At 61.8% G+C, this 230,686-nt stretch carries 191 protein-coding genes, 2 tRNA genes and 1 riboswitch (2 of these 194 only partly in view); of the genes, 98 read left to right on the top strand and 95 right to left on the bottom strand.

Annotated elements, in window-relative coordinates; translation table 11 throughout:
* Positions 1 to 13, bottom strand: the start of a protein-coding gene (locus FTO74_RS17415) for a regulatory protein RecX (protein ID WP_162539284.1). 542 nt of this gene lie to the left of the window's left edge; the window shows 13 of its 555 coding nt (coding positions 1-13); it begins with the start codon at positions 11 to 13; the stop codon falls past the left edge of the window.
* Between FTO74_RS17415 and FTO74_RS19410 the strand changes: the two genes are divergently transcribed.
* Positions 12 to 332: a hypothetical protein gene (locus tag FTO74_RS19410; RefSeq protein ID WP_174242238.1), complete on the top strand. Its 321-nt coding sequence runs from the start codon at positions 12 to 14 to the stop codon at positions 330 to 332. The genes FTO74_RS17415 and FTO74_RS19410 overlap by 2 nt on opposite strands.
* A 53-nt stretch (positions 333 to 385) precedes the next feature.
* On the opposite strand, the gene FTO74_RS17405 is transcribed toward FTO74_RS19410, so the two are convergent.
* Positions 386 to 1,897 carry a HAMP domain-containing sensor histidine kinase gene (locus tag FTO74_RS17405; RefSeq protein WP_162539282.1) on the bottom strand — a complete coding sequence of 504 codons (1,512 nt, stop codon included), beginning with the start codon at positions 1,895 to 1,897 and terminating at the stop codon, positions 386 to 388.
* Positions 1,898 to 1,971: 74 nt separating this feature from the next.
* Here FTO74_RS17405 and FTO74_RS17400 point away from each other — a divergent pair, with 74 nt between their 5' ends.
* Positions 1,972 to 2,940: an outer membrane lipoprotein-sorting protein gene (locus FTO74_RS17400; RefSeq protein ID WP_255462354.1), complete on the top strand. Its 969-nt coding sequence runs from the start codon at positions 1,972 to 1,974 to the stop codon at positions 2,938 to 2,940.
* Between the two features lie 139 nt (positions 2,941 to 3,079).
* Here the strand turns inward: FTO74_RS17400 and FTO74_RS17395 are convergent, their stop codons facing one another.
* Complete coding sequence (locus tag FTO74_RS17395; RefSeq protein ID WP_162539281.1) at positions 3,080 to 3,343, bottom strand: hypothetical protein; 264 nt, start codon at positions 3,341 to 3,343, stop codon at positions 3,080 to 3,082.
* 187 nt (positions 3,344 to 3,530) lie between these two features.
* On the opposite strand from FTO74_RS17395, the gene FTO74_RS17390 reads away from it, so the two are divergent.
* The 3 genes from FTO74_RS17390 (at position 3,531) to FTO74_RS17380 (ending at position 4,823) form a co-directional block, all read left to right on the top strand.
* Positions 3,531 to 4,178, top strand: a complete 648-nt coding sequence (locus FTO74_RS17390; RefSeq protein ID WP_162539280.1) for a hypothetical protein — start codon at positions 3,531 to 3,533, stop codon at positions 4,176 to 4,178.
* A 67-nt stretch (positions 4,179 to 4,245) separates the two neighbouring features.
* Positions 4,246 to 4,527 (top strand): type II toxin-antitoxin system RelE/ParE family toxin, encoded by a 282-nt coding sequence (locus FTO74_RS17385; protein WP_162539279.1) that lies wholly within the window; start codon positions 4,246 to 4,248, stop codon positions 4,525 to 4,527.
* A gap of 11 nt (positions 4,528 to 4,538) precedes the next feature.
* Positions 4,539 to 4,823 (top strand): HigA family addiction module antitoxin, encoded by a 285-nt coding sequence (locus FTO74_RS17380; protein ID WP_162539278.1) that lies wholly within the window; start codon positions 4,539 to 4,541, stop codon positions 4,821 to 4,823.
* 15 nt (positions 4,824 to 4,838) lie between these two features.
* Here FTO74_RS17380 and FTO74_RS17375 read toward each other — a convergent pair whose 3' ends face one another.
* Together FTO74_RS17375 and FTO74_RS17370 are read right to left on the bottom strand one after the other, a co-directional pair.
* Positions 4,839 to 5,516: an HNH endonuclease gene (locus FTO74_RS17375; RefSeq protein ID WP_162539277.1), complete on the bottom strand. Its 678-nt coding sequence runs from the start codon at positions 5,514 to 5,516 to the stop codon at positions 4,839 to 4,841.
* A 3-nt stretch (positions 5,517 to 5,519) separates the two neighbouring features.
* Positions 5,520 to 6,572 carry a ComF family protein gene (locus tag FTO74_RS17370; protein ID WP_162539276.1) on the bottom strand — a complete coding sequence of 351 codons (1,053 nt, stop codon included), beginning with the start codon at positions 6,570 to 6,572 and terminating at the stop codon, positions 5,520 to 5,522.
* 436 nt (positions 6,573 to 7,008) lie between these two features.
* Between FTO74_RS17370 and FTO74_RS17365 the strand changes: the two genes are divergently transcribed.
* From FTO74_RS17365 to FTO74_RS17355, 3 genes are read left to right on the top strand one after another with little or no spacing between them, the layout of a single operon-like run.
* Positions 7,009 to 9,231, top strand: coding sequence for an oligopeptide transporter, OPT family (locus FTO74_RS17365; protein ID WP_162539275.1), 2,223 nt, complete (start codon positions 7,009 to 7,011; stop codon positions 9,229 to 9,231).
* 9 nt (positions 9,232 to 9,240) lie between these two features.
* A complete protein-coding gene (locus tag FTO74_RS17360) occupies positions 9,241 to 9,693 on the top strand; it encodes a hypothetical protein (protein WP_162539274.1) in 453 nt (150 codons plus the stop codon).
* A 2-nt stretch (positions 9,694 to 9,695) separates the two neighbouring features.
* Positions 9,696 to 10,061, top strand: coding sequence for a gamma-glutamylcyclotransferase family protein (locus tag FTO74_RS17355; protein ID WP_162539273.1), 366 nt, complete (start codon positions 9,696 to 9,698; stop codon positions 10,059 to 10,061).
* Here FTO74_RS17355 and FTO74_RS17350 read toward each other — a convergent pair.
* Entirely contained in the window at positions 10,058 to 11,068 is a 1,011-nt protein-coding gene (locus FTO74_RS17350) for an EamA family transporter (protein WP_162539272.1), read from the bottom strand. The genes FTO74_RS17355 and FTO74_RS17350 overlap by 4 nt on opposite strands.
* An 81-nt stretch (positions 11,069 to 11,149) precedes the next feature.
* Between FTO74_RS17350 and FTO74_RS17345 the strand changes: the two genes are divergently transcribed.
* The gene (locus FTO74_RS17345; RefSeq protein WP_255462353.1) at positions 11,150 to 12,160 is read left to right on the top strand and encodes a hypothetical protein; all 1,011 of its coding nucleotides are present in this window, start codon (positions 11,150 to 11,152) and stop codon (positions 12,158 to 12,160) included.
* On the opposite strand, the gene FTO74_RS17340 is transcribed toward FTO74_RS17345, so the two are convergent.
* The 4 genes from FTO74_RS17340 to FTO74_RS17325 form a co-directional block, all read right to left on the bottom strand.
* Entirely contained in the window at positions 12,048 to 13,295 is a 1,248-nt protein-coding gene (locus FTO74_RS17340; protein ID WP_255462352.1) for a sensor domain-containing diguanylate cyclase, read from the bottom strand. The genes FTO74_RS17345 and FTO74_RS17340 overlap by 113 nt on opposite strands.
* A gap of 91 nt (positions 13,296 to 13,386) precedes the next feature.
* On the bottom strand, positions 13,387 to 14,475 hold the full coding sequence (moaA, locus tag FTO74_RS17335) for a GTP 3',8-cyclase MoaA (RefSeq protein ID WP_162539271.1): 1,089 nt from the start codon (positions 14,473 to 14,475) through the stop codon (positions 13,387 to 13,389).
* A gap of 156 nt (positions 14,476 to 14,631) precedes the next feature.
* Entirely contained in the window at positions 14,632 to 16,425 is a 1,794-nt protein-coding gene (locus FTO74_RS17330) for a 1,4-alpha-glucan branching protein domain-containing protein (protein ID WP_162539270.1), read from the bottom strand.
* A 303-nt stretch (positions 16,426 to 16,728) separates the two neighbouring features.
* Positions 16,729 to 17,823 (bottom strand): BON domain-containing protein, encoded by a 1,095-nt coding sequence (locus tag FTO74_RS17325; RefSeq protein WP_162539269.1) that lies wholly within the window; start codon positions 17,821 to 17,823, stop codon positions 16,729 to 16,731.
* A 347-nt stretch (positions 17,824 to 18,170) separates the two neighbouring features.
* On the opposite strand from FTO74_RS17325, the gene FTO74_RS17320 reads away from it, so the two are divergent.
* Both FTO74_RS17320 and FTO74_RS17315 read left to right on the top strand, forming a co-directional pair.
* Entirely contained in the window at positions 18,171 to 18,557 is a 387-nt protein-coding gene (locus FTO74_RS17320) for a YtxH domain-containing protein (protein WP_162539268.1), read from the top strand.
* Between the two features lie 143 nt (positions 18,558 to 18,700).
* Positions 18,701 to 19,417 carry a hypothetical protein gene (locus FTO74_RS17315; RefSeq protein ID WP_162539267.1) on the top strand — a complete coding sequence of 239 codons (717 nt, stop codon included), beginning with the start codon at positions 18,701 to 18,703 and terminating at the stop codon, positions 19,415 to 19,417.
* 212 nt (positions 19,418 to 19,629) lie between these two features.
* Here the strand turns inward: FTO74_RS17315 and mnmA are convergent, their stop codons facing one another.
* From mnmA to FTO74_RS17290, 5 genes are all read right to left on the bottom strand, one after another.
* Positions 19,630 to 20,757 (bottom strand): tRNA 2-thiouridine(34) synthase MnmA, encoded by a 1,128-nt coding sequence (mnmA, locus tag FTO74_RS17310; RefSeq protein WP_162539266.1) that lies wholly within the window; start codon positions 20,755 to 20,757, stop codon positions 19,630 to 19,632.
* A 34-nt stretch (positions 20,758 to 20,791) separates the two neighbouring features.
* Entirely contained in the window at positions 20,792 to 22,657 is a 1,866-nt protein-coding gene (locus tag FTO74_RS17305) for a DUF1570 domain-containing protein (protein ID WP_162539265.1), read from the bottom strand.
* 40 nt (positions 22,658 to 22,697) lie between these two features.
* On the bottom strand, positions 22,698 to 23,789 hold the full coding sequence (locus tag FTO74_RS17300) for an alpha/beta fold hydrolase (RefSeq protein ID WP_162539264.1): 1,092 nt from the start codon (positions 23,787 to 23,789) through the stop codon (positions 22,698 to 22,700).
* A gap of 111 nt (positions 23,790 to 23,900) precedes the next feature.
* Complete coding sequence (locus FTO74_RS17295) at positions 23,901 to 25,823, bottom strand: M61 family peptidase (RefSeq protein ID WP_162539263.1); 1,923 nt, start codon at positions 25,821 to 25,823, stop codon at positions 23,901 to 23,903.
* Between the two features lie 136 nt (positions 25,824 to 25,959).
* Positions 25,960 to 26,508 carry a glutathione peroxidase gene (locus FTO74_RS17290; protein ID WP_162539262.1) on the bottom strand — a complete coding sequence of 183 codons (549 nt, stop codon included), beginning with the start codon at positions 26,506 to 26,508 and terminating at the stop codon, positions 25,960 to 25,962.
* 108 nt (positions 26,509 to 26,616) lie between these two features.
* Between FTO74_RS17290 and FTO74_RS17285 the strand changes: the two genes are divergently transcribed.
* Positions 26,617 to 28,485 carry an APC family permease gene (locus FTO74_RS17285; RefSeq protein WP_162539261.1) on the top strand — a complete coding sequence of 623 codons (1,869 nt, stop codon included), beginning with the start codon at positions 26,617 to 26,619 and terminating at the stop codon, positions 28,483 to 28,485.
* Between the two features lie 111 nt (positions 28,486 to 28,596).
* On the opposite strand, the gene FTO74_RS17280 is transcribed toward FTO74_RS17285, so the two are convergent.
* Positions 28,597 to 29,628: an LLM class flavin-dependent oxidoreductase gene (locus FTO74_RS17280; protein ID WP_162539260.1), complete on the bottom strand. Its 1,032-nt coding sequence runs from the start codon at positions 29,626 to 29,628 to the stop codon at positions 28,597 to 28,599.
* 37 nt (positions 29,629 to 29,665) lie between these two features.
* Entirely contained in the window at positions 29,666 to 30,856 is a 1,191-nt protein-coding gene (locus FTO74_RS17275) for a cysteine desulfurase family protein (RefSeq protein WP_162539259.1), read from the bottom strand.
* Between the two features lie 86 nt (positions 30,857 to 30,942).
* On the opposite strand from FTO74_RS17275, the gene FTO74_RS17270 reads away from it, so the two are divergent.
* Positions 30,943 to 31,167, top strand: coding sequence for a hypothetical protein (locus FTO74_RS17270; protein WP_162539258.1), 225 nt, complete (start codon positions 30,943 to 30,945; stop codon positions 31,165 to 31,167).
* 129 nt (positions 31,168 to 31,296) lie between these two features.
* On the opposite strand, the gene FTO74_RS17265 is transcribed toward FTO74_RS17270, so the two are convergent.
* On the bottom strand, positions 31,297 to 32,430 hold the full coding sequence (locus tag FTO74_RS17265) for a citrate synthase (RefSeq protein ID WP_162539257.1): 1,134 nt from the start codon (positions 32,428 to 32,430) through the stop codon (positions 31,297 to 31,299).
* Between the two features lie 365 nt (positions 32,431 to 32,795).
* Between FTO74_RS17265 and FTO74_RS17260 the strand changes: the two genes are divergently transcribed.
* A complete protein-coding gene (locus tag FTO74_RS17260; protein ID WP_255462351.1) occupies positions 32,796 to 34,127 on the top strand; it encodes an enolase C-terminal domain-like protein in 1,332 nt (443 codons plus the stop codon).
* A gap of 158 nt (positions 34,128 to 34,285) precedes the next feature.
* Here FTO74_RS17260 and FTO74_RS17255 read toward each other — a convergent pair whose 3' ends face one another.
* The 3 genes from FTO74_RS17255 to FTO74_RS17245 all read right to left on the bottom strand — a co-directional run bounded on the left by FTO74_RS17255 (position 34,286) and on the right by FTO74_RS17245 (position 37,174).
* Positions 34,286 to 35,716: an NAD(P)/FAD-dependent oxidoreductase gene (locus FTO74_RS17255; protein ID WP_162539256.1), complete on the bottom strand. Its 1,431-nt coding sequence runs from the start codon at positions 35,714 to 35,716 to the stop codon at positions 34,286 to 34,288.
* A 61-nt stretch (positions 35,717 to 35,777) separates the two neighbouring features.
* On the bottom strand, positions 35,778 to 36,131 hold the full coding sequence (locus tag FTO74_RS17250) for a hypothetical protein (RefSeq protein WP_162539255.1): 354 nt from the start codon (positions 36,129 to 36,131) through the stop codon (positions 35,778 to 35,780).
* A gap of 71 nt (positions 36,132 to 36,202) precedes the next feature.
* Positions 36,203 to 37,174: a LysR substrate-binding domain-containing protein gene (locus FTO74_RS17245; RefSeq protein WP_162539254.1), complete on the bottom strand. Its 972-nt coding sequence runs from the start codon at positions 37,172 to 37,174 to the stop codon at positions 36,203 to 36,205.
* 170 nt (positions 37,175 to 37,344) lie between these two features.
* On the opposite strand from FTO74_RS17245, the gene prpB reads away from it, so the two are divergent.
* The 6 genes from prpB (at position 37,345) to FTO74_RS17215 (ending at position 45,904) form a co-directional block, all read left to right on the top strand.
* On the top strand, positions 37,345 to 38,259 hold the full coding sequence (gene prpB / locus FTO74_RS17240; protein WP_162539253.1) for a methylisocitrate lyase: 915 nt from the start codon (positions 37,345 to 37,347) through the stop codon (positions 38,257 to 38,259).
* Positions 38,256 to 39,407, top strand: coding sequence for a 2-methylcitrate synthase (gene prpC, locus FTO74_RS17235; protein WP_162539252.1), 1,152 nt, complete (start codon positions 38,256 to 38,258; stop codon positions 39,405 to 39,407). The genes prpB and prpC overlap by 4 nt, the downstream gene beginning before the upstream one ends.
* A 41-nt stretch (positions 39,408 to 39,448) precedes the next feature.
* Positions 39,449 to 40,918 (top strand): bifunctional 2-methylcitrate dehydratase/aconitate hydratase, encoded by a 1,470-nt coding sequence (locus FTO74_RS17230; RefSeq protein WP_162539251.1) that lies wholly within the window; start codon positions 39,449 to 39,451, stop codon positions 40,916 to 40,918.
* Positions 40,919 to 41,066: 148 nt separating this feature from the next.
* The gene (locus FTO74_RS17225; protein WP_162539250.1) at positions 41,067 to 44,342 is read left to right on the top strand and encodes a carboxypeptidase regulatory-like domain-containing protein; all 3,276 of its coding nucleotides are present in this window, start codon (positions 41,067 to 41,069) and stop codon (positions 44,340 to 44,342) included.
* 116 nt (positions 44,343 to 44,458) lie between these two features.
* Complete coding sequence (locus tag FTO74_RS17220; protein ID WP_162539249.1) at positions 44,459 to 45,556, top strand: HTTM domain-containing protein; 1,098 nt, start codon at positions 44,459 to 44,461, stop codon at positions 45,554 to 45,556.
* A gap of 57 nt (positions 45,557 to 45,613) precedes the next feature.
* Complete coding sequence (locus tag FTO74_RS17215; protein ID WP_162539248.1) at positions 45,614 to 45,904, top strand: antibiotic biosynthesis monooxygenase; 291 nt, start codon at positions 45,614 to 45,616, stop codon at positions 45,902 to 45,904.
* A gap of 27 nt (positions 45,905 to 45,931) precedes the next feature.
* On the opposite strand, the gene FTO74_RS17210 is transcribed toward FTO74_RS17215, so the two are convergent.
* Positions 45,932 to 46,960 carry an FAD-dependent oxidoreductase gene (locus FTO74_RS17210; RefSeq protein WP_162539247.1) on the bottom strand — a complete coding sequence of 343 codons (1,029 nt, stop codon included), beginning with the start codon at positions 46,958 to 46,960 and terminating at the stop codon, positions 45,932 to 45,934.
* A 147-nt stretch (positions 46,961 to 47,107) separates the two neighbouring features.
* On the opposite strand from FTO74_RS17210, the gene FTO74_RS17205 reads away from it, so the two are divergent.
* Positions 47,108 to 47,959 (top strand): hypothetical protein, encoded by an 852-nt coding sequence (locus FTO74_RS17205; RefSeq protein ID WP_162539246.1) that lies wholly within the window; start codon positions 47,108 to 47,110, stop codon positions 47,957 to 47,959.
* Positions 47,960 to 48,260: 301 nt separating this feature from the next.
* On the opposite strand, the gene FTO74_RS17200 is transcribed toward FTO74_RS17205, so the two are convergent.
* Positions 48,261 to 49,022: a type II CAAX endopeptidase family protein gene (locus tag FTO74_RS17200; RefSeq protein WP_162539245.1), complete on the bottom strand. Its 762-nt coding sequence runs from the start codon at positions 49,020 to 49,022 to the stop codon at positions 48,261 to 48,263.
* Between the two features lie 56 nt (positions 49,023 to 49,078).
* On the opposite strand from FTO74_RS17200, the gene FTO74_RS17195 reads away from it, so the two are divergent.
* On the top strand, positions 49,079 to 50,257 hold the full coding sequence (locus FTO74_RS17195; protein ID WP_162539244.1) for an acetyl-CoA C-acetyltransferase: 1,179 nt from the start codon (positions 49,079 to 49,081) through the stop codon (positions 50,255 to 50,257).
* 189 nt (positions 50,258 to 50,446) lie between these two features.
* Here FTO74_RS17195 and FTO74_RS17190 read toward each other — a convergent pair whose 3' ends face one another.
* On the bottom strand, positions 50,447 to 51,934 hold the full coding sequence (locus tag FTO74_RS17190; protein ID WP_162539243.1) for an L-serine ammonia-lyase: 1,488 nt from the start codon (positions 51,932 to 51,934) through the stop codon (positions 50,447 to 50,449).
* Positions 51,935 to 51,980: 46 nt separating this feature from the next.
* On the bottom strand, positions 51,981 to 52,934 hold the full coding sequence (locus FTO74_RS17185) for a HEAT repeat domain-containing protein (protein WP_162539242.1): 954 nt from the start codon (positions 52,932 to 52,934) through the stop codon (positions 51,981 to 51,983).
* A gap of 103 nt (positions 52,935 to 53,037) precedes the next feature.
* Here FTO74_RS17185 and FTO74_RS17180 point away from each other — a divergent pair, with 103 nt between their 5' ends.
* The 3 genes from FTO74_RS17180 to rho all read left to right on the top strand — a co-directional run bounded on the left by FTO74_RS17180 (position 53,038) and on the right by rho (position 56,809).
* A complete protein-coding gene (locus FTO74_RS17180; protein ID WP_162539241.1) occupies positions 53,038 to 54,636 on the top strand; it encodes a YifB family Mg chelatase-like AAA ATPase in 1,599 nt (532 codons plus the stop codon).
* Between the two features lie 499 nt (positions 54,637 to 55,135).
* Positions 55,136 to 55,357: a DNA-directed RNA polymerase subunit omega gene (locus FTO74_RS17175; protein ID WP_162539240.1), complete on the top strand. Its 222-nt coding sequence runs from the start codon at positions 55,136 to 55,138 to the stop codon at positions 55,355 to 55,357.
* Positions 55,358 to 55,558: 201 nt separating this feature from the next.
* Complete coding sequence (gene rho, locus FTO74_RS17170) at positions 55,559 to 56,809, top strand: transcription termination factor Rho (RefSeq protein ID WP_162539239.1); 1,251 nt, start codon at positions 55,559 to 55,561, stop codon at positions 56,807 to 56,809.
* Between the two features lie 384 nt (positions 56,810 to 57,193).
* Here rho and FTO74_RS17165 read toward each other — a convergent pair whose 3' ends face one another.
* From FTO74_RS17165 to aroB, 9 genes are all read right to left on the bottom strand, one after another.
* Positions 57,194 to 57,709, bottom strand: coding sequence for a lysozyme inhibitor LprI family protein (locus tag FTO74_RS17165; RefSeq protein WP_162539238.1), 516 nt, complete (start codon positions 57,707 to 57,709; stop codon positions 57,194 to 57,196).
* Positions 57,710 to 57,998: 289 nt separating this feature from the next.
* Positions 57,999 to 60,779: a valine--tRNA ligase gene (locus tag FTO74_RS17160; protein ID WP_162539237.1), complete on the bottom strand. Its 2,781-nt coding sequence runs from the start codon at positions 60,777 to 60,779 to the stop codon at positions 57,999 to 58,001.
* Positions 60,780 to 60,886: 107 nt separating this feature from the next.
* Entirely contained in the window at positions 60,887 to 62,680 is a 1,794-nt protein-coding gene (gene bamD, locus FTO74_RS17155) for an outer membrane protein assembly factor BamD (RefSeq protein WP_162539236.1), read from the bottom strand.
* A gap of 222 nt (positions 62,681 to 62,902) precedes the next feature.
* The gene (gene rpe / locus FTO74_RS17150; protein ID WP_162539235.1) at positions 62,903 to 63,595 is read right to left on the bottom strand and encodes a ribulose-phosphate 3-epimerase; all 693 of its coding nucleotides are present in this window, start codon (positions 63,593 to 63,595) and stop codon (positions 62,903 to 62,905) included.
* A gap of 333 nt (positions 63,596 to 63,928) precedes the next feature.
* Positions 63,929 to 65,326, bottom strand: a complete 1,398-nt coding sequence (locus FTO74_RS17145; RefSeq protein ID WP_162539234.1) for an excinuclease ABC subunit C — start codon at positions 65,324 to 65,326, stop codon at positions 63,929 to 63,931.
* Positions 65,327 to 65,430: 104 nt separating this feature from the next.
* A complete protein-coding gene (locus FTO74_RS17140; RefSeq protein WP_162539233.1) occupies positions 65,431 to 65,568 on the bottom strand; it encodes a hypothetical protein in 138 nt (45 codons plus the stop codon).
* Positions 65,569 to 65,711: 143 nt separating this feature from the next.
* Complete coding sequence (locus FTO74_RS17135; RefSeq protein WP_162539232.1) at positions 65,712 to 67,172, bottom strand: cation diffusion facilitator family transporter; 1,461 nt, start codon at positions 67,170 to 67,172, stop codon at positions 65,712 to 65,714.
* A 1-nt stretch (position 67,173) separates the two neighbouring features.
* Positions 67,174 to 67,980 (bottom strand): ubiquinone/menaquinone biosynthesis methyltransferase, encoded by an 807-nt coding sequence (locus tag FTO74_RS17130; protein ID WP_162539231.1) that lies wholly within the window; start codon positions 67,978 to 67,980, stop codon positions 67,174 to 67,176.
* The gene (gene aroB / locus FTO74_RS17125; RefSeq protein ID WP_255462350.1) at positions 67,977 to 69,254 is read right to left on the bottom strand and encodes a 3-dehydroquinate synthase; all 1,278 of its coding nucleotides are present in this window, start codon (positions 69,252 to 69,254) and stop codon (positions 67,977 to 67,979) included. The genes FTO74_RS17130 and aroB overlap by 4 nt, the downstream gene beginning before the upstream one ends.
* A 56-nt stretch (positions 69,255 to 69,310) precedes the next feature.
* Between aroB and nadB the strand changes: the two genes are divergently transcribed.
* Positions 69,311 to 70,873 carry an L-aspartate oxidase gene (nadB, locus tag FTO74_RS17120; protein ID WP_162539230.1) on the top strand — a complete coding sequence of 521 codons (1,563 nt, stop codon included), beginning with the start codon at positions 69,311 to 69,313 and terminating at the stop codon, positions 70,871 to 70,873.
* 132 nt (positions 70,874 to 71,005) lie between these two features.
* The gene (locus FTO74_RS17115) at positions 71,006 to 71,920 is read left to right on the top strand and encodes an alpha/beta hydrolase (RefSeq protein ID WP_162539229.1); all 915 of its coding nucleotides are present in this window, start codon (positions 71,006 to 71,008) and stop codon (positions 71,918 to 71,920) included.
* Positions 71,921 to 72,177: 257 nt separating this feature from the next.
* Here the strand turns inward: FTO74_RS17115 and FTO74_RS17110 are convergent, their stop codons facing one another.
* The 3 genes from FTO74_RS17110 to FTO74_RS17100 form a co-directional block, all read right to left on the bottom strand.
* A complete protein-coding gene (locus FTO74_RS17110) occupies positions 72,178 to 74,085 on the bottom strand; it encodes a (Fe-S)-binding protein (protein WP_162539228.1) in 1,908 nt (635 codons plus the stop codon).
* Between the two features lie 205 nt (positions 74,086 to 74,290).
* Positions 74,291 to 74,575: a hypothetical protein gene (locus tag FTO74_RS17105; protein WP_162539227.1), complete on the bottom strand. Its 285-nt coding sequence runs from the start codon at positions 74,573 to 74,575 to the stop codon at positions 74,291 to 74,293.
* 71 nt (positions 74,576 to 74,646) lie between these two features.
* Positions 74,647 to 74,919, bottom strand: coding sequence for a hypothetical protein (locus FTO74_RS17100; protein ID WP_162539226.1), 273 nt, complete (start codon positions 74,917 to 74,919; stop codon positions 74,647 to 74,649).
* Positions 74,920 to 75,027: 108 nt separating this feature from the next.
* Between FTO74_RS17100 and FTO74_RS17095 the strand changes: the two genes are divergently transcribed.
* From FTO74_RS17095 to FTO74_RS17065, 7 genes are all read left to right on the top strand, one after another.
* Positions 75,028 to 75,207: a hypothetical protein gene (locus tag FTO74_RS17095; RefSeq protein WP_162539225.1), complete on the top strand. Its 180-nt coding sequence runs from the start codon at positions 75,028 to 75,030 to the stop codon at positions 75,205 to 75,207.
* A gap of 38 nt (positions 75,208 to 75,245) precedes the next feature.
* Complete coding sequence (locus FTO74_RS17090) at positions 75,246 to 75,944, top strand: site-2 protease family protein (protein WP_162539224.1); 699 nt, start codon at positions 75,246 to 75,248, stop codon at positions 75,942 to 75,944.
* Between the two features lie 360 nt (positions 75,945 to 76,304).
* Positions 76,305 to 77,510, top strand: a complete 1,206-nt coding sequence (gene trpS, locus FTO74_RS17085; protein WP_255462349.1) for a tryptophan--tRNA ligase — start codon at positions 76,305 to 76,307, stop codon at positions 77,508 to 77,510.
* Complete coding sequence (locus FTO74_RS17080) at positions 77,507 to 78,445, top strand: segregation/condensation protein A (protein ID WP_162539223.1); 939 nt, start codon at positions 77,507 to 77,509, stop codon at positions 78,443 to 78,445. The genes trpS and FTO74_RS17080 overlap by 4 nt, the downstream gene beginning before the upstream one ends.
* A gap of 290 nt (positions 78,446 to 78,735) precedes the next feature.
* The gene (locus FTO74_RS17075; RefSeq protein ID WP_162539222.1) at positions 78,736 to 80,355 is read left to right on the top strand and encodes an inorganic phosphate transporter; all 1,620 of its coding nucleotides are present in this window, start codon (positions 78,736 to 78,738) and stop codon (positions 80,353 to 80,355) included.
* A gap of 127 nt (positions 80,356 to 80,482) precedes the next feature.
* Positions 80,483 to 81,577, top strand: a complete 1,095-nt coding sequence (scpB, locus tag FTO74_RS17070; RefSeq protein ID WP_162539221.1) for an SMC-Scp complex subunit ScpB — start codon at positions 80,483 to 80,485, stop codon at positions 81,575 to 81,577.
* An 84-nt stretch (positions 81,578 to 81,661) separates the two neighbouring features.
* On the top strand, positions 81,662 to 82,255 hold the full coding sequence (locus FTO74_RS17065) for a hypothetical protein (protein ID WP_162539220.1): 594 nt from the start codon (positions 81,662 to 81,664) through the stop codon (positions 82,253 to 82,255).
* A gap of 3 nt (positions 82,256 to 82,258) precedes the next feature.
* Here the strand turns inward: FTO74_RS17065 and FTO74_RS17060 are convergent, their stop codons facing one another.
* Positions 82,259 to 82,759: a hypothetical protein gene (locus tag FTO74_RS17060; protein ID WP_162539219.1), complete on the bottom strand. Its 501-nt coding sequence runs from the start codon at positions 82,757 to 82,759 to the stop codon at positions 82,259 to 82,261.
* Positions 82,760 to 82,884: 125 nt separating this feature from the next.
* Between FTO74_RS17060 and FTO74_RS17055 the strand changes: the two genes are divergently transcribed.
* The 6 genes from FTO74_RS17055 (at position 82,885) to FTO74_RS17030 (ending at position 90,371) form a co-directional block, all read left to right on the top strand.
* Entirely contained in the window at positions 82,885 to 83,805 is a 921-nt protein-coding gene (locus FTO74_RS17055) for a pseudouridine synthase (protein ID WP_162539218.1), read from the top strand.
* Positions 83,806 to 84,129: 324 nt separating this feature from the next.
* On the top strand, positions 84,130 to 84,606 hold the full coding sequence (gene msrA, locus FTO74_RS17050) for a peptide-methionine (S)-S-oxide reductase MsrA (protein ID WP_174242237.1): 477 nt from the start codon (positions 84,130 to 84,132) through the stop codon (positions 84,604 to 84,606).
* A gap of 439 nt (positions 84,607 to 85,045) precedes the next feature.
* Positions 85,046 to 86,614 (top strand): DEAD/DEAH box helicase, encoded by a 1,569-nt coding sequence (locus FTO74_RS17045; RefSeq protein ID WP_255462348.1) that lies wholly within the window; start codon positions 85,046 to 85,048, stop codon positions 86,612 to 86,614.
* 180 nt (positions 86,615 to 86,794) lie between these two features.
* Entirely contained in the window at positions 86,795 to 87,310 is a 516-nt protein-coding gene (locus tag FTO74_RS17040; protein ID WP_162539217.1) for a VIT1/CCC1 transporter family protein, read from the top strand.
* Between the two features lie 103 nt (positions 87,311 to 87,413).
* The gene (locus FTO74_RS17035; protein ID WP_162539216.1) at positions 87,414 to 88,646 is read left to right on the top strand and encodes an acyltransferase; all 1,233 of its coding nucleotides are present in this window, start codon (positions 87,414 to 87,416) and stop codon (positions 88,644 to 88,646) included.
* A gap of 87 nt (positions 88,647 to 88,733) precedes the next feature.
* Positions 88,734 to 90,371: an ATP-binding cassette domain-containing protein gene (locus FTO74_RS17030; protein WP_162539215.1), complete on the top strand. Its 1,638-nt coding sequence runs from the start codon at positions 88,734 to 88,736 to the stop codon at positions 90,369 to 90,371.
* A 106-nt stretch (positions 90,372 to 90,477) separates the two neighbouring features.
* On the opposite strand, the gene FTO74_RS17025 is transcribed toward FTO74_RS17030, so the two are convergent.
* Complete coding sequence (locus FTO74_RS17025; RefSeq protein WP_162539214.1) at positions 90,478 to 91,410, bottom strand: hypothetical protein; 933 nt, start codon at positions 91,408 to 91,410, stop codon at positions 90,478 to 90,480.
* Between the two features lie 229 nt (positions 91,411 to 91,639).
* Positions 91,640 to 91,735: riboswitch (glycine riboswitch) on the top strand.
* 141 nt (positions 91,736 to 91,876) lie between these two features.
* Here FTO74_RS17025 and gcvP point away from each other — a divergent pair.
* Positions 91,877 to 94,774 carry an aminomethyl-transferring glycine dehydrogenase gene (gene gcvP / locus FTO74_RS17020; protein ID WP_162539213.1) on the top strand — a complete coding sequence of 966 codons (2,898 nt, stop codon included), beginning with the start codon at positions 91,877 to 91,879 and terminating at the stop codon, positions 94,772 to 94,774.
* Positions 94,775 to 94,785: 11 nt separating this feature from the next.
* Here the strand turns inward: gcvP and FTO74_RS17015 are convergent, their stop codons facing one another.
* A complete protein-coding gene (locus FTO74_RS17015) occupies positions 94,786 to 95,874 on the bottom strand; it encodes a TlpA disulfide reductase family protein (RefSeq protein WP_162539212.1) in 1,089 nt (362 codons plus the stop codon).
* A gap of 122 nt (positions 95,875 to 95,996) precedes the next feature.
* Here FTO74_RS17015 and FTO74_RS17010 point away from each other — a divergent pair, with 122 nt between their 5' ends.
* The 4 genes from FTO74_RS17010 to FTO74_RS16995 all read left to right on the top strand — a co-directional run bounded on the left by FTO74_RS17010 (position 95,997) and on the right by FTO74_RS16995 (position 99,486).
* Entirely contained in the window at positions 95,997 to 96,353 is a 357-nt protein-coding gene (locus tag FTO74_RS17010; RefSeq protein WP_162539211.1) for an MmcQ/YjbR family DNA-binding protein, read from the top strand.
* Between the two features lie 76 nt (positions 96,354 to 96,429).
* Positions 96,430 to 97,008 carry a TetR/AcrR family transcriptional regulator gene (locus FTO74_RS17005; protein WP_162539210.1) on the top strand — a complete coding sequence of 193 codons (579 nt, stop codon included), beginning with the start codon at positions 96,430 to 96,432 and terminating at the stop codon, positions 97,006 to 97,008.
* Between the two features lie 116 nt (positions 97,009 to 97,124).
* Positions 97,125 to 97,928 carry an SDR family oxidoreductase gene (locus FTO74_RS17000; RefSeq protein ID WP_162539209.1) on the top strand — a complete coding sequence of 268 codons (804 nt, stop codon included), beginning with the start codon at positions 97,125 to 97,127 and terminating at the stop codon, positions 97,926 to 97,928.
* A gap of 262 nt (positions 97,929 to 98,190) precedes the next feature.
* Positions 98,191 to 99,486: an enolase C-terminal domain-like protein gene (locus FTO74_RS16995; protein ID WP_162539208.1), complete on the top strand. Its 1,296-nt coding sequence runs from the start codon at positions 98,191 to 98,193 to the stop codon at positions 99,484 to 99,486.
* A 16-nt stretch (positions 99,487 to 99,502) separates the two neighbouring features.
* On the opposite strand, the gene FTO74_RS16990 is transcribed toward FTO74_RS16995, so the two are convergent.
* Complete coding sequence (locus FTO74_RS16990; RefSeq protein ID WP_162539207.1) at positions 99,503 to 100,270, bottom strand: IclR family transcriptional regulator; 768 nt, start codon at positions 100,268 to 100,270, stop codon at positions 99,503 to 99,505.
* A gap of 421 nt (positions 100,271 to 100,691) precedes the next feature.
* On the opposite strand from FTO74_RS16990, the gene FTO74_RS16985 reads away from it, so the two are divergent.
* Entirely contained in the window at positions 100,692 to 101,195 is a 504-nt protein-coding gene (locus FTO74_RS16985) for a DUF892 family protein (protein ID WP_162539206.1), read from the top strand.
* Positions 101,196 to 101,257: 62 nt separating this feature from the next.
* On the opposite strand, the gene FTO74_RS16980 is transcribed toward FTO74_RS16985, so the two are convergent.
* The 4 genes from FTO74_RS16980 to FTO74_RS16965 form a co-directional block, all read right to left on the bottom strand.
* A complete protein-coding gene (locus tag FTO74_RS16980) occupies positions 101,258 to 102,193 on the bottom strand; it encodes a DUF4105 domain-containing protein (RefSeq protein ID WP_162539205.1) in 936 nt (311 codons plus the stop codon).
* A 172-nt stretch (positions 102,194 to 102,365) separates the two neighbouring features.
* Entirely contained in the window at positions 102,366 to 104,609 is a 2,244-nt protein-coding gene (locus FTO74_RS16975) for an acylase (RefSeq protein ID WP_162539204.1), read from the bottom strand.
* Between the two features lie 206 nt (positions 104,610 to 104,815).
* Positions 104,816 to 107,302: an EAL domain-containing protein gene (locus FTO74_RS16970; RefSeq protein WP_220399046.1), complete on the bottom strand. Its 2,487-nt coding sequence runs from the start codon at positions 107,300 to 107,302 to the stop codon at positions 104,816 to 104,818.
* Between the two features lie 503 nt (positions 107,303 to 107,805).
* Positions 107,806 to 109,041: an MFS transporter gene (locus tag FTO74_RS16965; RefSeq protein ID WP_162539202.1), complete on the bottom strand. Its 1,236-nt coding sequence runs from the start codon at positions 109,039 to 109,041 to the stop codon at positions 107,806 to 107,808.
* An 87-nt stretch (positions 109,042 to 109,128) separates the two neighbouring features.
* On the opposite strand from FTO74_RS16965, the gene FTO74_RS16960 reads away from it, so the two are divergent.
* Together FTO74_RS16960 and FTO74_RS16955 are read left to right on the top strand one after the other, a co-directional pair.
* The gene (locus tag FTO74_RS16960; RefSeq protein ID WP_162539201.1) at positions 109,129 to 110,391 is read left to right on the top strand and encodes a threonine synthase; all 1,263 of its coding nucleotides are present in this window, start codon (positions 109,129 to 109,131) and stop codon (positions 110,389 to 110,391) included.
* Positions 110,392 to 110,547: 156 nt separating this feature from the next.
* Positions 110,548 to 111,894 (top strand): MATE family efflux transporter, encoded by a 1,347-nt coding sequence (locus FTO74_RS16955; protein WP_255462347.1) that lies wholly within the window; start codon positions 110,548 to 110,550, stop codon positions 111,892 to 111,894.
* A gap of 130 nt (positions 111,895 to 112,024) precedes the next feature.
* Here FTO74_RS16955 and FTO74_RS16950 read toward each other — a convergent pair whose 3' ends face one another.
* A complete protein-coding gene (locus FTO74_RS16950) occupies positions 112,025 to 113,377 on the bottom strand; it encodes a M20/M25/M40 family metallo-hydrolase (RefSeq protein ID WP_162539199.1) in 1,353 nt (450 codons plus the stop codon).
* A 186-nt stretch (positions 113,378 to 113,563) separates the two neighbouring features.
* Between FTO74_RS16950 and FTO74_RS16945 the strand changes: the two genes are divergently transcribed.
* Complete coding sequence (locus FTO74_RS16945; protein ID WP_162539198.1) at positions 113,564 to 114,484, top strand: EamA family transporter; 921 nt, start codon at positions 113,564 to 113,566, stop codon at positions 114,482 to 114,484.
* A gap of 88 nt (positions 114,485 to 114,572) precedes the next feature.
* On the opposite strand, the gene panE is transcribed toward FTO74_RS16945, so the two are convergent.
* Positions 114,573 to 115,493 (bottom strand): 2-dehydropantoate 2-reductase, encoded by a 921-nt coding sequence (gene panE, locus FTO74_RS16940; RefSeq protein ID WP_162539197.1) that lies wholly within the window; start codon positions 115,491 to 115,493, stop codon positions 114,573 to 114,575.
* A 216-nt stretch (positions 115,494 to 115,709) separates the two neighbouring features.
* Between panE and FTO74_RS16935 the strand changes: the two genes are divergently transcribed.
* From FTO74_RS16935 to FTO74_RS16925, 3 genes are all read left to right on the top strand, one after another.
* On the top strand, positions 115,710 to 117,152 hold the full coding sequence (locus FTO74_RS16935; RefSeq protein WP_162539196.1) for a peptidase dimerization domain-containing protein: 1,443 nt from the start codon (positions 115,710 to 115,712) through the stop codon (positions 117,150 to 117,152).
* Positions 117,153 to 117,232: 80 nt separating this feature from the next.
* Positions 117,233 to 119,965 carry a M14 family zinc carboxypeptidase gene (locus FTO74_RS16930; protein WP_220399045.1) on the top strand — a complete coding sequence of 911 codons (2,733 nt, stop codon included), beginning with the start codon at positions 117,233 to 117,235 and terminating at the stop codon, positions 119,963 to 119,965.
* Positions 119,966 to 120,062: 97 nt separating this feature from the next.
* Positions 120,063 to 121,541 carry a M20/M25/M40 family metallo-hydrolase gene (locus FTO74_RS16925; protein WP_255462346.1) on the top strand — a complete coding sequence of 493 codons (1,479 nt, stop codon included), beginning with the start codon at positions 120,063 to 120,065 and terminating at the stop codon, positions 121,539 to 121,541.
* A gap of 322 nt (positions 121,542 to 121,863) precedes the next feature.
* Here FTO74_RS16925 and FTO74_RS16920 read toward each other — a convergent pair whose 3' ends face one another.
* Positions 121,864 to 123,942: a M13 family metallopeptidase gene (locus FTO74_RS16920; protein ID WP_162539195.1), complete on the bottom strand. Its 2,079-nt coding sequence runs from the start codon at positions 123,940 to 123,942 to the stop codon at positions 121,864 to 121,866.
* A 203-nt stretch (positions 123,943 to 124,145) separates the two neighbouring features.
* On the opposite strand from FTO74_RS16920, the gene FTO74_RS16915 reads away from it, so the two are divergent.
* Positions 124,146 to 125,630, top strand: coding sequence for a hypothetical protein (locus tag FTO74_RS16915; protein ID WP_162539194.1), 1,485 nt, complete (start codon positions 124,146 to 124,148; stop codon positions 125,628 to 125,630).
* Between the two features lie 152 nt (positions 125,631 to 125,782).
* On the top strand, positions 125,783 to 126,877 hold the full coding sequence (locus tag FTO74_RS16910; protein WP_162539193.1) for a hypothetical protein: 1,095 nt from the start codon (positions 125,783 to 125,785) through the stop codon (positions 126,875 to 126,877).
* Positions 126,878 to 126,954: 77 nt separating this feature from the next.
* Here the strand turns inward: FTO74_RS16910 and rpsT are convergent, their stop codons facing one another.
* Positions 126,955 to 127,236: a 30S ribosomal protein S20 gene (rpsT, locus tag FTO74_RS16905; protein WP_162539192.1), complete on the bottom strand. Its 282-nt coding sequence runs from the start codon at positions 127,234 to 127,236 to the stop codon at positions 126,955 to 126,957.
* 209 nt (positions 127,237 to 127,445) lie between these two features.
* Here rpsT and FTO74_RS16900 point away from each other — a divergent pair, with 209 nt between their 5' ends.
* The 5 genes from FTO74_RS16900 to era all read left to right on the top strand — a co-directional run bounded on the left by FTO74_RS16900 (position 127,446) and on the right by era (position 132,822).
* A complete protein-coding gene (locus FTO74_RS16900) occupies positions 127,446 to 128,318 on the top strand; it encodes a nitrilase-related carbon-nitrogen hydrolase (RefSeq protein ID WP_162539191.1) in 873 nt (290 codons plus the stop codon).
* A gap of 381 nt (positions 128,319 to 128,699) precedes the next feature.
* On the top strand, positions 128,700 to 129,746 hold the full coding sequence (locus FTO74_RS16895) for a PhoH family protein (protein WP_162539190.1): 1,047 nt from the start codon (positions 128,700 to 128,702) through the stop codon (positions 129,744 to 129,746).
* A 75-nt stretch (positions 129,747 to 129,821) separates the two neighbouring features.
* Positions 129,822 to 130,274, top strand: a complete 453-nt coding sequence (gene ybeY, locus FTO74_RS16890; RefSeq protein ID WP_162539189.1) for an rRNA maturation RNase YbeY — start codon at positions 129,822 to 129,824, stop codon at positions 130,272 to 130,274.
* Positions 130,271 to 131,653: a hemolysin family protein gene (locus tag FTO74_RS16885; protein ID WP_162539188.1), complete on the top strand. Its 1,383-nt coding sequence runs from the start codon at positions 130,271 to 130,273 to the stop codon at positions 131,651 to 131,653. The genes ybeY and FTO74_RS16885 overlap by 4 nt, the downstream gene beginning before the upstream one ends.
* A gap of 101 nt (positions 131,654 to 131,754) precedes the next feature.
* Positions 131,755 to 132,822: a GTPase Era gene (gene era / locus FTO74_RS16880; protein ID WP_162539187.1), complete on the top strand. Its 1,068-nt coding sequence runs from the start codon at positions 131,755 to 131,757 to the stop codon at positions 132,820 to 132,822.
* A gap of 67 nt (positions 132,823 to 132,889) precedes the next feature.
* Here the strand turns inward: era and FTO74_RS16875 are convergent, their stop codons facing one another.
* On the bottom strand, positions 132,890 to 135,652 hold the full coding sequence (locus FTO74_RS16875; protein ID WP_162539186.1) for a TonB-dependent receptor: 2,763 nt from the start codon (positions 135,650 to 135,652) through the stop codon (positions 132,890 to 132,892).
* A 176-nt stretch (positions 135,653 to 135,828) separates the two neighbouring features.
* On the opposite strand from FTO74_RS16875, the gene FTO74_RS16870 reads away from it, so the two are divergent.
* Positions 135,829 to 136,371 carry a cupin domain-containing protein gene (locus FTO74_RS16870; protein ID WP_162539185.1) on the top strand — a complete coding sequence of 181 codons (543 nt, stop codon included), beginning with the start codon at positions 135,829 to 135,831 and terminating at the stop codon, positions 136,369 to 136,371.
* A gap of 35 nt (positions 136,372 to 136,406) precedes the next feature.
* Here the strand turns inward: FTO74_RS16870 and FTO74_RS16865 are convergent, their stop codons facing one another.
* The 3 genes from FTO74_RS16865 to FTO74_RS16855 all read right to left on the bottom strand — a co-directional run bounded on the left by FTO74_RS16865 (position 136,407) and on the right by FTO74_RS16855 (position 138,706).
* A complete protein-coding gene (locus tag FTO74_RS16865) occupies positions 136,407 to 137,324 on the bottom strand; it encodes a polysaccharide deacetylase family protein (protein ID WP_255462345.1) in 918 nt (305 codons plus the stop codon).
* Positions 137,321 to 138,028, bottom strand: coding sequence for a cupin domain-containing protein (locus tag FTO74_RS16860; RefSeq protein ID WP_162539184.1), 708 nt, complete (start codon positions 138,026 to 138,028; stop codon positions 137,321 to 137,323). The genes FTO74_RS16865 and FTO74_RS16860 overlap by 4 nt, the downstream gene beginning before the upstream one ends.
* A gap of 132 nt (positions 138,029 to 138,160) precedes the next feature.
* The gene (locus FTO74_RS16855) at positions 138,161 to 138,706 is read right to left on the bottom strand and encodes a carboxymuconolactone decarboxylase family protein (RefSeq protein WP_162539183.1); all 546 of its coding nucleotides are present in this window, start codon (positions 138,704 to 138,706) and stop codon (positions 138,161 to 138,163) included.
* Positions 138,707 to 138,889: 183 nt separating this feature from the next.
* Here FTO74_RS16855 and FTO74_RS16850 point away from each other — a divergent pair, with 183 nt between their 5' ends.
* Positions 138,890 to 139,450 (top strand): TetR/AcrR family transcriptional regulator, encoded by a 561-nt coding sequence (locus FTO74_RS16850; RefSeq protein ID WP_162539182.1) that lies wholly within the window; start codon positions 138,890 to 138,892, stop codon positions 139,448 to 139,450.
* Between the two features lie 3 nt (positions 139,451 to 139,453).
* On the opposite strand, the gene FTO74_RS16845 is transcribed toward FTO74_RS16850, so the two are convergent.
* The 4 genes from FTO74_RS16845 to ald form a co-directional block, all read right to left on the bottom strand.
* On the bottom strand, positions 139,454 to 140,785 hold the full coding sequence (locus FTO74_RS16845) for an amidohydrolase (protein WP_162539181.1): 1,332 nt from the start codon (positions 140,783 to 140,785) through the stop codon (positions 139,454 to 139,456).
* Between the two features lie 192 nt (positions 140,786 to 140,977).
* Positions 140,978 to 142,345: a sigma-54 dependent transcriptional regulator gene (locus FTO74_RS16840; protein ID WP_162539180.1), complete on the bottom strand. Its 1,368-nt coding sequence runs from the start codon at positions 142,343 to 142,345 to the stop codon at positions 140,978 to 140,980.
* Between the two features lie 18 nt (positions 142,346 to 142,363).
* On the bottom strand, positions 142,364 to 144,799 hold the full coding sequence (locus tag FTO74_RS16835) for an ATP-binding protein (protein WP_162539179.1): 2,436 nt from the start codon (positions 144,797 to 144,799) through the stop codon (positions 142,364 to 142,366).
* A gap of 185 nt (positions 144,800 to 144,984) precedes the next feature.
* Positions 144,985 to 146,097 (bottom strand): alanine dehydrogenase, encoded by a 1,113-nt coding sequence (gene ald, locus FTO74_RS16830; RefSeq protein WP_162539178.1) that lies wholly within the window; start codon positions 146,095 to 146,097, stop codon positions 144,985 to 144,987.
* 239 nt (positions 146,098 to 146,336) lie between these two features.
* Here ald and FTO74_RS16825 point away from each other — a divergent pair, with 239 nt between their 5' ends.
* A complete protein-coding gene (locus FTO74_RS16825; protein ID WP_174242274.1) occupies positions 146,337 to 147,356 on the top strand; it encodes a rod shape-determining protein in 1,020 nt (339 codons plus the stop codon).
* A gap of 74 nt (positions 147,357 to 147,430) precedes the next feature.
* Here FTO74_RS16825 and FTO74_RS16820 read toward each other — a convergent pair whose 3' ends face one another.
* Positions 147,431 to 151,630 carry a choice-of-anchor D domain-containing protein gene (locus FTO74_RS16820; RefSeq protein ID WP_162539176.1) on the bottom strand — a complete coding sequence of 1,400 codons (4,200 nt, stop codon included), beginning with the start codon at positions 151,628 to 151,630 and terminating at the stop codon, positions 147,431 to 147,433.
* 269 nt (positions 151,631 to 151,899) lie between these two features.
* On the opposite strand from FTO74_RS16820, the gene FTO74_RS16815 reads away from it, so the two are divergent.
* The 4 genes from FTO74_RS16815 to mrdA all read left to right on the top strand — a co-directional run bounded on the left by FTO74_RS16815 (position 151,900) and on the right by mrdA (position 156,905).
* Positions 151,900 to 153,024 (top strand): esterase, encoded by a 1,125-nt coding sequence (locus FTO74_RS16815; protein ID WP_162539175.1) that lies wholly within the window; start codon positions 151,900 to 151,902, stop codon positions 153,022 to 153,024.
* A 177-nt stretch (positions 153,025 to 153,201) separates the two neighbouring features.
* Positions 153,202 to 154,416, top strand: a complete 1,215-nt coding sequence (gene mreC, locus FTO74_RS16810) for a rod shape-determining protein MreC (protein ID WP_162539174.1) — start codon at positions 153,202 to 153,204, stop codon at positions 154,414 to 154,416.
* 16 nt (positions 154,417 to 154,432) lie between these two features.
* Positions 154,433 to 154,957 carry a rod shape-determining protein MreD gene (mreD, locus tag FTO74_RS16805; RefSeq protein ID WP_162539173.1) on the top strand — a complete coding sequence of 175 codons (525 nt, stop codon included), beginning with the start codon at positions 154,433 to 154,435 and terminating at the stop codon, positions 154,955 to 154,957.
* A 58-nt stretch (positions 154,958 to 155,015) separates the two neighbouring features.
* On the top strand, positions 155,016 to 156,905 hold the full coding sequence (mrdA, locus tag FTO74_RS16800) for a penicillin-binding protein 2 (protein ID WP_162539172.1): 1,890 nt from the start codon (positions 155,016 to 155,018) through the stop codon (positions 156,903 to 156,905).
* A 240-nt stretch (positions 156,906 to 157,145) separates the two neighbouring features.
* Here the strand turns inward: mrdA and FTO74_RS16795 are convergent, their stop codons facing one another.
* Positions 157,146 to 159,290, bottom strand: coding sequence for a S9 family peptidase (locus FTO74_RS16795; protein ID WP_162539171.1), 2,145 nt, complete (start codon positions 159,288 to 159,290; stop codon positions 157,146 to 157,148).
* A 228-nt stretch (positions 159,291 to 159,518) separates the two neighbouring features.
* On the opposite strand from FTO74_RS16795, the gene rodA reads away from it, so the two are divergent.
* The 3 genes from rodA (at position 159,519) to FTO74_RS16780 (ending at position 166,460) form a co-directional block, all read left to right on the top strand.
* Positions 159,519 to 160,619: a rod shape-determining protein RodA gene (rodA, locus tag FTO74_RS16790; protein ID WP_162539170.1), complete on the top strand. Its 1,101-nt coding sequence runs from the start codon at positions 159,519 to 159,521 to the stop codon at positions 160,617 to 160,619.
* Between the two features lie 633 nt (positions 160,620 to 161,252).
* A complete protein-coding gene (locus tag FTO74_RS16785) occupies positions 161,253 to 165,158 on the top strand; it encodes an Rne/Rng family ribonuclease (protein WP_162539169.1) in 3,906 nt (1,301 codons plus the stop codon).
* Positions 165,159 to 165,401: 243 nt separating this feature from the next.
* Positions 165,402 to 166,460, top strand: a complete 1,059-nt coding sequence (locus FTO74_RS16780) for a hypothetical protein (RefSeq protein ID WP_162539168.1) — start codon at positions 165,402 to 165,404, stop codon at positions 166,458 to 166,460.
* A gap of 336 nt (positions 166,461 to 166,796) precedes the next feature.
* Here FTO74_RS16780 and FTO74_RS16775 read toward each other — a convergent pair whose 3' ends face one another.
* Positions 166,797 to 168,437: a cellulose synthase family protein gene (locus FTO74_RS16775; RefSeq protein WP_162539958.1), complete on the bottom strand. Its 1,641-nt coding sequence runs from the start codon at positions 168,435 to 168,437 to the stop codon at positions 166,797 to 166,799.
* A gap of 214 nt (positions 168,438 to 168,651) precedes the next feature.
* Between FTO74_RS16775 and FTO74_RS16770 the strand changes: the two genes are divergently transcribed.
* Positions 168,652 to 170,961 (top strand): GH92 family glycosyl hydrolase, encoded by a 2,310-nt coding sequence (locus FTO74_RS16770; protein WP_162539167.1) that lies wholly within the window; start codon positions 168,652 to 168,654, stop codon positions 170,959 to 170,961.
* 139 nt (positions 170,962 to 171,100) lie between these two features.
* A complete protein-coding gene (locus FTO74_RS16765) occupies positions 171,101 to 172,246 on the top strand; it encodes an iron-containing alcohol dehydrogenase (protein WP_162539166.1) in 1,146 nt (381 codons plus the stop codon).
* A gap of 73 nt (positions 172,247 to 172,319) precedes the next feature.
* On the opposite strand, the gene rplS is transcribed toward FTO74_RS16765, so the two are convergent.
* From rplS to FTO74_RS16735, 6 genes are all read right to left on the bottom strand, one after another.
* A complete protein-coding gene (rplS, locus tag FTO74_RS16760; RefSeq protein ID WP_162539165.1) occupies positions 172,320 to 172,682 on the bottom strand; it encodes a 50S ribosomal protein L19 in 363 nt (120 codons plus the stop codon).
* A gap of 72 nt (positions 172,683 to 172,754) precedes the next feature.
* Positions 172,755 to 173,576 (bottom strand): tRNA (guanosine(37)-N1)-methyltransferase TrmD, encoded by an 822-nt coding sequence (trmD, locus tag FTO74_RS16755; protein WP_162539164.1) that lies wholly within the window; start codon positions 173,574 to 173,576, stop codon positions 172,755 to 172,757.
* Between the two features lie 144 nt (positions 173,577 to 173,720).
* Positions 173,721 to 174,308, bottom strand: a complete 588-nt coding sequence (gene rimM, locus FTO74_RS16750; protein ID WP_162539163.1) for a ribosome maturation factor RimM — start codon at positions 174,306 to 174,308, stop codon at positions 173,721 to 173,723.
* A gap of 29 nt (positions 174,309 to 174,337) precedes the next feature.
* Complete coding sequence (locus FTO74_RS16745; RefSeq protein WP_255462344.1) at positions 174,338 to 174,670, bottom strand: KH domain-containing protein; 333 nt, start codon at positions 174,668 to 174,670, stop codon at positions 174,338 to 174,340.
* A gap of 300 nt (positions 174,671 to 174,970) precedes the next feature.
* Entirely contained in the window at positions 174,971 to 175,228 is a 258-nt protein-coding gene (rpsP, locus tag FTO74_RS16740; protein ID WP_162539162.1) for a 30S ribosomal protein S16, read from the bottom strand.
* 208 nt (positions 175,229 to 175,436) lie between these two features.
* A complete protein-coding gene (locus FTO74_RS16735) occupies positions 175,437 to 176,357 on the bottom strand; it encodes an alpha/beta hydrolase-fold protein (protein WP_255462343.1) in 921 nt (306 codons plus the stop codon).
* A gap of 98 nt (positions 176,358 to 176,455) precedes the next feature.
* Here FTO74_RS16735 and FTO74_RS16730 point away from each other — a divergent pair, with 98 nt between their 5' ends.
* From FTO74_RS16730 to FTO74_RS16720, 3 genes are all read left to right on the top strand, one after another.
* Positions 176,456 to 177,166 carry an alpha/beta fold hydrolase gene (locus FTO74_RS16730; RefSeq protein WP_162539161.1) on the top strand — a complete coding sequence of 237 codons (711 nt, stop codon included), beginning with the start codon at positions 176,456 to 176,458 and terminating at the stop codon, positions 177,164 to 177,166.
* 46 nt (positions 177,167 to 177,212) lie between these two features.
* Complete coding sequence (locus tag FTO74_RS16725) at positions 177,213 to 178,223, top strand: hypothetical protein (protein WP_162539160.1); 1,011 nt, start codon at positions 177,213 to 177,215, stop codon at positions 178,221 to 178,223.
* Between the two features lie 119 nt (positions 178,224 to 178,342).
* Complete coding sequence (locus FTO74_RS16720) at positions 178,343 to 179,449, top strand: carboxylate-amine ligase (protein ID WP_162539159.1); 1,107 nt, start codon at positions 178,343 to 178,345, stop codon at positions 179,447 to 179,449.
* A gap of 184 nt (positions 179,450 to 179,633) precedes the next feature.
* On the opposite strand, the gene murA is transcribed toward FTO74_RS16720, so the two are convergent.
* From murA to murQ, 4 genes are all read right to left on the bottom strand, one after another.
* Positions 179,634 to 180,914, bottom strand: coding sequence for a UDP-N-acetylglucosamine 1-carboxyvinyltransferase (murA, locus tag FTO74_RS16715; protein WP_162539158.1), 1,281 nt, complete (start codon positions 180,912 to 180,914; stop codon positions 179,634 to 179,636).
* A gap of 110 nt (positions 180,915 to 181,024) precedes the next feature.
* On the bottom strand, positions 181,025 to 181,207 hold the full coding sequence (locus tag FTO74_RS16710) for a hypothetical protein (protein WP_162539157.1): 183 nt from the start codon (positions 181,205 to 181,207) through the stop codon (positions 181,025 to 181,027).
* A complete protein-coding gene (ccsA, locus tag FTO74_RS16705) occupies positions 181,200 to 181,931 on the bottom strand; it encodes a cytochrome c biogenesis protein CcsA (RefSeq protein WP_162539156.1) in 732 nt (243 codons plus the stop codon). The genes FTO74_RS16710 and ccsA overlap by 8 nt, the downstream gene beginning before the upstream one ends.
* A 50-nt stretch (positions 181,932 to 181,981) precedes the next feature.
* Entirely contained in the window at positions 181,982 to 182,995 is a 1,014-nt protein-coding gene (gene murQ / locus FTO74_RS16700; RefSeq protein WP_162539155.1) for an N-acetylmuramic acid 6-phosphate etherase, read from the bottom strand.
* Between the two features lie 231 nt (positions 182,996 to 183,226).
* On the opposite strand from murQ, the gene lepB reads away from it, so the two are divergent.
* Together lepB and FTO74_RS16690 are read left to right on the top strand one after the other, a co-directional pair.
* Positions 183,227 to 183,766, top strand: coding sequence for a signal peptidase I (gene lepB, locus FTO74_RS16695; protein WP_162539154.1), 540 nt, complete (start codon positions 183,227 to 183,229; stop codon positions 183,764 to 183,766).
* Between the two features lie 125 nt (positions 183,767 to 183,891).
* Positions 183,892 to 184,074 (top strand): hypothetical protein, encoded by a 183-nt coding sequence (locus tag FTO74_RS16690; protein WP_162539153.1) that lies wholly within the window; start codon positions 183,892 to 183,894, stop codon positions 184,072 to 184,074.
* A gap of 66 nt (positions 184,075 to 184,140) precedes the next feature.
* On the opposite strand, the gene tpiA is transcribed toward FTO74_RS16690, so the two are convergent.
* The 3 genes from tpiA to FTO74_RS16675 all read right to left on the bottom strand — a co-directional run bounded on the left by tpiA (position 184,141) and on the right by FTO74_RS16675 (position 186,697).
* Complete coding sequence (gene tpiA / locus FTO74_RS16685) at positions 184,141 to 184,896, bottom strand: triose-phosphate isomerase (protein ID WP_162539152.1); 756 nt, start codon at positions 184,894 to 184,896, stop codon at positions 184,141 to 184,143.
* An 87-nt stretch (positions 184,897 to 184,983) separates the two neighbouring features.
* Positions 184,984 to 186,198, bottom strand: coding sequence for a phosphoglycerate kinase (locus tag FTO74_RS16680; protein WP_162539151.1), 1,215 nt, complete (start codon positions 186,196 to 186,198; stop codon positions 184,984 to 184,986).
* 121 nt (positions 186,199 to 186,319) lie between these two features.
* Positions 186,320 to 186,697, bottom strand: a complete 378-nt coding sequence (locus FTO74_RS16675) for a RidA family protein (RefSeq protein WP_162539150.1) — start codon at positions 186,695 to 186,697, stop codon at positions 186,320 to 186,322.
* A 94-nt stretch (positions 186,698 to 186,791) separates the two neighbouring features.
* Here FTO74_RS16675 and FTO74_RS16670 point away from each other — a divergent pair, with 94 nt between their 5' ends.
* Positions 186,792 to 187,454: a DUF6629 family protein gene (locus FTO74_RS16670; RefSeq protein WP_162539149.1), complete on the top strand. Its 663-nt coding sequence runs from the start codon at positions 186,792 to 186,794 to the stop codon at positions 187,452 to 187,454.
* On the opposite strand, the gene gap is transcribed toward FTO74_RS16670, so the two are convergent.
* Positions 187,451 to 188,476 (bottom strand): type I glyceraldehyde-3-phosphate dehydrogenase, encoded by a 1,026-nt coding sequence (gene gap / locus FTO74_RS16665; RefSeq protein ID WP_162539148.1) that lies wholly within the window; start codon positions 188,474 to 188,476, stop codon positions 187,451 to 187,453. The genes FTO74_RS16670 and gap overlap by 4 nt on opposite strands.
* Positions 188,477 to 188,901: 425 nt before the next feature.
* Between gap and FTO74_RS16660 the strand changes: the two genes are divergently transcribed.
* From FTO74_RS16660 to FTO74_RS16635, 6 genes are all read left to right on the top strand, one after another.
* Positions 188,902 to 189,612 (top strand): ATP-binding protein, encoded by a 711-nt coding sequence (locus FTO74_RS16660; RefSeq protein WP_255462342.1) that lies wholly within the window; start codon positions 188,902 to 188,904, stop codon positions 189,610 to 189,612.
* A 173-nt stretch (positions 189,613 to 189,785) separates the two neighbouring features.
* A complete protein-coding gene (locus FTO74_RS16655; RefSeq protein ID WP_162539147.1) occupies positions 189,786 to 191,021 on the top strand; it encodes a PLP-dependent aminotransferase family protein in 1,236 nt (411 codons plus the stop codon).
* 135 nt (positions 191,022 to 191,156) lie between these two features.
* Entirely contained in the window at positions 191,157 to 191,909 is a 753-nt protein-coding gene (locus tag FTO74_RS16650; RefSeq protein WP_162539146.1) for an ATP-binding cassette domain-containing protein, read from the top strand.
* Positions 191,906 to 192,547: an ABC transporter permease gene (locus FTO74_RS16645; protein WP_162539145.1), complete on the top strand. Its 642-nt coding sequence runs from the start codon at positions 191,906 to 191,908 to the stop codon at positions 192,545 to 192,547. Before FTO74_RS16650 ends, FTO74_RS16645 begins: the two co-directional genes overlap by 4 nt.
* On the top strand, positions 192,547 to 193,443 hold the full coding sequence (locus tag FTO74_RS16640) for a glycine betaine ABC transporter substrate-binding protein (RefSeq protein WP_162539144.1): 897 nt from the start codon (positions 192,547 to 192,549) through the stop codon (positions 193,441 to 193,443). Before FTO74_RS16645 ends, FTO74_RS16640 begins: the two co-directional genes overlap by 1 nt.
* A 35-nt stretch (positions 193,444 to 193,478) precedes the next feature.
* Complete coding sequence (locus FTO74_RS16635) at positions 193,479 to 193,994, top strand: DinB family protein (protein ID WP_162539143.1); 516 nt, start codon at positions 193,479 to 193,481, stop codon at positions 193,992 to 193,994.
* A 227-nt stretch (positions 193,995 to 194,221) separates the two neighbouring features.
* Here the strand turns inward: FTO74_RS16635 and ribA are convergent, their stop codons facing one another.
* Complete coding sequence (ribA, locus tag FTO74_RS16630; RefSeq protein ID WP_162539142.1) at positions 194,222 to 194,860, bottom strand: GTP cyclohydrolase II; 639 nt, start codon at positions 194,858 to 194,860, stop codon at positions 194,222 to 194,224.
* A 490-nt stretch (positions 194,861 to 195,350) separates the two neighbouring features.
* On the opposite strand from ribA, the gene FTO74_RS16625 reads away from it, so the two are divergent.
* The 3 genes from FTO74_RS16625 to FTO74_RS16615 all read left to right on the top strand — a co-directional run bounded on the left by FTO74_RS16625 (position 195,351) and on the right by FTO74_RS16615 (position 200,236).
* Positions 195,351 to 196,385: a radical SAM protein gene (locus FTO74_RS16625; protein ID WP_162539141.1), complete on the top strand. Its 1,035-nt coding sequence runs from the start codon at positions 195,351 to 195,353 to the stop codon at positions 196,383 to 196,385.
* A 228-nt stretch (positions 196,386 to 196,613) separates the two neighbouring features.
* A complete protein-coding gene (locus FTO74_RS16620; RefSeq protein WP_162539140.1) occupies positions 196,614 to 197,945 on the top strand; it encodes a histidine kinase in 1,332 nt (443 codons plus the stop codon).
* Positions 197,946 to 198,001: 56 nt separating this feature from the next.
* The gene (locus tag FTO74_RS16615) at positions 198,002 to 200,236 is read left to right on the top strand and encodes a beta-galactosidase trimerization domain-containing protein (RefSeq protein WP_162539139.1); all 2,235 of its coding nucleotides are present in this window, start codon (positions 198,002 to 198,004) and stop codon (positions 200,234 to 200,236) included.
* 16 nt (positions 200,237 to 200,252) lie between these two features.
* On the opposite strand, the gene FTO74_RS16610 is transcribed toward FTO74_RS16615, so the two are convergent.
* The 5 genes from FTO74_RS16610 to FTO74_RS16590 all read right to left on the bottom strand — a co-directional run bounded on the left by FTO74_RS16610 (position 200,253) and on the right by FTO74_RS16590 (position 205,492).
* Complete coding sequence (locus FTO74_RS16610; protein WP_162539138.1) at positions 200,253 to 201,398, bottom strand: MFS transporter; 1,146 nt, start codon at positions 201,396 to 201,398, stop codon at positions 200,253 to 200,255.
* A 34-nt stretch (positions 201,399 to 201,432) separates the two neighbouring features.
* Positions 201,433 to 202,710, bottom strand: coding sequence for an MFS transporter (locus FTO74_RS16605; RefSeq protein WP_162539137.1), 1,278 nt, complete (start codon positions 202,708 to 202,710; stop codon positions 201,433 to 201,435).
* A gap of 507 nt (positions 202,711 to 203,217) precedes the next feature.
* On the bottom strand, positions 203,218 to 204,414 hold the full coding sequence (bshA, locus tag FTO74_RS16600) for an N-acetyl-alpha-D-glucosaminyl L-malate synthase BshA (RefSeq protein ID WP_162539136.1): 1,197 nt from the start codon (positions 204,412 to 204,414) through the stop codon (positions 203,218 to 203,220).
* A gap of 340 nt (positions 204,415 to 204,754) precedes the next feature.
* The gene (locus FTO74_RS19850; RefSeq protein WP_255462341.1) at positions 204,755 to 205,303 is read right to left on the bottom strand and encodes a ChbG/HpnK family deacetylase; all 549 of its coding nucleotides are present in this window, start codon (positions 205,301 to 205,303) and stop codon (positions 204,755 to 204,757) included.
* A gap of 112 nt (positions 205,304 to 205,415) precedes the next feature.
* Positions 205,416 to 205,492, bottom strand: a tRNA-Val gene (locus FTO74_RS16590).
* 175 nt (positions 205,493 to 205,667) lie between these two features.
* Here FTO74_RS16590 and FTO74_RS16585 point away from each other — a divergent pair.
* Positions 205,668 to 205,744: transfer RNA gene (locus tag FTO74_RS16585), tRNA-Asp, on the top strand.
* 70 nt (positions 205,745 to 205,814) lie between these two features.
* On the opposite strand, the gene FTO74_RS16580 is transcribed toward FTO74_RS16585, so the two are convergent.
* Together FTO74_RS16580 and FTO74_RS16575 are read right to left on the bottom strand one after the other, a co-directional pair.
* Positions 205,815 to 206,867, bottom strand: a complete 1,053-nt coding sequence (locus FTO74_RS16580) for a site-specific integrase (protein WP_162539135.1) — start codon at positions 206,865 to 206,867, stop codon at positions 205,815 to 205,817.
* 233 nt (positions 206,868 to 207,100) lie between these two features.
* On the bottom strand, positions 207,101 to 207,346 hold the full coding sequence (locus tag FTO74_RS16575) for a helix-turn-helix domain-containing protein (RefSeq protein WP_162539134.1): 246 nt from the start codon (positions 207,344 to 207,346) through the stop codon (positions 207,101 to 207,103).
* A 313-nt stretch (positions 207,347 to 207,659) separates the two neighbouring features.
* On the opposite strand from FTO74_RS16575, the gene FTO74_RS16570 reads away from it, so the two are divergent.
* From FTO74_RS16570 to FTO74_RS16555, 3 genes are all read left to right on the top strand, one after another.
* Complete coding sequence (locus FTO74_RS16570; protein WP_162539133.1) at positions 207,660 to 208,613, top strand: LysR family transcriptional regulator; 954 nt, start codon at positions 207,660 to 207,662, stop codon at positions 208,611 to 208,613.
* Positions 208,614 to 208,730: 117 nt separating this feature from the next.
* Entirely contained in the window at positions 208,731 to 209,258 is a 528-nt protein-coding gene (locus tag FTO74_RS19985) for a hypothetical protein (protein WP_345933537.1), read from the top strand.
* Between the two features lie 86 nt (positions 209,259 to 209,344).
* Complete coding sequence (locus FTO74_RS16555) at positions 209,345 to 211,456, top strand: hypothetical protein (RefSeq protein ID WP_162539132.1); 2,112 nt, start codon at positions 209,345 to 209,347, stop codon at positions 211,454 to 211,456.
* Here the strand turns inward: FTO74_RS16555 and FTO74_RS16550 are convergent.
* The 5 genes from FTO74_RS16550 to FTO74_RS16530 all read right to left on the bottom strand — a co-directional run bounded on the left by FTO74_RS16550 (position 211,434) and on the right by FTO74_RS16530 (position 216,531).
* Positions 211,434 to 212,396 (bottom strand): restriction endonuclease, encoded by a 963-nt coding sequence (locus FTO74_RS16550; RefSeq protein ID WP_162539131.1) that lies wholly within the window; start codon positions 212,394 to 212,396, stop codon positions 211,434 to 211,436. The genes FTO74_RS16555 and FTO74_RS16550 overlap by 23 nt on opposite strands.
* A 113-nt stretch (positions 212,397 to 212,509) precedes the next feature.
* Positions 212,510 to 212,809 carry an OB-fold nucleic acid binding domain-containing protein gene (locus FTO74_RS16545; protein ID WP_162539130.1) on the bottom strand — a complete coding sequence of 100 codons (300 nt, stop codon included), beginning with the start codon at positions 212,807 to 212,809 and terminating at the stop codon, positions 212,510 to 212,512.
* Positions 212,810 to 213,074: 265 nt separating this feature from the next.
* Positions 213,075 to 214,925, bottom strand: coding sequence for a DUF4365 domain-containing protein (locus FTO74_RS16540; protein WP_255462340.1), 1,851 nt, complete (start codon positions 214,923 to 214,925; stop codon positions 213,075 to 213,077).
* Positions 214,926 to 215,053: 128 nt separating this feature from the next.
* Entirely contained in the window at positions 215,054 to 215,578 is a 525-nt protein-coding gene (locus tag FTO74_RS16535) for a hypothetical protein (protein ID WP_162539128.1), read from the bottom strand.
* A gap of 53 nt (positions 215,579 to 215,631) precedes the next feature.
* On the bottom strand, positions 215,632 to 216,531 hold the full coding sequence (locus FTO74_RS16530; RefSeq protein ID WP_162539127.1) for a hypothetical protein: 900 nt from the start codon (positions 216,529 to 216,531) through the stop codon (positions 215,632 to 215,634).
* A 190-nt stretch (positions 216,532 to 216,721) separates the two neighbouring features.
* Between FTO74_RS16530 and FTO74_RS16525 the strand changes: the two genes are divergently transcribed.
* Positions 216,722 to 217,153, top strand: coding sequence for a hypothetical protein (locus FTO74_RS16525; protein WP_162539126.1), 432 nt, complete (start codon positions 216,722 to 216,724; stop codon positions 217,151 to 217,153).
* Positions 217,154 to 217,196: 43 nt separating this feature from the next.
* On the opposite strand, the gene FTO74_RS16520 is transcribed toward FTO74_RS16525, so the two are convergent.
* Positions 217,197 to 217,541, bottom strand: coding sequence for a hypothetical protein (locus FTO74_RS16520; protein ID WP_162539125.1), 345 nt, complete (start codon positions 217,539 to 217,541; stop codon positions 217,197 to 217,199).
* Positions 217,542 to 218,019: 478 nt separating this feature from the next.
* On the opposite strand from FTO74_RS16520, the gene FTO74_RS16515 reads away from it, so the two are divergent.
* The 3 genes from FTO74_RS16515 to FTO74_RS16505 all read left to right on the top strand — a co-directional run bounded on the left by FTO74_RS16515 (position 218,020) and on the right by FTO74_RS16505 (position 219,887).
* Complete coding sequence (locus tag FTO74_RS16515) at positions 218,020 to 218,997, top strand: zincin-like metallopeptidase domain-containing protein (protein ID WP_162539124.1); 978 nt, start codon at positions 218,020 to 218,022, stop codon at positions 218,995 to 218,997.
* A complete protein-coding gene (locus tag FTO74_RS16510; protein WP_162539058.1) occupies positions 218,997 to 219,413 on the top strand; it encodes a hypothetical protein in 417 nt (138 codons plus the stop codon). The genes FTO74_RS16515 and FTO74_RS16510 overlap by 1 nt, the downstream gene beginning before the upstream one ends.
* A gap of 87 nt (positions 219,414 to 219,500) precedes the next feature.
* Positions 219,501 to 219,887, top strand: a complete 387-nt coding sequence (locus FTO74_RS16505) for a ParB/RepB/Spo0J family partition protein (RefSeq protein ID WP_162539123.1) — start codon at positions 219,501 to 219,503, stop codon at positions 219,885 to 219,887.
* Here FTO74_RS16505 and FTO74_RS16500 read toward each other — a convergent pair.
* From FTO74_RS16500 to FTO74_RS16490, 3 genes are read right to left on the bottom strand one after another with little or no spacing between them, the layout of a single operon-like run.
* The gene (locus FTO74_RS16500; protein ID WP_162537771.1) at positions 219,801 to 220,253 is read right to left on the bottom strand and encodes a DUF6262 family protein; all 453 of its coding nucleotides are present in this window, start codon (positions 220,251 to 220,253) and stop codon (positions 219,801 to 219,803) included. The two genes, FTO74_RS16505 and FTO74_RS16500, sit on opposite strands and share 87 nt — an antisense overlap.
* On the bottom strand, positions 220,246 to 222,081 hold the full coding sequence (locus FTO74_RS16495) for a tyrosine-type recombinase/integrase (RefSeq protein ID WP_162539059.1): 1,836 nt from the start codon (positions 222,079 to 222,081) through the stop codon (positions 220,246 to 220,248). The genes FTO74_RS16500 and FTO74_RS16495 overlap by 8 nt, the downstream gene beginning before the upstream one ends.
* A complete protein-coding gene (locus FTO74_RS16490) occupies positions 222,078 to 223,115 on the bottom strand; it encodes a tyrosine-type recombinase/integrase (protein WP_162537768.1) in 1,038 nt (345 codons plus the stop codon). The genes FTO74_RS16495 and FTO74_RS16490 overlap by 4 nt, the downstream gene beginning before the upstream one ends.
* Before the next feature lie 259 nt (positions 223,116 to 223,374).
* Between FTO74_RS16490 and FTO74_RS16485 the strand changes: the two genes are divergently transcribed.
* The 4 genes from FTO74_RS16485 to FTO74_RS16470 all read left to right on the top strand — a co-directional run bounded on the left by FTO74_RS16485 (position 223,375) and on the right by FTO74_RS16470 (position 227,493).
* Positions 223,375 to 224,655 (top strand): chromosome partitioning protein ParB, encoded by a 1,281-nt coding sequence (locus FTO74_RS16485; RefSeq protein WP_162539122.1) that lies wholly within the window; start codon positions 223,375 to 223,377, stop codon positions 224,653 to 224,655.
* A gap of 105 nt (positions 224,656 to 224,760) precedes the next feature.
* Entirely contained in the window at positions 224,761 to 225,762 is a 1,002-nt protein-coding gene (locus FTO74_RS16480) for a carboxypeptidase-like regulatory domain-containing protein (protein ID WP_162539121.1), read from the top strand.
* An 82-nt stretch (positions 225,763 to 225,844) separates the two neighbouring features.
* Entirely contained in the window at positions 225,845 to 226,618 is a 774-nt protein-coding gene (locus FTO74_RS16475) for a hypothetical protein (RefSeq protein WP_162539120.1), read from the top strand.
* A gap of 143 nt (positions 226,619 to 226,761) precedes the next feature.
* A complete protein-coding gene (locus FTO74_RS16470; protein ID WP_162539119.1) occupies positions 226,762 to 227,493 on the top strand; it encodes an SDR family NAD(P)-dependent oxidoreductase in 732 nt (243 codons plus the stop codon).
* A gap of 144 nt (positions 227,494 to 227,637) precedes the next feature.
* On the opposite strand, the gene FTO74_RS16465 is transcribed toward FTO74_RS16470, so the two are convergent.
* The 4 genes from FTO74_RS16465 to FTO74_RS16450 all read right to left on the bottom strand — a co-directional run.
* A complete protein-coding gene (locus FTO74_RS16465) occupies positions 227,638 to 228,423 on the bottom strand; it encodes a hypothetical protein (RefSeq protein WP_162539118.1) in 786 nt (261 codons plus the stop codon).
* A gap of 106 nt (positions 228,424 to 228,529) precedes the next feature.
* The gene (locus tag FTO74_RS16460; protein WP_162539117.1) at positions 228,530 to 228,982 is read right to left on the bottom strand and encodes a hypothetical protein; all 453 of its coding nucleotides are present in this window, start codon (positions 228,980 to 228,982) and stop codon (positions 228,530 to 228,532) included.
* 44 nt (positions 228,983 to 229,026) lie between these two features.
* Positions 229,027 to 229,734 (bottom strand): hypothetical protein, encoded by a 708-nt coding sequence (locus FTO74_RS16455; protein WP_162539116.1) that lies wholly within the window; start codon positions 229,732 to 229,734, stop codon positions 229,027 to 229,029.
* A gap of 24 nt (positions 229,735 to 229,758) precedes the next feature.
* A protein-coding gene (locus FTO74_RS16450) for a carboxypeptidase-like regulatory domain-containing protein (RefSeq protein WP_162539115.1) crosses the window boundary here: on the bottom strand, positions 229,759 to 230,686 show its 3' portion. Its footprint extends 74 nt past the window's final position; only the last 928 of its 1,002 coding nucleotides appear in the window; its start codon lies off the right edge, out of view — the gene reads right to left on this strand; its stop codon occupies positions 229,759 to 229,761.

Genomic DNA, 230,686 nt, shown 5'->3' with positions numbered 1-230,686 from the left:
GCTGGAAGGCCATGTCGGGAGTTTATTGGTTTTTTACGCGAAGCGTCGAGAATCGCACGAAGTGCCGCCCGCCCGGCGTTAGGGCGCTTTTGTTGTTGCTTTTGAGGTTGAGTAAAGAAAGCATACCTCGGGGGCTAAAGCCCGCATTGGTGGTGATCTTTAGTGTCCGGGCTAAAGCCCGGACCTACCCCAGAAGCAACGGCAAGAGCAACGGCAAGAGCAACGGCAAGAGCAACGGCAAGAGCAAAGGCAAGAACAACAGCAAAGGCAACAGCAAAGGCAACAGCAACAGCAAAGGCAGAAGCAGATTCCTCCGCTTCGCTCCTGAATGACAACCAAAAGAACAGGCAACGGCAAGAACAGGCAACGGCAACCGCCGTTGTCTCTAAACCAGATCGCGGATGAGTGGGCTGGACTCCGCGCCGCTATCGAATACCGGGCGGATGGGCAGGTCGACGATCACCGCCGCGCCGTGTGGGTAGAGGTTGAAGGCGCTGATCTCGCCGCCGTGCTCGCGCACGATGCTGTAGCAGGCCGAGAGGCCCAGGCCGGAGCCCTCGCCGACCTTCCGGGTGGTGTAGAAGGGGTCGAAGATGCGGCTCGGCTCGTGGAAGCCGGGACCGGTGTCCGAGACGATGATGTGCGCGCCGCTCTCGTCGTGGCTTAGCGTGAGCCGGATGGTGTGTGTTCCGCCCTCCTTCGGAGGCGGCGCGGAAGATATCGCCTGGTCGGCATTGTTCAGCAGATGTTCCAAACCCTCGGTGATGCGGTCGCGGTTGCCGCGTATCTCCGGGGTCTCGTCGCTGATGGATAGGGCGAGCCGGACACCGCGCTGCTCGAGCTTGGCGGAGCAACGGGCGGCCAGCTCGCGCAGCAGGGCAGGCAGTGCCACGGGCTCATCGACGATCTTGCCGGGGTTCGAGAAGTCGATGAGGCTCTGGATGGTCTCGCGCATCCTGCGGGCCTCGAGCAGGATGGTCTGGGCGTCCTGCCGCGCGCGCGGGTCGTCGGTGCTCTCGGCGATCAGCTCGCCGAAGCCGAGCACGGCGGTCAGCGGGTTGTTGAGTGCGTGGGCGACACCGGAGGCCAATTGGCCCAGGGAGGCAAGCTTCTCCGTGTTGAGCAGCCGCTCAGAGAGGGCCATGTGCTCAAGCGCGGCGGCCAGCCGGACGGCCAGCATCTCCAGCGGGGCGATGGCGCGGTCGATGCCCATAGGCTGGTCGCGGGGAGACATCTCGCCCGTGACCAGGAGCACGCCGCAGATGTGTCCGGCGCGAGTGCGCATGGGGGCGGCGATGGCACGGCGGAAGCGGCGGCGCTCGCGGCGGCCCTCGCGGACCCACTGGCTCAGTTCGGGGTCGAACTCATCCCAGGAGCCGAGCTGAACCGAGAAGCTGCGCCGGCCGATGCGGATGGAGCCGTCGGAGAGGCCGGTGCCGGTGGTGAGGCTGCGGACGGGGTCACCGGAGCGCTCTTCCTGCATCACCTCGTCGCTCCAACGGCGGACGGCGGCGGCGGTCAGGTCGTCGATGCCGGAGCTGGCGGCGATGTAGAGCTTGCCGTCGGCGTCGCGCAGCAGCATGGCGATGCTGGAGAAGACGCTCTTTTCGGAGATGGTGCGGCAGACGCGCCGGGCGAGCTGGCGGGTGATCTCGAGGTTGTTCGCGTGGGTGGCGCGGCCCAGCGTAAAGGCGGGGTCCAGGCTGGAGTAGGCCTCCAGCTCCTCGCGCATACGGCGCTCACGGTAACGTTCGATCGACTGCTGCCGCAGACGGAGGTTGAGCCGAACGGCGACGACGCAGAGCGCCAGGATGGCGAGCAGGCAGAGCCCATGGAGCGTGGCGAAGGTAGCCGCCGCTGCCGAAAACATACTCGTCCTGATGAGCCAGACTGCCATGTTTTTCCTCACCTGAGCTTGCGCTGGCCTGCGTTGGAGACAACTTTCCCAGCTTGCGCGTCTAATCGAACAGGATGAGATTCCCCCTGCCCGCAAAGATTGGGTTTATGCTTCGCCCCGGTACGGCTCGGCTGCGGCCTGAGCCAGCTGTCTGTGCCTTCGCTGCCGCTCTTTTTCTGCTATCGGCTTTGCCTGCGCGGGGTAAAGGGCCTGTCGCAAATACAGACGCGGGTACTGGTCTGCCTGTGGCGGGAGTGGCAGCGGCGATGGGGCAGAGCGGCTTCGGTGCGCTCGACCCGGCTCCTCCGACTGACGTTACGCCGGAGCAGATCATCCAGAAGTTCGCGGCGCGTGAGGCCGAGTTCTCCAAGGCGCGCGACAGCTACACCTTCCGCCAGACCGTGAAGGTCGATACGATCAACGACGATAACAACAAGGTCGACGGCGAGTACCAGCAGGTGACCGACATCTCCTTCGACGATGCCGGACGGCGCAACGAGCACGTCATCTTCGCGCCGCAGAACACGTTGGAGCGCGTGATGATGAGTCCTGCCGACTTTCAGGATATCGAGCACCGGCTGCCTTTCATCCTGACGACGGCGGACCTGCCGCAGTACAACGTGACGTATCTGGGGCGGCAGAAGGTCGATGAGCTGGACACGTATGTCTTCGAGGCGGGGCCAAAGACTCTTGAAAAGGGCAAGCGGTACTTTCAGGGGAAGGTGTGGGTCGATCAGCAGGACTTCCAGATTGTGCTGATCAACGGCAAGAACGTGCCGGACGACAAGCGTAAAGGCCACGAGGACCTGTCGCCGCCGTTTACGACCTACTACGAGCAGGTGGATGGGAAGTACTGGTTCCCGACCTACACCAAGGCCGAGGGGAACCTGCACTTTTCCGCCCAGCAAGGGGCGCTCTCGCAGGATGTACACCTGAGGACGGTGGTGCGGTACACCGATTACAAGCAGTACCGGGCCAAGTCGCGGATTATCTACAACGGCGAAGAGTTGCCGGGGGCCGATAAGACCGCTCCGCCGAAGTAGGTGTTCAGGCGTTTACACGCTCTTTTAAGGCTTCGCGTGGTTCTCCCGTCGGTCGGAATAAACAATGTTCGCTGCCGACCAACGGGAGGCCCTCAGAAGATCATCCTGCCCGTACCACCCCGAGAACCGCACGAGGTGCTCAGTGGGCGCACTGGGATTCGGGGTTTTCGTGCTGCTCGGCCATCCAGCGATCCATCATGGTGCCCGCGCAGCGCGCCCCGCAGAGATGCTTCACGTCGGGCGAGTGCGCCAGGGAGAGCTGCCAGCCCGTGAACTTGAGCAGCGGCTGGGTGTCGCTGGTGTAGTCGAGCGGCTGGCAGTCGAGCCACGCCAGCCACCAGCGGTCAATGTCCGTCTTCTTGGTCCCGCACACATCACACTGATAGTTTTCGCTCAACGACATGACTCGGCTCCGTAGTGAGAAGAATGAGGTTGGGGGCAAACCTTCGCGTGCCCCCATGGGGAAAACTTATCACGGCAGCCGATCCAGTTGTCGATCTGGAGCCAGGGTGCCCGAACCTTATACACTTGAGTCCATGAGGCTTCGTGCTTTGCCTACCCTGTTGGCCGGTTGTGCGCTTGCCGTTTGGATGAGTCTGAGTACGGCCGCGCTGGCACAGGAGAGTGCGCTGCCCTCGGCTCCGGCTCCGACGTTGGCCCCGCCGCCGCTGGTCCCCGCACCGTCGAGCCAGATCCCCGGCTTTGCCGCGTACGAGAGCTGTAGCTTTCCCGATGCGCTTCGCATCGTCGAGCGCGTTCCTTTGAACGAGGGCACCAACGAGCGTAGCGCCGAGACCTCGCATGGGCCGATGACGGTGGAGCTAGAGGCTGCGGAGCGCATCTCGATGGGCTACCCGGACCAGGACTTCTTTGCCAATCTGCGGGTGGAGAAGCTGGCGGCGAAGAACTTTCGCGCCCAGAAGGCGACGTTGATCGAGGAGTTCAACCACACGCTGGCGCAGAGCCCGGAGGGAGGCCGTAACTACTCCCTGCCGGTGCGCAAACGCGGCTTCGAGATCTACGGGCTCGACCGCAACCGGCTGGGTGGAGGGGTGCTCGGAATCTACCTCTTCTTCGACGACCTGAACCGCATTGCGACGACGATCTACTTCCTGAACCAGGACGCTGCCACGCGCCCGTTCCAGACGATGGCGCAGTACGCGAAGCTGCGCGACCAGTTCCTCGATGCCTATACGGGCTGCATCCGCAAGAACCAGGGCGTGCCGGTACAGCCTTAGGTTTGAGGCTCATCGCGCCGCATTGCTAACGGTTGACGTTAGTAATGCGGCGCGATACTATTCTTCCATGATCCTGGGCTTCCGCGATGCGGATACAGAGCTGCTTTGGAAGACGGGGAAGAGCCGTCGCGTTCCAGCCAGCATCCGCCGCACGGCCTGGAAGAAGCTGGCGATCTTGAATGCGGCTATTGAGCTGGACAACCTGAAGATCCCGCCGGGTAATCGTCTTGAGGCCCTGACGAAAGATCGCAGGGGGCAGCATAGTATCCGCGTCAACGATCAATATCGGGTCTGTTTTCGCTGGTTCGACGGCAACGCTCACGATGTGGAGATCGTGGATTACCACTAAGGAGAACTTGGATGGCCAAAGTTTTTGCGATTCATCCCGGCGAGATTCTGCTTACGGAGTTCATGGAGCCGCTGGGGCTAAGTTCTTACCGGCTCGCCAAGGAGTTGGGCGTTCCGCTACCCCGTGTGAATGACATCGTACATGGCAAGCGCTCCATCTCGGCCGATACGGCGCTCCGCTTCGGTATCTTCTTCGGCTTGCCTGCGCAGTTCTGGCTCAACCTGCAGAACGATTACGACCTGCGACTTGCCAACACGGATGACTTGTCCAAGATCAGGCCGCATCAGGCTGCCTGATGCGGTGAGTCGGGTCTACGCAGCCGCGTCGCCCGACTCGAAGTAGAGATAGCGCCGCCAGCTCGGGTCGGCGCTGCCGATCATGCGCATGATGTGGCGCGAGGTGTGCAGCGAGAACGGGCGCGGCTCCTTTTGCAGCTTCATGTCGGTCAGCTCGTGGAGCATCTGGTTGCCCTTGCGGCGGTTGCAGTCGTGGCAGCAGGCGACGAGGTTCTCCCACGTGGAGAGGCCGCCGCGGCTGCGGGGGATGACGTGGTCCAGCGTCAACTCGCCCGCGGTGAGGACGACCGAGCAGTACTGGCAGCAGTTGCGGTCGCGCAGCAGGATATTCTTGCGCGAGAGGGCGCGGGTCTGGTGCGGGATGCGGCGGTACTCCAGCAGCCGGATGACGCTGGGCATGGCGACGTTGACGCGGGCGGCGTGCAGGATGGCTCCCTGCTGCTCCTCGGTACGGGCCACGCCTTTGAGGACCAGCACCAGCGCACGGCGCGCTCCGCAGATATTGATGGGTTCGTAGCTGGCGTTGAGGACCAGCACGGGAGTATGCATGGCGGTCTGGCGGAAGACGCCCGCGCGGATATCAAGCTCGGTGGTGCGCTTGGAGGCCGGGCTGTTGTGGCCCGCGTGGCGGCTGCTGGTGGTTCTCTGCTTACGCGATTTGCTGGTGTGCTGTTGCTTGACCGTATGCTGCATCCGTTACATCCTCCGCTCGTGGGGTGGTGCGATTGACGGTTGTAGTTCGGCTGTCGAAACAAAGGTTGTGGTTGGCCGGATGGAGGTGTCCCAGGCGGCGGTGTCTGCGGTGTAGTCGCCGGAGTGCTGCTCTGCGCGGGCGGCCTGGGCGCGGGCTACGGTGGCGACCCACACCTTTGCGGCTCCTGCGCGGATGAGGACGCGGGAGCACTCGCGGGCGGTGGCGCCGGTGGTGAAGATGTCGTCGATGAGCAGGATTTCGCGGCCGGTGACGGCGGTTTTATCGGCGATGCGGAAGGCTCCGCGCAGGTTGCGGCGGCGGCCGACGGGGGTGAGGCTGTACTGTTCTTCGGTGTGGCGGACGCGGGTGAGAAGGTGGTGCGCTGGGGTGAGCTGCCAGTTGGGGGCGGAGCGTTTTAGCTGCCTGATTGCCGCGTCGGCGAGCAGGACGGACTGGTTGTAGCCGCGCTGGCGCTGGCGTGAGGCGAAGAGCGGTACGGCGATGACGGTGAGTTCTGTTGCTGCTTGCGGGCGCAGGGTGGAGATGGTGTTTGCGAGCACGGGGGCGAGGCGCTGCGCGATGCCGCGGACGCCCTCGTATTTCAGCAGGTGGATGAGGGTGCGGGCTTCGTCGCGGTACACCGTGTGGGCTACGGCGCGGGTGAAGTCGGGCGGCACGGCGCGGCAGGGAGTGCAGAGGAGACCTTCGGGCAACATGCCGGAGAAGCGGAGGTCTTCAAGATCGAGGGAGGAGCCGAGGGCTTCGCCGCAGCGTTGGCAGTGCTGGCCTGCCTGGGGGGCGAGGCTGTCGAAGCAGGAGTCGCAGACCGGGATGACGCCGGCCTTCAGGAGTGGGCCGCCGCAGGCGCGGCAATCCGCTGGGAGTACGGTGGTGAAGAGGTCGTGAAAGACGGTGCGGGCGATCTGCTGGGGACTTCGCAGGACGCGCGCTACGGCACGCCAGTGCGTCACTCCGCTGGCCCCGCCGGTGGAAAACCCACCAGGCGGCCCGCCGGGAGGAGCTCCGGCTGCGATTCCGAGCGCTTTGTCATTCAAGCAGTCGCTGAAGACTCACCTACACGCAGGCGCTCCAGGTCCTTCGGACCGCGCCATACGCGAAGTATAAGCCTATGTGGAGGAAAATCGCTACCGTTTTGAGCTGGCAGGCAACACGCGAAGCGTCGAAAACCGCACGAAGTGCCGCCCGCCCGGCGCTAGGGCGCTTTTTCTGTTGTTTGTCCTGCCGGACGGGCCGCCTGCGCGGAGGGCGGGCGTTTGCACGCCTCTTTACTGCTTCGCGTGGCCCTCCCGTTGGTCGGAAAGAAAAATTCTTGCTGCCGACCAACGGGAGGCCCCATGCGGATAACTCACCCATACCGCCCCGAGAACGGTACGAAGTACCCTCCCGCTGGTTGGAATGAAAGAATATGCTTGCTGCCGAGCGGTAAAAATACGTTTTCGTTTCATTTGCGGTCGATAGGAGCACCTCTACATGGCATCGTCCCCCGGTTTTCAGCCCTTTGTCCCCGCCTCGGACAATCGGCCCGAGTTCACCCTGCGCGCCCTTTTACTGGGAGCCGTCTTCGCCGTCCTCTTCGGCGCGGTGACGGTCTATGTCGGTCTGCGCGCAGGGCTTACGGTGGCGGCGTCCATTCCCATCTCGGTGCTTTCGATCTCGATCCTGCGGGCGTTCGGCAAGGCGTCCATCCTCGAAAACAATATCGTCCAGACCATCGGCAACGCGGGCCAGTCCATTGCGGCAGGAGTCATCTTCGCCCTGCCCGCGTTGATCTTTCTGGGCTTCGACCTGGAGTCGTCGCGGATCTTCGCGCTGGCGCTCTTCGGCGGCTGGCTGGGGGTGCTGTTTATGATCCCGCTTCGTCGCCAACTCATTGTCGACGAGCACGAGACGCTGATCTACCCCGAAGGCACCGCCTGCGCCGACGTCCTGATGGCGGGCGAGCGTGGCGGCTCGTTCGCGTCGAGGGTGTTTCTGGGGCTGGGGCTGGGCGCGGTGTATACGCTCTTTCAGAACGAGAATCTCTTCGGCCTGTGGCCCTCGCAGCCGGACTGGCAGCCGGACTTCGGCGCGCAGCACGTCTTGAAGGGCGCGGCGGTGCGGGCCGATTGCACGCCGGAGTACCTCGGCGTCGGCTACATCATCGGTTTGCGCGTGGCGGCGGTGATGCTGGCGGGCGGCTGCGTCTCGTGGCTGGTGGTGATGCCCGCGATCTATTTCTTCGGCTCTCACCTGACGTCTCCGCTTTATCCGGGGACGACGCTGATCGCGAACATGGGGCCTTCGGACCTTTGGAAGACGTACGTGCGGCCCATGGGTGCGGGTGCGGTGGCGGCGGCGGGGCTGATTACGCTGCTGCGCACGGCCCCGACGATCATCGGCGCGCTGAGCCAGGGGATCAAGAAGATAGGGGACAAGGCGAAGGTTGCGGCCGCGCCGACGCGCACGGCGTACGATCTGCCGATGTCGGTGGTGCTGGGCGGATCGGTGCTGCTGGTAGTGCTGATGTTTTGCTTCCTGGAGTTCCATCCGGTGCCGGGCGCGCAGGTAAGTGTGCTGGCGAATCTGGCGGCGGCGCTGCTGGTGGTGGTCTTCGGATTTCTATTTGTAACTGTTTCTGCACGTATTGTCGGCCTCGTCGGATCGAGCGCGAGCCCGGTCTCGGGCATGACGATTGCCACGCTGATGGCGACGACGGCGATCTTCCTGGTGCGAGGCTGGACGGCTCCGGCGTTTGGCGCGCTGGCCATTACGATTGGCGGCATCGTGTGCATTGCCGCGTCGAACGCGGGGGATACCTCGCAGGACCTGAAGACGGGTTACCTGATCGGTGCGACGCCGTGGAAGCAGCAGGTGGCGGTGATGGCGGGTGTGATCGTCTCGGTGTTCTCGATTGGCGCTACGCTGAACGCAATGAACAGCGCGCTGGCGTCGTTTCAGCGGCTGCCCATGCCGATTCCGTTTACCGAGAAGCTGCTGGCCGATGGAGTGCAGGAGAAGGGTAAGTTTCCTCAACAGCACTTTACCGTGATGAGTAGCTCAGGCGCGGGTAAGGAGATTATTGGTAACGGAGAAAGTTACATATTGCTGAACTCCATCGGCTCCACCACGTTGGCCGACGGCAAGTACCTGCTGAATCCCGCGACCAACCGGATCGAGATTCAGTGGACGCAGGGGATCGGCAGCGAGAAGGCTGCCGCGCCGCAGGGAAGGCTGATGGCGACCGTCATCAACGGCATCCTGACGCGCAAGCTGCCGTGGGCGCTGGTGCTGCTGGGCGTGGCGCTGGTGATCGCGGTGGAGCTGCTGGGCGTGCGCTCGCTTACTTTTGCGGTGGGGGCGTATCTCTCGATTGCGACCACGCTGGCGATCTTCGTGGGCGGGGTGATGCGCTGGATGGTGGACCGGGCGATGCTGCACCATGCGGCTAAAGAGGCGAGGCAGGTGGATACGGAGAGCGAGGTCAGCCCCGGCAGTTTGTATGCGTCGGGGCTGATCGCGGCGGGCGGCATCGTGGGGCTGCTGGGGGTTTGCATCCGGCTGGTGGAGGGCGTCTCCGAGCAGCGCGGCGGACACTGGCAGTTCTGGCGGTTTTCGGAGCAGAACCCGCTGTATCACGATGGTGTCAGCATTGTGATGTTCGGGCTGCTGGCGTTCAGCTTGTACTACTTTGCGCGGAAGCCGCTGGATAGTTAGGAGGGCGGAATGCAGATGACGTGGACGATCTTCAAGGATTCGCTGACCCTGATCGTCGCGGCGACAGCGGCGGCCTTCGGCCTGAGGACGTATGCGGCCAACGCCACCACGCGCCGCGCCGAGTTTCTCGTGGATCTGCACCGGAGCTTCTTCGTCGAGGACAAGTACAGGAAGATCCGGGAGATTCTCGACTCCGAGACGGACGAGGCAAAGCGGGAGCAGGCGCGGCTGATTCTCGATGAGCCGGAAGAGTTTATCGAGTTCCTGAATTACTTTGAGCTGGTGGCTTACCTGTGCCAGTGCAAGAATCTCCTCTTCGACGACGTGGAAGCTCTGCTGGGCTACTATTTTCGGCTGCTGATCCATCTGGAGGCGGTTCGTAAGTACATCCGCAACCGGCCGCGCAACGGGTTTGAGCACCTCGATGCGCTCCTTGGTAAGATAGAGGCGACGGGGGAGTGACCATGCCAGCCGAACTCTTTGTTTACGGAACTCTGCATCCCGAGCGAGCGCCTGAAGAGATCGCCGCCGCGGTCGGCAAGCTGCGGCCCGTGGGGCAGGGGACGATCCGGGGCAAGCTTTACGATCTGGGCGAGTTTCCCGCCGTCGTCGTCAACGGCGGCAGAGGGCAGAAGGTGTCGGGTTCGGTCTTTGCACTGCCCGACGACCCGGAGACGTTGGCCAGCCTCGATGATTACGAGGAGTTCAGCCCCTCCGATCCTACCAACAGCCTCTTCGTCCGCTCCAAGCGGATGGTGACCCTGGCTGATGGCCGTCGCCGTCTCTGCTGGGTCTATGTCTACAACAAGGAACTTCCGAAGGCCGGTTAAGCTGGCGGCTCGGCGGCGACGCACTCTTCGATGGCAGCGGGCGCGCCGGACTGGAGCTTGCTGCTGGTGACGAGGTAGACCGCGATCAGGATGGCGGTCATTCCGGCGTACTCGATGGCCACCATGCGCTCACGCAGGAAGATGGCTCCGAGGATCACTGCGACGATGGGGTTGATGTACGCGTAGGTCGAGACCTTTGCGACCGGCACGTTGTCGAGCAGGTAGACGTACGAGCTGTAGCCGACGAGCGAACCGAAGACCACCAGATACGCAACCGATAGGGCCGCCTGCATACTGAAGTGCGCCGCGCCGAAGCCGCCGCTGCGGCCCCCGAAGGCCAGCGTGAGCAGGACGTTGAAGAGGCCGCCGAAGGTCATCTCCCAGCCCGCTGCGACGAAGGGGCTGACCGGCAGGCGAGATCGGCGAGCGAGCACCGAGGCGCAGGACCAGACAAAGGCCGAGGCGATGGCGACGGTCGCGCCGATGAGCTGGCCGGAGTGGCCGTGGCGGCTCTCCCTCAAGCCTGGAATGACCAGGATGAGCAGTCCTGTGAAGCCGACGGCGATGCCCAGCCAGCCGCGTGTGCGCAGGCGCTCGCCGTTGGGCAGCACGGTTTCAAGTATCGCGACGAAGAGGGGGATGCTGGCGATGAGCAGGGAGGCGAAGCCGCTTGAGAGGAACTGTTCCGACCAGACCAGCCCGGTGTTGCCCAGGCCCAGCATCAGCACGCCGATGAGCGCGAGAATGCCGAGGTTGCGCCAGCTCTGGCGCAGGCGCAGGCCGCCGAGGGCGCAGAGTGCCAGCATCAGCGGCCCGGCGATGAGGTAGCGCGCGCTCGAGAGCACCAACGCGGGCAGTACGGCCACGCCGAAGCGGATGGCGACGAAGGTCGATCCCCAGAAGAAGTACACGCAGCCGAAGGCGATCAGGATGCGGGAGGCGTTCTGGCTCGGATTTGGGCGCTCGGGGGCGCTCGCCGAAGGCGATGATGAGGCTGTGGGGGGCACGGTGGTTCTATCCTATCGTGAGGCTGGTGAATCGGGTTCGGTCCAGTATCGTCTTATGTACATGGTTTTGTGAGGGTTGGCGTGCGGGTTGGCAGGGATTTTTTCCGGATTGGGGTTCTGGCGGCTGTGGTTGCGGTGTCGTCCTTGCTGTTAGGGGCACAGACGCCCGCGCAGCATCGCACGCGGCTCTACCTGAAGGACGGCAGCTACCAGATCGTGCTGAGTTATACCGTCGCAGGTTCGGTGGTGCGGTTTGTAAGCGCCGAGCGGGACGGCCAGACCGAGGAGATTCCGGTCGGGCTGATTGACTTTGAGGCGACCAAACGCTGGGAGCAGCAGCACTTTCCTGCCGCTAATGGAGCAGCCGCGCAAGGCCCACGAATCGACCCCGAACTGGCGCAGGAGGAGGCCGAGCGCGCCTCGCGAACGCCCGAGGTCGCGCATGATCTGCGCCTGCCCGAGCGGGAGGATCTGCTGGCGCTCGACACCTGGAGGGGCACGCCGGAGTTGGTGCCGCTGACGCAGTCCGATGGCGAGCTGAACCGGCAGACCGGGCATAACATCCTGCGCGGCATCTTGAACCCGATGGCGAGCAAGCACCAGATCGTCGTCATCAAAGGCGAGCGGTCGCAGGTGCAACTGCATGTGGACCGGCCGACGCTCTATCTGCGCGTGGGTGATCCCGCGTACGGCGGCCACGCCCTGACAGTCGATACGCACGGCTCGAATACGCAGCCGGGCAAGGGCGACGCGCCGCCCGAGGATAGCCGCTACGTGATTGTGCGGACGGATGTGCGGCAGGGTGCGCGGGTGGTGGCGAGCTTCGACACCGGCTTGTTAGGCGGAAACGGGCGGCAGGAAGATGTCGTCGAGACCAATACCGAGCTGCTGCCCGGTGGGCACTGGAGGAAGATCGTGCCTCGTGAGTCGCTGCTGATCGGGGAGTATGCTCTGATGGAGGTGCTCTCGGACCGCGAGATCAACCTCGGCGTGTGGGATTTCGGTGTCCACCCGACTGCCCCGGAAAATCGAGACGCCTTGCGCCCGGAGCCGAAGCGGGCCCCGCAACTCGAGCATCGGAGCCCAGACTAGACTCGCTGCTGGGATTCTGGCGGCTGGGTTCGGGCGTTCTCGAGTCCCGGCTGCTGCCCGCACCCTGATGGTGCGGCTTCGAGGGGTCCATCACTAGCCCCTGGCCCGCGATGGCGACGTTGTTGCGGGTGCTGTTCTTGACCGCGTACATCATGGCGTCGGCCGACTTCAGGATCGCCGGGACGGTGTTGCCGTCTTCGGGGAAGGTTGCCAGACCGAAGCTGCCGGAGACGTGCAGCGTCATGCCCATCGCCTCCAGGAAGATCGAGGCGCGCAGGCTGCGACAAAGCTCCATTGTCAGCTCGGCGCTGGCCTGCTTGTCGAGGCCCGGCATCACCACCACGAACTCGTCGCCGCCGTAGCGAAAGGCCATATTATCCGGGCCAATGACACGTCGGATCAGTCCGCCGACCTCGGCCAGCAGGCGCGTGCCGACTAGGTGGCCGTGCTCGTCGTTGACCGTCTTGAAGTAGTCGAGGTCGATGAAGAGCAGGCTGAAAGGCGTACCTTTGACCAGCACCTGCTCGTCGAGAACGGTGTAGAGGCGGCGCGCATTGAAGAGGCCGGTGGCGTCGTCGGTGATGGTCAGCTCATGGATGAGCGTGACCGAACGTGCGTTCTGAATCGCGATGGCCGCGTAGTCGCAGAGGATGCGCAGGAACGAGATGGAGTACTCGGAGAGCAGGTCCAGCTTGCTGTTGAGCAGTTGAATGACGCCGAGCGTGTTCTCGCCCGAGCGGATAGGCACGCAGGCGATGGACTGGATGTTGAGGTCGGGATGGGCGCGCGAGAAGGCCGACCAGTGCGGGTCCAGCGCGACGTCCGGCACCACCAGGGGGTTGCCCGTCTGGGCCACCCAGCCCGCGACGCCCTGGCCCATGGGTACACGCAGTCCGCGCAGCCCGTTGGCGTCCTCGCCGATGGCGATGGCGTAGTAGAGATCGTCGGCCTTGGGGTCGACCATGAGCAGCGACCAGCGCTCGGGACCGAAGAAGTTGGCCATCTTGTCCATGATGGCGAGCAGAATCTCTTCGAGTTCGAGCGAGGTGGTCAGGGTCCGTGCCACGTCGTGAAAGACGCGCAGGTGATCCATCTGCCTGCTCTCGATGACCTCGAACTGACGCCGCTCTCTCATGTTTGGGCCTGAAACATCTACTTTACGCGTTTCTTTGTTTTGTGGTCATGTCTTGTTTCATGGATGTTGCAGATGCGCAGCCGGATGGGGGTCAGCCACCGATATGGACCATGCTGCGCGATGGTTTTTCAAAGCCCGGCTCGCCGATGTGATGGCGGGCCTCTTTGTGTTGGACGATGCTACGGATGTACTCGGCTAACTCGGCGTCGGAGGCTCCGCGCGCCATGCGGCCTACCAGGTCGTGGTCGGACTGGGAGAAGAGGCAGGTGCGGATCTTGCCGTCGGAGGTAAGGCGGATGCGGCTGCAGTGACCGCAGAAGGGCCGAGAGACCGGGGCGATGATGCCGATCTCGCCCAGGCCGTCGTCGAAGGTGAAGCGACGGGCGGTCTCGCTGGCATGGTGTGGCGGCAGCTCGACCAGGGGCCGCCAGGCGCTCAGGCGGGAGACGATCTCGGCCATAGGGACGACGGTCTCGGGCTTCCAGCTACGGTCTTCCTCGAGCGGCATCCACTCGATGAAGCGGACGATGACGCCTTCGCGCCGTGAGAACTCGGCGAACTGCTCGATCTGGCCGTCGTTGAAGCCGCGAAGGAGGACGCAGTTGACCTTGACCGGGCCGAGGCCCGCGGCGGATGCGGCGCGGATGCCCGCGAGCACCTTGTCGAAGCTGCGCGGAACGCGGGTGATGGCGGTGAAGGTCTCGGGATCGACCGCGTCCATGCTGACGGTGATGCGGCTGAGGCCAGCGGCCTTGAGCGGCGCGGTGAGATCGGCGAGCAGGTGGCCGTTGGTGGTCAGGGCCAGGTCTAAGGGCTTACCTGCCAGTGTCGGAGTGCCGTCGGGGAGGTAGGATGTGCGCAGGGCGGAGAGGTCTTGCACCATCTCGATGAGGCCAGCCCGCAGCAGAGGCTCGCCGCCGGTCAGGCGAACCTTCTCGATCCCCAGCGAGACGAAGATCCGAATCATGCGCTCGTAGTCCGAGATGGCCAGCTCGCTGTACTGGGCTCCCTCGTTGCCGGTGCGGCAGTAGACGCAGCGGTAGTTGCAGCGGTCGGTGACGGAGACTCGCAGATCGGTGATCGCGCGGCCGAAGCTGTCGCGCAGCCGTTTTTCGGGAGACTGGGAGCGGCTCTGGTCCGGGCTTCGATCTGGACTTCGATCTAGGGCTGCGAGTGTCATGAATGTTTAGTCTAGTTCGGCTCCCGATCGGACGTCTTTGTATTGGATGCCGGGACGACGTACGAGGTTCCCGGGGAGGAGGGATGCCTCCCATGTGGGTACTGCATGTTTGACGAAGGAGAAGGCCTACTCGGTACAGCTCTGTTGATGGGTCTTTTACTGCTTCGCGTGCTCGCTCCGTTGGTCAGTCAGCTCGGGGCGGACCTCCTTGGCTCCGGTGGCCCACAGGCTGGGGTCGATGTCGGGGAAGATGCCGTCGCGCAGGTTGATGGCCGCCAGCCGCGTCCGCTGGTGCTCGTTCAGCTCGCCGGTTGCTTCATACGCCTGCCACATCTGCTTCATCTCGACGAACTGATCGTTGTGCGTCAGGAAACGCAGCTCGGCGTAGTCGCGTGCCGCGCCTGTGGTGATGAGGAACTGCCAATCGGAGGACTCGAGCAGCAGCAGCTCGCGGCAGAGCTGCTGCACGATCTGGGTGCCTAGAGCCGTCTCGCGCCACTTGCCCGCCGTGCAGACCTCGCGGGTGTACAGCTCAGCCGGGTAGATGTGGGTGTAGGTCCAACTGGTCTCGGAGTTCATCCAGACCTGGTTGTTGCCCTCGGCTCCCCACGATCCCTCGTGCATCGCGATGAACCCGGCGCGGGGGTAGCGGGCCAGATAGTCGGAGCAGCTAATCAGCTCGATGCCGGTAGGGTAGTCGTGCAGCGTGCGGGCCACGGCCTCCAGCCAGAGCGGTCCTTCGAACCACCAGTGGCCGAAAAGCTCGGCGTCGAAGGGCGCGCAGAGGATGGGCGGGATGGCGTCGGCCAGTCCCGGCGCCAGCGCCTGGTGGACGAGGTGGACGAAGTGCGAGGCGTGGCTCTGGACCTTGGCGGCGGCCTCCTGCGGGTAGTACGGTTGCTTGTCGCCCATGTCTACCTTGGAGCCGGTGACGCGCCAGTAGCGGTGCCCGCCGGGCCAGCGCTTCTTGTGGAAGTCCACGTAGTCGCCGTCGCCGGGGTAGCCGGTGTCGCCCGACCAGACCTGCACGCCTGTGCGCGGGTCGCGCGGGAAGACGGTAGAGGCGAAGGAGCGGCCTTCGGAGCCGCCGTAGGGTCCGTCGACGTAGTAGGGCTGGTAGAGGTGGCGGTAGTCGCGGTGCGTCATCGCCTCGATCAGCTCGTCGGTGGGCACGGAGCCGTTGCGCAGCTCGTACGGCGAGGGCGTGCGGGCGGACTCCTCGACCAGATGAGTGTCCACGAAGAAGTAGTCGAGGGAGGACTCGGAGAGCGCCTGTTCGACGCCGATGCGGTCGAAGCCTGGAGGCGTGGGCGAGCCGTCAGCGTTGGCGACGGGGTAGTTCCAGAAGCCGGAGGGCCGGTAGCCGCACTCGGGCACCCAGATGCCTTTGGGGTGCTCGCCGATGTGGCGGATGTGCGTGGCGATGGCGGTGCGGATCTGCGCGCGGACGCTCTCGTCGGTGCCCAGCAGCGGCAGGTAGCCGTGGGTGGCGGCGCAGGTGATGATCTCGATGAGGCCGGCCTGGTGGAAGTGTTTGAAGCCCGCGATGATGTTGCCGTTAAGCGCCTGGAAGTCGGCCAGGGCGTCGGAGAAGAACTTGTGCCAGAAGCGGGCGGTCTCGGCGTAGTGGGTCTCGCCGGACTGGGCGAAGAAGGCCTCGTCTTCGCGGGCGGCGACGATCTTGCGCATCACGTAGTTGGGGAACTCGGCGATGAAAACGGGGTGCGAGAGCTGCTCCATCAGGATGGGCGAGAGGTTCAGGTTGCAGCGGAGGCCGATGCCGTCTTTTTCCAAGCGGCCGAGGACGCGGAGCAAGGGCAGGTAGGTCTCGGCGGCGGCTTCGTGGAGCCACTCCATGCCGTGGGGCCAGGTGCCGTGGTTGACGACGTACGGCAGGTGCGCGTGCAGCGTGAAGGTCAGGAAACCGGACGCTTTGGGTGTGCCCTTCATCAAGCGAGTACCTCAGAACAGTGTCTGTTAGATGGAGCTTGAGAGACCTGAGTTGCAGGATAACGCGCGGTACTTCGTACCGTTCTCGGGGCAGTATGGGTAAGTTACCAGCATGGGGCCTCCCGTTGGTCGGCAGCGAGAATATTTATTTCCGACCAACGGGAGGACCATGCGAAGCAGTAAGAAGGCGTGTAAACGCCCGCTCCGCGCGCAGCGGGCCCGTCCGGCAGGACGTCTTTCTTCTTTTACAGAAGCAATGTGAACCCCATGTCTCGAGCTTGAGACATGGGGTTCAATCCGAGGCTACTCAGGAAGGTTGCGGCGGTGGTCGCCGTCATCGTGGCCGCCGCCAAGCTGCACCCGAACCGTGAGCGGCGTGGTGGTGCGGAAGCGGACGATCGACTCCGAGGGGATCTGCACCTGCTCGCCGCGCGTGATGGCGTTCGAGCCTGCGCCCACGCCGCCGCCCGCCGCCGCGCCGATGGCGGCTCCCTTGCCGCCGCCGAAGATGCCGCCGAGGATCGCTCCGCCCACGGCTCCGATTCCGGCTTTGGTGGCGGTGTTCTTGCCGCGGCCCTTGCCCTCGACGGTGTAGGGCTCGGTCGAGACGGACATGCGCCGGACGCTCGCGAGCGACACGGTGAGCAGCGAGCTGCCCTTGAAGTGCGCGGCCTCCTGCACGGCGTCGACGCGGCCGGAGACGGGTGCGCCCTGCGGGATCGCGACAATGCCGTCGACGACGATGTCGGAGGCGACGACGCCCGAGAAGGCGTCGCCCTGCTGGGTGGTCGCGCTATCCAGTGTTTGCGTGATGCGGATGGGGATGGTGGTTCCGGCGGTGAGCGTCACGTTCTTGAAGGTGGGTTGGGGCGGCGGAGGCGGCGGTGGAGCTGCCACCACTGGAGCAACTGGCGGTGGAGGCGGGATGGCCGCGCTGCGCTCGATGGGGGCGGGCCTCGGCTTTGGCTCCGGAGCTGGGCGAACCGGTGTCTTCACCGCGGCGGAGGGCTTGACGGGGACCGGCTTCGGGGCTGGCACCGGCACCGGCGCGGGGGGAGGAGTCGCGGCGGCTGCGGCGGGCTGTATCGTCAGGTTGTTCACCACGGTCTTGATTCCGGCCACGGCGGAGGCATCGCGTATTGCCAACTGGCGCTGCGCGTCATTGTTGACGCTGCCGCTCAGGATGGCGATGCCGGATTGCACGCTGGACTGGATGGGAAGTCCGGCGAGCGAGGTGTCGGCGGCCAGTTGGCTCTGCACGCTGGCTGCGAGGGCGTTATCGTCGGCGGGGGCGGGTTTGGCTTTGCAGCCTGCGAGGCCAAGCAGAAGTGTTGCGCCCAGCACGCCCGTCAGGAGTGCGGTCGCGGGTGAGGCCAGAAGTCTCTCAAGTTTGAACATCGGCGTTCCTCTCGTTCTTGCTGGTTTGTGGCAGTCTTGAATTGATAATGATAAGACGCCCGCCGACTGCGTCCGGGTGGATTTAAAGAGCTTTATTCTGAATGTTCCTATATCGGATACGGGGTTGGGTTAGGCTGGTCTGGCGAGGCGGCCTCCGCCTGCGCAGGCAACAGGGCAGGATGGTTCGGGCATCTGTGCAGGATAGGCAAGAAGCTCGCCGGACGGGATCGCCCGGGTGGGGCTGTTACGGCGGCAGATCGAGAGTGGAGCATCCGGACCGAATGGGATGCGTCCAATACAGGCAGGTTGAGCGCCTTCAGATATGATGTGTTCCACAGGAGAGTGGCATGAGTGATAACAACGGTTCGAGCGGACTCGGTTGGTTTCTGGCAGGTCTGGGATTGGGCGCGCTGGTAGGCGTCCTGTATGCGCCGAAGTCGGGCAAGGAGACGCGCGAGGACATTGTGGCCAGCGCGCTGGATGCCAAGGAGCGGGCGGCGGTGCTCGCACAGCAGGGCGTCGAGAAGGCTAATGCCTATGCCGAGCAGGGCAGGCAGGCTGCTGCGGAGTACGTCGACCGCGGCAAGGAGTACTACGAGAAGGGCCGCACCCAGTGGAGCCAGTACGTCGAAAAGGGCAAGGGGCTGGTGCAGGGGCAGCAGGAGGCCGTGCAGGCTGCGATCGACGCCGGTAAGGAAGCTTACGTGGCCAAGACGTCGGAGACGCCTGCGTAGCTTGCAGGGGTAGAAGTGCTCGGCAGGGTTCCAAGATAGGACACGAAGGGGGCGGCCGCTGGGTTCGCCCTTTTTGTGTGTTTCTTTTGTGTGTCTTCGCGGCTTAGTGCGAGTAGGCTGGTCCATGACAGGAGATGGCAGCGATGAATCTTTCAGGTGTGCTTTATCCCGCGCTCCATGCGCCCCGCGTGTCCGGTGCGCTAGCCCTTTGGCAGGCAGATTCGATCAACTCCGGCAACTCCAGGCTGCTGATGCTGTTCGTCGGGATCGCGGCGCTGGCGCTCTCGGCGCAGGCGCTTGCCTTCATCCTGATGGCGGTGGGCGCGGCCCGGACGCGGACGCGGATCACGGCCATCTTCGAAGAGGTGCGGACGAAGGCGCTGCCGGTGCTCGAGAAATCGCAGGGGATGCTGGAGGAGCTGGCTCCGAAGTTCAAGGAGATTACCGAGAACGCGCACCACATCTCGACCGTGATGCGGGACAAGGTGGACGAGTTCGAGCCGACGCTGGCCAGCGCGAATGTCACGTTGCGCGATGCTAACGAGACCCTGCGCGATGCGAATGTGAAGACACGGGCGCAGGTGGCTCGCGTGGACGGCATGGTAACCAGCGTACTGAACGCCACGGCGGAGATTGCGGGGACGATTCACCACGGGATTCGCGGGCCTGTGCGGGAGGTTGCGGGGCTGGTGAGCGGCTTGAGGGCTGGGCTGGATACGTTGATCGGCCGGATGCAGCATCTGCGCTCGGGCGTGGCTTCGTCGCGGGCTGTTCGGGTGGAGACCACGGCTCCTGTCACCGATATGCGTGACGTGGAGTTTGCGCCGGTGGTTGCGGATCACCACGAGCCGAAGGTGTAAAAAGGCTTTTCACGCGAAGCGTCCAGTACCGCACGAAGTGCCGCCTGCCCGGCGTCAGGGCGCACTTGTCGTTGTCTCTCAACAAAGACAAAAGCAGAAGCAGATTCCTCCGCTTCGCTCCTGAATGACAACCAAAAGAACAAGCAACAACGCCCTGACGCCGGGCGGGCGGCACTTCGTGCGGTTCTCGACGCTTCGCGTGAAAGAGCTTGCTAGATGATCCAGCCGCCGCCGACGACTTCATCTTCCTGGTAGAAGATCGCGGCCTGTCCCGGCGTAATCGCGCGCTGCGGCTCGTCAAAGATGGCCTGTGCGGTGGGCTGGCCGTCGGCTCCAAGCGGGCCGGGCATCAGGGTCGCGGGCTGCGGCACATGGCGATGCCGAATCTTGGCCAGCACGCGGATCGGCTCCGTCAGCTCGGGGATCGAGATCCAGTTCAGCCGGTCGGCGCGCAGCTCCCGCGACATCAGCTCCTCGTCCGTCCCCACCGTCACCTGGTGCGAGTCGGGGTGGATATTCAGCACGTAGAGCGGGTTCGCGCTGGTCAGGCCGAGGCCCTTGCGCTGGCCGACCGTGAAGCTGTGGATGCCGCCGTGGCGGCCGATCACCTCGCCGCTGGTGCTGACCAGCTCGCCCGAGCTGTCGGGCATCTCCTCGCCCTGCTCGTCGAGGTAGGCGCGCAGGAAGGTCTGGTAGTCGCCGCCGGGGATGAAGCAGATCTCCTGCGAGTCGGGCTTGGCCGCGACGTCCAGCCCGGCCTCCGAGGCCATCACGCGCACGGCGGGTTTCTGCATCTCGCCCAGTGGAAAGAGCGTGTGGGCGAGCTGGTGCTGGGTCAGGCCGAAGAGGAAGTAGGTCTGGTCCTTGGCGTGGTCGGCGGGGCGCGAGAGAATCCAGCGGCCGCGGGCCTCGTCGAAGTGGTTGCGCGCGTAGTGGCCGGTGGCGATGCGGTCCGCGCCGATCTGCTGCGCGGTCAGCAGGAGCTGGTCGAACTTGAGGTGGTTGTTGCAGAGCGTGCAGGGGATGGGCGTGCGCCCGGCCAGGTACTCGCTGACGAAGGGCTTGACGACATCTGCCTCGAAGCGGGCTTGCTGGTTGACGAGGTAGTACGGGATTCCGAGCTGCTCAGCCACGCGCCGCGCGTCGTAGACGTCGTCGATGGAGCAGCAGCGGCCCTGGACGGACTCAGGCATCCCCTCGTGCCCGGCGAGGCGGCGCTGGTTCCAGAGCTGAAGCGTCAGGCCGACGAGGGGGTGGCCCTGCGTGCGCAGCAACGCCGCGACGGCGGAGGAGTCGACTCCTCCGGACATGGCGACGGCGATGGTTTCGGGCGCGGACATAACTTTCTTAATGATACCCTGTTGCCCGTTCTCCCTATTTACTCAGCTCCACGGAGAGCATCTGGCCTGCGACTCTGGGGTCAGTGACCTCGCCGTACTCGATTTTGCCCTTGAGGCCCTCGATGCCGGTGCAGGGCAGCAGGTCCTTGGTGGGGTTGAAGTTCGCGGTGGTGAAGGTGAGCTTGAAGTAGTTGTTGGTGTAGAGCGAGATGGGCTTGCCGGGGCGGTCGAGCGTAAGCGTGAGTACAGTGGGGTAGATGCACCTGACCTGCCGGATGACGCCCGAGACGGTATGGTGCGGGCCGGTCGGGGCTCCGGTGGGGAAGGCGGGAGCTTGTGTGGACGGCTGCGTGGTCCGGTTGTCCACGACGGTGATCGAGGTGACCGTGCCAACGGTTTTGTCACCTGTGGAAGGCGCGGGAGCAGCATGTTTCGTCGTGGCTTGGTAGCTCTCGATCTCCGCGATCCGGCGCTCCAGCAAGCCGGTCTCCTCTATGCTCTTGGCCAGCTTACGGCTGGCGTCGAGAACCTGCAGGGCAGAGGTAAACTGCTGGTCTTCCATCAGGACGTTCGCGCTATCGAGACGATAGGAGAGGTTCTCCGGTTCGAGCTGGACGGCCATCAGGCTGAGGGTGTGAGCCTCGGTCAGCTTCTCGTGGCGGGATGCGTAGAACTGGGCCAGGGCATCGTAGGCCGGGGCAAACTTCGGGTTCAGCCGGATGGAGGCACGGAGGCTCTGCTCGATGGCGTCGTCGTGGTCTCGCTCGCCGTCTTGCAGACTCATGGCGGCGAAGTAGAAGTGTGCGAGGTAGCTCTGGGAGTCGAGCTGGACGGCCTCGCTGTACCACTTCTTTGCGGCGGGAATGTCGTGGTCGCGCAGCTTCAGCGCGCCCATTGTCTCGTGGGCGAGCGCGTTGTTCGGTTCGGCTTGCAGGACGGTCGCGAGCAGCGCCTCTGCATCCTTGGTGCGCTGCACATCCAGCAGAACCCCGGCGCGCACGGCATTGGCCTGTGACTCAGAGACGGGATGCACCACGAAGGTCGCCTCATTGAAGGGCACCGGAGCAAGCAACTGGAACTCCTGGAAGTTGGACTGCTGAACGTAGAAGTCGAGCGCCTGTTGCAGCTTCTTCAGGTCTCCGAAGGCGTGCTGGGCCGCAGTGACGGGGTCCTCGTGCTTCAGTAAGAACTGCGCGTAGTCCTGCAGACGGCTGGTCTTGTTTTGAAAGTCTGTGATCTCCAGGTAGTGCGTCAGAGCCCAGGACTCGGAGTAGAAGACGGAGCCTTTCTGCTCGTCGTGGTAGTACGGCGAGTTGTGATCCACCTGCAGCAGCGTGGTGAGCGGCAGCAGGCGGTTCTGCCGAAGATAAAGGATGTCGTTGGGGCTGGGCTCGCCGAGACGCACGTCTTTCTCCTGCAAACGGGCGTTCTGGTAGAACTCGGCCAGACCTTCATTGAGCCAGAGCGGAAGCCACGTTTCGGCTTTGCGGAGCATGTAGTGGGTGTACTCGTGATATACGGTGGCGAAGGGGTGTTCGCCCTCGGCGTCCAGCCGCAGCAGGATGTAGTTCTTGTCCTGTGAGCGCAGGAAGAGGCCGGCGAGGTCGAGTTGGTTCTTCGCCAGATAGGCCTCGGGCTCGAGCGTGCGGAAGCTCTTTTTGTCCTTCAGGGCGATGACCATGATGGGAGAGCCGATGTCGTCGCTGGCCGTGGGCATCAGGATGTGGAAGACGGCGCGCATCCGCTCGAACTGCGATGCGATGCGGCGGCCGTCCTTCTCGCTGGAGTTGGTGAGGACGGTGAAGTGAGGGCTCTTGACTTCGATCCAGTGAGGAGCGGAGTCCGCGGAGGCAGTAACGGCCGACAGCACAAGGAGGAGGCCGACAAAATGTTTCAGCATGATTCTTTTGAGAGTAAGCGAAGAGAAATCGTTGGGGAAGTTAAGGTTTGGGTTCCGAGCGCTGCATCAGCTCGATCAGGTAGTCCTTCCAGATGGCGGCCTGGGTGTGGGTGCCGTGGCCCCGTGTGGCGTCGGTGATAGGCAGCAGTATGAAGCGGGCCTGCGGCATACGCTTCACCATCTTGTCCGCCAGGCCCAGCTCGGGTGGGTTGATGAAGTCGTCGGCCGAGTTGATCCAGAGCAGCGGCACCGTGATGCGCTCGAGGTTCTTGCTGGGATCGTAGTTGCGGCTGGCGTTCATGTAGAAGAGCAGGTTGTTGGCGTCGGTCGAGGCCATGGTGCGCTTCAGGTAGTCGTCGACCCACTTTTCGGCCAGCGCACGGGTGCCTTCGTGCTCCTGCATCTGCAACGCGCTCGAGCCCATGATGAGCAGCATCTCGTTGGCAGTGCGGAGCCCTTGCACGGGCTGGGTCTTGTACTCGCCGCCCATCCACGCCGGGTCTTGCCGGATGGCCTCGATGGCCATGTAGCGCGTCATGCGGTTGCGGCCCGCCAGCTCCACCGCCTGGCAGGCGAAGGGCGCGAGCGCGTCGGAGAAGCCGGGGTAGGTCTCGCCCCAGACGAAGGTCTGCATACAGCCCATCGAGGTGCCGAGGATCAGGCGCAGGTGATCGACCTTTAGGTCATCGAGCATCATCCGCTGGCTGCGCACCATGTCGTCGTAGTCGTAGGCGGGGAAGTGCGCGTGCAGGCCGTCGGAGGGCTTGGAGCTTTGGCCGTGGCCGATGTCGTCGGGCAGGATGAGGAAGTATTTGGCGATGTCGAGCGGCTGGCCGGGGCCGAAGAGGATGTTCGAGAATACAGGGTTCAGCAGGGAGGTGGCGCTGCCGCCGGTGCCGTGCAGCAGCAGGACGGCGTTGTCGGTGTGGCCCGCGGCGTTGCGGTGCGGTGTGCCCAGCGTGAGGTAGTGGAGCTTGAGCTGAGGCAGCGTCTCGCCGGTGCCGAAGCGGAAGTTCGGCAGGAGGGTGACGTGGTCGGCGGTAGGCCATGCTGTTGGCTTGGTTTGGGCTGATGCGGCTGCGCCGAACAGAGATGTAGTCAACAATAGAAGATGGGCGGCACGCTTCAGCATGAGTTCAACCTCGGGTGGGATTGGTTCGAGAGTAAGTGCCGATACGGTTTGGTGCAATAGGAAAGGCGTGAAGCGATGGCTTCACGCCTTTCCTATTTGCAACGGTGAGAGTTACTTTTTGGGTGTGGTCAGGGGCTTGGTGATCTCGTCGAGATAGTCCGGCGTGCCGTCGACCCGAACCAGCGAGGGATAACGCTCGCCGTCGTGATAGTCGATATCGACTGAGAACACACTCGACTCCTGCTGGACGATCAGGTGGATCGGAGCTGCGTCCGTCTTGGCTTTTACGATGGCGGCGTGAAGCTGCTCACCCGAGAAGATGCGGCCATTGACCGCGATGATCTTCTCTCCCGGCGAGAGCTTGGCCTTGTCGGCGGGGCCGCTCCAGCGGATGTCGCCGAGCTGTCCGTCCGGCGTCACGCGCAGGCCGAGCGAGTACCAGACGTTGATGCCCGCGCCGCGCCGGCTGTTGGCCGCGGCCAGCGTCTTCTCGCCCTTGCTGGGGTGGTCGAGGTAGACCAGCTTGTAGCCGCCCTGCTCGATGCCCGCGAGGTCGGCCCTGGGGTTGATGTTGTTGATCCGATCCTTGAGGAAGGTGAGCCAGTCGTACTTCACTACCTGGTTCAGGTCGTCGGCGATCTCCGGCAGCTCATAGCCGACGATCAGCGGCCCGGTGTTGCCGCCCTTGCCGAGGAAAATCTTCTCGAAGTCGTTCAGCGACTTCTTATCGTCGGTCAGCTTGCGGATGAGGGTATCGGCGTCGAGCCAGAGCAGCTCGCCCTCCTGGTAGTAGTCCTGCCCGCGCCGCCAGTTGACCCAGTACTGGTAGCCGCCGCGGATGAGGCTGCCCGCGACGCCGGTGTCCTCTGTGGTGCGCCACTCGCGGCCCGGCTTGTTGTCGAGCTGCGCGGCGGAGAGGGCCAGCAGGTCGCGGTACTGCTCGGCGTTTTTAAGCCCGGCGCGCGCGGCCAGCACGTTGCCCAGGTACTGCGTCATGCCCTCGTAGACCCAGAGCAGATCGCCCTGCTGCGGCGTGGCGAAGTCGGGCTGGTAGAGCCGCGCGGGGCGGCGATACTTGCCGTTCCAGGAGTGCGTGAACTCGTGCGCGAGCAGGTCTGCATCGCCGAGCTGGTGGGCGTCATCGGAGAAAGATTTCTCGTTGACGCCGTTGTCGGACGACTGGCCGTGCTCCAGACCTTCGCCGCCTGCGAGGTCGGAGAGTGTCAGGATGAAGTGGTAGGCGTTGTAGTGGTGCGAGGCGTAGTCGGCGTCGGCCTCGCGGACGAGGTTGGCCACCTCGGCCAGCACCTCGGGCCGCATCTGCGCGTCCTCGGGCTCGTCGGCGGCGACGTCGAGGAAGTGCTTGGGCGAGATCTCGGGTGCCAGGGGGAACTCGTGGAAGTAGCGCCCGGTCAGGACGGGCGAGTCTTCGAGCTGCTCGACGTTGGTGACGGCGTACTTGGTGGTCACGGCGTCGGCGGGGGGCACGTGCGCGGCTTCATCGATGCCGGTGACGGGCGGCGTGGGGACGGTGCCGATCGGCGTCAGCGCGGTGCCGGTGCCCCAGCCCGCGGGCACGGTGACCGACGGCTGAATGGCGATGTTCTTGACCGGGATGTTGGCCGGGTAGAGCATGAGCTGCTCCCACTCGAGCACGGCCATCTTGCTGGTGACGCGGCCGGTCATGATGCAGTCGAGGTGGGCGTGCAGGGTGGTGACGCCCTTGGGGATGACGACGTGGAACTCGGAGAGCTTTACGTCGTCGCGGCGCCAGGCGAGGCGCTGGCCGTTGGCCGTGAAGACCACGCCGGTGATCTCCGGCAGCGGGCCGTTCGGCGCGTGGTTGCCGGGGATCCAGACCGGGGTGGTGAAGGTCGCGGGACCGGCCTGTACGGGGAGGTCGATCTCGGCGTGGTAGAGGTGGCGCGCGCCCTCGGTCAGGTCGGCTGTGATCTGGATGGGCGTTTGGTTCTGGGCCAGCGCCGTGACGCTGAAGAGCACGGACGCAAAGAGGGCGGGAAGAACTTTCGACATAATTGGGGTAACCCTCTAAAAGATTAAAAGCGTCCTAACGCCGGACGGGCGGCACTTCGTGCGGTTCTCGGGGCGATATGGACGGGACGATCTTCTTTGGTCCTCCCGCTGGTCGGAAGTGGGAGGACCAGGTGCTTTACAGCGGCGGCAGAACGGCCTCGATGGCCTGCACCAGGATCGGATCGGTGGGCAGCGTCTCGGGCGAGAACCGTCCGACGACCTCGCCCTTGCGGTTGACCAGAAACTTCTCGAAGTTCCAGGTCAGCTCGGGAGCCTCGTTCACCGCGATCCCGTGGCCGCGCAGCTTGTCCTTGAAGCCGGGGTCGGCGGTCTTGGCCTCGGGCTGGGCCGCGATCAGCTCTGCATAGAGCGGAGCCTTCTCCGGGCCGGTCACGACGGACTTCTCGAACATGGGGAAGCTGACGCCGAAGCTGCCGGTGCAGAACTGCTGAATCTCCTCGTTGGTCCCCGGCTCCTGCCCGGCAAAGTCATTAGCCGGGAAGCCGAGCACCTCGAAGCCGCAGTGCTTGTAGGTGCTGTACAGCTTTTCGAGGCCCTCGTACTGGGGCGTCAGGCCGCACTTGGAGGCGGTGTTCACAATCAGCAGGGCACGGCCCTTGTAGGGCTCGAGCGTGGTCGATTCGCCGGCGATCGTCTTCAACGGAACTTCGAAAAGGCTTGGCATAGGGATAATTTTAGACCCATCCGGAGCCGATCCGGGTTTGGGAAATGAATCAAGTTCACGAAAAAACAAGCGAATCCTGATGGACAAGGCTGTACTATCAGTACCGACATGGCAATTCAAGACGTTGTTTTTGGTAAGCCTCTTGCCTCCACGGAAGAGCGCGCGGAGCACATCGGGGTAGCGGCGGGAATTCCGATCTTTGGACTCGATGCACTCACTAGCGCGGCGTATGGGCCCGAGGCGGCCCTGGCCCTCCTTATTCCCCTTGGCGTTTATGGCGTTCAGTACATCGTTCCCATCATCAGCGCCATCCTCATCCTGCTGGTTATCGTCTTCTTCAGCTATCGCCAGACCATTGCGGCCTATCCCGGCGGCGGCGGCTCCTACACGGTGGCGACCGAGAATCTGGGCGTCGGGGCAGGCCTGCTGGCCGCCGCCGCGCTGATGATCGACTACATCCTGACCGCAGCCGTGGGCATCTCGGCCGGAGTCACCGCGTTGACTTCCGCCGTGCCCGGCTTGCAGCCGCATACGCTGCTGATCTGCCTCATCATCCTGACGATCCTCGCCGTCATCAATATGCGCGGCGTCAAGGACACGGGCACCGCATTCATCGCGCCCACTTTCCTCTTCATCTCGACGCTGCTGATCGTCATCGGCGTCGGTGTCTATAAGGCCGTCTCCACCGGCGGGCACCCGATCCCGGTGGGCGTGATGCCGCCCGCGCTGCCGCAGACGGTCAAGTACCTCGGTATCTGGATGCTGATGAAGGCGTTTTCTAGCGGGTGCGCCGCCATGACCGGGGTCGAGGCTGTCTCGAACGGCGTGATGGCCTTCGGCGAGCCCCGCGCCAAGCGGGCGCAGATCACGCTCTCGATCATCGTCTGCATCCTCATTGTGCTGCTCTTCGGCACCGCTTGGCTGGCCAAGTCTTACGGCATTATGGCGATGAACCCGGACGAGACTGGCTACCAGAGCCTGCTCAGCCTGCTGGTCGCCGCCGTCATGGGCCGCGGCTGGTTCTACTTCACCACGATGGGTTCGGTGCTGCTGGCGCTCTCGCTCAGCGCCAACACCGCCTTCGCCGACTTCCCCCGGCTCACCCGCGCCATTGCGATGCACGACTACCTGCCTCACGTCTTCATCCTGCGTGGCCGTCGTCTGCTCTTCTCGCATGGCATCTACGCTCTCACCGGCCTTACGGCCATCATCCTGATCCTCTTCAAGGGAGTCACCGACCGGCTGATCCCGCTCTACGCCATCGGAGCTTTTCTGGCCTTTACGCTCTCGCAAGCCGGTATGGTCATTCACTGGCAGAAGAGCGAGTCGCACAAGGGCCGCGCGTGGCATATGTTCGTCAACGGCATCGGAGCCTTCGCTACAGGCTGCACGTTGCTGGTGGTGCTGGCGTCGAAGTTCATGGCCGGAGCCTGGGTGACCGCGCTGCTGGTGCCCATCCTGATCCTCATCATGCTGGGCGTTAAGAGCCACTACAAGCGCATTAACAACGAGATGAGGGATATGGCCCCGGTCAGCCTCGATAACCTCGAGCAGCCGATCGTCGTCATCCCTATGGCCAGTTGGAGCCGCATCACCGAGAAGGCGCTCCGGTTTGGGATTCTGCTCTCGAAGGATCTGAAGATCGTCCACGTGCACTCGGAGGAGGAGGAGCACGGCATCGAGGAGGAGTGGGACTCCAAGATTCTGGCGCCGATCCGCGCGAAGGGGATGGCCGAGCCGGAACTGGTGACGATCCCGTCGAACTTCCGGTTCATCATTACGCCGCTGATGGACTACATCCTGAAGATCGAGAGCGAGAACCCCGGACGCAAGGTGGCGGTGCTGTTGCCGGAGCTGGTCGTCCGGCACTGGTGGGAGAATGCGCTGCATAATCAGCGGGTTCAGGTGCTCAAGCTGCTGCTGCTGGTACGCGGCAACCAGCGGATTGTTGTGGTGAATATTCCCTGGTATCTGTAGGGGCGGAAGAAAACCTCCCGCTGCCGACCAGCGGGAGGCCCTCAGAAGATTACTCACCCATACCGCCCCGACAACCGCACGAAGTGCCGGCCGCCCGGCGTTAGGGCATCTTTAGGATTTAAAAACGTCGGCCAGCAGGGTGTAAGACCGTAGCCGAGCCGCATGGTCGTGGATGATGCTGTTCACGACCAGCTCTCCGATCCCCAGCGAGTTGGCCATCTCGGTTAGCCCTGCACGGACGACATCCGGCGTGCCGATAAAGTACCGCGGAAACTCGCCGGGCTCCTCCGGCAGTGACCCATATCCTGCCAGCTCACGAAGCGCGTCGTCGACCGAGGCCACTGGGCTGCGGTCTCCCTGCCGGATGCGGAGCTGCAACAGGCGAACGCTGGAGGCGAGGCGCTCGGCCTCAGCCTGCGTCTCGGCGCAGATGACCCCGACCGCCACCATAGCCTCGGGCTGCGTCCGCGTATGTTCCTCCAGCTCCCTGTTGATGCGGAACTCCTGCTGGTAGCGTGTGATCGCCATCCGCGTGGGCTCGGGCGAGAAGAAGTGCGCGAAGGCGTAGGGCAGGCCGAACTCGGCCGCCGCCGACCCCGACCAGAGGCTTGAGCCGAGCAGCCAGACGTCCGGCGAGCCGGGCATCTGGGGCGAAAGCCTGATGCGCGAGAACGGGTGCTCGGGCGGGAAGCCGTGGTGCAGAAACGCCAGCAGCTCGCTCAGTTGGGCGGGGAAGTCGTCCACCGCCGGTCCCGTGCGGGTGCGGCGCAGGGCGTTCGATTCGAGCGGACCGCCTCCGGGGGCACGGCCGATGCCGAGGTCTACGCGGCCGGGGTACAGGGTGTGCAGGGTTTCGAAGCTCTCGGCGACCTTCATGGGCGCGTAGTGCGGCAGCATGATGCCGCCCGAGCCGATGCGGATGGTCGAGGTCTCACCGCCGATGCGCGCCAGCACGATCTCCGGCGCGGAGCAGGCCAGAGTCTCCATGGCGTGGTGCTCCGACATCCAGAACCGGCGGAAGCCGAGCGATTCCACATGCTGCGCCAGCGAGATGGAGTTGGCCAAGGCCTGCGCCGGGGTAGACCCGGAGGGCACCGGCGACTGATCGAGGACGGAGAGGCGAAGTGCGGGAGAGTCGCTCACAGGTATTGGATGTTCTCCGCGGCAAAGAGACGCATGGCTAGACGGTGGTCAGGATGCGGCTGGCAGCCCATGTTGGGGAGAGAGTGCGCAGGCGGGCGACGGCCTCGGGAACTAGGGACAGGGCGAAGTCCACGTCCTCGGCGGTCGAGAGGCGCGAGAGGGAGAAGCGTACGCTGGCCCGTGCCCTAGCCGGCGAGAGGCCCATTGCCGTCAGTACGTGGGATGGCTCGGTCGCGCCGGACTGGCAGGCGCTGCCGCCTGAGACCGACAGGCCCTTCAGGTCGAGTGCGATCACCAGCGCCTCGGCCTCGACGTGGTCGAAGTAGAGGTTGGACGTGTTGGCGGTGCGGTCGGTACCCTGGCCGTTTACGCCCGATTCGGGAACTGCGCGGAGGATGCCTTGCTCCAAACGATCGCGCAATGCAGTCAATTCGGCTGGGCCGTCGTCGAGCAGCCAGCCGCGTGCCAGCTCGGCTGCGCGTCCTAGAGCCACGATGCCGGGGAGATTCTCCGTGCCTGCACGTCGCTGTCGCTCGTGGGTGCCGCCGTGGAAGAGCGGCGACAGGCGTACGCTGCGGCGCACGAAGAGCACGCCCGTTCCCTGCGGCGCGTACATCTTGTGGCCAGCGATGGAGAGCAGATCGACGTCGTGCAGTGCGCCGGACGGGGCCAGGTCGATGGGGAGCTTGCCCGCGCCTTGCACGGCGTCGGTGTGGAAGAGCGTGGATTTGGCGTGGGCTTTGGTGATGCGGGCTAGCTCGGCTATGGGCTGGATGGTTCCGGTCTCGTTGTTGGCCAGCATAATGCTGACCAGCTTCGTCTCCGGGCGCAGGGCGGCTTCGAGTGTGGACGGCTCGATGATGCCGGAGGCGGTGCAGGGCAGGTAAGTGACGGCCACTCCGCGCTTTTCGAGGGCCTCGGCAGCGTGGAGAACGGCGTGGTGCTCGATGGTCGAGGTGACCAGGTGGTCGCCCGCGGAGAGCGTGCCGAAGAGGGCGAGGTTGTCGCTCTCGGTGCCGCCGGAGGTGAAGACGATCTCGGAGCTGCGGCAGCCGAGCAGGCGGGCTACGGACTCGCGGGCGTGGTCCACGGCCGCTCGAGCGGCCTGGCCCTGCTGGTGGATGGAGCTGGCGTTGCCGAACTGCTCGAGGAAGTACGGGCGCATCGCCTCGAAGACCTCGGGGAGCATGGGGGTCGTGGCGTTCGCGTCCATGTAGGTGCGGCGCATGGTGCTTAAAGTCTACGCCGACGGGCGGGGGGTGTGTGTGGGAAGGGAAGGAAAGCATACCTCGGGGGCTAAAGCCCGCTTCTGTGGTGGGTTTTGATGTCCGGGCTAAAGCCCGGACCTACCCCAGAAGCAACGGCAACAGCACGGGCAAGGGCAAGGACAACGGCGAAAGCAAGAACAAAGCAGAAGCAGATTCCTCCGCTTCGCTCCTGAATGACAACCAAGAAAACAGGCAACGACAAAGGCAAAAGCAATGGCCGGGTGGCTCATTCATCGACGGGTTCATCGTTGATGGGAGTGGACTGCCTTAAGTGCAACAGCGCCCTCACGCCGGGCGGGCGGCACTTCGTGCGGTTTTGGACGCTTCGCGTGTTTTTTCTTTGGATTTAAATGGAATAGGCGGAGCTTATGGCTCCGCCTACTTCATTTTTAGTTAGGATCTACCGCTCCGCGATGGGGGTGTAGGGTGCCGGATAAGCCGGACCCGTGTAGTCCGCGCGCGGACGGATCAGGCGGTTGTCATCGTGCTGTTCGATCACATGCGCAGCCCAGCCCGAGATACGGGAGATCGCGAAGATCGGCGTGAACAGGTCGATGTCGATGCCCAGCGTGGTGTAGGTGCTGGCCGAGTAAAAGTCCACGTTCGCGTTCAGCTTCTTCTCGCCCTTCACGAAGATCTCGATCTTGCGCGACATGTCGAACCACTTGGTATCGCCCGCGGCCTTGCCCAGCTCCTCGGACATGCGGCGCAAGTGCGTCGCGCGCGGGTCTTCGGTGTGGTAGACGCGGTGGCCGAAGCCCGAGATCTTCTGCTTCTTCGCGAACATGTCCTTCACGTACTCGACCGGGTCGGCTCCAGCCTTGTCGATGGCGAAGAGCAGCTTCATCGTCGCCTCGTTGGCTCCGCCGTGCAGCGGTCCCTTCAGCGCGCCGATGGCTCCGGTGATGGCCGAGTGCATGTCGGCCATGGTGGCCGCGATGACGCGCGCGGCGAAGGTGCTGGCGTTCAGCTCGTGGTCCGCGTGCAGGATCAGCGCGATGTCGAAGGCGCGGGTCGCCGTATCGGAGGGCTTTTCGCCGGTCAGCATCCAGACGAAATTGGCTGCGTGCGAGAGGCTCTTGTCCGCCTCGACGACCGTCTTGCCCTTGCGGATGCGGTCGAAGATGGCCACGATCATGGGGATCTGCGCGGTCAGGCGGAAGCTCTTGCGCAGGTTGGCCGCGTGGCTGGAGTCCTTCTCATCGGCGTCGTAGATGGAGAGTAGCGAGACCGCCGTGCGCAGCACCTCCATGGGGCTGGCGGAGGCCGGGACGGCGCGCAGCAGGTCGATCACCTTGGGGTCGAGGACGCGGGCTTCAGCCAGCTCGGTGGAGAACGCCTTCAGCTCCTCGGCGGTGGGCAGCTTGCCGTTCCACAGGAGGTACGTCGTCTCTTCAAAGGTCGAGTTCTTGGCGAGTTCATGGATGTCGATGCCGCGGTAAGACAGGACGCCTGCGTCGCCGTCGATCCAGCAGATGGCCGACGTCGTGGCCACGATTCCTTCGAGGCCCTTCGGCGCGATTGCATTGGTCATGGTAAAAGGTTCTCCGTAGGTTCGGGCGCGATACGAGATTAGTCTTGGTTATAGCGCAGTCGCTTAACGCTTGTCACAATTCAGTTCGGTTATCGGACGACTTGTGCGAAAACCCTTATAGCTGCATTAGTTAAAAATATTGTGCTCCTTCCGGTGTAAGCCCTCAACTGGCGGATTCCGGCTATGTTTCGCGATGCGGAATCGTCTTCTCTTCTTATCGATTCTGACGGTTTCCGGGAGGTTTCATCGCAACCCGAACAATTTCATTTCTCATGGTCGCTCCAAGAATGTAGAGTGGACGCGTCTCGACGACCGTGGATTTTGACGACGGAACATGCCCCAACCTTCAAATTAGCGAGGAAAGAATGACCATGCCGCTTCAGAACCTTGTCCGGAAGAGCCCTCAGCCGAGCCGTCGTAACTTTCTGCTGGGCGCTGCCGCCGCAACCGCTCTCGCCAGCAGCCGCACCGCAGCCTTCGGCGCATTTGCTCCCGTTGTGGGAGCTACCACCCTGAAGATTGAGGCGATTGAGCTTTTTGAGCTGCATGGCCGGTATACCGAGGCCGCAGGAGTCAACGGCCAGTGGCAGGTGAACCCGGAGGACGTCTACGAGGAGCTGCGCAGGTCGCCGTATGTCGATAAGCCCAATGGCACCAAGGAGGTGCACACCAACGCCGTCTATATGAGGATCAAGACCTCGGGCGGGATCGAGGGGCTGTATGGGCCGTTCGAGAAGAGCGCCGCGATCATCGTGCAGGAGGACCTGGTGCCGTTCCTGATCGGCAAGGACGCGCTGGCCGGAGAGGTGCTGTGGGACCAGATGTACCGGTCGGATCGGCAGTCGCGCGACGGGCTTTTTATGATGGCGATCAGCATCGTGGACAACACGCTTTGGGATATTCGGGGCAAGTACTATGGCGTGCCGGTGTATCGGCTGCTGGGCGGGCCGTCGCGCAAGTCGGTGGAGATGTATGCGAGCTGTTTGGGGTCGTCGCTGGAGCTGGACAAGGTGCGGACGCGCTGCCTTGAGGTGCGGGATATGGGGTTCAAGCGCCAGAAGTGGTTTATCGGCTATGGGCCGGGGTCGGGCGCGGAGGGGATGCGGAAGAACGTCGACCTGGTGAAGGTGCTGCGGGAGACGCTGGGCGAGGACTACGACCTGATGTTCGATATGTTCAGCGGCTGGGACCAGAACTATGCGCTGGAGTGGGCGCACAAGGTGGAGCAGTACCATCCGCGCTGGATGGAAGAGGTGACGCACCCGGAGAAGATCGAGAGCTTTGCCGCGATTCATCGGGGTACGACGATTCCGATCGCCTCGGGCGAGCACTTCTACGGGCGCTGGGAGGTGGAGCGCTATTTACAGGCGGGGGCGCTCTCGGTGGTGCAGGCCGATCCGGAGTGGTGCGGGGGTATCACCGAACTGCTGAAGATTGGGACGGTCTGCTCTCTGCATGATGTGCCGCTGATTCCGCATGGGCATAGCCTGCCCGCGGCGATCCATACGATTGCCAGCCAGTCGCCGATGACCTTTCCGCTGGGGGAGTATCTGATACTAAAGATGAAGCACTACTATCACTTCGAGAAGACTCCGCTGGTGCCGGTGAATGGGCATATCGAGCTGCCGACGGGGCCGGGGTTCAATGTGACGCTCGATCCGGCGAAGATCGAGTCGCAGACGCCTTTGAAGGGATAGGTACTTCGTACCGTTCTCGGGGCGGTATGGGGGAATGATCTTCTGAGGGCCTCCCGCTGGTCGGCAGCAGGAATATTTGTTTCCGACCAGCGGGAGGACCATGCGAAGCCGAGAACCGCACGAAGTGCCGCCCGCCCGGCGTTAGGGCGCTTTTGTTTTTACGCGATCCCGAAGGTATGTTTCAGCGCCGACCGCGCGGCGTGATAGCCGCACATGCCGTGCACCCCGCCGCCGGGTGGCGTGGAAGATGAGCAGAGATAGACGCCTTCGCCCGGTGTCCGGTAGGGATCGAGCGAGAGCGTGGGGCGGATGAGGAGTTGCATCAGGTTGTTGGCTCCGCCGCCGATATCGCCGCCGATCAGGTTGGCATTCGATAGCTCCATCTGGGCGGTATTCTTCGTCGAGCGGGCCAGGATGGTATCGCGGAAGCCGGGGGCGAAGCGCTCGACCTGATCTTCGATGGCGCTGGTCATATCGGCCGTGGAGCCGTTGGGGACGTGGCAGTACGCCCAGCCGGTGTGTTTGCCTTCGGGAGCGCGGGTGGGGTCGAAGAGGCTCTGCTGCGCGAAGAGGACGAAGGGGCGCGTGGGAGTACGGCCGTTCCAGCTATCGCGCTCGCCAGCCATGATCTCCTCGGCCGTGCCGCCGAGATGCAGCGTGGCTGTGCGTGAGCACGCTGCGTAGGTCCACGGAACCGGCTCCGAGAGCGCCCAGTCGATCTTGAAGACGCCGGGGCCGTAGGAGAAGCGGTTGAGGCTCTGTATGTAGCCAGCCGGGAGCCGCTTGACCGCGATGCGGGCTACCTGGCGCGGGGTCAGGTCGAAGAGGAGTGCGCGTGCGGCGGGAAGCTCGTCGGTGGTGTGGACGGGGGCGTCGGTCTCAATGGTGCCTCCCAAAGAGCGCAGGTACGAGGCGAGTGCATTGGTGATCTGCTGCGAGCCGCCCTGGGGGATGGGCCATCCGGCGGCGTGACCCGACATCGCCATCACCAGCCCGATGGCGGAGCTGGCCATCGATTCGAGCGGCACGATGGAGTGGCAGGCCAGTCCGGCAAAGAGTGCCTTGGCGCGGTCGCCCACGAAAGCGAGGCTGTTCAGCGTCGCGCCGGGCAGCAGCGCGCGCAGCCCATACTGGGCCATCGCAAAGGGATGCTGGGGGATGTGGATGGGCGGCGAGAGGATCTCCGGCACCAGCCGATTCCACTCGCGCACGAGCGGCTCGATCAGCCTCCGGTATGCGTCGGCGTCGGGGCCGAGCGACGCGCCTGTGGCCTCGATGCTGCGTTCGAGGATGGCGGGCGGCGCACCGTCGAGGGGATGGACGAGAGGTAGTGGCGGCTGAATCCAGTGAAGGCCGTGGTCGGCGAGCGGTAGGGTTTGAAAGAACGGTGAGGCCGCCGCCATTGGATGTACTGCGGAGCCGATATCGTGGTGGAATCCGGGCAGCGTCAGCTCAAGCGTGCGTGCGCCGCCGCCGAGGGTCGAGTTGGCTTCGCGTACCAACACGGAGAGGCCAGCCTGGGCCAGAACGATCGCGGCTGCAAGACCGTTCGGCCCGGACCCGACGACGATCGCGTCGTAGCTCGTCATAGTGACTCCCGCTCTCTCACGAAACCATCATAGGTGATGGGAGTCTGCCAATAGATATGAGTTAGGAGCGCGGCTGCGATTCGGGCCAGTGCCACTGCCGTAGCTCCTTGCCGTTGACGTGGTAGTCCATGTCGATGGTGGTCTTGTCGCCGAGCTTCTCGTGCTTGGCCTCAGCCTGCTCCAGCATGTCGATGACGTGCTGGGGCGAGCGATTGTCGCCGCCCTTAGCGGGCCTGCGATAACGCGCGCGGAACTCCTCGGCGGTAAGCTCATGCCCGTTGACGACGGCCCTGGCGGTGTACTCGGTTTGCGTATCGTAGGGGGCCCAGCAGAAGTAACGCGTGGGGACGGTGCGGGCGTAGCCAATGGCACAGACCTGGAAGATGAGAAGCAGTGCAGGGATCAGGATTCGCATGGGTATCCTCTCCTGGTGAAGCTGATGGACAGCTTGCACTCTTAGCACGCGAATGTATCACAGGGATATCGCTATCGTCTTCCGGTCTGCTTGGTAGCCGTGCGCTTGTTGTCCGTTGCGGTGTCGGAGCGGGCGAGCTTGCGAGCTGCCTCCTGAGCCACCTGGACAAGATGAGGCACGGCTGGATGACGATTGTTCGCCGACCACGCGGCGCTGTAGCGATAACTCGGCACAGGAGCCGCCAGAGGAATAAAAGTAACTCCAACCATCTGCAAACGGCAGAACTGAGCAGGTAGAATCGTAACTCCCAGGCCGGCGGCAACGTAGTTCAGCACCGTGATGGGCTGCCCGGCCTCCTGCCGGATATGAGGCTGGAAGCCGGCCTCATGGCAGAGCACCACGAGCCACGGATTGAAGACCGGCGCGCTGGAGCGTGCGCCAAAGAAGAACGATTCGTTGGCAAGCCGGGCAAGGGGCAGCGGCCTGGAGCTGCGCCGCGCTGCTTTGGCCAACGGGTGGTCCTGCGGCACGGCCGCGTAGAGCTTCTCTTCCACAACGGTAGCCATGCGGAGATCGCTCATCTCATCGGAGCTAAGGCCCAGGCCGATCAGTCCAAGATCAAGACGATGCTCTTGCAGTGCCTTGATCTGCTGCGTGCTGTCCATCTCGTTGATCTCCAGCTCTATCTTAGGAAACTGGCGACTGTACTCCCGCAGTATGCCGGGAAGCAGCCCCAGCCCGAGCGATGCAACAAAGCCGATAGAGATGCGTCCTGCCTCGCCGCGAGCGATGGATTGCGCTGTGCGGGTGTCGTCATCGACGGCCCTGAGCGTGCGCCGACAGCTCTCAAGAAAGCTGCGGCCTGCGGGAGTCAGGGTGACTCGATGCGTATCCCGCTCCAGCAGCCGGACCTCCATCTCCTCTTCGAGAAGACGTATCTGCGAACTGAGCGAGGGTTGTGCCACGTGCAGCTTCTCCGCCGCTCCACGAAAGCTGAGCTCATCGGCGACCGCAAGGAAGTAGCGAAGGTGTCTGAGTTCCATAGGCTTGGTGTTTTGTGAGCTTGGGTGATAGGCCAAAACGATCACCGCAATAGTATCAAACTACTTGCAAACAGCGGGTTCGAGAGCCGAGAATCGGCAGGCTTTGGTATACCTGTCAGGCCGATTCACGAACACAGCGGGTGGCTGTAGAGACGCAAGGAAATAAAGTGATGATAAGTTCAGCGGGAAGTCGTCTGTGGCAGGCCATAGAGCAGGAGCATCCCCTGCAAATCGTCGGCGCCATCAATGCCAACCATGCCCTGCTGGCGAAGCGTGCGGGCTTCAAGGCGATCTACCTTTCGGGCGGAGGAGTCTCGGCGGGTTCGCTGGGCGTGCCCGATCTTGGCATCGCAGGACTTGAGGATGTGCTGATCGACGTACGTCGCATCACCGATGTCTGCGATCTGCCTTTGCTGGTCGATGCAGATACGGGCTTCGGCGTATCGACGCTGAACATAGCGAGAACGACCAGAAGCCTGATTAAAGCTGGCACCGCAGCCATGCAGATCGAAGACCAGGTTACTGCCAAGCGATGCGGACATAGACCCAACAAGGCAGTCGTCGCGATCGACGAGATGGTGAATCGGCTGAAGGCCGTTATGGACGCGCGTACCGATCCCAGATTTGCTGTAGTGGCAAGAACCGATGCGCTTGCCGTGGAAGGGATCGAGAGTGCGCTTGAGAGGGCTGCGGCCTATGTGGAAGCAGGTGCGGATGTAATCTTCGCGGAGGCCGTGATCGAGCTGACGATGTACAGCAGATTTGCCAGCGTGGCGAAGGCTCCAATCCTTGCGAATATGACTGAGTTCGGGATGACTCCACTGGCTACGACTCGGGAGCTTGCAGATGTTGGTGTCGATGTGGTGCTCTATCCGCTCTCTGCATTTCGAGCCATGAATAAGGCTGCCGAGAACATTTATAACTCCATCCGGCATGACGGTACACAGGCAAAGGTACTCCATACGATGCAGACCAGGGCGGAGTTATACGACTCTATCAATTATTACTCTTATGAAGATGAGTTAGACCGTAAAGGCAAATACAAGCAGGCTTCAGGTATAGAAATTGAAGGACGGAAGATATGAATGAAGCTGCGGCAGCTACATTCAAACCTAAGAAGTCGGTTGCACTCTCCGGCGTGGCTGCGGGTTCTACCTCACTCTGCACGGTAGGTGCGCACGGCAACGATCTGCGCTATCGAGGCTATGACATCTTTGACCTGGCAGAGAACTGCCAGTTTGAGGAAGTAGCGTACCTTCTAATCCACGGTATGTTGCCGACTCAGGTTGAGTTAGTCGATTACAAATCGAAGCTGAGGTCGCTGCGTGGTCTTCCATCCAATATAAAGGCTGCACTGGAGTTGTTATCCCAGTCGGCGCACCCCATGGATGTGATTCGCACTGGCGTATCTATCTTGGGCGGCAACTTACCTGAGAAGGACGATCATAACCCTGCATCGGCTCGGGACATCGCAGATAAACTGCTGGCATCGCTGGGTTCCATGCTTCTTTACTGGTATCACTTTGCATGGAATGGAAGACGCATCGATGTGGAGACGGATGACGACTCCATCGGTGGGCACTTTCTCCATCTGTTGCACCAGCAGGAACCGCCGAAGGCCTGGGTCGATGCGATGCATTGCTCGCTCATTCTCTATGCAGAGCATGAGTTCAATGCCTCTACTTTTACCGCTCGAGTGATTGCCGGGACAGGCTCGGATATCTACTCCGCAATCGTAGGCGCGATTGGGGCGCTACGCGGGCCGAAACATGGCGGCGCCAATGAGGTTGCTCTCGAGGTTCAGAGTCGCTATGAAACACCCGATAAGGCGGAGAAAGATATTTGCCGCCGCCTCGAGTTGAAAGAGACAATCATCGGCTTTGGTCATCCGGTCTATACCGTGTCGGACCCGCGCAACCAGATCATCAAGCGTGTCGCTCATCGGCTATCGAGCGGTCGCTCCTCCGAGAAGCTATTCGAGATAGCCGAGAGAATCGAGTCAACCATGTGGGAGGCCAAGAAAATGTTTCCCAACCTGGACTGGTTCAGTGCGATTGCCTATAGCGCGATGAGCGTGCCGACCAGCATGTTTACGCCGCTCTTCGCGATCTCGCGTATTACCGGCTGGAGCGCGCATGTATTGGAGCAGAGGTCAGATAACAAGATTATTCGTCCCTCCGCGCTGTATACCGGTCCAGAGGCTGTGATGTTTGTCCCGTTATCTGAGCGGTAGAGTCCGGTCCATCTATAGGTCGCCCTGGAGAAGCCACGCGTATGTCTCATCTGGATCTCACTCCTAACTCGCTCAATCCTACCGACGTTGTGATTACAGATATTGTCGATTACGTCCTGGCCTATGAAGTTACAAGCGAACTCGCCTATGCCACTGCGCGTAATTGTCTTATCGACACGCTCGGTTGCGGGCTCGAAGCATTGCAGTATCCGGCGTGTACCAAGTTGTTAGGCCCTATCACCCCCGGGACGATTGTTCCCGATGGCGCACGAGTTCCAGGCACGAGTTACCAACTGGATCCGGTGCAGGCAGCGTTCAATATTGGGACAATGATTCGCTGGCTGGACTTCAACGATACGTGGCTGGCGGCGGAGTGGGGACATCCCTCCGATAATCTCGGGGGAATTCTTGCCGTTGCAGATTGGATGTCACGCCGCGCAATCCGCGAAGGGAAAAAGCCTTTGACCATGAAAGATGTTTTGACCTCCATGATCAAGGCCCATGAGATACAGGGCTGTATTGCTCTGGCTAACTCGTTCAATGCGGTTGGACTCGATCATGTCGTTCTAGTCAAGGTAGCTACGACTGCTGTTGTCGGGCAGATGCTGGGCTTGACTCGCCAGGAGCTGATCAACGCAGTCTCGCTGGCATGGGTCGATGGCCAAAGTCTTCGCGCTTATCGCCACTACCCTAATGCTGGTTCTCGCAAGAGTTGGGCTGCAGGCGATGCTACAAGCCGCGGAGTTCGACTGGCTCTTATCGCAAAGACTGGCGAGATGGGATATCCCTCGGTGTTAACTGCAAAGACCTGGGGTTTCTACGACGTCTCTTTTCGAGGAAAGGAGTTTCAGTTTCAAAGGTTCTATGGAACATATGTAATGGAAAATATTCTTTTCAAAGTGGCCTATCCGGCGGAGTTTCACGCGCAGACTGCAGTTGAAGCCGCCATGGCCCTGCATCAGCAGCTGAGTGATATGGGTAAGTCCTACGATGATATTAAGCGGATTACTATCCTGACTCATGCAGCCTGTATTCGAATCATTGATAAGTCTGGGCCGCTAAATAATCCGGCTGACCGAGATCACTGTATTCAATACATGGTGGCCGTGCCTCTTATCTTTGGACGTTTGACGGCCGCCGACTATGAAGATGCGGTTGCCGCCGACACACGCATCGACGCATTACGCGCGAAGATTTTCTGTATAGAAGATACACAATTTACGAAGGATTACTTCGATCCGGAGAAGCGATCGATTGCAAATGCACTTACTGTTGAGCTCCGCGACGGAGTTGAGCTGCATAACATGGTTGAGTTTCCTCTAGGACATAAGCGACGTAGAAGCGAAGGTTTTCCTCTTCTTGAGTTGAAGTTTAGGAGAAATCTAGTGCGGCAGTTCTCCGATGCACGTCAACGCGCCATTCTCGACCTTTCACTGAGCCAGAAAGTATTTGAGGAGACACCTGTTCATGAATATGTCGATCTCTATGTAGATAGCGATTGCCAGGTGTGACTTTACTGGTCTAGTATGTCGCCGAATCATTTTGTCCTGCGAAAAATAGATATAAATCACGACGTGGTATTGGGCACTTCCGCGACGCGATTGAATTAAATTCGCTTTTACAGAGTTCATCATGCCAATCCCTTGGAGGGAAAGCATCATGCCAAATCTAAACCGAATTTGTTTCCTCTTCGTAGTAGTTTTACTAGCTGCGATAAGTGCTTTTGCACAGTTTGAGGCGGGCTCTGTGATTGGTACGGTCAAGGATCCGACGGGCGCTATCATCGCAAATGCGAAGGTAGAGATTAAAAGTCTTGCCACGAATTCAACTCGCGAGACGGTTTCAAACTCCTCAGGCGAGTGGAGCTTTCCCGCTTTGCAGCCGGGTCGATACCAGGTCACCGTCAAGCAGTCCGGGCTACGCGATGAGGTGCGTGAGTTCGAGCTTGTTGTGGGGCAAAGGTTTCAACTTGATATCGATATGGCGGTTGGTACGGCTGCGCAGAGCATTACAGTCAATGCGTCTGGTGAAATGCTCGAAACAAGCGCGTCCGATATGAGCAATGTGCGGACGACGCAGCAGGTCGTCGACCTTCCACTCAATAGCCGCAATTTCACGCAGTTAGTGCAGCTTTCGCCTGGAGTAAATAACAAAGGAAACGGTACGAACTCCACGAATGGCGGCTACACTGCGGGACGAGGGACGAGCGGCTCGGTGGTCAATGGGAACCCCTCCGATATCGGTATCTATCTCTTCGATGGAATTCAGAGTGTGGATGCGGATGCGAATGTGCTTTTGTTCTATCCGCCGGTCGATGCAATTCAAGAGTTCAAGGTACAGACCAGTGCCGCGCCTGCAGCCTATGGGGGCGGACCTTCGATCATCAACGTAACTTATCGCTCAGGCGGCAACAGTCTGCATGGGACTGTGTATGAGTTTGTGCGTAACTCCGACCTTGATGCGAAGAACTACTTCGATCAACACTCTCTTCCAATTCCTCCGTTTCACCTTAATCAGTTTGGAGGGAACCTCTCAGGCCCTATTGTTATTCCTCATCTTTTCAACGGCAGAGATAAACTCTTTTTCTTTATGGATTACGAAGGCAAACGCCAGGCTCAGAGCGCTACTTCGATCAGCACTGTTCCAACTGCCGATGCGCGTAATGGGGATCTTACGGCTTACGGGGGGTTCTATATTCCTGGAACCGCTTCGAATACTGCGACGAAGATTCCTGCGAACCACATTAATCAAGTTACAGCAATAGATCCTACCTCCGCTAAGCTGGTAGCTCTTTTTCCATTGCCGAACTACGGTGCGCCGGGGGCACTTACCAACAACTACATTTTCAACGGAAAGCTGGATAACACCATCGATCAGGGTGATGTGCGTATTGACTTCCGCACGCCAACTACCTCTATCTTCGGGCGTTATACGCAGGAGAATGCAAATACTAATAATCCCGGGTATCTTCCTTCACCTGCGATTGGAGGTGGGCCTGGATACCCGGGCATAACGTTGGCTCCCGGTAAGCAGGTGGTATTGGGATATGGACGTTCTTTCGGTTCCTCAATGTACTATGAGGCCCGCCTCGGTTACTCTCGTCTGGTAGAGAGCATCGTGACAGAAGGTGACTTACTGGGTTCTGCTGGAGAGAACTATGGCATCCCTAATGCAAATGCGGGCGGCGTCCCCGGTTTCACGAATATTGTTATATCCGGCAATGCCACGCTGGGTGATGGCAACGGCAGCATCTCCAAGGTCAACAATCTGTGGGAGGTCGATCAGGCAGTTACCCTGACAAAGGGGAAGCATGAGATCAAAGCGGGGGTAAGTTATATGAGCACTCGTTTTGCATTTCTCTCGCCCGCTCACCCCAATGGCACGATCAATTTCAACGGCACTTATACTGGGGTGGGACTGGCTGACTTCCTCTATGGAAAATACGCCACATCTCAGCTGGATGTGTCGCAGTACTTCAGCCTGATTCGTTTCCGGCCAAGTATCTACGTGCAGGATAGCTATCGCATGACGCCTAAGCTCACGCTGAACTTCGGCCTGCGAGACGATCTGGTCACGCCGTGGACGGAGAGGCATAACAGGCTCGCAGGCTTTGATCCTGCCAATGGCGGAAGCCTGGTTCCGGTTGGTTCGGGTTCATTTCCCGGAGATGCAGTTGTTGATGGCCGTTACACGAACTTCGCGCCGCGATTTGGTTTTGCGTACAACGTTGATTCGAAGACTGTGATTCGTGGTGGCTTCGGTATCTTCTATGCGTATGAGACCTATAACTCCAACCCCATGTCGAAGAATGCACCCTTCAACGGATCGCTAAATGTAACGAATGATCAGTCGAGTACGGCTGGTTTTGCTGCGGCTGTGCCTATCTCTGCGGGTTTCTCCCCGGACCGTCCGGCTTTATTTCCCGCGGCCGGATCGGCTTTTCAAGCCTACCAGCGTAGGAACCCCAATCCCTCCGCAAATGAGTACAACCTGAATCTGCAGAGACAGATTACCTCGCATGATGTGATTTCTATCGCGTATGTAGGTCAGACGGGCGTTCATATTCTTATCAATCCGAATATTAATCAGGCTACGCCGGGAGCGGGTGCTGTTGCCTCGCGGCGGCCATATCCGAATTTTTCGGATGGAACGCTCAACTGCTATTGCGCAAATTCAGCCTATAACTCTTTCCAGTTGACTTATCAGAATCACATCTCGAGCAACCTGGATTTCCAGGGGACTTATACGCTGGCGCATAGTGTCGATACTTCAAGCGGCAACGCGAATCTGGTTGGTCCTCAGGATCCCTTTCATCTTTCGTCCTACCAGGGAAGGGCGAACTATCGTGGCAATTCGGACTTCGATATCCGCCACATGGTTGTACTGAGCTGGTCTTATCGACTGCCCTTTGGAAATAGGATGAAGTTTGCTTCAAACGCACATGGAATAGAACAGGCGGTAATCGGTGGGTGGCAGATCAATAGCATCGACAACTTCAGTACGGGATCGCCTTTCACCCCTGTCATGTCGTCAAGCCTTCTCAATGCTGGTAGCTCAGTGCAATGGCCCAATCGTATCGGCTCCGGCAAGGCGGCAAACGCGTCGATCAATGGTTGGTTCAATACGGCTGATTTCGTAAGTCCTGGCAACTACATTTTTGGTAACTCGGGCCGGAATATTATTTACGGTCCTGGGACAAAGCAGTTCGACGTCTCAATTTTCAAAGATCTCAATTTCAACGATTCTGGGTCGAGGCATCTTCAGTTCAGGGCTGAGACCTTCAACGTGTTCAATACTCCGCAGTTCAATAATCCTAGCGGGGCAGGCGTGCAGATTGGCAATAAAGCTGCGGGTACGATCACCAGCGCGGGACAGCCATTTCTCTTCCAGCGCACCTCGCGCGAGATCCAACTCGCGGCGAAGTTGTACTTCTAGCGGGATGGCGATGAGGAGGTGCGAGTATGGAGTTGCTATCGAAAGCACAGTGGCCAAGTAGCTTTGATACGGCTACGAAGCCATCGTGGAATCCGCTCCGATGCACTGGCACCGGGATGCCGACCAACCTCGCGGTGATGGTGAAGGTGCTGGCGATCGCGGTCCTGGTAACCAATCATGTGCGGCTTCTACCCGACCCTTGGCTCTCCTTTATTCCGCCGATTGACTCGTTGCCTCCAGTGTTCTTTCAGAAGACTATCCAGGTAGTCTTCGTTATCTCGGCGCTGGCTATTCTATTCAATCGGAGGATTCAGTGGGCTTCGCTTGTTATTGGGTCGACGATGCTGCTATCCGTGGTGTCTTCGAAGGCATACTACGGAAACAATAAGACGTTCTGCGGACTGATGTTCTTTCTCGCGGGTTTGTATAAGCCGGGAGGACCACCGTTTATTCGATGGCAACTTGCACTGACTTACTTTGGCGCGGGACTCAACAAGTTACTCGATCAAGATTGGCAGACGGGTGTGTTCTTTGAGTTCTGGTCGGTGCATAAGCTGCACGAGCAGGCGTATCTGGCGCTAGATGCTCTCCTGCCCAGGATGTGGCTTGCCCGCTTCATGTGCTGGTTTACGATTGTCACCGAGCTTGGCGTCGTGCCCTTTCTGCTGATTTCACGCATTTATTTCTGGGGCGTGCTTCTCAATGTCTTGTTTCAATGCGGCCTATGCCTTTTCGTCGGCAATACCTTCACACTGTTTTTCTATGGCATGAATGCCGCTTCGTTTGCCTTTGTAACCTGGCCCTCGAGCCCGATGAAGGCGACGTATGATCCGGCGCATCGCATGACAGCGGCATTGCAAAAGCTTTTGGAGTGGATTGATCTTGACCATCGGGTGATCTGGACACCGCTCCCCATCACCGGAGCGGTACCGCTTGAGCTTGCCGCGGAGGGGAGGTCCTATAGCGGCTTCCGCGCTTTACGCATGATTGTGCTGTTCAACCCGGTGACTTACCTGGTCTTCACTGCGGCGATGGCTGCATCGGGCAACGGAGAGAGTCTCGGTCTTGCGATCTATCGCCGGGTACTTGTGGGCACGGCGCTCGTGTTGCTAATGCCGCCGCTGGCGTGGATCGCCGATCGGATCAGTGGTGGTGGCCTCACCTCGGCGGGCGCTCAACATCGAGACCAATGGCGCGTCAGTCCCCTCGGCTAAGGTTGGGACTAGCCTCCGGCGCACGGGAACGGATACTCTAGCAGCATCGGAGGATACATGGTTCTTGAGATAGCGCAGTTGGAGATCAAGCCCGGTACTGAGGCAGCGTTTGAAGCGGGTGTACGTCAGGCCGAGCCACTCTTTCTCAGCTCGCAGGGGTGCACAGGTTTTCATCTGAAGAAGTCGGTTGAGTCTCCTTTGAAGTACCGCCTCTTCGTCGAGTGGGCGACGCTGGAGGATCATACTGTCACCTTTCGGGAGTCCGAGAGCTTCACGAAGTGGCGAGAGCTGGTGCAGGATTACTTCGCAGTCAAGCCCGACGTGGAGCACTGGGAGAGCATCCTCTAACCCTGCATTAGAGGTAGCGGCTGAGCCTTACGCCGGTTGGAAGCGCTCCGGGCGAAATACCTTGAGATCGACCGCCGGCGTTCGTCTCTCCAACATATCTGCGACAACTTGAGCGGTTGCAGGCGCAAGTAATATGCCGTTTCGATAGTGTCCGTTCGCGAGCATGTAGCGCGTCTGCTTCGCTGTAGTGCCAAGGATGGGAAGGCCATCCGCGGTGGATGGCCGCAGACCAGCCCATGACTCTACGAAGTGCGCGTCCTTGAGTTGTGGCAGCAGGGCCGAGGCGCGCGCGTGAAGCGCCAGGATATCGTGCGGCTTCACCGTTTTGTCGTAGCCCGCGTTCTCGACCGTTGCCCCGATGACCACGCGGCCCGCATTGGGACCGGTGAGCCTCGGGATAATGTAAGTGTCGTGCGTGCGTACGACGGCCTCGAGCGGCAGCTCCGCAGGCAGAGCTACAGCCAGCATCTGCCCCTTCACTGGAGTGACAGGCGCAGGTGACCATGCCCCCATGCAATCCACTAGGTAGTCGCCCGCGACTGTCTGTCCCGACGCTGTCTCCATGCGAACGCCATCGGGCGTGGAGGCAAGCCGAGTCATCGCGTTCTCTTCGAGTAACTCAATAGAGCTGGCGCGTACGGCTGCCAGCAATACCTCGGCCAGTTGCCTCGGATCAATCGAGTGTTCATCGAGCAGTTGAAAGCGGTGCTCTCCCGTCACCAGCCAGGGTACGATCCTGCGGGCATCGTCCAACGCCTCTGTCGGTGATTCGAGCGCCTGCAAGGTGTACGAGGTCTGGAACGGAATCCGCTCTCCGGACAAGCTCTCGAGCCGATCAAGAAACTCCGGGTAAAGGGAGATGCTGTGCCGCGAAAGCTCCAGCAGCGCAGCCGGGTTGCCCGGATCTTCCGCGGCCAACATGCCTCCCGCCGCGGTACTTGCCTGTGCGAGCGCCTTGCCTGCTTCGAGGACTGTTACCCGTGCCCCCCGACGTTCCAGTTCCAGTGCCAGCGAGAGCCCGATGATGCCTGCGCCGGCGATGACGATATCGGCCATCTCTTCATTTTAGTCCCGCGCGGGCTGCAACATTGCTCTGCCGACGGCGCGCGTTTGATTTAGCTTGGACGCAGAACATTTGTGCGGGCGTCGTGTTCAAGCAAGAGCACTGCAACGATAAGAACGAAGAACGTGAAGGAGAGTGGCATGAGCGAGCAGGGTTATATTGAACCAGTGGAGCGGTCGGGATCGGTGCCTGTACTGGTCATTGCAGTGCTGGCCTTGTTGACCGCTGCCGGAGCTTTGATCTGGTGCTACGGTCTCAGCAATCATCTGGACGCGGCCGAGAAGCAGATCGCGCAGGCTAACCAGCAGAACGCCGCGCTTGCGGAAAAGGAAGAGGCGCTCACCGCGCGTCTGCGCGCCACCACGGAGACGATGGGCGCGAGCGTCGGCATGACGCAGAAGCAGATCGAGATGAAGACCCAGAGCATTCTCGCCGCGCAGCGCGCCGCCAACGCTGAGACCGAGCGCCTCGCCGAAGAGCAGGCCGCGCAGAACAAGCAGATCAGCGCCGTCGCCAGCGATGTCTCGACCGTCAAGACCGATGTGGGCGGGGCCAAGTCGGATATCGCGGCCACGCGCAGCGATCTTGAGAGCACCAAGACCCAGTTGCAGCGCACGATGGGCGATGCCGGTGTGATGAGCGGGCTGATTGCGCGTAATCACGATGAGCTGGAGATGTTGAAGCATCGCGGCGACCGCACGTATCTTGAGTTCCATCTGCAGAAGGGCGAGAAGCCGGTGCTGCTCTCGTCGATCAAGATCCAGGCCAAGAAGGTGGACGATAAGCACTCTCGCTACACCATGATGGTCAGTGCGGATGATCGCAACATCGAGAAGAAGGACAAGAGTATCGATGAGCCGGTGCAGTTCTACGTGGGCAAGGACGAGGTGCTGTACGAGATCGTCGTCAACGCCATCACGAAGAATCAGATCTCCGGTTATCTCTCCATCCCTAAGGGGACGCCGCCACCGCCGGATGCTCCGTCAAAATAGTCGCTGCGCTTGAAACCCCTTTCATTCAAGAGGTTTCGCGCGTAGCGTAAACGCAGCACGGGGGACGCTATGAGCGTCCCCCGTGCTGCGTTTGCCTGTTTGTGTTGCCGTGTTGCTTTGCCTTGGGGTTGCTATTCTCCCTGTCACTGCTGTCACGCATTCGTTCCAGCTAACGAAGGTATAGATTCATGAAAAAAGGGTGTCAAGAAAAAAACGAAGGCAATGCAAAATTCCTGTTCATAACTCGTCCACTTTGGTTCGCGCGCCGGGCTCTCCCGTTACTTTCGAGAGGATCGTACGTTCAAGGATGAGGTAGTCGATGCGAGAGCCATGGTTGTGCGAGCGCGAGAATGGCAACCAGAAAATCCTGGAGTGCATGAGCGATCATCACGGCTCGCAGGTCGCCCTTGCGCTGTCGTGCGATGAAGCCAAAGAGTAGCGCCAGCGCCATCAGCGGCAGCATCGCGCCCACTCCTTCATATAGATGCACTGCGCCGAAGATCGCTGACGAGAGGATGACGGCGAGCACGGGACGCCTCGTCCATGCGGTGAACTGCTGCAATAGATAGCCGCGAAAGATCAGCTCTTCGCAGAAGCCCGCAGTCATGCTCAGCAGAAGCCATAGGACGAACTCAAGAGGTGTATGCGGCAACATCGCCAACACCACAGCCTCGTTACGTTTATGACGCAGCGGCGTTAGTTGTGTGAGCCCGCCTACGAGAGCGAGCGTCAGCATCCCGCACAGATAGACGGCAACTCCGATGCCGGCTTCGTGTGCCCACGTACTCGCACGGTTCCGCAGTGCGGCTGCGAAGAATGCGCCGCGATGATAGACGCCCGCGACGACCGAGCCCAGCAGCAGCCACGAGAGCATCACGGTCGAGCCGTAGCGATACCAGTGCGTTCCACCGTTGGCAATACCGGCTGCACGCTGTTGTCCCAGAAGAGCCGATGCGATCAACACCACGAAGAGTGCGACGGTGTGAGGCCAGGGAGCCACCGGCTGCGGTACGGCATCGGTTACGAGGGGCGGAGGCGCGGGTTGTATCGTGTCGTTGTGCATGAACCGTATACTGGGGGCGTCAAGAACGCTGTTCCGAGTGTAGCGAAGGAGTGGTCATGCAGGATGTAGTTATCGTCTCGGCGGTGCGCACCGCTGTTGGAAAGTTTCAGGGAACACTCAGCGATCTATCTACAACGCAGCTCGGCGCACTGGTGGTGCGCGAGGCAGTTCACCGTGCCGGGCTCGATCCCGCAACAGTCGATGAGTGCATCATGGGCTGCGTGCTTCCCGCCGGGCTTGGGCAGAACCCCGCGCGTCAGGCTGCGCTCGGCGGTGGCCTGGCCGATACAGTTGCGGCGCTCACCATCAACATGGTCTGCGGCTCCGGTCTCAAGGCCGTTGCGCTCGCGGCGCAGTCCATCATGCTGGGCCACGCGGAGATCATCGTCGCCGGAGGCATGGAGTCCATGTCGAACGCGCCCTACCTGCTGCCGGGCGCGCGCAAGGGCTTCCGCATGGGCGACCAGAAGGCCGTGGACTCCATGGTGAAGGACGGCCTGTGGTGCGCGTGCGACGACCAGCACATGGGCCTCACCGGAGAGCTGGTTGCAGAGAAGCACAGCATCACCCGTGCCGAGCAGGACGCCTATGCGCTCGAGTCGCATCGTCGAGCCGCCACCGCGTGGGCTGCGGGCCACTTCGACGCAGAGGTGATGCCCATCGAGATTCCTTCGCGCAAGGGTGCGCCAGTCGTCTTCCGCAGAGACGAGAGCATCCGCGAAGACGCATCGCTCGAAGCACTCGCATCACTCAAACCCGCGTTCAAGAAGGATGGCACCGTCACCGCGGGCAACGCCCCCGGCGTCAACGATGCCGCAGCCGCACTGGTAGTCATGTCGGCCTCAAAGGCCGCATCACTTGGTCTAAAGCCGATGGTCACGATCCGCGCCCAGGCTATGAGCGGAGTCGCGCCGAGGTGGGTCATGCTCGCTCCCGTGCTGGGCATCGAGAAGGTGCTCGAGCGCGCAGCGTGGTCGAAGGAAGAGGTCGATCTCTACGAGCTGAACGAGGCTTTTAGTGTGCAGGCACTCGGCGTCACGCGCGAGCTTGGCCTGCCGCTCGACAAGGTCAACGTCAATGGCGGCGCAGTCGCTATTGGCCACCCCATCGGAGCCAGCGGAGCGCGCGTGTTGGTCACGCTGATCCACGAACTCATCCGTCGCGATGCCCACAAGGGCGTGGCTGCGTTATGTCTTGGCGGTGGCAACTCAGTGGCGTTGGCCGTGGAGCGATGAGTTAAAGCCTTGTCCTGCCGGACGGGCCTCCTGCGCGGAGGGCGGTCACTTCGTGACTTTCATACTTGTCTCAATGACTCAAAGTGTAAGGGTCCTCCCGTTGGTCGGAAACAAAATGCTCGCTTCCGACCAGCGGGAGGACCTCAGAAGATCATCCTACCCATACCGCCCCGAGAACGGCACGAAGTGCTAGCACTCGATGATGTTTAGAGCCAGCCCGGCCAGGCTCGTCTCTTTGTAGCGCGACTGCATGTCCATCCCCGTGCGGTACATCGTCTCGATCACCTGGTCGAGCGACAGCTTGTGGCCCTCGGTCTCGTGCATCGCCATGCGGCACGCGTTCACAGCCTTCACCGCGCCCATGGCGTTGCGTTCGATGCACGGGATCTGCACCAGCCCGCCGATAGGATCGCAGGTCATGCCGAGGTTGTGCTCCATCGCAATCTCGGCTGCGTGCTCTACCTGCTCATTGGTGCCGTTCAGAGCAGCGACAAGCCCACCCGCAGCCATCGAGCAGGCCACGCCGACCTCGCCCTGGCATCCCACCTCTGCGCCCGAGATGCTCGCGTTCTCTTTGTAAAGGATGCCGATGGCCGCAGCCGTGAGGAAGAATCGCAGCAGCCCTTCGTCCTTCTCCGCCGCGCTCTTGTCCGTCTCGATGAAGCGCATGTAGTAGTGAGCAATCGCCGGGATCACACCCGCCGCACCGTTGGTCGGAGCCGTAACGACGCGCCCGCCCGCGGCGTTCTCTTCGTTCACCGCAATCGCAAACAGGCTCACCCAGTCGAGCGGCGCCAGCGGGTCACGCGGCTGTGGTCCAGCATCGAGCGCAGCGATCCTTTGCGAGAGACGCGGCGCACGCCTGCGCACGTTCAGGCCGCCAGGTAGGATGCCCTCCGTCTCGATACCGCGCTTTGTGCAGTTCTGCATCGCCAGCCATAGCGCCTGTATACCCTCGCGAATCCTCTCCTCTTCACTCGCCGCAACAGAGGGGCCAAGCCGAGGCCGCGTAATCGTCTCCTTGCCCTCGCACTGCTCCGCGCGCAGCAGAGCGCACTCGTTGGCCATCAACAGTTCGGCAATCGTAAGTCCATTCTTCCGAGCGGCATCGAGCAGCATCTCGGCGCTGGAGAAGGGGAAGGGAACTACGCGCGGAGAGACGGCGCGCTCCGCGGGGGCAAGCTCGGCCGCCGACAGGATGAAGCCTCCGCCGATGGAGTAGAAGACCTCCTGCGCCAGCAGCGCGCCGCCCGCATCACACGCGGTATACCTCATGCCATTGGGGTGCGACTGCGAGGCCTCGGCGCCCGGCGGGTACATCTCATCGCGATGCAGCAGCAGATGCTCGCTCATGCGAAAGGCAATCTCATGTGTCCCGCCCAGCAGCAAGCTGCCGCTCTCGCGCACAGTCGTAAGATATCCCTCGATCTTTGCCGGATCGACCGTGTCGGGAGCCTCGCCCAGCAGCCCCAGCAGTACCGCGCGGTCCGTCCCGTGGCCGATGCCAGTCAGCGCCAGCGATCCATACAGCTCCGCACACACGCTCGCAGTCCGCGCCAGCAGCCCCTGCTCCTCTAGCCCACGCACAAAGCGCAGCGCAGCCCGCATCGGCCCTACCGTGTGCGAGCTGGAAGGTCCGATGCCAATCTTGAACAGCTCAAACAGACTCGTATTCATACACTCCCGCGCCTCTCCTGCCAATTGCGCAGGGTCGTCTTTGCGTCTACTTCTTCGTCGTCTTTGTGGCTCTGGCCTTCCTGGTTGGAGCAGCCTGCGGCTCCTGCGTCGTCAGATAGGCTGCCGCCGCCGTCAGACGCACCGGCAGCTTAGGGTCGATAAACAGATCCGCCAAAGCCTTGCTGGCCTCGGCGTCGTGATACTCGCGCAGTGCCTTGGCGGCCGCCGTCCGCACGGCCACGTCTTTGTCCCCCAGGCACTCGATGAATTGCCTGCGGACCAGGTCTGTGTGTTCCTGCGACAAGCTATCAATCGCCTGCGCCCGCGCCGAGTTGCCGCCGTTCTTGCGGATGTACTCATACGCCGTGATGCCGAATCCGAATGGCCCCAGCAGCATGGTCGCCCCCTGCAGCGCGCCGATCTTGGCCAGCGTCGACGGGTTGTGCAGGTCCTTGCTCACGGTGTGCATGGTGCCGTTCATCAGCGTCGCGTTGGCGCTACGCTCGCCCACCGCCACTGCCATCAGCACGTCCTCGCCGGACTGGTCCTTCATCTTCCAAAGGGTCATGGCCGCCGCGTAGGCCACCTGCGGCTCCTTATCGTCCAGCAGGTTGCGCAGCGGCGTGTTCATGTTTCTGGACTGCGTCTCCCCCGCCGCCAGAACCGCCGCCGTCCGCATATCCAGATTGTTGTCGGCCATCGAGTCCACGATCAGCTTCTGCGCCCGCGCGTTCTCTCCCATCAGCCCCAGGGCCGCCAGCGCCTGCACCCGATGGTCCAGATGCTTCACGTCGTCCAGCTCCGTAGTCAGCATCGTCCAGGCCTCTTCGGAGTTCTCCTTAGGGGTTGCATTAGGGCTTACAGCCCGCACCGGCTCGTCATCCGTGTCTGGCGCTGTAGCTTGAGCTGTAGACGCGGACTGCCCCAGCACCACGGTTGAGAGCGCAAGCAGGAGGCACCACGGTGCGCCGCGCCGCAGTAGAAAGGAAAGGGTCGTCATGGTTGCATCTCCGGCCGGCCTCTTGCAGAACTCAGTGTTGATGGTTTGAGTGTAATGCTATACTCCGACACATTCCTGCCTCAACGCTTCACCAGGCCGATACATGCTCTTCAAAGCTTTAAGCGCAGCCGTCTACGGCATCGACGCGCACATCATCGATGTTGAGGTGGACTTCTCCGGCGTCAAGCTCGCCGAGGACGTCTTCCACACCGTAGGCCTGCCCGACGCTGCCGTGCGCGAGAGCCGCGACCGCGTGCGCTCGGCCATCAAGAACTCCGGCTTCGAGCTTCCTCCCACCCGCATCACCATCAACCTAGCCCCGGCAGACCTCAAGAAAGAGGGCTCCGGCTTCGACCTGCCCATCGCCATCGGCATCCTGGGGGCCTACGGCGCACTGCACATCAAAGATCTCTCCGACTTCCTGCTCATCGGCGAGCTGGGCCTCGACGGCAGTCTCCGCGCCGTGCAGGGGATGCTTCCCATCGCCGTGGCGGCCCGCGCCCGCGGTATCCGCAACCTGGTCATCCCGGCCAGCAACGCCCGCGAGGCGGCTGTGGTGGAGGGCGTCAACGTCTACCCGGTCCGAAGCCTGCTCGAAGTCCGCGAGCTGCTCAACGCCGCCGCCACCGACACCCTGACCGTGTCGCCGCTCCGCATCGCCCCCACGGATCTGCTCCAGGAGCTACAGGTCTTCCCCCACGACTTCAAGGACGTCCGCGGCCAGCAGGTCGCCAAGCGCGCACTGGAGGTGGCAGCGGCGGGCGGCCACAACATCCTGATGATTGGTCCTCCCGGTTCCGGCAAGACCATGCTGGCCAAGCGCCTGCCGTCTATTCTTGCTCCCTTCCAGTTCGAGGAGGCGCTAGAGACCACCAAAATCCATTCCGTGGCGGGCGTCCTGAACGCCGACGAAGGGCTGGTCACGCACCGCCCCTTCCGCGCCCCGCACCACACCATCTCGGACGCCGGTCTGATCGGCGGCGGAGCCACTCCGCGCCCGGGCGAGGTCTCTCTGGCGCACAACGGGCTGCTCTTTCTGGACGAGCTACCCGAGTTCCCCCGCAACGTCCTCGAGGTGCTGCGCCAGCCGCTCGAGGACGGCCACGTCACCATCTCGCGCGCCTCCATGAGCCTTAGCTTCCCGGCGCGCTTCATGCTGGCCGCCGCTATGAATCCCTGCCCCTGCGGCTACTTCAACGACAAGAGCCGCGAGTGCATGTGTACGCCGCCGATGATCCAGCGCTACGTCTCCAAGGTCTCCGGCCCGCTGCTCGACCGTATCGACATCCATATCGAGGTTCCGGCGGTGCAATACAAGGAGTTACGCAGCGGAGCCTCCGCCGAGGGCTCCGAGCAGATTCGCGCCCGCGTCCTGGCCGCCCGAGATCGCCAGCACGAGCGTTTTGCCGCCGGACCAACTCCCGAGCGGACCCGGGGCACGGCGCGTTCGGCCAGCCAGGGCGTCTTCGCCAACGCTCAGATGAGCACCCAGCAGATTCGTACCTTCTGCGAGCTTTCCACCGACGCCGAGCGTCTGTTGGAGCGTGCGATGCAGCAGCAGGGCCTCAGCGCCCGCGCCCACGACCGGATTCTGAAGGTCTCCCGCACCATCGCCGACCTGGAGGGTGCACCGGATATCGCAGTCAAGCACATCGCGGAGGCCATCCAGTACCGGACGCTCGACCGCAGTTACTGGTCTTGAATAGGTTTTCCTCAGCCTTGTTTCCCCTGGCTGAGCCATTGAAAATGAACTACTTGTGGTGCTTTAGGAGTAGCCGAGAATCCCTTTTTCTGTACATCCCAAATCGGTAACTTCCAAAAATAAGTATTGACTCCCCTTTCCAGACCAATTACTTTGCTTGAGGGCCAGACAAAACCGGCGCCCGGTTCAGCGGCATATGCTCTTCTTTAGGATTTATCTGGAAGAGGTTGTGCCGTCAGGTGTGGATGACCGGTTTCGCCGATAGTAATGCTGGATGCAGTGCCGCTCTTCGCACTGACTTCAGTACCGAATGGATAGAAACATTGGAGTCGCACGCGGTTCCTTTGCGTCTAATGATTAGCAGGCAGTGAGAGATTTCACATCCGGTCAAAAAGAAGTATGCCGGCAACATCGTTTCTCCGCTGACATTTTTACCTCAAGCATACTCACGGTGCGACTGTAGATCGTCCGCGTATGCGCTATAGGAAAGGAACACAGAATGCGCTCAGATTTGATCTTTGGAGCACTGACTCACGTAACGAACCGCTACCAGCTCTGTCAACTCGCCTCGAAGGCGACTCGCAAGCTGCACAAGCCGAACACGCGGCTGCAGGATACGACCAATGAGGTTCTCGACCGCTTCAAGGACACCGTTCCGATGGACGATGCCACCGAGCCGGTCGTGCAGAAGATTCACGTCGAAGAGCGCCGCGCAGCTTAACGCGCGGCCGCTTCACCTTTCGTTGTTCTTCCTGTACAAAATTTTTCTGATATACTAAATCCGCAGCATCCCCCCACGCATCGAAATAGCCGCTTTCCGGCCTCCGCACGACCCCTCTCATCAAAAAGAAGATTCGTTACGCAGATCCCGCCTAAGCTTCATCCCTACCCCCTTAAAATCTCCGCAATAGAAACAGGACCCATGACCATCTCTGAGCTAAAAGAGCACAACATCGCCGAACTCGGCAAACTTGCCCGCGGACTCGATATCGCCGGTACCAGCGCCCTCCGCAAACAAGACCTTATCTTCAAGATTCTGCAGGCCCAGAGCGAAAAAGAGGGCCACATCTTCGCCGAAGGCGTCCTCGAGATCCTGCCTGACGGCTATGGCTTCCTCCGCTCTCCGGATTACAACTACCTGCCCGGCCCCGACGATATCTACGTCTCGCCCTCGCAGATCCGCAAGTTCGACCTGAAGACCGGCGACACCATCTCCGGCAACGTCCGCCCCCCGCACGAGGGCGAGAAGTACTTCGCGCTGGTCAAGATCGAGGCGATCAACTTCGAGTCGCCCGAGGAGACGCGCAACAAGATCCTCTTCGACAACCTGACGCCGCTCTACGCGCAGGAGCGGGTGAAGATGGAGACCGTCCGTGAGCACATCTCCGGGCGCGTCATGGACCTGCTCACCCCCGTCGGCAAGGGCCAGCGCGGCCTCATCGTGGCCCCGCCGCGCACCGGCAAGACGATGCTCCTGCAGTCGATCGCGAACTCGATCACGGCCAATCACCCGGAGGTCGTCCTCATCGTTCTGCTCATCGACGAGCGTCCTGAGGAAGTTACCGACATGCAGCGGTCGGTTCGCGGCGAGGTCATCTCCTCGACCTTCGACGAACCCGCTGCCCGCCACGTACAGGTTGCCGAGATGGTTATCGAGAAGGCCAAGCGCCTCGTCGAGCACAAGCGCGACGTCGTCATCCTGCTCGACTCGATCACCCGCCTGGCCCGAGCCTACAACACCATCGTCCCCCCGTCGGGCAAGGTGCTCTCGGGCGGCGTCGACTCCAACGCCCTGCAGCGCCCCAAGCGTTTCTTCGGCGCGGCCCGCAACATCGAAGAGGGTGGCTCGCTCACCATCATCGCCACCGCGCTGGTCGATACCGGCTCGCGCATGGACGAGGTCATCTTCGAGGAGTTCAAGGGCACCGGCAACATGGAGGTCATCCTCGACCGCAAGCTGGTCGACAAGCGCGTCTTCCCGGCCATCGACATTCAGCGCTCGGGCACCCGTAAGGAAGAGCTGCTGATCCCGAAGGAAGACCTGCAACGGACCTGGATTCTGCGCAAGGTTCTGAACCCGCTCTCGCCGGTCGAGGCCATGGAACTGCTTACCGACAAGCTGGCCAAGACCCGCAACAACCAGGAGTTCCTGCACAACATGAGTTCCATCTAGCATCCCGCCATGAAGATGGAGAAGCGCCCCGGAGATCATCCGGGGCGTTTTTTTGCTTGAATCACCTGTGTCTCAGCCTCACCTCGGGCTTGTTCCGGAAGCAGACTCCGGCGACGATTCCCGCGACCGGGAGCAGAATAAACAAGACAGCCCAAACCGTAAGGAGCATCCGCACCCTCCTGTGGATCACCGGGAGCCACGACTTGCGATCCCGGCGTCGAATATTACTCCCGAGAAGAAAGTCTTGGCTAGTGGCAACAAGAATCGGTAGTGGCCCAGTTTGAATCCAAAGGATATCTGCTACCGCGAACGCATGGTAAAGGACATTATCATGCGTAAGATCAGCACGAATAAAACGGAGCGGGCTGGGCTTTTGCTACGTTGCTATTGAGAGATATTTAGGCCGTATATTTCATCCAATTCACGCATGTGATTGCGAAGCAACGACAAATATACTTGGCCGGCGAAACCAGGTGCACCAGTACCGCCTGGCCATGACGCGTGCGTTGCTTTTATAGCGCTGTCTTTGTACATCTGCCATGTCGCCTCAAATGCCTGAAGCGTCGTTAATTGATTCTGGTCATGGCACAGCATCTGTAGATTGTGGTAGAAGATTGCATAATCTCTGTCCGCCTGTACATTTGCTTGGCCTATGCAGATATTGTAGGGCTGCTGCCCTTGATCGCTTTCAGCCTGACAGTCCTTGCTTATCAGGGCTATTTGGCGCGCGTAGGCAGATTTGAGCGGTCCTTTATATGTTTCACGCAACTTGACAGCTTGATCGAGGGGCAGGCTAATAACAGTCTGTAGCTGCGCCGCTGAAATGCTCTTGGGGGGCGTCTGAGCGTGAGAACAAGTAATTGATGCGAATAGAGAGAAGATCAAAGCTCCGCATTTCATGGAGAAAGTATATACCGGGTGCCGAAGCGGTTATTCCCAAACGCTGCATGGTAATGGGCAGCTATCCTGCGCCCTTTGGACCCCTTAACCCTAAGGGGCGGAGTTCCGTTTTGGCTTGGGGATTTAAATTGTCCCACTACCCAAAAATCTTTGAATCGACCAACGGGAGGGCCACGCGAAGCCTTAAAAAGGCGTGCAAACGCCCGCTCCGCGCGGAGCGGGTCCGTCCGGCAGGACAAATGCAAAAAGCCCCCACACCATGGCGGTGTGGGGGCTTTTTGTCGAGACTTTAGCCTTCGAGAGCGTCCAGCTCCTTCAGCCCAGCCACGGTCTTGTCGTAGAGCAGCCGAGTCTCGGCCGCTTGTTTCTTCAGCCCATCGACGATGTGCGCCGGAGCGCGGCCGATAAATGCCTCATTGCCAAGCTGCTTCTCCGCCGCCTGAAGTCCCTTTTCGTACTTGGCCAGGTCCTTGGTAAGCCGTTCCCGCTCGGCGACCACATCGACCACGCGGTCGTAGACCACCTGCACGTCAAAGGCCGCGGTGCTGCGAATACCGTTGCCAGCCAGCGGCTCCCGCGCGATATCGACCGAGGCGACCCGCGCCATCTTCGCCAGCACGTCGGAGTTAGCCGCGGCCATCTCGACGACAGTGGCCGCACCGTAGATCCGCACCGGCGTGGCCTCCTTCTCGGGCACGCCGATTTCCTTGCGCAGTCCGCGCACGGTGACGATGACCTCCTGCAGCCGCTCCAGCGCGGAGACGCTCTCGGCGTCCGCCGCCGCGTCGCTCGCCAGTGGAAAGCGATTGAGCGCAATAGACTTAGCCGGGGCTGCACCCTGATAGAGCGCGTGCCAGATCTCTTCGGTCAGGAAGGGCATGAAGGGCGAGAGCAGCCGCAGTGCCGACTCGAAGACCGCGAGCAGCGTGGTGAGCGCGGCTCCGGTGGCCTGCTTGTCGGCGGTGTCGGAGAAGTCGAGCCGCAGCTTGACGATCTCCAGGTACCAGTCGCAGAAGTCTCCCCAGAAGAACTGGTAGATAGCGCTGGCGGCCTCGTCGAAGCGGTACTCCGCCAGCGCCTTTTCGACGGCTCCGGCGGCTCCGCTTAGCTTCGAGCAGATCCAGCGAGTTTCGAGCGGCTGTCCTTCGACGTTCTTCAGTGCAGCGGGCAGCGTGGCGAGGTCAACGGTAATCCCGATCTCCCCTGCACGATCCACGTTCATGAAGACGAATCGCGCCGAGTTCCAGATCTTGTTGGCGAAGGCGCGATAGCCGTCGGTGCGCTCCTCGGAGAAGGCGATATCGGTTCCGGGCGAGGCCATGCTGGCCAGCGTAAAGCGCACCGCATCGGTGCCGAAACGCTCGATGATGCTGATCGGATCGATGACATTGCCCTTGGTCTTGGACATCTTCTGCCGGTCGGCGTCGCGGACGAGCGCATGGATATAGACGTCCTTGAACGGCACCGCCTCCGCCAGCGTGCGCGGCGAACCGTCGGGCATGGGCACGTCGAGCATGAAGTGCGTGCCCAGCATGATCATGCGGGCGACCCAGAAGAAGAGGATGTCGAAGCCGGTGACCAGCAGGTCGGTGGGGTAGAAGGCCGCCATGTCCGGGGTGGCCTTGCCGTCGCCGGGCCAGCCGAAGACGGTGAAGGGCAGCAGGCCCGAGGAGAACCAGGTGTCGAGTACGTCGGTCTCCTGCGTAAGCTGCGTGCCGCCGCACTTCGAGCAGGTCGTGGGCGCGGTGCGGGCCACGGTGATCTCGCTACACGAGCCGCAGAACCACGCCGGAATACGATGTCCCCACCAGAGCTGGCGCGAGAGGCACCAGTCATGGATGTTGCCCATCCACTCGAAGTATGTCTTCTCGTACATCTCCGGCGTAAAGCGGATGTGCCCGTCCTTGACGGCGGCGATGGCCTTGTCCGCAAGCGGCTGGATCTTGAGGAACCACTGGTCGGAGAGGCGCGGCTCGATGACCGAACCGCTGCGCTGGCTGAGGCCGACGCTCATGGCATGGTCTTTTACCTCGACCAGAAGCCCTAAAGCATCCAGATCGGCAACGATCCGCTCGCGGGCGGCGTAGCGGTCCAGTCCGTCATAGGGCGAGCCGGGCAGCGAGACCTTCGCAGACTTGTCGAGGATGGTCAGGTTGGGCAGGTTGTGGCGCTGGCCGATGGCGAAGTCGTTGGGGTCGTGCGCGGGCGTTACCTTCACCGCGCCGGTGCCGAACTCGGGCTGCGCCCAGTCGTCGGCGAGGATAGGAATCTCACGATCAGCCCCGCCGTTGACGCCGCTCAGCGGAAGCCGCAGCGTCTTGCCCTGCAACGCCAGATAACGCTCATCGGTGGGGTTCACGGCGACGGCCACGTCGCCCAGCAGGGTCTCGGGGCGCGTGGTCGCAATGACGATCGAGCCGCTGCCGTCGGCCAGCGGGTAGCGGAGGTGGTAGAGCTTGCCCGCCCGCTCCTCGTGCACGACCTCGAGGTCCGAAACGGCGGTCTGGATGACCGGGTCCCAGTTGACGATGTAGGCTCCGCGATAGATAAGCCCCTGCTCCCACAGGCGCACAAACGCCTCGATGACGGCGGCGGAGAGGTCGTCATCCATGGTGAAGTACTCGCGGGACCAGTCCACGCTGGCTCCCAGGCGGCGCATCTGGTCGGTGATGGCCCCGCCGTACTGCTTCTTCCAGCTCCACACGCGCTCCAGAAAGGCGTCGCGTCCCAGCTCCTGCCGGGTGGTGCCCTCGGTAGCGAGCTGCTTTTCGACCATCATCTGCGTGGCGATTCCGGCGTGGTCCGTACCCGGCACCCACAGCGACCGCTCACCGCTCATGCGGTGCCAGCGGGCCATAATGTCCATCTCGGTCTGGTTGAGCATGTGCCCCATGTGCAGGCGGCCGGTGACGTTGGGAGGCGGCAGCAGCATGGTGAACGCCCTGGCGGGATCGCCCGCCGCAGGGGCCGCTACATCGAACAGCCGCTCTTCTACCCAGTGCTTCGCCCACTTCTCTTCAATCGCCGAGGGGTCGTACGCCTTCGCCAGTTCCTTCTTTTCGTCGCTCATCCGTTCCTTCGCTTACCTGTTTGTGTGCTGTTTAAGCCTAGCATCGCGCCGCAATAAGAAAGGGACGCAGCCGAAGCCGCGTCCCCTTTTGGAGAAGCACCCGCGCTTTATAGCGGGTTCAGCTTCTTGAGGCCCTTCTTCTTCTTGTGCTTGCTCGAAGACTCGTCGCCCTTGTCGAACTCGGGCTTGGTCTTCTTGCCGTCGGCCCTGGGGGCCTGAGCGGCAGCCTGCGGAGCCGAGATCTCGTTGACCGTCGTAGGTGCTTCGGCGGCCTTCTCGATGGCTGGCAGAGGGGCTGGTTTCGCCGTTAGAGTGACGCCGGGAACCGCCGTGGGCACCGTATTGCCGGTGGCTCCATTGACGCCGGGCGAGAGAACCTCCATGCCCACGCCGTTGCCGCCGCCTGAGCTTGCGCCGCCGGCCGGAGCCGCTGTGAACGAGGTGCCCGTGGTCGCGCCGCCGGTGGCGCCCTCAGCCGGTACATCCTGGAACTGCAACGGAGCCGCCGTGGTTGCCGGAGCCGCCGCGGTGGTCTCGCCGTCAGCCGTGACCGGAGCCTTGGCTCCAACCTCGGGAACGGCATCAGGATGCAGCGCCTTGTTGAAGGCCGCGACCGTGTTGCGGGTCACGTCCGGAGCCAGGGTCGGCTTGGGATCGGTCAAGGTCGGATCGCCGATGTGGGCCACCGTGACGGTGTCCGGCTTGTGCAGAATGATGAGGCCGACGCGGTCGGTGAGCCGGTAGTTATTGCGGCTGTTCTCCATCGCCTGGCTGGCCTGCGCCTGCTCCAGCGTGGGCGTTGGGATCGGAAGGTTCATCGCGGCCAGACGGTCGCGGGCGTCCTCGACGTGGGCGGCGGCGGAGTGCTCCAGCACTACCTTGCGGTAGGCCGCGGCGGCCTCACCGTCAAAGGTAGCCTCGAGCTTGGCCTTGGCGGTCTCGTCCATCTTCAGGCCGCGCACAAAGTGCGCCTGCGCGGAGTAGGCATCGCCCAGGCCGATGAGGGCGTCGTCCATGTGGCTGTAGAGCGGGTAGGTATCCACCACGGTCTGGTAGCGGGCGATGGTGGCGGCCCAGTTCTCGCGCGTGGCGTAGTAACCGGCGATCTCGGCCTCACGGGTGGCCAGCACCTCCTGCACATCGCGCAGGCGCTGCTTGGCCTGGGGGACGAGCGTGCTGTCGGGGTAGTCCGTCAACATACGGCGATACTCTTCCTCGGCGTGGGTGGCCTTGGCGTAGTCGCGGTCGGGACGGTCCATCTGACGGAAGTAGATGTCGCCGATGCGCATCTGAGCTTCAGCAGCTTCAGGCGCGTTGGGGAAGAAGACGCGGAAGTCGGCGTACTCGCTCTCGGCCTGGGTCAGGGCCGCAGTGCCGCCCTCCTTGTACCAGCTATCGGCGATGGCGAGCTTGGCGCGCATCTGGTACTGCGAGTCGGGGTACGTGTTCAACATCGTCTGCAGGTCCAGGCGAGCGACGTCGAAGTGGCCGTGCGCGATGGCGTACTGGGCCTTGTCGAAGAGCGCCTTATCGGGCAGCTTGGCGTCGACACCGGCCAGGGTCTCGATCTTCTTGTCCTTCTTGTAGCGGTTACGCGTGTCCTTGGACTGGATGACCTTTTCTTCCTTCTTCGATTCCTTTTCCGGCGCAGGCTGGGCTGCGGCCTTCTTGTCGGCGTCCGCCTTCTTCTTATCCTTGCCGAACGAGAAGATCGAAGACTTGATCGGCTTGGCGGGCGTCACGGGCACGTCGGCCACGGGGGCCGTCTGGGTCGCCGCTGGCGCAGTCTGGGCTGGGGCGGCGGCATCCTGCGCGCGCGCGGCGGGCACCAGGGCGATCAAACCGGCAACGGCCAGACCGGCCACCAGGCCAGCGCTTCGGGACGGGAAGAACGAGAACATCGAAAGCCGAGTTGAAACGGAAGAACGAACCATCATCACGCAGGAACCTCACCGGCCCGGCGCGAACGCAGGGCATACCGTATTTTATCCCCAGCACGCGCATCCGTCGCCCGTACCGGGTAGAACCAGGGACTTAATCTTTCCAAAAGCAACAGCAAAAGCGCCCTAACGCCGGGCGGGCGGCACTTCGTGCGGTTTTGGACGCTTCGCGTATCCCAACTCTTATTTTTCAGCCGCCGCGTGGGCCAGCTTCAGGAACTCCACTGCATTCTTTTCTGTCTGCGCGGGATCGCGCCGTCCGTCTACCGTGGGCGCGAAGATCGCCGAGCCGGCCACGAGCATATCCGCTCCTGCTTCGACGACGCTGGCCACCGTATCGTGAGCGACGCCGCCGTCCACCTCGATCCGGAAGTTCAGCCCCATCTCCTCCCGCAACTCTGCCAGGTACGCGATCTTCTCCAGCGCCAGCGGCAGGAACTTCTGGCCGCCGAAGCCGGGGTTCACGCTCATGACGAGGACGTGGTGGACCATCGGCAGTACTTCGATGAGCGTATCGACCGGCGTGGCCGGGTTGATGACGACGGCGGGCTTCACGTTGTGGTCGGCGATGAGCTGGAGCGTCCGGTGCAGGTGGCGGCAGACCTCCTGGTGGACGGAGATCATATCCGCCCCCGCAGCGGCGAACTCGGGGATGTAGGCGTCGGGGTTCTCGATCATCAGGTGGCAGTCGAGGGGGAGCTTCGTGATCGGGCGGAGGGCTTTGACGACGGGTGGCCCGAAGGTGATATTGGGGACGAAGTGGCCGTCCATGACGTCGACGTGGACGATGGTGCCGCCGCCGCGCTCGGCTGTGCTGACCTCGTCGGCCAGGTGAGCGAAGTCCGACGCCAGGATGGAGAATGCAAGCTCGATCAAGTGGAAGAGGCTCCTTGCCTCTGAGTCTAACAGCGGTACTTTACGGGCAAGTAAGCTGCTGAGGGCCTTGTGTCGGTTGGCATCGAGAATCTTTATTACCGACCAGCGGGAGGAACACACGAAGCAGTAAAAAGGCTTGTAAACGCCCGCTCCGCGCGCAGCGGGCCCGTCCGGCAGGACAGAGTTTGTATCAGGAATAGATCGGGCCTTCGGCCCTCGTGTGCATACCGGGATGTTTCCCTGGGGCGTTGCCCCAGGTGAGCAAAAGCAAAGGCAGATGAGGGCTGAAGGCCCGGTCTATCGGTTCCACCCCTAAAGCCAAAGGATCGGTGGCTACGGCTGCACATCGGCGGGGAGCACCGCCTTGCCGCGGCGGCCACGTTTCGCCACCACCGGGACGACTCGTTCCACATCCGGGCGGCCCTCGTGGAGGATCTTTACCTTGGCTGCGGCTGCGGCGTCGCGCTGAGTCTCGGCCATGGCCTTCGGCTCGCCGAGGGCCATGCGGGCGGCTCCGCGAAGGACGCGGCGGATGGGCCATTTGCTATCAGCGTTGGGGAAAAATATCTCGCCGATGCGCTGCTTCTCGGGCCGGTAGTACCAGCGGCGCAGCAGGGAGAGGTGGTCGCTCAGCATGGCGATGTCGGTCGCAGGCGTGGCCTCGGCTTCGAGCGTGGCGATGACGGTAGCGGCGCGAAGCTCGGGTGAATCGGCTGTGGTGCTCTCGCCTTCGAGCGGGACGGCTTGAAGCATGAGCGGCTGCGCGAAGAGGGAGCTGCCGACCTCGGTCTGCTCCCGGACTGCCCGCACGCCCAGCGTTGAGAGTGACGCGGGGCCGAGCAGGCAGCCGCCTTCGAGCAGAAAGAGAGCGGCTCGGTCGGTCTGGTTGGAATCTTCTTTTGCGGCGGGCTGGGTGATGACGGCGCGCAGCCGGGGCAGCGGTTCGACCAGCTCGTCGGCCAACGCGGCTGCGGCCTTGACGCGCTGAAAGTGCGCATGGAGCGAGGCGGCCTGCTCGAACTCCATCTCGGACGAAGCGCGCTCACGGTCGCGGGCGATGGTGTCGAGCAGGCTCTGGCCGTGGCTGTCGAAAAATCCTTGTACGGCCTCGGCCTCGGCCCGGTACTCGTCGGCGGTGCAGCTCTGGTTGCAGGGAGCCATGCACTTCTTCATCTCGCCGTAGGCGCAGCCGGGGTGCGTGGGGCTGACCTCCAGATCCTCGTAGCAGCGGCGCAGCTTGAAGAGGTCGAGCACGGCGTCGCAGTAGCGCTCGGCGGCGGCGCGCGAGGGAAATGGCCCGTACATCTGGGCCAGGTTGCGCTTCGACAGGCGGTTGGTGGAGTAGACGCGGGGGTGGGCGTGCTCCATCGTCAGGCGCAGGAAGAAGGGCGTGTGCAGGCGCATCCGGCGGCGGGCTTCGGGATATCCGAAGTGCGCGGCGAGCGACTGGTAGAGGACCAGAAGCGACTCGAACTCGGAGCCGGTGACGGTGTACTCGATGCGGGCGACTTTTTCGCGCAGGTTGAGGCGCTTCGATTGGGAATCGGGCGGCGCAAGTAGGCGGAGCATCCGGCGGCGGAGGTCGGCGGCACGGGTCAGGTAGGGCTGGTCGGTGTCGCGCGGGCCGTAGAGCGCGAAGACGCCGGGAAGCGTGGGGATCTGGCGGAGAGTCGTCTCGGCCTCTTCCGGCGAGAAGGCGAGGGTGTGGGCGAATTGGAAGACGGAGGCCACAGGAGGATTTTAGTCTTTGACGGAGGGGCAAAGGCTAAAAGCGCCCTCACGCCGGGCGGGCGCCACTTCGTGGGGTTCTCGACGCTTCGCGTAAAGAGGCAGGGCTAGCGGCTTGCGTTCTTCCAGTAACGCGCCTTCTTCTTCTCGGCGCGGTCAGCCTGCCAGATGCGGATACGATCCCAGTAAAGGAATGCGGCGAAGAGCGCAGCAGCAAGCGGAAATAGAAGGTAGGGCAGTCTCATGGGGAGTCACATGCGCAGAATCCCCGGTAAGGAGACCGCTGCAAGGTTCATCGTTCTATTGGAACGCATAGAGCGCCGAACGTGAAGCTTTTTTTCGCTCCAGTGCAGAGATCGGGGAAGAGAACTCCCGTATGGGTGGCTTCTCAGCGGCGGTTGTCGGTGGCCGGTTCGGGGTGGATCAGCAGCCGGGTCACCTCGGGACACTCGAGCTTGAAGCTGTTCTCGAGCGCCGTCAGCAGGGTGTGGACCTCCGCCATGGGGAGGTCGTCCGGCAGCGTGCAGTGGCAGTTCACCTGGATGCGGTCGTGCAGGTGGGTGACCACGACGTCGTGAATGTCGAGGATTGCGGGAAACTCGCGGGCTACCTTGCGCAGCCGCGACTCCAACTCGCGGTCGCTGTCGATGGTGGCGGGCTGCTCGATGGTGGCCGGCTCGCTCTCGATGTGGGTCAGGATGGTGGCGATGGAGGGAACCTCGCGGCGCATCTCGGACTCGAGCCGGGTGACGAGGTCGTGCGCGTGACGCAGCGACATGGTCTCGTCCACCTCGAGGTGCTGTTCGACGTGCAGCGCGCCGTCGTACTGCTGCACCGAGACGTCGTGGACGTTCAGGTTCGACCGGGCGGCGACAGCGCGGATGCGGTCGTGGACGCTCTCGGCCAGGGTGGCGGTGGGAACCGAGTGGACGACGACGTCGGCATCAGGGAGCACTCGCTGCACCGCCGCGGTGGCTGCTTTTGTAATCTGCTCCGACCGCTGGAAGGTGAGGTTGCGCGGCATCGCCAGGGTCACGTCGGCGAAGTAGCTCGGGCCGGAGCGGCGGGTGCGCAGGCGGTCGACAGAGAGCACGCCGTCGATGGCGGCGAGGTCGCGGATAAGCCCGCGCCGCACCTGGCTGCTCGAGGCCGAGCCTTGCGCGGGCGTGGCGTCGAGCAGCGTATCGACGGTCTGGCGGGCCAGGTTCCACGAGACCCGCAGGATGATGGCCGAGACGATGAGCGCGGCGATGGGGTCGGCCAGCTCGAGCGCCGGAATGTGGAAGCGCCTGCCGAGGTTAGTGGCGACGAGGCCCACGAGAACGGCGGTCGAGGACCAGATATCGGTGCCGAAGTGGACGGCGTCGGCGGCCAGTGCCTCGGAGCGGTGCTGCGCGGCGGCCTTGCGCAGCGCGCGCGCGCGGGAGAAATCGACCAGAATGGACAGCCCCAGCACCACGAAGGGCCACACCGAGAACGGCAGCACCAGGTGCGAGCGCGAGAGGATGCGGTGGAGTGCCTCGTAGACGATCCAGACGCAGGAGCCGACCATGAGGACGGTCTCGAAGAAGGCCGAGAGCGATTCGATCTTGCCGTGGCCGTAGTTGTGCTCGTCGTCGGCGGGGCGGTCGGCGGCCTGCACGGAGAAGAGGGTGATGGCGGCGGCGACCAGGTCGATGGCCGAGTGGGCGGCCTCGGAGAGCATCCCGAGCGAGCCGGTGAGCAGCCCAGTGACGAGCTTCAGCAGCGTGATGACGCTCGCCGTACCGACCGACAGCAGCGCCGCCGAACGCTTGGCGACGGCGGCAGTGTGGTGGCTGTCGACGTACTCCGTGCCCGTGCTGGCCATGTTACCGGTTACCCGCCTGGTGACTTGTTTGGGTGGGTTTAATAGCCCGATAAAGCCCGGCGACACCCAGGGTATAGCTGGTCCAACTCGCATCGACGAAGCCTGCCTTGCGGATCATCTGGAGCATTCTCGCGGGTCGGGGGAAGCGCTCGACGGAGGCAGGCAGGTAGCTGTAGGCGCTGCGGTCGCCGGAGATGAGGCCGCCGACCCAGGGCAGGATGCGCTTGAAGTAGAGGTTGTAGGCCATGCCGACCACTCCCTCGGGCTGGTTGCAGTCGAGAATGCCGATCTGCCCGCCGGGTCCGAGGACGCGAAACAGCTCGGCCAGACCCTCCTCATAATTGGCCAGATTGCGGAAGCCGAAGGCTGAGGTAATCAGGTCAATTGAGCCATTGGGGAGGGGGAGATGAAGCGCATCAGCTTCTATGGGGATGATATTGTGCCCATGGAACTTAGCTCGGCCCCGGACGAGCATGTTATGGGAGAAATCCACAGCCAGCACAGGAGCTGTGGGAAATGTGGATAACGTGGGTCGAAGACGGTTGAGCGCAAGGGTCATATCGCCCGTGCCGCAGCAGAGATCGAGCGCCACTGCCTCGGGCCGGGCCAGCACCTGACGGAAGCTGCGCGCCGCCCGCCACCACCACAGACGGTCGATTCCGGCCGAGAGCAGGTGGTTGAGCGTGTCGTACTTCGGGGCGATGGAGTCGAACATCTGCTGCACGTTGCTGGCTGCGGCAGCCTCGTCGAGTCCCGCCGCAGGCTTGGCCCCGGTCGATACTTCGTGCTCTCTAGCGGTCGCGATCATAGCGCCTTCATCCGGTCGAGCATGGCCTTGGCGGCCTCGTGCAGCTCGGTGTCGGTCACGTCGTAGGCGATCTCGGTGGAGCCGATGCCGGTGGGGAGCACGAAGGCGCGCTTACCGCTGCGGGTCTTCTTGTCCGATGCAGTCAGGGCCACCAGTGCCTTGGCCTTGGCCTTGAACTTCGGCAGCGGGCCGTAGGCTTCGATGACCGTGGCCATGCAGGTGAACTGGCTGTCGGTGATGGTCTTGCGGGCCAGCGCGAGATAGAGCGCGGCGATGGAGCCCCAGGCGACGGCCTCGCCGTGCAGAAGCTGCTTGTAGCCGGTGGCGGCCTCGATGGCGTGGCCCAGGGTGTGGCCGAAGTTGAGGATCATGCGCAGGCCGCTCTCTAGCTCGTCCTGCTCGACGACCTCGGCCTTGACCCGGACCGAGGCGGCGACGACCTCGGCCAGCGCGGTGGCGTCGCCCGAGAGCACGAGGTCGCGGTTCTGCTCCAGGTACTCGAAGAGCTTCGGGTCGCGGATGATTCCGGCCTTGATGGACTCCTGCAATCCGGCGCGGAGTTCCTCGGGCGCGAGCGTGGCGAGGGTGTCGATATCGGCCAGCACGGCGCGCGGATGGTGGAAGCTGCCGACGAGGTTCTTGCCCGCCTTCAGGTTGACGCCGGTTTTGCCGCCAACTGAACTATCGACCTGCGCCAGCAGGGTCGTCGGTAACTGGACGTACGGCACGCCGCGCATGTAGATGGCGGCCAGGAAGCCGGTGATGTCTCCGATGACGCCGCCGCCGAAGGCCAGCAGCAGGGCGTCGCGGTCGGCACCCGCCTCGGCGAGCTGCTCGGCCAGAGACTCTACCGCGGCCATGCGCTTGTGCTTCTCGCCCGCAGGCAGGAAGAGGACGGTGGGGGACTGGGCCTCGGGGAACGAGGCGCGGACCTTATCGGCCCACAGCTCCCAGATCTTGGGGCTGGTGACGAGGAACGTGCGGAAGGGCTTACCGCCGGTGAGCTTTTGCAGCCGGGGGTAGAGCGTCGCCAGCAGGCCACGGCCGATGGCGATCTCGTAGCTGGCCGAGGGCGTCTTGAGGGCGATGACCTGCGCGTCGCCGGGCTTTGCGGCCTGCGGGGTCTTCGCGGCGGCCTTCAGTGGCTTGGCGGCCTTTGCAGTCTTTTGCGACTGCGTGGGCTTGGCGGTCTTCGAGGTTGTCGCGGAGGACTTGCTCTTGCTGGCAGTCTTGTTTGTCTTTGTCGTCTTGCTCATGGTTTTGGTCGGCGGCACAGTAAGGTCTATCGTACGCCCGGCAAGGGGTGCGGGAAACGTTTAGCATTATCAATATGGAGCCGTTTGATTTCCTGGTAGTGGGTGGTGGAATCGCAGGGCTCAGCGCAGTGGTTCGCCTGTCCCAGTCGGGTAGTGTGCTGTGCTGCACCAAGGAAGGCCTCGCCGAGTCGAACACAGCCTACGCGCAGGGCGGAATCGCCGTCGCGATGGGCGGCGATGAGGACGTCGCGCTACACCTGGAAGACACGCTGATGGCGGGCGATGGGCTGGTCGATCGCGTCGCCGCCCGGATGCTGGTCGAGCAGGGGCCGCAACGGGTGGAAGAGCTGCTCACGTGGGGGACGGAGTTCGACCGCTACACCGCCGGAGAGCACGCGGGGGAGCTGATGCGGACGCGCGAGGGCGCGCACAGCCTCTCGCGGATTCTGCACGCGAACGGCGACGCGACCGGGCGGGAGATTGCGCTGTCGCTGCTGCGGCATGTGAAGTCGCTGGCCAACGTGACCCTGATGGAGTGGACGACCAGCGTGGAGCTGACGGTGGAGGAGGGCCGTGTGGTGGGGGCTACGCTGCTCGACGGCGAGGGCGGGCTGCTGAACGTGCGCGTGCGTGCGGTGCTGCTGGCGACCGGCGGCGCGGGGCAGGTATACAGCGACACCACGAACCCGGCGGTGGCTACCGGCGACGGCATCGCGCTGGCCTACCGGGCCGGTGCGGCGCTTGAGGATATGGAGTTCTACCAGTTCCACCCGACGGCGTTTGCCCAGGAGGGCGCTCCGCGCTTTCTGCTCAGCGAGGCGCTGCGGGGCGAGGGCGCTCTGCTGTTGAACGCGGCGGGGGAGCGGTTCATGCCGCGCTATCATCCGCTGCTGGAGCTGGCTCCGCGTGACGTGGTGGCGCGGGCGATCACGCGCGAGGCGCTGGCCGGGCCGGTTTATCTGGATATGCGGGCTTCGACGATCGACCTGCACCAGCGCTTTCCGGGGATCTCGAAGTTTCTTGCTGGATATGGGCTCGACCTGAAGCGGGACCTGATCCCGGTGGGTCCAGCGGCGCACTACCTGATGGGCGGCATCAAGACGGACGTGCAGGGACGGACGACGCTGCCAGGGCTCTACGCCGCTGGCGAGGCCGCCTGCACGGGCGTACACGGAGCCAATCGGCTGGCCTCGAACTCGCTGCTGGAGGGGCTGGTCTTTGGTGCGCTGGCGGCGGAGGCGATGGCTTCGGATAAGCTGCCGACGTTGCAGAGTGAGCTGGCGGCTCCGGCGCAGATCCTCGAGGCGGCGGTAGTGACGGACGAGGCTGCGGTAGAGGCGTGGATCGCCGAGCTGCGGGCGCTGATGTGGCGGGACGCCGGGCTGTTGCGCGACGGCGAAGGGCTGCGGAGGGCGAAGGTGCGACTGGCAGAGATGGCGCAGACGTGTCCGCATGGGATGACGCGGCGGGAGATCGAGGCCAGGAACCTGCTGACGGTGGCGACGGTGATGGTGGAGTGCGCACTGGCGCGGGAGGAGAGCCGTGGGGCACACTTTCGCAGCGACTTCCCCGAGCATAAGCCCGTGGCGGTGCACACGGTGATCGAGCGGGGACGGGTGACGGAGATTCAGTCGTAGCTCGCTCTGGACGAAAAGCCTAGCGCGGATAAAAGGGGTAAGGGCGGATTAAACAACGCACTTGTTTCTGTCCGTTTTTATCCCTTTTATCCGGGTTGGGCTTTTCTTTCCTTGCTGGACTAATATGTTCCGATGCGATCGCCTGTGCTCTCTCTTGTCCTCTCTATCTTTGTCTTGGCCGCGCCGGCGCTGGCCCAGCAGCCCACACTCCTGCTCTGGCCCAACGGCAACCCCGAGCCCACGAAGGTTGTCGGCCCGGAGATTGACCCGAGCACCGACGCTAACCGCATAGTCTCGGGCAAGGTCGCTATCCGGGTCACCAATGTCAGCAAGCCCAGCCTGACGGTCTTTGCGCCGCCTGCGGGTAAAGGCAATGGCGCGGCGGCGCTGGTCTTTCCCGGCGGCTCCTACATACGGCTCTCGTGGAACGTCGAGGGCACCGAGGTCTGCGACTGGCTCAACTCTATCGGGATGACCTGCATCCTGGTCAAGTATCGTGTGCCCGAGGACGGCCACTACCCGGCGAACGTGGAGGACCTTGAGGACGCCCAGCAGGCCATGCGTCTGACTCGCGCACACGCCGCCGAGTGGCATATCGACCCGAAGCGCATCGGGGCTATCGGCTTCTCGGCTGGGGCGCACCTGGCCGCTGCGCTCAGCACGCATCCGGACTTTCAGGGGAAGAACGTTCCGCCCTCGACCATCGACGCCCGGCCTAACTTCCAGATGATTATTTATCCCGGCTGGCTCAGCGCGAAGAACGGTAAAGTTGATCCTTCGCTGGCGATTCCGCCGGAGCTTCCGCCTACGTTTCTGGTGCAGGCGGAGAACGACTACACGGCTCATGTGGAGAATGTTTTGATCTACTTTCAGGCGCTGAAGGATGCGAAGATTCCAGCGGAGCTGCATGTGTTTACGCAGGGTGGGCATGGCTTTGGTCTGAGGCCGACGGATAAGCCGATCTCTCGCTGGCCTGCGCTGGCTGAGGATTGGCTGCATACGATTCATATACTGGGCCAGCCGGGGCCCGTGCCTCAGCCGGATTAAGAACAAGAGCAAGGCGAAACGGGGAAAAAGGGATAAAAGGGATAAGAGCGGAGCCTTGAGGTCTTTGCCTTTCACGCGAAGCGTCGAGAACCGCACGAAGTGCCGCCAGCCCGGCGTGAGGGCGCTCTTGCTTTTGAGGTTGAGAAAAGAAAGCATACCTCGGGGGCTAAAGCCCGCATTGGTGGCGGGTTTTAATGTCGGGGCTAAAGCCCCGACCTACCTCAGAAGCAAATGCCAATGCCGTCCTGTAGGAAAGATTAGTTCCTCGGAGGCAGTGCCCGTGCTGTAAGCTGCGCGATATCGAGCAGCTTCGGCGGGGCATCCGAGACTGCCGAGAGCGCGTCGCGGAACATTGTGTTGCAGAACGGGCAGGCGGTGCCGACGGTCTGCGCACCGGTCTCCGTCAGTTCGCGGGCGCGGACGTGCGAGACGCGCTCTCCGGACTCTTCGCCCAGGAAGGCCAGCCCGCCACCCGCTCCGCAGCAGAAGCTGCGCTCGTAGGAGCGTGGAGCTTCGACCAACGTTCCCGCCGCTGCGACGGCTGCCCGGGGCTCCTCGTAGACATCCCGATAGCGACCCAGGTAGCAGGGGTCGTGGTAGACGATGGATTCGCCGCTTGTCTGCTTGGGTAAACGGGATTGGTGCCGCGCCATGAACTCGGAGTGGTGCTCGATCTGGGGAGCGATGCCGACCTCGCGCCAGTCGCTGGCGATGGTGCGGACGCAGTGCGGGCAGATGGCCACGATCTTCTGTACCTTCGCGGACTCGAAGGCCTTCAGGCCGGACTCGGCGAGATTCTGGAAGACGAGGTCGTTCCCCAGGCGGCGGGCTGGGTCGCCGGTACACTTTTCTTTCTTCAGGACGCCGAAGCTGGTGCCGAGATACGTCATTACGCGGGCGAAGTCGGCGATGATCTCGCGGCCCTTGGGGTCGTAGCCGCCCATGCAGCCCAGCCACAGGCAGTACTCCTGCGTGCCGTCGAAGATAGGGAAGGCCTCTTTCTTGATGAACTTGTCGCGCTCCAGCGAACTGAGGCCGAGGGCGTTGCCGTTCTTTTCGAGGGCCAGGAAGAGCTTGGTTCCGTAGTTGTCCTCCCATGCGCCGGTGTTGGTGGCCCCGCGCCGTAGGCCGATGAGGATGGGCAGGTGCTGGATGCCGACCGGGCACTGGAACTCGCAGGAGCCGCAGGTGGTGCACTCGAAGGCGGCTTCCATGGAGAGGGGCTTTGATTCGGCAAGGAGCGGCACTTCGGAGGAGGGGGAGAACTCGTTCAGGTAGGAGCGCAGGCCGAGGATGATCTCCTTTGGGTTCAGCACCTTGCCGGTGGTGGAAGCAGGGCAGTGTTCAGTACAGCGGCCGCACTCGACGCAGCTATAGGCTTGCAGCGAGATGAGCTGGGTGACGTCTTTGCCGGTGACCAGGCCGAAGTCTTCGTCGCCGCTGAGGGGCGGGATCTTCGAGAAGCCGTCGCGCTTGAGGAAGACCGTCAGCGGGCTGAGGACGAGGTGCAGGTGCTTGGTGTGTGGGATCAGCGGCAGGAAGACCAGCAGCGCGAGGGTGTGGGCCCACCACAGGGCTTTGAGGGCGGGGCTGGACTCGGCGACCGCGAAGGCCCCGAGGTAGGTGACCATCAGGAGGAAGATGAGCAGCGAGATGAAGCCCGACTCGTAGCTGACCTTGCTGCCTAGCCAGATGGGTCGGACGAAGAAGCGCCGGATGAAGAGGCCGGTGATGGAGACTGCGACCAGTACGGCCCACGCCGCGGCGAAGAGGAAGTAGAACCGGCCGAGCGCGCTGGCGGGCGGCAGGAAGCCGAGCCGGAGGCCGGTGGCGAAGTGGTTGAGCGAGACCAGCGCGAAGGCCAGGAAGCCCCAGAAGACGAAGGCATGGGCGATGCCGGGGGCGGGGCGTTGCTGGATGACTTTGGCCTGACAGAGGACCTCCCAGACGAAGGTCCAGACGCGGCGGCCTAATGGGCGTAGGGAGAAGTCGGCGTCCTTTTTGGAGTGGAGGATGGTGCGGAAGATGGGGCCGAAGCGCCAGAAGAAGAGGCCGCCGGAGAGGACGATCAGCAGAACCAGCACGGCCATCTCGGTGGGCGAGAAGTGCTGCGGCTCGGCGAAGGTTGTGAGGGGAAGCAGAGAGAGCGCGAAGATCCCGGTCATGCAAAACCCGCCGCAAACGCTGCCTTGGAGGGCGCAGCGTTCGTACTCCGGAATCTACACTATGGCGTCAAAGACTGTCCTGCGGAGTATGGGGGCTAACGCAAAGATCCTCCCGTTGGTCGGAAACGAGAATCTCGCTTCCGACCAACGGGAGGACCTCAGAAGATCATCCTGCCCATGCAGCCCCGAGGACCGCACGAAGTGCCTAGTAGCTGATGAATTCGTTGCTGCCGCGCTTCAGGCGGACGCCGTTGATGGCGAAGACGACCGCGAGAATCACGGTGGTCAGGTTCCAGTAGAAGACCGGGTGAGCCCAGCCGGGCGAGTAGGTGAGATCCTGACCGGACCAGAGCGAGAGCAGGGTGGAGACGATGATGCTCTGGAACGAGAGGACCAGGAAGAGCTGGCCGCGGCGGCGGCGACGGTCGAGCTGCTCGACTTCGTCGGGGGTCAGGCTGCGTTCCGCTACGGGGATCAGTGTGTTGGCCATCGGTCTCGTCTCTCTCCTGCTGCTGTTCGGGAATCTATGGAGCTATTAAAACACAGTGCCGGGGCTTGGTGTTACAGGAAGGCCACGGACTGGATTCCGGCGACGTCGAAGCGCTTGCGGCAGCGGACATTTTTGCAGCCGACGAGGTCGTCGCGGCGGACCATGTAGCTCTGGGCCTTGGCGAAACGGGCGCGGTCGCGCTCGTCGGCACCCCGGCCAAGCTGGGATTTTTTGCGGCGGACGAGCCATCCCAGCTCGTACTCGCCCTGCTGGCCGCAGTGCGGGCAGGTCATGATGTGAGTGCGGGTCTCCGGGCGCTCGTCAAAAAAATCGCGTTCTTCCATGAGTCACCTCTTTTGCCGTTCTGGCCGGTTCGGCGCGGTTTGATGCTGCCGCCGAAAGATGAGTATTGCATACTGGGGGGCAGGATTGCAGCTAACGGGGGCGGTGGAATGACGGCGAAGAAGCGGGTTTTTTCGGTGGTGAAGGCGGTGAAGGAGAACGCGCGGGAGCGCGTGGGCAGCCCTCCGCCGGAGCGGGTGCTGCCCGATCCGAAGCAGAAAGCGGCGGCCAAACCGAAGCATAAGGAGACGCTGGCCGACCTGCTCGAAAAGCGGGCGGGCGATGAGTAGATGGGCGAGTAAGCGAGGCAAGAGGGTAAGCTGGACGTATGAGTCTTGAAGTCGCGCTCGCGGTGTTTGAGTTCGTGGTCCTTCTGCTGGCAATCTCGCTGCACGATTCGGTACAGGCGTGGATGGCCGCGCGGCTGGGCGATCCGACGGCGAAGATGATGGGGCGCATCTCGCTGAATCCGCTGCGCCACTACGACCTGCTGGGCACGGTTATTTTTCCCATCGTGTTTCTCTTTCAGAGCCCGCTGGTGCTGGCGTGGGGCAAGCCGGTTCCGATGACGCCGCGCAACTTCCGTCGCGGCTCGAAGGACGAGATGCTGGTCTTTCTGTCGGGGCCGCTGGCGCACCTGGGGGCGGCTGGGGTGTTCCTGGTGCTGCTGCTGGTGCTGAAGCATGTGGTGCCGATGGTGGCGATGTCGCTGCCCGCGGCGGCGGCTCTCTCGCTGCGCAGCCCGGAGGTTTCGACGGAGTTCCTGCCGCCGATCTTTCCGATTGTGCTGTTCTTTTACTACGGGATTCTGGTGAACCTGCTGCTCTTTGCGTTCAACCTGGTGCCGCTGCCGTCGCTCGATGGCGGACGGGTGCTGCGGCACTTTCTGCCGTATAACGCGATGCAGCAGTATGACCGTTGGGGTTTTTACCTGACGATTCTCTTCTTTTTCTTTGGGTTTCGGGTGATTCTGCTCATCATGACGCCGCTGTTGAATATCTTCAATGGGCTGCTTTCGGTGCTTTAGTGCCGGGGAGAAGAAAGCATACCTCGGGGGCTAAAGCCCGCTTCCGTGGCTGGTTTGGATGTCCGGGCTAAAGCCTGGACCTACCCCAGAAGCAACGGCTACAGCAAAGACAGAAGCAGATTCCTCCGCTTCGCTCCTGAATGACAACCAAAAGAACAGGCAAAAGCGCCCTAACGCCGGGCGGGCGGCACTTCGTGCGGTACTGGACGCTTCGCGTAAAAGCAAAGATCTCAAGGCTCCGCTCTTATCCTTTTTTTCCTTTTTATCCCCGTTTGCTCTGTCCTTTTTCCAGGGGAGCAACGACTCTGCCAATGCAGCTCGGCTATTGCGATCATTTACCATTGCCGTTTGAAGCAGTAAATGATTCTGACTGGCGAAGTGACCATCAAGATGAACGAAGTAACGGCAAATCGGCCGCGGGTTCTGAGCGGAATGCGGCCCACGGGCAAGCTGCACCTGGGCAACTATATGGGTGCGCTCTACAACTGGACCCGGCTCCAGCACGAGTACGAGTGCTACTTTTTTATCGCCGACCTGCACGCCCTGACCACGAGCTACGAGGACCTGAGCCGTCTCAAGGAGAATATCCGCGAGGTCGCGCTGGACTTTCTGGCTGGTGGCCTCGACCCCGAGCTCTGCACGATCTTCGTGCAGAGCGACGTCCCGGCGCACTCCGAGTTGCACACCCTGCTGAGCATGTTTACCCCGCTGGGCTGGCTGGAGCGGGTGCCTACTTATAAGGATCAGCAGGAGCAGCTTCGCGAGAAGGATCTGGCGACCTATGGGTTTCTGGGCTATCCGCTACTGCAATCGGCGGACATTCTGCTCTACCAGCCGGACTTTGTGCCCGTGGGGCGCGACCAAGCCGCTCACGTCGAGCTGACGCGAGAGGTGGCGCGGCGGTTCAACCAGCTCTATCCCGGCAGCTTTTATATGGCCGAAGGAGCAGCTCCGTGGGAGCTGGAGGCGGTCAAAACCAAGGCCCGTAAGCTGGCCGGACAGCCGAATAAGAGCGAGTTCACGCCGCATGAGCTGATCGCGGCGGCTCCGCAGACCAAGCTGAAGTCGGCCTACGGAACTCGAACAATTTTGCCCGAGCCAGACGTGCTGCTGACGCCTTCGCCGCAGCTTCCGGGCGTCGATGGCCGCAAGATGTCGAAGAGCTACGGGAATACGATCCTGCTCTCGGACACCGAGGCGGATATCCGGTCGAAGCTGAAGACGATGGTGACCGATCCGGCGCGTGTCTACCGGACCGATGCGGGGAATCCCGATGTGTGCCCGGTCTTTGCGCTGCACAAGCTCTTTTCGACCGAGGAGACGCAGGCCGAGGTACGGGTCGGCTGCACGACGGCGGGGATCGGGTGCATCGAGTGCAAGGGTTGGGTCGCCGATGCGATGGTGAAGGAGCTGGCTCCCATCCAGGAGCGGCGGCGCAAATTTGAGGCAGACCCGGATCTGGTGGAGGATATCCTCTACCAGGGCGGGACGCGGGCTCGTGCGCGCTCGGAGCAGACGATGCGTGAGGTGGGCGAGGTGATGGGGTTGAGGGCGCGACGCGTATGAGTGATGAGAAGGTTCAGCCTGAAGCGACGGTAGAAGCGGCTGCCGCGCCGGAACAGCCAGCCCCGGAGCCGTTCAACCTGGAGCCGAAGCCTGTTCCGCCGCCTCCGCCCGAGCCGAAGAAGGCTCCCGTGTCCAAAGAGAAGACCAAGGATGACGGGTCGGTGTCGCCGTTTTCGATCACCGTGGGCCAGGTCTACGACGGACCGATGGACCTGCTGCTGGACCTGATCCGCAAGCAGAATATCGACATCTACGACATTCCTATCGGGCGGATTACGGCGCAGTTCCTGGAGTACACGCACCATTTGCGCGACTCGGACGTGGACGCGGCGGGCGAGTTCGTCTACACGGCCTCGCTGCTGATTCACATCAAGAGCAAGATGCTGCTGCCGAAGGACCCCACGGGCGTCGCCGAGGGCGAGTCGGACGATCCGCGGCTGGAGCTGGTGGAGCGGCTGTTGGAGCATGAACGCTTCAAATCCGCCGCGCAGATGCTGATGCAGAAGCAGCAGGTGGAAGAGGCGACGTGGTCGAACCCGGGGATGCGCGAGTTTCGCGAGGACGAGGCGGCGGAGCCGGAGATCGCGGCCGACACGGTGGACCTGGTGCGGGTCTTTCAGGATATTTTGTCGCGGATGCGGGCGCGGCCGGTGATGGACGTCAACGAGGAGTCGGTGACGGTGGCGCAGATGATCGACTACGTGAAGCGGCGGCTGTTGATGGAGGATCGGCCGATGTCGCTGCGGCGGATGCTGCACAGCACGCATACGGAGCGGGCGCTGATCTGCATGTTTCTGGCGCTGCTGGAGCTGGTGCGGTTGCAGGCAGTGCTGCTGTATCAGCCGGAGCGGCTGGGGGACATCCTGGTCAAGAAGACGGTCGGGTTCGATGAGATCTTCGAGGACCAGTCGGCAGCGCGGGACGACTGGAATTAGCACTTCAGGCGGTTGACACGCGTAGCGTCGAGAACCGCACGAAGTGCCGCCTGTCCGGCGTGAGGGCGCTGCTGCCGTTGTCCCTGAGCTTTTAAAGCCTCATCTTCGAGTGCCCAGTTCACAACGACCCGGCTGGGATAGCCGTAAGTCCTTGTTTATCTGGCGCGTGATGATAGTTGTCGCCGTTTCCGCCGTCTGTGACGGTTGACACAGCCTTAATCGTATCTTCATCTTCCGAGGCCTCTGGGGCGGGTATCTTGGTCGCACTGACTTCCAAGACCAGGTGAATCATGTCAACTTCCGTTACCGGCACCGCCACCCTTCCTCCCACCTCGATCCTCGACGAAAAGATGAAGAAGTCCAACCCCGGCAAGATGGGGATGGTGATCTTCGGTCTGATGCTGGTGGGCGGGCTGGCGTATATCGGCATGAAGCTCTCGGCCGATCTTGCGATCGTGCATAGTGCTTCGGTGTTTCCCTTCCTGCTGCTGGGACTTGCGCTGCTGATCGCGCTGGGATTCGAGTTCGTAAACGGCTTTCACGACACGGCCAACGCGGTGGCGACGGTGATCTATACCCACTCGCTGGAGCCGCATGTGGCGGTGGTGTGGTCGGGCCTGTGGAACTTCATCGGCGTGCTGACCAGCTCGGGTGCGGTGGCGTTCTCGATCATCACACTGCTGCCGGTGGAGCTGATCCTGAAGGTGTCCAAGGGGTCCGGCTTCTCGATGGTCTTCGCGCTGCTGGTGGCGGCCATCCTGTGGAACCTGGCGACGTGGTGGCGTGGTCTCCCGGCGTCCAGCTCGCACACCATGATCGGCTCGATCCTGGGCGTGGGTATCGCGAACCAGATGATGATGGGCAACTCGGGCACGGCGGGCGTGGATTGGGAGCAGGTCACCAAGGTCTTCAAGGCGCTGCTGATCTCGCCGGTGGTGGGTTTTGCGTGCGCGGCGCTGGTCTTCCTGCTCTTCAAGGCGGTCGCCAAGGACCCGCGTCTTTATAAGGCTCCCGAGGGTACGGCTCCTCCGCCGTTCTACATCCGCGCGCTGCTGGTGCTGACCTGCACGGGCGTCAGCTTCGCGCACGGCTCGAACGACGGACAGAAGGGCATGGGCCTCATCATGCTGATCCTGGTGGGCACGGTGCCGACGGCGTACGCGCTGAACCACACGGTGGGCGCAAAAGAGGTCACTACCTTCGCGGCGGTCTCGACGCAGGTGGCCGGAGTGTTGCAGAGCTATGAGCAGCCGGGTGCGGTGCTGGCGGGCGAGCCGGGGCCGGAGATCGAGAAGTTTGTGAGCACGAAGCAGTTCGAGCCGGGCGTTACGGTGGCGATGCAGCAGATGGCGACCGACATCCGCAACGAGGCGACGTCGTACGGTTCGCTGGGCAATGTTCCGGCGGAGATGCAGGCTAACGTCCGCAACCAGATGTACCTGATGAGCGAGTCGCTGCGGCTGCTGCCGAAGTCCGGGCCGAAGATGTCGGATGCGGACCTGAAGGTGGTGGCGAACTACCGGAGTTTCCTGGATAAGTCGACCAAGTTCATTCCGAGCTGGGTGAAGGTGGCCGTGGCGCTGGCGCTGGGCCTGGGCACGATGGTCGGCTGGAAGCGGATCGTGGTGACGGTCGGCGAGAAGATCGGCAAGACGCACCTGACCTATGCGCAGGGCGCTTCGGCTGAGCTGGTGGCGATGTTCACCATTCTGGCGGCGGACAACTACGGGCTGCCGGTGAGCACGACGCATGTGCTCTCGTCGGGCGTGGCCGGTACGATGGCGGCGAACAAGAGCGGGCTGCAGATGTCGACGATCCGCGACATCGCGGCGGCGTGGGTGTTCACGCTTCCGGCGGCGGCGGTGCTCTCGGGCGTCCTCTTCTGGCTCTTCAACATGGTCGGGAAATAAGCGCTCTCCTCAGAGAACTCGAACGACAGCAGTAACAACGACGGCCCCGATTTGGGGCCGTTGTCGTTTTTGTTTGGGCGGGGGAAGGGTCTGGAGGGTCTGGGTTGGTATGCTTAGGGGGTCAATTATGAGCCTTAAAGCGAAGATCGAAGCCGTTATTTATGCCTCCGAAGAGCCGGTAACGCTGGCGCAGCTCGCCGGACTGCTGGGCCTGGAGGCGCAGACCGAACTGGATCGCCTGGATGAACGTCAGCAGATGCTGGCGCTCGAGGTGGAAGAAGAGGCCGTTGAGGCTGAGCTGCTGGAGGTTGTCGAGGAGCAGCTTGAGGCTGAGGTAGCTCCCGCGACTGAGCCGGAGGCGGCGGTCGAAGCTGAGGTGGCTTCCGAAGCTTCGCCGGAGGCTGTTGACGCTCCGGAGGCTGAGCCTGAGACGGTCGCTGAGCCTGAGACGGCTAAGGAGCTGACTAGGGATCAGGAGAAGAATCGGGAGCGGCGGCTACGGGAGTACTTCCGGCAGATCATCGACGAGTTGATCGCCGACTATGCCACGTCGGAGCGCGGGCTGGAGATCCGGGAGGTGGCCGGTGGGCTGCGGATGGCAACCAAGCCCGAGTATCACGATGCCGTGCGCGGGTTTGTGAAGAGCCTGAAACCGGCTCTGAAGCTCTCGCTGCAGGCGCTGGAGACGCTGGCGGTGGTGGCGTACAAGCAGCCGGTGACCGCGCCGGAGGTCTCGGAGATCCGCGGGGTGGACTCGGCCGGAGTGCTGGGGTCGCTGATGGGGCGCAAGCTGATTACGACGGCTGGGCGGAAGCAGGTGATCGGGCGGCCGATTCTCTACAAGACGACCAAGGACTTTCTGCTGCGGTTCGGGCTGAAGGACATTCAGGAGCTGCCGAGCATCGAGGAGTTTGAGAAGATGGCGGGCGAACTGGCCGATATCGAGCCGGTGCAGAAGGAGATTCCGATGGCGGAGCCGGAGACGAAGGAAGAGCGCGACGAGGAGCTGCGCACGGCGGCGGAGCTGGAAGAGGAGCGGTATGCGACCGCGCCGCAGGCCGATGGGGATAGCCAGCCGGTCGATGTGGCGGACGCGGAGATTGTGGATGGTCGGGTCTCGGGGTTGCCGCCTCGTTATGGGGCGGAGGACTCATCCGCGCAAGAGGCGGATGTGCAGCGTGAGGCTGAAACTGGCGTTGGAGTTGGGGAAGAGGACTTGTAGACGCTCGTCTGCGGAGCGGGACGGTCGATGATCTTGTTGTAGCCGTGCAGGGACTATGCAGGGACAAGGAGCGACGTTGACGAGATGATCCTTCCTCAGCCGCAGTCAAACTCGGATCTGTACATGCATGTCCGGGTCGTAATCTCGATGATCGTCGGGCTGTGCATCACCACGCTGCTGAGCGGGTTTGCGCGGTTCGTGCAGCATCCGCGGCGGGAGCACGCGTCGCTGCTGCACCTGGGCTGGGCGGCTTCGCTGCTGCTGTGGATCATTCACTTCTGGTGGTGGGAGTTCCGGCTCTCGGCGGTGCGGGTGTGGAACTTCGGGACGTACTTCTTCATCATCTTTTACGCGATCCTGTTCTATTCGCTCTGCACGTTTCTGTTCCCGACGGACCTGAAGGACTACAACGGGTACGAGGATTATTTTCTTTCGCGGCGGCGCTGGTTCTTCGGTTTTCTGGCGATGACGCTGGTGGCGGATGTGATCGACACCAGCCTGAAGGGCGCGGTTTACTTTCACTCGTTTGGGGTGGAGTACCCGATCCGGATTGTCGGATACCTGGTGCTGTGCGGAGTGGCCTCGTATACGCGGAGCCGCAGGGCGCAGTTGGCTTTTCTGGCGGTCTCGTTTGTGTACCAGGTGTCGTACATCGCTCGGCTTTACGGCACGCAGTGATGCTTATGGGCGAGCGGTGCGGGTGAACTCCTCGGTCCAGGACTGAGGCGGTGCTCCGGCCATGTTGGGAAAGTCTACGGCGAAGTCGATTTTGAGAGATTTGCGGTCGGGGGTGAGCTGCCAGCGCTCGCGGATGCGGACCTGCACGGATGGCGAACTGGGCTGGGGTTTGTTCTCCACAACGGACTGGATGAGCAGGAACTTGTCCTGTGTTTTGGCCTGTCCCTTGCCGGGGAGTCCGGCGGGGCTGGTGTAGGTGCCCTCGGGACCGTTCAGGATGAAGCGGCTGGTGGAGACCTTGCCGCGGTCGGTGCGGGTGATCTCGATCTTGCTGCCAGTCTGGACGACGTGGAGCGTGGGGGCTGCGGGGCCGCCGGGTTTGGCTGGGGAGCCGGTGTAGTCTCCGGCGAAGCTGGGGGCCTGGGCGATGAGGCGGGCCGCCGCGAGAGCCAGCAGGCATACGGTCAGGAGGTGCAGGAGGGGGCGTCGGTTGGGCCGGGTCACGCGGGTCTCCAATTCTGGTGTGGATGGCTCGAACGTATCAGAGTTGCGGGCCGGAACCAAAGGAAAGCGGATTTGCCGGCGATATGGCGGCAAAGTAGTGGCTGGACAGGAGATAATGGAAGTCTATGGCCGAGCAGAACAAACCCGTCCCCAAGCAAGATGCCGAACCGAAGGGTGAGCGGCTACAGAAGATTTTGGCGCAGGCTGGTATCGCCAGCCGACGCAAGGCCGAGGAGATTATCCTCGAGGGCCGGGTGCAGGTGAACGGCACCACCGTGACCGAGCTGGGCACGAAGGCCGATGCTTCGCGCGACCACATCCGCGTGGACGGCAAGCTGTTGCACGGGCCGGAGCAGCAGCGGTACTACATGCTGAACAAGCCGCGCGGCTATGTGACGACGCTGGACGATCCGCAGAAGCGGCCGACGGTGATGCAGTTGATGCAGCAGAAATCGGGGCCGCATGGGGATCAGGTAAGGCTGTATCCGGTGGGGCGGCTGGATTATCTGAGCGAGGGTCTGCTGCTGATGACCAACGACGGTGCGCTGGCCAATGCGCTGTCGAAGGCCGCGACCGGCGTGGAGAAGACCTATCTGGTGAAGGTGAGCGGGAATCCTGAGCCTGCGGGCCTGGATCAGATTCGGCGGGGCATCATGATCGACCGCGGGCGGCTGGATGAGGTGCGCGCGGGGCGGCGGGATCGGATTCTGACGGCTCCGGCCAAGCTGGAGCTGGTGCGCGGCGGAGATAACCCGTGGTTCGAGCTGACCCTGACCGAGGGGCGGAACCGGCAGCTGCGCAAGATGTTCGAAGAGATTGGGCACCATGTGGAGAAGATCCGGCGCATCGGGTACGGGGCGCTGCGTCTGGATGTGCCGCCGGGGGAGTATCGCGAGCTGACGCCGGGTGAGGTGATGGCACTGGATCGCGCGTCCAAGGGCAAAAAGGTGGTGCCGAAGAAGAACCTGCCGGAGTTCGCGAAGCTGAAGTCGCCGGTGAAGCCGAAGGGTACTTCGTACCGTTCTCGGGGCAGTATGGGTAAGTAAGTAGCATGGGGCCTTCCGTTGGTCGGCAGCGAGCATTTTTATTCCCGACCAGCGGGAGGGCCACGCGAAGCTTTAAAAAGGCGTGTGAACGCCTGCCCCGCGCGTAGCGGGCCCGTCCGGCAGGACATCTTTCTTCTTTAGAAACAACAGCAAAAGCGCCCTAGCGCCGGCGGGCGGCACTTCGTGCGGTTATCGACGCTGCGCGTGTTTGCTGCCGTTTGACTATCGTTCTTTTACGGGAACAGAATACTCCTGCTTTTCATCTTGGCCGGGGGACCTTTTGGGTTTCCACGCATCCAAATGAGAGGCAAAAGGAGTTCATCGGTGGCAATTGAAAAAGCAACGTTTGGTGCAGGGTGCTTCTGGGGGGTAGAAGCACGGTTTGGAGAGCTGTTGGGGGTGCTGGATACCGCCGTAGGCTATGAGGGTGGAGAGCTGGAGCACCCGACTTACAAGGAAGTCTGTACAGACCGCACAGGACACGCAGAGGTGGTCGAGGTGACCTTCGACCCGGCCCGGATCAGCTTCGACCGGCTGCTGGATACATTCTTCGCGCTGCACGATCCGACGCAGTTGAACCGGCAGGGGCCGGACTGGGGGACGCAGTACCGCAGTGCGATCTACACGCACTCGGACGAGCAGTTCCGGCAGGCTCGGGAGAAGATCGCTGAGCTGGCGGCCTCGGGAGCGTTCCGGCGGCCTATCGTGACTCAGGTGGCCCCGTCGAAGCGGTTCTGGAAGGCGGAGGAGTATCACCAGAAGTACCTGGAAAAGCGCGGTATGGTGAGCTGCCATATCTGAAGCAGGGAAAAGGAAGTGGAGCGGGATTCTCGCTCCACTTCACCCGGTCTTGCGGTTATCGCTCAAGGGCTTGAAGGTCGCGTGTACAACGTGCTAAGATGGAAGCACGCGTAAGCGTAGGGCACTACGGGGAAAGATTCCGCGAGATGCTTTCGAGAGATGTGATTCGAAAGCGATGTCGGGGTCTGGCCAGAGACCGCAGTGAGATCCCTCTCCACCGCATTGTCTTTCCGTGGACCTTAGCAATGGTCCGGAAAAAGACTGGAAAGATGCCGCGCTGGTTGCTCTGGCTGGAAGGCTGATCAAAGGATCGGCCTCGCCTCGCAGCAGCGCTTCCGTCAAACGACAGCAATGCTGACTCAACCGAATGCATGGTGCTCGTGCGAGCACCCCCGAACGTACACGTTCGTTCGCTCACCCGTATCTCTAAGGAAAAATCTTGACTTCTGCAATGCTTGAACCCCAGACTCAGAACCTGTCCCAGAACCAGACCGAAAACACCTCCCCAACCTCCCCCGCTACCCTTCCTGTTCAGGAGACCATCACCGGCACCAACGCCGAGCTGGACCCGGCGACCGGCCTTCCCATGGTGCGGGACGTACACTTTGCCGACTTCAACATCTCCGACTCGCTGAAGCAGCGTCTGGCGGCGGGCGGTTTCAACACGCCGACCCCGGTGCAGGCGAAGGCGATTCCTCCGGCGCTTGAGGGCCGCGACATTCTCGCGACCGCTTCGACCGGAACCGGCAAGACCCTCAGCTTCCTCATCCCGATGATCGAGCGGATGGATGCGAACTCGGTGCCGTCGTCCAAGGGCAAGCGTGGACCGATCCGCTCGCTGATCCTGCTGCCGACGCGTGAGCTGGCGATGCAGGTGCTCGAGGCGTACGGCAAGATCGTTCCCCATGCGAAGAACGACTCGGTTCTGGTCTGCGGCGGTCTCTCGGAGAACACGCAGCTCGATCACCTGAGCCGCGGGCCGCGGCTGGTCGTCGCGACGCCTGGACGTCTTGAGGACTTTCTGCGCCGCCGCTCGGTGAACCTCAGCTCGGTGGAGATGCTGGTGCTCGACGAAGTGGACCGGATGCTCGACATGGGCTTCCTGCCCGCGATCAAGCGGATCGTAGGCGCGCTGCCCAAGACGCGGCAGACGATGTGCTACTCGGCGACGCTGGATGCGAATATCTCGGAGATCGTGCGCGACTACGTGCAGAAGCCGGTGCGCATCGAGATCGGTACGACCTCGAAGCCTTCGGACCGCGTGGAGCTGCGCGTTTACAGCGTGATGCAGGACCAGAAGCTCGGCCTGCTGAACCAGATGCTGAATGAAGAAGAGGGCACGTTCCTGGTCTTCTCGCGGACCAAGCATGGCGCGGATCGCATCTCGAAGAAGCTGGAGAAGCTGGGGCATCAGGCGGATGTGATCCACGGCGATCGCTCGCAGTCGCAGCGGACGGCGGCTCTGAAGGGCTTCGCGTCGGGGCGTCACCGCGTCCTGGTTGCGACGGACGTGGCGGCTCGTGGAATCGACGTCTCGAACATCGCGCATGTCGTGAACTACGACCTGCCCAATGCTTCTGAGGACTTTGTGCACCGCATCGGCCGTACGGGCCGCGCGGGCAAGAAGGGCGTCGCCACCACCTTTGTGATGCCGCAGGAGCGGTCGGATGCGCGCAAGCTGGAGCGCGAGCTGAAGATCAAGTTCGAGTGGCGCGAGGCGGACAAAAACCTGGAGAAGGAAGAGCGCAATCGGCCTCTGGATACGGCTGCTCTGGGCGACGTGATGCAACTCGAGTCGCGTGCGTGGCGGACGGGCGATGTGTCGGCGCAGGGGCAGGTGGCTTCGGCCGCCAGCCCGTATCGCGGCGGGGCCGGCAACGGCTTCCGTGGGCGTAGCGGTGGTGGCGGCTTTGGCGGCGGACGCGGACAGGGTGGCGGACGTGGGCCGGGTTCGAACAGCCGTCCTGGTGGTGGTCGTTCGGGTGGTCCTGCTCGGCGCGGTCGCTAAGCACTTCGTGTAATTTGAGGTCCTCCCATTGGTTGGAAGCTTGTTTCCGACCAGCGGGAGGACCTTTGCTTTTTGAGTCAGCAAGACAAGTGTGAAAGTCACGAAGTGACCGCCCTCCGCGCAGGAGGCCTGTCCGGCAGGACAGGTTTTATTGGAAGGTACGGCGGTAGACTGGAACGCATGTCTGACCTGATACCCGATCTGCCTGATCTGGCCGCCATTGCCAGCGATGAGAAGAGCTTCGTGCTGCAGGTGGTGCAACCGGGGCTGTCCGGCCTGATGGATGGCTCGGTGTCGACGCTGGCTCCTATCTTTGCGACTGCGTTTGCGACGCACAGCTCGCATACGGTCTTCCTGATCGGCGCGGCCTCGGCGGTAGGCGCGGGGATCAGCATGGCGTTCTCCGAGGGGCTGTCGGACGACGGCTCGCTGACGGGGCGCGGCAAGCCTCTGGTGCGCGGCGTGATCACCGGCTTCATGACCTTTCTCGGCGGCTTCCTGCACACGCTGCCGTTCCTGCTGCCGAACGTTCATGCGGCGCTGAGGCTGGCCTATCTGGTGGTGGGGATCGAGCTGATCGTGATCTCGTGGATTCGCTACCGGTACATGAAGACGAGCTTCGCGCTCTCGTGTTTGCAGGTGATCGTGGGCGGCGGGCTGGTCTTTGCGGCGGGTGTGTTGATCGGGCAGGGCTGACGTTGTGTGGCTGAGAGAAGGCCATTTAGAATGTGAATAGTGTCTCGTTTCGAAGCAACATGGTTTATTTTCTGTAGATGACATCCTCCCCAGGGAAAGCCCTTTGAGCCTGTCCAGCAGCCGTCCCCTTACAACGCGCTTCGTCGACACATGGGCTTCAGTACACTTCGATCTGCTGCGCGGAGTGGCTGCATTGCTTGTCCTGATCGAGCACCTGCGGAATTTGTACTTCATCGACTTCCCTGACGTAACCGTTTATCGCCGTTGGATGTTTCTGCCGTACGCGCTGAGCGGCGCGGGGCATCCGGCTGTCATCCTCTTCTTTGTGCTGAGCGGATACTTTATCGGGGGCACGGTTCTGCGCGCGATGGAGAGGTCGCAGTGGTCGTGGAAGGACTATCTGCTGAAGCGTTTTGTTCGCCTCTGGATCGTGCTGATTCCGGCGCTGCTGCTGTGTCTTGCCTGGGACACGCTGGGGATGCACCTGGGGCACGCGCCCTTGCTCTACGCTGGGCAGGACCACAATCACATGATCGGCCATGTCGCCGAAGCGCTTGCGCCGCACGTTTTCTTCAGCAATCTCTTCTTTCTCCAGGGCATCCTGACTACGATGTATGGGACCGACGGCGCGTTGTGGAGTCTCGCGTATGAGTTCTGGTATTACCTGCTGTTCCCCCTGGCGCTGGTTACCGTTTGGCCGCGGACGGTTCTATGGAGACGACTGCTGTGCGGAGTGCTGCTGGTTGCAGTGGCCTGGCTGGTGCGGGAACCAATCCTGTTTTCCTTTCCCATCTGGCTGGCTGGAGTGGCTCTGTTCAAAGTGGATGGGCCATCTCTTTCTCCGGTCAATGGCAGGAGGATTCGGATAATTGCGACCCTGGTGTATTTCCCGATCTTCTTTCTGCTCGGTCACTACCCAGCTAACCATTTAGTGGACGATTATCTGTTGACGATTGCGACGTTGTTGTACCTGTGGCTCTTGAAGTCGGACAAAGATCGCTATAGTCCTGGGGCGTGGGGTGTGCGAGGCTCTCGCGAGATGGCTCGCTTCTCGTTCACACTCTATGCTTCGCATACGCCTTTTCTGGTGTTGCTGGCTTCGCTGGTGATTGGGGATACACGTTGGCATCCGAGTGGCCTGACGTTTTTTTACGGGGCGATTCTGATGATTGTAGTGCTCCTCTATGCCTATCTACTGGCTCTGATGACCGAGTTCCGCACGGACGCGGTGCGTATGCGGCTGGAGCGGTGGCTGGGGATGCGGGTTGTTGCTCCAGCTCTGCCATCCAACCCTCTGGCGGATGCTCCGCCCGGTGGTGGATCGAACCAGGCCTGATCCGGCGGGATTTTTCACGGAAGACTCAAGCTTTTAGATGCCGGCTCGATGAGTACGACGAAATGCCTGTAAAATAAGAGAAAACCTATGATTTCCGTCTCGAATGTCACAATGCGTTATGGCCAGAAGCTCCTCTTCGAGGATGTCTCGGTCACCTTTACGGACGGCCGCCGCTACGGCCTGACCGGGCCTAACGGCGCGGGTAAATCGACCTTTATGAAGGTGCTGACGGGCCAGCTCGACGCCCAGAAGGGCACCGTGGTGCGCCCGCGCAAGTTCGGCGTGCTCTCGCAGGATCAGTACGCCTTCGATGCGTACCGGGTGATCGACACGGTCATCATGGGGAACAAGGCCCTGTGGGCGGCGCTGGAAGAGCGCGAGATCATCTACAACAAGCCCGAGATGACGGACGAGGATGGCAGCCGTCTGGGCGAGCTTGAGGGTATCGTCGGAGACGAGGACGGCTACGAGGCCGAGGCCAATGCGGCCATCCTGCTGCAAGGGCTCGACATTCCCGACGAGCTGCACGAGCGCAAGATGAGCGAGCTGCAGGGCGGCCAGAAGGTCCGCGTGCTGCTGTGTCAGGCACTCTTCGGCCAGCCCGAGGCGTTGTTCCTCGACGAGCCTACGAACTATCTCGACCTCGACTCGATCCACTGGCTTGAGGACTTTTTGAACCGCTATAACGGCACGGTCATCACCATCTCGCACGACCGGCACTTCCTGAACAACGTGTGCACGCACATCGCCGATATCGACTACGAGACGATCATCGTCTACAACGGCGGCTACGACGACATGGTGTTGCAGAAGACCAGCATCCGCACCCGCATCGAGAGCCAGAACGAGCAGCGCGAGAAGAAGATTGCGCAGTTGAACGACTTTATCGCGCGCTTCTCCGCCGGTACGCGTTCGAGCCAGGTGAACTCGCGTAAGAAGGAAGTCGAGCGGCTGGCCACCAGCGAGCTGGCTCGCTCGAACATCGCGCGTCCGTTCATCCGCTTCGACCTGGTGCGGCCTTCAGGCAAGACGGTGCTTGAGTTCGAGAACGTGAACAAGAGCTACGTCCAGAAGGACGGCAAGACCGAGCACGTCATCAACAACTTCTCGGCGATGGTGGGCCGCGGCGAGAAGGTCGTCCTGATCGGGCGCAACGGACAGGGCAAGACCACGCTGCTGAAGGCGCTGCTGGCCAACGGGCCGGGGATCGAGGAGAAGGATGTCTCGATCGACTCGGGCGAGGTGAAGTGGGGGCACGAGGCGCAGATCGGCTACTTCGCGCAGGACCACAAGGGTTCGATCCAACTGGGCATGACGGCCTCGGACTGGCTGCACCAGTACGATCCGCAGGCGACCAAGGAGGAGATCCGCGGCATCCTGGGGCAGATGCTCTTCCGCGGCGAAGAGGGCAACAAGAAGACCGATGCGCTGTCGGGAGGAGAGGCTGCGCGGCTGCTCTTCTGCAAGATCATGCTGCAGAAGCCGAACATCCTGGTGCTCGACGAGCCGACGAACCACCTGGATCTCGAGAGCATCAACGCGCTGAACCAGGCGATCCAGAAGTATGAGGGCACGGTCTTTCTGGTGACGCACGACCAGGACCTGATCGAAGAGGCGGGAACGCGGATCTGGCACTTTGAGGGCGGGCCGACGAACTTCCACATCACCGACCACAAGGGGCCGTACGAGGAGTATCAGCAGCAGTTGGCGATGAGTTCGAAGTAGTCGCTGCGGCTGGGCCGATTGGGTGAAGGAGCGTTCCTAAGGAACGCTCCTTCACTGTTTAAAGCCGACTTGAGATTACCGATCTAGTCTCGATGAGTAAAAGTAATTAGGTAAATTGGCCATCCAAGTTATCTAAAAATACCGAATTCTCTTCCCATATTGCGCTGATTTCAAGTGACTTGAGCCATTCCAAAATAGCAGCATCCGGTTTTTCAGGTAGGAGAATTGCCTTATGACAATTACCAAGATCATGCTTTGCTTGGAATGCATAATCGAGCAGTTGACCTACTGCCATTCGGATGTATTCCCTTTTAGCGGAGCATTTCGCTTCAATAAGATTCTTGCGAGTTTGTTCGTAAGAATCGCACTGAATTCCGTCGCTCTTGAAGATTTGTAGTTCACGATCTTGGCGTTCTAGCCACTGTCGATAGCGAATGACCAGATCAGCTTCCTTTTTTATGGCCTGTTTAACCGAACGAAGAGTTCTGACCTGATATTCAAGTTGTGCGTCGTTTGGAAGTGATCGCAGTTGAACTCTTGACGTTATTTCTTGCAAATACTCTTTCGGAGCTGCGGCATTGCTAATTGCAAGTTTTCTTTCCATCCAGTCGCACAGTTCTTTATGTACATGATTATTTTCGGGATGGAGCTGACGTAGCGAGGCAGTGTGGTTGAGGGCATCATTGATAAAAGGGGGATGCTTTGGCGGGTGGCTCATTGGAACAAAAGGATCGAGTTGGCGCAGTGACCCAAAGGACTGAGGAGGTTCGAAGCCTCTGAGATGTGTTTTGAATTCCTCCACAACAATCCCAAAACCGACTATTTGTGGTTCTTTGCGGTAGCGTCGGGCAATGAGAATCAAGTCGCCAGGACGGATTTCGTGTGCAAACTTAGGGCCGAGCTTGTGATCTTGGTCGTCGGGGTGCCACCCCATGAATGCCGCTTGCCATCTGACACTCGCTTGTATCCATTCACTCACTGTCCGATTTTTATTGTCAACGTTTGGGGATACAACCCAGTATTTGCGTGAAGTCGTCATGTATTTTCTTTCGGGCTAGAGCGGAGGAATACAAGCTGTATCTGGAGTTGATTGATGCTAACAGGCAATCAACTAATTTGAACGCGATTTGCTAATAGGTAATTAAAAGCGAGCTTGCAGTAATTGATCTCAAGCTGACTTGCGCACTTCCCGCAGCCGGTTTGCCTCGGCTCGGGATTCCGACTAGATTCTAAGTAGGCTCTGTCTCGTTTACTTGCCGAAACAGGCCCTGTCACGCGCGGGAGAGATCGGACTTGCAACCTAGTCCGGCGCCGAAGGAGCAACCGCCCCGGAAACTCTCAGGCAGAAGGACCGCGTGGGCAAACAGACTTCTGGAGAGAGGCACCGCTGGAGCGAACAGCCCGGCGCGGGTGTCCGCCGACGGGATAATGATCTCAGGCAAAGAGACAGAAGGGGCACATGCGCGATCCGGCTTGAAGGCCGGCGCGACGGGGAGTGTGCGTTCATGGCAAGCGAAGCGATTGCGGCAACTCAGGTTTCGGGCAAGACCCTTACCAACCAACTGAACGGCGTGGAGTCGTTCGCCAAGCGCCACATCGGACCCACGGCGGCGGGTATCGAGGCCATGCTGGGCGTGGTCGGCGTCGATTCGCTCGACGGCCTGATCGCCGAGGCTGTGCCCGCGTCGATCCTCGATCCGGGGCAGTTGACCTTTGGCCCCGCGCTGACCGAGCCGGAGACGCTGGCGTATCTCAAGACCGTGGCCGCGAAGAATCGCGTGATGACCTCGCTGATCGGGCAGGGCTACTATGGCACGCTGCTTCCGGCGGTCATTCAGCGCAATATTTTCGAGAACCCGGCGTGGTACACGGCGTATACGCCGTATCAGCCGGAGATCAGCCAGGGGCGGCTCGAGGCTTTGATTAATTTTCAGACGATGGTCTGCGACCTGACCGGGCTGGATATCGCCAATGCGTCGCTGCTTGATGAGGCCACTGCCGCCGCCGAGGCGATGGCGATGGCGAAGCGCGGGGCCAAGTCGTCCAAAACCAGCTTCTTTGTGGATCGCGGCTGCCATCCGCAGACGATTGCGCTGCTGGGCACGCGGGCCAAGCCCTTCGGTTGGACGCTGGTGATCGGCGATCCCGCGACCGACCTGGTGGCGTCTGACGTCTTCGGAGCGATCTTCCAGTACCCCGGCACTCACGGGCATATCGTGGACTTCCGTGAGGCGATTGCCGCGCTGCACGCCGCAGGCGCGGTGGCCGTGATGGCGGCCGATCCGCTGGCGCTGACGCTGCTGACGTCTCCGGGAGAGCTGGGCGCGGATATGGCCATCGGCTCGACGCAGCGCTTCGGTGTGCCGATGGGCTATGGCGGCCCGCACGCCGCGTATCTGGCGACGAAGGATGAGTTGAAGCGCAACATGCCGGGGCGGCTGGTGGGTGTCTCGGTCGACCGGCGTGGCAACCCCGCGTACCGGCTGGCGTTGCAGACGCGCGAGCAGCACATCCGCCGCGAGAAGGCCACCTCGAACATCTGTACCGCGCAGGTGCTGCTGGCCGTGATGGCGAGCATGTACGCGGTCTACCACGGGCCGGAGGGGCTGGTCGAGATCGCCACGCGCGTCCACACCCTGACCACGAAGCTGGCCGCTGGGCTGGTCTCGCTGGGCTTCGCGGTGGAGCCTGCGGCTTACTTCGACACCATCACCGTGCTGACCGGGCACAGGACCGACGATATCCATGCGGCTGCGGTGGCGGCGGGCTTCAACCTGCGGCGTCACGCGGCGGGCGGGCGCGTGGGCATCAGCCTCGATGAGACCATCACCCCGGCTCAGGTGGAGGCGCTGTGGGCCTGCTTTGGCCCCGCGCTCAAGTTCGACGCGGTGAGCGCCTCGGCGACGCTGCCGGCGAGCCTGCGGCGCACCAGCAAGTTCCTTACTCACCCGGTCTTCAACCAGTACCACTCCGAGACCGAGATGCTGCGCTACATGCGGCGGCTGGCCGACCGCGATCTGGCGCTCGACCGCGCGATGATTCCGCTGGGCTCCTGCACCATGAAGCTGAACGCCACCACCGAGATGATCCCGGTGACCTGGCCGGAGTTCAGCAGCCTGCATCCGTTTGTTCCGGCGGATCAGGCGGCTGGATACGCCGAGTTGCTCAAGGCGCTTGAGGAGCGGCTGTGCCAGATCACCGGCTACGATGCGTTCTCGTTCCAGCCTAACTCGGGCGCGCAGGGCGAGTACGCCGGGCTGCTGGCGATCAATGCCTATCACGAGAGTCGTGGCGAAGGGCACCGCAAGATCTGCCTCATCCCCACCTCGGCGCACGGCACCAACCCCGCGTCGGCACAGATGGCTTCGATGGAGGTCGTCAGCGTCAAGTGCGATGAGCAGGGCAATGTGGACGTCGACGACCTGCGCGAGAAGGCGACCAAGTACGCCGATATCCTCTCGTGCATCATGATTACGTACCCTTCGACGCACGGCGTCTTCGAGGAGCGCGTGCGCGAGGTCTGCGAGATCGTGCACGACTTCGGTGGTCAGGTCTATCTGGACGGCGCGAACCTGAACGCGCAGGTGGGCGTGGTCTATCCGGGCAAGTTCGGTGGCGACGTGAGCCATCTGAACCTGCACAAGACCTTCTGCATTCCGCACGGCGGCGGCGGTCCGGGCGTCGGCCCGATCGGCGTGCGCAGCCACCTGGCTCCATTCCTGCCGGGGCACCCGGAGCTGGCCGATAGCACGGCGATGGGACCGGTCTCGGCTGCTCCTTACGGCTCGGCTTCAATCCTGGTCATCTCGTGGGCGTACATCCTGCTGATGGGCGGAGAGGGTCTGACGTTGGCCACCGAGGCGGCAATCCTGAACGCCAACTACATCGCCAAGCGGCTGGAGGAGCACTATCCCGTGCTCTACAAGAACGAGCATGGGCGAGTGGCGCACGAGTGCATTCTTGATACGCGGCCGATCAAGGCGACCTCCGGCGTATCGGTGGACGATCTGGCCAAGCGTCTGATCGACTACGGCTTCCACGCGCCGACGATGAGCTTCCCGGTGGCGGGCACGCTGATGATCGAGCCGACCGAGTCCGAGTCGAAGGCTGAGATCGACCGCTTCTGCGATGCGATGATCGCGATTCGCAACGAGGTGCGCGACATCGAAGCGGGCAAGTGGAAGGTGGAGGATAGCCCACTGGCCTTCGCGCCGCACACGGTTCACGACCTTGTGGACGACGTGTGGGATCGTCCGTACACGCGCGCGGAGGGCTGTTTCCCCGGCAACTCGCGGCGCACGGACAAGTACTGGTCTCCGGTCAGCCGGATCGACAACGCGTACGGCGACCGGCACCTCTTCTGCTCGTGCCCGCCGATGGAAGAGACCGTCGCCGCCGAGTAACTGCGGAGAAGCTACTGCTGCGAGGCGGTCGTGCCGGATGCAACCGGTGCGGCCGCCTCGCGCTGTTTGGCCTCGTTCTGCACGGCCTGCGCGATGAGCTTCTTCAGCTTGCCCTCAATGTAGCCGTCGCCTATCTTCTCGTCTTGTAGGACTCCGTCGCTGTCGATGGTAAAGGTGTGGGGGATCGACTGGACGCCGAAGCTGGTGGCGATGGAGCCGTTGAAGCCGTTGTCGCGATATTGCAGCCACGTCATGTTGTTCTTGCCGACGAACTCCTTCCACTTCTGTTCGTCTTTGTCGAGGCTGATGCTGAGGATGACCAGGGGCTGGCCCTCGAACTTTTTGGCGATCTGCTGCATGTGGGGCAGCGCCTCGCGGCAGGGGCCGCACCAGGTGGCCCAGAAGTCGATGAGGACGACCTTGTTCTTCAGCTCGTCGAGCGAGACGCGCTTGCCGTCCAGCGTGGTGACGCGGAAGGCCGGGGCCATGCGGGCTCGCGCCAGTTCGGGGCGCTCGGCGAAGCGGGTAATGCGGGTGTAGTCGACCGAGCCGGGTTTCATCTCCGTGGTCAGTTGACCGAAGACCTTGCGGGCGTCGTCATCGTGCTGCTCGAAGGCCAGGCAGGTGCCCTTCAGGTAGAGCGCGGTGGCGTCGTTCGGCTTGGTGGCGAGCACCAGGTCGGTCTCGGCCGCGCCCTGCTGAAAGCACTCCGGTTTCTTCTTGTTCTGGCCCATGGCGAGGAGCATCTGGGCGCGTGACAGGTGAGCCTTGGTCTGCTGCTCCGGCGTGGTGGAGAGGGCGATCAGCTCCTGCGATGCGGCGTCAGCGGCCTTGAAGTCACCGATCTCCACGGCCACCTTCACAACGGCAAGGGCGCAGGCCGCGCATTTGTTGCCGTCGAGTTTGTCGGCCTTCCTGTAGTTATCGAGGGCGAAGACGACGTTGCGATGTTTCTCGAACTCCGTGGCCTCCTGATAGGCTTGGATCGCGCGTGGATCGGTGGGGCCTGCGAAGACGGGCGTTTGCGCTCCAGACGTATGGGTGAGCGCGAGCAATAGGGCAAGAGCAGAGGACAGCTTCAAGGCAGAGTGAATCGACACAGTGTTACCTCCCGAAAGGCCACAGCGGGGAATGGATGGTTCGTGGTGAAGCAAGTGCAGAGATCGAGAACAATCTATCATGGGCACGTAAACCGACTTCTGTTTGTGCAGAAGGAGCGCCGATGACCGTGGATGATTTTCGCCGCATTGCGCTGAGTCTTGCAGGTGCTGAGGAGAGCGCGCACATGGGCTCGCCGGACTTCCGCGTGGGTGGTCGCATCTTTGCCACGCTTGCCTCTGCCGGTCAGGGGTATGGCAATTTGCTGCTCTCACCCGAGCAGCAGGCGGCGTTTGTCGACGAGCAGCCGGAGGTCTTTGTGCCTGTCGCGGGTGGCTGGGGGAGCATGGGAGCGACGCACATCCGGCTGTCGGCGGCGAGCGAAGAGGTGCTCACGGGAGCCTTGCGTACGGCTTGGAAGCTGCGGCTCGAGAAGAACGGCAAGGCGTCGGGCAAGAAAAGCCGCGGGGCGAATCCCTGAAGGGTAAGGAAGCATCTGTGAAATGAGATGCAGTTGGAACTGACCAGTCTATTGCCCTGTGGAGCGAAGGATCACCATGCAGACGACACGCGAACATCTGATTGAGGTCGGGCTCGATCGCATCTATGCGATGGGCTACACCGTAACCGGGGTGAAGGAGATTCTCGACCAGGCCGGTGTTCCCAAGGGTTCGTTCTATCACTACTTTCCCAGTAAAGAGGCCTTCGCCAAAGAGGTGCTCGAGCGCTATGCCGCACAGGAGAACCGCAGGCTGGGAGGCTTTCTCGAAGATGAGGAGACGCCGCCTCTGAAGCGGCTGCGGCGTTACTTCGAAGAGATGGTCTCTCTCGCTGGATACAACGGCCCGTACAACGGCTGCATGCTGGGAAACCTGAGCCTGGAGGTGGCCGCGCAGAGCGACACGATTCAATCGCTGCTGAGCCGCATCTTTACGAACTGGCAGGGAGGGATCGCCGTGTTGCTGCGCTCGGCTATCGAGCGAGGCGATCTGCCGCGAAGCACCAAGGCCGACCAGCTTGCTGCCTTTCTGCTCAATAGCTGGGAGGGCGCCCTGGTGCGCTCGAAGGCCGAGAAGAGCGATGCGCCGCTCGATACGTTCATGCACTTTGCCTTTCAGGTGTTACTGAAAAAGTAGCGCTCACGCGGTTTTTAGAAGAGGTGTAAGTTTTCTGAATCTACTAACCGACCGGTCTACTCTAAGTAAGCGTGTCAGAAACCTTGACTCACATCTTCGATTCACCGAGGTCTCACATGAACGCTCAGCTCTCCAAAGGCACCGCCCTCATCACCGGAGCCTCAACCGGCATCGGCGCAGTCTACGCCGATCGCCTTGCCCAACGCGGTTACAACCTGATCCTCGTCGCCCGCGACCAGAAGCGGCTTACGGATCTTGCAGCCAGCCTGACCGCGAAGACGGGCCGCACGGTCGATGTCCTCCCCGCCGACCTGACGAACCGGCAGGATCTGCTGAAGGTAGAAGAGCGCTTGCGCTCGGATAAGGCCATCACGGCGCTGGTCAACAACGCGGGCCTCAACGTCGGGGCTAAGCTCGTCGATTCCAAGGCCGATGATCTCGACAACATGATCCAGCTCAACGTGACGGCGCTGACGCGCCTGACCTCGGCTGTGCTGCCCGGCTTTCTTGAGCGTGCCAGTGGGCTCATCATCAACATTGCTTCCGTCGTCGCGCTGGCTCCTGAGATGCTGAACGGCGCGTATAGCGGCACTAAGGCGTACGTTGTGAACCTGACGCAGGCGCTGCACAACGAGGTGAGCAGCAAGGGCATCCAGGTGCAGGCCGTGCTTCCGGGTGCGACGAGCACTGAGCTTTGGGACCGTTCGGGGATTCCGCTGAGCCACCTGCCCGCCGAGATCGTGATGACGGCGGAGGAGATGGTCGATGCTTCGCTGGCCGGACTCGATCAGCACGAGCTGATTACGATTCCCGCGCTGCCCAACATTGCGGACTGGGACGCGTACGACAGCGCCCGTCGCGCGCTTAGCCCTAACCTCTCGCGCCGCGAATCGGCTGCACGTTATGGGGTGCGCGCGTAAAAGCATAAAAGCGCCCTAACGCCGGGCGGGCGGCACTTCGTGCGGTCCTGGACGCTGCGCGTATCCGTGGTCCTCCCGTTGGTCGGAAATGAGATTTTCGTTTCCGACCAGCGGGAGGACCCTTGCTGTTGATTCACCAATACCTCCCCGAGAACGGTACGAAGTACCTTTTCATTGACAAACGTATATGTTCACAGATAATTGATTGGATCGCGCCCGGAGAACCGCCTTCCGCGGCAGCTCAATGAGGATGTGACAGTACGTGCGAGATGTAACGATCCAAAATGTCCGGGTCATCGACCTTCGTTTCCCCACCTCCCGCGAGAGCATCGGGTCTGATGCCGTGAACAAGGATCCGGACTACTCGGCCGCATACTGCATCCTCGAGACGGACGCGGGCGTCGAGGGCCACGGACTCACGTTCACTCTGGGCCGCGGGACCGACCTCTGCGTCTCCGCGCTGAACTATCTCGCAACCTTCATCAAGGGGCGCTCGTTGCACTCGCTGACCGAGAACATGTGCGCCTTCTCGCGCACGCTCACCGACGAGAGCCAGTTCCGCTGGCTGGGCCCGGAGAAGGGCGTCATCCAGCTCGCCACCGCCGCGCTCATCAACGCCGTGTGGGACCTCTACGCCAAGGTGGAGGGCAAGCCGCTGTGGCGATTGCTGGCCGAGATGGAGCCGGAGCAGATCGTCTCCGCCATCGACTTCCGCTACATCGACGATGCGCTCTCGCGTGACGAGGCGCTCGAGCACCTGCGTGTGAGCCGCATCGGCATGGAGGCACGGATCGAGCAGCTTACGCGCGATGGCTATCAGGCTTATACGACCTCAGCCGGATGGTTCGGCTTTAGCGACGAGAAGATACAGCGTCTCTGCCGCGAGGGGCTTGCGGAGGGCTGGACGCACTTCAAGCTGAAGGTCGGCGGCGATCCCGTGGACGACCTGCGCCGAGGCCGTATCGTTCGCGAGGAGATCGGCTGGCAGAACAAGCTGATGCTCGATGCCAACCAGAAGTGGAGTGTGGCCGAGGCGATTGAGCGCACGCTGCGTTTCAAGGAACTGGACGTGTGGTGGATGGAGGAGCCGACGAGCCCGGACGACATCCTCGGGCACGCCCGCATTCGCCGCGAGGTAGCGCCGATCCGCATCGCCACCGGCGAGCACGCGCACAATCGTGTCATGTTCAAGCAGATGCTGCAGGCCGGTTCGATCGACGTGTGCCAGATCGATAGCTGCCGTGTCGGCGGCGTCAATGAGAACCTCGCCATCATCCTGATGGCCGCGAAGTTCGGCGTTCCGGTCTGTCCGCACGCGGGCGGCGTAGGGCTATGCGAGTACGTGCAGCATCTCTCCGCGTTCGACTACCTGCGCGGTTCGATGCAACTGGAGAATCGCGTGATCGAGTACGTCGATCACCTGCACGAACACTTCGTTCATCCGGTTCGGATCGTGCGCGGACGCTACCAGATGCCCGAGGCTCCGGGGTACAGCATCGAGGTTCGTCCCGAGTCGCTGGAGCGTTACAGCTTCCCCGGCGGCAGGGCCTGGCAGTAGCGAGCGACGGGGACGATCAAGCGATCTTGAAGCCCATCTCGGACGAGAGTCGCTCGCTGGCTGTCTTGAGTATGGCCCGTACGGTCTTCACATCGATGGACTCGCCGATGCGCGCCAGGTAGGGTACGGTGAGCGCGGCGATAGCCGTGTGCCGCTCATCCAACACGGGAAAGCTGACGTTGATGACGCCCTGGATCTCGTAGCTCTCGCGCTCCTCAAAGCCACGTTTGCGGATGCTGCGCAGATGCGTCTCAAGGTCGCGCGGCACCTTGCTGTGTGTGTTTCCCTGCCACTGCTCCAGCACGCGGGTTCTGGCGTGGTCCGAGAGAAACGAGAGGATGACGTGGCCGCTGGCGGCGCGCATCAGGTCCACGACGGAGCCGGGACGCACGGAGAAACCGGGGCTGATGGGCGAATCAACCTGCGCGAGAATGACCACGTTGGCATCGTTCAGCACACCGAGATGGCAGGACTGCCGCAGTTTATGGGCGACGTCCTGCATGATCGGCTCGGCCTCGGCGATGAGGCGCTTGGTGGGCGGGTGCTCCTGCGCCAGGTGGAAGAGGCGCAGGGTCAGGCGAAAGCGGTCGTCGCCCTCGGCACGTGCAATGTAGCCGCGCTCTTCGAGGCAGAGCAGCATCCGGAAGATCTCGGAGACGGAGCGCTCCAGCCGCCGCGCCACCTCGCTCTTGGTCAGCCCCATCGGCTCCCGCGCGAACAGCTCGAGGATGTCGAGTCCTTTTTCGAGCGCCGGAGTTGGGTATGCCTTGCGTGGAACGGCCATCGTAGATCCTCACAGAGGTAAATTGAGCCAGCCGGGCACTTGGCCGGAGCGGCCATCTTGTCGCGCCATATCTGTCGCACGGGGCATCTTCGGAATTGTAACTTCTTGTGGTTTGGATTGATTGTGCTTCGGTTCTTTCCATGAGGTTTTGCACAAGCGCAGGCAAACCTCGCGAGGCCAGGGCTGCATCACAAGCACGCAGAAAGACGGAGTGCGGCCCGGGATGGAGGAGCCGAGCACGACAGGGCTGCGAACGCCAATCCCGGAGACGATGAGCTGCTGCCGCATCAGGTGGAAGCAAGCTGGACCAGATCTGGATCAAGACCTGCACAAGCGTCCCGCAGAACCACGTCAGACAGTGGCTGCGACGCTGGCGAACGTCATCGGAAACGAACGTCAACCCAAGGGAAGAAGGTTCACTATGAAGGTATTCTCGGCAAATATCGAAGACCTGCGCACGCTTTACATCAGCAATCTGAAGAAGGCTCTGGACATGGAGCAGAAGATCACCAAGGCGCTGCCCGACCTGATCGAACAGTCCACGGACCCTGACCTGGCAACGGCTCTCAGCAGCCATCTGGAGGAGACCAGGGGCCACGTCCGCATGGTGGAGAAGCTGGTGTGGAAGCACACCGGCGACAGCCGCACCGAGACCTGCAAGGTCATCAACGGCCTGACGACGGAGGCGTCGGACACCATCAGGGATGTCGTCGAGCCGACGATCCGCGATATCGCGCTTATCGGCGCGGCCCAGCAGGTGGAGCATCACGAGATCGCCGTCTATGGCACGCTGCGGCGCTGGGCGGAGCTGCTCGATCTCGCCGAGGACGCGGCCATCCTGGAGATGATCGAGTCTGAGGAGGGAGCCGCGGACCAGACGCTCACGGACATCTCACTCACCGTCAACTCCTTTGCCGCCGCCTGATCTACAGCAAGGGAAAGGTTGAGACGGCAGGAGCCAGTGCGGTCCTGCCGTCTTGCTTTGCCTTATTGCATAGAGCGTTTGTCCCCGTTGGTTTTGTTGGCCTCGGTCTCGCCCGTTGCGACCGTCGTGGAAGGTACCTTGGCCAGATTCTCGGCCGTGATCGTCTCGGCCTCTTTGCCCACCGTCCAGCGGCCGTGGTCGAGATACAGCACCGCCGAGACGGCCACGATCTCCGGTTGCAGCACCAGCAGCGCTGCGAGATATCGCTTCGACTTCAACGCCGTCTCGGACGCTCCGCGCACGGGCTTGCTGCGCTTTAGCGAGCCGGGAACCTGCGGCACCTCGATCACGCGCAGATGCGCCTCCGGGTGCGCCTTACCGAAGTTGGCGACGCTGCGCGCCACCTGTTTCGGTGTCATCCATCCGAAGTCGGCAATACGGTCTCGGCGCACCGAGCCGGGGAAGTACAGGTTCACCATGTTGGCGGCAAAGTCCGCGCAGTTGTTGTTGTTCATGCGATAGCTGTGGTGGTTGCTGTCAGCGTTCATGGTGCGCACGAAGGCCTCGTCCTGCTCCTCGGTGGTCGCGATCTGGTATCCCCAGAAGCGGCGGTTGTAGGCGTTGCCCGCCGTCTCCCACCACTCGTCGGTGGCCTTCAGCTTCTCGTTGCCGTCGGGCACAATTTCTAATATGTAACGCCGACGGTAGCGTTCTCTCATGGCCCATGCAATCTCGGGCGTGGCATAGGCGGGAATCTCTTTGGGGTCGTCGGTCGCGTAGAAGAACTGCATCACCGGCGTGGCGATCCAGTCGATCTGACCGATGCGATGGTAGCGGGCGATGACCACACCCTGCGGCTCGCCGATCTCGCACATCCGCAGCCGTAGCGGCCCATCCGCACACACGCGATCGAGGTATATCGCGGCGTGGCCCACCGGCATCATAGCTCCGAAGCTACCGAACGGCTCGCCGAGCAGAACCGTGATCTCGGCGTGCACACACCTGCTGCTCAGCACCATCAGTGCTGCCAATCCGTACGCGCATATGCGCAACCCAAAGCTACTTGGACGTCGCCTCTGCATCTTGGATTTTTAGACGCAAATGCGATTCGAGGGGTCGCATGGAGAGAAAAAATATTGAACGGTATTCGAGCAGAGATAATGTCTCTTTTTAGCTACCCGGGTGATACTCGCGCTGCGTATGCTCAGCCACCTGCGAGCGGTAGAAGTACACCTCGCGCAGATCGCCCGTGTTGTAGCGTTTGGCCTGGTCGTTGAAGTGCGGGGAGGACGGATCGCCGCTCTCGCCGCCCGCTGTTACAGCGCGTGCGCGCACCTTGTCGCCGAACTCGACTACAGCAACGAAGCTGTTGCCCAGCGTTCCATACCAACGCTTCGTGCCCGGGTAGGCGTGCGCGCCGAACGACGCCAGCGAGCCCCACACCGCAGATGTAAAGCCGACAGGAATGCTGGGGCCTGCGTCGTTGAAGGGCTGCACCAGCGCGCCGTTCAGCCGCTGGTATCGGTTGATCTCGCCCCACGGCGTCTGCCACTTGCCGAAGCCCTCGGTCAGCTTGTTGGAGGCTGTGCTGAGTGCCTGTAACATCTGTGTTGGCGCGGCTTTCTGCGCGATGTAATCCTCCGGCAGCAGTCCTGCGGCAGTGGCTGCATCGTTCACCTGGCGGCGAATCTCCTCGCCCCAGAACACAGCCAGAGAGGTCGCGATGGAGTCCACGCCCCAGCGCAGGTCCCACTTGCGCAGCAGCGCAATCTGCACGGCCAGAGCGGGTTTGCGCGCATCGCTCGCGGGCAGCTCATCCCATGCTTTTATCAGTGTTGGCAGCGTCTCCGAGAACCACGGCAGATAGCTGTCATACGCAGCCGCACGCAGCGAATCGAGCGTGAAGTCCTTCTTGCCTTCGAGCACACGGATGGCGTGCAGGCCGCGCGCCGACTCGTGCCCCATCTCGACGTATGCGGGAAAGTCCTTCTGCTTCAGGCTGCTCTCGCCCGCGCCGGACCACGGCCAGTTGTTCGAGTTATACAGCCAGCCGCTCGCGGGGTTCAGCAACTGAGGCAACTCGTTCACCGTAAGCAGACCCTTCCAGTCGGTCGCCGGATCGCTGCCATCAACGGGCTTCGTCCAGTCGAATCGGGTCTCGCGCCGCGGAATGAAGTTGCCGTGGAAGTAGGCGATGTTGCCGTCGGCATCGGCGAAGATGGTGTTGTTCGAGGAGTTTGCCTTCAACTCCAGAGTCTGACGAAACTCCTTGTAGCTCCTCGCCTTGGTGCGTATGTACGACTGCGTCAGCGCCTCCACGTGCTTCTGCATCAGGCGTATGCTCACCCAGCGTCCTCCCTCGGCGCGCACGATTGGCCCGTGAATGCTGCGGTATATGGTGAACCGCTTCTCGGCCATGCCGTGTTCGGTGCGGTAGGGAACCGTGATCTGCTTCGCTTCGAGCGGCTTCAACTCGTTGCCATACTTCATCCAGTATCGGCCATCCTTGCGCACAATGGTCTCGAGGTACTCATCGACCGCGTCCACGCCGCTCGAGGTGTGCATCCACCCCACGCGGTCGTTGAAGCCCTGGTAGATAAAGAACTGTCCCCACGTCACCGCGCCGTACGCGTTCAAACCCTCGTCGCTGGCCATCTGCAGCTCCGAGCGGAAGAAGAACGAGGTATGCGGATTGATGAGCAGCAGCGCGTGATGATCGCGTGTGTTTGCAGGTGCAATAGCCATACCGTTCGAGCCACGAGGCTCCGCAAACTCTCCGTCGTCTGTAGAGGCGATCAGCGGCGCGGTAGCAACGGGCAGCGCGGCGTGCTCTTCGAGCGTGGCTGCCTGGTCTTTGCCGTAGAGCGCTTCGAGCTTCGTCAGGTTCACGCGCTCGATATCTCCGCCGATGCTGCCCTCGGTGAACGATAGCGCCATCCACGGCTCGTAGTGTTGAATCACGCGCGGCTTGGCCTGCGGATGAGTCGCGAGGTAGAAGTTCAGGCCGTCGGCAAACGCGTCCATCAACGACTTCAGCCAGGCCGGGCTGGCGGCATACTCGCGCTTCAACTCTACCGGGTCGATGAAGAGTTTCATCCGCAGATCCTGGTAGATCTTGCTCTCGCCCTCAGCCTCGGCGAGTCGTCCCATCGCGTTCAGGTAGTTGGTCTCGACGCGCGGAAGATCGTCTTCAGCCTGCGCGTAGACCATGCCAAAGACCGCGTCGGCGTCGGTCTTGCCGTAGACGTGCGCGATGCCCCAGTCGTCGCGCACGATGGAGACGCGCTGCGCTTGCGCCTTCCAGCGTGTCAACTCGTCCTGCGTCGGAGCCGATGCGGCGAATGATGGGGAAGAGGCTGCGGCCAGCAGCGTGGCCACGAAGAGAAGACTTGCAGCCCGGCGGGGCAGAGACATGATGGAAGATACCTCGTTCAATGCTGATGGGTTCTATCCTATCGTGGCTTGTCCTGCCGGACGGGCTCGCTGCGCAGGCGTTTGCACGCCTTTTTAGGGCTTCGCATGATCCTCCCGCTGGCCGGGAATAAAATCTTCGCCGACGACCAGAGGGAGTCCCTCAGAAGATCACTTCCCCATGCAGCCCCGAGAACCGCGCGAAGTGCCTACAGAGAGATCTGCTGCTGCCACAAAGACGCATACTCCTTCAATGCCTGACGATCCAGCGGCCGCGAGTACAGATATCCCTGCGCAAAATCACATCCCAGGTTGCGCAGCATAACCGCCTGATCCGCGCTCTCCACGCCCTCGGCCACCACACGCATATTCAAACTGTGCGCCAGGGCAATGATCGCAGTCGTCACCGCCAGACTGTTCTCGTCCTCCACACATCGCGAGACGAACGAGCGGTCGATCTTCAGGCGATCCACCTTGAACCGCGTGATGTACGACATGTTCGAGAAGCCCGTGCCGAAGTCGTCGATGGCCGTGGTCACACCCAGCGCCTGTATCCGCTCGATGATGCCGAGCGACTCCTCCGAGTCCCGCATCAGCAGGTGCTCGGTGATCTCCACCTCGAGGCTGCGCGGGTTCAGCCCGCTCTCTGCCAACGCCGATTCAATCGTCGCCTGAAAGTTCTGCTGGTGCACCTGCCGTGGTGAGACGTTGACCGCGACCATCAGCGGCTGTCCCAGCTCGCGCTCCAGCTCCGCTATCTCCCGGCACGCCGTGCGCACGGCCCACGCGCCGATCTCGACGATGAGCCCCGTCTCCTCCGCAATGGGGATGAAGTCGACCGGCATCACCAGCCCCAGATCGGGGTTATTCCAGCGGATCAGAGCCTCCAGCCCCGTCAGCGCAAAGGTGTCGAGCGAGATCTGCGGCTGGTACATCAGGGTGAACTCGCCGCGCTCCATCGCCGTGCGCAGCGCCGACTCCATCGCCAGCCGCTGCATCAGCTCCTGGCCCAGATCCGGCGTGAACTCGACGATGTCATTGCGCCCCAGTGTCTTGCTGCGATACATCGCGATATCCGCGTGACGAATCAGCTCATCCGGCGTGGTGCTGTCCGGGAACATGCTGATGCCGATGCTCGCCGTCACCGTCAGGTCGTGGCCGAAGACGCGGATCGGCACGGTGAGAGCCTTGATGATCTTGCGCGCCACATGCTGGGCGTACTCGCGGGTCTGCAGTTCGGAGATCAGCACGATAAACTCGTCGCCGCCGAAGCGCGCGATGGTATCGACCCGGCGCAGCAGCCGCTTCAGACGCTCGGCCACCTCGCACAGCACGATGTCGCCGGCCTGGTGGCCCAGCGAGTCGTTCACCCGCTTGAAGTGATCGAGGTCGATCATCAGCACCGCGAAGATCGTCTGGAAGCGGCGGCCGCGCTCGATCGCAACCTCCAGCCGATCGCGCAGCAGCGAGCGGCCCGGCAGCCCGGTCAGCGTATCGTGGTGCGCCAGGTGGTAGATGTAGTCGTCGGCGTCCTTGCGCTCGGTCAGGTCGTACGACATCCCCATCATCCCGGTCACGACGCCGCTCTCGTCCTCCATGGTGCTCATGGTCAACTGCACCGGCAGGCGCGACCCGTTCTTGCGCAGGTAGGTCCACTCCTTCTCGTCGCGGCCGCCGATGCTGGCCCGGGCGCGCAGCACGTCCACCGTGGGCTCCACCGTACGCTTCAGCTCGAGGCTCAGCTCCTCGGCCCGGCGAGCCACTTCTTCAGGGTCGTGCAGCAGCATCACGCTGCGCCCGCACAGCTCCTCGGAGCGGTACAGCAGCATCCGCTCCGCTGCGGGATTCACTGACGTGATCCGGCCATCGAGATCGGTGACGATAATGCTGAACGGCGAGCTGAGCACGATGGCCTTATTGAACGCCAGCGCCCGCTTCAGCTCCTGGTTCACGAGCCGCGAGCTGGTCAGGTCCGTGCAGGTGATGACGATGCCGTCTCCCAGCTTCGTCAGTTGCAGGCGACAGTATGCCGGGCCGTTGCCGGAGAAGAGTACGGGGGACTCGGACTCGAGCACCATCGGCATATCGGTCTCGACGACGGTCGCCCACTGCTCGATCCGGCCGGTCGTCAGCATCGCCGGATAAAGCTCGCCCACCCGCTGTCCCAGCACCTCGGCTCGTGTGGAGTTCAGCATCTGCTCGCCGTTGCGATTCACGAAGGTGAAGGTAAAGTCGATGATCTTGCTGGCGTCGTTGCGAACGCTGCGGAAGATGAAGATGGCGTCCACGCTGGTCTCGGTCGTCACGGCCAGACGTGCTTCGCTCTGCTCGCCCAACTCGGCGCGCAGGGCCAGCGTCTTCAGGTCGCGCAGGTAGATGGGCAGGCTGAAGAGGGTGCCCACGGCGCTGATCTCGCCGACCACCTTCAGCGCGACGACCAGCCACGGTGCAAACGAGATGACGCGTCCGTGGGTCTCGGCGATGTGTACCAGCGACTCAGCGACCAGCGCCACTAGAAACATGACGACCCCCCACCGGGGCCGCAGGGTATGACGGCTGTGCAGCAGAACCACGGCCAGCGTCAGCCAGAGCAGAAGATAGGTGATCCCCACGAGCGCGCCGTCGAGGGACACGGCCATCGACCCGACGGGGACGGGATGACCGGATTGTTGCCCGGTGAGTGATCCGGACAGCAATCCCGGCAGACTCAGGTAAGCAAACGCAAAGCCTCCCAGCGCGCACGCTGCACCCGTTAAGATCGTTCTGTTGCGAGTGGCAGACCCGCGTGGGGCAGAAAGCATAGAACCTCGTACTATCCGGCAGAAGACGGACGCGGATCACGCGACGATGATCACGCGGGCCGTGGAGGAATGCAAGGCTGGAACTGATAGACCCTTCGATCCATCCGCGCGGCCCAGGCTGAGATCGTTACTAACTTTGAGTGAAGTAACCGATTGATTCCATTACAAACGTAACATGCAAAGCATTTGCTGGGAGACTCTTCCTGGGCTCTCCAGATTCAATGCGAATCATTACCCATCCTCTCTGCAATTGGCAAGAAGAGAATAGGTGGCTGACTGAAAGGCGGTAGGCGGCCGGTCTATTGGCGGCCCGGAGTTTGGTTACTGGCTGCTTTCTATAGGTTACCTTTACGGAAAAAGTAGTTACTAAAGATTAAAAATCAGCTTTTGGCGATAGTTTACGCCTCTATCCGATGCTTTTCCTTAAGTGCCGATGCTGTTAGCGCTGCCAGAATAAACCCCGCAGACGTCAGCAGCAATGCCGGGCCAATGCCACGGCTCTCCGAGAGCCGTCCGATCGTATAGGGAGCCGCCGCGCTGACGATCCTCCCCAGGTTGTAGGAGAACCCCAGCGCTCGCCCGCGCAGCGCAGTCGGAAACGCCTCGCTGGCGATGACGCCGAAGCCTGAGAAGTACCCCGAGCCCCAGAACCCGATCACCGGCCCCAGCAGCAGCAGCGCCGTCGCGCCGGGGGCCAGCACGTACACCGGCACCATGCAGGCCGCCAGCACTAAGTAGAGGATGTAGATCCGTTTGCGCCCGAAACGGTCGGCCAGCACGCCGAAGCTCACGTACCCCAGCCAAGTGCCGCACTGCATCAGGATCGTCCACGCGGAGGTGTGAAAGATATCCAGCCCGCGCCCGCCGCGCGCCACGGGCAGGGAGAGAAACGCCGGAACCCAGGAGAACAGACCCCACCATGCGAAGAGGCTGGCCGCGTTCATCGTGGTGATAATCAAGGTGTTGCGGCCCAGCTCGCCGCGAAACAGGAGACTTACCGGCACCCGCTCCGCAGGATGTTTCACCCATGCCTCGGACTCCTTCACCTGCGTCCGAATCCAGACCGTCACCAGCGCCGGAAGCATCCCGGCCAGAAAAACTGCGCGCCAGCCGAAGTGCGGCATCACCACGGCCACCACCAGCGCTGCCAGCGCGTAGCCCACGGCCCACGAGCTTTGCACGATGGCCAGCGCCTTGCCCCGATGCCGGTCCGGCCAGCTTTCGGCCACCAGCGCCGCGCCCGCCGCCCACTCGCCGCCCATGCCCAGCCCCAGCACCATGCGGCACACCAGTAGCTGCGGAGCCGTGTGGACCAGCGCGCACAACCCCGTGGCCACGCAGTAGATCAGGATGCTGGCCGAGAGCGCCCGCGTGCGCCCCAGCCGGTCGGCGACAAAGCCGAACCCGATGCCGCCCACCGCCGCCGCAATCAGCGTCAGCGAGATGACGCCGCCCGCCATGGCCGCCGAAAGATGCAGCTCCCGCGCCACCTGCGGCAGGATCATCGAGTACAGCATCACATCCATGCTGTCGAGCATCCAGCCCAGCGACGCGGCCACGAGCGCGTTTCGCCGCGCAGGCTCCCGCGCCATCTGCCAGAATCCCTGTTCTTGCATCGAGACGACACTCTGCATGATCGGTTCCTTGATCCTATCCCGACTTTGCGATTTCATTGCCCACAGGTTTATCAGTGTCCCTCAAATCCACTACCATCGAGTCTTATGCCGAAGATCGCCTATCTCGAATCCGTCCGCAGCCATAATCGTCTCTCCGCCGAAACCCCTCAAACCCTTGACCCGGCCACGCTCGAAAGCCTCTACGTCCGCTACGACATGGACGAGCTGAAGAAGACCGCACACCGCGACAACCCCGCCAAGTACGCCGCCGCCTCGCCCGCCAGCCTGGGCATGTGGCGCTACAAGGACGTCCTGCCCGACGTCACCCCGGTCTCGCTCGGCGAGGGCTGGACCCCGATGATCCAGTCGAAGCGTTACCCCGGCCTCTTCATCAAGGAAGAGGGTGCGAACCCCACCGGAACCTTCAAGGCTCGCGGCCTGGGCATGGCGGTCACCATGGCGAAGCACTACGGCCTCAAGCACCTGGCCGTGCCCTCGGCCGGTAACGCCGCCGGTGCGCTGGCTGCCTACGCCGCCGCCGCTGGTATCTCTGCGCACATCTACATGCCGCAGGACGTGCCCCTGGCCAATTACCTCGAAGGCGTCGTCTACGGAGCCGACGTGCACATGATCGACGGCCTCATCTCCGATTGCGCCCGCCTCGTCGGCGAAGAGATCAAGTCGCAGAAGACCGCCGGGTTGCCCACTGAAGACGTCTGGTTCGACATCTCCACGCTCAAGGAGCCCTTCCGCATCGAGGGCAAGAAGACCATGGGCTACGAGCTGGTCGAGCAGCTCGGCTGGAAGTATCCCGACGCCATCTTCTACCCGACCGGCGGCGGCGTGGGCCTGATCGGCATGTGGAAGGCATTCGACGAGATGGAGGAGCTGGGCTGGATCGAGAAGGGCTCGAAGCGCCCCAAGATGTATGCTCTGCAGGCTTCGGGTTGCGCCCCTGTCAGCCGCGCCTTCGACGAGGGCAAGCCCGCCAGCGAGTTCTTCCAGAACGCCGCCACCTTCGCCGCCGGGCTGCGCGTGCCCAAGCCGTACGGCGACTACATCATCCTCGATATCGTTCACCGCTCGGGCGGCAAGGCTATCGCGCACACGGATGAGGAGATCCTCGCCAGCATCCTGGACTACGCCAAGAATGAGGGCATCTTCCTCTGCCCCGAGGGCGCGGCTGCCACGGCAGCTTACGACGCGCTCATCAAGTCGGGCGAGCTGTCGCCGAACGATACGGTGGTTCTCTTCAACACGGGAGCGGGCCTCAAGTACACCGATATGACTGCCGATGCGATGCACCTTCGTCGCCCCGGCACCTTGCCCACGGCCATGCCGGTGGGCGGCATCATCACACCGCAGTAAGCACTTCCATGTGGAAGTGAAGCGCGTGGGGCCTCCTGCTACTCGGAAAGAAGCGATTTTTGCTGCCGACCAGCGGGAGGCCCTCGGGTGTTAACTTACCCATGCAGCCCCGAGAACGGCACGAAGTGCATGTCTATCCGCAAAGAAATCCCGTTGATGCTCCGCATCGCCCTGCCTCTGGTTCTGGCTGAGGTCGGCTGGATGTCGATGAGCATCGTCGACACCGTCATGGTGGGCCACTTGCCCAACGCGGCCACGGCCATCTCCGCCGCCGCGCTCTCGCAGGTGTTCTTCAACATGCTGGTCTTCGGTATCGGTGGCATCCTCCTGGGGCTCGACACCACGGTCGCTCAGGCCCACGGCGCGGGCCGCTTCGACGAGGCCAACCGCTGGCTCTACCAGGGCATCCTCCTCGCCGTCGCCATCTCCGGCCTGCTCATGATGATCTTTGCCGTAGCGCCCTTCGGCATGAGCCGCCTGCACACCGACCCGGAGGTCCTCAAGGGAGCACTCGGCACACTCGGAGCGCTCAGCCTCGGCACGCTGCCGCTGATGCTCTACTTCACCTTGCGCCGCTACTTGCAAGCCTTCAACCACGTCCGCATCATCGCCGCCGCGCTGGTCTCGGCCAACCTTGTCAACATCCTCTTCGACTGGCTCCTCATCTACGGCCATCGTTGGAGCCTCACGCTCGCGGCCCACACCTTCGTGCTTGCGATCCCCATGCTAGGAGTCGTCGGCTCGGGTATTTCGACCTCGCTCTCGCGCGCGTATCAAGCCGTCTTCCTCATCGCGGCGCTGCTCTACGTCAACCGCAAGCACGACTACGGTCTGCTGCGGGTATCGCTCGCCCCGCACTGGCCCAGCATCCGCCGCCTGCTCGCGCTCGGCCTACCCTCCGGTGCAACGATTCTCATCGAGATCGCGATCTTCACCGTCGTCACCAACCTCATCGCGACGCTCGGTTCGGTGCCGCTGGCGGGCCATGAGATCGCCCTCAACTGCATCGCCTTCACCTTCATGATTCCGCTTGGCCTCTCCGCCGCCGCCAGCATCCGCGTGGGGCAGGCGATTGGCCGACGTTCACTCCCAGAGGCCCGCGCCGCCGGCTGGACCGCCATCGGCCTCGGCGCGATCTTCATGCTCTTCAGCTCGCTGCTCTTTATCGTCGCGCCGCACCGTCTGGCCTCGGCCTTCACGCACGATCCCTCCGTCATCGCCGCCGCTGTTCCGCTGCTGCTCATCGCGTCGATCTTCCAGTTCTGCGACGGGCTTCAGGTCACAGCGATCGGAGCCTTGCGCGGCGCGGGGAATACTCACTCCGGGCTTATCACGCACCTGTGCAGCTACTGGCTGGTGGGCCTGCCGCTGGGGATCTATCTCTGCTTCCACCAGCACATGGGCGCACGCGGTTTGTGGTTGGGGCTTTGCGCCGCGCTCGTCATCGCGGGGATCGTCCTGATCCTGCTCTGGCGGCGTCAACTGCGGCTTATCAGCGTGTAAAGACTACAAGCCCGCTACGCGCGGGGCAGGCGTTCACACGCCTTTTTACTGCTTCGCATTGTCCTCCCGTTGGTCGGGAGTAGAGATTCTCGACCAACGGGAGGACCACGCTGCTAACTCATCCAAGTACTTACTTCTCTTGTCCGAGCCGATACATCAGGATCGCCATTCTCTTCGCCTGCAACGGCAGCGAGTCCAGATAAACCGTCTCCCCCTCCGCGTGAGCACCCGCGCCATCCGCGCCCGTACCTACCAGTCCCGGCAGGTACGGAGCCACAAACGCAATATCCCCCGCGCCGCCCTGAATCGGGTCCAGAATCTCCTCCTTCGGCACGCCCAGCGTCTGGTTTACACCCTGTAGCTTGGCCAGCAGAGCCTCCGACCCCGGCGTCACCGCCATCGCCGGATACAGATCTTCAAATTCAATCCGAGCACTCGTTCCCGCCAGATGATCGCGGACGATCTTCTCCATCCTGCCCTTCACTCGTACCGTTTGCTCATCGTTCAGCGTGCGGATGTCACCGTCCGCCAGCGCCGTCGGCGGAATGATATTGACCTTGCCCGTCGCGGTGCCGCCCGTCTCGGTGGAGTTGCGCTCCGCAGTCGCGCCGCCCAGCACCAGGCCCACGTTATAGGTCAGTCCCGGTTCGCGCAGCTCGCTGCGGAACTGGTCCAGAATCCGCGCCATCTCGTAAATCGCGCCAAAGCCCATACCCTCATTGAAGATGCCTGAGGAGTGGCCGGTCTTGCCCGTCACCTCCAGCTTCCACGAAATTGCGCTGCGCCGCCCGATCCGTACCGAATCCTTGCCGTCCACGCCGCCGATGCGCGTCGCGTTCTCGAACTCGAAGGCGTAGTCGTTGCGCTTGCCCGCATCGATCATGTCGCGGCGGCTCACGCTGGTCGGGGTGCCGTGGCGCTCCTCATCGCCGCTCAGCACAATGGTCATCTCGCTCTGGTCGAGCACGCCCGCGGCCTTCATGGCCTTCAGCGCGCTCAGCATCACGATCAGCCCTCCCTTCATATCGCTCACGCCCGGCCCCGTGGCCACGCGGCCATTCGTGCCCGGCACAATCGAGTACTTCTGGAAGGTCGAGTTCGGCTCGAAGACCGTGTCCATGTGGCCGATCAGCAGCAGCTTCCTGCCGCACTTGCCGGTTCCGGCGGGGCAGGCGTGCGTGGCCAGCAGGTGCCCGGCGCGAGCTACCTCCTGGTCCATCGGAACCCAACGCGTCTTGAAACCGAGCGCCTGCAGCTCCGGTTCGAGCACGTCCTTCACCTTCACCACGCCGGGCAAGTTCATGGTGCCGCTGTTGATATCCACGATCTTCTCGAGCAGCGCCGCAGCGGCGGGGGCTTCGGCGTCGATGGCCTTGGTCATGGCCGTCTCGGTGGGCGTGGGAGCGGTGGTGGTGGATTGGGCGCGCGCGTACGAGCCGAGCGCGGCAAGAACCAGCAGCGAAGCGGAGGCAGATTTCAACATGATGGCCGGAGAATACCATGTACTTCATACGGTTCTCGAGGCGGCATGGGGAAATGAGCCGCATGGGGCCTCCCGTTGGTCGGGTACTTCGTACCGTTCTCGGGTAGCATGGGCAGGATCATCAGCATGGGGCCTTCCGTTGGTCGGCAGCGAGCGTCGTTTCGTGCCGAAGTACCATAGAGCTATATGTCTTCCCCTGCAAAAAGTCGCGGCCTGGGCTTCCTCGCCTGCTTCGCGGCCAGCAGCCTCTGGGGCAGCGGCTTCTTCTTCGGCAAGATCGCGCTGGCCGAGATGGGCGTCGGCTCCATGGTCTTCTACCGCTTCTTCTTCGCGACCATCGCGCTCATTCCGCTGTTGCTCACGCACCGGCCCGGCCTCAATCGCCGCGAGTGGGGCTTGCTCTTCGGAGCCTCCTTTCTCGGCGTGCCCTTGCAGTTTCTCCTCCAGTTCTACGGGCTTTCGCTCACCACCGTCAGCCACGCCGCGCTGATGGTCGGGACCATGCCCGTTCTGCTCGCCGTCGGCGCAGCCGTCTTCGCGCACGAGCGCATGGATACCATCGGCTGGCTCGCTTTGGCTGCTTCGACCACGGGCGCGGCTCTCATCGCCGTCGGCGGCCACTCGCATCAGAAGGGCGGTGCCTCCCTGAGCGGCGACCTGCTGGTCGTGCTCTCGATGGCCATCGCGTTGTTCTGGATCCTCGGCAACCGACGCCTGATGCAGCGCCACTCCGCCGCTGTGGTCACGGCCTACGGCACTGCCGTCGGGATGCTGATGCTCTGCGTTATCGTGCCGCTGTTCTTCGGGGTGCCTCCGGTGGAGCACATCTCCGCTAAGGCGTGGGGAGCGTTGATCGCCAGCGGCGTTCTTTGCACGGCCACCACCACGCTGCTATGGAACTGGGGTATGACGCAGGTTCCGGCGTCGCAGGCCGGTGTCCTGCTCAACATGGAGCCGCTGGTTGGCTCGGTCCTCGGCGTGGTGATCCTGAAGGAGCATCTCGGCCCCAGCGCGTGGGTCGGCGGAGCGATGATTCTTACCGCTGCTTTTACCTTGACGCTGCACTCGAAGACGCAGGTGCGGAGTGAGATTCAGATAACTGCTTAAAAGCGCCCTAACGCCGGGCGGGCGGCACTTCGTGCGGTTTTGGACGCTTCGCGTATCGGAGGGCCTCCCGTTGGTCCGCAGCAGGAAGTTATGACAGGTGGCTCTGGTAGATGCTGAGGTTGGTAAAGGCCGCTTGCAGCAACGGCGCTTTGACCTCGTGCTCGCGCCCACGCCGCAACAGGTCGCCAAGAATCTGATCCACCTCAACCCGGCTGCCGCTGCTCAGGTCGCGGTACATCGAAGCCGTCAGCGGCGAGCCCGGCGTCGTCAGCAGGCTGCTGGCCTGCGCGATCATGGCCGCGCGCGGCGCATACCCGCAGGCCGCGGCGATGGCGCTGCACTCCGTCAGGATCTGCAAGGTGATCTCGGCCCCATGCGGGACCGCCACGATCTCGCCGATGCTGCCCCGCATCAGGCTGTTCGAGGCCCCCAGGCTGGCGAGCTGCACCCACTTCTCCCACATATCCTGCATGATCTGGCCGGAGAGCTTCGCCTCAAAGCCAGCGCCCTGCATCGCGCGGTCGAGCGCCTGCACGCGCTCCGTCAGCTCGCCATCGCGCTCACCGTAGGTGATCTTCTGCGTTGGGTTGAACTGTACGATCTCGCCCTCTTTGCCGAGCGCGCTCGAGACCAGACAGACGCCGCCGATAACGGGCTGCTCGCCGAAGCGCGCGGCCAGCAGGTCGAGGTGGTGCATCCCGTTGAGGAACGGCAGGATCATCGTCTCGGGGCCGACGGCGGGGGCGAAGTCCTCGATGGCCGCCGCCAGCCCGTAGGCTTTGACGCTGAGCACGATGAGGTCGTAGGGGCCGGTGATCTCAGCGGCGGTGACGATCTTCGGCTGCACGGTGGCGTCGCCGTGGAAGGGGCTGACGATGTGCAGGCCGTCGCGGCGCAGGCGTTCGGCGGTCGCGCCGCGGACCAGGAAGGTGACGTCACGGCCAGCCTGCGTCAGGCGGCCTCCAAAGTAGCCGCCGGTGGCTCCGGCTCCGATTACCAGAATTCGCATCGTGATCGCCCTCTCGTCTGTCTTTCTCTTCTAGTTTAGATGACCGAAATGTGAACGCCGGGTTTACACTATCGCCATCCTGTAATGACATTCTCGGAGGCGCGGCTCTTTACTCCGCCCTTCCTGCACTTGGCTGTTCCCAGCGTTTCTCCGCAGAGGCCGGATTCACTCGTGTCTCTGCGCTCTACTTCAAAGTTTTGCCGCGATCAGGAGACTATGAAAAGCATTCGATTTGCCCGCGCCGCCTGTCTTGCCACTTTTGTTCTCGCCTGTTCGTCCGCTCTCGCGCAGGAGACGCCCACCGAGGTCCTCGCCGCCAAGAAGGTGCTGGCGGACCGGGCCGAGCTTGAGAAGTCCCTGAACCTGCCTACGCTGGTGAAGCAGGTGACGGCTCCCAATCCGGCTCGCGACAAGGTCGTCGCGCGGGCCAAGGAGCTGATGGACACCGAGCTGATCGCAATGGGCGACGACATCACGCGGCATCCTGAGATCGGCTTCAAAGAGACCCGCACGGTAAAGATCGAGACCGAGTGGCTGGCCAGGCACGGCTTCAAGATCACGATGCCGGTGGCGGGGCTGGACACTGCGTTTACCGCGCGCTTCGACGGCCCGGTGAAGGGTCCGGTGATGGGCGTGGTTCTGGAGTACGACGCGCTGCGCGGCACGGACGGGCCGTTCCACGGCGACCAGCACAGCACGCAAGGCCCCATCGGCATGGCGGTTGCAGTGGCGATGGCCGAGTACCTGACGGCTTCGAAGACGCCGGGCAGCATCGTGGCCTACGGCACTCCGGCGGAGGAGATGATGCCGGTGGTGAAGACCATCATGTACAAGGCCGGTGTGTTTGACGGGGCGGACGTGGTGGTACGCAGCCACGCGGTGGGCGCGACCACGCGCTCGGCTCCGGGCTTTGGAACCTGCTGCCTGAACATTGACGGCGTCCACTACATCTACAGCGGCGCACCCGCGCACCAGATGACCTCGTGGGCGGGCCGCAACGCGCTCGAGGCTGTGATTCACCTCTTCGAGAACGTGGACAGCATGAGAAGCACGATCCGCCCGGAGGCGCGGATTCAGGGCGTTATCACCGAAGGCGGTACGGCTCCGAATGTGGTGCCGGATCGGGCGGTGGCGAACTTCTACATCCGCTACCCGGACGCGGTGTACCTGGCGCAGGTGCGCGAGATGATGGACAACGCCGCCAAGGCCGCGGCGCTCTCGACGGGGACGAAGCTGAAGATCGTGGATGACGGCAGCGACCGTGACGGCATCTCGATCGCAACGCTGGATGAAGTGGCGTTCACGTACGAGAAGAAGTATGGCGGCACCAACGTGCAGGAAGAGCCTGCCAAGCCTGCGGGATGGGAGGAGACGGGCAGCGTCTCGACGCAGATTCCGGGCGTGGGCTTCGCGGTGCAGACCTCGACCTATCCGAACCACACCTACGAGATGCTGAAGGACACGACGGAGGAGATCGGCCATCATGGCTTCATCGTGGACGCCCAGGCGATGACCGCGCTGCTCTTCGACTTCGCGACCCAGCCCGCCTATCGGGAGATCGTGAAGAAGGAGTTCAAGGCGATTCAAGATGAGTTCGCGGCGTATACAGATGCTCTGAAGAAGGCGTATCCACTGCCGAACGTACCCGATCCCAAGTAAGCTTCGCATGGCCGCTCAGGATCTGGGCGGTCATCTCTATTCGCTATACCACGTTCATTTTGTTCAGGAGAGACTCCCGCATGGGTAAGAAGTGTTTGTTGCCAGCGTTGCTGATGTTGCCGTTCCTAGCTCTCGCCGCCCGTGCGCAGACGACGCAGCCGATGGACCCCGACTACGCGGCTAAGGTGAAGGAGTGGACGACGCGTCCCGAGTTCATGAGCCCGCTGGTGGACCACCTGCCGAAGTCGACGACGGTGCCTTCGCCGAAGGACGTGCTGGGCGAGTACATCGGCGCGCCCAAGCACCTCACCTACTATGCGGACATCCTGAAGTACTACCGCGCGCTCGAAGCCAAGTCGCCGCGAGTGAAGGTCATCAGCATCGGCAAGACCGAGGAGGGCCGCGAGTCGGCCATCGTCTTCGTGGGGTCTGAGGACTCAATCAAGAACCTCGACAAGTACAAGGCCAACTTAGCCAAGCTGGCCGATCCACGCGGGCTTACCGACGCGCAGGCACACGCGATCATCGCCGACACCAAGCCTATCTACACCTTCATGGGCGGGCTGCACAGCGCCGAGCTGGGGCCGCCCGAGATGATGATGGAGCTGGCCTATCGGCTGGTCACCGAGGACACGCCCATCATCAAGAAGATCCGCGATGAGGTTGTCGTGGCCATCTATCCCACGGCCGATCCCGACGGCCGCGACCGCAACATCGACTGGTACTACAAGTACATGATCGACCGGACCGATACCAACGGCTCCTTCGAGGGCGGCGTGCCCTACTGGGGCAAGTACTTCAAGCACGACGACAACCGCGACATCAACTTCGCGGGCGAGGCCAACCAGAACCTGCTCAAGTGGTATCTGGAGTGGCATCCGCCCATCATCCATGAACTGCACGAGTCTATCTGGTTCATGTACACCTACAGCGGCAACGCGCCGCAGAACACCTTCTTCGACCCCATCCTGTGGGCCGAGCTGCCCTGGTTCGCGAACTTCGAGATGGCCCAGATGACCAAGTACGGGATGCCGGGCGTGTGGACGCACGGCTTCATGGATGGCTGGTCGCCGGGGTACGTGGGCATCATGGCCTCGAACCACAACGGCATGATGAAGATGTACGAGATCATGGGCAACGCGGGCGCAACCACGATGCACCGTTATCTGACGGCTCCGAACCCGGCCGTGAAGGGAGGTCGCGACGCGGGCGGCGATACCAGCAAGCGCGAGTGGTTCCGGCCCACGCCGACCTATCGTGACCTGATGTGGTCGATGCGCAATAACACCAACTACTCGGAGACGGGAGTGCTCTCGGCGTTGCAGATGACGTCGGCGTTCCCCCAGGTGGTCCTCGAGAACTTCTATACGAAGAGCCGCAATTCGATTGAGGCAGGCCAGAAGGACGGCCCGTACGCGTACGTGATGCCGGGCGACCAGACCGATATGACCAAGGTCGCGTGGGTCGTGAATATCCTGCGCTTGCAGGGCATCGAGGTCGGCAGGGCGAAGAGCGAGATCAAGCTGAAGGATGCGACGTATCCTGCGGGTTCGATTGTGGTGAAGCTGAACCAGCCCTATGGGCGGCTGGCGCGCACCCTGCTGAGCAAGCAGGTCGATCCCGACCCGACCCTGACCACGTATGACGACAGCGCGTGGACGATGGGGCTGATGTCGCATACGACCGTGAAGGAGATCGCCGATAAGGCCGTGCTCGATGCGGGGGTGGAGCCGGTGAGTGGCACGATGGCTCCTGTGGGCAAGATCGACAAGGGCGCGGGCGCGGCGGCGTATGCGGTGGTCGATCACGGCTCGCCCAACATGGTGACGCTGCGCTTCGAGCTGAAGGACGTGAAGATGCGCGTGGCCGAAGCGGGCTTCGACTCGGCGGGCGTGAAGGTGCCTGCGGGATCGTTCATCGTGCCTGCGGAGGCTTACGACAAACTGAAGGCAGCGGCTGGTCCATTGGGGCTTGATGCTGTGGCGTTGACCGCAGAGCCGAAGGTCGCGATGCACGAGGCGGGGATGCCGCGCGTCGCGATGTTCAGCACCTGGGGCGGCACGCAGAACGTGGGCTGGGTTCGGTACACCTTCGACCAGTACAAGGTGCCCTACGATCTCATCTTCAAGGAGCAGGTGGATAAAGGCGGCCTGCGCGACAAGTACGACCTCATCGTGATTCCGGATCAGGTGCGTACGGCGAAGGCGCTGGTGGACGATATCCCCAAGGGCAAGACGCCGTTCGCGTATGTGAAGTCGGATAAGTTCAAGTTCCTCGGCGCGTACGGCGAGTCCGAGGATATTACGGGAGGCATGGGCGCGGCGGGTGTGGTGGAGTTGCAGAAGTTCGTGGACAAGGGCGGTGTGCTGGTGACGCTTGGCAACTCCAGCTCGTTTCCCACCGAGTACGGCATCGTGCCGCGCATCGACGCCGGAACGACAACTCCGAAGTTTTACGCGCCGGGGCCGATCGTGGAGGCGGAGATCCTGAAGCCGAACGACCCGATCTTCTACGGCTACACGGCCAAGACGATCCCCGTGCGCTGGGCTAACGGGCCGCTGTTGCGTCTGGAGCCGGAGATGGATAAGTCCGATGTGCTGATGCGCTTTCCCGGTGGTGATAAGGCGGTGTTGAGCGGGCTAATGAACGGTGCGGATGAGATTAAGGGACGGGCCGCGGTGGTGAAGACGGCGGTGGGCGAGGGTGAGGTCGTGATGTTTACGACGAACCCGGTCTGGCGCTGGCAGAACATCGGCGAATTCCGGATGATGTTCAACACGATCCTGAATTATAAAAATCTGGCCACACCATAATTTGTAAGTGAAATAGTTACGTAAACGAGAGGGGAGCTTGCCTGGGCAATCTCCCCTCTTCTGGATTTTGGCGGCTGCATAAACGCAAGGAGTAAATATGAAACTAAATATGTTACTTTTTGGTCTGCTGGCAGCAACTCCAGCCGCGATGCTGGCGCAGACGACTCCCCTTGAAGCCGGCAAAGCCTATACCGCCGCGCATAAGCAGGAGCTGACGAAGCAGTTCGAGGAGTTTCTCTCGATGCCGAATGTGGCGGCCGATCCGGCGGGCTTGAAGAAGAACGCGGAGTTCCTTAAGGCGCAGCTCGAGAAGCGCGGGTTCGAGGCGCGGTTGCTGACGGCTCCGGGGCTTCCGGAGGGTACGCCTTATTCCGTCTGGGGCGAGATGAAGACGCCGGGAGCCAAGCGGACGATCGTGCTCTACGCGCACTACGACGGCCAGCCCGTGACGCCCTCCGAGTGGGAGAACGGCAAGCCCTTTACGCCGGTGGAGAAGATGGTCGATGGGCAGTTGCGGGTGTATGCGCGCAGCGCCGGTGACGACAAGGATTCCATCTTTGCGCAGCTTACGGCTTACGATGCGTTGAAGGCGGCGGGCATTCCGTTGAAGGCCAACATCCGCTTCGTGTGGGAGGGTGAGGAGGAGAACGGCTCGACGCACTTCGCGAAGATACTGGCGTCGAACCACGATCTTGTGACGGGCGACGTGTGGTTGTTCTGCGATGGTCCCACGGACCAGACGGGCAAGCCCATCATCGCGTTCGGCACGCGTGGCGATGCGCACTTGCAGGTGACGATCTTCGGGCCGCACCGCGCGTTGCACAGCGGTCACTACGGCAACTGGGCTCCGAACCCCGCGCTGGCTCTGGTGCAGCTTCTGGCCGGTATGAAGGACGGTAACGGCAAGGTACTGATCCCGCACTTTTACGACGGCATGGTGCCGATGGGGCCGCTCGATCTAAAGGCGATGGCGGAGGCTCCGGTGAACGACAATGCACTGCGCAAGGAGTTATGGCTGGGCCGCACGGATGGCGGCGGCAAGCACCTGATCGAGATGATTACGTACCCTTCGTTGAACATCAACGGTATCTCCTCGGGCCAGACAGGGCCTGCCGCCGCGAATGTGATTCCGATCTCGGCCACGGCGAACCTGGATATGCGGCTGCCGCTGGGGATCGACTGGAAGGTGGAGCAGGACCGGGTGATCGACTATGTGAAGTCGCAGGGTTACTACGTGACCGCGACGAAGCCCACGCAGGATGAGCTGCTGAGCCATCCGCATGTGGCGTGGATCGAGCGTAACCAGGGCGAGAACGCAGCACGGACGCCACTGGATACGCCGATTGCGGTGGATGTGGTGCGGGCGGTGAACAGCACGCACGGGCCTGCGGTGCTGGTGCCGACCTCCGGCGCTACTGGACCGGAAGACGCGATGGAGAAGGCTACCGGCAGCAAGGTGATCCACGTGTCGATGGCGAACCATGACGACAATCAGCACGCGGCGAATGAGAATCTGGTGATGCAGAATCTCTGGGATGGCGTGGATATGATGGCCGCGTTGATCGCTATGCCTTGAGAGAAAATCTGGGTTGGGTTGAAGAAAGCTCAACCTCGGGGGAAAGCCCGCATCCACCGCTGGTTCTGATGTCGGGGCTAAAGCCCCAGAAGCAACGGCAACGACGAGAGCAACAGCAGGAACAACAGCAGAAGCAGATTCCTCCGCTTCGCTCCTGAATGACAACCAACAAAACAAGCAACAAGAAAACAAGCAACAACCGGCTGGCCCATTCATTGTCGATGAATGGGCCAGCCGGTTGTTGGCAATGCTAGATTCCGGCCAGCGGGAGGACCTAGAGTGCTAATTCACCCGTGTCGCCCCGAGAACGGCACGAAGTGCCCTACCAGACGCGGCAGCTTTGGACGGGTACCATGGGGGTGCCCTTCTTGCAGCTGAAGGCGGCGGAGAAGCCCGGCTGGTTGACGATGGCTCCGTTGGCACGGAATCGCGGCGGCGAGTGCGGATCGGTGAGCACCTGCGCGCGCACCGCGTCGGGCCGCTCGTTGGCGCAGTAGTTCTGTGCGTAGCCGATGTAGAAGCGCTGCGCCGGAGTGTAGCCGTCGATCTTCGCGGTCAGATCGACATTCTGCTTGGCAGCACGGTCGAGATAGGCCATGTACGCGAGCACCAGCCCACCGTTGTCGGCGGTGTTCTCGCCCAGCGTCAGACGGCCGTTGACGTGTACGTCATCGACCGCGGTGAAGCTGCTGTACTCATCGGCCAGGCAGCCGGTCTTGGCCTCGAACTGCTTCGTATCTTCGGGCGTCCACCAGTCGGCGAGATTGCCGTGCCCATCGAACTTTTTGCCCTCGTCATCGAAGCCGTGCGTCAGCTCGTGGCCGATGATCGCGCCGATGTGCCCATAGTTGACCGCGTCATCGACCTTGGGATCGTAGAACGAGGGCTGCAAGATTCCGGCAGGGAAGTTGATGTCGTTCATGCTGGAGTTGTAGTAGGCGTTGACCGTGGGCGGGGTCATATCCCACTCGTTGGGGTCGACCGGTTTGCCGATACGGGCGAGCTCACGGTCGCTCTCGAAGGCTGCGGCGCGGAGCTGATTGCCGACGGGATCATCGGGCTTTACGGCAAGCGTGGTGTAGTCGCGGAACTTGTCCGGGTAGCCGATCTTGTTGGCGACGAGGTGGAGCTTCTCCTTGGCTTTGACTTTGGTCTCGGGGCTCATCCAGTCGAGCTGGTCGAGGTCGTGATCCATCGCTGCCTCAATGTCATGGACCATCTGGAGCGTCTTGGCCTTGCTGTCTCCGGCGAAGTACTGCTGCACGTAGACCTTGCCCAGCGCCTCGCCGACAGCCGCATCGACGCGGCCGCTGCAACGCTTCCATCGCGGCGCATGGGACTGCGTGCCGGTAAGCTTGGTGGCGTAGAACGAGAAGTTCTCGTCGTCGAAACGCTTAGGCAGGTTGGTCGCAACGGCGGAGAGCAGGTGGTAGCGCATGTAGGCGCGCAGCGTGGCGATATCGGTGGAGCGGGCGAGCGCGACGGTGCGCACGATGAAGTCGGGACTGGCATCGTTCAGCTCGGCGACGCGGGGCGAGTGCGCAGCATCCTCGAACTGTTCGTACATGCCGAAGGGGAGCAGCTTATCCATCGTGGCCACGGGAACGATGTGGTAGATCTTATCCGGGTCGCGGCGCTCGGTGACGCCCATGCTGGCCTTGGCCATCTCGGTCTCGAGGGTCATGATAGCGGCGGCGTCTTTGGCCGCCTGTTGGGGCGTACTGCCCCCGAGCGTCAGCATCTTGGCCACGTGTTCGACGTAGTCCTTGCGGAACTGCTCGTCCTTGGCTCCGGTGCGCAGGTAATAGTCCTTCTCGGGCATTCCCAGGCCGCCCTGGTCGATGCTGGCGATCTGCTTGGAGGCGTCCTTGAAGTCCTGCTGCTCGCCATAGCTGAAGAAGACCGTGATGCCCATGCGCTGCAGGTGGCCGATGGTGGTGGGCAGACGGCGCAGGCTGGTGGAGTCGATCTCCTTGAGCAGATCCTGGATGGGTGCGAGGCCGCGCTGCTCGATGGCATCGGTGTCCATGCAGGCTTTGTAGAAGTCGCCGATCTTCTGCTCCTCCGGCGAGCGGGTGTCTCCTCCGGCGGCGGCCTTGGTCAGGATGCCGCTCAGCTCCTGGGTATTGACGTTGTAGAGCTGGTAGAAGGCGTTGGCCCCGGCCTGGTCGGCGGGGATGGGGTGGTTGGCGGCGTAGTTGCCGCAGGCAAACTTGTAGAAGTCGTTGCAGGGATCGGCGGTGGCGTCGAGCGAGGAGCTGTCAAAGCTGGGGGTGGGGAGGTAGGTCTGCGGGACAGAGGTGGGGATGGCGGACGCGGGCTGCTGGGCAAACGCCGATGTTGACGTGGTGATGGCCAATCCGGTGAGGATGGCGGCGATGCGTGTTGTGACTTGATTCATGGACCCTCTTGACTGCTGAAATCTTCTTTACTCTGGTGTTACACGAAACCTGCTTTATTCGTTGTACCATTCGACGCGCCGTACCCTGTATAGGTGTTGTGCGCAGCGAATCAGGGTGCTTGCCCGTCTATAGGGTTAGAGACAGCCGGGTGCGGCTGTGAAAGAGTAAGAGCGGGCACGACTTGAGTTACGTACGGAGTGCGATGAGAGTTCCACCAATTCAGAGCCGTCTGTGGCGTCTTGCCGCGCTCGTCCTGCTGCTGGGGATGGCGCTTGCGGACGCCCGTGCGCTGGTGGGCGCGGAGGGCCGTGGGCCGGACTCGGTGCAGCGGATCGAGCTTGCTCCCCTGGGGTTCGAGCCGCAGCCGGAGCGCTACCTGCTGGCCGGGGGGACGATGTTCACGGTCCACTTCGTCGACAGCACCCACCTGATGGTGACCTGGAGCGTGCGCGGACTGCTGAAGCGCCTGCCCGACTCGCAGCCGAACGACCAGGACCGGAACGTGGAGGCGGTGCTGCTCGAGCTGCCCACGGGCAAGCTGCTGGCGCGGACGACGTGGCGGATGCGCGACCATGCCAACTACCTGTGGTCCCTGGGGCACGGGCACTTTCTGCTGCGGCAGCGGAACGAGTTTTCGGTGTTGTCTCCGGTCGAAAATCTGGCCGGCGGCGATGCGTTCGCGCTGCACCGGGTACTCCAGAGCCAGCGCGTGGTGGGGTTCGTCTTTGTCTCGCCGGGCGCGGACGTGCTGACGGTGGAGAGCCTGCCGCCGCCGCGTGAGGAGGGCCGTCAGTTGACCGAGGAGGTCCACTCCGTGGTGCAGACACCGGTGCAGATCAACTTCTACCGGGTTCTCGATGAGCCCGGCCGGGAGGTGACCTTGCAGTACGCGGGGCTGGTGCGCGCCGACAATCCGGTGGCACTGCCGCTGACCGGCGAGGGCTATCTGGACTCGGTGAAGGACTCGTCGGGCACCTATAACTTCGACTTTGTACCCTATGAGGGCAAGCGGATGGAGTTGGCGGCGTTCGATACGACCTGCTTCCCGCACGCCTTATTCGTCAGCCGGACGGAGTTCATCTCCTTCGGGTGCAGGGGATCGGACGACCGGCAGCAGCTAGGTTTCTTCAACCTGAAGGGGGAGCATCGCTGGCTGACGACCTTTTCGAACCAGCACATCAACCCGTCGATCGTCAGCGCCCCGGCGGCGGGGCGCTTCGCACTGGAGCGGACGATCGTGAACAGCTCGGGGCTGGATCTCGAGAACCTGGTCTCGGCCGAGATCGCCGGGGAGGAGATTACGGCGTACCAGGGTGAGGACGGGCGCCCGCTGCTGAAGGTGACGGCCTCGCCGGTGCAGCGTGCGGGGCAGAACTTCGACCTCTCCTCGGACGGGCTGGAGCTGGCGGTGATCCGGGATGGGAACGTGGAGGTCTACCGGCTGCCGGAGCTGACGGGGAAGGACCGTAAGGCGATTGACGAGGCGGCGAAGCTGGTTCCGCCGGAGTATCGTGGGCCGGTGCGGGTGAGCGGGGACGACCAGCGTGATGCGGCGGCGGCGGAGGTGTTTACGCCGTCACCGGGTCCGGAGAGTGGAAATACGCTGGGTGACCCGGTCGCGGGCCAGGAGAGTGCTGCGCCAAGGAAGCCGCCTTCCTTGTACAGCTCGGATTACCCCAGGTTCTAACCCGGCAAAGGCAGGAGCAAGGCGAAACGGGAACACTTTGTTTCGTGCGGGTGTCTAAGGCAGGAGAGCAACGCACACGATAGCCCTATTCCACCCGGTAGACGAAACACGAACTTCGGAGAGTGAACGTGAAGGTTTATCGGGTCGCACCCTTGCTGCTCTTCCTGTTTTTCTTCTCTGCAACCTGCTCCGTCGCCGCTCAGGAATCGCTCATCACCGCGGAGACCCCGGTCGACGACGGTGTGCTGCATCAGTGGCTCCACAGTGGCGACCCGCGCCTGATCGCCTGGGCTGCCGACTTCGCCCGCAGAACGCACGACGCGAAGATCGTATCCGAGATGCCCGCTCTGTTGGAGCACTGGGTCGACCCCAAGGCTCTCAGCGGTGACGAATCGGAGGCTGCACAACGAAGGGCGATTGAAGCGGTCCTCGACACGCTTATTCAAGAAAACACTCAGGTTCCGGCCTCCGCCATCACAGCCATCGCCGCATCTTTCCCGGCACAGGCCGCTATCCTGATCGGTCGGCTTCCCGTGTCTGAATCGCTTGCAACTCTGCGAGGCTGGACGTACGGGACCACGGGAGGCTGGTTCGGGTTCACTCTCGCCCGCATTGCAGCGATGATGCTGGCGAAGAATCCAGGATTGAGCCGCGACTTTTTCTGGGTCCGAGACCGTGGTGACGTTGGATTTGTCGCCAGCGTGGTCGCCGCTTCTGAGGAAGAAGTACACATCACGGTGAGTTCTTCTAATGAGCAACCTAGGATAGGCACAGGGAATGCCTGCGGGGACTCCTGGCCCCATCCGCTCACCCCGGGGTGGCCGCAGGTTTATGCCTACGACCTACTTGAAAACGATCCCGGGGCTACTGCTCCAATCGTGGTCGATCTGGAGCGTGATCGCATCGTCTCCCGTCGTTTCGAGGAGAATCGACCCCCGGGATCATGCTTCGGAGTTCGAGGGCTTGATCCCTCAACGCGGCATCAGTTGATCGCCTATTGGCTCGGTATTCCCGAGAAGGAGATGGCCTGGCGGCCGGTCGAAGAACGTACCATCCTCTGGACCAATAAAGCGGCATATCAACATCAGCTCGGAGAGATTACAGAGGCCGAGCGCGAAAAACTCCACGCCACCGTCGAAGCCCTCCGGCAGCGTGGTCTGCTGACCGAGTTCGAAGCGGAGAGGATTGCCCCAAGGCTGGTCGTGAGCGTCCAATGCGAGATCAAGCCGTGTCCGCTCAGCCAGTAATTTGTAATTCACGCAGACGCAAAACGGCCTTCCTTTGCGCATCGCAGAGGAAGGCCGTTCGAGATACGGGGTAAAGCTTAGGCGGCCTTCTTGGCCAGGACCGCAGCCTTGACGCGCGCGTTCAGGCGGCTCTTGTAGCGGCTCGCGGTGTTCTTGTGCAGCACGCCCTTCTGCACGCTCTTGTCGAGCAGCGAGGCAGTGGTGCTGTACACCTTCATCAGGTCTGCCGTGTTGCCGGCGGCGATGGCCTCGCGCAGGGTGCGCAGGGTGCCGCGGAGCTTGCTCTTATTGGCGCGGTTAGCGGCAGTCTTGGTGAGGGTCTGACGGACGCGCTTCAACGACGAAACATGATTTGCCATAACTTGAACTCTCTTCTCTTCAAATAGCCCGCCGCGGCGGGAAGATGGGTTGCAGGCTCCAGGGGATTCGTCACCCCAAGGTGCTCGGTTTGCAGGCCAGCCGGGAACGGTCGCCAGTCACAGCCTGCCGCACGCCCTGCAATCACCAATTCTACGGAAGTTTGGGGCCAAGGTCAACCGTAAGGCCCGTGCCGATTTATCCTCGAAGGATGTTCAAGGCAGCGGTGGCGCAGGTAGGGAGCGTGCTGTTCGATACGGTGGCGACGCTCGGGCGGGTGGAACGGATGTGCCGCGAGGCCGCCGCAGGCGGGACCAAGCTGCTGGTGCTGCCCGAGGCGCTCCTCGGCGGCTACCCCAAGGGGCTGACCTTCGGAGCGGTGGTGGGGAGCCGGACCGACGCCGGGCGCGAGCAGTTTCGGCGGTACTCGGCTGCGGCCATCGCCGTTCCCGGCCCGGAGACGGAACAGCTCGCGTCCTGGGCGGCGGAGCTGGACCTCCACATCGTCGTCGGCGTGATCGAGCGCGGCGGCGGCACGCTCTACTGCACCTCGCTGGTCTTCACTCCGAGCCAGGGGCTCGCCGCCAAGCACCGCAAGCTGATGCCGACCGGCACCGAGCGGCTGATCTGGGGCCTCGGCGACGGGACGACCATGCAGGCAGTGGATACCGAGCTGGGCCGGATCGGCGTGGCCATCTGCTGGGAGAACTACATGCCAATGTATCGGCAGTACCTCTACGACCAGGGTGTGCAGCTCTGGTGCGCCCCCACGGTCGACTCGCGCGAGATCTGGCAGGCCAGCATGAGGCACATCGCCTACGAAGGCCGGTGTTTTGTGCTGAGCGCCTGCCAGAAACTGACCATAGAGGACTGGCAGGAGGATTTGCAGGCCGAGGGCGGCGAGATCGACGGACGCAGCCTGATCGTCTCCCCGCAGGGGCAGGTCATCGGCGGGCCGCTGACGGGAGAGGGGCTGGTCTTTGCGGATATTGACCTCGATGAGATTCCGCGAGGGAAGTTCGATCTGGACGTGGCCGGGCACTACAGTCGTCCGGATGTTTTTACTCTGACGGCAAAGACTTAAAGACGCCCTAACGCCGGGCGGGCGGCACTTCGTGCGGTTTTGGACGCTGCGCGTGTCTGAGGGCCTCCCTCTGGTCGGCAACGAACATGGTTTGATTCCGCTGACAGATCAAGTGCAATTAAATGCCAGTTTTGCTCAGTTTCGGACAAAACAAGCCCTTGACGCGCACCTCCCGAGGGGCTAATCTCCTTCCATCTGCGACACTCGTTTGGCACGTCCCGCCAATCCGGTCTCGGTCCAGGCACACCATCCCGGTGCTGCCTCCCATCCAGCCAACCCCCAGGCAATCCATGTGTTGAACCTCACCCCCGCATCGCGTCATGCGGCGGCGACGCCCCTGTTTCCAACCCAGCTCTACCCTGACGGAGGTCAGAGATCCCATTGACAAAAAAAGCCCTCGATATCACCGCAGGCATTGAAACGCTGTACGGAAACCACGACGAAAATCTCCGGCTGCTCGAAGACTCGCTCGGCATCCAGATCGATCTCCGGTCGGATGCGATCTACCTGACCGGTCCCGAGGAGCAGGTGCAGCGCGCCGCCCAGGTTTTCGCCGACTACGACGGCCTCCGACGCGGCGGCGTGACCCTGCAAAACGGCGAACTGCACGCCATGCTGAAGCTGGTGATGGCCGACCCGGCCGTAACCCTGCGCGGGCTGGTCGACGCGGGCAAGCAGCGCTCGGCGGGAGTGAAGCGGATGGTGCAGCCGCGCTCCGCGAACCAGAAAAAGTACGTCGAGGCCATCGAGACCTCGGATATGACCTTCGGGCTTGGCCCCGCCGGTACGGGCAAGACGTACCTGGCTGTGGCGATGGCCGTCTCGGCCCTGATGGCGAAGAAGGTCTCGCGCATCATCCTGGTGCGTCCGGCGGTCGAGGCGGGCGAGCGGCTCGGGTTTCTCCCGGGCTCGCTGCAAGAGAAGGTGGACCCCTACCTGCGGCCTTTGTACGACGCCCTCTACGACCTGCTCGACCAGGAGAAGGTCGACAAGCTGCTGGAGCGGCATGTCATCGAGATCGCGCCGTTGGCCTTCATGCGCGGGCGCACGCTGTCCGACGCCTTCATCATCATGGACGAGGCGCAGAACACCACCAACGAGCAGATGAAGATGTTCGTGACGCGTCTTGGCAACAATTCGAAGGCCGTCATCACCGGCGACCTGACCCAGATCGACCTGCCCAATCCGAAGAAGTCGGGGCTGTTGGAGGCGCTGCACGTGCTCGACGGGGTGGAGGGGATTAAGTTTTGCCACTTCGAAGACGTGGACGTCGTGCGGCATCAGCTCGTTCAGCGTATCGTGCGGGCATACGACAGCTACGGACGCGCTCAGCAGCAGAATCTGCCGCTGGGAATCGGCGAGACCAGCCTGCCGGATGCGGCGGTTGCGGCCTCGAAGCCGCCCCAACCCATGTCGAAGCCACAGTAAATTCATCAAGATGCGATACCATCAACAACAGAGGCCGAGTTCCGGCCTCTGTTGTTGCACCAGCCTCTATCGCCGATGATTACCATCGAACCCCCAAGTAGCCCCCTCCCCGAGCTTCCGACTCTCAGCAAGTCCGCCTTATCGCGCTTCCTGAACCGCGCCCGCAAGGCTGTCGGTCTCGAAGGCGAGGTCGAGGTGCTGCTGACCTCGGATGCTGAGCTGAAGCGTCTGAACAAGTCCTTTCGGGGCAAGAACAAGGCCACCGATGTACTCTCGTTTCCCACGCCGCCGGAGATCGCGGCTCAGCACGCGGGCGACCTCGCCGTGTCGCTGGAGACGGCTGCGCGGCAGGCGGCGCAGTATGGCCACAGCCTCGCGGACGAGCTGAAGATCCTGCTGCTGCACGGTTTGCTGCACCTCGACGGCGAGGACCATGAGACCGACTCCGGCGAGATGGCCGAGCGCGAGGCCGAGCTGCGTAGCGAGTTAAAAATGAAGGTGGGGCTGATCCAGAGGGTGACGCGATGAGCGCGTCTGCTTTAGAACCCCTTTGGATCGTGCTGCTGCTGGCGATCCTCTCGCTGGCCGCATATATCGACCGCGTTTACTCGGAGATGGGCAAGTTCCTCTCGCGCGAGTATCAGGACAACATCGACGCGTGGGAGGAGCTGGTAGAGCCTCGGATCGGGCTTAGCCGCGAGTCGGTGTCGCTCTCGGCTTCGGTGCTGCGTCAGCTCTCGCTGGCGGCGGTGGCGCTGTTTTTTGGGCTACGGGCCTACGGGCAGGCTCCGGGCTGGGTGCAGATCGCCACGACGGCCTTCGAACTGGTGCTGATGATCGTGATCTTCGACCGGCTGATCCCGCAGGTGCTCTTTACGCGGACACGCGGCGTGTGGATCGCGAGCATCCGCTTCTTGTTGCAGGCTCTGCTTTACCTGATCCTGCCCATCACGCTGCTGCTGAGCCTGCTGCTCTCGATCACGGCTCTGGCCGAGCCGGAGGATACGAGCGAGGAGGAGCACCCGTCCGAGGCGATGGACGCGCTGCTCGAGGCGGGCGAAGAAGAAGGAATCCTTGAAGAGTCGGACCGCGAGCTGGTGCGGTCGGTGGTGGAGTTCGGCGACAAGGTGGTGCGCGAGGTGATGACGCCGCGGCCGGAGATCTTTGCTGTGCCCGCGACGCTGACGCTGCGAGAGTTTACCGCCGAGATCAGCGAGGTGGCCTACTCGCGCGTGCCCGTCTACCGCGAGTCGCTCGACGACATCACCGGCATCGCCTTCGCGCACGACCTGCTGCACATCTCCGACGATGAGGCCGAGACGCGCACGGTCGCGCAGATCCAGCGTCCGGCGGCGTTCGTGCCCGAGACCAAGATGGTGGCCGAGCTGCTGCGCGAGATGCAGAGCGAAAAGCAGCACATGCGCATCGTGATCGACGAGTACGGCGGCGTGGCTGGGATCGTCACCATCGAGGATCTGATCGAGGCCATCATCGGCAACATCGCGGACGAGCATGACGAGACCGAGGAGGACGACTCGCCGGTGCGCGAGCCGAGCGGCTCCTACGTGGTCAGCGGCAGCTTCGAGCTTTCCCGGCTGCGCGAGCTTTTTGCCGATCAGGTGGCGCACCCCACCGACGAGCTGCCCGACGCGGTGGGCACCGAGGACTACGACGACCTGAACCTGGGTGAGGCCGAGTCCACCGACGAGCCCGAGCCGCCGCTGCGGCTACCCGAGCACTACGAATCGACGACGCTGGGCGGACTGGTCTCGGAGTTGGCGGGGCATATTCCGCTGCCGGGCGAGGTGATCGAAGAGGACGGCCTGCGGCTGGAGGTGCTGGCCAGCACCGACCGGCGGATCGACCGGATTCGGGTGAGTTTGGCCGCGCCGAGCGACGAAGACTAAAGGCAAAAGCGCCCTAATGCCGGGGCACTTCGTGCGGTTCTCGACGCTTCGCGTGGCAACGATTTACCCAGCCGTCTTCGCGACAGCGCATAATAAGGGTGATGGCATTTCGCTCTGGTTTCGTCTCAATCGTCGGTCGTCCCAACGCGGGCAAGTCAACCCTGCTCAACGCTCTGCTGGGTCAAAAGCTCGCTATCGTGACGCATAAGCCGCAGACGACGCGGACCCGCATCCACGGCGTGCTGGAAGTCCCGGCCAAAAAGGGCGCGCACCCTGCGGCGCAGATCGTGCTGGTCGATACGCCCGGAATCCACCGGCCCGAAACCCACCTCGACAAGCGCATGATGCAGGAGGTGCACGACGCGCTGGAGTCGCGCAACGCCGTGCTCTTCATCGTCGATGTGACCCACCGGCTGCCCAAACAGGAGGGCGACCAGGCCAAGGTCACCGGCCGCATGGCGCTCTCGAAGGCCGAGGATGACTTTACCTTGCAGGTGCTCAAGGGGCTGGATGCCGAGTGCCCGGTGATCCTGCTGCTCAACAAGATCGACCAGATTCCTCCGGCGGAGATCATGCCGCTGATCGCGCACTGGTCCAAGCTGTACGACTTTGCCGAGGTGATTCCCATCTCGGCGAAGAAGAAGATCAACCTGGAGCTGCTGCTCGAGAAGGTGGTGGCGCAGCTTCCCGAGGCCCAGCGATACTTCCCCAAGGACCAGTTGACCGACCAGCCGGAGCGGTTCCTGGTGGCGGAGCTGATCCGCGAGAAGATCCTGATGCTGACCGGCGAAGAGGTGCCTTACGCGACTGCGGTGGTGATCGAGAAGTACGTGGAGCCGCCTCCGCGCACGCGCAAGCCGAAGCCGGGCGACAAGCTGCCCGTGACCAGCATCGCAGCGGCGATCTACTGCGAGCGCGTGGGGCAGAAGGCGATCCTGATCGGCAAGCAGGGCAGTATGTTGAAGGAGATCGGCACGGCGGCGCGCAAGGAGATCGAGTCGCTGCTGGGCACGCGGGTTTTTCTGGAGCTGTTCGTGAAGGTGCAGGACGACTGGCGTTCGAAGCCGAACTTCATCGAGGATCTGGACTGGCGGCGGCAGCTTGAGCAGATCGCGGCGAAGCAGGCGAGCGATGAGCTGGAGTCTCCGGGACCGGACGAGCAGCAGTAAGAACCATTCCCCGGATAAAAGGAGAAAAGGCACGGATTTTATCCGTGCCTTTTCCTTTAGAGGAGGGCTAGAAGGTATACCGCACCCCGGCCTCCACGCGGCGTCCGGGGTTGGCGGCGTTGGGCACTCCGAAGAGCGGAGAACCCAGTACTCCACCCACCGTGGTGACGTTGGTGTGGTTCAGCACATTGGCCGAGCGGAGGTTGACCGTGAGGGTCTGCGGATGGTCGGCCTTGGCGTTGCGCGTCAGCGAGAAGGCGCGTTGCAGGTTGGTGTCCAGCCCGAAGGTCCACGGCATGACGCCCTGATTACGCCGGAGGACGCCGATGCCGCCCGATGCCGTCAGCAATCCGAAGGGCGTGGGGATGGCTCCGGGCGTGCCGGGCGCGGCGTACTGCGGCCGATCGTTGAAGTTGCCATCGCCGTTGTTGTCGAAGCCGGTAGTGATGTTGTAGTGAGCATCGCCTCCGGCGGTAAAGTCGGCGCTGAGCTGGATCTTCTGCGGAAAGGTGAAGGTGCCGTTGCCGAAGAGGTTCCAGACCGGCTGGTTGGAGCGAGGAGCCAGTTCTCCCGCGTTGCTGGTGGAGCTTTGCGGCGAGTTCAGTTCACTGTCGTCCGTGTCGTCGACCAGCGCGACGCGCACCGCGCCGAAGAAGAACTGCGCGTGCTTCAGGGTGTGCTGTTCGATGCCCGCGAAGGTGGCATTGACGCGGCCCTGGCCGTCGGACCGCATCTCCAGCACGTTCAGGTTGGCCGCTCCCGGACGCGGGCCGGTGGGGCTGCCGTCGAGCGGCGAGTTGATATTGGGCGAGCGACCCTGGTTCCAGAAGCGGCCGATGTAATAGTCCGCCGAGAGGTTCCAGCCGTGGGGCAGCGCGCGTGTGCCGCCGATATTCTCCGCCGCCCACGTGCCGTTGCCCAGACCGGAGGCGAACCGGCGAATGCTGTGGATGGGCGTCGCGCCCAGGAAGGGATTGTTGAAGACAGGGTTGTAGATGGTGCTGGAGATGCGCTGGACGCCGTCCTGCTGTCGCACCGTGGATACATCTGTGTCACCATAGCGTCCGGCGAACGTGCCCACGTGCGCGTGCAGCGTCCAGGTGCCCTTTTTGGTGGGCGACCAGAGCACGCCGAAGCGAGGCGTGATGGAGCCGAGGAGCACGGGATTGTTCTGGATGAAGTAGCGGACGCCGCCGGAGATGTGGAGGCCGTGGCCGGCGTTCCAGTCGTCCTGCAGGAAGACCGCGTCCATGACCTGGGTGAAGTTGACCGTGGGCGTGCCCACCACATTTTGATAGGCCGTGGCCGAACCGCCGGACAGGCCGAGCTGCGCGCGCCGATACTGCTCGATGCCGGTGATGGTCTCGGTCTGGCCGGGGATGGGTTGGTTGTTCGCGTCGAGCACGGGCGCAGTGCCGCCGCCGAAGGTGTAGGCGCCGTTGAAGTTAGTGGGCAACTTATCGTGGTCGTCGTAGACGAAGAACTGCGTGCCGAACTTGAGCGTGTGCTGCTTCGTCGTCAGGATGGCGTCGTCGTCCAGCTCGGTGATGAAGCGGTGGAGCTGCTTGGCTCCGATGGTGGCTCCGCCCGCCGTAAATGCTCCCGAGACCTGCACCGAGGGCGCGCTGGAGGCGGGCAGATCGTTCTCACCGTTCCAGCGCAGGCTCAGCCTTGCCTCGTGCATCAGGCGAGCGGAGGCCGTAGTGATGTTGCTGAGGTGGATCATATGGTCGTACTTCTCGCTGTCGTAACCCGCCTCGGCCAACGCGTTGCCGCCCACGCCCAGGTTGGCGAGGTGGTTCTGGTTGGCGCTGTAGCTGGCGATGAAGGTGTTCTTCTGGCCAAACTGCCAGTCCAGCCGAGCCAGTCCCACCCAGAGCCGCTGCGGCGTGGGCACGTTGGTGATGGTGCTGACCGTGTTGCCCGCCGAATCGAGCGTGACGGCGTTGACGACGGCGAAGTTGTCGATGCTGCGATGCTCCAGATTCATAGCGAAGTCGCTGCCGGTCTTGCGCACGGGACCGGTAAGCTCGAAGCCGTAGCGCTGCTTGCCCAGCGAGGCCTTGGTGGTGGAGAAGGGATCGCGCGAGTTCTCCCACGGGCTGCTGTTGGTGGCGAAGAGCGCGCCGTGGAAGGTCTTCTGGCCGGGCTTGGTGTAGATCTCGACGCGCCCACCCTCAAAGGGAGGCTCGCGGTACTCGGCCGAGAACTGGTCGGGGTTGACCTTGATGTAGGCGATGGAGCTCTTGGGCGGCAGGCTGGCGGAGTCCTGGAAGCCGTCGACCGAGATGGTGGTGTTGGAGGGGTTGCCACCGGCCGCGGCCGCTAGCTGGTTCAGCTCGCTGAGCAGGTCGTCGGGGTCGTCGGCCAGGGCCTGTAGCTGCGAGCCGGAGATGGTCTGGGAGGTGCCGGTGGAGAGGGGATCGGTGCTGATTCCGTCGCTGCCGTCGACCTCTACGGTGGCATCCACCTCTTCGGGCTTCAGGGTCAGCTCGATTAACGCCGTGTGGGGCGTGGATAGGGCGATCTCGTGCGCGGCGAAGCCCTGCGCGGCTCCTGCGAGGCGATGGGGGCCGTCGCCGACGCAGGCGAAGCGGAAGCGGCCGTCCGAGCCGCTGGTCTCGTTGCGGGCTCCGTCCAGCGTAAGGCTGGCGCCGGGGATGACCGCGAGGGTGCTGTCGCGAACGATGCCGGAGATCGTGGTGCCGTGGCAGCTTGTCTGGATCATGGCTGGCTGGATCATCTCTGCTTGGGCGAAGGCCGTCTGGGCAAAGGTGTACGGCAACGTAAGCGCCATAAAACTCGCGGCGGTGGCGAAGAGCTTATTCATGCAAAACCTCATAATCTGCGAGAAGGAGGGCGGGAGACACACCGGTGCGAACGTGCGGCACTCGCGTGGATCCCACCCTTCTCGTTAGACGTTCTACGTAAGCAGACTCAGGATGGTTCCCTGACGATTCTGTTTTGGGTCTGGTATTGTGTGTGCCTGCAATTCGGAGGTATGCGATGCGACGCTGGATTGGGTGTACCGCACTGGGGACGATGGTCTTTTTTGCACAGGCAGGTCTTAGTGCGCAGGAGTTCAAAGTGCAGGACGCGGAGCCGCAGAGGCCCGTCGCCGATTACTTCTCAGATGCGTGGCTCAAGGAGCATGTTCCGCAACTGCTGGAGAAGGCCAGGACCACCGAGGACGGGACGGCGGCGATCGTGCTGCATCGCTATCCCAATAACTATATGAACCTGATGGTGCGGATAAAGACGGGCGTCGGCGAGATGCACGCCGACTGGACGGATGTGCTGATCGCGCTCGACGGCGAGGCGAACATCATAACGGGCGGCACGCTGGTGGACCGAAAGGACAGTGCCGGTGGCGAGTCGCGCGGAAGCCGTAGCGAGGGCGGCACCGACCACATCATGCACAAGGGCGACGTGATCCACATTATGCCGGGCGTGGCCCACTGGACGGTTCTGCCGTCGGGCAAGAACTTTGTCTTCTTCGCGGTAAAGATCCAGACACCGCGTGAGGGCGTGCTGCCGGTCAGCCACTAAGGGCGCTTATAAAAAAGCAAAGGGCTTGCATGGCATCAGCGGCAGATGGTGTTGAGATCGACGGTGGCCTCCGGATGAGCGGCTACAGGAAGGCCGCGTGCCCGCATCGCCTCCTCCAGCGTATCGGGCACAGAAGGTAACGAGAGATCGAGGTCGTTCTTATAGAACGGATCCTTCTCGGCATCTTCAAGACTGACGAAGCTGAAGCCCCGGCTGCGATAGAGCTTGAGCAGGCGCGGCAGCATCCGCGCATCGAGCGCGCCTACGTGCATCAGCAATACATAGGGAATGTCGTGGCCGTACAGCGTCTTCGCCATGGCGCGCGTGTAGCCGATGGTGGCGTCCGCGGCTGCAAGATAGCTCGCTTCGAGCTGCGCGATGGCCGCGTCATCATGCTTCGCCACGCAGCGCGCATATGGATCGTTGTAGGCGTAGTCGCGGAAGCTCATGGTGACGCCCGCGATCTTATATCCATGCTCAGCCAGAAACTTACGTGCGGCCTCACGCTTCTCGGGCGTATTTCCCTCGGCCAGATTGGGGTAGCGAAGCCAATGCCAGTCCTGCCCAGCCATGTACTGCTTCAGCAGAGGCTCGTTCTTCAGCACCTCGGCCTCCCACTCCTCGACCGTATGCTGGTTCAGGTTCAGGTGCGACCACGTGTGGTTGCCGAGCGGCAATCCGGCGTCGCGCCACCCTTGCAGCATCGGCGTCGAGAGCGGCTCCTCCTCGGTGCGGATGCCGTTCACGAACCCATAGACCGGCGGCATGTGCTCGGCCTTCATAGCGGCCATCAGCTTTCTGCCGATCTCGACGCGGCTATCCCCCAGCGGCAGCTTGCTGTGTGCGGGCAGGTCGTCCCAGGTGAAGGCGATCTGCTGTGCCTGCACGGGCAGAGTCGTAGCCAACAGGGCGAGGCTCAACAACAAGGAGAAGCGGCGGAGCATTTTTTTCATGGGAGAAGGATACGCAGAAAGTGCCCCGATGAGGAAGAGCCAGGAAGAATTGTGCCGGACTTCGTGGCAGGGAGCCAGAGCACCTTGCCAGGCACGAGTGTGGTGCCGTGCTTCGATGAGCCCTCCGCTACCTGCGCGGGTGTGAAGGGGATGAGCAGCGAAGGGGAGTCCGAAGGAGTGATGGCGCAGGGCGACGGGCCCGCGCAGATGATTCTTTCCACCTGCAACTCGGGGTTGTTAAACTCCATCGTCGAACCGCTGGTGGCCAGGCTCTGCGGAGCGCGCCCGCGAAAGGTCTCCTTAAGGGCCAGCGGCACTTGCTTTAGCTCTACGCGCAGAAAGTCGGAGTCGGTATCGCCAAGGTTCTCGATGCTGTGGCGCTCGGCTTGTCCGTTGTTGACGCGGAACGCACCCTTGACCGTCGGCGGCCGCACCACCGAGACCGGAGCCTCGCCCGGCTCGGCGTGGTCGATGCGAACCTGGCCGGAGTCGCTGAGGTAGACGAAGACCGTGGCCAGGCTGGAGTGGTCGTGGATGGGGATCTTCTCGTGTGCGGCGTAGTGAGCGCGGATCACCTCGACCAGGCTGTTCTCGAAGACGACGCTGTAGTTGTTGGGCAGCGTCTGGAGCGGGTCCTGCGCGCGTGCCGCACCCGATGCGCACAGAAGTACGGTGAGAAGAGCAGCAACTCGACGAGGCATCATTGGCTCCTGATCAGGATGAGTCGTTCTCAACGATCATCGAGCATCAGGTCGCGGCTCTGCAACGGCTATTGTTTTCTGGCTGCTTCTGCGCGCCGGGGATACGCCGCCCCGACGCGCAGAAGCAGCCGGCGATCAGGCAATCTCCGCGAACGAGACCTTCGGGAAGTCGATGTCGACCTGCGCGGCTTTGTTGAAGTAATTCGTCAGAATGTTGAGGGCGACGTGGGCGATAATCTCCGCGATCTCGCCGTCGTTGAAGCCTGCCTGGCGTACTGCGGCAAGGTCATTGTCACTGATTCCACCGCGTGTCTCGAGGACGCGCTGGGCAAACGTCAGCGCCGCAGTGGTGCGAGCGTCAACGCCTTGGCCCTTGCGGCTCTCCACGACCTGCTCCGGGGTCAGCCCCACCATCTTTCCGATGGCGCTGTGTGCGGAGAGGCAGTAATTGCACTCATTCTCCTGCGCTGTGGCGAGCGCGAGCTGCTCGCGAGTCTTGGCGTCGAGAAGGCCGCCGCCCAGGGCACCGCTCAGTCCGAGATATCCCTCGAGCACTGCGGGCGAGTTAGCCATCACCTTGGTCATGTTGAGAACGATTCCGAGCTTGGCTTTTACAGCGGTGAGAAGATCCTTGGCTTTACCGGTGGCGTTGGCGAGTTCGATAGCGGGAAGACGCGACATGGTGATTCTCCTGATGGTTCGAAGTGAGCAGCAGCCCTTAGTGGGTCTTGTTCTTTGATACCGATCGTTCGGTAAAGTTGCACAAAGTTTTATCCCCCTCGCAAAATCTTTTGGAGGATTATTCGTAACGAACGATCGGTATACTCTAAGAAGAGTGGTCAAGCCCTGAAGGAGGGGCGGCGTATGGCGCGTTCTACTGTCAGCGATGAGGATTTGCTCTCCCGGGCCTCGGAGGTCTTTCGCACCCATGGTTTCGAGGGCACCAGCCTTAGCCTGCTCGCGGAGGCGACGGGCCTCGAGAAGGCCAGTCTCTACCATCGCTTTCCGGGAGGCAAGGAGCAGATAGCGCTGGCTGTCTCGACGGCCGTGCATGGGTGGCTCGATCAGCACGTCTTCGAACCCTTGAAGGCCGCCGGTACGCCGCAGAAGAAGCTCCGCGCGGCTACGGAGCAGATCCGTCTCTGCTATGACGATGGAGCCAAGCCCTGCGCCCTCGATGCTCTCTCTCTTTCGGGCGGCGGCGTTGAGCTGGCAGAGGCGCTCAAAGGCACGCTGCAAGCGTGGATCAAGGCATTCGCTGAGGTCGCACGCGAGAGTGGTCTTTCGCCTTCGGACGCACGCAGAAGAGCCGAACAGGCTGTAGGCCAGATTGAGGGCTCGCTGATCCTGAGCCGCGTACTCGGCGATACGAAGCCCTTCCGCCGGGCACTGGAAGAGCTGCCCGGCCTGTTGGGCGTGGAGTAAGGTTTATTGCAGCAGTGAGAGCGCCACTGAGGTCATGGCCTTGACACCGGTGGTCACGGTCGGCTCAGGATCGGGCTGGAAGCGGCTGGTGTGAAGGCCGGGCATCTCCTGCCCAGCCGCCGCGGCCGCAGCAAACTTATCCACGGGCATCGCGCCCAGCCAGAAGAAGGCCAGAGGAATCTGGCGTCCACCCGGAGCCTTGGTGGCGAAGTTGCTGACGTCTTCGCTGACCATCGTGGGCTTGTCGTCGAAGACATTGGCCTGGCCGAGCGTCTTGACGAGCGTGCCGCGTACGCGGGTGACGAGCGCCGGATCGTTGACCGTAAACGGCGCACGGTCGCCTTCGAGCACGGTGACGGTGGGGAACTTCTCCGGCGGCAGGCCGGCAGTGGTGGCGATGCCGATGGCCATCTGGCGGATGCCGTCGAGCGTGGTCTGACGGGCCTTGTCGTTGAAGTAGCGCGTTGTCAGCTCGAGCTTCACATCGTTGGGGATGATGTTGCGCTTGGTGCCGCCGTGGATGTCGCCGACGGTGACCACGGTGGGGTCGCGCGGGTCCTGCTCGCGGCTCACGATGGTCTGGAGGTCGAGGATGAAGAGCGCGGCGAGGACGACGGGATCGCGGCCCATCTGCGGCTTGGCTCCGTGGCCGCCGATGCCGTGGATGGTGACGTCGACCGAGGTCATGCCGGACATGGCCGGGCCGCTGGTGATGCCGACGGTGCCCGCCGCGTGCTCGTTAGTGTCGTGCAGGCCGATGACCATATCGGGCACGCCGAAGCGCTCGTAGAAGTGGTCGGCAAGCATGGCGGTGGAGCCGTCGCCGGTCTCCTCGGAGGGCTGGCCGACCATCATCAGCGTGCCGTGCCAGTTGGCCTTGCTGGCAGCCAGCGCGCGGGCGGTGCCGACGAAGACCGTCATGTGAACGTCGTGCCCGCATGCATGCATTACGCCGACCTGCTGACCGACCGCGTTCTTGGTCAGCACACGGCTGGCGTAGGGTGCGCCGGTCTCTTCGATAATGGGCAGCGCGTCCATGTCGCTACGGATGAGCAGCGTGGGGCCGGGGCCGTTCTTCAGGATGCCGACGACGCCATAGGCCTTCGAACCATCGGGATAGACGCCGATATGGTCGGTGACGGTGTAGCCAGCCTTACGCAACTCGTCGGCGACGAAGGCGGAGGTGTGCTCTTCAAAGTGCGATAGCTCAGGGTGCGCGTGCAGGTTCTTGTAAATCTCGGCCAGCGAGGAAGCGGTCTGGTTACTCTGGCTGCTTTGGGCAAGCGTGGCTGCGGCAAAGAGAAAGGGCAGAGCAACGGAGACAACTTTTCGCATGAGGCTCCTTTGAGCTTGAAGATGATGGTTGATTGCTGAGAGTCTACTCTGCTTTGATAAAAGCCCAACGTGAATAAAAGAGATAAGAGTGGATAAAATAAGTAACAAAAACAGTACTTTATTTTAACTCTTCTTGTTTTTAATCCGCCTTGATCCGTCTTATCCGCGTCCGGCTTTGTGTTTCGGAGCAGGTTACTGCTCGCGGACGGCAACCCCGAGCGCTTTCATCTTGCGGTAGAGGTGGCTGCGTTCGAGGCCGAGGCTCTCGGCGGCGCGGCTTACGTTGCCATGACACTCGTCCAGTTTCTTCAGGATGTAGTCGCGCTCGTAGGCTTCACGAGCTTGCAGCAGAGTAGCGAACTCCTCTCCGCGCGCGGCGGGCTTGCCCGCATCGCGGTAGACGAGCATGGGCAGATGCTTGCGTTCGATGCGGTTGACCTTGGGGTTCAGGATGATGACGCGCTCGATGAGGTTGCGCAGCTCGCGCACATTGCCGGGCCAGTGGTACTGCTTCAGCGCGTCCAGCGCATCGGCGGCCATCTCGACACGCGGACGCCCATACTGGCTGCCGAATTCTACGAGAAACTCCTTGACCAGCAGCGGAATATCTTCCTTGCGGTCGCGCAGCGGAGGCACGAAGAAGGGGATGACGTTGAGGCGATAGAAAAGGTCTTCGCGGAAGTTGCCGCGTGCGATCTCCTCTTCGAGATCCTTGTTGGTGGCGGCGATGACGCGCACATCGACGTGGACCGGATGCGATGCGCCCACGGGCAGAAAGCGTTGTTCATCGAGCGCGCGCAGCACTTTGGCCTGGGTCTTCAGGCTCATGTCGCCTACCTCATCGAGAAAGAGCGTACCTCCGTCGGCGCGTTCGAAGGTACCACGTTTCTCTGAAGGGCCACCTGCAACGGCACTGTTCCTGTAGCCGAACAATTCGCTCTCGATGTAGTCCTCGGGGATGGCGGCGCAGTTCAGCTCGACGAAGACGCGCTCTTTACGCAGGCTCTCGGCGTGCATGGCGCGGCCGATCAGCTCCTTACCGGTGCCGCTCTCGCCGTAGATGAGCACGCGGCCGTTGGTGGGGGCCATTAGCTTGATCTGCTGGCGCAGCGCCTTCATGGGCACGGAGTCGCCGGTGACGGTGCCCCTGGCCGCGAGCTGCCGCGCGAACTCCTTGTTGTCCTCGCGCATACGCCGGGTCTCGATGGCGTTCTTGAGCACGATGAGCGTGCGCGCCAGCGAGAGCGGCTTCTCGAGAAAGTCGTAAGCGCCGAGTTTGGTCGCACGCACGGCGGCTTCAATCGTGCCGTGGCCCGAGATGATGACGACTTCGGGTACGTTGGAGGCGTCGAGCTGCCGTATCTCGCCGAGCGTGTCGAGCCCGTCGCGATCGGGCAGCCATATGTCGAGCAGGACGACGTCGTAAGCAGCGTCGCGGAGCAGTGTCAGGGCCTCGGCGGCGGTGCCCGCGCAGGTGACGGCGTAGCCTTCCTCCTCAAGGATGGATTGCAGCGATTCGCGAATCTCGGTCTCGTCGTCGACGATGAGTACGTGGTTCAAACAGCCTCCTGGTGCTGGTTAGTTCGGCCTAGCGGTGGTGGCCGCGCCGACGTTCAAAGGTGTGCTGTGGACTGCGCTAGTCTCGCCCAGCTCTTCGCCGCTGGCGGGCTTCAGCTCCACGATGAAGCGGGCTCCGGCGGGCTCGTTCTTCTCGGCGCGGATGGTGCCCTGGTGTTCTTGAATGATCTTGGCCGCGATGGCGAGGCCGAGGCCGGTGCCGCGCTGCTTCGTCGAGAAGTAGGGCAGAAAGAGCCGCTCGCGCATCTCGGCGGTCAGGCCCGCTCCGGTATCGGCCACGGTCAGCTCGACCATGCCGTTGGCCAGTAGCGCGGTGCTCACCCACATCTCGCGCAGCAGGCTCTGCTGCATGGCCTCCACGGCATTGTCGATCAGGTTGCCGAGCGCGCGCTTCATGGCTTCGGGGTCGGCCATCACGAGCGGCAGATCCTCCGCGAACCGGCGCACTAGGCGGATACCCTGCATCCTTCCGGCGAACATGGCCAGCGAGTTCTCGACGATGGTGTTCAGGTCGGCGGGCCGCGGCCGTGCCGTGGGGAACTCGGCCAGCGCGGCGAACTGATCGACCAGAGACCTCATGCTCTCGACCGAGGAGGAGATCACCTCGCTCGAGCGGCGGATGATCGCGACCGAGGGCGATCCGAGCGAGTTGGCCTCAAGGGTCAGGCCGATGCGCTCGATGTGGCGGCCAATCTGCTCGGCGTTGAGCGAGATGGGCGTCAGCGGGTTCTTGATCTCGTGAGCCACCCGGCGGGCGACCTCCTTCCAAGCGCTCTGGCGCTGGGCGCGCAGCAGCTCGGTCGCGTTCTCGAGCACCAGCACATAGCCCAGGTGAGCCTCCTGCGGGTCACTCAGCAGCGAGCGGCCCGTGCCCGTCTCGAGCAGCGCCACGGTGGCCAACAGGTTCAGCACGCCGGAGCCGGTGTCCATCTCCATCTCGCCCGAGGCCGAGCCCATGCGGTGGCTGCGCAGCACCAGCCGGTCCAGCGGTTCGACCACCTCGGCGGGGAAGACCTCGCTGAGCGTCCGTCCGATGAAAGGTCGCTGGCCGCCGGGGTCGATCATCTCGCTGAGCGCGCGGTTGGCCAGCACGATGCGGCGCTCGCGGTCCAGCGTGGCGACTCCGTTAGGGATGGTCTCGAGCATCGTCTCCAGCTCGCCGCGGCGCGCTCGCAGGGCGGCGTTGGCGTCCGAGAGCAGGGCGGTCGAGGCGTCGACCTGGGCGCGGCTGTCTTCGAGGTCGGCGGCCATCTGGTTGAAGCTGCGGACCAGCTCGCCCAGCTCCTCGGTAGCGCTCTCGTGGACGCGGTGGCCGTAGTCTCCGGCGGCGATGGACTCCATCGCGTCGGCCAGCGCCTCCACCGGCTTGGTGACCTGACGCGAGAGGTGCAGAGCCAGCCAGCAGGAGCAGAAGAGCGCGAGGCTGGTCATCATCAGCAGCAGGAGCATGTACAGGTTGCGCACCTGGCGGCGCGCACGGAAGAGCACCCAGTACTGGTCGGCGGCCTTGCGCATCTGGGCCATGGTATTGGACATGCCGTAGGGCATGGGCAGGCCGACGACGACGGTTCCGCCCTGCTTCAGCACAGCGGTGCCCAGGGCGTAGTCGGTCCCGCCAAGGGAGAACATGGGTTGGTCGTCGCGTTCGGAGGCGCTCAGGATGGCTGCATCCATCGATGTGCCCAGGGCGGTCCCCGCCACATGGGCGGGCTTGGAGTCATCGTCGCCGCCGTCGACAGTCTCGCCTGCTTCGGGCAGCCAGGGCTTCACCTCGGCGGTAACGCCGTCACGCCGAGGCATGTGGAAGGCGGCGATGGCGTTACCTTCGCGGAAGACCATCGCGAAGCCGCCCTGCAGCGTCAGTTCATGCAGGCGCAGGACGCGATCGACCGCTGCCCTGGAAGCCGCCGTATCCTTGGTGTGGCCCGTATCGCGTCCCAGGCTGGCGCGGCCCAGGTCGGCGATGCCGTTCTTGATCGACTCGGCCTCCACCCGCGCGTTGGCCGAGGTGTAGCGCGACAGGTCGGTGGCCAGGCGGTTGGAGTCGTCGTGGATCTGGGTGACGGGCTGCGAGAACCAGCGCTCGACGGCGCGGTTCATCAGCAGGTAGCTGAAGCAGAACATGAAGGCGATGGGCAGCAGGCTTACCAGCACGGCTCCCCACAACATGCGGGTGCGCAGGCGCGAGCCCATCACTCGGCTGCGCTGGTCGGCGTACAGCTTCAGCACGTTGCGCACCAGCAGCACCAGCACGGCGACGAAGAGCAGGAACGCCACGGCGGAGAGGCCGGTGTAGACGACGATCTGGCTGGTGGTCGCGGGGTTCAGGAACTTGAGGTTCCAGGCGTTCATGGCGGCCAGCCCGGAGAAGAGGATCAGCAGGCCTACACCCAGCGCGATACTCAGCAGCTTGCGGCGATGCGCGCTGGTCGTCATATCTGGTGCGTCTCCTTAAACCCTTAGACGGAGATTATAGGTACTTTGTGCGGTCTTGGGGCCTGCGAGGGGAGCAACGGCAAAGGTCCTCTCGCTGGTCGGAAACAAAAATGTTCGTTTCCGACCAGCGGGAGGACCTCAGAAGATGATCCCGCCCATACCGCCCCGAGAACGGTACGAAGTACCTAGACGAGGTCGGCGATCTTGCTCCATTCGCGGTTCTGGGCCTCGGCGACTGCGCCGTAGGTCAGCTTGCCCGCGTAGGTGTTGACGCCCTCCGCGATGCCCGCGTCCGCCTTGATCGCCTCCTGCGCGCCCAGCTTGGCCAGCTTCATCAGGTAGGGGAAGGTGGCGTTGGTCAGCGCCAGGGTCGAGGTGTAGGGCACCGCCGCAGGCATGTTGGTGACGCAGTAGTGAACCACGCCGTCGATGACGAACGAGGGATCGGTGTGGGTGGTGGGACGAGCCGTCTCGATGCAGCCGCCCTGGTCGATGGCGACGTCCACAATGACCGCGCCCTTCTTCATCTTGGCGACCATGCCGCGCGTGACGATCTTGGGTGCCGCCGCGCCGGGGATGAGCACGCCGCCGATGACCAGATCGGCCTCAGCCACCGCCCGTTCGACGTTGTAGCTGTTCGACATCAGCGTATGCACGCGTCCGCCGAAGATATCGTCCAGCTCGCGCAGACGGTTCAGGTTCAGGTCCACCAGGGTGACGCGCGCGCCCATGCCCAGCGCGATCTTGGCCGCGTTCAGCCCGACGATGCCGCCGCCGATGATGCAGACATTACCCGGAGGCGTGCCGGGAACGCCGCCCAGCAGCACGCCGCGCCCGCCCTTTTCCTTCTCCAGATAGGTAGCGCCGACCTGCACGCTCATACGCCCGGCGACCTCGCTCATGGGCGTCAGCAGCGGCAGCGTGCCCTGGCGGTCGCGCACCGTCTCATAGGCGATGCCGGTAACCTTCTTTTCGAGCAGCGCGCCGGTCAGCTCCGGCAGCGGAGCCAGGTGTAGGTAGGTGAACAGGACGAGGCCCTCGCGGAAGTGCTTATACTCCTTCTCGACCGGCTCCTTTACCTTGACGACCATGTCGGCGAGGCTCCAGGCGTCGTGGGCCGAGCCGACGATCTCGGCTCCGGCGGCCTGGTATTCGTCATCGACAAAGGCCGAGAGCGCACCCGCGTTGGTCTCCACGAGCACTTGATGGCCGGCTTCGACCAGCGCCTTGACGCCCGCCGGGGTTACGCCGACGCGGCTTTCGTGATCCTTCACTTCCTTCGGCACACCAATAATCATGCTTTCCTCGTTTTCTCCAATTCTAGTATGGGAGTCCGGTCCCAGTATGGGAAGCTCGTGAATGAACGGATTGCGCCGTTTCCCGCAGGAACTCAGGCATTACAATGAGCAAAGACCTGCACACAGTACTCCCGACCGATCACTCGACCGGATCACTCGACTGGATCACTCGACTAGGAAACGACCGAAAGCTCATGTCCTCGAATACATTTCAGAAACGCTACTCGCGTGTGCACAACATGCGCTCCTTGTTCAGCCTGTTCTCGTCCGACCTGGCGATTGACCTGGGCACGGCCAACACGCTTGTCTTTGCTCATGGCAAAGGGATTATCGTCAACGAGCCCTCGATCATCGCAGTCAATTCGGTCACCGGCGAGGTGGAGGCCGTGGGTAAAGAGGCGAAGGAGATGCTGGGGCGCACGCCGGGCAACATCGTCGCCATCAAGCCGATGAAGGACGGCGTCATCGCCGACTTCAAGCAGACGGAAAAGATGTTGAACTACTTCATCCACAAGGCGCACAACCGCAAGATGATGGTGCATCCTCGCATCGTGATCGGCGTTCCGTCGGAGATTACGCAGGTGGAGAAGCGCGCCGTCATGGACTCGGCCTATCGGGCCAAGGCCAGCGAGGTGCATCTGGTCGAGCAGGCCATGGTGGCGGCCATCGGAGCGGGGCTGCCCATCACCGAGCCGGGCGGCAACATGGTAGTCGATATCGGCGGCGGCACCAGCGACATCGCGGTAATCTCGCTGGCGGGCATCGTCTACTCGCGATCGGTGCGTATGGCGGGCAACCAGATGGACGAGGCCGTCATTACCTATCTGAAGCGCAAGTACAACCTGCTGATCGGCGAGCGCACGGCGGAGCAGATCAAGATCGAGCTGGGTTCGGCGTACCCGCTGGACAAGCCGCTGACGATGGAGGTCAAGGGCCGCAACCTGATCGAGGGCGTGCCCAAGACGATCACGATTGAGGACTCCGAGATTCGCGAGGCGCTGGGTGAGTGTATCGCCACTATTATCAATGGGATACGCGTTGCGCTCGAGCGCACGCCGCCGGAGCTTTCGGCCGATATCTCCGACCGCGGCATCGTGCTGACGGGCGGCGGGGCGCTCATCAAGAACTTAGACAAGCGTATCCGCGAGGAGACGGGGCTGCCGGTCTCGGTGGCCGACGATCCCCTGGCTTCGGTGGTCCTGGGCACGGGCAAGATGCTCTCGGACTTCAAGCTGCTGCGCAAAATCTCGATCGACTAGTCTTTAGTAACGAGTCCCAACAAGAAAAACGGCTGGACAGGGGAGACCCGGTCCAGCCGTTTTTCTTGTGTGGGTCATGGTGTTCTTATCGATGCGAAGCCGGCTGGGTTGAGTGTGGTGGAGTCCGATGTGATGCTCGGGTCAGTGGCCTCTCCCGTCAGCGGCAGCGTACCGACCGAGGTCGTTGCACCGGTGTTGAAGCTGATCGCCGCGGTGCGGGTTCCGGCCGCGGTGGGGTTGAAGGCTACGGTAAGGGTGCAGTAGCTATTGGCAACTAGTTCCAGGCAGTTACTGGCGTTTGTGAGGACGTAGTCGGCGGCGTTGGCTCCGGTCAGGGAGATACTGGACATATTCAACGTGGCATCCCCGGTGTTGGAGAGCTTAATGCTCTGGGGCGTGGACATAGAGCCCATGGGCCGGGAGGGGAAATTGAGGGAAGAAGGGGAGAAACTGAAGATCGGGATTCCGGGAGAGCCGGAGAGGTGTATGTCGACGAACTCCGAACTGACTGTGTCAGTGACCCTGATGTCGCCAGAATCGAAGCCTCCGGACGGGGAAGACACAGTCGGCGCATAAGTAGCCGTGAAGGTGCAGGTGCCGCTGTTACAAGTCGCGGTGGGGAAGATGAAGGCCGCGGAGCAGGAGCCGAAGCAGGATGCGGGTGGACCGATAGCCACAGTCAGGGGGTGAGAGTCAGGACTGGTGACACTAAAGGTCTGGCTCGTCGTGGCACCAAGATGGGTGGGGGGAAAGGAGAGCGAATTTGGAGAAACAGATGGGGGAAGATAGTAGACCATCGCATTGAAGCTGGCGGTGAGGGTCTTTCCAGAGATGGCATCCATGCTGCTGAAGGTGACAGTATGGGTTCCGGTTACCGAGGAACTGTACGTTATATTGACCGTGCAGGTGGCTGCGATTGCGACCTTTCCGCAGGTACTGCCGGTGATGACGGCATCGGTCGTCGAGCTGGAGAGCTGAGAAAGATCGAGGCTGGTGGTTCCATTGTTCGAAAGGGTGAGTGTGTCACTGGCGGGCGCTGAGCCTTTATTGACCTGGACGGGAGATTGCGGCGTAAGCGAGAAGGAGGGACCGGCTTCCTGTCCCGCTCCCGAGAGGACATGGACCTCTCGGATGGAGAACGATCCACCGTAGTCTCCGGGAGCCAGGACCACATAGACGGAGAGACGCTTTCCGGTTGTAGTCGGCTGGAAGATCACCTGTTCGTTGCATCCCACCATCGGTACTCCACATTGGCTATCAGGGGTCGTCGAGGCGGGGAAGTCCGCGCTGTCCGGTCCAGTCATAATGGCGGTAAAGCTGCCGATATATCCGATTGACAGGTTGCCCTCAATCATCAAGGGAGCATTGCTCGGCATTCCGACCGCCCAGGTTCCGAAGTCGTTGGCCGTAGCCGGCACATTGACCGTGTTGGAGAGGGCCACGGTACTGGGAGCGGTGGGGTCATTGCTGACAAGTGTGAGCGTGCCGGTGTAGCTGGTGGCCGTGGTCGAAGGGGCCGCCGGGACCTCGATGGGCCAGACCGTGATGGTGCAGACCGACTGGCCGAGAAGCTCGGAGCCGCAGTTGTTGGTCTGGTAGAAGCTGGGGCTGATATTGATGGCCGAGATCAGCAGCGGCGCGGAGCCGCTATTGGTGACGGTAACGGTATTGCCGGTGATCGTGGGTTGTGCGTAGCCGGTCGCGTTGAAAGAGACTGCGTAGTTGGTGAAGGCCAGCGAGTTGGTCGAGAGGGTGATCGAGCTGGGCGGCGGGGGTATCGTTGCGGTTCCGCTTCCGGTGAGGGGGATGGTCGAGGCGGCGGGGGCGTTCGAGGCGATGGTGACGGCGGCGGTGCGAGTTCCCGCCGCCGTGGGATTGAAGGCGACGGTAAAGGTGCAGTGGGCCGAGGCTGCCAGCGATGCCGGGCAGGCATTGGCGAGGGAGTAATCTGCGGCGTTAGCACCGGAGAGGGTGATACCGGTAAGGTTCAGTGCTCCGGTGCCAGAGTTGGTGAGGGTAACGGTCTGGGCCGCGGAGGTCGAGCCGACCGGTTGCGAGGCGAACGTGATCGACGTGGGCGAAAGCGAGATCGCCGACGTTGTGCCGGTTCCTGTGAGAGCGATCGTATTGGGTGACGAGGTTGCGTTGGAGACGATGGAGACGGCCGCTGTTCGAGTTCCTGCTGCGATGGGCTTGAAGGCGACGGTAAAGGTGCAGTGGGCCGAGGCTGCCAACGTTGCAGGGCAGGCGTTAACCAGCGAGTAGTCCGTTGCGTTGGCTCCAGCGAGGGTGATGCTGGTGAGGTTCAGCGTGCCGGTACCGGAGTTGGTGAGGGTGACGGTCTGAGCTGGGGAGGCGGAGCCGATTGTCTGCGATGCAAAGGTGAGCGAGGCGGCCGAAAGCGAGATCGCCGCCGTTGTGCCGACGCCTGTGAGAGGGATCGTAAAGGGGGCCGAACTTGCGTTGGAGATAATGGAGAGCGTAGCGGTGCGCGTTCCGATTGACGAGGGTTTGAAGGTGACGGAGTAGGTGCAGTGGGCCGATGCTGCCAGCGTTGCAGGGCAGGCGTTGACCAGGATGTAATCGGCTGCGTTGGCTCCGGTCAGGGTGATGCTGGCGATGTTCAGTATTCCAGTGCTGGTGTTGGTCAGGGTGACGGTCTGGGCCGGGGAGGTCGATCCGACCAGAGTGTAGAAGTTGAGCTCGCCGGACGAGAGCGAGAACGATGGAGCTATTCCGGTGCCTGTGAGAAGGATCGTATTGGGCGACGAGGTTGCGTTGGAGACGATAGTAATCGTGGCCGTTCGAGTTCCTGCTGCCGTGGGCTTGAAGGTGACGGAGAAGGTGCAGTGGGCCGAGGTCGCCAGCGTTGCGGAGCAGGAGTTGGCCAGGGTGTAATCGGCCGCGTTGGCTCCGGCGAGGGTGATGCTGGAGAGGTTCAGCGTTCCGGTGCCGGAGTTGGTCAAGGTGATGGCCTGGGCCGCTGAGGTGAAGCCGATCGTCTGCGAAGTGAAGGTGAGCGAGGCGGGTGAGAGCGTGATGGCCGGAGCGCTGGCCGTGGCCGTGCCGGTGAGCAGGATGGGCTGCGGCGAGTTGGGCGCGTTCGAGGTGACGACCAGGTAGGCAGAGCGGCTGCCCGCGGCCGTGGGGGTGAAGCCGACGGTGGCGGTGCAGGTCGCCTGCGGCTGCAGCGAGGCGGTGCAGTTGGAGGTCTGGGCGAAGTCGGCGGCGTTGATCCCGGCCAGCGAGAGGCTGGTGAGCGCAATGGCCGAGGTTCCGGTGTTGGTGAGGGTGACGGCCTGGGTGGGGGCAGTGGTCGAGACCGGCGTCGCAGCGAAGCTGAGGCCCGCAGTGGGGGTGATCTTGAGCGTGCTGGGGACTTGGAGGCGCACGGTCCAGTTCAGTGGAGCCTGGGCCGGGATGGGCTGGAAGGGACCGGAGTCGGAGGCGAGGTGGAAGAGCGAGGCGACGTTGAGAGTCGGGTTCTTGGCGATGTTCAGCAGAGCGGTGAGGGTGGTGGCGGGAGCGGTGGCTCCGGAGGGCGTGGCGAGGGTGAGCAGGTCGCCGCAAGGGGTGCTGTCGCCTGCCGCGCCGCCGGTGGTGTCGATGCAGGTGGCGAGGATGTCGGCCAGGGTGTTGATCTGTTCGACTGGGACGGTGTCGCCTGCGGGGACAGCGGCTCCGGGGGTGACGCCGGTGGTGGGGTTGGCGAAGGCGGCGGCCAGGGTGAAGGCACTGGTGAGGTCGGCGGAGTTGGCCGGGCTGGTTCCGATGGCGGTGGGGCTGGTGAAGTAGGGTTCGAGCGCGGCGACGGCGGCGACGGTGGTCAGCTCGTTGATGACGAAGTTGGCCGACGGCGTAAGGCTGCTGCAGGGGCCGATGGCGGCCATCATGGACAGGGCCTTGTTGTTGGTGCCGGAGGCCAGGCCGGGGTTGCCGCCGGTGGCGACCAGGTAGACGAGCGCCGAGGCCGAGGGGCAGGCCTCGCTGCCCTGCATGGTGAAGCTGCCGTTGCTGTCGCTGGTGACGGCGGGGTTCAGGAGCGGAGTGGCGGCGGAGCCGTCGCCGGTGGTGCCGACGGCGTAGAGCTGGATGGTAGCTCCAATGACGGGGATGGTGCCGCCGAAGACGGTGCCGTGCTGAGTGGCCGGGGTGGGTGGCGTCGTAACTGGGGGAGGAGTCGTTCCGGAGGAACTGCCGCCGCCGCAACTGGAGATAAGGAAAGAGAGGGCGAGGACCGCGAAGGCGGGGAGGAGGCGAACGGCACGAACCATGATGGTCACCCTCTGAACACAGGTTGGGACAAAGATCGTTAGCGCTCCCCTCGGGTGGGGCTGGCGCTGGGTCTAAAGACACCAAAAGCTGGACTTAAGGACTTTCGCGGGTGATTGTTACATGAATCCATTACGTTTGGGTGGATATTTGCACGTCTGGGGAAGAATTAACCAGCTTGATTGTGCAAATGGATGTTATAGATGCGATGGAGTGTGAATTGAAGAATTGCTGCCTCGGGATGAGGAATGGGGCACGCTACACTGCATCCATGAAGCTATGGGGTGTGGTTCTTCTGGTGTGGGTGGCGTCGGCGTTGGGGCAGGAGACGGCAAAGGTGCCGCTGCATCGCTCGCCTGAGGTCAATGCGGATCGCAGCATCACGTTTCGCTACCTGGGAGCCGGGGCCTCGAAGGTCGAGGTGGAGATCGATTGGCTCAACAAGAAGGTGCCGATGGTGAAGGGCGCGGACGGCGTCTGGAGCTTCACCACCGCGCCGCTGCCGCCGCAGATCTACTCCTACTCGTTCTATGTGGATGGCGAGCAGATCTTCGATCCGGGCAATCTGGACGTCGCGCCGAACCTGGTCTACCACGACAACATGGTGGAGGTGCCGGGCTCGGGGCAGGAGCTTTGGGACGTGACGCCGGTGCCGCATGGAGAGGTGCATCGGCACGTCTACACGACCAAGGTGCTGGTGGGGCTGCGGCAGGCGCAGGAGCCGTACATGGTCTATACGCCGCCGGGGTATGATGCGCACGCGGCGAAGCCCTATCCAGTGCTTTATCTGCTGCACGGCTGGTCGCAGACGGAGGCGGGGTGGACGTCGACCGAGAAGGCGGCGCTGATCCTCGACAACCTGCTGGCGGCGGGGAAGATCAAGCCGATGGTGGTGGTGATGCCGCAGGGCTATGGGGATATGTCGTTCGTGGAGCGGCACGAGATCTGGGAGCACAAGGAGCCGGTGGACCACAACACGCGGCTGTTCGGGCAGGCGCTGCTGACGGAGATGCTGCCTCGCGTGGAGGCCGAGTACCGGGTGGCGCGGGACCGCGAGGGCCGGGCGATTGCGGGGCTTTCGATGGGCGGGCTGGAGAGCCTGTCGGTTGGGCTGGGCAATCCGGATAAGTTTGCCTGGGTGGGTGGGTTCTCTTCGGCGGTGCATCTGTTTGCTTATCCAAACCCGGTGGCGGGGCTGGACCCGAAGACGGCGAAGCTGCGGCTGTTGTGGATCGCCTGTGGGACGGAGGATAGCTTGATTGAGCCGAACCGGAAGCTGGTGACCTACCTGAAGGGGGCAGGGGTGCCGGTAACGGCAGTGGAGACGCCAGGGGCGCATGTATCGCAGGTATGGCGGTGGAATCTGGCGGAGTTTGCTCAACTGTTATTCCGATAAGACGTCTTTCACGCGAAGCGTCGAGAACGGTACGAAGTACCGCCCGTCCGGCGTGAGGACGTTTTGTTGTTGTCTTTGGTGCTGGCCTCGATGCCTTACTTGAGAAACTTTCCCCTGGTTGCGATGTAGCCTGATAATGAATCTGGAGTGCTGCGCCGGGCACCTCCCCTGTCAAACATGGAATCGTTTTTCATCCGATTTAAAAACGCTCTCGTCCTGATCGCGATCCTGCTGGTGCAGACGATTGCGCTGGCGGTGCAGGTGCGTCGTCCCGTGGACCCGATGCGGCCGGATGCGAGCCAGGTGAGGCTGATCCGGTTGTGGACGCTGGCGGTGATTACTCCCTTTGAGCGGGCGGCGACGGGGATCGGCCACGCGGTGCGGTACGGCTGGTCGGACTACGTGAACATGCGCAAGGTGCTGCGCGAGGACCACGAGCTGAGGGAGCGGCTGGCGCAGTTTCAGGTGCAGCAGGGGGCCATCGCGGAGGACGCGATCGAGGGCCAGCGGCTGAAGAAGCTGCTCGGATTTCAGCAGCAGTATGTGGTCAAGACGCTGCCCGCGCAGGTCATCGGAACGTCGGGCACAGAGCAGTCGCGGCTGCTGGTGCTGGACAAGGGCGAGGCAGACGGGCTGAAGCCGGACATGGCCGTGATTACGCCGGACGGCGTCGTGGGCAAGATCCGCGATGTCTTTCCGCACACCTCGCAGCTGCTGCTCATCAACGACCAGACGGCCGGGGCCGGGGTAGTGCTGGAGTCGACGCGGGTGCGCGCGGTGCTGCACGGCACGGCGACGGGCAAGGTGGTCATCAGCAACCTGACCGCCGATGAGCGGATCAAGCCGGGCGAGCTGGTGGTGACCTCGGGCGGCGACCAGGTCTTTCCGCGCGGGCTGGCCGTGGGCAAGATCGCCTCCATCGAGCCGGACCGCGACCACCAGCCATACACGACGATCACGCTGACGACGGCGGCGAACCTCTTCCAACTGGATGAAGTGCTGGTGATTACGGGGCTGGGATCGAGCCTGCCCGCATTGGTGCAGCAGCAACTGGCCGCTGAAGAGGGGATGCACGCGGCGGATGTGAGCGCCGAGCGCCTGCCCCGGCTGCATGAAGATCAGCCAGCTTCGGCTGCTGCTCCAACTGCTGACGGAAAGACGCCCGATGCTACGGCTGTGCCTGCGGAGAACTCGAAGGACCTGGTGCCGAAGCCGAAGCCGGTGGTGCATCCGGATAGGTACTCGCCGGGAGCGGCTCCGCCGGCCGCGGAGCTGACGCCGGGAGGAAGCACGGGGATGGCGCTGCCGGAGGTTCCGGTGGTGAAGGCTCCGGCGGTGAAGAAGCAGGCTCCACACGACGAGGATGTTGCTACTCCACCGCCTGCGATTTAAAGGAAAGTTGGAAACGATGCTGAACCGCAGTTACACCTCGCGCCGAGAGCTGGATGAGTACAGCTTCAGCCCCATCGTGGCTGTGGCGGTGCCGCTGGTGCTGCTGCTGTTGCAGGCGTTTCTGCCCAAGATGTTTCCGCGCCTGCTGATCCTCGATCTGCCGTTGATCGCGGTGATCTTCTTCAGCGTCTCGCGCCGCTCTCCTATCGCGGGCGCGCTGACGGGGGCCACCATCGGCCTTTTGCAGGACGCGCTCTCGGGCGGCTACCTGGGCGTGAACGGCATGGCCAAGTCGGTGATCGGCTTCGCGGCGGCGAGCATCGGCGTGCAGGTGGACGTCGAGAACCTGGCCACGCGGGCGGTGATGAACTTCGTGCTGGGCCTCATCCAGTCGGTGCTGCTGTTCGCCATCAACCGCTACCTGGAGGGGCTGAGCGGGGTGCGGTTCCTGTGGCTGCACGAGCTGGTGCGGGCGGCCATCAATACGGCGGTGGCGATTCCGCTCTTCGCGTTGCTGGATCGGTTCAAGGTGAGAGATTGAGATTCTTTTGCTCGCCTGATGCGGGCAGCCGGGTCTAAGGTAGAGAACAGGCGAGGCGATGAACTTCAAGATCGACAGGGCGACGCTGCTGGGACGGGAGGAGAAGCTCTCGCCGACGAAGCTGCACGCCAGCCAGTACCTTGTGGTGCTGATCCTGGTGGCGCTGGTGGCGGGTCTGTGGCGGTTGCAGGTGCTGGGGGCTGATGGCTGGCGGTCGCTGGCCGAGGCGAACCGCATTCGCAAGGTGCCGGTGCTGGCTCCGCGAGGCCGTCTGTTTGATCGAGAAGGCCGTCTGATCGTCGATAACTACCCTTCGACCACCTGCTTTCTGCTGCGAGAGCAGGTGACCAACGCGGGTGCCGACCTGCCCATGATCGCCGCCGCGCTGCACCTGCCGGTCGAGCAGATCGAGGCGACGATCAAACGCTATCAGGCCTCGCCGAAGTACCAGCCGATTCCGCTGAAGGCCGATATTACCCCGGATGAGCAGGCGTTCATCGAGGCGCACCGCAACGAGCTGCCCGAGCTGGAGACGCTGGACCAGCAGCGGCGGCTGTACCCGAAGGACGGCTTCGCCGCGCACCTGATCGGGTACGTCGGCGAGATCAGCGAGAACGACCTGAACCAGTCGAGGTATGCGTTCTACGAGCCCGGCGACGTAGTGGGCAAGTCGGGCGTCGAGGCCACGTACGACGCGGTGCTGCGCGGCGTGGACGGCTCGCGCGACGTGATCGTGAACTCGCACGGCAAGGAGGTCGGCAACCTGGGGCAGGAGCTGGCCAAGCCCGGACAGGACCTGAAGCTGACGATCGACCTCGACATCCAGCGGGCGGCGGAGCAGGCGCTCGAGGGCAAGACGGGCGCGATTGTAGCCATGGACCCGCACACGGGCGAGATCCTGGCGATGGTCTCGCGGCCCACCTTCGACCCCAACCAGTTCAGCGTGCGGCTGACGCACAGCTACTGGACGAGCATCCTCGAGAACCCGGATCATCCGCTGCTGAACAAGGCGATTCAGGCACAGCTCGCGCCGGGCAGCACGTTCAAGATCATCATGTCGGTGGCGGGTTTGCAGGAGGGCGTGGCGCAGGATATGCACGTGCAGTGCAACGGCGGAGCCTCGTTCTTCGGTCACTTCTTCGCGTGCGACGCGCACCACGGCGCGGTCAATATTCACAACGCGATTCCGTTCTCGTGCGACACCTTCTACTACACGCTGGCCAACCGGCTGGGGATCGACAAGATCGCCGAGTACGCGCACGCGCTGGGACTGTCGCAGCGGACGGGGATCGACCTGCCGGATGAGGTAACCGGCGTGATGCCCTCGACCGCATGGGCGCTGAAGGACTATCACCGCAAGTGGTTTGCGGGCGAGACGATCTCGGTCGGGATCGGGCAGGGCGCGGTGGCGGCGACGCCGATCCAGATGGCGCGGGCGCTGGGCGGCATCGCCTCGGGCGGCGTGCTGCACCGGCCTCATGTGGTGATCGCGGGGCAGGTGAGCGCGGATCAGGAGTCGGCGATTGAGCAGACGTTCCCGGGGTCGGGCGAGAAGAAGATTCCTCTCTCAACGGAGAACTGGCAGACGATCACCGACGGCATGGCGGCGGTGACGAGTGGCGGCGGTACGGCGGCGGCGGCGCATCTCGAGGGGATCGACTTTGCCGGGAAGACCGGCACGGCGCAGGTGGTGGGGCACGATTCGGCGCTGCACGGGCACAACACGCTGCCGAATGCGTGGTTTGTGGGGATGGCTCCGCGGCGCAACCCGGATATTGTGGTGGCGGTGGTGTGGGAGCACGGCAACTGGGGGAACAACTCGGCCAAGCTGGCGTCGCAGGTGATTGATGCGTTTGTGACCAAGCAACGGCGGTTGAACCATAACCTGATCGCCGATGCGCCGAAGCCGGTTGCTCCGCCGAAGGTGGACAAAGAACCGACCAACTAGGTGCTTTCTGTTAGTTCCCGACCAACGGGAGGACCACGCGAAGCAGTAAAAAGGCGTGTAAACGCCCGCCCTCCGCGCAGGAGGCCCGTCCGGCAGGACAGTTTTTGCTGTTGCTTCTAGGGTAGGTCCGGGCTTTAGCCCGGACCTACCCTAGAAGCAACGACAAGAGCGAAGCAGATTCCTCCGCTTCGCTCCTGAATGACAACAAGAAAACAAGCAACGACGGGTGGCTCGAAGTACCTACTGAGCGTCGCCGTACTCGGGTTTGTTTGCGCCCATCAGGTACTTATCCATCCAGCCCATGATGTGCTCCAGCCTCTCCAACCGGTGCCAGGGTTCGCCGCTGCGGGATAGCTCGTGGTTCTCCCGCGGGAAGCGGACCTGCACCGTATTGATGTGGCGGTACTTGAGCGCGCGGTACATCATCTCGCCGCCCGAGGTGGGCGGGGTGCGGGTGTCGGACTCGCCGAGAATGAAGAGCATCGGCGTCGTCACGTTCTTGACGTAGGTGATGGGAGAGTGCTCGCGGAAGTCCTCCGGGAACTCGAAGGGCGCGCCCCGGAACCAGGTGGGCTGGAAGAGCGTGAAGTCGTCCGCGTACCACCAGGCGGTCCAGTCGGCGATATCGCGCTGGGCGACCGCTGCCTTGAACCGTTGGGTCTGGGTAACGGTCCAGTCGGTGAGCAGCCCGCCGCCCGAGCCACCGGTGACACCGAGCCGCTCGGGATCGACGTAGCCCTGCTTGATGACCTCATCGACGCCCGCCATCAGGTCCTTGAAGTCGTCGCCAGGGTACTTGTGCTGGATAACGTTGCCGAACTCCTGCCCGTAGGTGGTGGAGCCGCGCGGGTTGGGATACAGCACCACGTAGCCGCGCGCCGCCATCGTCTGGAACTCGTGGTCGAAGACCCATCCGTAGGCCGAGTGCGGGCCGCCGTGGATGTTGAGGATCATGGGGTACTTCTTGCCGGCGTCGAAGTTCGGCGGCCTCTGGACCCACGCCTGAATCTGGCGGCCATCGAAGGACTTGTACCGGACCTCCACGGGCATGGGCAGGTCGAGCTGCGAGAAGAGCGCCTGGTTGACGTGGGTGATCTGCGACTGCTTGCCCGAGGCGACGGTGAAGAGGTCGCCGATGTTGACCGGAGTGGAGATGAGCGCGAGGATCTTGCCGCCGGGGGTGTTCCAGTCGGGGCGGGCGGTGAAGCCGTTGACGGCCTGCTGGCCGTGCGAGACCTCGGTGACCGCGCCGGTCTTGGCGTCGATGCGGACAAGGTTGGCAGAGCCTTCGCGGCCCGTGAGCACGAGCAGGGAAGAGCCATCGGCAGCCCAGATGGCGGGCGACGGGCCAGCACCGCGCGGTGCGGTGTTGTCGCCCGCGACGCCCGAGCCGATGTCGAAGTCATACTTCGTGGTCAGGTTGCGCGGGGTGGCGTTGGCGGTGGAGACGTCCAGCGTGAACAGGTCCGGCTGGGTGTAGGAGTTGATCGGCTCCTCCTCGGTGGAGACGAAGGCCAGAGTGCGGCCATCGGGCGAGAGCGAGAGGCCGTGCGCGGCGATCTTGAGCGCGGAGACCACGCGAGGCTCAGCCGTGGGCGTCGCGATGGGCAGCTCGTAGACGGTGTTGTGGGGCGAGGTGAAGGCCGGGTCGGCCACATGCTCGGAGACGAAGTAGAGCTGGGCGGAGTCCTTCGACCAGATGGGGTCGGACTCGGTGTACTGGCCGCGGGTGAGCTGCACGGGCTTGGCGTCGGGAGCCGCGTCGATCACCCACAGGTGGCCGGGGTGCTTGAAGTCGATGAAGCCCGCGCCGTTCTCCTGAAAGTGGACCTGGGTGATGACCTTGACGTCGGAGACGCGCTCGCCCTTCTTCGGCTCGGTCGGCTCGTCCGGAATGGTGGTGGAGGAGAAGGCGAGGTGCTTGCCGTCGGGCGACCAGCGCGGGCTGGAGGCTCCGCGCGCGAGGGAGGTGATGGCGTGGGCCTCGCCGCCGGTGAGCGGCAGCAGGAAGATCTGAGAGGGCGAGGGGCGTCCGCCCTTGACCGCCGGGTCGGCGGAGCGGGTGAAGGCCAGTGTGGAACCGTCGGGCGACCAGGCGGGCTGGGCGTCGTGCGGCCCCTGCGTCAGGCGCGTGGGCGCGGCGCTGCCGTCGGTCGGGACGATCCAGAGCGAGGTCTCGTAGCCGGATTTATCGGCGTTGACGGTAGCCTCGACGAAGACAGCGCGGCTGCCGTCGGGCGAGAGCTGGGCGTCGCCGATCCAGCGGAAGGAGAAGATGTCCTGGGTGGTGATGGGGCGCTTGGCCGATTGGGCCACACCGGGCAGGGCGGCGAGCAGGAGCGCGAAGGCAGAGATGCGAACCAGACGAGCAGCAATGGAGGCCATATGAGTGTCTACGATAGCAGCGGCTGCGGGCGTTCTTAAAAAGAAATTGTCCTGCCGGACAGGCCCGCTACGCGCGGGGCGGGCGTTCACACGCCTTTTTAAAGCTTCGCGTGGCCCTTCCGTTGGTCGGGAAGAAAAATTCTCGCTGCCGACCAACGGAAGGCCCCATGCTGGTAACTCCCCCATGCCGCCCCCAAGACGGTACGAAGTACTACACTACAAGGGCTGATGCAGCGTTCTTCCTCATATCGCGATTTCGACTGGATGTTGCTGGGCTTTGTGCTGCTGCTCTCGCTGGTCAGCGTGCTGGAGATCCGCTCGGCTACGGCAATGACGAAGTTCCACGGCTTCGACCACAAACAACTGGGATTTCTGGCCATCGGGCTGGTGTTGATGTTCCTGATGTCGCTGGTGGACTACCACAACCTGCTCGAGATCGCGCCGTGGGCGTACGGCGTGGGCATCGTCGCGCTGGTGGCGGTGCGGCTGGTGGGGACCAAGGTGCTGGGCGCGCGGCGTTGGATACGGTTTCCGGGCGGCATCCACTTTCAGCCGTCGGAGTGGATGAAGCTGGTGCTGATCCTCTGCGTCGCCCGATACTTCTGGGGATTGGTGGGCAAACAGCTTACCTGGGGAGATATCTTCAAGGCGTTCGCGCTGGTCGGCGTGCCCATGCTGATGGTGCTGAAGCAGCCGGACCTGGGCACCGCGCTGACGTATGCGCCGGTGCTGGTGGCGGGGCTGTTTCTGGGCGGCATCCAATGGCGACAGGCGGCGATCCTGATTCTGGTCTTCGGGCTGGCGGGCGTGGCCGTGCTGAAGTCGGGCAAGGTGCTGAAGCCGTATCAGGTCCAGCGGCTCACCTCGTTTATGAACCCCGATGATGACCCCAGAGGCTCGGGATACCAGATCCGGCAGTCGCTGATCGCGGTGGGGTCGGGCGGGCTGTGGGGCAAGGGTGCGAACAAGGGGACGCAGACGCAGGGGGATTTCCTGCCGATTCCGTATACCGACTTCATCTTCGCGGCGCTGTGCGAGGAGCATGGGTTTCTGGGCGCGATTGTGGTGTTGCTGCTCTACTTCTTGATCCTGATGAGGCTGATCCAGAACGCGCAGACGGCGGGGGATGTGCCGGGGAGCTTCCTGATTATGGGGGTGGTGGCGGTGATTCTCTTCCAGATCGCGGTGAACGTGGGGATGGTGGTGGGGATGATGCCGGTGACGGGGATTCCGCTGCCGTTGCTGAGCTACGGCGGCTCGTCGGTGCTGTTTACGTTTCTGTCGCTGGGTATCGTAATGAACATCCGTATGCGTCGGTTTGTGAATTAAAGTCTTTCACGCGAAGCGTCGAGAACCGCACGAAGTGCCGCCCGCCCGGCGTAAGGGCGCTTTGCCTTTGTTCTTAAATGAACTCCGCGTTACAAATCGGAGCAGTCCATCCCCACAAATAGGTGGTGGTGGTGCATACTACAGATAGACCTGCGCGGCCAGATGCCGCACAGCGCAGCACCCGCTCCCCAATTGGCGTCAGGCGCCGGCAGCGGCAACAAAGGACTTTGTTGATTTCAAAGACTTTAGACTTTAGAAAAAGGCCGGCCAGGCCGAGATCGAATCCGTTGGCCGGACAGGTTCAGGGAATGATCGCTTCCGGAAGGCAAACGGCCCCGCCTCATCACGAGGTTGTCCAGGTCACCTTCCGCGTATGCGATCTCTCGCAAGAAGCAGCATTTCGTGGTTCCGATCCTCTCAATTTTGCCTCGTTTTCCGTCCCTGATCTGAATGGAGTACGTGCCATTCAAGCCAGGGCAGAGGTGTATCAACACGCAAAGACGATCGCGCCCGCAGCTTCGGCACTCCTGCCACTGTCCTCTCCTGCGGTGGGCTGCAACTAGCGGATTTCGCTAGCGCCCCCGATCTCTGGTCTGCCTGCCGCCCCTAATCGGGCAGAAAGCAGAACAGAGCATGTCGAAAGAAATTTATATCTCTTCTACGCCGCATGAGACGCGGCTTGCCATCGTCGAAAACGACGCCCTCGCCGAGATTTACTACGAGCGCGAGAACGAGTATTCGCTGGCCGGATCCATCTACAACGGCAAGGTAACGCGCGTGCTTCCGGGTATGCAGTCGTCCTTCGTGGACATTGGCCTGGAGCGCGATGCGTTCCTCTATATTACTGATTTCATGGAAGAAGCCGGTGATTCGGCGGACTTCGAAGCGAACGCGAACAGCGGCGACAGCCGCGCGCCGCGGGAGGCCCGCGAGGGCGGCCAGCAGCGCGAAGGACGCGGCGACCGTGGCGGGCGGGATCGTGGTCGCGACCGGGATCGTGGCGACAGGACTCCTGAGCGTCCGGCTGAGCCGACCGATTCGGACCTCTTCAATGCAGCCGTTTCTTCGCTCGATCCGGCGCGTCCGGTGACCTCGGAGCGCGGCGAGCGTTCGGGCAGCCGTCGCGGCGGCCGCAACCGTGGCCGGGATCGTGACCGCAACGCGGGACGGGATCGCAACGAGGCTCCGCGCAGCGATGCGCCTCCGGTTGAGGCTACCGACGAGTACTTCCAGCCGGATGTTCCCACCCTGCATGTAGCTCCGCTGTATGGCGCGCCGTTGGTCGATAGTGAGGCCGTGGGCGAAGGCGCTCCCGGAGCCGACGGCAGCCGCCGCTGGCGCGGGCGTCGTGGACGGCGCGGAGGCCGTGGGCCGGGACGTGAGGACGTGAACCAAGGTGTAAGCCCGGTAGCCTCGACCGGCGAAGATTCTTCTTACGTGGACTACGACCGGCTGGATATCGACGCGAGCGCGCCGCCGCCGGTGGTGCCGATTGCTCCCGAGCCTGCGCCTGCGCAGGCTGATGCGGCGTTTGTGCGGCCGGAGCGTGGCGGGCGGGATCGCGGCGACCGTGGTGGTCGCGACCGTGGCCGTGGACGTGGCGGCGACCGTGGGGATCGTGGCTTTGCTCCGCGTGGAGCCGAGGCTGGTTTTGACGCGCCCGTGTATGGCCGTGAGGCGGAGCCGGAGGAGCCGGTCGGCGAGCCGATCATTCTGCCGGGCGAGTCGCTCTCGAAGTACCGCACGGGCGGCGATGCGCCCGCTCCGGCGGCGCAGGTTGCACCTCCTCCTCCGCCTTCGACGGAGTTCACGCTGACCGGAAGCTGGGATGGTGGCACGGTGCTGCCGGGTGAGACAATCCGGCGTCGCGAGCCGAGCGCCGGGGGGCGGAACGAAGGTGGCCGTGGTGATCGGAATGATCGCTTCGAGCGCGGTGGACGCGGTGGACGGAACGACCGTCGGGATCGGAATGACAGGAACGACCGTGGCTTCCGGGATGCAGCTCCGGTGCAGCAGAGCGTCGCAGCGCCGGTCGAGGCTGAACCGCTCGCCGAGGCTTCCCATGCCGTCGAGCCGGTGTATAGCACGTTCGTCGCGCCGCCTCCGATTCCGGAGGGTTACGCTCCCGAACTGCCTGCGGCTGAGACGGTTGTGAGTGAGCCGGTTGCCGAGGTTTCTGAGCCGGTGCAGGCCGTTGAGCCTGTAGTTGAGGCCAGTGCGGAGCCGGTTGCTGCACAGGAAGAAGTTATTGAGCAGGAGTACGAGCCGAGCGAGGCTTCGGTCTCTTACCGGGTCGATCCGGTGCCGCCGCGCGAGTTCCGCCAGTCGGCCCCGCCGGTGCTGGAGCCGGAGGTTGCGGCTGAGGGCACGTCGCTCCTTGAGGGAGCGCAGTCTCCCGTGATGGAGGCCCTGCCCGAGATTGCGGTTCCGGCTGAGTATCAGGGCGAGCCGGTTGGGTTGGCGATTCCGGTCGTGGAGGATACGCATACAGAGACGGTCGAGCCGGTGCAGTTGACCAGCATCTCCGAGACCGGCGAGATGCATTCGGAGCCGCCGTTCGATGGCGCGACTGCTGTCGTCGAGGAGCTTCCTGCGCAGGATCTGCCCGAGCCGACGTCTCCGATCTACCACGAAGCTGCTGTAGTGGACTCCTTCCAGCCCCAACCTGCGGCAGTCGTGCCGACGCACTTCGAGCCGGGCACCGGACTGCTGGAGGAGGAGGAGCTGGTCGAAGAGGACGAGCTGCCGACTCTGCACGGCTCGGCCGTGGACGAAGAGGAGACCGAGCAGGAGGAGACGCTCGAAGGCGCGGCTGACCTGGGCTCGATGATTCGGGAGATGTCCATCGACCAGATCACGCGGACGGCTCCGGAGGATGAGGAAGAAGAGGACGACTTCGAGGACTTCCTCGAAGAGGATCAGGATTACACGCTCGAAGAGGGCGAGGAGATTGAGGAACTGGACGAGAACTCCTCGGACCTCGACGCGGAGAACGCGGCGTTCGCGAACGACGAGGACTTTACGCGTGAGTTCGCCCAGACTGAAGGCTTCACCGAGGCTCCTGTGGACGGCGCGGCTCCGGCTGCACCGGGCGAAGGCCGTCGTGAGGGTCGCAGGGAGGGCCGTCGCGGAGACCGTGGCCGCCGTTCGGGGCGCTCGGGACGGGATCGTTCGTTAGCCTCGGATCGTAGCCCGTCGGACCGCAGCTCTTCGGAGCGTGGTCCGGAGCGTTCGGGAGAGCGTTCCAGCTCGGATCGTGGCGGTTCAGAACGGAGTGGTGGTGATCGTGGCCGCCGGGATGGACGCAACGGCGCACGGTCGGCGCAGTCGACCAACCTGCCTGCCATCTCGGACCTGCTGAAGCCGGGTCAGGAGATTCTCTGCCAGATCGCCAAGGAGCCCATCGCCAAGAAGGGCGCTCGGATCACCTCGCACATCGCGCTGCCGGGGCGGTTCCTGGTGTTTATGCCGACCGTGAACCACACCGGCGTCTCGCGCAAGATCGAGTCTGACGGCGAGCGGCGGCGGCTGAAGGAGATTCTGCTGAGCGAGAAGGGCGAGGCGGCGGGCGGATTCATCGTCCGCACGGCGGCTGCCGGGGCTAGCGAGGAGGAGCTGCGCAGCGACCTGCGCTTCCTGCTGAACCTGTGGGCCGATATCAAGGCTCGGTCGGAGTCCAGCAAGTCTCCGGCGCTGATCTATCACGACCTTAACCTCGTCGAGCGGATTCTACGCGACCAGGTGACGGACACCTTCTCGGCCATCTGGGTCGATACCGAGACCGAGTACGAGCGCGTGCTTCGCTTCCTGCAGCGCTTCCAGCCCAGCCTGATCCGGCGCGTGAAGCTCTACACCAAGGAGACGCCGCTCTTTGAGCAGTTCGGCATCACGGAAGAGATCAACAAGGCTCTGCGGTCGAAGGTGTGGCTGAAGTCGGGTGGATCGATCGTCATCAACCAGACCGAGGCGCTGGTCGCCATCGACATCAACACCGGCAAGTACGTCGGCAAGACGGCGCGGCTCGAGGACACCATCGTCAAGACGAACCTCGATGCGATCCCTGAGATCGTGCGCCAGATCCGGCTGCGCGACCTGGGCGGCATCATCATCATCGACTTCATCGACATGGATGAGCGCAAGAACCGCAACAAGGTGATGGCGGCGCTTGAGGAGGAGCTGAAGTCCGACCGGGCTCCTTCGAAGGTGCTTCAGTTCAATGACTTCGGCCTGGTGGCGATCACGCGTAAGCGGGTCAAGCAGTCGCTGGAGCGCACGCTCTCGACGACGTGCAGCATCTGCGCGGGAACCGGCATGGTCAAGTCGCCGGTGACGGTGTGCAACGACATCTACATCGAGATGCGCAAGATGCACAAGCATCTGGATCGCGGCGACGTGATGTTGCGGGTGAACCCGGAGGTGGTCAAGCAGTTGAAGGCTCCGGGGACCAAGTGGTTGCAGGAGATGGAAGAGATGGTCGGCAAGACCATTCTGGTCAAGAGCGATCCGAGCCTGCATCCGGAGCAGTTCGACATCCACTAATCAAACTCGTACGATGGAATGCAATTGAAATGGGCGGCGCGCGATCAGTGTGCCGCCCATTTTTGCCCGGTCTTTTGTTTTGTTTTCTGCTATCTAACAAGCCGCATAGGTTCTGTTGAGCCGGTGTCTGCTTACGTTTTGCGACGTGGGGTGGTCCAAAGAGATCAAATGCACGTCCAACGCAACTAGAGACCTAACTTAGGGTTCAGCAGCAGAAGATATACCTTTTCAGGGAGTCAATCGATGCACATGATCCAAGACCTCACTGTCCGTCCTGATGCCGTCGCGCGCAGATCCACTCGCATGACGGTTCGCCTCGCCGCCGCCGTGGCCTTACTGGCTGGCGCGGGCACGCTCAACCTGCACGCGCAGCAGCCGATCTCTTCGGCGGCGGCGGACGGGGCTACGCTTGTCGCGAGCAATGAGCCTGTTGCGAGCAATCTGTTTACCGCGGCGCTGGCCCCGATGGTGGATCTTTCGGACCTGAGCTATAGCTCGTCGGTAGGTTCGAGCGAGAGCCTGGCCGCTGAGAACTATATCCCGAACGTTGCGGAGTCGACCGGGGATGCGCTGCAGCCGCCGCCTCGCCGCCGCTACGGCCGCCCTCGCTACAACGACAGCTCGCACAACGCGGATGGGTCGAACAAGTGGGCGTTCATGGCCGGTGCGGGCGTCGCGATTCCGGTGGGCAACCTGCACGAGTACGACACGCCGAGCTGGGACTTCCAGGTTGGCTTTGGGCGCAACTTCTCGAAGAAGTTTGCCACGCTGATCCAGTTCGACTATCACCACTTCGGGTTGCAGGGCAGGACGCTCCAGAACCAGCAGAACCTTTACAACTACGGTGTGGATGCGGCCGACCAGATCAGCGGCCTGGACGGCAACAGCCACGTCTGGTCGTTCACGATTGATCCGACCTATACCTTCATGGATACGGGTACGGTGGGTGCTTATGTTGTCGGCGGCGTGGGCTTCTACCACAAGGTCACCAACTTCACGCTGCCCGCAATCGTGGAAGAGTGCTACTACTACTGCTATACGGTGCAGGCGAACCAGAACGTCGACGTCTACACGAGCAACTCGGTCGGCGTGAACGCCGGTCTCGGATTTACGTATAAGCTCTCGAAGTTCGCCAACGAGCGCCTGTATGCCGAGGCGCGCTACGTGTTCATCCCGAACTCGCAGCGTGAAGGGTATACGATTCAGAACGTCGCCACGACGAGCTATGTGGGGTATAACGCTTATCCGGCCAACAGCAATAAGACCTCGTATATTCCGATTACGGTTGGTCTGCGGTTCTAATAAGCCTCAAGCAATAGAACGGCCCTCGTGAAGACGAGGGCCGTTCTATTTGCGTCGTGTCCGTAATGGTTGGGGAGAGGCAGCAGAAAGCATACCTCGGGGGCTGAAGCCCGCATTCATGGCTGTCTTTGATGTCTGGGCTGAAGCCCGGACCTACCCCAGAAGCAACGACAAGAGCAGAAGCAGATTCCTTCGCTTCGCTCCTGAATGGCAGCCAAAAGAACAGGCAACGGCAACAGCGCCCTCGCGCCGGGCGGGCGGCACTTCGTGCGGTGCTGGACGCTTCGCGTAACAGCAAAGCACTCAAGGCTCTGCTTTGAGTGCTTCTTCTTCTTTTTAGACGCCTACAGGGTAGGGCTTCTCGTGGGATGCGCTGCCATTGGGGCTGAATCGCTCGAAGCGGCCCTGCAACAGACTGAGCAGGCCCGTGTACCAGTAGCCGAAGACGAACAGCACCAGGAACGGCACCGTGAAGTAATTCTCGCTCGCAATCGCGTACCAGATCGTCAGGGCAAAGTAACCGCCGATGGCCAGCTCGATCCACGGGATGATGCCGAGCCGCTTGCGGTACTTCTTGGCCTGAGAGACCTCGCCCTTCTTCTTGACCGAGTACTTCGGCGTGCGGGCGAAGGCGCTCTTGATGCCGAAGAGAGCCTCCATGACGGCCTTGGTGTTGGTGATGGTCAGTCCGACGCCCAGCGCCATCAGGAACGGCAGGTAGAAGATGGTGCGATACCAACGGCCGGGGAATAGCTCCCTCTGGCTGACCATGTAGAACGACGACACGGACATGGTGCTGGCCATGAAGAGCGGCAGGTCGATCAGCAGCATCTGGAGCCAGCCCTGATAGCTGCGGATGATCATGGCGGGCATCAGCAGCACGCTGAGCACGATCATCAGCGGGTAGCTGATGTTGGCGGTCAGGTGATACCACGCCTCGAGCTTGGTGTGCCAGGGGGCGTCCGAGCGCAGCACGCGCGGAAGAATCTTGAGGCCGGTCTGGATGAGGCCCTTGGCCCAGCGCGCCTGCTGGGTCTTGAAGGCGGTCATCTCGATGGGCAACTCGGCGGGGCACTCGACGTCTTGCAGGTAGTGGAACTTCCAGCCGATGAGCTGCGCGCGGTAGCTCAGGTCGGTGTCTTCGGTCAGGGTGTCGTGCTGCCAGCCGCCCGCCTCGTCGATGACCTTGGTGCGCCACATGCCCGCGGTGCCGTTGAAGTTGAAGAAGACGCCCGCTCGCGAGCGGCCGCCGTGCTCCAGCACGAAGTGACCGTCTAACAGGATCGCCTCAACCTGGGTGAGGAAGGAGTAGTTGCGGTTCAGGTGCGTCCAGCGCGTCTGGACCATGCCGATGGAGGGATCGGCGAAGTGGTGGATGACCTTGCGGACCCAGTCGCGCGGTGGTGCGAAGTCGGCGTCGAAGATGGCGACGAACTCGCCCTTGGCGGTGCGCAGTCCGGCGTCGAGCGCGCCCGCCTTGTAGCCGTGGCGGTTGCTCCGGTGCAGGTAGACGATGGGTTGCGGCGGCATCCCGGCGAAGCCTGCGGCGTAGCGTTCGACGACCTCGCGGGCGACGGTGGTGGTCTCGTCGGTGGAGTCGTCGAGGACTTGAATCTCGAAGCGGTCGCGGGGGTAGTCGAGGCGGCAGCAGACGTCGACCAGCCGGTTGATGACGAACTGCTCGTTGAAGATGGGGAGCTGGATGGTGACGAAGGGCAGGTCGTCTTCAGGGAAGCGCGCGGTGGGCTCGGTCCACTTGGAGGCGTTCTTCTTGTTGCGGTAGTACAGCCAGACCAACTGGTAACGGTGGACACCGTAGAAGGCCAGGATCACCATGACCACGAAGTAGGGGATGATGAGGCAGAGGTCGAAGCCGTTGAGGTGGTACAGGTTCTCGAAGGTGCGGTCGCCGTAGTGGGTGCGGATGTAATGGCCGAGCCCCTTCGGTGCCGTCAGAAGGGTGACGGCGAGGGCCAGGGCTGATGAGGGAAATGGCAGGGTATGCGCTCCGAGAGATCCGGTACAAGATATCCGTACGATTCTACCGGATTGGAGGCTGATTGCCAGGGACGGAGTTGCGGGAATAAGTGGATTTGCGTGAGGGAATACGGGGGCCAATTTTTGATGCGGGGATGCTTAACCGGAATTGGCTTGGTAAGGGTAAGATGAGCCGAGGTTTTTTGAATTGAGGATGAATCGTAGGAAGTTTCTCGGCGCCGGTTCGGCGGCGATGGCGGCTGCTTCGTTGATGTCAGTCAAGAGTGTTGCGTTTGCGGCAGAGGGCACGGGTGAGGACCTGCTGCGCTGGGTAGATCCGCGGATCGGAACAGGTGGGCATGGGCACTGTTATCCGGGGGCGTCGGTGCCGTTTGGCGCGGTGCAGCTTAGCCCGGATACCTTCGATGAAGGCTGGGACTGGTGCTCGGGCTACCACGTGTCGGATGAGTCTCTCATGGGCTTCAGCCACACGCACCTGAGCGGCACGGGCTGCAACGACCTGCTCGACTTTCTGGTGATGGCCGGGACCGGCGAGGCCAAGCTGGTGCCGGGTACGCGGGAGCATCCCGAGGAGGGGTATCGTTCGCGGTTTAGCCACGCCGAGGAGGTGGCGTCGCCGGGGTACTACTCGGTGCTGCTGAAGGACTACGGGGTGAAGGCGGAGCTGTCGGCCACGGAGCGGGCGGGGATTCATCGCTACACGTTTCCGAAGAGCGAGAAGGCTTACCTGATCCTCGATCTGCACCACGCCACGGCCGAGAAGGGGAAGTCGCTGGTGGAGTCGGCGGAGCTGGAGCAGGTGGCTCCCGATACGCTGGCGGGCGGGCATGTGACCAACGCCTGGGCGAAGGGGCGCAAGGCGTTCTTTACGATGCAGTTTTCGAAGACACCGAAGAAGATCGTCTACTTCAAGGACGATGCCGAGGTCTCGCTTACAAGCGGCAAGCTGGCGGGCGCGAACCTGAAGTGCGTGCTCTACTTCGAGACGCGCGCAGGCGAGCAGATCCTGGTGAAGACGGGCATCTCGGGCGTGAGCGCCGAGGGTGCGGGCAAGAACCTGCGGGCGGAGATTCCGGCGTGGGAGTTCGCGCAGGTGCGGCACGAGGCCGAGGAGAAGTGGCGGCGGCAGATCGGCAAGGTCAATGCGACGTTTGCCGATGAGGGCCGCAAGAAGGTCTTCTACACGGCGCTGTACCACCTTTCGCTGGGGCCGACGCTCTTCGACGACGTGGACGGGCGCTACCGCGGCATGGACGGCGCGGTGCACACGCTGCCCGACAGTGGCCGCAACTACACCTCCTTCTCGCTGTGGGATACGTATCGCGCGGCGCATCCGGTGTACACGCTGATCGACCGCGAGCGCGTGCCGGGGTTCATGAACACGCTCATCCGCATGGCGGAGCAGAGCCCGGCGGGGATGCCGGTGTGGCCGCTGTACGGCCGCGAGACGGGCACCATGACCGGGTATCACTCGGCGGCGGTGATCGCCGAGGCGTGCGCCAAGGGCTTTACCGGGATCGACTACAACGCCGCCTATACGCAGATGATGAAGCGGGCGATGGTCGAGGACTACCGCGGGCTGGGGTACTATCGCACGCTCGGGTTCATCCCCGCCGACAAGGAAGAGGAGTCGGTCTCGAAGACCTTCGAGTACTGCTACGATGACTGGTCGATCGCGCATGTGGCCAAGCACCTGGGCAAGACGGATGATGTGAAGCTGCTGGTGGAGCGGTCGAAAAACTACAAGCACTACTACGACAAGAGCACCGGCTTCATGCGTCCGAAGATGGCCGATGGAAGCTGGGCGTCGCCGTTCAGCCCGATTGCGCTGGGGCACTCGAAGAAGTGGCGCGACTACACCGAGTCGAACGCGTGGCAGAGCACGTTTGCGATTCAGCATGATGTGGCTGGGTTGATCGATACGCTTGGCGGAAAAGATGCCTTCACCGTCAAACTAGACTCGCTGTTCACCGTGCCCTCGACGCTGCCGGACGATGCGCCGCCCGATATCGCCGGAATGGTGGGGCAGTACGCGCACGGCAACGAGCCCTCGCATCACATCGCGTACCTGTACGTCCATGCCGGATCTCCGGCGAAGACGCAGGCGCGCGTGCGCTCGCTGATGGAGACGATGTATGCGCCGCTGCCCGACGGAATGCAGGGCAACGAGGATGTGGGGCAGATGTCGGCGTGGTTCCTGATGAGCGCGCTGGGGTTCTATCCCGTGGACGCGGCGAGTGGAACGTACATCGTGGGGTCGCCGCTGGTGGATCGGGCTTCGGTCGATCTGGGCAACGGCAAGGCGCTGCGGATCGTCGTGAAGCGCACGGACCCGGCGCACCAGTATGTGCGGTCGATCTCGATTGACGGCAAAAAGCAGGAGAGGATGTGGTTCCAGCACGCGGAAATCGCTCAGGGAGCGACGGTGACCTTTGAGATGGCGGCTACTCCGGGCGAGGCTGCGGGGATGACTCTGCCGCCGGGGCTGGAGCAGCTCGGCTGATGAGATTCTCCCGTTGATCGGAGCAAGAGTTTTTGTTTCCGACCAACGGGAGGACCACGCGAAGCAGTAAAAAGGCGTGTAAACGCCCGCTCTCCGCGCAGGAGGCCCGTCCGGCAGGACAAGCCTTTACGATAGGGTGATGCGAACTATTACGTTTTTGCAGCCGGATCGGCTGACCTTCGGATCGGGCTGCATCGTGGACTGCCTGAGCTACCTGGCCGCGCTGCCCACGCGCAACATTCACATCGTCACGTCGCCCTCGTTTCATGCGAAGGCTGAGGCTCTGGCCACGCAGCTTGAAGGCTGCACCGTGACCATCGACTCCACCATCGGAAGCGAGCCGACCGTGGCCATGTTTCATGCGGCGGTGGCCCGTGCGCGTGCGGCGAAGACGGAGTGCGTGCTGGGCATCGGCGGGGGCAGCGCGCTCGATACCGCCAAGCTGGTCGCGGCGTTCGTGAACAACGAGCAGACGGTGGAGGAGACCTTCGGGATCGGCCTGCTGGGCTCGCGGCGCTGCCATCTGGTCTGCGTGCCGACGACCTCGGGGACCGGCAGCGAGGTCTCACCGAACGCGATCCTGCTCGACGAGGCGGCGCAGTTGAAGAAGGGCGTCATCAGCCCGTACCTGGTGCCGGACGCGACCTTCATCGACCCGGCCCTGACCGTCAGTATGCCCGCTGCCGTGACTGCCTCGACCGGGCTGGATGCACTGACGCACTGCATTGAGGCCTACACTAACAACTTCGCGCACCCGCTGGTGGACCTCTATGCGCTCGAGGGAATACGGCTGACCAGCCGCTACATTGTGCGCGCAGTGAACCAGCCGGACGACCTCGAGGCCCGGGAGGGGATGTCGCGCGCGAGCCTCTACGGCGGGCTGTGCCTGGGGCCGGTCAACACGGCGGCGGTCCACGCGCTGGCGTACCCGCTGGGCGGCGAGTTTCACCTGGCGCACGGGCTTTCGAACGCGATCCTGCTGCCGCCGGTCTTCGCGTTCAACTCGCTCGCGACGCCAACTCGCCATGCGGAGGTCGCTCTGGCATTAGGGGTTGAGGCGGGCCAGACCGATAGGGAGACGGCTGCGGCGGGCGTCGAAAAGCTGCGGCAGTTGGCTCGGGAGTGCGGCGTCGTGGCCGATCTGGCCAAGCACGGGCTGGACCGCAGCGCGATTCCACGGATGGCCATGGCGGCCATGACGGTGACGCGGCTGCTCAGGAACAACCCGCGTGAACTGACGCAGGCGGACGCCGAAGAGCTTTACGGGCAGTGTTTCGAGTCGTAGCCAGCAGACGCACGAAAAAGCCACGGCTCTCGAGATTCGAGGAGCCGTGGCCTTTGATTCTGCGGAACCAGTGTTACTTGACGATCTTGCGCTCGACCTCGCGCAGACGGGCGGCCTTGCCGCGCAGACCACGGAGGTAGAAGAGCTTCGAGCGGCGAACCTGGTAGGAGCGAACCTTCTCGACCTTGTCAACGACCTTCGAGTTGAAGGGGAAGATGCGCTCGACGCCCTGGCCGAAGCTCATCTTGCGAACGGTGAAGGTGCCCTGGGGGCCGCGGCGCAGGGCAATAACCATGCCCTCGAACGCCTGCAGACGCTCCTTCTCGCCTTCCTTGATCTTGACCTGCACGCGGACGGTGTCGCCAGGCGCAAACGGGGGAATATCGGTCCGCTCGAGTTTCGCGGCCAGCTTCTGCATGATGGGATGAATGGACATGACTACTTTCCTATACGAATGTCGAGTCTTCAGTGTACATCAAAATCCAGCCAAGGGACGGTAAAACTTGCTTTATCCTTGCAGGTCGGCTTCGGGGGAGAGCGTTTGCAGATAGCGGCGATCCTCGGCCGAGAGCGCCACGCCCTTCAGCAGCTCGGGGCGGTTGCGCAGCGTCTTGGCCAGGGCCATCTGGCGGCGCCAGCGGCGGATCTGGTCGTGGTTGCCGCCCATCAGCACCTCGGGGATGGGGACGCCGTGGAACTCCGCCGGGCGGGTGTAGTGGGGGTAGTCGAGCAGGCCGCCGGAGCCGTGGGTCGAGGGCGGGACCGCGCCGGGCTCGTGCGCGTTGCCGGTGTCGTCGGCCCCGAAGCTCTCGAAGCGGGCCGAATCGGGGTTGCCGAGCACGCCCGGCAGCAGGCGAACTACCGAGTCGATGATGACGGCTGCGGCCAGCTCGCCGCCCGAGAGGACGTAGTCGCCGATGGAGATCTCGCGGTCGCAGAGCAGGTCGTTGATGCGCTCGTCGACGCCCTCGTAACGGCCGCAGAGGAAGACGACGCGCTCGGTCGTGGCCAGCTCGTGGGCCATCGCTTGAGTGAAGGGGCGGCCCTGCGCGGAGAGCAGAACTACGGTCTCTTTGGTGGTGTTGCGGGTGGCCTTGGGGGTGATGCCGAGGGAGAAGACGGCGTCGTAGATCGGCTCGGGCTTCAGGACCATACCCTCGCCGCCGCCGAAGGGGCGGTCGTCCACGGTGCGATGGCGGTCGTGGGTGAAGCTGCGCAGGTCGTGCGTGGCCACGGAACAGATGCCGCTCTTGATCGCCCGGCGGAGCACGCCGTGGTCGAGTGGGCCGGAGAAGAACTCCGGAAAGATCGTGATGATGTCGAATTGCATGGGCATAACCAGAGTACCGGACAAGCAAAAACAGAAGCAGATTCCTCCGCTTCGCTCCTGAATGACAACCAAAAACAGGCAACAGCGCCCTTGCGCCGGGCGGGCGGCACTTCGTGCGGTACTGGACGCTTCGCGTGAAGGGTGTTAGCGGTTCAGCTCTACTAAGCCCACCGGCAGCGTCATGTCGATCCGCTTGGCCTCGACCGATACCTCTCGGAGATACGCCTTGACGTAGGGGATCAGCACTTCGAGTCCGTCTTCGCCGAGCACCGTCAGCAGCGGAGCAGCCTCTTCGAGCCTGCGCGCGCCGTCGGGCGTGGTGGGGAAGTCGACTCCCTCTACCGTGCCGATGCGACGGTCGCCGTCATAGACCGCGCAGCCGATCAGGTCGGCGATGTACTCGGACTCCTCATCCAACTCCAGCCGCTCCTCGGCGGGCACGATGACCTCCAGCCCGTTCAGTGCCTCGGCCTTCGTGATCGAGTCGATGCCTGCGAACTCCAGCACGATCCGCCCGACGTTCCGGCCCACGGGCAGCCAGAAGCTGGTTATGGTCGCTCGCCGCGCGGCATCCTCACTACCGGCAAAGTTTGCCGGAGCGAGGAAGACGCGCGGCTGATCGTCAAAACGCTCGGGGAAGTCGGTCAGGAGTTCGGCCAACAGCTCTCCCTTGCGCCCCTGGGGCCGTAGCAGCTGCGCCAGTACGATCCATTGCGGCGGGTTTTCAGTCATAGGATGTGCCGAGCGTGAGTGGGGATGGGTCAGGCCTCGGGTGATTCGGTCAGGTCTGAGGAGAGAGGTTCTCTCGCCAGGCCGTGCTGCTGTATGTCCAGCGCAAATCGATGCTGCGCCTTCATACTGGCGGCTCCAAGAATCGTTCGGATGGAGCGGGCGGTTCGGCCCTGCTTTCCGATAACTTTTCCGAGATCGGCTTGCGCCACGCGTAAACGCAGCAAGGTGGAGTCGCTGTCGAGAATAGCCTCGACCTCAACTTGTTCGGGATTGTCTACGAGAGCGCGCGCCAGATTGCGGATCAGCTCTACCATCGAGCGCGCAACATCATCCCTCGTGCCGCTTGGAGGAAATTCGTTCATCGAGTGCCCCTTGGGAGTAGCGAATGCACCGCCCTGCACCTCTCTGATGCCTCGTCTAAAGCAAGGATGTCAAGAGAAACGAAAAACGATCGATGCATCGCACCACGGTTCAACTCCAGGTGTGACTGTCGAAACAGGTATACCCGTCGAAACCGAAACCGCCTGGAGTGGAACTATGCAATAACGCCTGTCTGGCATTATCTGCACTCGAGTTTACGTGATGACCAGACAATCGGCGAGAGAGAAACGAAAGCAAACTGCTTTAATTCTTCCAACGAAAGTGGTAGAAGGATGCGGAGACTAGGCTGCGGGGACAGCTTCAACGGCTACCGCGGGCGTCGCAGCCAGCAGCTTGGACACGCGATCCGAGAGCTGCGCGCCGTTTCCGGTCCAGTAGTCGATGCGATCGTGCTTCAGGTTGACCGTCGCGGGGTTCGTCCGGGGATTGTAGGTGCCCACGACTTCTACGGAGCGGCCGTTGCGGGCGCGGTCCTTCTCGATCACAACAATGCGGTAGTGGGGCTGCTTACGCGCTCCAACGCGCGCCAAACGAATCATCAACACTTGGGAAACCTCTCAAAGAAACGGTCTGTTTGGGCGAAGTGAAAAGCTGATCGGAAGCCCTGGCCGCTGTTCAAAGCGGGCGGCGTCCATCCTGAGTCAACACAACCCAACAACTAAGTATGGTAGAAAATCCGGATTTCTGCAATGCGAAAGTGGCCGGAATCTACGTTTCCAGTGCTACATCCCTTATAGATTCATCAGGTTACAGCCTGGGAAATAGAAATTGTAAAACTTCGTCGAACCGATCCGCCCAGGCGTCTTCGTTGTGGACGGCGTTGGGATAACGCCGGTAGCGGAGGTCGACCTCGTCCTTCCAGCCGCGCTCGAGCAGCAGACGGTGCAGGCGATCGGTGTCGCGGACGTGGCGTGAGCCCTCGGCGGTGCCGATGTCGAGCCATATCTTCAGTTCGGGCTTCGTCGCCGTCTCGGCCAGAAGCGGCAGGATGCTGCGCTGGTTCCACCAGATGGAGGGCGAGAGGATGGCCAGGCGGCCAAAGATATCCGGCCGTGTGAACCCCAGGTAGAGGGAGATCAGCCCGCCCAATGAGGAGCCGCCCAGTGCAGTCTCGGAGGGCTGGGGCCGGGTGCGGTAGTGCTTGTCGATAAAGGGTTTAAGCTCCTCGATCAGCAGCCGCCCGTAGCGGCTGCCCTCGCCGCCGCCCATCTTGGCGTCGCGCGTGGGGGTGTACTCGTCCAGCCGATGCAGCCCCGCGTTGGCGATACCGACAAGAATTATTGGCTCGATGGAGTTTGCGGAGGTCTCGCGGTCTGCGGTCTCGCCTGCGCGCCAGGTGTGCCCGGCCATGTAGGACTTGCGACCGTCGAAGAGGTTCTGGCCGTCGTGCAGGTAGAAGACGGGGAAGCGCCGCTCGGGCTCGCGGGCGTAGGCGGTGGGCAGGTAGACCGCGACCTCGCGGGCGTCGGGCAGGATCGCCGACTGCATCGTGTAGCGCTCCAGACGCGGCATGGCATCGGTCTCCTCCGCCGCAGGCTGGATGCTGAGGCGCAACGGCTCAGGCTCTGGTTCGGACACGGCCGTCTCGGCGTACGGATCGGCAATGAGCTGCAAGGGCTGGCTGGAGCTTAAAAACTGGTTGGATTGCGAAAAATCGGTGGTCGGCAAATCGGGAACAACTCCTGCAAACAGTGGAACGAACTTAGAAATATATCAGATGCCGAGGGTACGGTACGATGGCTCAAGACTAGCAGAGGGGCGTGTGGATGCAGCGGGACTATCGCAGGTGGTTTTCGCCCAGTCTGGGCCGGGATATGGAGCTGCTTGTCTTTGGCCATGCGGGGCTGCCCGCGTTGGTCTTTCCTACCTCGTGCGGGCGTTTCTACGAGTTTGAGGACCGTGACATGGTCGGCTCGGTCGCAGGCGAGATCGAGGCGGGCCGGTTGCAGCTCTACTGCGTGGACTCGGTTGACGGCGAGAGTTGGTACAACCGCGACGTGCCGCCGCGCTGGCGCATCGCCCGCCACATGCAGTACGAGGCTTACGTGATGAACGAGGTGCTGCCCTTCATCCGGCAGCGCAACCCCGCGCCCACGCTGGCGGCGGTGGGTTGCAGCTTCGGCGGATACCACGCGGCCAACATCGCGCTGCGACACCCGGATGTCTTTTCCGGCTTTCTTTCGATGAGCGGCGCGTTCGATGTATCGGGCTTTCTGCGCGGCTACTACGACGAGGATTGCTACTTCAACCTGCCGACGCACTACCTGCCCAACATGACCGACTCCTGGTTTCTCGACCGCTATCGTAGGGGGACGTACGTGCTGGCCACGGGGCACCACGATCACTGCTGGGACGAGAACGAGCGGCTGGCCGCCATCATGTGGGCTAAGGGCATCCCCTGTCGGCTCGACGTATGGGGCGACGGGGCCAGCCACGAGTGGGAGTGGTGGAGGCGGATGGTACGGACTTATCTGTAACGCAGGCGTGCGAGACTGCAACCGAAGCTGCAATCTGGAGCGTGAGATGAAAAAAATCGGCGTGTTGTTCGGTCGGGAGAACACCTTTCCCGGTGCGTTGGTCGAGCGGATCAACTCGATGGAGATCGACGGCATTCGGGCTGAGTTCGTCGAGGTCGGCGGCCTCAAAATGGGGGAGCCTTCGGGCTACTCGGTGATCGTGGACCGCATCTCGCACGACCTGCCCTTCTACCGGGCTTACCTGAAAAACGCTGTGCTTACGGGCACGCAGGTCATCAACAATCCTTTCTGGTGGTCGGCCGACGACAAGTTCTTCAACTACGCGCTGGCCGCGAAGCTGGGCGTCGCCGTGCCGCGCACGGTGCTGCTGCCGCACAAGGCCTTTCCGCGCGATATCGACGAGAGCAGCCTGCGCAACCTCGAATACCCGCTGGACTGGCAGGATATCTTCGACTACGTGAAGTTCCCCGCCTTCCTGAAGCCGCACGACGGCGGCGGCTGGCGCGACGTCTTTCACGTCCACTCACCCGAGGAGTTCTTCCACGCCTACGACCAGACGCGCGACCTGTGCATGACGCTGCAGGCGGCGGTCAACTTCAAGGAGTATTTCCGCTGCTACGTGGTTGGACAGTCGGAGGTGCGGATCATGTCTTACGATCCTCGGCGGCCGCACCATGAGCGGTATATCCAAGACCCGCCGCGCTACTCGCCGACGCTGCTGGCTCGGGTGAAGAAGGACGCACTCACTCTCTGCAAGGCGTTGGGGTACGACCTGAACACGGTCGAGTTTGCCGTCGAGGACGGTGTTCCTTACGCCATCGACTTCATGAACCCCGCGCCGGACGCGGACCTGCACTCGGTCGGCAAGGAGAGCTTCGAGTGGATTGTCAACACGGTAGCCAAGCTGGCGGTCAAGAAGGCGAAGCACGCGGGCAGGCTGCCGGAGCTGAACTGGGCGAGCTTCTTGAACGGTAGTCCGGCCAAGGTCGAGAACAAGGACGAGAAGAAAGCGGCCAAGTCGGCGGCGAAGAAGAAGCCCGTTGCCAGGAAGAAGTAGATTAGGAAAAGCCCAACGCGGATAAGACGGATAAAGGCTGGATCAAGGCGAAAAAGTACTTTTATTGTTACTTATTTCTGTCTACCTTATCTGCATTGGGTTTTTTGTCTGGAGGTTGGATGCGTCCCACATTTTCGCTGGGTATTGAAGAGGAGTACCAGACGATCGACCCGGAGACGCGGGATCTGCGCTCGCACATTGCGACCGAGATGCTGGCCAAGGGCAAACTGCGGCTCGAGGAGCGCGTCAAGGCCGAGATGCACCAGTCCGTCATCGAGGTGGGTACGCGTGTCTGCCGCAATATCAAGGAGGCGCAGGAGGATCTCTACGACCTGCGCCGCAACATGATCAACCTGGCCGAAGAACATGGACTGCGGCTGGTGGCCGGGGCTACGCATCCCTTCGCCGACTGGCGCTCGCAGGAGATCTATCCCGATCCGCGTTACGCGCAGGTGGTTGAAGATTTGCAACTGGTAGCGCGCTCGAACCTTATCTTCGGCCTGCACGTTCACGTCGGCATCGAGGACCGCGAGGCAGCTATTCGGGTGATGAACTCGTTGAGGTATTTCTTGCCGCATATTCTTGCACTCTCGACCAACTCGCCGTTCTGGCTGGGGATGGAGACCGGGTACAAGAGCTATCGGGCCAAGGTCTTTGAGAACTTTCCGCGTACTAATCTGCCCGATACGTTTGCCAGCTACTCGGAGTTTGAGAGCTATGTGAACCTGCTGATCCGCACCAACTGCATCGACAACGCCAAGAAGATCTGGTGGGACATCCGGCCGCATCCTTTCTTCGATACGGTGGAGGTGAGGATCTGCGATATTCCTCTGCGGGCGGAGGAGTCGATTGCGATTGCCGCGCTGATTCAGGCGACGGCGGCGAAGCTCTGGCTGCTGCACTCGCGCAATCTCGACTATCGGCAGTACTCGCGGGCGCTCATTATGGAGAACAAGTTCAGGGCGGTGCGGTATGGGCTCGATGGCAAGCTGATTGACTTCGGCAAGCAGATTGAGGTGCCCGTCCGGCAGCTCTTCGAGGAGGAGTACCTGGCCTTTGTGGATGATGTGCTGGATGAGCTGGGGTGCCGGGAACAGATTGGGTATATCCACACGATGCTGGAGCGTGGGTCGGGGGCGGATCGGCAGTTGAAGGTCTTTCGCGAGACGGGAGATTTAAAGGCGGTGGTGGATTACATGGCCGAAGAGACGCGGGCCGGGTTGTAGATTTTCTTCCCGACCAACGGGAGGACCACGCGAAGCTTTAAAAAGGCGTGTGAACGCCCGCTTTGCGCGTAGCGGGCCCGTCCGGCAGGACGTCTTTTGCTCATAAGCAACAGCAAAAGCGCCCTCATGCCGGGCGGGCACCACTTCGTGGGGTTTTGGACGCTGCGCGTGTTTCTTCTTTCAGCTACTTCTTGGCGAAGACGTCGCCCATGCGACGAATCTGCGCGCCAACTCCGCGCAGCTTCTCCTCAATCCGTTCGTACCCGCGATCCATGTGGTACACCCGGTCCAAAATCGACTCGCCATCGGCCACCAGCGCCGCCAGCACCAGCGACGCCGACGCCCGCAGGTCCGAGCACATCACCGCCGCCGACTGCAACGGCGTCTTGCCCCGCACCGTCGCCACCCGGCCCTGCACCGTGATGTTCGCGCCCATGCGGTTCAGCTCCTGCACGTGCATAAAACGGTTCTCGAAGATGTTCTCAGTCACGGTCGTCGTGCCCTCGGCCTGTGTGGCCAGCGCCATGAACTGCGCCTGCATGTCGGTCGGGAAGCCGGGGTACTCCTCGGTCGAGATATCGGCGGCCTTCAGCGTGCCGCCCGAGCGCACGCGCACGTGGTCCTCGCCGACGTCGATCTTGACGCCGCACTGCTCCAGCTTCAGCAGCAGCGCGCCCAGGTGGTCTGGGTTGCAGCAGTCCACGTTCAGGTCGCCGCCCGTAATCGCACCCGCCAGCAGGAACGTGCCCGCTTCGATGCGGTCGGGGTTGATGCGGTGGCGTGCGCCGTGCAGTTTGGCCACGCCCTTTACCTTGATCGTCGATGTACCCGCGCCTTCGATCTCCGCACCCATCGCAGTCAGCAAGGCGGCCAAGTCGGTCACTTCGGGTTCGCGCGCGCAGTTCTCGAGCAGGGTCTCGCCCTCCGCGAGAACGGCGGCCATCAGGATATCTTCTGTGCCCGTCACGGTGATCTTGTCGAAGACGATGTGCGCCCCGCGCAGACGGTCCGCGCGCGCCTCGAGATAGCCGTGGTCCTGCGTGATCTTCGCGCCCATCGCTTCGAGCGCCTTCAGGTGCAGGTCGATGGGGCGTCCGCCGATGGCGCATCCACCCGGCATCGCCACGCGCGCCATGCCGGTCCGCGCGATGAGCGGCCCCAGCACCAGCGAGCTGGCCCGCATGGTCTTCACGATCTCGTACTTGGCGACGGGGTCGGAGAGCAGGGCGCAGCGGATGTGGGTGCGGTGCTGCGCGCGGCCGTAGCCTAGCTGGACCTCCGCGCCCATCGACACCAGCAGCTTGCGCTCGGTCTCGATATCCTGCACCTGCGGGATATTTTCGAGGATGACCTCGTCTTCGGTGAGGATGGCGGCCGCCATGCAGGGCAGCGCCGAGTTCTTTGCGCCGGAGACTTTGATGGTGCCGAGAAGCGGATTGCCGCCGCGTACAACAAACTTGTCCATCGCATCAGTTTACGGCTGTTTGGGGTGGAAATGGGTATCTGGACGGGTACGTCTGCGCTTGGAGTTTCGCCCCGTTTCTATGGGCCTAAGCTCCAGGGAGTAATGTTTCGTTACTTTTGAGGTGGCTTCTGTCTGCTGGCCACTCGCCAGGTGTAAATGGCGTATACGGCATAACCGAACTGCAAACCCCATGTCAGGTCGTAAATCAGCACCAGGTTTCGATGGCCCAGGGGCGTGTCGATGGCGGGATCGAACGGAAAAATAGCAGGCAGGAAGACCAGGATGTTATGCATGTTGCGATTCCTGACCTTCCAGTGAGCGAATCATATCCAACGCCTCTGCCTCTTCATTCTGCTGGCGACGTAACTCGGCTGCATACCGGACGCTGGCGACCAGAAGTCCCCATGCAACCCAGGCGAGCACATTCCACCAGACAGGGAGGGCGATGCTGGGAGCGATAGAGCCTTCGCCGCCAAATACGGGAGCGGGATGCTGCGTGCGCCACCAGCGGGTCGACATGTAAACGATAGGGATATCGCAGAACCCGAAGATTGCAAGAACGGCGCAGATGGTCGCTCGATTCGAGCCGGAGCTTACATGCCGCACGAGCAGATAACTGATGTAGATCGCCCAAAGCATCAGCGTGGTCGTCAGGCGGGCATCCCATGTCCACCAGATTCCCCACTCCTCCTTGCCCCAGAGAGAACCCGATACAAGACCGAGGGTGCAGTAGAGAACGCCCATCTCAGCCGTGGCAAGTGCTAGTGCGTCTGCCTGGATTGCAGCCGTAGTGTCTTTGTTTCGCAGGATCAGGTAAGCCACAGACGCAATCAGATTCAGAGGAAGGAAGACGGAAGCGCCGATCCAGTTCGGAAAATGGTAATAAAAGGCGCGAATCATGTTGCCCTGGTCCGCATCGGGTGGCGAAGCCCAGAGAGCCACGCTGAGGCTGTATCCCAGCAGACCGAGGGTGATGAAGAATGCGATCCAGCGGACCAGTCTGCCCTTCGCGCTCATCCAATCAGCTCCCCTATCGCTATTTATGAATTTCGGAGTTCGTCGTCGAACTAAAGTTCGAGCCGTGAGTCATCGATGGCCAGCCGCACGTTGCCGTCCGACTTCGACAGCCGCCGCACCGCCTCCATCTTGTCCACCTGAGCCTTCAGCATCACCAGCGCAATCGGAATCGACTTGCCCGCAGATTTGATCGTCCGAATCGCCGTATCCCGGTCGATATCGCAGACGTGCATCAGCACGCGGATGCCGCGCTCGACCAGCTTGGCGTTCTTCATGTGCACGTTCACCATCAGATTCTCGTACACATAGCCCAGCCGGGTCATAGCGCCGGTGGTGATCATGTTCAGCACCATCTTCTGCGCGGTCGAGGCCTTCATGCGGGTCGAGCCCGAGATGACCTCCGGCCCCACCTCCACGACGATGCTCGTATCCGAGACATCGGAGAGCGGCGTGTCCAGATTGCAGGTGACGCAGGCCGTTTTGGCGCCGCGCGCCCGCGCATACTCCACCGCGCCCACCACGTAGGGGGTGGTTCCGCTGGCTGAGACGCCGACGACGATGTCCTTACGGGTCGGCCGCCGCCGCGCGATGTCGCGCTGGCCGATCTCGGGCGAGTCCTCGTTCACGTCCGAGGCCGAAGCCAAAGCCTTGGGACCGCCGGCCATGATGTACTGCACCTGCGCCGGAGCGGTCGAGAACGTGGGCGGGCACTCCGACGCGTCGAGCGCCGAGATGCGTCCGCTGGAGCCTGCGCCAACGTAGATCAGGCGGCCGCCGTCGCGCAGCGAGCGGGCTACCGTGTCGATCACGATGGCGATCTCCGGCAGCGCCTTTTTGACCGCGGCCGTGATCTTGCTGTCCTCGTGGTTGATGATCCGGGCAATCTCAAGGGCCGACTTGGTATCGAGTCCCTCGGAGGCGCTGTTAGCGCTCTCGGTGGTGAGGGCGTGCAGGTCTCTGCCGCCGACGCGAGGAGCCGCGCCGTTCAAGGATTTACCGGGCTTTTCGGAGTTCTTTTCGGGGTTCTCTAGAGGTGCCTGATCCATCATTGTGAGCGTCGCCATAGTTCGTTGCCGCCAGTCTCTTTTATTCTAGCTCTAGGAGGTCGCACCCATCATACCCGAGGCGATATACGGTAGGGCATATGCAAATGTCGTGGCGGGCAGAAGTGGTGTTAAACCCCGTAAGCGAACTCGCTTTTTCTTCGTCTAACAGTTAGGACGGACAACGCCTCGCCGGATAACTTCCGGGTCCGTAGTGTAGAGTGTCGAAGGAACGAGGTTGGGCCGAGGTTGATGATGGAGCAGGACGGAAAGAACGGGCGTTGGGGCGGAGTGCGCGCCTGGTTGCGCGATCTTTCGCTATCCATCGGGGTCTCGGCGTTCATCATCATATTTTTATACCAACCGGTCCGGGTGGAGGGTACCAGCATGTTGCCCGTCCTCGAGGACCAGGATCGCCTGTTCATCAATAAGATGGCGTTTCGGGTCGGCGAGGTGCATCGCGGCGATGTTGTTGTCTTTGAGTACCCCCGCGATCACTCCAAGAGCTACATCAAGCGCGTTATCGGGTTGCCTGGCGACCGGGTGCGGATCGACCGCGGCATGGTCTACCTGAACGGTAAGCGCCTCGATGAGGCGTATGTTCCCAGCCGCTACTGCGACGACCGCTCGCAGCCCGAGATGACGGTGCCGCCGTCGGAGTACTTCGTGATGGGCGATCACCGGTCGATCTCCAGCGATAGCCGGGACTTTGGCCCGGTGGACCGGCGGCTCATCTTCGGCAAAGCGGCCTTCGTCTATTGGCCGATGGAGCAGATGGGCGTAGTCCGATAAGGTACGAAGCGCCCGGCAGATAGATCTTTTCTGATCTCCTGAAATCCTCAGTAGCAAAAGCCGCATCACACCAGATGTATCGGTATTCTTTGGCCCTAAAATCTGCTGAATCGAGGAGAGTGCAAGTGACCCACCGACTGAAACGCTGGATGCTCGGAACGATCATGGGAGCCGTGATGGCGCTATCGCTGGCCACGGTTTATACCCCTCCCGCCAACGCGCAGGTCGTGGTCCGTGTCGGCCCGCACCATCGCTACCATCGCCGTTACCACAGGCGTTACCATCGTCGCCCCTACCGCCGCTACTAGGCTGATGGCCCAGATAGAGACGCCCTCTTCCGCGCAGGCAGAAGAGGGCGTCGTACGTTGCTTGCTTTAGCTGGCGTAGCAGACGATCCGGGCAAAGGTGTCCGGATCGAGGCTGGCCCCGCCGACCAGCGCGCCGTCGATCTCCGGCTGCGCCATCAGCATCGCCGTATTCTCCGGCTTTACCGAGCCGCCGTAGAGGATGCGGGTCTGGTTCGCGCGCTCCTGCCCCAGCCGCTCCGCTATCTCGCGCCGGATGATCCGGTGCGCTTCGGAGACCTGCGTCGGTGTCGCCGTTGAGCCGGTGCCGATCGCCCAGATAGGCTCGTACGCGATGACCAGGGCCTCTGAGCCCTCGGCCTCCACGCCGTTCAGCGCGTTGGCGATCTGCCAGCGCAACACAGCTTCGGTCAGGTTGCTCTGCCGCTTCTCCAGCGTCTCGCCTACGCAGACGATGGGCACCAGACCGTGCCCGATGGCGGCCTTCAGCTTCAGGTTCACCATCTCGTCGGTCTCGTTGGCGTAGATGCGCCGTTCCGAGTGGCCCAGCAGCACATGGGTGCAGTGGATGCTGGCCAGCATCGTCGGCGAGGTCTGGCCGGTGTACGGGCCTTCGTTCAGCCAGTGCATCGTCTGCGCCCCGGCCGAGACGTTGGTGCCGTGCGTTGCCTCGATGACGTAGCCCAGCGAAGACATCGTCGGGAAGAGGGCGATCTCGTCGCGCGTGTGGGTGGCCACCAGCGGCAGAAAACGCTCGAGGAAGGCCAGCGACTCCTTGGGAGTCTTGTACATCTTCCAGTTACCAGCAATCAGAGGCTTGCGCATAGTTTAGGTGTGGTGCTTTCAGGTTCGCTAGTATGTCATCTTTTGCTCTGGGTTGGAAAGCCGCCTCAACCCAGAGCGCGGTCAGGGTTACTTGTTCGTTAAAGCTTCGACGCCCGGCAGCGCCTTGCCCTCGAGGAACTCGAGCGAGGCTCCGCCGCCGGTCGAGATGTGCGTGATCTTGTCGGCGAAGCCGCTCTTGTGGATCGCCGAGACCGAATCGCCGCCGCCGACGATGGTGGTGGCCTCGTCGTTCATCGCCACCGCGCGCGCGACCGCGTTGGTGCCGTGGGCGAAGGCAGGGAACTCGAAGACGCCCATCGGGCCGTTCCACAGGACTGTTCTGGCTTCTGCGATTTCTTTGGCAAACAGCGCCTCGGTCTCCGGCCCGATATCGAGCGCCATCTTGTCGGCGGGAAACGCGCCCTCGCCCGCGAAGACCTCGCTGGTCGCCTTGGCGTCGAAGCGGTCCGCCAGAATGTGGTCGATGGGCAGCAGGAACTTCACTCCGTTGCGTGCGGCCTTGTCGAGCGCCGCGCGGGCTACCTCCACCTTGTCGGCCTCCACCAGAGACTTGCCCACGCCCCGCCCCTCGGCCAATAGGAAGGTATAGGCCATACCGCCACCGATCAGGATTGCATCAGCCTTGCCCAGCAGCGAGTCGATGACGTCGATCTTGTCTGAGACCTTGGCTCCGCCGATGATAGCCACGAAGGGCTTGTCCGGGTGGTTCAGCGCCTTGCCCAGATGGGCCAGCTCCGACTCCATCAGCAGCCCCGCAGCCGACTGCTTGACGAAGTGCGTGATCCCCTCGGTGGAGGCGTGCGCCCGGTGTGCGCTGCCGAAGGCGTCGTTCACGTATACATCACAGAGCGCGGCCAGCTTCTTCGCGAAGGCCGGGTCGTTCTTTTCTTCCCCGGCGTGAAAGCGCAGGTTCTCAAGGAGAAGGGTCTGGCCCGGCTCCAGATTCGCAACCAGTTCGGTTGCAATCTCGCCCACGCAGTCCGGCGAGAAGCCAACGTTCTCATCCTCGTCGAGCACGCCGTCCAGTAGCTCGCGTAGCCGGTCGACTACGGGGCGCAGGCTCATCGTCGGCACCGGCTGGCCCTTGGGGCGGCCCAGGTGCGAGCAGAGCACCACGCGGGCCTTGCGGCGCAGCGCGTACTCAATCGTCGGCACGGTCTCGCGGATGCGCGTGTCGTCGAGGATCTGCTGCCCGTCCTTCGAGAGGGGCACGTTGAAGTCCACGCGGATCAGCACGCGTTTGTCAGTCAGGTCGAGGTCGCGAATCGAAAGCTTGGGCATGTATTTTCCTGGGCAGTGAGTTGGGAAGGATCAGAGCAGTTCTGCGATCCATCGTTTCATATCGAAGTGAATGTCCGTGTCCTTCGCGATTGTAGCCGCCCGGGTCCGCCGATGGCCAAGGCTACTCCGGCACAATCGCATCGGCTTCGATCTCCACGCGCCAACGCGGATCGAGCAGCGCGGCTACGACTACCATCGTAGCCGCGGGGCGCACGATGCCGAAGAACTTGCCGTGTACGCGTCCGACGGCCTCCCAGTCCTCGGCGCGGGTCAGATAGATCCGCGTCCGCACCACCTGCTCGAAGCTCGCACCGGCCTCCTTGAGCGCACCGGCGATGATGGTCAGGCACTGGTCGGCCTGCCCGGCGACGTCGGCGTCGTCGCAGCCCACGGGGCCGGTCCCCGAGACCATGACGTGTTGCCCGACGCGAACCGCGCGCGAAAATCCGATCACCGCTTCGAAGGGAGAAGTTCCGGGAAAGTTCTGGCGTTTGCTCATGCGTCATTGGATGCGGGGGCAGTGCTTTTGCGTCAGCACAGACCGAAAAATTGCCGTCGGGTATGATCGCGGAGAGCCTTGGAGGATTCCGAAGATGTGTTTTTCAGCGGCTGCGAACTTCACCGGAAGCGGTGTGCTGGCCACACTTGGCGTCATCACCTTCACTAAGGTTCGGCACCGCCGCGAGCTGCTCTTCGCCGCGCTCCCCACCATGTTCGCGGTGCACCAGTTCATCGAAGGCTTCGTCTGGTTGGGTCTCGACGGCATCCTCTCCCCCCGGGTGACGCACGCCGCCGGAATGGCCTTCATGCTCTATGCACAGGGTTTGCTGCCCTTCCTGATGCCGCTGAGCATCCAGCTCTTCGAGCCGACCTCGAAGCGCCGCCGCGGCATGGTGCCCTTCACCATCCTGGGCGCGGCTACCAGCCTCTACATGCTCTGGGCGCTCATGGTTTATCCGACGTCGATCTACGTGCAGGGCAACAGTATCGTGTACATCAACCAGGGCACGTACCATACGGAGCTGGCGGTGCTCTACGTCATCTGTACCTGCGGCTCGCTCTTCTGGTCGAAGATCCGGGAGATGGTTCTCTTCGGCGTGGCCAATCTGGCGATCCTGCTGGTGGTGATGGCGGTGAAGCGGTATGCCTTCACGTCGCTTTGGTGCGCGTACGCCGCCATCGCCAGCGTCATCATCCTGGCCTACTTCTGGAAGAGCCGGTCTATCCGGCCCTTCCGCTATGCCGCGCTGGCTTAGAGGCCTTTCGCCACCAGGAACAGGATCAGGTCCTTCACCCGGTTCGAGTAGCCCCACTCGTTGTCGTACCAGCTGATCACCTTGCCCATGTTGCCGCCGACCACCTTCGTCAGCGCCGAATCGAAGATCGACGACAGCGGGTTGCCCTTGAAGTCCGAGCTGACCAGCTCCTCGCTTGTGTAGCCCAGGATGCCCTTCAGCGCGCCCTCGGACGCTGCCTTGATTGCGCCGTTGATCGCTTCCACCGAGATTGGTTTTTCAGACACAAACGTCAGGTCCACCACCGAGACGTTCGGGGTCGGGACCCGGATCGCGAAGCCGTCCAGCTTGCCCGCCATCTCCGGAATCACCAGCTTCAGCGCCTTGGCCGCGCCGGTGGAGGAGGGAATCATGCTCAGAGCAGCCGCCCGCGCACGGCGCAGATCCTTGTGCGGCGTGTCCAGAATCACCTGATCGTTGGTGTAGCTGTGCACCGTCGTCATGATGCCGCTGGCGATCCCGAAGGTGTCATTCAGCACCTTGACCACCGGGGCCAGGCAGTTGGTCGTGCAACTCGCGTTCGAGATGACGTTGTGCTTGTCAGCCTCGTACTTACCGTCGTTGACGCCCAGGACGATGGTGATGTCCTCGTTGGTCGCCGGAGCCGAGATGATGACCTTCTTCACGGTCTCGCCCAGGTGCGCCTTGGCCTTGGTCGCGTCGGTAAAGAAGCCGGTCGACTCGACGACGATCTCCGCACCCACCGAGGCCCAGTCCAGCTTGGCCGGGTCGCGCTCGGCGAAGACCTTGATCTTCTTGCCGTCCACCGAGATGAAGTCGTCCCCGTGGCTGATTTCGTTCTTCAGGTTGCCCAGGATCGAGTCGTACTTCAGCAGGTGCGCCAGCGTCGCGGGCGTCGTCAGGTCGTTCACTGCGACGAACTCAATCGACGGGTTGCCCAGCGCGGTGCGGAAGACGTTGCGTCCGATGCGTCCAAAGCCGTTGATCCCTACCTTCACTGGTGTGCTGTGCTGAACCGACATGCGTGTAAAGCTCCTTGTCCTACTTTTGAAGTCCTACGGTTGACGTCTTATACCTGAGCCATTCAGGATTCAAAATGGCCATCGTCTCGGATGCTAACACCGCCGCGATGCGCGGGCAATGAACCAGGCTGACGGGGGCAACGAACCAGATGGGCAGATAACTGACTGTGTGCCTCCGGCTTTGCGGCGACCAATCCGGTGTGTTACAAGCGTGTCTAGACGCATCATGCGCCGGCGGCAGGCAGCACGGCACGCCGAAAGCGAGAAATTAGGACGATGCGCACAGTGCGCGACTGGATACTCAATACGATGAGAAGACGTTCCAAGCGTGGACCGAATGAATCCGAGTCCACTGGAAAGAGCGGGCAGGAGCTGCCGACAGGCCAGTTAGCTCCGCTCCGCCCCACCTACCCGAACCGCTGCCCGTGCGGGAGCCTGAGGCTGCGCCGGAGATGGCTGCTGCTCAGGAGAGCGGCCCCGAGGTTCCGCCCCAGACCGCCTCGGCCGAGCACGAGCAGGCCGCGGCGGCCGGGTTTACCCCCGCCGCGCCAGAGGCTGAGAAGAAGATCGAGGTCGAGACCCAACCTGAGTCGCTGGCCACGCCTCCGGCCGAGCCTACCGCCGTCTCGCCCAAGAGCCCGCGCGGCTACGTGGTCCTCACCATCGGCCTGCCCGGATCGGGCAAGACCACCTGGTACAAGCGTCGCGGCGTCACCCCGCTCTCGAGCGACCTGCTCCGCTCCATCTTGTTCGACGACATTACGGAGCAGCGTTATCAGGGGCTGGTCTTCTCCACCCTGCGCAGCCTGCTGCGCGCCCGGCTCATCGCCAAGATGCCTTGGAACTATGTGGACGCCACCAACCTGAGCCCGCACGAGCGCAAGCAGTGGATCAAGATGGCCAAGAGCTTCGGCTACGAGGTTCAGGCGGTCTTCTTCGACGTGCCCCTGGCCGTCTGCATGGAGCGCAACTCCAAGCGCGACCGGCAGGTGACCGACGAGGTGATGCAGAAGATGGCCGAGCGCCTGCGCCCGCCCGTCTTCAAGGAAGGCTTCGACAAGATCACGGTCGTCCGGGTGAAGGGAGCAGCCGCCGAACCCGCCGCTGCCGTACCGGCCCCCGAGCCGGAAGCTTAAGGCAAAAGCGTCCTCACGCCGGACGGGCGGCACTTCGTGCGGTCTTGGACGCTTCGCGTGTTTCTTGCCTCAACCCCATGTCTCGACTCTGAGGCATGGGGTTTCCTCATTCCCCTCCGCGTCAGGCCCCTCGGCATTTACTGTTAATTCATCTCGCTCACGGTAGAGGCCGCATGTCCAACGCAACTGCTACGCCGGAGTCCACCCGCCCCGCATCGGCCCGGTGGATCAGCTCCAGCAATAACCTCACCCAGCAGTTCCTCTCCTTCGGCGGCCAGCCCGACATGGTCAGCCTCGCCGGTGGCCTGCCTGCCGCCGAGCTCTACCCCGTCGCCGCCATTCAGGCGGCCTCCCAGCGCGCCCTCGCCAACCACGGCACCGCCGCGCTCGAGTACGGCCCCGTGGAGGGCCTGCCCGCCCTGCGCCAGCTCATCGCCGACCGCGTCTCCGCCGAGACCGGCGGCAGCTTCTCCCCGGCCAACGTGATGCTCACCACCGGGGCCATGCAGGCGCTCGACCTCATTGGCAAGGTGCTGGTCGATGCGGGCGACCTCATCGTCACGCAGTCGCCCACGTACGTCGGGGCGCTCGACGCCTGGCGGCCGCGCAGCCCGCGCTACCACAAGCTGGACTGGACCCTTCACGACCCCAGCCTCGACCGCAACCTGCGCGAGGCCAAGTTCGTCTACACGGTCCCCAACTACTCCAACCCGACCGGCGTGCTGGTCTCGCAGGAGTGCCGTGCAGCGCTGCTCGAGAAGGTCATCGAGGCCGGAACCTGGCTGGTCGAAGACGACCCCTACCACTCGCTCCAGCTCGACGGCCCTACCGGCCAGACCATTCTGCACCACTACGTCGCCCAGAACCCCGGCCCCTACGCCGGTCCGGTCATCTACCTCGGCACCGTCTCTAAGAGCCTCGTTCCCGGCCTGCGCGTCGGCTGGATCATCGCGGAGGCCAACCTCATTCAGTCCCTGGCCGTGGCCAAGATGTCCTCGGACCTCAGCTCCAGCATGTTCACCCAGGCGGTCGCCTTCGAGCTGCTCCACGCCAACGTGGACCGCACCCACGCCGCCACTATGATCCCGGCCTACCGCGAGCGCCGCGACGCCCTCTGCCGCGAGGCCGCGCTGCGCCTGAGCCCGTGGTTCGAGTGGGAGACCCCAGTGGGCGGCATGTTCGTCTGGATGCGCGCCCGGAACAACGCCATCGACACCAACGAGCTTTATCGCTTCGCCGTCGAGGAGAAGGTAGCCTTCGTCCCCTCCAGCGTCTTCGACTTCACCGGCGAAGACCGCTTCGCCATGCGCGTCAACTTCACTCGCAACGCGCCGGAGGTGCTGGCCGAGGGTGTTCGCCGCCTCGAGCGCGCCATCCGAAACTACCTGGCAGCCCAAAAAACGCCCTGACGGCACTTCGTGCATATAGGTAAATTACCTTCTGAGGGCCTCCCGTTGGTCGGCAGCGAGCATCTCAATCCCGACCAGCGGAAGGGCCTGTTCTGTTGATCCTGTCCTGCTTTTCCGAGAACGGTACGAAGTACTATGTCGATCCAACAGCCCAGCGTCGAGTTCGCGAACGTCAGCTACGCGCCTCCCTCTGCCTCGCTGCTGCTTAAAGACATTTCGCTGAGCCTCGAGCCCGGCACTACCACCGCCATCCTGGGCCGCAGCGGCTCCGGCAAGACCACCTTCCTCCGCATGGTCAACGGGCTGGTAATGCCCGGCTCCGGCCAGGTTCTGGTCGTGGGCCGTGCCACGACTGATTGGCCACTGCTCGAGCTGCGCCGCTCCATCGGCTACGTCATCCAGGAGTCTGGCCTCTTTCCGCATATGTCGGCAGCCCGCAACGCCGGGCTTGCCCTTGAGCTCGCCGGGCGCTCCCCGGAGGAGATCCAGACGCGGTCTGCCGAAGTTCTCTCCCTTTGCGGACTCGATCCCGTCCTCAGCCAGCGCCTGCCCTGGCAGCTCAGCGGCGGCCAGCGCCAGCGCGTGGGGCTGGCGCGGGCCATCGCCCTCAACCCCGGCGTCCTGCTGCTCGACGAGCCATTCGGCGCGCTCGACCCCCTGACCCGCGCCGAGATGCAGACGATGCTCCACAACCTGTTGCTGCGCGTCCGCAAGACCGCCCTGCTGGTCACCCACGACCTCGACGAGGCTCTCTACTTGGCCCATCGCATCATCTTCCTCGTGGAGGGCGAGATCGCCGCCGACCTGCCCTCCGAGGCCGTCCTGACCTCGCACCACCCCCGCGTGCTCGAGTACGTCGCCGCGGTCCACAGGTCGGGCCGCCCATGATGCCATTCCTCCAATCCCACGGCTCCGAGCTGGCCCGCCTCACCTTCGAGCACCTCTGGCTCACCGGCTCGGCGATGCTCCTGGCCGTCGCCATCGGACTGCCTCTCGGCATCCTGCTCACGCGACGCCCCGCGCTCGCCCGCCCGGTCATCGCCTTCGCCAACGTCGTTCAGGTCATTCCCTCTCTGGCGCTCTTCGGACTGCTGCTTCCGGTGCCGTTCCTTGGCGAGAACGCCGCCCGGCTGGCCATCCTTGCGCTTACGGGCTATGCGCTGCTGCCCATCCTGCGCAACACCTACGCGGGGATTCGCGGCGTCGATCCCGCCCTCCGCGACGTCGCGGACGCGATGGGCATGACCGGCTGGCAGCGTCTCTTCAAGCTTGAGCTACCCCTCGCCGCTTCAGTCATCCTCGCCGGTCTCCGCACAGCCACCGTTACCTGCGTCGGCGTCGCCACCATCGCCGCAGCCATCGGCGCGGGCGGGCTGGGAGAGCTGATCTTTCGCGGCGTCGCCAGCGTGGATAACTCGCTGGTCCTCGCGGGTGCGATCCCTGCCGCTCTCCTCGCATTGGCCGCCGACGCCATCCTCGGCCTGATCGAACGCAGGGTCGCGATCCCCAGCAGGAGCAAGCCCTGATGCGTCCCGGCGTGTTTCTTCCTGTGTCTCGATACATCGCGACGCTGCTGCTGTTGGCCTGCACCGCCTGCGCCCCGCCGCGTTCTTCCCGCATCACCATCGGGGCCAAGAACTTCACCGAACAGGTCATTCTCGGCGAGCTGCTCGCGCAGGAGATCGAGGCCACCAGTGGCCAGCGGGTCGACCGCCGCTTCTACCTTGCTGGCAGCTACCTCTGCCAGCAGGCGCTCGTCAGCGGGCGCATCGACGGCTACGTCGAGTACACCGGCACGGCCCTGACCGCCATCCTCAAGCAGCCCGTGGACCGCGATTCTGCCCGCGTCCTTGCCACTGTCACCGGCCTCTACCGCACCCGCTACCACGTCCGCGTCGCGCCGCCGCTGGGCTTTGAGGACACTTTCGCGCTGGTCGTGCGTGGCTCTGATGCCCAGCGCCTCCATCTCAGAACCATCTCCGACCTCATCCCTCATGCGACGCAGCTACGCCTCGGCGTGGGCTATGAGTTCCAGTCTCGCCCTGATGGCCTGCCCGGCCTGCAAAGGGCCTACGGACTTACCTTTGGAGGCACGCCGCGCGTGATGGATCTCGGCCTCCTCTACCGCGCGCTCTCGGCCGATCAGGTGGATGTCGTGGCGGGCAACTCCACCGACGGGGTCGTCCGCTCGCTGGGCTTCACCGTGCTCGAAGATGACCGCCGCTACTTCCCGCCTTATCAGGCTGTGCCGCTCTTCCGAGAAGATTCGCTGCAACGGTATCCTGAGATCAAGACCGCGCTCGACCGTCTTGCGGGCAAGATCAACGAGCAGGAGATGCAGTCGCTCAACGACGCCATCGACAGCCGCCACGAAGACCTTGCCCAGACCGTCCGCGCCTTCCGCCAATCCAAAGGGCTGTAAGGGCTGAGATAGGCTTGAATCAGAGGAATCCAACCATGCCCGAACCCTGGCTCCGCAACACTCTCACCGAGTTCGACGCCGTCAAGAGACAGGTTCTCCACGCGCTTGAGCTTACCGAAGAGGACTGCGCTCGATGGTGTGTTGGCCTGAGCTTCGATGAGCTTGAAGCACGCCCCTTCAACCTGCCCTCCGTTGGCTTCCAGATGCGGCACATCGTCCGCAGCCTCGACCGTCTGCTGACCTACGCGGAAGGCCGCCAACTCGACGAAGAGCAGCGCCGGGCGCTTGCTTCGGAGATGGAGTCCGCCGGTTCTCGTGCGGAGTTATTTGCCGAGTTTGAAGTGGGGATGGCCACGGCGGTCGCTCGCATCAAGGCCATCGTGGTCGATACCTATGAGCAGGGAAGAGGCGTTGGACGTGATCGTCTGCCCAGTACTGTTGGTGGTTTGATGGTGCATTGCGCGGAGCATACGCAGCGCCACTCCGGGCAGATGGTGACGACCGCGAAGGTCGTCGCTGCGGGTGAGAAGAAAGCATGCCTCGGGGGCTAAAGCCCGAACCTACCCAGAAACAACAGCAACAACAGAAGCAGATTCCTCCGCTTCGCTCCTGAATGACAACCAAAAGAACAGGCAACAGCGCCCTCACGCCGGGCGGGCGGCACTTCGTGCGGCTTTGGACGCTTCGCGTGAAAAGCCAAGATCTCAAAGATCCGCTCTTATCCCCTTTTTCCTTTTTTATCCTCGTTGCGCCTTGCTCTTGCTTTAGAAGATCAATCCTAGCTGACCAGGTGCCCCATCTTCTCGCGCTTGGTCTGGATGTAGAACTCGCTCTCCGGCTCGCTCGGCACCAGAGCCGAGATGCGCTCCACTACCGCAACCCCAGCCTGTTCCAGCGCTTCGACCTTCTCCGGGTTGTTCGTGATGAGCCGAACCGCAGGAACCTGAAGGATATTCAGAATCTCTGCCGGAAGCTCGAAGTGGCGGCAGTCGGCCTTGTAGCCCAGCTCGAGGTTGGCCTCGATGGTGTCGCGGCCACGATCCTGAAGCTCATAGGCGCGCAGCTTGGCCATTAGCCCGATGCCGCGTCCTTCCTGCTGTTCATAGAGCAGAATGCCGCTGCCCGCGGCCGAGATCATGCCCAGCGCCAAGTGTAACTGCTCGTGACAGTCGCAGCGAAGCGAGTGGAAGACATCGCCCGTAAGGCACTGCGAGTGGATGCGAACGATCGGCGGCGCGGAGTGGATATCGCCCATGACCAGCGCCACGGCGGACTCGATGCGCGTGAGCGGAGCGGGAACCTCATCGTTGCAGGGCTCGGGATTGGAGACAACGCCTTCGAAGCCGTGAATGCGGAACTGGCCCCAGCGGGTAGGAAGGTTGGCCTCGGCGACGCGGCGTACAGAGAGAAAAGCCATAGCTTCATTATACGAGGGGCCGACAGCGCGTTTGGATTCGCTTTATTTTATGAAGCTTCGCGCGAAGGATAAGCTCATCGGAGAGAGAGACATAACGCCCAAGGTGGAAGCCGTGCAGGTTCCCATGCTCTTGCGATGCGCGCTGGCTCAAGTACGATGAATAGTACGGAGGGCCATCGTTACGATGCAGTCTGCGTGCAACGCCGATCCAGTACCAATATCGGGATCAGTGTGGGAGCCGGTGTCCGTGCAGTTTGGGGCATGGTGGCGCGTGGAATGGCCGCGAGGGAGAGCCGCTTCAGATGGGATGGAATCCCGCACGGCGGTAAGTTCTTCAACCTTCGGATACAACATGCTGGTTTGTGATGGCCCTGCCTTGTATCGGCAGGGCCTTGCGCATCTTTTGCCTCTCTTGCTGCATCCATGCAGGCAGGTTCAAGACAGTAGCGACCGAACAAGCGATGCTGTTGCATAGCTGAGGATAGAAGCGATGAAGACCCGTGAGGTTTTGCAGGCGTGGAAGTCCATCCTGACCGGCAGGGCTCCTTCCCTGTCGATTGAGATCACGAAGGAGTGCCCGCTGCGTTGCCCGGGGTGCTATGCGTTCGACGCGGCGCACTTAGGATTGGGCAGCGATGTGATGCTGCGGCAGCTCTCGGACTTCAAGGGCGAGGAGCTGGTGCGGCGGGTGCTGGCTCTGATCGATGAGTACAGGCCGCTGCATGTGTCCATCGTCGGCGGCGACCCGCTGGTGCGTTACCGCGAGCTGGAGCTGCTGTTGCCGGAGATTGAGGCGCGCGGCATCCATACGCAGATTGTGACCAGCGCCTTTCGGGTGATTCCTGCGGAGTGGCAGGAGAAGTTCAAGCGGCTGAGCGTGGTGGTCTCGATTGACGGCTTGCAGCCGGAGCACGATGCTCGGCGGAAGCCTGCGACCTATGAGCGCATCCTGAAGAGCATCGCTGGCGCGAAGGTGACGATTCACTGCACGATTACTTCGCAAATCGTCGAGAGGCCGGGGTATCTGGATGAGTTTCTGGAGTTCTGGAGCGCGCGGCCCGAGATCGCGAAGGTGTGGTTCAGCATCTTTACGCCGCAGCGTGGGGCTACCGACCCGGAGATCCTGTCGCCTGCCCAGCGGACTGCGGTGATCGCCGATCTGCGGCGGTTACGCGGCATCTATCCCAAGCTGGGGATGCACGAGCGGGCGATTGACGAGATTGCGAATCCACCGCAGAGCCCGGAGGACTGCATCTTTGCGCGCACGACGGAGACGCTCTCGGCGGACTTGAAGACGAAGATTACGCCGTGCCAGTTTGGCGGCGATCCGGACTGTTCGCAGTGCGGGTGTTTTGCATCGATGGGGCTGGCGGCGGTAGGGCACTTCCAGGTGCTTGGGCCGTTGACGGCGGGGCATCTCTTCAAGGCTTCGGATCGTGTGGGGAAGGGTTGGAGGCGGATGCGGGAGGGGTGGGGAGAAGAGCCGGAGCCGCAGGTGCCAGCCTCTCCGTTCAAGATTGTTTAAATCTATTTCCCGACCAACGGGAGGGCCGATGTCGTTGATCTTACCGAGACAAGGTATACGCGTCACGAAGTGACCGCCCCGCACGTAGCGGGCCTGTCCGGCAGGACATATTTTTGCTGGTTGTGTAGAGACAAAAGCAACAGCGCCCTCGCGCCGGGCGGGCGGCACTTCGTGCGGTTCTCGACGCTTCGCGTGAAATGCTTTTGTGCGTCGCGATAGAGTAAGTGGGTGAAGCCGGTTTCCACATCGCTGATTCTGATTACCCTGCTGGTCGAGTTGGGCGTGGCCGCCGCGTTCTCCAGCTCGCTCTCGCGATCGAGCGCCTTCAAGCGCCTGCTGCTGCTCTCGCACCGGACTGGCAAGCAGTCGGTAGCGCTGCTGGCGATGATCGTAACGCCACTGGCCCTCGGGGTTTGGATTCGTACACGCGTGCCGAACTTCCTGGCGGCGGATATCTCCTTCGACGCGACTATCCTGGTGGGCGTGCTGGTCGGCCCGCTGGCCGCGATGGGCGCGGGCGCGGTGCTGGCTCTGCCTGCGGTGCTGCACGGCGAGTTCTGGGCGCTGCCGGTGAACCTTGCGGTCGCCGCAGTGGCGGCGGCAGTGGCGCGCGTCAGCGACGTGGAGGATGTGTGGTCGTTCTCGCCGTTGATCGACCTGAGCATCTACCGCTGGGTGACGCGCAACCTGAAGCGGCCGCAGTTCGACCGGCAGATACTGCTGCTGGTGCTGATTACGGCGTTGCAGTTCGCGACCAGCCAGCTCTCGCGGCTGTATCCACGGCGGTTCTTTCAGTTGCACTCGAACTCGTGGCTGGTGGAGTTGGCCATCTGCCTCTGCGCGCCCGTGGTGGTGGGGATTCCGCTGAAGATCTGGAACCAGATTCGCATCGCGCAGAAGCTGGAGGAGCAGGCTCGGCTGCTGCTCGAAGCCAGGCTGGACGCGCTGCAACGGCAGATCAATCCGCACTTCCTCTTCAACACGCTGAACTCGATCACCTCGTTGATCCGCTCGAAGCCGGAGCTGGCACGGGAGATGATTATCAAGCTCGCGAATATTCTGCGCATCCTGCTGAAGGAGCGGGAGGCGTTTGTGCCCTTCGCCGAAGAGCTTTCGTTTACGGATGACTATCTCGATATCGAGGTGATTCGGTTTGGCGAGAAGCTGCACGTGGTGAAGGAGATTGCGCCCGATACGCTGAACGTGGTGGTGCCCAGTATGCTGCTGCAGCCGCTGCTCGAGAACAGCATCAAGCATGGGCTGGAGCCGCGTATCAGCGGCGGCACGGTGACGCTGCGTAGCCGCCTGACGCCTGAGGGACGGCTACTGATCGAGGTGGAGGACGACGGCGTGGGGATGGACTCGTCGCGGCCCGTGGCGGGCAATCTGGCGCGGCCGGGAACCGGCATCGGCATGAAGAACGTGCGCGAGCGCATGGAGGTGCTGTACGGCGAGGCGGGCGAGGTGGAGATCGAAAGCCGTCCTGGACGCGGGACCAAGGTGACTCTGGTGATGCCGGTGATGGACGAAGGCTGGGAGCGGTTGGGGCGCGCGGTGTAGTTCGCTGTGGTTGAAGAGCTGGCGAATGATTGTTCGGGTCACGTAGTATAGCGCGCATGATCCGACCTTCCTTTCTATCTTCCCGGATTCAACCTCTGACTCGACGTGAGTTTTTGCAGACGACTGCCGTGGCCGGTGCTGTAACGGCTATCGCCAGTGTGACGCCCGGACTTGTGTGGGGGCAGGAGCCTTCGGTTGCCGTGCCGCAGTGGGCTTCGAAGCCCATGCGCTGGGCGCAGTTGACGCTGGTGGAAGACGATCCGGTCCACTTCGATGTGGGGTTCTGGCTGGATTACTTTAAGCGGACGCGGTCGGATGCGGCTTGCCTGAGCGCCGGGGGATGCGTGGCGTTCTATCCGACGGAGGTGCCGTTTCACCATCGCAGCACCTTCCTGGGGAACAAGGACCCGTTCGGCGATCTGGTGGCGGGTTGCCGCAAGATGGGCATGGCGGTGATTGCGCGGACCGATCCGCACGGCACCTACGATGACGCGGCGGCGGCTCATCCTGACTGGATCATGGTGGGCGCGGACGGCAAGCCGAGGCGGCACTGGGCCTCGCCGGAGATGTGGGTGACCTGCGCGTATGGGCCTTACAACTTCGAGTTCATGACCGAGGTACACAAGGAGATCGTCTCGAAGTACAAGGTCGATGGGCTCTTTATGAACCGCTGGGAGGGCTCGGGCGACTGCTACTGCGTACACTGTACGCAAAACTTCAAGCAGGCCACGGGCTTCGATCTGCCGCGTACGGCGGACACGCACGATCCGGCGCGGCAGGCATACATGAAGTGGCGTCGCGAGCAGTTGGTGGCGGTGCTGGACACGTGGAACGGGGCCATCCGCAAGATCAACCCGGAGGCTACGGCGATTCCGAATAACGGCAGCGGCGCGACTAATCCGCTGGACGATATCGAGACCAGCCGCAGGTCGCCGATGCTGGTGGCGGATAGACAGGCGCGGCATGGGGTGTCGGCTCCGTGGCAGGTAGGCAAGGTGGCCAAGGAGTACCGCGCGACGATGGGGGATAAGCCGGTGATCGGGCTGATCGGCGTGGGGCCGGAGGAGACCTATCGGTGGAAGGACAGCGTGAACAGCAATGCGGAGATTCGTATATGGATGCTGGACGCAGTGGCCAATGGGATGCGGCTGTGGTTCAGCAAGTTCTCGGGCACGCTGCATGATGAACGCTGGCTGCAAGGGGTTGAGGATGTGTTCGTGTGGTCGGCGAAGAACGATGCTTATCTGAGCGGACGCAGGCCGATGGCGACGATCGGCGTGGTGTACTCGCAGCAGACGGGCTGGTACTACGGGAACGGTAAGATCGAGGCACGGGTGGAGGACTATCAGCTCGGGTGGTACCAGGCTCTGGTGGAGTCGCGGATTCCGTTCGAGATGGTGCATGACCGGCTGCTGGATCGGGCGAACCTCGAGCGGGCGGGGATCACGACGCTGATCCTGCCGAATATTGCGGCGTTGAGCGACGCGCAGTGCGAACAGCTTCGGAGCTTTGTGAAGCGCGGCGGCAACCTGGTGGCCACGTATGAGACGAGTCTCTACGACGAGCTTGGGAAGCGGCGGAAGAACTTCGCTCTGGCGGATGTGTTTGGCGTGGATTGGGCCGGCAAGTCAGAAGGGCCGATGCAGAACTCGTACATACAACTGGAGCATGAGGCGCTGCCGAAGAGCGTGATCTTCAAGGGGCTGGAGGATGCTCCGCGTGTGATCAACGGCACGCAGAGGCTGGAGGTGACGCCGCGCGCGAGCTTCAAGGAGACGCCGCTGACGCTGATCCCGAGCTACCCCGACCTGCCGATGGAGAAGGTGTATCCGAGGGTGGGGAAGACCGATATTTCGTGCCTCTACCTGAGTGAGCAGGGCGGGCGTGTGGCTTACTTTCCGTTCGATCTCGACCGTACGTTCTGGGAGGTGTTGAGCGTCGATCACCTGAAGTTGCTGCGGAACTCGGTGGTGTGGGCTACGGGGGGTGCGGCCCAGCCGGTCGCCGTGGAGGGGCCGGGGCTGATGGATGTGACGGCCTGGCACAACGCCGGATCGGTGACGGTGCATCTGGTGAACCTGACCAATCCGATGGCGCTGAAGGGGCCGTATCGGGACTTCTTCCCGGTGGGCGAGCAGAGGGTGAAGGTGCAGATGCCTGCGGGGATGAAGGCCAAGGGTGCGCGGTTGCTGGTTGCGGGGACGAGCGTGAAGGTGGAGGGATCGGGGCAGACGGTGACGGTGGTGGTGCCCTCGGTGCTTGACCATGAAGTGGTTGCGATCGAAGTTTAATCGCCACCACTTGGCTTTACTCCGTGGCCTCGATGGCCACGTGTGATGATGCCGTGATCGCCAGTCCGAAGAGGGCCACGATGATGAGCGCCGGACGTACTGTGACGAGGGTGGCCAATGCTCCGATCAGCGGCGGACCGGCCAGAAAGCCGAAGTAGCCGACCGTGGTGACGGTGGCCAGCGCGGGGCCGGTGCCTACGGTGAGGTTGCGGCCCGCGGCTCCCCAGATGACCGGCACGATGTTGGCGATGCCGAAGCCTGTGCAGACGAAGCCTACGATGGCGGCCCACCAGACGTTGAGCGCCAGCGCGAACGAGAGGCCGCAGAAGAGCAGCAGGCCGCAGGCTCGCAGGATGGCGACGGGGTGGAATTTCGCGATCAGCCAGTCGCCCGCGAAGCGTCCTGTGGCCATGGAGACCGCGAACGCCGCGTAGCCGATGGCCGCCTGCGAGAGGCTGACGCCGACGCTGGACTTCAGGTAGACGCCGCCCCAATCGGCCATCGCCCCTTCAGCGAAGAGGCCGAGGAAGGCGATGCCTGCGAGGCGTAAAAGAGCGGGATCGGGCCGTCGCCAGCGCGGTTTTTCTTCAGATGCAGGTTCGTGGCGGTCTCCCGGCAGCAGCAGTGGGCTGCCCGCGCAGGTGCAGACGACGAGGAGCAGGGCGGTGCGGAAGAAGTCCTCGTGGGTGTGGCTGCCGTGGCGCAGCGCGTAGCTGGAGATAGAGGCTCCGAAGAGTCCGCCGAGGCTCCAGAAGCCCTGGAAGGAGCTGACGATGGGCTTGCCGAGCTTCTGCTCGACCCAGACGCCCTGGGCGTTGACGGAGACGTCGAGGGCACCTTTGGCCGCCCCGAATGCGGCTGCCACGCAGATGAGCGGGACCATGCCGTCGACGTAGCCAAGCCCCGCGACTGCGAGGATGTAGGCCGAGGCCGAGATCCAGATGACCAGGCGGCTGCCGGTGCGGGCGATGGTGTAGCCCGCCAGCGGCATGGTCAGGATGGAGCCGATGACCAGCGCCAGCAGCACCTCGCTCAGCGAGATGGAGGAGAGGTGGAGCGTCTCTTTGAATACGGCGATGTGCGCGGCCCAGACGCCGAAGCCGATTCCGTCCACTGCAAACAACAGGGCGGTCGCCCAACGTGCCTTCTGCGGCTCAGTCACTTATTTCTCCTACATCCTTTATACGTACGGCGCTCTATAGGGCGGCGAGGTTGTCGTCCTTGGTCTCGCGGATGGTGAGCAGGCCAATAAAGGTGAGGATGGCGGAGGCGGTCAGGTAGTAGCCGACGTACTGGAGGCCGTAGTTCTTGGCCAGCCAGGTGGCGATGTAGGGGGCCAGCGAGGCTCCGAGGATGCCCGCGAGCGAGAAGGCCAGCGAGCTGCCGGTGTAGCGGACCGAGGTGGGGAAGAGCTCCGAGATGACCGTGCCGACGGGGCCGTAGGTGAGCCCCATCAGGGCCAGGCCGAGGGTCATCATGGCAGTCGCGCCGAGGGTTCCGGCGCTGAACATGGGGGCCAGCACCAGGCCGAAGAGGCCGATGGCCGCGGTGATCGAGAGCATGACCTTGCGGCGTCCGCGCTCGGCCATCAGCGCGGAGATGGGGATCGTCAGAGCAAAGAAGAGCACGCCGAAGAGCTGGATGAGCAGGAAGGTTGAGCGGCTGTAGCCCAGCGCCGAGGTGCCCCAGGAGAGCGCGAAGACCGTCATGAGGTAGAAGAGGACGAAGGTGGAGAGGCAGACCGTGACGCCCGCGATGAGGGCGCGGGTGTGGTCGCGCAGCACGACCAGCATGGGGAAGCCGACCTGCTCGCGGCGCTCGCGGGCGGCGGCGAAGACAGGGGTTTCGGTGATGGTGAGGCGGACGTAGAGGCCGACCAGTACCAGCACGGCGCTGGCCAGAAAGGGCAGACGCCAGCCGAACTGGAAGAACTGCTGGTTGGTGAGCAGGCGCGAGAGCAGGAGGAAGATGCCGCCCGAGAGGAAGAAGCCGATGGGGGCTCCGAGCTGCGGGAACATGCCGTACCAGGCGCGCTTGTTGGGCGGGGCGTTCTCGATGGCGAGCAGGACAGCGCCGCCCCACTCGCCGCCGAGGCCGAGACCCTGGCCGAAGCGGCAGAGGGCGAGCAGCAGCGGGGCCGCGAAGCCGATGGTTTTGTACGTCGGCAAGGCTCCAATCGCGACGGTGGACAGGCCCATGGTGGAGAGGGCGATGACCAGCGTCGTCTTGCGTCCGATGCGGTCGCCGAAGTGGCCGAAGAGCGCCGAGCCGACGGGCCGCGCCAGGAAGGCGATGCCGAAGGTGGCCAGCGAGGCCAGAACGGCCGAGGCGGGGTCTGACTTGGGGAAGAACAGGGCGGGGAAGACGAGCACCGCAGCCGTGGCGTAGATGTAGAAGTCGAAGAACTCGATGGTGGTGCCGATGAGCGAGGCGAAGAGTACCTGGCGCGGCGTGTTGATGGGCTTGCTGGTCAAGAGGCGCTCCGAATATGGCTAATTCTCTAGCGGACCATAGTAACCGGGGGCTTGTCCAGAGGTAGAAGATCATCCAATAACGATGTCGATTGGTGCGAATAGTATTGAGCCGGATTGGATAAGAAGAGCCCAACGCGGATAAGACGGATCAAGGCGGATCAATGACAAGGCGCTTGTTTTTGTGCGTCTCATCCGTGTTGGGTGGCGGTGATGGTCGCTGTGCCTCAGGAGAAGAAAGCATACCTCGGGGCTAAAGCCCGCGTCGGTGGTGAGTTCTAATATCCAGGCTAAAGCCCGACCCACCCCAGAAGCAAAGGCAAAGACAACAACAAAAGCAAGAACAACGGCAAGAACAGAAGCAGATTCCTCCGCTTCGCTCCTGAATGACAACCAAAAGAACAAGCAACAACGCCCTCACGCCGGGCGGGCGGCACTTCGTGCGGTCTTGGACGCTTCGCGTAACGGCATAAATCTCAAGGCTCCGCTCTTATCCCCTTTTATCCATTTTTATCCTCGTTGCGCCTTGCTCTTTTCTGTCTGGTTGAGGATTTGCAAGTAGTAAGCCTCGTAGAGCGGGATGATGCGCGTGGTGCAGAAGCGGTCCTGCGCGGTCTGGCGTGCGGCGTGCGACATCGCCTCCAGCCGGTCGGGATCGCCGAGTAGCTCGATAGCGGCCCGGGCCATCGAGTCAACGTCGCCGACAGGGAACATGAGGCCGTTGATGCCGTGGTCGATCAGCTCTGGGATGCCGCCGATGTTGGTCGCGATGGGCGGGACCCGGCAGGCCATCGCCTCGAGCGCAGCCAGGCCGAAGGACTCCATCTCCGACGGCAGCAGCATCAGGTCGGCGAGCGGCAGCAGCTCGTTGACGTTGTCCTGCTTGCCCAGGAAGTGGATGCGGTCGGAGACGCCAAGCTCGCGGGCAAGGTACTCGGCGGTGGAGCGGTCGGGGCCGTCGCCGATGAGAAGCAGGCGCGCGGGCAGCGCGTGGGCCACCTGGGCGAAGACCTTGATGACGTCCTGAACCCGCTTGACCGGGCGGAAGTTCGAGAGGTGGACGAGCAGCTTCTCGTCGGGGGCGGCGAAGCGCGGGCGCATCTCGCGGATCTGATCGGGGTGGTGGGCGTAGACGTCGCAGTTGACGAAGTTGCGGATGACCTCGATGGGGGTGTCGATCGAGAAGGCCTCGTGGGTGCGGTCGCTGAGGTAGCTGGAGATGGCGGTGACGCCGTCGGACTGCTCTATCCCAAACCTTGTAATCGGCAGGTAAGAGCGGTCGAGGCCGACCAGCGTGATGTCTGTGCCATGCAGTGTCGTGATGAAGGGCAGATTGATGCCGCGGGTGGCGAGCATCTGCTTGGCCAGATAGGCGCTGAGCGAGTGCGGAATGGCGTAGTGAACGTGCAGCAGATCGAGCTGGTAGAACTCGGCGACCTCGGCCATGCGCGTGGCCAGGGCAAGGTCGTAGGGGGCGTGCTCGAAGAGGGGGTAGTGGTAGGTCTCGACCTGGTGGAGGTAGATGTTGGCCTCGCGGCCGGTGAGCCGGAAGGGCGCCGAGGAGGTGATGAAGTGGACCTGGTGACCGCGCGCGGCCAGCTCGATGCCCAGCTCGGTGGCGACGACGCCGGAGCCGCCGTAGGTGGGGTAGCAGGTGATGCCGATCTTGAGCGGACGCGGGGAGGGTGTGTCGCGAAGGCAGGTCATAGGTCTTTCTGATCTTTCTCGAAGCCGTGGTTAGCTGTGGCTAGGTTCCCATAGTGGATGAGGCTGGGGGCGTTGGGTTGCAGGCTTATTTCGGGGATGACCGCGAGCAGGGCCTTGCGCTCGACCTCGCGGGTGGCGAGCAGGCGGGTGTTCTGGAGCTTTAGCTCGGCGTCGTTGTAGCCGGGGTGGCAGCAGAGTTCGTAGAGAGAGTCGCCGGGAAGGCTGGCGAGGAGGCGGCGCAGGGTGGGCGTGTCGAGGGTGCCGGTCGCGGCGATGCCGAGGGTGCCTTCAGGGAGATGGAGGCCGGTGGAGACGGTGTTGAAGGCGGGGCGGAGGCGGTTCAGGAGGAGAAGCTGGATGCGGCGGGTGAGGCTGGGGTGCGAGAGGGCGGAGGCCAGGCTGGCTCGAAGGGGTTGCGGGCGCTGGCGATGCCGCAGCTCTGGGCGACGGGGAAGATGGCCGCCGCGACCAGGGGGAAGAGGTGGGTGTGCTTGTGGGTGTCGATGTGGGTGACGACGACCTCGGCGCTTTGGAGCCGCTGGATCTGGGCCTGGGCTTCGAGGGCCAGCTCGGAGGGCTGCACCTGGCCGCGCAGGACCGCCTTGGCGAAGGCGAGTGTGGAAGGGCGGAAGGTCTTGCCGTCGGGACCGAGCAGGCTGGGGATGGATGCAGGGGGGGAGACGGGTGTGCCGTCGGTGAAGACGAGGTGGCAGCCTACGCCGAGGGCGGGGTTGGCGCGGGCGATGGCGGCGGCTTCGTCGAATGCCGGGCCGGTGGCCATGAGGGTGGCGGAGGTGACAGCCCCGGCGCGGTGCAGCTCGAGAACGGCGCGGTTGATGCCGGAGGTAAGCCCGAAGTCGTCGGCGTTGATGATGAGGCGGCAGGACATGGAGAGTTCGCGGCCATCGGGACCGGGCTGAACGAAGAGTACCACTGAGGGGTAAGTGCGGGGTAAAACAGGCTTTGAGAGAGCTTGGCCGGAGGCTGTGTCTCATCAGAAGTGGTGGGCAGTGAGGGACTCGAACCCCCGACATCCTGCTTGTAAGGCAGGCGCTCTAACCAACTGAGCTAACCGCCCGATCTTTGCTGCACATGGGGCTGTTCCAGTGTAGCAAGGATCGGGCCAAAGGTGGGATACGGGCGAGGTCACTGTTTTTGAGGCTATGTTTTCCAGAGGAGAGGAAGATCGGCTCCCGAAATCGCTCCTCATCTGATAGACTAGGTTCTGTCGTATTGATGAAGGTGCGACGTGGGGGGACGTAGCTCAGTTGGTTAGAGCGCTGCCCTGTCACGGCAGAGGTCGCGGGTTCGAGCCCCGTCGTCCCCGCCATACATTCCAAAAGACTTACGGAATATATGGGACCTAAGTGACAAGCAAATCCGGGTCCGATAAGGGTCCATTAAGCTCCAACCTGAGCTTTCTGCGGGTCCATCTCACCCGCGTTTTGACCCATGCCGGGAATCATCATCCTTACAACCTTGCTTTGTGCGGCTCGCTTATTGGAACCCACTGCCTGCGTATAGACATCCAGTGTGATCCTGCTGTTGGCGTGCCGTAAAAGCTCCTGTACCGTCTTCACATCTTCCCCGTTGGCCTTAAGCAGTGTGCCGAAGGTGTGACGGAAGGTGTGCCAGCCGATGTTCTTGTGGATGCCGTTCGCCTTGGCGACCGGCTTGATGTACCGCTTCATCAGATTGTCCGGCCAATAGGGTTGTTCCCCCTTCATGGTCGGGCTGGCGAAGACCCAATCTTCCTGCATCGGATAGGGACTCTTCTTTCGCCACTGAAGCAGGTCTTCCGCCATATAGCCGTCGAGTGGAACCGGCTTGGCGGAGGCTTCCGTCTTGCACTCCCCGATCTTCTGATGCCAGATGGATCGGGTCACACTCAGCTCAAGGGTGTCGAAGTCCACATCTGCCCACCGAATCCCTAACAGTTCGCTCACACGCAGCCCCGTGGCAGCAGCCAGCAGAACCAGTGTGCGTTCCCGCGTATCGAGTTTGGTGAGAAGAAGCTGAAGTTCTGCGAGTTCCAGAACATCAGGGATGCGCTCCCGCTTCGCGCTCTGGCGCACGAGCTTGATCGGATTTTTGTCCGTCCACTCGTAGCGCATCGCGTGACTGAAAAGAGCGCTCATCAGGTTCCGAATCTTGGCTCGTGTTGCTTTCGCCCGCTTGATCCCGCCGAGCCATTCTTCGACTGCGACGGGCCTGATCTGGTCCAGTTTGAGTTCGCCCCAACGCGGGAGAACCCAGTTGTCCAGATAACTTCGATAGGCAGCTCGTGTAGGAAACGACTTCCGACTGTGGCTGTCCTCTTTCAGCTCCTTCAGCCGATAGTGAGCAACCAGTTCAGCGATTGTTTCCGGCCCGCCTTCTGCCTGCGGGGTTTGTGAGTTAGCGTCGATGCGCAACGCGCGGGCTGCTTTGAGGGCGATTGCTTCGGTCGGCAAAGTGAGGATAGTCCCCACGATTGCTTTCCTCCGCTTGTTTTCACCATCAGAGCCAGGTTCCCACCAACGGAAAACCCAAACATCGGGTCCACTCCGCCGATCTTCACGCTGCACGCTTCCATTCTGATACCGTGTTCGCCTTGACATTCTTTCTCCTGTCTCAGGCGTAACGGATGGCTATTTCTAGGTTAGCGCTACGCCGGGCAAAGGTCGAGGTTTTTGTCGATACGAAATTAGCTCGCTAACTGCCGTTGTATCCATTCCTCGATGACCGAAGCGCGAAACCGCCAGAGCTTTCCTACATGAACCCCGCGCAGAACGCCCTTACGAGCGAGCTTCTGTAAGGTCTTCGGATGGCAGTTCATGATGGCGGCGGCTTCGTCGCTGTCGAGCAGCCGCTCAGGAACGAATGGAGCCACGCTGGATGGGGGTTTCTTGAGGATCGTGTTCGGATCGTTGCGGTCGAGATTTGAAGACATTGGGACCTCACAGGCTAACGAGAATAGATTTGAGCTATGCGTAGCGCCAAAAGGCGATACATGAACGCACTTGATCCAAGACTGCTCGTGGTGTCCTCCGCAGTCCAATACTTCCTATAAATAGTGCCCAAAGTTTTGCTTATGGTTCGATGGAAATGCTGTTACCGAATGGTTCCCAGAGTCTTCTAGGTTCCCAGATACTTTTCGGTTCCTAATTGACACCTGTGATGCACGAGCAAACGATTGATTTTGTAGTTATTCACAACCCGCGAGTATGTGGAAGTAGGGATCAAGCCAGTGGAGTATCAGGGCCATGTCCAGCTCAGTAGAGTTTCGTCATCTTGAATACCTCGTCGCCATTTATGAGGGCAAGAATTTTACAAAAGCCGCAGAGCGTCTATACCGCTCTCAACCAGCGATCAGCCATCAGGTTCGCGCTCTCGAAGACGACATCGGATTTCCGATCTTCGTGCGCGGTGGACGGGACGGCGTTTCACCTACCCCAGCGGGCCGACTCGTTCTCAATTGGGCGCGTAATGTTCTGGCAGAACGTCTTGAAATATTCGTCATGGCGCGAGCGATCCATAACGGCGAAGTTCCTCCCTTGAGACTGGGGTTTTCTCCCTTCGTGAGTCCGCATCTGTTACAGACGTTTCGTGATGCTTATGAAGAACTCTTTCCAGGGTGCGAAATCCAGCTATCCGGGACTGAACTACTCCATACATTGCAGCGCCTTGGTCATGGAACTCTGGATTGCGCAGTCCTACCATTGCCTGTTGACAAGGATATGTGGAACGTCGTGCAGATCATGCAATCACCACTTGTTGTTTGTATGCGGGCAGACGATCCTCTAGCATCGCAGAGTCAACTGGATATTCACGAGATCGCCGCAAGAATCAAAATATTCCATGATCCAGAATTACATCCGTCCGCACATTCGCGTCTGATCGAAATGTTTGCGGAGGAGGGTATGCCGTTGCATGTGGCAAGTTCAGCAGCAACACCATCCGACATGCAGTGGATGGTCAAACAAAACTATGGTTTCGCACTGATTGACCAGTTCACAACTCTCGAACCGGGCCTTACTACGCGTCCGATTGCGGGCATTCATTGGACAGCAGATATAGCGTTCGTCTCCAGCAAAGACGGAAACCACATGGCGTTGCCATTCATCGAAAAGTTTCTGAAACAGAGTGGCCTGAATCCAGGACGGAAACGTGCCCGCTCCGAACGCATTCGACCACAACAACTGAAATTGATTGGCTAATCAGCTCCCATAAATGAAACTTTGGGCAGTATAGAAAATAAGTCTTGGACGAACACCGAGCGACTGACCTAGCTTCCGTGACATGGCATTACAAAACATGCCATCAGGAGAATGCCAATGTCACTTCGTTCACGCTTCCGTATTAACAATCTCAAACGAAAACTGCTTCGTGCAGCACACGTCACGGGGCCAACGCTGGTTGCGCTCACCTTCGCGGGCATTGGCAGCAGCGTTGCTCACGCCCAGGGAACGATGGACTTCTCAGGGGCACAAACGCTGATGACAACCTTCAAAACCATTACGTTCGACCCACGCGAAATGCGACACTTCGATCATGGCTACGCCGTGACTTCACACAGTTCCCAGGGCCTCACTGCCGAGCGCGTGTTAGTGAACATGGATACCGAAGTTTACCCCGAACTCATCAATCAGAGATTTGCGTATGTCTCAGTTTCGCGGGCTTCTCATGATGCTCAGATTTTCACCAATGACGCCATCACGCTCACCGAAAGCCTGAGCCGCGATGTATCGAAGGCATCTGCCATTGACTTTGCGAGGAACATGACTCCGGCTGCGAGCATTGGGTTGGGCCATACGTCTACGGTAGAAAGGGCCCAAGGCAATGGTCTTGGGCTGACTCTTTGAACAAGATCGTATCGCCGATTGCCAAAGACGGGAATACTATGCCGAAATAGAAAGATCAGACATAATCATCTCGGCGGAGAGATTAAATGAGTGCAAGCAATACTTATGAGGAGCTGATCGCGTTCCTCAATCGCTTCAATGCAACAGACTTTCTCAGCCAATTTGCCATGACGTATCTGTTTGTACCGGAAGACAAGTTCCACAGCGAAATCGACGACGTTCATGTCCATGCTAGGCACCTTGAATTCGCAACGGGCTATTATGCGACGCGCCCGCTGCCCTCCGAGGCAGAACGGGTTGATGGGGGCACCCTCGAAGAGTTCATCCGTCTTATAGACGCCTATGTTGCTGCGCTAAACAGTAAATTTCTTGAAGATGCGATCTCAAATGCTGGCGGAGAGCGTTCGAGTTCGCTGACATCAGCTCGGATTCATTCGTTATACGTTAGGGGCGACGCTTATCCGCATCAGTACCGGTATTTGACTCGCGCTGTTTACAGTCCTCATGACCAATGGTTCAAGAACAGGCTAGGATTCACCATTGGAGACGCACTCAGAATCGCCGAGTCAATCAAGTCAGAGCTGAATGACCGTTTTCAAAAATCGAGGGAAGAAGCAAAGGAAGCAGCTCGAAGACTGATCGAAGAACGTGAACATGAGTGGCGAGCAGTTGGTATGACCGAGGACCAGGCACTCTCATCGGCGGCTATTCAACTCTTCTACGGACAATCTGCGTTGCTTTATCGAATGTCGGTGCAGGATGTCGCCGAGAGTTCTCGACTCGCGGAAAATGTTTGTGCAGCGTTCCTATCGCGTCTCAGCCAACAGCCGCCGTACAGAAATCCACTCTTTACCAACACATTTACCGATGCCGACCGCGCACTCTGGGACTATAACACCGCTAAAGAACGCCCCTTTTTCACTGACGGGCAATCTTTCTGGATATTCGCCCCGAATGCCCTCGACGAAGTCCTGTACTCGACTTTCTTTTTCGATCTCATGGCCGATGAGTCGTACAAGAGCACATTTGAGTCCAGCCGGGCAAAGGTGCTGGAAGAGCTAAGTACATCGTTTCTTCGTCGAATATTCCCGGCGGGCGATGTCTATCTCAACCCACGCTATCTCAATGGAGAAGAATTCGCAGATGCCCTTGTCGTTTACGACGCTAAGGTTTTGATAGTTCAGTGCAAGAGCAAGGGACTTACTCTTGCTGCTCACAGAGGAGAAAACGAAGCGGCACTCAAGAGTGACCTGCAAAAGGCGATTCGCAATGCGATTGCACAAGCCTGCAAAGGGAGGAAGTTCCTAGAGTCTAGCGATCAGTCGAGCCTCCTCGCCGAGAGTGGAGAAATCGTAATCAAGAGAAGTGAGATAAACGAGGTAGTTCTCGTCGCCGTGACCTATATGCCTCTTCATTCATTTGCTACGCGGATTCGTGAAGTGGAAGACGACCTGGGCATGGACCACAGTGAATATCCCGCGTGGGCGTTGCCAATCGGCGATCTGGACATCGTGACACAGATTTGCAATTCGCCTGCCAAGCTGCTGCATTACATCCGCCGGCGACTGCTCCTTGAGACTGGAGACAAGAGAATTCGCGCAGACGAGATGGACCTGCTCGCTTTCTATTTAGACCAGGGCCTCTGGCTGAAAGGCGGCGATATGGATGAAGCCAACTTGATTGGCCTCTCCGGGTATTCTCCACCTATCGACCAGTATGTTTTCAATCGGTATGACAGAGAAATCGAATATTCGCTCCCTAAAGTAATTCGACCGCAGGGCTTCGACGAACTTGTGGTGGACATTGAATCACTTCCATCGAAGTACCGGACAGATTGCGCCCTCGTCTTGCTGGAGCTATCGGGCGAGACCAGCAAGGAAGTGATGAGACTTATCGAGAACACAAAAGAGCGTTGCATACAAAGGCGCGATACCGTGACTTCGAGTGCTGGAAACGATGATCCGGCTTGGGGGATGTCTATTGTCGCCAGTCCACGAGAGTTGTCGGATGAAGAGAGCGCGCAGCGCGCAGAAGGCTTTGGGCGTGTAAAGAAATACGCTCGTCGCCTCGTAAAGTGGGTTGCCCTCGGGTGGCGTGAAGGCAGCACCAAGTCCGTCGATGTCGCACTTTGGCTTGACTACCCGTTTGAGCAAAGCCCTGAAACGGATGAGCTGGTTAAGTACCTTTTCGGTCGGTAGCTTTCCAATACCTCTCGACCAGTTCCGTGATGCTCTCGCCGTCAAGGAAATAGACTGACCCCCAAATACCTCTGGGCATCTTTTCAGCAATCTTCTCTTTGGCATTGGCAGTGAATCGTCCGCTGATTGCAATGACGAAAGTAGAGATGTACCTCGGCTCCTTCAGACCTAGCTCGTAATACGGCATTGCAAACGCATCGGAAATCTGGCCTAGCAATTCGTCGATAGCCGCATTGACGCCGCCGCTCACATCCCCAGCTTTCGCCTGCAGACCGTAGTGGCGATAGTGACCGAAGAGGGTCGATTCTGAAAAGGTGAAATCCTTGCCGTATTCTCGGCTCCCGTGGGTGTAGCGCACAAATAGAAATCCAATCCGGCGCAGGAGCGGGTGTAGCAATTCACGGCAGAAGCGATCTTCGTCAGTCAGGTACTCATCAGACCAAGGAAGGCCCGAGAGTGAAACCTCAGCAGCATGGAGCACTCCCTTGAGATCCCCCGCCGCAGCCAAAATGCTTGCTCCAAGCGGATCACCGAGGGCTAAGGTGCGTTCTACAGTTATGCTTTTCCAGTCGTCCTCCAGCTCAATTTGCACTACTTCCCAATTCTCCCGGTAGCTCAGCTCATCTCGGATAGCTGCGAGATAAGTGGCAAGACCGTACTGTCCCTCCCAATATTTGTTCGGAGTATGACAGTGGAAGCTCAGCGCGACGCCATCAAGGGTTGCCGAAAGGTGCGCCTCATGGAATAGATATGTTCCGAAGCCATTCTCGCTACGGATTTCCAACTCTAACTCGTCTGGAAAGGGTTGAGCTTGCTCGCCCGTCAGATCCTCCAGACTACATTCGGCCAGAATGTGTTCACCACCCGCATCTAGGATTTCAACCTCTTTGTCAGCGACGTATACTGCGAGGTCGTCACCTTCACCGCGTATCTCGATCATGGATACAGCCTCCAATCCTATCGCGTCAGACGATGCTAGTTGGTCTGCCTGTTCATCATAGAGGGAAGGGGCATCTTCCCTCTATGATGCCGCTTCCAGCGACAGCCTGAGCATCAATGAAAGTCATGCGACCGCATATCCATTGGTCCCAAGTCGAGAACGCGAACAGAAGACGCCTTCACCGAGACCACATCGTCCTGATTCTGAAGTACCCCTTCGATAAGCAGAAACTTCCCACCCGTTACGATCATCGGGTTTCGCTCATACACCTTGGGATGAATGATGGCGTTCGAGATGCCGGTCTCATCCTCAAGGCTGATAAAGATAAAACCAGAGACCGTCCTCGGACGCTGCCGCGCAATGCCGCCGCCCAGGACGGCATCGACCTCCGCGATCCCGGTTGCGAACAGCACCGGGGCCTGCTTGATCTTCAGGGTCAGCGCAGCGGGAACTCGGCTTGCGAGTTTGGTTTTCGACCTAGAGACGAATTGCAGAGGACGAGGGCATAAGGTTGCCTATTCGTCTTATGTTCGCCTAATCGTGCCCGCCGTTGCAAACAGCCATTGCTTCGCAGCTTGAGCATTTATGACGTAAAGCTATGCAAATAAGGTTCTTACTATTTCCGTATGCACTCGGCGCGTGTGCGGCCGCTCCCGGCGAAACCCGACAAACAGAGTCTCAGTCGGTCACTGTAGGCCGCACTCCATAGCGGGTGCCAGCTAGGCTCTTCATGAGTGGCCTATGCCGGTCTTCGTGTAACCGCTGTTCCGCTGCACTGTACGTCCAATCGGTCGCTCTCGGTTTGCGGTCTGGACACTTGTCACAGTAGTCGGCGCGAAACTTTGCGTAGGCTATGTCAAGTTCCTTGTCTTCGTAGTGGTAATCGTGCAACGTGCAATGGACGACTTTAGAAGCGGCCATCGTTGTCGCAAAATACTCCTGGATGTATCGAGCGATTGGCCCTACGGCACCGATGCTGACCAGAAGGTGTTCGCAGTCTTTGAGAACCCGCTCGAAAGTATCATCCCGAGCAGCGATGCGGAGTTGCCGCACTAAGGGCGAGGCTTCATCCGAAATGTCGATTCCTTGCGCGCTTGCCACGTTTTGAATAATCTGCCAAATCGTATCGCCCACATAGTCGCCGGGGACATTCTCTCCCTTCCAACGCTTGACTCCACGCTCGATGCCTTCCAGAGCATCGGAGCGGAGCTTTGTGTCGGATATACCTTGAACCGCTTCCACTGCCCATCTGTATCCAGCAGTGTCGGTATCATGCACGGTAATCACTGCGGCCAGAATCGCGACGACAGCTCCATCCAAATCTCCCGATTCGATGCTGATCCACTCGGCCAGTTTGCAGATTTGCAGAGCAGATTCAGCATACTGGCGTTCCATCTCGGTGTTTCCGTTTGCGCGAAGCGTCCCGATGAAGTATGCAATCGCTTTGACAATATCCGTAAGCGCGCGCCCCAGCGCCCAGCGTTCTGGATAGTTGGCTGCAAGTTGCGCGAGTCGAACGCACTGGTTGTACTTCCTTGTGACATCACGGAGAAGCATGGTGCGGCGCGCATAAAGGTTCAGAACCATCAGCGGATTCTGTCCCAGGGCCACTTGCTGCTTGAGTGTCATAAAGACATCCGAGTTCTCTTTGACCAATACCTCCAGTTCTGCGGCCTTTCTCTTAATTAAGGCGGCAAACTTGAAATGCGCAGGTCCCTTTGCGGTGATCGTTTGTAGTGTCTTTGCATGACTCAGAAGGCGCTGGGAAAGCTCCGCTTGCGGTCTGCCGGATCGTACAATATCCGTAAAGTCGATCACCTCCAACTGCACCTGCGCCGCGTATTTAATCTCGACGGAGGAATCCAAATCGTTCAGAATCGCCGCGACTCTGGCGCGGGCCTCGACGTACTTATCGTCCCTAAACAGATCGCGGATCTTCAGCAACTTGAGAGTATTCGCCTTCTCCTGAAACTCCTGAAACAAAACGTCTTGGCCGCCGAGATGCTTTAAGGTTTTCGCAAAATCCGCCATCGAGCCGGACACCAGTTGTCGTGTCGCGAGCAGCATGTACAACGTATCGAGGCTACTGAGGAGCGCCGGTGCGGTAGCAGGTAACGCCTGGGAGGTCGGAACTCGCACTGTCATCGATTTGTTGTCGCTGACCGCGATGGCGTCGGCCTGACTCCGCATGAGCTGGGGAGCGCACCAGAACAAGGACTTTGCAGCAGCATCGGCGACGACAAGAAAAATTGGTCCCTGCAACTCGTTCATGTAGTGATGCGCATGAGCCGTGGAAAGTACCTGGGAGATGAAGCTCCCGTCCGCAGAGTAGTCAGGCGATTCGGAGCTTTTCAGTTGTACATGGAACCAGGCACCCGTGGGTGACGTGCCCTCGAACACCTGAACATTGAAATCAATCCCGTAGTCTTCCGTGATCTCATTGACGACCCAGCCGAACGCTTCCAACTGCTCGCGGAGCATTCGCTTTCCGGCGCGGTTGGTGTCGTGCTCAGGCGATCGGGTAATCAACGGAACCTCGTGAACTGTCTCGTAAAGACATCATAAGGTAGCGTGCTCTAGCCGCCCAGGCGAATACCCACCAAGTCGCATTGCACGCGCAAGCGCTCCGAATGCTGCCCTCAGAACTTCAAACGACATCACAATCTTCCGGCGAAAGGCTCCAGGGCGACGACGAGCGCATCGAGGACGCGGTAGTCGTCCGGCCCGATACCTTCGAGCTTATCGAGTTGTTGCGGATAGCGCAGTTCCCAGAAAAACGGATCGAACATCGCAAGGCCGTCTTCAATCGTCATCGGCATTTTGTGTGGAAAGAAAAACCCCCTGAGTTCTGCCGATAAGTCGAGATCAGGACGCTTTGCAGCCAGCAACTTCCCGAGTCGCACCAAATGATGTCCCCACGCGCATTGATCTTTTTCGAGAGTGACCGAACCATCCAGTTGCTTGAGTTTGTCGGGATCGAAGATCGTCATACCTTCGCGAATCAATGCTGTCTTGAGCAACGCTTCGATGGCATGATGCCCGAGCGTCGCCGCAGGAAAACAGAGCGTCAAGGCGTTCTCGTGTGTGAAAAGCACTCGCGAAGCATCGAGATTGAACTGAGCGTATATCCGCCATGTCTTTGCATCCGCCGCATACTTGTCGAGCTGTAGCGTTCGTTTCATAATATTTTCAGTAATCTAAAGGTATTGACTCACCGGCCTGGGTCTGAAGAGACTTACCGAAGCCTACTAATGAAATCGTCATACGAGAGAATCTCCGTTTTCAAGGAGAGGACGGACGCTATCTCCTTCAAACATCGCTCCTGCTCACCTTTCTTCTCGGCAGTGACGAAGATGTCGGAATATGGAAGATACAAGCTCATAAACAAGTCATTCCTGCCCGCCCTGAACCTCTCGCCAGAATCTTCATCTCTTGCAGAATGGTGATACCAAGACATCAGCACGGCGCATAACAAGGCGCGGAAGGGCGGGCAGTTGTCGATGAAGTGCTTCACCGTTTCAATATCCGTATCCGCCGGGATTTGCTCACCACGATCTGCCGCCTCCGCTTTGAGTCCGCCGTCATAAAGCCCTTTACCGATGGAAGGCAAGAGTCGCGGGCCGTACTCCTTGTACGCTTCCTTAAAAGTTGTCGGATGCGGCTTGCCTTCCGCGACGAAGGCCGACTCCAGTTTTGACCGCAGATCGACCCACATCTTTTTGTAGCCCTTCAATGCTTCTTTCTGCTCTTTCCATTGTTCGCCGGACAGTTGATCGTCTGCGGTGAGTTCACCAGTGCGAATTTCATGGTTAAGTTCTCCTGATCTCACATCGACGGCAAGCCAGTCGAACCTGGCCGGATCGTCGGCGTGTGCCTTGATGAGCAGTTTTAGAACCTCATAGTGCGGATTGAGGCAGTCCCACGGTCCTTCTTTCAGCTTCCTACAGTCCTCCAGAAACGCGAGACGCTTTGCGGCATCCGGCGTAGATGCCAACTCTTCATAACTCAGTCCAGCGAGACGAAAGAAGAATTTGGATTTCATCGCGGCAAGGATGGTCTCTGAGTTGATCCCCTCATCCGCCAGTCTGTTGTGTGCTCCTGTATCGAAGCAGACGATCGGGAGGCGCTTATTCATACGGCTTTTCCTCTTCCAGTAAAGAATGCCAGCAGCGAGTACGACCAGGACGCCGCCAATCGCAGCGGCCCACAATGCGCGTGACGTACCGTTTGGAACTGGTACGGCGGATGACGGCGAGCTGACCGTAGGGTTTATCACGATATGCCTTGCTCCTATGATCCACTCATGGTCTATAAAATGCGAACATATGCGAATCGTCACCCCCGAGATCCTGAACTACTTCGCTTTGCTCCAATCTCGGATAGGCGAGGCGAGGAGCGTCCCTTTTAGGACGGTTTCCCTCGGGGATTGGCAACCGAAACTCGCGGACTGCCACAAAAATGTTGACTCCTGGAACGCTGGACACGAGAACCGCGTGAGGGTTCGCGGGTGGCTGACCTGGGGAAACGATGAGTCTGGTTCCTGCCACCTCATCGCTCACTCGGTCGTCGATGATGACGGCGTGCTGTACGACATCACCCCTATTGATCCAAATACTCCGCGGCCAAAGTTTCTGACACACGTTGGCGAGAAGGAAGCGTTTGACGCAATGCAGCCGCAATGGTCATGGACGACCTATCCCATCATCTTTGAGTTGTCGAACGAGCCTGCCGAGATTGAGGATGAGGCGGAGCAATAACTGTCACTCCACTACACGCTGTCTCACGCTCGCCTTTTGCGATCTACAGTCCCACAAATATCTGATGCAGGGTCGAAAGGGGCATTGAGTTCGAGAACGAATGCAATACCGCGCCTCTCAGATTACCGTCACGCATCTCGATGGTTTTTGCAGTGTGGTTGTAAGAGAACGTATACCGCTGCCCACCCATCGAAACCCAGAGTACGTTCTTGGTGTCCCCCTCTTTCTGCATAACCTGAATATCTTTCCCGGCGTCTTTCTTCCAGACGATTGCTCCGGCTAAAGCAAGTGCGATCTCCTCAACTTCATTGGCGTGGTGGTCGGCTCTAGCCATGACACCATTTATGTAGCCTTTCAATATCTCGACATCGGTTACAGGTAAAGGCATGTGTGGCTCCTGAGCATCGTTGTGCTCAAGCCTAACAGCCGCGAAACAGGGCTCATAGCGAAGAGCCAGTAGCGTTTACTTTCCCGCAGTTACATCTTGCAGGGAAGGTAGCTTCGCCCTTCCCACGCTGCAAGCGCCGATACTGCCCGGCGTTTTCCGCTCCCCATCCATGCGGGGAGGTCCACCCTCCCCGCAACGCCCCACCGCCAGGAACAAACAACAGCAAAAACCGCTAAGGGGAGCTTCGCCCCTCGCGCCCGCAAGGAGTCTCCCCAGGCTTCCGCCGCTGCGCTCTGTGCAGCCCTCCGCTGCGCTTCGCCCTTTCCACTTGCCGCTGCGCTCCCGTTGCAAGGGTGGGTGATCCCCCTCTCCTTGCAGTTGCTACCCCCCACCTTCGCCAGGAGGCGTTCGGCATGTACATGCCGCGTTTCAACGCGGAAGTACAACAGCAACCGCAACCGCGAGGGAGAAGCAAGCGATGAAGAAGCCAAGCACCAGCAGCAGACCGAATATCTACCAGACCGTTACCGACCGCATCCTTTCCAGCCTCAAGACTGGCGTCATTCCGTGGGAGAAGCCGTGGCAGACCCCACACTTTACCGGAGGCCCCTTCCCGCGCAACTTCCGTACCGGGAAGCCCTATCGAGGCATCAACGTATTTTTGCTTTGGTCCAGCCCCTATAACTCTCCCTTTTGGCTCACCTTCAAACAGGCGCAGGAGCTAAAAGGCACCGTCCGCAAGGGAGAGAAAGGGACGCAGATTGTCTTTTACAAACAGCTACGCGACCGCAGGAAGGAAGACGAAAGCACTCACGCAGAGGACGACCGCGCTCCCTTCGTTCTCTGCTACTACACCGTCTTCAACGTCGAGCAGTGCGACGGCCTCACGCTGCCGCAAATCATCGAGCAGCCCACCACCGCCCCGGAGGTAGATGCGGACGAGACTTGCGAAGCGATCGTTACCGGATGGGAGAACCGCCCCGCCCTTCATCTGACCACTGTGTCCGAGTGCCGCGCTTACTACCGACCAAGCACCGATGCCGTCCACATGCCCGTTCGCTCCCGCTTCGTGGATGCACCCCACTACTACAGCACCCTGTTTCATGAGCTTGTCCACAGCACCGGCCACGAAAGCCGCCTTAATCGCACCTTTGGCGACCGCTTCGGAGATCACCTCTACAGCAAGGAAGAACTGGTAGCCGAAATGGGCGCAGCCTTCCTTTGCGCCATCGCGGAGATTGCCAACGAACACACCGACCGCAACACCACTGCCTATATTCAGAACTGGATTTCCAAGCTGGAAGAGGATAACCGCCTCATCGTCCACGCTGCCGCGAACGCTCAGAAAGCCGTGGACTCGATTCTCGGCACCACGTTTGCGGAAGAGGAAGAAGACGCCGCCGCCGCGTTGCAGCCGCCCGTCCCCGCAGCGGCAGAACTTGCGGAGGTGGCGTAATGCAGACCATCCTCGACATTCTCAAGATGGCCGGAGGATTCCGGCCTAACCTCTACCTCAAAATCGAAAACGCTCCCTATATGGCTCTTGTTATCGAAACCATCGGAACGGGGCCGATGGGACTCCCCGCTCTCTCCGTCGCGCACTACGGCGAACAGAACGGCGACCTTATGCGTGACCCGGAGATGTGTTTCGAGTTGTGCCTGCCTATCGCAAGTAAGGCGTGTCTCGATCCCTTCTACTGGCGCAACGATTACTTCGGCGTGGAGCAGTGGAGCCGCAATCTCGTTCGTGAGCATTACGTGTGCCTGTTGGAACTGCATAAGCAGCATGAGCGGTTCGCGGAGACATGGAACGACAACCTCAGATTGCAAGGCTTTGTAGAAGCCTTCACGGACAAGTCGATTCGTGGCTAGTCCGCTCCCTCCTGCGGAGCGGAACCGGCCACCGTGTTTCGCTCCGCGTGTCTTCATCCTTCAACCGCTCGAAAGGAGCCTGTCACCATGAACACCACCATCGTCAATGCCAACGAATACCGCGACCTTCCGCTGTCCCTGCTTGCGGAATCCACCACCAACCCCCGCCGTCAGTTTGACGAGGCCAGCTTGAAGGAGCTTGCCGAAACCATCCGCACCCAGGGCGTTCTCTCGCCGTTGCTCGTCCGTCCCAAGGATGAGGTCAGCTTCGAGATCGTCTTTGGCGCACGGCGTTACCGCGCCGCGCAGATGGCCGAAGCTGCCACTGTGCCTGTCCGCATCAAGTACATGACCGATGCCGAAGTGTTGGAGGCGCAGTTGATTGAATTATCTGTAGTGGTCAAGAGATTTCTTTCTGTTTTCGCGGGCCTGCACGTCATGGACATGTCCACGACGTGCAGATTTGTTATTTGAGGAAGGTATCGCAAGCTGTCCATAGGCTCGTTCCAGTTGTTCTTTGAGCTCGTTGTTGTTGGCTTCCAGATCCTTGACGCGGAGTCGCAGTGTGGCGATCACTCGCTCCTGCGAGATGAGCCGTCGATGGTTCGTATCGTTCTGCACGGGCGTCTTCGATACGGCGCGAAGCTTCACGATGCGATCTCGTAGAGGTTTGGTGCTGTAGAGCCAGGCGGTGGATACGCCGGCGTGGGCCGCGACCGTGCGGAAGTTGATCGCGATCTCTTCCACTTGCATACGACGGATGGCGGCTTGCGCTTTCTCCAGCGCGGCGGCGGTTCTGAGCTTTGCGCTACGCTTCAGCCCTTCTGTATTTCTACGCATGTGTCTCCTCCAGAGTGGTGATGATGTTTACCAGATTCGTTCGTTTGCGCGCATTCATCTCGCTTTGTCGCGTCCAGCCGTTCGCATCGGCTTTGGCGATGACGCGTTCGGTCTCGCGCAGTTCGGCACGATGAACGTCCAGGAAGGTGATGTCGGTGCGGAAGTGAGCGCAGTTCAGACAGGCGTTCGGATGAGGGCAAGGGCCAGCCACCGTGGGGATCGCACAGTAGCCATTGGTCAGAGCCTGCGCGAGCACGTTACGGGTGAACCACTGCAGCTCGACCGTATCGTTGACGCTGTCTTCCACGACCTTATGTCCAGCGACATCAACCAGCGTGCCTGCAAGATACTCAGAGAGTTTCTCCCGCATCGTGCTGTCGTGGATATGGGCGTAACGGCTGGTCATCTCGGGGCCCTTGTGCCCCAGGTAGCGCTGGATGATGTGGTGAGGTACGCCGAGATTGATCATGCGCGTGCCCACCGTGTGGCGGAACTGGTGTGACTGGAAGCGGAAGAGGTTCCCATTCGCATCCGTGATGCGATGGTTGTAGGCGAGCTGATTGATGACCTGCGCGAAGCTGGCCTGGCGGATCGGACGACCCCGTTCGCTGGGGAACAGAAGGTAGAAGTCTCGATGACGTTCCCGAACTGACGCTTGCTGCTCCTGCACGACATGCGCTATCTCCTGCGATACAGGGATCGCGTTCTCCCGCCGAACCTTGCCCTGGAGGTAACGGAGATAGTAGATGCCACGCGCGTCCTGCGAGAGGCAGTCCAGCGAGAGCTGCAGCAGCTCGCTGATTCGCATGCCGCACTCTTGCAAGATGAGCACCTTCCGCATCCACGATGGCTTCAGGTCATGAAGGTGCTGGTTCAGTTGGTCGAGCACCGTCGAAGGGATATAACGAGGCTGATGCTTCATTGGCTGCGGAACCTCTTCGTCGTGGATCAGCCGCTCGGGACCAACCGGCAACCACCGCTCACGATGAGCCATTTCAAGGAACGTCCGCAGGTTGATGACATGGTTCTTTCTCGCGCCGGTACACACTCGGCTCGGAAGGTAGCTCAGATAGCGCAACAGCAGCGGACGCGTGATCGAACGGGCCGTGGCTTGAGGCTTGGCGGCAGCGAGGAACTCCGAGAAGCAGACCAGAGATTGCAGCCGTGTTCGACACGTTCCCTCCGCATAGATCGGGAGACTGTATGCAAGATGTGACTTTGCCGCGACACGGAGCCAGGGCTGCCTGATCTTCAGGAAGTTCAGCGGCCCCGGAGACAGCGTTGGGTTGTGCAGCATTGATACGCGTCGCAGATCCCATATGTCCTTTTCCTGCTCCGGTCGGTCATCATACGCGTCGCTCAGAACAAGGTATGCCTGCCGCAGAGTGCTGATATACGCGCTATCGCGCGGTGTCACACGCGGTTGCTGGCTGCTATCCATGCGATGGGTTATGCCCATGCGATACATCCCGCAGCGTCGAAGATAAGCCGTGTACGAACGCTTCCACGATTCCAGGTCACGCTCCATGAGCGATACCGGAAGATGCTTTAGGCTGTTGAGCCATCTCACGAGCAGATGCACCCTCGTCAGCTCTTGTGTGCTTGTCCACTGGCCCTCAGCGAACTTCTTCCAGAACGCATACTTCAGCTCTCCGTTGATCGTTCTCGACTTGCATTCGAGCCGGAGACGACGTTGGTTTGCCTTCAGCGATAGACCTTGCATCGGGCAGCTCTGCATGTCCCAGACATCTTCCGCCCAGAAGCCCTTTAGTTGAGCGAGAAGGCGATGCTGCTTGGCGTGATTCCACTCCGCGCATCGGCGGCTCATCGTTCACGCTCCCGCAGATAGCGTGCGTACGCCGCTCCCATATCTTCACCGGACAGATGCGCGTAGGTGCTCGTCGTAGTCTGGATATGGGCGTGACCCAGCCGCTTTTGCACATAGGCCGCATCCCATCCAGCTCGCAGCAACTCGGTTGCATGCGTGTGCCGGAACATGTGTGGCGTTATATGCAGCCCAGTTCGCTTACCGAGAGCGCGGAACAGATCGATGACGGTCGCATAGTTCATCGGAGCCCCGATGCGGCCGCCCCAGCAGTTCACGAACACGTAGTCGTTCGAAGCTTCTTGGCACTCGTGCACGAGGTAGTCTGCATACAGCGACATGGCCTCCTTTGAGACATGGACGACGTAGGCGGTGCGCGACTTTGCGCGTGCCCCATTCAGATTTAGACGTGGAACGATTTCGATCTCGCCATCGAACGAACGGATATCTGCGTGTCGCAGGCCAAGCACTTGGCCGATGCGCATCCCACTTTCATACAGCAGGCACAACAGCAAGCGATCCCGAAGATGGATGCAGGCATCCAGCAGCCGCTGAACGTCGGCGGCTATAAGAACCTTGGGCAACAGCTTCGTTGTTCGCACACGCATCACAGCTTGTCGCAGAGATTGTGTCCGATTGATTTGGTGAAGAAACGGCTTGTAGGGACTCTTTGCTCCGAAGCGGCGTGAACGGCTGATCTCCGTCTCTACACCCAGCCTGTCCTGATATTCATAGAACGATCCCACTGCCGCCAGCACTACGTTGATTGTCGAGTCGGAACGCGGCTCCTTGGCCTTCCTCGATGACAGACGTAGCCAGCCCACGAATGTGGCCAGATCGGTCAGAGCCAGCTTCTTCCAGTTGCGACGGGAGTCTATCAGGAACTCGTGGAAGAGCTGAAGATGATGAGCATAGGCTCTGACCGTGTTCGGGGACCGCCCGAGATGGTGAAGATACAGCAGGTATTCATTGACTTCTGTAATGGGTCGTCCGCTCGCATCGAGGACGATCCAACTGCGCTCATGGCTATCTGCCATGATGATTCGTTGCACCTTGCTCACATCTACCCCCAGAGGTTGAGCGCCAGCCCGCATTGGCGCAGTTCGCTACGCTCACTGTGCCAATGCGGGCTACCTCCATCCGGCAAGCAGAGAACTTCACTTCCAGCTACACGTCATACACGCTCTACAGATAACAATTCCACGACGGTGTGAAATGGCACGTCGTGGACGTCATGGACTGCTTCTGAAGGACTAAAGATAAATTGAAAATCTCCAGCGCCGCGACGTTCACCCGATGGAAGAGGCCGAAGGGTACAAGCGGCTTCTCACACTGGACGAACCGAAGTACAGCATCGAGCAGATTGCCGCGAAGGTAGGTAAAACGCCCGTCTACATCGCGCAGCGGTTGAAGCTGACCGAACTGTGCGAGGCCGTGGTCGATGCGTTCTACCGCAGCGATATTGGTGTGGGCCACGCGCTCATGCTGGCGAAGCTGCCCGCCGACCTCCAGCAACAGGGACTTACCGCTTGCTTCAAAGAGGTCTACACCAACCACGGCGACAAGCCCGCACGGATTCTCCTGCCTGTCCGCAATCTGCGTTTCTGGATTGAGACGAATGTGCTCTTGCTCCTGAAAGAGGCTCCATTCGACAAGCGCAACGCCCATCTGGTCGCCATCGCCGGAAGCTGCGTGGACTGCCCCAACCGCACCGGGCATAACAAGCTCTTGTTTGCCGACCTCGGCAAGCAGGACGCTTGCACCAACCCAACCTGCTATCAGGCGAAGGTCGAGGCGCATGTCGCCGCCGCCGTCGCCGCTAAACCTAAGCTCATGCAAATTAGCACCTTGCAGGGGCAGCAGCGCGAAGGCAGTCCCGTTCTCCCGCGCAATAAGTACGTGGCGATTCGGGAGGATAAACCGGCAGACAAGGCGCGGGCGCAGTGGCCGGAGTATAAGACGTGCAAGTTCGTCACCGAGGCCATCGTCACCGAAGGCCACGGACAGGGCACCATCCAGAAGGTATGCACCAACGCCGAGTGCCCGGTGCATCACCCCAAACCCAAGACGCAGACGCCGCAGAACGTCGCGGATAACGCCAAGTGGAAGGCCGAGCAGGAGAAGCGGCGCAGGGAGGAGGCGATTTCCAATACAACGGGCATCCGCGTTCTCTCTGCCATCGGCGCAGCCGTCGCGGTGCGTCTGATGAAGCGCGACCTGCTGTTTGTGATCGAGCGGCTGGCCGCGATGTTGGACGAGAACCGTCTCGCCATCGTCGCCAAGCAGCACGGCATCAAGAAGGCCAAAGACAGCGACTCCATCGAGAAGCTGTTTGCCGCTTTCCTGCGTCGTACCGAAGAAAGCATGTTGGGACGGCTGACGGTCGAGTTGACCATCGTACTGGCCGCTGCCCGCGGCAATGCTCCGTCCGTGCTCAAGGACGCGGCGACCGTGTACAAAGTGGACACCGACGCCATCGCTGCTAAGGTCAAGCAGGAGTTCGCCGCCAAGGAGAAGGCGAAGAAGCCCGTTGCGAAGGCGCAGCCCAAGCCTGCGAGGAAGGCAAAGGCCGCCTAGTTGCAGCTCGTCCTTTCTTGGGAGCCTGCAAACAAGCAGGCTCCTTTTCTCGCGCCCGCCCTTACCATCCAGGGTGTTGCTTGTTCCTCCCGAGTATGAGTAACTATGCGTCGCAAACCTTTATACTGGGACAGCGGTCTCTTCGCGGATCACGAGCGCCGAATCATCCATACCGGAGTGTCGATGATGAGTGGAACGATCACTGGTTGCGTACTCAACGCGGCAACAGGGGAGGCCCTCTCGACACCCCAGATAAGTCTGACGGGAACCGGGGTTATCGGAGAGACTTTTACTAATCTCGACGAACTCGGACGCTTCGCTTTTCGACCGCTACCACCGGGCAGATATTGCCTCGGCGTTCATCATGACTGTTACGCTCCTGTTTACCACAATATTTTCTTGGAGGTGGAAAATCCCGTAGCGGATCTACAGATCCCCCTAACATCTGCTGCCTTCATCAAGGGGCGGATTTTAGATGAAGACGGGCTTCCCCCGCAGCGTTGCCACTTCACCTTGATAAGGGTTGGCAAGCGAGGAGAACGGTCCGGCTACATCAGTGATTCTGGGGATCATGAGGTAGATGAGGACGGCCGCTTTTCTTCACCACCTCTTCACCCAGGCCGGTACTCCCTCCGTTTCGCCGGAATTCTGAGAAAGCCGCCAGGCCCGCACCTTCAATCGACGGATTCGGCGGTGCAACAACGAATCTTTGATTTCCTCTACCCGAACGCTCAGGACGTGACAGATGCCGATTCCTTCAATGTTCAAACCGGAGAAATCGTACATGACCTTGACCTGCGTATTCCCCGTCCAATTTGGCGCAGCGTTCGCGGTAAAGTCACGGGTAAGTTACCGAAGGACTCAGCACACATCTTCGTCCATTTCGTCCGTGACGTGGGGATGTTGGATAGCTTCGGCAGTTCAGGTGTCAAGGTAGATTCCAGTGGAGCATTTGAAGGTCTTGTCCAGCCGGGTCGCTACAGGCTTTCCGTTTGGGAGATGACTCCGCCAAACCAAGAGGGGTACACACGAATGACGAAGGAGTTCGCTTCTACCGAGGTAATGATCCCCACTCACGATGTAGATGGAGTTGAAATCCAAATATAGAGTCCATGTTTCATTGGGTTGTACCAATCGAAGTGTTCCGAAATGACTTTTCGCCGCTTCAGAGCTGGGGCATACTTTCCACATGCGATTGCTGATCGTTCCTAGTCCGAGTGATTACATCTTGCTTGTACGCTATCGCGCGGAAGACTTTCCGGTCTTCGAGAAGATATTCGAAGAACCGGGTGAAGACTCTGCGCTCCGACCTTTCGCACAGGATGCGGACGCTGCTGGAACCGCCGTGGTAATTGAAAATCGAGCTGAAAAAGAGGTGACCGCCCTTCGTTATCGTTGGATATTCGTTGATGCTCAAGGCAACAACCGAAAGAGGACTGCTTCGAGCGATAGCTACACCGTTGACGTCTACCGACCCGTGTTGTCTTCCGGCTCGCGGCTGCTTGTTACTCAGACTGGAAGTGTGCAGGAATCCGTACTCAATCATGCGTTAGCGGGTGGTGGCACCATCGGGGCAGGTTCAACTTCCTCCGTCGATTGTCAGGCAGCAGAAGTTTCGTTTCAGATTGACTTCATCATGTTTGAAGACGGAGAGATCGCGGGTTCCGATCTCGATGGATATGGGAGCGAGTTACAGTTACGCAAGCGAGCCGCAGCGCATGTTGCTCAACAAATTCGTTCTGCGAACGCTGAGAATCGAGATGCCGCGCTGGTACTCGCTGCACTCCAGAATGTCCCTCGACGTCCTGACGATCATCTGGCGCGCCTCGTTGCCGACTATGCCCGCACATATTTACGTCGGTCAACAATGAAGATGGGCTTTGATATGAAGGAAACCACGCTAAGACATCTTGAGAATCGCCCTGAGTTGCCGAAGTTTTATCGTCGGCCCCCAACGGAGTGATTGCGAAAGCCGCCTGACCTTTATTCTTTCTGGAGGGAGCCTGCCTGCCGGCAGGCTCCCTCTTTTCATGTTAGCCATCCCACCCGACGAACTTGAAATTTACAGAGTAAGATTCACTTTCCAATTATGCTGATGAGGTGAACATGAGCACTCGAACGGCGATTATAGTTGGCGCATCCTCTGGCATAGGCGAGGAACTAGCGAGACAACTTAGTCAAGATCATTGGAGACTCGGCATTCTCGCACGGCGTACCGACCGACTCACAAAGCTCGCCGCCGAATTAGGAACCGGCGTCGTTACTTCTTTTGTGGATGTGTCGAGTCACGATTGCGAGGCTCGCTTTCAAGCAGTGTTGCAAGAGATCGGGAATGTGGATTTGGTGATTATCGCTGCGGGAATTGGAGACCTCAATCCAGATCACGACATAGAACTCGACCGTCAAACGGTAGCGGTTAATGTCTCTGGTTTCCTGACCATCGCACATGCTGCGTTTCAGTATTTTGAAGGACGTAAAGAAGGGCATTTGGCCGCGATCACGTCCGTCGCCGCTCTGCGTGGATCGGGGGACGCCACCGTCTATGCCGCGTCCAAGGCATTCCAGTCGATCTATCTGGATGGGTTGCGAGATTCGGCCCGCCAAAAGAAGTTAGCCATCGCCGTGACAGAGCTTCAACCCGGCTTCGTAGAGACACAGATGATGAAAACGGCGACTCCGCTCACGCCTTTAGCACGTCGGCTTCTGGTCTCCGATACAAAGAAAGCGGCAAGGCAGATGCTCCAAGCAATTGCGCGTAGGCAGAAGCACGCCTATGTTTCAAAGCGTTATGCTCCTATCGCGCTGCTGCTTCGGTTGTTGCCTCGCCCCGGCGCATAAGACCCTGTGAACCGGTAGGCTCCTTATTTCTTGCGCCCCTCATTCCCGCCCCATGCGTTGCCGCTTCCACCGGAAGCGGCAACATGCACTCGCACCCGAGGAGCTTGATCCGTCAGTCATAATGGAAGAGTCCCTGTAAAGCGCTCAATTTTCAATTGCCCCAGGGTGTTGCAAGAGGGACATATACTGCCGCTCCCGCGCTTGGATCGTTCCGACCTCCGGGGACGAAAGCTCGACAGTGGTATTGCAAAGAAGTTCGTCGCTCACGACCACTCCACGTTGAAAAACCGCCTGCCCAACCCAATGGGCATCGCCCCGCTTCACTGTGACACGATACTGTTTGCCGTCGCGCTTGATGAGAGCGACATCCCGCGCTCCCTCATAGGAACCAACACCCTGGCCTTCCCGCTTCAGAATCACTATGCCATTCGCTTTATCGATAGACAGGACGGTGATGGTCTGTTTGCCCGCAGGCCCGAGTTCCCAGGGCTGTGTAAGCTCGACCGTCCAACTCATTCCGGGTTTTAGATCGCCCGTCGGATTGCCCCAAAAGGTGGGGTTGAAAAATGGCCCGCTGGCATCTGTCGTAAAGCTGCACTTACCTTTGAAGCACATCGTCTTGCCATCATCACGATAGTCCCCGTCTGCACCCTGAATCACCATCTTCCCATCCATACGGACGGAGACATTCCACTTGATGACGCTGGGAGCATCGCTGCTGAGAATGGTGTACGTTCCTGTGGCAGGAACCTGCCAAACATTGTCCTCCATGCCTGGCCCGTGAGTCGCAATCACCCGATAAGTGATGTCGCTTACGATGTCTCCAGCGCGGGGAGCAGGCTTCAGATAGTAGGCGGCGTCAGTATGTTTGTGCGGCGCGGCAGCAGCAAATATCGCACCGCTGCATAGCGTCATCCATGTGAGTGACATTAGAGCTGGTACAGCACTGAATCGAAGGCGTATCGCCACAGGTTTACCTTTCTTGAATAATGAGCGACAACAGAAGAGTCGCCGTTCATGCTAAGTGATTGACACCCTAGCGACTTCGTTCAGCTTCAGCGAAGCGATGGGGTTCGGTCTGAGACTCGGGACGTAAATACCAGGCAGCAGCCAGCACGATCACGATGCTCGCGGTCCAAAGATAATAGCCGAGCAATGGATGGATCAGTTCGGCATGATTCCCTCCGCTTTCATCCATAGGCATGGGCATGAGGAATATCTGGAATGTTTGCAACGAGAGGATGGTGGCCCAACGTGAGCTTGCAAGCAGATATTTGTTGTGACCGATCAGCAGCAATAGCCAACTGAACCAAAGTAGTAGGTTGGCGATTCCGGCAAAGTTCGCCTGAAACGGCCCGAGGATGCTCCAATGAAGCATCTCTAAACCGGTGTAGATGTGTGTTTTCCCAACGACACGAATATGCCGGTAATCTGTGGAAACGAAACGAAAGAGAAGTGCAGGATGGGTGAGGGCCAGCCAATAAAGCACCACACTAATGACAACGATTGGAAGTCGAAGGAGGAAGAATGATCTCATCTGTGCGGACCCGGTGCTGGGTTGTCACCAGATTTGTTCATCACCGTAACGAGAGGTTTCGAGGTGGCAGTTCCCACCTCGGTCGATGAAGTGGTTTGGTCGAAGCGCTCTTGCAGCAGTTCCGCATGGCCCTGCATCTCGACACGGGGCAGTCCAACAGGAATCTTTGTCTGCGCTGTGATACGCATCGTCGTACCAGGAGCAAGAGAGCACCAGCTTTGGTCAAAGCCTTCTCTTGCATAGAGAGAGAATTGTCCTTCGAGCAGCGGCGGAAAGTGATCCTCCGGGGCGGACGGATGCGGTTGTTGATTGAGAGCTATGAGAGGACTCGGACCATTCGGCGATGATATGTACAAAGTGAGGATGGTGATCGTAAATGGCTTCTTGCTGTTGAGATCAGTCAGGGGGCCTTGGTCCGGTCGAATCGGCATCTTCAATGGCTCGGAGCCGAGATTTGTTAATTGGTATTCCACCGCAACCGCACCATCTCCTTGATTCGTGGAGAGATTGGGAACCAACTTCAGGCCGATGGGAAAATCTCCGGTGAATCCGGTTGCTGATTTTGGGATCGGACTGCGACTACCCAAAGGTATCTGCTGAGGACTGGCGACAATCGTGATCGCTGAGCAAGCAGTCTCCGCATGAACGGGCATGGCCATCAAGATCATCAACACCCCCACGCCTAAACAATCTATCCGACGCATGTTCACTCCTCCTTCATTCAACGATCAATCCGCTACCGTGTATTGAAGATATGGTGTCGAAATGTTTGCGACTTTGTCGTCATCCATCTCGGCAGTCTCATTGTCCGAAGTGTGCGACCAATTGAAGTCAACATCCACCTTCAGATACGGACATGCTTTGGAGACGTATGTCCTACGTGTCCGCGAGGAAAGTCCCCCCTCTTCTGTAAACGCTGTGAGAAGCGCCCTCCGGCTCATTCCGGGTTTGATGGCCTCCGTCGCCCTCAATGCTTCGGAAACAGATTGGACGAAAGAGCTATCGATGGATAGTTGTTGACGAGGAGCGAGAGCATGACCATACGGAGGATAAGAAGACCGGACCATCACAGTGTCTTTGTGCAGACATATATCAAGATTGAGCGTCTCGCCCGATCTGATCCGAAGCAGGCCGTCTCTATCATTTGAGTCGGCATCAGCGTAGTCCCACGGCTCGTATCCCAGAGCGAAGACGCCGACGTGGAATGGAACAGGAGGCACGGGAAAGACCCCGTCTTCCGGTTTACTGCTGCTCAAATCGCCAGAATGGCCCATGTTGGGACGCGAGAGATTCAGAGTGGCTTGGAGTGGGTTGCCGCTCTCATCATGAATGTTGAGCTGAAGATATGCGGCCTTCGGCCCAATCTGGATGACGGTATTATGGATCGCTTCATCGACGTGAAGGTTTACGACTGGCTTTCTCTCACCGGGCATAACATAGAAGGAAAAGATGCTGTGAACATACCCTTCATGCTCGTTCGCTGCGTCCAGATACACCACTCCGGGGGGTAGATTCAAGAGAATGAACTTACCTTCGGCATCAGCAGTGGCACGAAGGGGCTTGTGCATATCCTTTCCTGGGGTTCCGTAGACAGTGGCATACGGAATCGGATTCCTGGCTTCGTCGAGAACGATCCCTTGCACGCTTCCGGTTTCT

Origin of the sequence: Granulicella sp. WH15 (assembly GCF_009914315.1) — a bacterium.
GTDB lineage: Bacteria > Acidobacteriota > Terriglobia > Terriglobales > Acidobacteriaceae > Edaphobacter.
This window is presented reverse-complemented; position numbering and strand designations above follow the sequence as displayed.

Excerpts from the sequence above, each read along its gene's own strand:
- FTO74_RS16505 (WP_162539123.1), top strand. The coding sequence starts at position 219,501 with ATGAACACCACCATCGTCAATGCCAACGAATACCGCGACCTTCCGCTG.
- FTO74_RS16780 (WP_162539168.1), top strand. The coding sequence starts at position 165,402 with ATGCACATGATCCAAGACCTCACTGTCCGTCCTGATGCCGTCGCGCGC.
- FTO74_RS17030 (WP_162539215.1), top strand. The coding sequence starts at position 88,734 with ATGATTTCCGTCTCGAATGTCACAATGCGTTATGGCCAGAAGCTCCTC.
- prpC (WP_162539252.1), top strand. The coding sequence starts at position 38,256 with ATGAATGAAGCTGCGGCAGCTACATTCAAACCTAAGAAGTCGGTTGCA.
- FTO74_RS16530 (WP_162539127.1), bottom strand. The coding sequence starts at position 216,531 with ATGAATAAGCGCCTCCCGATCGTCTGCTTCGATACAGGAGCACACAAC.
- bshA (WP_162539136.1), bottom strand. The coding sequence starts at position 204,414 with ATGACCTGCCTTCGCGACACACCCTCCCCGCGTCCGCTCAAGATCGGC.
- FTO74_RS17010 (WP_162539211.1), top strand. The coding sequence starts at position 95,997 with ATGACCGTGGATGATTTTCGCCGCATTGCGCTGAGTCTTGCAGGTGCT.
- FTO74_RS16490 (WP_162537768.1), bottom strand. The coding sequence starts at position 223,115 with ATGGCAGATAGCCATGAGCGCAGTTGGATCGTCCTCGATGCGAGCGGA.
- FTO74_RS17285 (WP_162539261.1), top strand. The coding sequence starts at position 26,617 with ATGGCAATTCAAGACGTTGTTTTTGGTAAGCCTCTTGCCTCCACGGAA.
- FTO74_RS16770 (WP_162539167.1), top strand. The coding sequence starts at position 168,652 with ATGAATCGTAGGAAGTTTCTCGGCGCCGGTTCGGCGGCGATGGCGGCT.
- FTO74_RS16930 (WP_220399045.1), top strand. The coding sequence starts at position 117,233 with ATGGGTAAGAAGTGTTTGTTGCCAGCGTTGCTGATGTTGCCGTTCCTA.
- FTO74_RS16935 (WP_162539196.1), top strand. The coding sequence starts at position 115,710 with ATGAAAAGCATTCGATTTGCCCGCGCCGCCTGTCTTGCCACTTTTGTT.
- FTO74_RS17230 (WP_162539251.1), top strand. The coding sequence starts at position 39,449 with ATGTCTCATCTGGATCTCACTCCTAACTCGCTCAATCCTACCGACGTT.
- FTO74_RS17275 (WP_162539259.1), bottom strand. The coding sequence starts at position 30,856 with ATGCGCCGCACCTACATGGACGCGAACGCCACGACCCCCATGCTCCCC.
- FTO74_RS16655 (WP_162539147.1), top strand. The coding sequence starts at position 189,786 with ATGTCCAACGCAACTGCTACGCCGGAGTCCACCCGCCCCGCATCGGCC.
- FTO74_RS16720 (WP_162539159.1), top strand. The coding sequence starts at position 178,343 with ATGCGTCCCACATTTTCGCTGGGTATTGAAGAGGAGTACCAGACGATC.
- mrdA (WP_162539172.1), top strand. The coding sequence starts at position 155,016 with ATGAACTTCAAGATCGACAGGGCGACGCTGCTGGGACGGGAGGAGAAG.
- FTO74_RS17200 (WP_162539245.1), bottom strand. The coding sequence starts at position 49,022 with ATGCACAACGACACGATACAACCCGCGCCTCCGCCCCTCGTAACCGAT.
- FTO74_RS16670 (WP_162539149.1), top strand. The coding sequence starts at position 186,792 with ATGTGTTTTTCAGCGGCTGCGAACTTCACCGGAAGCGGTGTGCTGGCC.
- FTO74_RS16850 (WP_162539182.1), top strand. The coding sequence starts at position 138,890 with ATGGCGCGTTCTACTGTCAGCGATGAGGATTTGCTCTCCCGGGCCTCG.
- FTO74_RS16730 (WP_162539161.1), top strand. The coding sequence starts at position 176,456 with ATGCAGCGGGACTATCGCAGGTGGTTTTCGCCCAGTCTGGGCCGGGAT.
- FTO74_RS17195 (WP_162539244.1), top strand. The coding sequence starts at position 49,079 with ATGCAGGATGTAGTTATCGTCTCGGCGGTGCGCACCGCTGTTGGAAAG.
- FTO74_RS16645 (WP_162539145.1), top strand. The coding sequence starts at position 191,906 with ATGATGCCATTCCTCCAATCCCACGGCTCCGAGCTGGCCCGCCTCACC.
- FTO74_RS17380 (WP_162539278.1), top strand. The coding sequence starts at position 4,539 with ATGGCCAAAGTTTTTGCGATTCATCCCGGCGAGATTCTGCTTACGGAG.
- bamD (WP_162539236.1), bottom strand. The coding sequence starts at position 62,680 with ATGTTCTCGTTCTTCCCGTCCCGAAGCGCTGGCCTGGTGGCCGGTCTG.
- FTO74_RS16965 (WP_162539202.1), bottom strand. The coding sequence starts at position 109,041 with ATGCAGAGTGTCGTCTCGATGCAAGAACAGGGATTCTGGCAGATGGCG.
- FTO74_RS16785 (WP_162539169.1), top strand. The coding sequence starts at position 161,253 with ATGTCGAAAGAAATTTATATCTCTTCTACGCCGCATGAGACGCGGCTT.
- FTO74_RS17005 (WP_162539210.1), top strand. The coding sequence starts at position 96,430 with ATGCAGACGACACGCGAACATCTGATTGAGGTCGGGCTCGATCGCATC.
- panE (WP_162539197.1), bottom strand. The coding sequence starts at position 115,493 with ATGCGAATTCTGGTAATCGGAGCCGGAGCCACCGGCGGCTACTTTGGA.
- FTO74_RS17315 (WP_162539267.1), top strand. The coding sequence starts at position 18,701 with ATGAATCTTTCAGGTGTGCTTTATCCCGCGCTCCATGCGCCCCGCGTG.
- FTO74_RS17390 (WP_162539280.1), top strand. The coding sequence starts at position 3,531 with ATGAGTCTGAGTACGGCCGCGCTGGCACAGGAGAGTGCGCTGCCCTCG.
- mnmA (WP_162539266.1), bottom strand. The coding sequence starts at position 20,757 with ATGTCCGCGCCCGAAACCATCGCCGTCGCCATGTCCGGAGGAGTCGAC.
- FTO74_RS16835 (WP_162539179.1), bottom strand. The coding sequence starts at position 144,799 with ATGACGACCAGCGCGCATCGCCGCAAGCTGCTGAGTATCGCGCTGGGT.
- FTO74_RS17300 (WP_162539264.1), bottom strand. The coding sequence starts at position 23,789 with ATGCTGAAGCGTGCCGCCCATCTTCTATTGTTGACTACATCTCTGTTC.
- lepB (WP_162539154.1), top strand. The coding sequence starts at position 183,227 with ATGATGGAGCAGGACGGAAAGAACGGGCGTTGGGGCGGAGTGCGCGCC.
- ald (WP_162539178.1), bottom strand. The coding sequence starts at position 146,097 with ATGATTATTGGTGTGCCGAAGGAAGTGAAGGATCACGAAAGCCGCGTC.
- FTO74_RS16525 (WP_162539126.1), top strand. The coding sequence starts at position 216,722 with ATGCGAATCGTCACCCCCGAGATCCTGAACTACTTCGCTTTGCTCCAA.
- FTO74_RS16985 (WP_162539206.1), top strand. The coding sequence starts at position 100,692 with ATGAAGGTATTCTCGGCAAATATCGAAGACCTGCGCACGCTTTACATC.
- FTO74_RS16535 (WP_162539128.1), bottom strand. The coding sequence starts at position 215,578 with ATGAAACGAACGCTACAGCTCGACAAGTATGCGGCGGATGCAAAGACA.
- FTO74_RS17365 (WP_162539275.1), top strand. The coding sequence starts at position 7,009 with ATGGCATCGTCCCCCGGTTTTCAGCCCTTTGTCCCCGCCTCGGACAAT.
- rpsP (WP_162539162.1), bottom strand. The coding sequence starts at position 175,228 with ATGATTCGTTTGGCGCGCGTTGGAGCGCGTAAGCAGCCCCACTACCGC.
- FTO74_RS16510 (WP_162539058.1), top strand. The coding sequence starts at position 218,997 with ATGCAGACCATCCTCGACATTCTCAAGATGGCCGGAGGATTCCGGCCT.
- FTO74_RS17255 (WP_162539256.1), bottom strand. The coding sequence starts at position 35,716 with ATGACGAGCTACGACGCGATCGTCGTCGGGTCCGGGCCGAACGGTCTT.
- FTO74_RS17135 (WP_162539232.1), bottom strand. The coding sequence starts at position 67,172 with ATGGCCAGCACGGGCACGGAGTACGTCGACAGCCACCACACTGCCGCC.
- FTO74_RS17265 (WP_162539257.1), bottom strand. The coding sequence starts at position 32,430 with ATGACCAATGCAATCGCGCCGAAGGGCCTCGAAGGAATCGTGGCCACG.
- rodA (WP_162539170.1), top strand. The coding sequence starts at position 159,519 with ATGCAGCGTTCTTCCTCATATCGCGATTTCGACTGGATGTTGCTGGGC.
- FTO74_RS16960 (WP_162539201.1), top strand. The coding sequence starts at position 109,129 with ATGCCGAAGATCGCCTATCTCGAATCCGTCCGCAGCCATAATCGTCTC.
- FTO74_RS16465 (WP_162539118.1), bottom strand. The coding sequence starts at position 228,423 with ATGTCACTCACATGGATGACGCTATGCAGCGGTGCGATATTTGCTGCT.
- FTO74_RS16520 (WP_162539125.1), bottom strand. The coding sequence starts at position 217,541 with ATGCCTTTACCTGTAACCGATGTCGAGATATTGAAAGGCTACATAAAT.
- FTO74_RS17400 (WP_255462354.1), top strand. The coding sequence starts at position 1,972 with ATGAGATTCCCCCTGCCCGCAAAGATTGGGTTTATGCTTCGCCCCGGT.
- FTO74_RS17080 (WP_162539223.1), top strand. The coding sequence starts at position 77,507 with ATGAGTGATGAGAAGGTTCAGCCTGAAGCGACGGTAGAAGCGGCTGCC.
- FTO74_RS17290 (WP_162539262.1), bottom strand. The coding sequence starts at position 26,508 with ATGCCAAGCCTTTTCGAAGTTCCGTTGAAGACGATCGCCGGCGAATCG.
- FTO74_RS17355 (WP_162539273.1), top strand. The coding sequence starts at position 9,696 with ATGCCAGCCGAACTCTTTGTTTACGGAACTCTGCATCCCGAGCGAGCG.
- FTO74_RS17185 (WP_162539242.1), bottom strand. The coding sequence starts at position 52,934 with ATGACGACCCTTTCCTTTCTACTGCGGCGCGGCGCACCGTGGTGCCTC.
- trpS (WP_255462349.1), top strand. The coding sequence starts at position 76,305 with ATGATTCTGACTGGCGAAGTGACCATCAAGATGAACGAAGTAACGGCA.
- FTO74_RS17000 (WP_162539209.1), top strand. The coding sequence starts at position 97,125 with ATGAACGCTCAGCTCTCCAAAGGCACCGCCCTCATCACCGGAGCCTCA.
- moaA (WP_162539271.1), bottom strand. The coding sequence starts at position 14,475 with ATGACACTCGCAGCCCTAGATCGAAGTCCAGATCGAAGCCCGGACCAG.
- FTO74_RS17055 (WP_162539218.1), top strand. The coding sequence starts at position 82,885 with ATGGCCGAGCAGAACAAACCCGTCCCCAAGCAAGATGCCGAACCGAAG.
- tpiA (WP_162539152.1), bottom strand. The coding sequence starts at position 184,896 with ATGCGCAAGCCTCTGATTGCTGGTAACTGGAAGATGTACAAGACTCCC.
- FTO74_RS17180 (WP_162539241.1), top strand. The coding sequence starts at position 53,038 with ATGCTCTTCAAAGCTTTAAGCGCAGCCGTCTACGGCATCGACGCGCAC.
- FTO74_RS16855 (WP_162539183.1), bottom strand. The coding sequence starts at position 138,706 with ATGTCGCGTCTTCCCGCTATCGAACTCGCCAACGCCACCGGTAAAGCC.
- FTO74_RS17075 (WP_162539222.1), top strand. The coding sequence starts at position 78,736 with ATGTCAACTTCCGTTACCGGCACCGCCACCCTTCCTCCCACCTCGATC.
- rimM (WP_162539163.1), bottom strand. The coding sequence starts at position 174,308 with ATGACTGAAAACCCGCCGCAATGGATCGTACTGGCGCAGCTGCTACGG.
- FTO74_RS16475 (WP_162539120.1), top strand. The coding sequence starts at position 225,845 with ATGCGATTGCTGATCGTTCCTAGTCCGAGTGATTACATCTTGCTTGTA.
- rho (WP_162539239.1), top strand. The coding sequence starts at position 55,559 with ATGACCATCTCTGAGCTAAAAGAGCACAACATCGCCGAACTCGGCAAA.
- FTO74_RS17165 (WP_162539238.1), bottom strand. The coding sequence starts at position 57,709 with ATGAAATGCGGAGCTTTGATCTTCTCTCTATTCGCATCAATTACTTGT.
- FTO74_RS19985 (WP_345933537.1), top strand. The coding sequence starts at position 208,731 with ATGTCACTTCGTTCACGCTTCCGTATTAACAATCTCAAACGAAAACTG.
- FTO74_RS16975 (WP_162539204.1), bottom strand. The coding sequence starts at position 104,609 with ATGTCTCTGCCCCGCCGGGCTGCAAGTCTTCTCTTCGTGGCCACGCTG.
- FTO74_RS16550 (WP_162539131.1), bottom strand. The coding sequence starts at position 212,396 with ATGATCGAGATACGCGGTGAAGGTGACGACCTCGCAGTATACGTCGCT.
- FTO74_RS16455 (WP_162539116.1), bottom strand. The coding sequence starts at position 229,734 with ATGCGTCGGATAGATTGTTTAGGCGTGGGGGTGTTGATGATCTTGATG.
- FTO74_RS16870 (WP_162539185.1), top strand. The coding sequence starts at position 135,829 with ATGCGACGCTGGATTGGGTGTACCGCACTGGGGACGATGGTCTTTTTT.
- FTO74_RS17095 (WP_162539225.1), top strand. The coding sequence starts at position 75,028 with ATGACGGCGAAGAAGCGGGTTTTTTCGGTGGTGAAGGCGGTGAAGGAG.
- FTO74_RS16885 (WP_162539188.1), top strand. The coding sequence starts at position 130,271 with ATGAGCGCGTCTGCTTTAGAACCCCTTTGGATCGTGCTGCTGCTGGCG.
- FTO74_RS16495 (WP_162539059.1), bottom strand. The coding sequence starts at position 222,081 with ATGAGCCGCCGATGCGCGGAGTGGAATCACGCCAAGCAGCATCGCCTT.
- FTO74_RS16500 (WP_162537771.1), bottom strand. The coding sequence starts at position 220,253 with ATGCGTAGAAATACAGAAGGGCTGAAGCGTAGCGCAAAGCTCAGAACC.
- scpB (WP_162539221.1), top strand. The coding sequence starts at position 80,483 with ATGAGCCTTAAAGCGAAGATCGAAGCCGTTATTTATGCCTCCGAAGAG.
- FTO74_RS16925 (WP_255462346.1), top strand. The coding sequence starts at position 120,063 with ATGAAACTAAATATGTTACTTTTTGGTCTGCTGGCAGCAACTCCAGCC.
- FTO74_RS17320 (WP_162539268.1), top strand. The coding sequence starts at position 18,171 with ATGAGTGATAACAACGGTTCGAGCGGACTCGGTTGGTTTCTGGCAGGT.
- FTO74_RS16570 (WP_162539133.1), top strand. The coding sequence starts at position 207,660 with ATGTCCAGCTCAGTAGAGTTTCGTCATCTTGAATACCTCGTCGCCATT.
- FTO74_RS17325 (WP_162539269.1), bottom strand. The coding sequence starts at position 17,823 with ATGTTCAAACTTGAGAGACTTCTGGCCTCACCCGCGACCGCACTCCTG.
- FTO74_RS16815 (WP_162539175.1), top strand. The coding sequence starts at position 151,900 with ATGAAGCTATGGGGTGTGGTTCTTCTGGTGTGGGTGGCGTCGGCGTTG.
- FTO74_RS17190 (WP_162539243.1), bottom strand. The coding sequence starts at position 51,934 with ATGAATACGAGTCTGTTTGAGCTGTTCAAGATTGGCATCGGACCTTCC.
- FTO74_RS17220 (WP_162539249.1), top strand. The coding sequence starts at position 44,459 with ATGCCGACCAACCTCGCGGTGATGGTGAAGGTGCTGGCGATCGCGGTC.
- FTO74_RS16915 (WP_162539194.1), top strand. The coding sequence starts at position 124,146 with ATGAGAGTTCCACCAATTCAGAGCCGTCTGTGGCGTCTTGCCGCGCTC.
- FTO74_RS16725 (WP_162539160.1), top strand. The coding sequence starts at position 177,213 with ATGAAAAAAATCGGCGTGTTGTTCGGTCGGGAGAACACCTTTCCCGGT.
- FTO74_RS17375 (WP_162539277.1), bottom strand. The coding sequence starts at position 5,516 with ATGCAGCATACGGTCAAGCAACAGCACACCAGCAAATCGCGTAAGCAG.
- FTO74_RS16990 (WP_162539207.1), bottom strand. The coding sequence starts at position 100,270 with ATGGCCGTTCCACGCAAGGCATACCCAACTCCGGCGCTCGAAAAAGGA.
- ybeY (WP_162539189.1), top strand. The coding sequence starts at position 129,822 with ATGATTACCATCGAACCCCCAAGTAGCCCCCTCCCCGAGCTTCCGACT.
- FTO74_RS17025 (WP_162539214.1), bottom strand. The coding sequence starts at position 91,410 with ATGACGACTTCACGCAAATACTGGGTTGTATCCCCAAACGTTGACAAT.
- FTO74_RS17205 (WP_162539246.1), top strand. The coding sequence starts at position 47,108 with ATGAGCGAGCAGGGTTATATTGAACCAGTGGAGCGGTCGGGATCGGTG.
- FTO74_RS16635 (WP_162539143.1), top strand. The coding sequence starts at position 193,479 with ATGCCCGAACCCTGGCTCCGCAACACTCTCACCGAGTTCGACGCCGTC.
- murA (WP_162539158.1), bottom strand. The coding sequence starts at position 180,914 with ATGGACAAGTTTGTTGTACGCGGCGGCAATCCGCTTCTCGGCACCATC.
- FTO74_RS16920 (WP_162539195.1), bottom strand. The coding sequence starts at position 123,942 with ATGAATCAAGTCACAACACGCATCGCCGCCATCCTCACCGGATTGGCC.
- FTO74_RS16650 (WP_162539146.1), top strand. The coding sequence starts at position 191,157 with ATGTCGATCCAACAGCCCAGCGTCGAGTTCGCGAACGTCAGCTACGCG.
- FTO74_RS17405 (WP_162539282.1), bottom strand. The coding sequence starts at position 1,897 with ATGGCAGTCTGGCTCATCAGGACGAGTATGTTTTCGGCAGCGGCGGCT.
- FTO74_RS16845 (WP_162539181.1), bottom strand. The coding sequence starts at position 140,785 with ATGCGAAAAGTTGTCTCCGTTGCTCTGCCCTTTCTCTTTGCCGCAGCC.
- FTO74_RS17105 (WP_162539227.1), bottom strand. The coding sequence starts at position 74,575 with ATGGCCAACACACTGATCCCCGTAGCGGAACGCAGCCTGACCCCCGAC.
- FTO74_RS16825 (WP_174242274.1), top strand. The coding sequence starts at position 146,337 with ATGCGCTCCTTGTTCAGCCTGTTCTCGTCCGACCTGGCGATTGACCTG.
- FTO74_RS17210 (WP_162539247.1), bottom strand. The coding sequence starts at position 46,960 with ATGGCCGATATCGTCATCGCCGGCGCAGGCATCATCGGGCTCTCGCTG.
- FTO74_RS16555 (WP_162539132.1), top strand. The coding sequence starts at position 209,345 with ATGAGTGCAAGCAATACTTATGAGGAGCTGATCGCGTTCCTCAATCGC.
- FTO74_RS17100 (WP_162539226.1), bottom strand. The coding sequence starts at position 74,919 with ATGGAAGAACGCGATTTTTTTGACGAGCGCCCGGAGACCCGCACTCAC.
- FTO74_RS16795 (WP_162539171.1), bottom strand. The coding sequence starts at position 159,290 with ATGGCCTCCATTGCTGCTCGTCTGGTTCGCATCTCTGCCTTCGCGCTC.
- ccsA (WP_162539156.1), bottom strand. The coding sequence starts at position 181,931 with ATGAGCGCGAAGGGCAGACTGGTCCGCTGGATCGCATTCTTCATCACC.
- FTO74_RS17215 (WP_162539248.1), top strand. The coding sequence starts at position 45,614 with ATGGTTCTTGAGATAGCGCAGTTGGAGATCAAGCCCGGTACTGAGGCA.
- rplS (WP_162539165.1), bottom strand. The coding sequence starts at position 172,682 with ATGTCCATTCATCCCATCATGCAGAAGCTGGCCGCGAAACTCGAGCGG.
- FTO74_RS17330 (WP_162539270.1), bottom strand. The coding sequence starts at position 16,425 with ATGAAGGGCACACCCAAAGCGTCCGGTTTCCTGACCTTCACGCTGCAC.
- FTO74_RS16640 (WP_162539144.1), top strand. The coding sequence starts at position 192,547 with ATGCGTCCCGGCGTGTTTCTTCCTGTGTCTCGATACATCGCGACGCTG.
- FTO74_RS17360 (WP_162539274.1), top strand. The coding sequence starts at position 9,241 with ATGCAGATGACGTGGACGATCTTCAAGGATTCGCTGACCCTGATCGTC.
- prpB (WP_162539253.1), top strand. The coding sequence starts at position 37,345 with ATGATAAGTTCAGCGGGAAGTCGTCTGTGGCAGGCCATAGAGCAGGAG.
- FTO74_RS16575 (WP_162539134.1), bottom strand. The coding sequence starts at position 207,346 with ATGTCTTCAAATCTCGACCGCAACGATCCGAACACGATCCTCAAGAAA.
- FTO74_RS17305 (WP_162539265.1), bottom strand. The coding sequence starts at position 22,657 with ATGCTGAAACATTTTGTCGGCCTCCTCCTTGTGCTGTCGGCCGTTACT.
- FTO74_RS16625 (WP_162539141.1), top strand. The coding sequence starts at position 195,351 with ATGAAGACCCGTGAGGTTTTGCAGGCGTGGAAGTCCATCCTGACCGGC.
- FTO74_RS16710 (WP_162539157.1), bottom strand. The coding sequence starts at position 181,207 with ATGCATAACATCCTGGTCTTCCTGCCTGCTATTTTTCCGTTCGATCCC.
- FTO74_RS16515 (WP_162539124.1), top strand. The coding sequence starts at position 218,020 with ATGAAGAAGCCAAGCACCAGCAGCAGACCGAATATCTACCAGACCGTT.
- murQ (WP_162539155.1), bottom strand. The coding sequence starts at position 182,995 with ATGGCGACGCTCACAATGATGGATCAGGCACCTCTAGAGAACCCCGAA.
- nadB (WP_162539230.1), top strand. The coding sequence starts at position 69,311 with ATGGAGCCGTTTGATTTCCTGGTAGTGGGTGGTGGAATCGCAGGGCTC.
- mreD (WP_162539173.1), top strand. The coding sequence starts at position 154,433 with ATGCTGAACCGCAGTTACACCTCGCGCCGAGAGCTGGATGAGTACAGC.
- FTO74_RS17090 (WP_162539224.1), top strand. The coding sequence starts at position 75,246 with ATGAGTCTTGAAGTCGCGCTCGCGGTGTTTGAGTTCGTGGTCCTTCTG.
- FTO74_RS17175 (WP_162539240.1), top strand. The coding sequence starts at position 55,136 with ATGCGCTCAGATTTGATCTTTGGAGCACTGACTCACGTAACGAACCGC.
- FTO74_RS16745 (WP_255462344.1), bottom strand. The coding sequence starts at position 174,670 with ATGAACGAATTTCCTCCAAGCGGCACGAGGGATGATGTTGCGCGCTCG.
- FTO74_RS16485 (WP_162539122.1), top strand. The coding sequence starts at position 223,375 with ATGGAAGAGGCCGAAGGGTACAAGCGGCTTCTCACACTGGACGAACCG.
- FTO74_RS16865 (WP_255462345.1), bottom strand. The coding sequence starts at position 137,324 with ATGAAAAAAATGCTCCGCCGCTTCTCCTTGTTGTTGAGCCTCGCCCTG.
- FTO74_RS16860 (WP_162539184.1), bottom strand. The coding sequence starts at position 138,028 with ATGATGCCTCGTCGAGTTGCTGCTCTTCTCACCGTACTTCTGTGCGCA.
- FTO74_RS17395 (WP_162539281.1), bottom strand. The coding sequence starts at position 3,343 with ATGTCGTTGAGCGAAAACTATCAGTGTGATGTGTGCGGGACCAAGAAG.
- FTO74_RS19850 (WP_255462341.1), bottom strand. The coding sequence starts at position 205,303 with ATGTCCTGCCGCCTCATCATCAACGCCGACGACTTCGGGCTTACCTCC.
- FTO74_RS17245 (WP_162539254.1), bottom strand. The coding sequence starts at position 37,174 with ATGGAACTCAGACACCTTCGCTACTTCCTTGCGGTCGCCGATGAGCTC.
- FTO74_RS16875 (WP_162539186.1), bottom strand. The coding sequence starts at position 135,652 with ATGAATAAGCTCTTCGCCACCGCCGCGAGTTTTATGGCGCTTACGTTG.
- FTO74_RS17065 (WP_162539220.1), top strand. The coding sequence starts at position 81,662 with ATGATCCTTCCTCAGCCGCAGTCAAACTCGGATCTGTACATGCATGTC.
- FTO74_RS16480 (WP_162539121.1), top strand. The coding sequence starts at position 224,761 with ATGCGTCGCAAACCTTTATACTGGGACAGCGGTCTCTTCGCGGATCAC.
- gap (WP_162539148.1), bottom strand. The coding sequence starts at position 188,476 with ATGTCGGTTCAGCACAGCACACCAGTGAAGGTAGGGATCAACGGCTTT.
- FTO74_RS17260 (WP_255462351.1), top strand. The coding sequence starts at position 32,796 with ATGACCATGCCGCTTCAGAACCTTGTCCGGAAGAGCCCTCAGCCGAGC.
- FTO74_RS17295 (WP_162539263.1), bottom strand. The coding sequence starts at position 25,823 with ATGTCGAAAGTTCTTCCCGCCCTCTTTGCGTCCGTGCTCTTCAGCGTC.
- rpsT (WP_162539192.1), bottom strand. The coding sequence starts at position 127,236 with ATGGCAAATCATGTTTCGTCGTTGAAGCGCGTCCGTCAGACCCTCACC.
- FTO74_RS16615 (WP_162539139.1), top strand. The coding sequence starts at position 198,002 with ATGATCCGACCTTCCTTTCTATCTTCCCGGATTCAACCTCTGACTCGA.
- FTO74_RS17040 (WP_162539217.1), top strand. The coding sequence starts at position 86,795 with ATGTCTGACCTGATACCCGATCTGCCTGATCTGGCCGCCATTGCCAGC.
- FTO74_RS16945 (WP_162539198.1), top strand. The coding sequence starts at position 113,564 with ATGTCTTCCCCTGCAAAAAGTCGCGGCCTGGGCTTCCTCGCCTGCTTC.
- FTO74_RS17130 (WP_162539231.1), bottom strand. The coding sequence starts at position 67,980 with ATGATCGCGACCGCTAGAGAGCACGAAGTATCGACCGGGGCCAAGCCT.
- FTO74_RS16955 (WP_255462347.1), top strand. The coding sequence starts at position 110,548 with ATGCTCCGCATCGCCCTGCCTCTGGTTCTGGCTGAGGTCGGCTGGATG.
- FTO74_RS17140 (WP_162539233.1), bottom strand. The coding sequence starts at position 65,568 with ATGAGACTGCCCTACCTTCTATTTCCGCTTGCTGCTGCGCTCTTCGCC.
- FTO74_RS16900 (WP_162539191.1), top strand. The coding sequence starts at position 127,446 with ATGTTCAAGGCAGCGGTGGCGCAGGTAGGGAGCGTGCTGTTCGATACG.
- FTO74_RS16820 (WP_162539176.1), bottom strand. The coding sequence starts at position 151,630 with ATGGTTCGTGCCGTTCGCCTCCTCCCCGCCTTCGCGGTCCTCGCCCTC.
- FTO74_RS19410 (WP_174242238.1), top strand. The coding sequence starts at position 12 with ATGTCGGGAGTTTATTGGTTTTTTACGCGAAGCGTCGAGAATCGCACG.
- FTO74_RS17340 (WP_255462352.1), bottom strand. The coding sequence starts at position 13,295 with ATGAGAGAGCGGCGTCAGTTCGAGGTCATCGAGAGCAGGCAGATGGAT.
- FTO74_RS17160 (WP_162539237.1), bottom strand. The coding sequence starts at position 60,779 with ATGAGCGACGAAAAGAAGGAACTGGCGAAGGCGTACGACCCCTCGGCG.
- ribA (WP_162539142.1), bottom strand. The coding sequence starts at position 194,860 with ATGGCTTTTCTCTCTGTACGCCGCGTCGCCGAGGCCAACCTTCCTACC.
- gcvP (WP_162539213.1), top strand. The coding sequence starts at position 91,877 with ATGGCAAGCGAAGCGATTGCGGCAACTCAGGTTTCGGGCAAGACCCTT.
- FTO74_RS17115 (WP_162539229.1), top strand. The coding sequence starts at position 71,006 with ATGCGATCGCCTGTGCTCTCTCTTGTCCTCTCTATCTTTGTCTTGGCC.
- trmD (WP_162539164.1), bottom strand. The coding sequence starts at position 173,576 with ATGCAATTCGACATCATCACGATCTTTCCGGAGTTCTTCTCCGGCCCA.
- FTO74_RS16950 (WP_162539199.1), bottom strand. The coding sequence starts at position 113,377 with ATGTTGAAATCTGCCTCCGCTTCGCTGCTGGTTCTTGCCGCGCTCGGC.
- FTO74_RS16470 (WP_162539119.1), top strand. The coding sequence starts at position 226,762 with ATGAGCACTCGAACGGCGATTATAGTTGGCGCATCCTCTGGCATAGGC.
- FTO74_RS17110 (WP_162539228.1), bottom strand. The coding sequence starts at position 74,085 with ATGACCGGGATCTTCGCGCTCTCTCTGCTTCCCCTCACAACCTTCGCC.
- FTO74_RS16680 (WP_162539151.1), bottom strand. The coding sequence starts at position 186,198 with ATGCCCAAGCTTTCGATTCGCGACCTCGACCTGACTGACAAACGCGTG.
- era (WP_162539187.1), top strand. The coding sequence starts at position 131,755 with ATGGCATTTCGCTCTGGTTTCGTCTCAATCGTCGGTCGTCCCAACGCG.
- FTO74_RS16675 (WP_162539150.1), bottom strand. The coding sequence starts at position 186,697 with ATGAGCAAACGCCAGAACTTTCCCGGAACTTCTCCCTTCGAAGCGGTG.
- mreC (WP_162539174.1), top strand. The coding sequence starts at position 153,202 with ATGGAATCGTTTTTCATCCGATTTAAAAACGCTCTCGTCCTGATCGCG.
- FTO74_RS17225 (WP_162539250.1), top strand. The coding sequence starts at position 41,067 with ATGCCAAATCTAAACCGAATTTGTTTCCTCTTCGTAGTAGTTTTACTA.
- FTO74_RS17250 (WP_162539255.1), bottom strand. The coding sequence starts at position 36,131 with ATGCGAATCCTGATCCCTGCACTGCTTCTCATCTTCCAGGTCTGTGCC.
- FTO74_RS17385 (WP_162539279.1), top strand. The coding sequence starts at position 4,246 with ATGATCCTGGGCTTCCGCGATGCGGATACAGAGCTGCTTTGGAAGACG.
- FTO74_RS16765 (WP_162539166.1), top strand. The coding sequence starts at position 171,101 with ATGCGAACTATTACGTTTTTGCAGCCGGATCGGCTGACCTTCGGATCG.